The sequence below is a fragment of the Burkholderia sp. RF2-non_BP3 genome (assembly GCF_001522185.1).
GTDB classification, from domain to species: Bacteria; Pseudomonadota; Gammaproteobacteria; order Burkholderiales; family Burkholderiaceae; genus Burkholderia; species Burkholderia diffusa.
In genome coordinates, this window is sequence record NZ_LOSU01000070.1 from 55,495 (window position 1) to 227,490 (window position 171,996).

General features: G+C 68.0%; 159 protein-coding genes and 1 tRNA gene (1 of these 160 only partly in view). 91 read left to right on the forward strand and 69 right to left on the reverse strand.

Annotated elements, in window-relative coordinates; translation table 11 throughout:
- Both WS45_RS30980 and WS45_RS30985 read left to right on the forward strand, forming a co-directional pair.
- On the forward strand, positions 1 to 310 hold the 3' portion of the coding sequence (locus WS45_RS30980) for a sensor domain-containing phosphodiesterase (RefSeq protein WP_059691398.1). Its footprint begins 977 nt before the window's first position; the window shows 310 of its 1,287 coding nt (coding positions 978-1,287); its start codon lies beyond the left edge, outside the window; it ends in the stop codon at positions 308 to 310.
- Positions 311 to 386: 76 nt separating this feature from the next.
- Complete coding sequence (locus WS45_RS30985; protein ID WP_059523942.1) at positions 387 to 1,112, forward strand: copper homeostasis protein CutC; 726 nt, start codon at positions 387 to 389, stop codon at positions 1,110 to 1,112.
- Positions 1,113 to 1,208: 96 nt separating this feature from the next.
- Here WS45_RS30985 and bioB read toward each other — a convergent pair whose 3' ends face one another.
- The 9 genes from bioB to aceK form a co-directional block, all read right to left on the reverse strand.
- The gene (gene bioB / locus WS45_RS30990; RefSeq protein ID WP_059523944.1) at positions 1,209 to 2,228 is read right to left on the reverse strand and encodes a biotin synthase BioB; all 1,020 of its coding nucleotides are present in this window, start codon (positions 2,226 to 2,228) and stop codon (positions 1,209 to 1,211) included.
- Between the two features lie 36 nt (positions 2,229 to 2,264).
- On the reverse strand, positions 2,265 to 2,984 hold the full coding sequence (gene bioD, locus WS45_RS30995; protein ID WP_059703257.1) for a dethiobiotin synthase: 720 nt from the start codon (positions 2,982 to 2,984) through the stop codon (positions 2,265 to 2,267).
- Complete coding sequence (gene bioF, locus WS45_RS31000) at positions 2,981 to 4,210, reverse strand: 8-amino-7-oxononanoate synthase (RefSeq protein ID WP_059703259.1); 1,230 nt, start codon at positions 4,208 to 4,210, stop codon at positions 2,981 to 2,983. The genes bioD and bioF overlap by 4 nt, the downstream gene beginning before the upstream one ends.
- A 23-nt stretch (positions 4,211 to 4,233) precedes the next feature.
- Entirely contained in the window at positions 4,234 to 5,580 is a 1,347-nt protein-coding gene (gene bioA / locus WS45_RS31005) for an adenosylmethionine--8-amino-7-oxononanoate transaminase (protein ID WP_059703260.1), read from the reverse strand.
- Between the two features lie 524 nt (positions 5,581 to 6,104).
- Positions 6,105 to 7,364 carry a dienelactone hydrolase family protein gene (locus WS45_RS31010; RefSeq protein WP_059703262.1) on the reverse strand — a complete coding sequence of 420 codons (1,260 nt, stop codon included), beginning with the start codon at positions 7,362 to 7,364 and terminating at the stop codon, positions 6,105 to 6,107.
- A gap of 107 nt (positions 7,365 to 7,471) precedes the next feature.
- On the reverse strand, positions 7,472 to 7,909 hold the full coding sequence (locus WS45_RS31015; RefSeq protein ID WP_059703264.1) for a YchJ family protein: 438 nt from the start codon (positions 7,907 to 7,909) through the stop codon (positions 7,472 to 7,474).
- A gap of 39 nt (positions 7,910 to 7,948) precedes the next feature.
- Positions 7,949 to 8,626 carry an SDR family oxidoreductase gene (locus WS45_RS31020; protein WP_059524034.1) on the reverse strand — a complete coding sequence of 226 codons (678 nt, stop codon included), beginning with the start codon at positions 8,624 to 8,626 and terminating at the stop codon, positions 7,949 to 7,951.
- Between the two features lie 116 nt (positions 8,627 to 8,742).
- The gene (gene can, locus WS45_RS31025) at positions 8,743 to 9,510 is read right to left on the reverse strand and encodes a carbonate dehydratase (protein WP_059703266.1); all 768 of its coding nucleotides are present in this window, start codon (positions 9,508 to 9,510) and stop codon (positions 8,743 to 8,745) included.
- Between the two features lie 67 nt (positions 9,511 to 9,577).
- Complete coding sequence (gene aceK, locus WS45_RS31030; RefSeq protein ID WP_059703268.1) at positions 9,578 to 11,398, reverse strand: bifunctional isocitrate dehydrogenase kinase/phosphatase; 1,821 nt, start codon at positions 11,396 to 11,398, stop codon at positions 9,578 to 9,580.
- 326 nt (positions 11,399 to 11,724) lie between these two features.
- Between aceK and WS45_RS31035 the strand changes: the two genes are divergently transcribed.
- Entirely contained in the window at positions 11,725 to 12,804 is a 1,080-nt protein-coding gene (locus WS45_RS31035; RefSeq protein ID WP_059523958.1) for an MBL fold metallo-hydrolase, read from the forward strand.
- A 16-nt stretch (positions 12,805 to 12,820) separates the two neighbouring features.
- Here WS45_RS31035 and WS45_RS31040 read toward each other — a convergent pair whose 3' ends face one another.
- The 6 genes from WS45_RS31040 to argS form a co-directional block, all read right to left on the reverse strand.
- Complete coding sequence (locus WS45_RS31040; RefSeq protein WP_059703270.1) at positions 12,821 to 14,461, reverse strand: ABC-F family ATP-binding cassette domain-containing protein; 1,641 nt, start codon at positions 14,459 to 14,461, stop codon at positions 12,821 to 12,823.
- A gap of 190 nt (positions 14,462 to 14,651) precedes the next feature.
- Positions 14,652 to 16,247 carry an ABC transporter substrate-binding protein gene (locus WS45_RS31045; RefSeq protein ID WP_059703272.1) on the reverse strand — a complete coding sequence of 532 codons (1,596 nt, stop codon included), beginning with the start codon at positions 16,245 to 16,247 and terminating at the stop codon, positions 14,652 to 14,654.
- 409 nt (positions 16,248 to 16,656) lie between these two features.
- A complete protein-coding gene (locus WS45_RS31050; RefSeq protein ID WP_059465877.1) occupies positions 16,657 to 17,430 on the reverse strand; it encodes an SDR family oxidoreductase in 774 nt (257 codons plus the stop codon).
- 19 nt (positions 17,431 to 17,449) lie between these two features.
- A complete protein-coding gene (locus WS45_RS31055; RefSeq protein ID WP_059465878.1) occupies positions 17,450 to 18,091 on the reverse strand; it encodes a thiol:disulfide interchange protein DsbA/DsbL in 642 nt (213 codons plus the stop codon).
- Positions 18,092 to 18,160: 69 nt separating this feature from the next.
- Positions 18,161 to 19,051 carry an SPOR domain-containing protein gene (locus WS45_RS31060; protein ID WP_059703273.1) on the reverse strand — a complete coding sequence of 297 codons (891 nt, stop codon included), beginning with the start codon at positions 19,049 to 19,051 and terminating at the stop codon, positions 18,161 to 18,163.
- Positions 19,052 to 19,146: 95 nt separating this feature from the next.
- The gene (gene argS / locus WS45_RS31065) at positions 19,147 to 20,928 is read right to left on the reverse strand and encodes an arginine--tRNA ligase (protein ID WP_059523968.1); all 1,782 of its coding nucleotides are present in this window, start codon (positions 20,926 to 20,928) and stop codon (positions 19,147 to 19,149) included.
- 201 nt (positions 20,929 to 21,129) lie between these two features.
- On the opposite strand from argS, the gene WS45_RS31070 reads away from it, so the two are divergent.
- Positions 21,130 to 21,453, forward strand: coding sequence for a DUF1840 domain-containing protein (locus WS45_RS31070; RefSeq protein ID WP_059523970.1), 324 nt, complete (start codon positions 21,130 to 21,132; stop codon positions 21,451 to 21,453).
- Positions 21,454 to 21,570: 117 nt separating this feature from the next.
- Here WS45_RS31070 and metH read toward each other — a convergent pair whose 3' ends face one another.
- From metH to WS45_RS31095, 5 genes are all read right to left on the reverse strand, one after another.
- Complete coding sequence (metH, locus tag WS45_RS31075; RefSeq protein WP_059691409.1) at positions 21,571 to 24,288, reverse strand: methionine synthase; 2,718 nt, start codon at positions 24,286 to 24,288, stop codon at positions 21,571 to 21,573.
- A gap of 46 nt (positions 24,289 to 24,334) precedes the next feature.
- Positions 24,335 to 25,402 carry a homocysteine S-methyltransferase family protein gene (locus tag WS45_RS31080; RefSeq protein WP_059523975.1) on the reverse strand — a complete coding sequence of 356 codons (1,068 nt, stop codon included), beginning with the start codon at positions 25,400 to 25,402 and terminating at the stop codon, positions 24,335 to 24,337.
- A 180-nt stretch (positions 25,403 to 25,582) separates the two neighbouring features.
- Complete coding sequence (locus tag WS45_RS31085; RefSeq protein ID WP_006477667.1) at positions 25,583 to 25,840, reverse strand: BTH_I0359 family protein; 258 nt, start codon at positions 25,838 to 25,840, stop codon at positions 25,583 to 25,585.
- 245 nt (positions 25,841 to 26,085) lie between these two features.
- The gene (locus tag WS45_RS31090) at positions 26,086 to 27,351 is read right to left on the reverse strand and encodes a DUF3108 domain-containing protein (protein ID WP_059703275.1); all 1,266 of its coding nucleotides are present in this window, start codon (positions 27,349 to 27,351) and stop codon (positions 26,086 to 26,088) included.
- Positions 27,352 to 27,468: 117 nt separating this feature from the next.
- Complete coding sequence (locus WS45_RS31095) at positions 27,469 to 28,344, reverse strand: IclR family transcriptional regulator (protein WP_059523979.1); 876 nt, start codon at positions 28,342 to 28,344, stop codon at positions 27,469 to 27,471.
- A 126-nt stretch (positions 28,345 to 28,470) separates the two neighbouring features.
- On the opposite strand from WS45_RS31095, the gene WS45_RS31100 reads away from it, so the two are divergent.
- From WS45_RS31100 to rfaE2, 6 genes are all read left to right on the forward strand, one after another.
- A complete protein-coding gene (locus tag WS45_RS31100) occupies positions 28,471 to 29,463 on the forward strand; it encodes a fumarylacetoacetate hydrolase family protein (RefSeq protein ID WP_059523981.1) in 993 nt (330 codons plus the stop codon).
- Between the two features lie 129 nt (positions 29,464 to 29,592).
- Positions 29,593 to 30,420 carry an enoyl-CoA hydratase/isomerase family protein gene (locus WS45_RS31105; protein ID WP_059523983.1) on the forward strand — a complete coding sequence of 276 codons (828 nt, stop codon included), beginning with the start codon at positions 29,593 to 29,595 and terminating at the stop codon, positions 30,418 to 30,420.
- Between the two features lie 79 nt (positions 30,421 to 30,499).
- The gene (locus tag WS45_RS31110) at positions 30,500 to 31,252 is read left to right on the forward strand and encodes a PhaM family polyhydroxyalkanoate granule multifunctional regulatory protein (protein ID WP_059691411.1); all 753 of its coding nucleotides are present in this window, start codon (positions 30,500 to 30,502) and stop codon (positions 31,250 to 31,252) included.
- Between the two features lie 24 nt (positions 31,253 to 31,276).
- On the forward strand, positions 31,277 to 32,503 hold the full coding sequence (locus WS45_RS31115) for a patatin-like phospholipase family protein (protein ID WP_059523987.1): 1,227 nt from the start codon (positions 31,277 to 31,279) through the stop codon (positions 32,501 to 32,503).
- Between the two features lie 484 nt (positions 32,504 to 32,987).
- Complete coding sequence (locus WS45_RS31120; protein ID WP_059451551.1) at positions 32,988 to 33,866, forward strand: ferritin; 879 nt, start codon at positions 32,988 to 32,990, stop codon at positions 33,864 to 33,866.
- 162 nt (positions 33,867 to 34,028) lie between these two features.
- A complete protein-coding gene (gene rfaE2 / locus WS45_RS31125; RefSeq protein WP_059451616.1) occupies positions 34,029 to 34,514 on the forward strand; it encodes a D-glycero-beta-D-manno-heptose 1-phosphate adenylyltransferase in 486 nt (161 codons plus the stop codon).
- A 16-nt stretch (positions 34,515 to 34,530) separates the two neighbouring features.
- Here the strand turns inward: rfaE2 and WS45_RS31130 are convergent, their stop codons facing one another.
- The 5 genes from WS45_RS31130 to WS45_RS31150 form a co-directional block, all read right to left on the reverse strand.
- Complete coding sequence (locus WS45_RS31130; protein ID WP_059691412.1) at positions 34,531 to 34,773, reverse strand: hypothetical protein; 243 nt, start codon at positions 34,771 to 34,773, stop codon at positions 34,531 to 34,533.
- 174 nt (positions 34,774 to 34,947) lie between these two features.
- Complete coding sequence (locus tag WS45_RS31135) at positions 34,948 to 35,736, reverse strand: type III pantothenate kinase (protein WP_059703277.1); 789 nt, start codon at positions 35,734 to 35,736, stop codon at positions 34,948 to 34,950.
- Positions 35,733 to 36,653: a biotin--[acetyl-CoA-carboxylase] ligase gene (locus tag WS45_RS31140; RefSeq protein WP_059703279.1), complete on the reverse strand. Its 921-nt coding sequence runs from the start codon at positions 36,651 to 36,653 to the stop codon at positions 35,733 to 35,735. Before WS45_RS31140 ends, WS45_RS31135 begins: the two co-directional genes overlap by 4 nt.
- Positions 36,654 to 36,942: 289 nt before the next feature.
- The gene (locus tag WS45_RS31145) at positions 36,943 to 37,788 is read right to left on the reverse strand and encodes a tetratricopeptide repeat protein (RefSeq protein WP_059691414.1); all 846 of its coding nucleotides are present in this window, start codon (positions 37,786 to 37,788) and stop codon (positions 36,943 to 36,945) included.
- A 14-nt stretch (positions 37,789 to 37,802) separates the two neighbouring features.
- Complete coding sequence (locus WS45_RS31150) at positions 37,803 to 39,866, reverse strand: bifunctional 2',3'-cyclic-nucleotide 2'-phosphodiesterase/3'-nucleotidase (protein WP_059691415.1); 2,064 nt, start codon at positions 39,864 to 39,866, stop codon at positions 37,803 to 37,805.
- A gap of 297 nt (positions 39,867 to 40,163) precedes the next feature.
- On the opposite strand from WS45_RS31150, the gene WS45_RS31155 reads away from it, so the two are divergent.
- The 10 genes from WS45_RS31155 to WS45_RS31200 all read left to right on the forward strand — a co-directional run bounded on the left by WS45_RS31155 (position 40,164) and on the right by WS45_RS31200 (position 49,260).
- On the forward strand, positions 40,164 to 41,288 hold the full coding sequence (locus WS45_RS31155) for an MlaE family ABC transporter permease (protein ID WP_059691416.1): 1,125 nt from the start codon (positions 40,164 to 40,166) through the stop codon (positions 41,286 to 41,288).
- The gene (locus WS45_RS31160) at positions 41,285 to 42,226 is read left to right on the forward strand and encodes an ABC transporter ATP-binding protein (RefSeq protein WP_059691417.1); all 942 of its coding nucleotides are present in this window, start codon (positions 41,285 to 41,287) and stop codon (positions 42,224 to 42,226) included. The genes WS45_RS31155 and WS45_RS31160 overlap by 4 nt, the downstream gene beginning before the upstream one ends.
- A gap of 27 nt (positions 42,227 to 42,253) precedes the next feature.
- On the forward strand, positions 42,254 to 43,186 hold the full coding sequence (locus WS45_RS31165) for an MlaD family protein (protein WP_059703283.1): 933 nt from the start codon (positions 42,254 to 42,256) through the stop codon (positions 43,184 to 43,186).
- Between the two features lie 62 nt (positions 43,187 to 43,248).
- Positions 43,249 to 43,872, forward strand: a complete 624-nt coding sequence (locus WS45_RS31170; protein ID WP_059691471.1) for an ABC-type transport auxiliary lipoprotein family protein — start codon at positions 43,249 to 43,251, stop codon at positions 43,870 to 43,872.
- A 19-nt stretch (positions 43,873 to 43,891) separates the two neighbouring features.
- Complete coding sequence (locus WS45_RS31175; RefSeq protein WP_059703284.1) at positions 43,892 to 45,043, forward strand: VanZ family protein; 1,152 nt, start codon at positions 43,892 to 43,894, stop codon at positions 45,041 to 45,043.
- A 158-nt stretch (positions 45,044 to 45,201) separates the two neighbouring features.
- On the forward strand, positions 45,202 to 45,519 hold the full coding sequence (locus WS45_RS31180; RefSeq protein WP_011694422.1) for a (2Fe-2S) ferredoxin domain-containing protein: 318 nt from the start codon (positions 45,202 to 45,204) through the stop codon (positions 45,517 to 45,519).
- 13 nt (positions 45,520 to 45,532) lie between these two features.
- Positions 45,533 to 46,177 carry an alpha/beta hydrolase gene (locus WS45_RS31185; RefSeq protein WP_059691419.1) on the forward strand — a complete coding sequence of 215 codons (645 nt, stop codon included), beginning with the start codon at positions 45,533 to 45,535 and terminating at the stop codon, positions 46,175 to 46,177.
- Positions 46,178 to 46,660: 483 nt separating this feature from the next.
- Positions 46,661 to 47,977 (forward strand): D-alanyl-D-alanine carboxypeptidase family protein, encoded by a 1,317-nt coding sequence (locus tag WS45_RS31190; RefSeq protein ID WP_059703286.1) that lies wholly within the window; start codon positions 46,661 to 46,663, stop codon positions 47,975 to 47,977.
- A gap of 48 nt (positions 47,978 to 48,025) precedes the next feature.
- A complete protein-coding gene (locus WS45_RS31195; protein WP_059524008.1) occupies positions 48,026 to 48,952 on the forward strand; it encodes a D-amino acid aminotransferase in 927 nt (308 codons plus the stop codon).
- Complete coding sequence (locus WS45_RS31200; RefSeq protein WP_059524041.1) at positions 48,952 to 49,260, forward strand: HP0495 family protein; 309 nt, start codon at positions 48,952 to 48,954, stop codon at positions 49,258 to 49,260. The genes WS45_RS31195 and WS45_RS31200 overlap by 1 nt, the downstream gene beginning before the upstream one ends.
- On the opposite strand, the gene WS45_RS31205 is transcribed toward WS45_RS31200, so the two are convergent.
- Positions 49,244 to 50,233: a transcriptional regulator GcvA gene (locus WS45_RS31205; protein WP_059691421.1), complete on the reverse strand. Its 990-nt coding sequence runs from the start codon at positions 50,231 to 50,233 to the stop codon at positions 49,244 to 49,246. The genes WS45_RS31200 and WS45_RS31205 overlap by 17 nt on opposite strands.
- A gap of 102 nt (positions 50,234 to 50,335) precedes the next feature.
- Between WS45_RS31205 and WS45_RS31210 the strand changes: the two genes are divergently transcribed.
- The 6 genes from WS45_RS31210 to WS45_RS31235 all read left to right on the forward strand — a co-directional run bounded on the left by WS45_RS31210 (position 50,336) and on the right by WS45_RS31235 (position 55,559).
- The gene (locus WS45_RS31210; protein ID WP_059524043.1) at positions 50,336 to 50,662 is read left to right on the forward strand and encodes a DUF2917 domain-containing protein; all 327 of its coding nucleotides are present in this window, start codon (positions 50,336 to 50,338) and stop codon (positions 50,660 to 50,662) included.
- Between the two features lie 83 nt (positions 50,663 to 50,745).
- The gene (gene lipB, locus WS45_RS31215; RefSeq protein WP_057928547.1) at positions 50,746 to 51,501 is read left to right on the forward strand and encodes a lipoyl(octanoyl) transferase LipB; all 756 of its coding nucleotides are present in this window, start codon (positions 50,746 to 50,748) and stop codon (positions 51,499 to 51,501) included.
- Entirely contained in the window at positions 51,494 to 52,486 is a 993-nt protein-coding gene (lipA, locus tag WS45_RS31220) for a lipoyl synthase (RefSeq protein WP_057928546.1), read from the forward strand. Before lipB ends, lipA begins: the two co-directional genes overlap by 8 nt.
- A gap of 257 nt (positions 52,487 to 52,743) precedes the next feature.
- Positions 52,744 to 53,760, forward strand: a complete 1,017-nt coding sequence (gene tauA, locus WS45_RS31225) for a taurine ABC transporter substrate-binding protein (RefSeq protein WP_059524012.1) — start codon at positions 52,744 to 52,746, stop codon at positions 53,758 to 53,760.
- Positions 53,761 to 53,808: 48 nt separating this feature from the next.
- Positions 53,809 to 54,606, forward strand: coding sequence for a taurine ABC transporter ATP-binding protein (locus WS45_RS31230; protein WP_059524014.1), 798 nt, complete (start codon positions 53,809 to 53,811; stop codon positions 54,604 to 54,606).
- A complete protein-coding gene (locus WS45_RS31235; protein WP_059703289.1) occupies positions 54,606 to 55,559 on the forward strand; it encodes an ABC transporter permease subunit in 954 nt (317 codons plus the stop codon). The genes WS45_RS31230 and WS45_RS31235 overlap by 1 nt, the downstream gene beginning before the upstream one ends.
- 43 nt (positions 55,560 to 55,602) lie before the next feature.
- On the opposite strand, the gene ggt is transcribed toward WS45_RS31235, so the two are convergent.
- Positions 55,603 to 57,486 carry a gamma-glutamyltransferase gene (ggt, locus tag WS45_RS31240; RefSeq protein WP_059703291.1) on the reverse strand — a complete coding sequence of 628 codons (1,884 nt, stop codon included), beginning with the start codon at positions 57,484 to 57,486 and terminating at the stop codon, positions 55,603 to 55,605.
- 69 nt (positions 57,487 to 57,555) lie between these two features.
- Complete coding sequence (locus WS45_RS31245; protein WP_059703293.1) at positions 57,556 to 58,518, reverse strand: LysR family transcriptional regulator; 963 nt, start codon at positions 58,516 to 58,518, stop codon at positions 57,556 to 57,558.
- Positions 58,519 to 58,768: 250 nt separating this feature from the next.
- Here WS45_RS31245 and WS45_RS31250 point away from each other — a divergent pair, with 250 nt between their 5' ends.
- From WS45_RS31250 to WS45_RS31290, 9 genes are all read left to right on the forward strand, one after another.
- Positions 58,769 to 60,904, forward strand: a complete 2,136-nt coding sequence (locus tag WS45_RS31250) for a 3-hydroxyacyl-CoA dehydrogenase NAD-binding domain-containing protein (protein ID WP_059703368.1) — start codon at positions 58,769 to 58,771, stop codon at positions 60,902 to 60,904.
- Between the two features lie 28 nt (positions 60,905 to 60,932).
- The gene (locus WS45_RS31255) at positions 60,933 to 62,129 is read left to right on the forward strand and encodes an acyl-CoA dehydrogenase family protein (RefSeq protein WP_059703295.1); all 1,197 of its coding nucleotides are present in this window, start codon (positions 60,933 to 60,935) and stop codon (positions 62,127 to 62,129) included.
- A 14-nt stretch (positions 62,130 to 62,143) separates the two neighbouring features.
- Complete coding sequence (locus WS45_RS31260) at positions 62,144 to 63,289, forward strand: acyl-CoA dehydrogenase family protein (RefSeq protein WP_059703297.1); 1,146 nt, start codon at positions 62,144 to 62,146, stop codon at positions 63,287 to 63,289.
- Between the two features lie 30 nt (positions 63,290 to 63,319).
- Positions 63,320 to 64,525, forward strand: a complete 1,206-nt coding sequence (locus tag WS45_RS31265) for a CaiB/BaiF CoA transferase family protein (protein WP_059703370.1) — start codon at positions 63,320 to 63,322, stop codon at positions 64,523 to 64,525.
- Between the two features lie 103 nt (positions 64,526 to 64,628).
- Entirely contained in the window at positions 64,629 to 64,934 is a 306-nt protein-coding gene (locus WS45_RS31270; RefSeq protein WP_059524028.1) for a DUF485 domain-containing protein, read from the forward strand.
- 11 nt (positions 64,935 to 64,945) lie between these two features.
- Positions 64,946 to 66,637, forward strand: a complete 1,692-nt coding sequence (gene actP / locus WS45_RS31275) for a cation/acetate symporter ActP (RefSeq protein ID WP_059524047.1) — start codon at positions 64,946 to 64,948, stop codon at positions 66,635 to 66,637.
- 354 nt (positions 66,638 to 66,991) lie between these two features.
- A complete protein-coding gene (locus WS45_RS31280) occupies positions 66,992 to 68,281 on the forward strand; it encodes a dicarboxylate/amino acid:cation symporter (RefSeq protein WP_059526276.1) in 1,290 nt (429 codons plus the stop codon).
- Positions 68,282 to 68,285: 4 nt separating this feature from the next.
- Positions 68,286 to 70,295, forward strand: coding sequence for a sensor histidine kinase (locus WS45_RS31285; RefSeq protein WP_059526272.1), 2,010 nt, complete (start codon positions 68,286 to 68,288; stop codon positions 70,293 to 70,295).
- Positions 70,296 to 70,363: 68 nt separating this feature from the next.
- Positions 70,364 to 71,719 carry a sigma-54-dependent transcriptional regulator gene (locus WS45_RS31290; RefSeq protein WP_059703300.1) on the forward strand — a complete coding sequence of 452 codons (1,356 nt, stop codon included), beginning with the start codon at positions 70,364 to 70,366 and terminating at the stop codon, positions 71,717 to 71,719.
- Positions 71,720 to 71,815: 96 nt separating this feature from the next.
- Here the strand turns inward: WS45_RS31290 and WS45_RS31295 are convergent, their stop codons facing one another.
- Positions 71,816 to 72,352: a peroxiredoxin family protein gene (locus tag WS45_RS31295; RefSeq protein WP_059526269.1), complete on the reverse strand. Its 537-nt coding sequence runs from the start codon at positions 72,350 to 72,352 to the stop codon at positions 71,816 to 71,818.
- A gap of 164 nt (positions 72,353 to 72,516) precedes the next feature.
- On the opposite strand from WS45_RS31295, the gene WS45_RS31300 reads away from it, so the two are divergent.
- Positions 72,517 to 73,089, forward strand: a complete 573-nt coding sequence (locus WS45_RS31300; RefSeq protein ID WP_059703302.1) for a hypothetical protein — start codon at positions 72,517 to 72,519, stop codon at positions 73,087 to 73,089.
- 333 nt (positions 73,090 to 73,422) lie between these two features.
- Here WS45_RS31300 and WS45_RS31305 read toward each other — a convergent pair whose 3' ends face one another.
- The gene (locus WS45_RS31305; RefSeq protein ID WP_059703304.1) at positions 73,423 to 75,057 is read right to left on the reverse strand and encodes a YifB family Mg chelatase-like AAA ATPase; all 1,635 of its coding nucleotides are present in this window, start codon (positions 75,055 to 75,057) and stop codon (positions 73,423 to 73,425) included.
- Between the two features lie 239 nt (positions 75,058 to 75,296).
- The gene (locus WS45_RS31310; protein WP_059526259.1) at positions 75,297 to 75,548 is read right to left on the reverse strand and encodes an accessory factor UbiK family protein; all 252 of its coding nucleotides are present in this window, start codon (positions 75,546 to 75,548) and stop codon (positions 75,297 to 75,299) included.
- A gap of 354 nt (positions 75,549 to 75,902) precedes the next feature.
- Between WS45_RS31310 and WS45_RS31315 the strand changes: the two genes are divergently transcribed.
- From WS45_RS31315 to ptsP (WS45_RS31345), 7 genes are all read left to right on the forward strand, one after another.
- Positions 75,903 to 76,241 (forward strand): P-II family nitrogen regulator, encoded by a 339-nt coding sequence (locus WS45_RS31315; RefSeq protein WP_006398175.1) that lies wholly within the window; start codon positions 75,903 to 75,905, stop codon positions 76,239 to 76,241.
- 33 nt (positions 76,242 to 76,274) lie between these two features.
- A complete protein-coding gene (locus WS45_RS31320) occupies positions 76,275 to 77,792 on the forward strand; it encodes an ammonium transporter (protein WP_059703306.1) in 1,518 nt (505 codons plus the stop codon).
- Positions 77,793 to 78,034: 242 nt separating this feature from the next.
- Positions 78,035 to 79,324 (forward strand): glutamate--cysteine ligase, encoded by a 1,290-nt coding sequence (gshA, locus tag WS45_RS31325; protein ID WP_059451518.1) that lies wholly within the window; start codon positions 78,035 to 78,037, stop codon positions 79,322 to 79,324.
- A gap of 25 nt (positions 79,325 to 79,349) precedes the next feature.
- Positions 79,350 to 80,306 carry a glutathione synthase gene (gene gshB, locus WS45_RS31330; RefSeq protein ID WP_059526250.1) on the forward strand — a complete coding sequence of 319 codons (957 nt, stop codon included), beginning with the start codon at positions 79,350 to 79,352 and terminating at the stop codon, positions 80,304 to 80,306.
- 231 nt (positions 80,307 to 80,537) lie between these two features.
- A complete protein-coding gene (locus WS45_RS31335; protein ID WP_059526247.1) occupies positions 80,538 to 81,008 on the forward strand; it encodes a PTS sugar transporter subunit IIA in 471 nt (156 codons plus the stop codon).
- A 74-nt stretch (positions 81,009 to 81,082) separates the two neighbouring features.
- Positions 81,083 to 81,352 carry an HPr family phosphocarrier protein gene (locus tag WS45_RS31340; protein ID WP_006477716.1) on the forward strand — a complete coding sequence of 90 codons (270 nt, stop codon included), beginning with the start codon at positions 81,083 to 81,085 and terminating at the stop codon, positions 81,350 to 81,352.
- Positions 81,353 to 81,553: 201 nt separating this feature from the next.
- Complete coding sequence (gene ptsP, locus WS45_RS31345; protein WP_059526298.1) at positions 81,554 to 83,326, forward strand: phosphoenolpyruvate--protein phosphotransferase; 1,773 nt, start codon at positions 81,554 to 81,556, stop codon at positions 83,324 to 83,326.
- 82 nt (positions 83,327 to 83,408) lie between these two features.
- On the opposite strand, the gene WS45_RS31350 is transcribed toward ptsP (WS45_RS31345), so the two are convergent.
- From WS45_RS31350 to gpmA, 3 genes are all read right to left on the reverse strand, one after another.
- Positions 83,409 to 84,161 carry a HesA/MoeB/ThiF family protein gene (locus tag WS45_RS31350; RefSeq protein ID WP_059526244.1) on the reverse strand — a complete coding sequence of 251 codons (753 nt, stop codon included), beginning with the start codon at positions 84,159 to 84,161 and terminating at the stop codon, positions 83,409 to 83,411.
- Between the two features lie 112 nt (positions 84,162 to 84,273).
- Positions 84,274 to 85,815, reverse strand: a complete 1,542-nt coding sequence (locus WS45_RS31355) for a S41 family peptidase (protein ID WP_059526241.1) — start codon at positions 85,813 to 85,815, stop codon at positions 84,274 to 84,276.
- A 250-nt stretch (positions 85,816 to 86,065) separates the two neighbouring features.
- Entirely contained in the window at positions 86,066 to 86,812 is a 747-nt protein-coding gene (gene gpmA, locus WS45_RS31360) for a 2,3-diphosphoglycerate-dependent phosphoglycerate mutase (RefSeq protein ID WP_059526237.1), read from the reverse strand.
- Between the two features lie 136 nt (positions 86,813 to 86,948).
- Here gpmA and WS45_RS31365 point away from each other — a divergent pair, with 136 nt between their 5' ends.
- The 5 genes from WS45_RS31365 (at position 86,949) to WS45_RS31385 (ending at position 89,873) form a co-directional block, all read left to right on the forward strand.
- Positions 86,949 to 87,371: a rhodanese-like domain-containing protein gene (locus tag WS45_RS31365; protein ID WP_059526234.1), complete on the forward strand. Its 423-nt coding sequence runs from the start codon at positions 86,949 to 86,951 to the stop codon at positions 87,369 to 87,371.
- Positions 87,368 to 87,628 carry a glutaredoxin 3 gene (grxC, locus tag WS45_RS31370; RefSeq protein WP_006752069.1) on the forward strand — a complete coding sequence of 87 codons (261 nt, stop codon included), beginning with the start codon at positions 87,368 to 87,370 and terminating at the stop codon, positions 87,626 to 87,628. Before WS45_RS31365 ends, grxC begins: the two co-directional genes overlap by 4 nt.
- A 107-nt stretch (positions 87,629 to 87,735) precedes the next feature.
- Complete coding sequence (secB, locus tag WS45_RS31375) at positions 87,736 to 88,218, forward strand: protein-export chaperone SecB (RefSeq protein WP_014895954.1); 483 nt, start codon at positions 87,736 to 87,738, stop codon at positions 88,216 to 88,218.
- Positions 88,219 to 88,244: 26 nt separating this feature from the next.
- On the forward strand, positions 88,245 to 89,243 hold the full coding sequence (locus WS45_RS31380; RefSeq protein WP_059526231.1) for an NAD(P)H-dependent glycerol-3-phosphate dehydrogenase: 999 nt from the start codon (positions 88,245 to 88,247) through the stop codon (positions 89,241 to 89,243).
- A 105-nt stretch (positions 89,244 to 89,348) separates the two neighbouring features.
- Complete coding sequence (locus WS45_RS31385; protein WP_059703308.1) at positions 89,349 to 89,873, forward strand: O-acetyl-ADP-ribose deacetylase; 525 nt, start codon at positions 89,349 to 89,351, stop codon at positions 89,871 to 89,873.
- Positions 89,874 to 89,918: 45 nt separating this feature from the next.
- Here the strand turns inward: WS45_RS31385 and trmL are convergent, their stop codons facing one another.
- Both trmL and WS45_RS31395 read right to left on the reverse strand, forming a co-directional pair.
- Entirely contained in the window at positions 89,919 to 90,389 is a 471-nt protein-coding gene (trmL, locus tag WS45_RS31390) for a tRNA (uridine(34)/cytosine(34)/5-carboxymethylaminomethyluridine(34)-2'-O)-methyltransferase TrmL (RefSeq protein ID WP_059691434.1), read from the reverse strand.
- A 107-nt stretch (positions 90,390 to 90,496) separates the two neighbouring features.
- Positions 90,497 to 91,309 carry a ComF family protein gene (locus tag WS45_RS31395; RefSeq protein ID WP_059703310.1) on the reverse strand — a complete coding sequence of 271 codons (813 nt, stop codon included), beginning with the start codon at positions 91,307 to 91,309 and terminating at the stop codon, positions 90,497 to 90,499.
- An 83-nt stretch (positions 91,310 to 91,392) separates the two neighbouring features.
- On the opposite strand from WS45_RS31395, the gene WS45_RS31400 reads away from it, so the two are divergent.
- From WS45_RS31400 to WS45_RS31435, 8 genes are all read left to right on the forward strand, one after another.
- Entirely contained in the window at positions 91,393 to 92,358 is a 966-nt protein-coding gene (locus tag WS45_RS31400; protein WP_059703312.1) for a methyltransferase domain-containing protein, read from the forward strand.
- A 195-nt stretch (positions 92,359 to 92,553) separates the two neighbouring features.
- Complete coding sequence (locus WS45_RS31405; RefSeq protein WP_059599867.1) at positions 92,554 to 93,078, forward strand: DUF2244 domain-containing protein; 525 nt, start codon at positions 92,554 to 92,556, stop codon at positions 93,076 to 93,078.
- 56 nt (positions 93,079 to 93,134) lie between these two features.
- Positions 93,135 to 94,718, forward strand: a complete 1,584-nt coding sequence (coxB, locus tag WS45_RS31410; RefSeq protein WP_059526213.1) for a cytochrome c oxidase subunit II — start codon at positions 93,135 to 93,137, stop codon at positions 94,716 to 94,718.
- Between the two features lie 43 nt (positions 94,719 to 94,761).
- Positions 94,762 to 96,369, forward strand: a complete 1,608-nt coding sequence (gene ctaD, locus WS45_RS31415) for a cytochrome c oxidase subunit I (protein ID WP_059526209.1) — start codon at positions 94,762 to 94,764, stop codon at positions 96,367 to 96,369.
- Between the two features lie 69 nt (positions 96,370 to 96,438).
- Complete coding sequence (locus tag WS45_RS35845) at positions 96,439 to 96,579, forward strand: cytochrome oxidase small assembly protein (protein ID WP_006752059.1); 141 nt, start codon at positions 96,439 to 96,441, stop codon at positions 96,577 to 96,579.
- A gap of 35 nt (positions 96,580 to 96,614) precedes the next feature.
- Complete coding sequence (locus WS45_RS31425) at positions 96,615 to 97,223, forward strand: cytochrome c oxidase assembly protein (RefSeq protein ID WP_059507798.1); 609 nt, start codon at positions 96,615 to 96,617, stop codon at positions 97,221 to 97,223.
- Positions 97,224 to 97,239: 16 nt separating this feature from the next.
- Positions 97,240 to 97,440, forward strand: coding sequence for a DUF2970 domain-containing protein (locus WS45_RS31430; RefSeq protein WP_006760730.1), 201 nt, complete (start codon positions 97,240 to 97,242; stop codon positions 97,438 to 97,440).
- Positions 97,441 to 97,586: 146 nt separating this feature from the next.
- Positions 97,587 to 98,444, forward strand: coding sequence for a cytochrome c oxidase subunit 3 (locus WS45_RS31435; RefSeq protein ID WP_059464449.1), 858 nt, complete (start codon positions 97,587 to 97,589; stop codon positions 98,442 to 98,444).
- Positions 98,445 to 98,634: 190 nt separating this feature from the next.
- Here WS45_RS31435 and WS45_RS31440 read toward each other — a convergent pair whose 3' ends face one another.
- Positions 98,635 to 98,844 carry a twin transmembrane helix small protein gene (locus tag WS45_RS31440; protein ID WP_044848213.1) on the reverse strand — a complete coding sequence of 70 codons (210 nt, stop codon included), beginning with the start codon at positions 98,842 to 98,844 and terminating at the stop codon, positions 98,635 to 98,637.
- A gap of 84 nt (positions 98,845 to 98,928) precedes the next feature.
- On the opposite strand from WS45_RS31440, the gene WS45_RS31445 reads away from it, so the two are divergent.
- The 5 genes from WS45_RS31445 to WS45_RS31465 are packed head-to-tail and all read left to right on the forward strand — an operon-like array spanning position 98,929 to position 103,011.
- On the forward strand, positions 98,929 to 99,639 hold the full coding sequence (locus tag WS45_RS31445; RefSeq protein WP_059703372.1) for an SURF1 family protein: 711 nt from the start codon (positions 98,929 to 98,931) through the stop codon (positions 99,637 to 99,639).
- A gap of 60 nt (positions 99,640 to 99,699) precedes the next feature.
- The gene (locus tag WS45_RS31450) at positions 99,700 to 100,326 is read left to right on the forward strand and encodes an SCO family protein (protein WP_059703315.1); all 627 of its coding nucleotides are present in this window, start codon (positions 99,700 to 99,702) and stop codon (positions 100,324 to 100,326) included.
- Between the two features lie 25 nt (positions 100,327 to 100,351).
- Positions 100,352 to 101,464 (forward strand): COX15/CtaA family protein, encoded by a 1,113-nt coding sequence (locus tag WS45_RS31455; RefSeq protein ID WP_059703318.1) that lies wholly within the window; start codon positions 100,352 to 100,354, stop codon positions 101,462 to 101,464.
- A gap of 8 nt (positions 101,465 to 101,472) precedes the next feature.
- The gene (cyoE, locus tag WS45_RS31460; RefSeq protein ID WP_006477738.1) at positions 101,473 to 102,375 is read left to right on the forward strand and encodes a heme o synthase; all 903 of its coding nucleotides are present in this window, start codon (positions 101,473 to 101,475) and stop codon (positions 102,373 to 102,375) included.
- 18 nt (positions 102,376 to 102,393) lie between these two features.
- A complete protein-coding gene (locus WS45_RS31465; protein ID WP_059599875.1) occupies positions 102,394 to 103,011 on the forward strand; it encodes an SCO family protein in 618 nt (205 codons plus the stop codon).
- 151 nt (positions 103,012 to 103,162) lie between these two features.
- On the opposite strand, the gene WS45_RS31470 is transcribed toward WS45_RS31465, so the two are convergent.
- Positions 103,163 to 103,453 (reverse strand): YciI family protein, encoded by a 291-nt coding sequence (locus tag WS45_RS31470; RefSeq protein ID WP_044848209.1) that lies wholly within the window; start codon positions 103,451 to 103,453, stop codon positions 103,163 to 103,165.
- Positions 103,454 to 103,652: 199 nt separating this feature from the next.
- Here WS45_RS31470 and WS45_RS31475 point away from each other — a divergent pair, with 199 nt between their 5' ends.
- Together WS45_RS31475 and WS45_RS31480 are read left to right on the forward strand one after the other, a co-directional pair.
- Positions 103,653 to 105,221, forward strand: a complete 1,569-nt coding sequence (locus tag WS45_RS31475; RefSeq protein ID WP_059703321.1) for a methyl-accepting chemotaxis protein — start codon at positions 103,653 to 103,655, stop codon at positions 105,219 to 105,221.
- A gap of 174 nt (positions 105,222 to 105,395) precedes the next feature.
- Complete coding sequence (locus WS45_RS31480; RefSeq protein WP_059526193.1) at positions 105,396 to 106,211, forward strand: MetQ/NlpA family ABC transporter substrate-binding protein; 816 nt, start codon at positions 105,396 to 105,398, stop codon at positions 106,209 to 106,211.
- 103 nt (positions 106,212 to 106,314) lie between these two features.
- Here the strand turns inward: WS45_RS31480 and WS45_RS31485 are convergent, their stop codons facing one another.
- Positions 106,315 to 106,623, reverse strand: coding sequence for a VF_A0006 family four-cysteine protein (locus tag WS45_RS31485; protein ID WP_059526188.1), 309 nt, complete (start codon positions 106,621 to 106,623; stop codon positions 106,315 to 106,317).
- A 347-nt stretch (positions 106,624 to 106,970) separates the two neighbouring features.
- Here WS45_RS31485 and WS45_RS31490 point away from each other — a divergent pair, with 347 nt between their 5' ends.
- The 11 genes from WS45_RS31490 to nagE all read left to right on the forward strand — a co-directional run bounded on the left by WS45_RS31490 (position 106,971) and on the right by nagE (position 123,090).
- Positions 106,971 to 107,936, forward strand: coding sequence for an ABC transporter substrate-binding protein (locus tag WS45_RS31490; protein ID WP_059691442.1), 966 nt, complete (start codon positions 106,971 to 106,973; stop codon positions 107,934 to 107,936).
- A gap of 139 nt (positions 107,937 to 108,075) precedes the next feature.
- On the forward strand, positions 108,076 to 108,972 hold the full coding sequence (locus tag WS45_RS31495) for an ABC transporter permease (RefSeq protein ID WP_059526182.1): 897 nt from the start codon (positions 108,076 to 108,078) through the stop codon (positions 108,970 to 108,972).
- A 1-nt stretch (position 108,973) separates the two neighbouring features.
- Positions 108,974 to 109,768 (forward strand): ABC transporter ATP-binding protein, encoded by a 795-nt coding sequence (locus WS45_RS31500; RefSeq protein WP_059703323.1) that lies wholly within the window; start codon positions 108,974 to 108,976, stop codon positions 109,766 to 109,768.
- A gap of 243 nt (positions 109,769 to 110,011) precedes the next feature.
- Positions 110,012 to 110,719: a translesion DNA synthesis-associated protein ImuA gene (gene imuA, locus WS45_RS31505; RefSeq protein ID WP_059703325.1), complete on the forward strand. Its 708-nt coding sequence runs from the start codon at positions 110,012 to 110,014 to the stop codon at positions 110,717 to 110,719.
- Entirely contained in the window at positions 110,652 to 112,148 is a 1,497-nt protein-coding gene (locus tag WS45_RS31510; RefSeq protein WP_059703327.1) for a Y-family DNA polymerase, read from the forward strand. The genes imuA and WS45_RS31510 overlap by 68 nt, the downstream gene beginning before the upstream one ends.
- A gap of 6 nt (positions 112,149 to 112,154) precedes the next feature.
- On the forward strand, positions 112,155 to 115,370 hold the full coding sequence (locus tag WS45_RS31515) for an error-prone DNA polymerase (protein ID WP_059703329.1): 3,216 nt from the start codon (positions 112,155 to 112,157) through the stop codon (positions 115,368 to 115,370).
- 320 nt (positions 115,371 to 115,690) lie between these two features.
- The gene (locus WS45_RS31520; RefSeq protein ID WP_059703331.1) at positions 115,691 to 116,425 is read left to right on the forward strand and encodes a GntR family transcriptional regulator; all 735 of its coding nucleotides are present in this window, start codon (positions 115,691 to 115,693) and stop codon (positions 116,423 to 116,425) included.
- A 107-nt stretch (positions 116,426 to 116,532) separates the two neighbouring features.
- Entirely contained in the window at positions 116,533 to 117,636 is a 1,104-nt protein-coding gene (gene nagA / locus WS45_RS31525) for an N-acetylglucosamine-6-phosphate deacetylase (RefSeq protein WP_059691447.1), read from the forward strand.
- Positions 117,629 to 118,636: an SIS domain-containing protein gene (locus tag WS45_RS31530; RefSeq protein WP_059703333.1), complete on the forward strand. Its 1,008-nt coding sequence runs from the start codon at positions 117,629 to 117,631 to the stop codon at positions 118,634 to 118,636. Before nagA ends, WS45_RS31530 begins: the two co-directional genes overlap by 8 nt.
- 15 nt (positions 118,637 to 118,651) lie before the next feature.
- On the forward strand, positions 118,652 to 121,234 hold the full coding sequence (gene ptsP, locus WS45_RS31535) for a phosphoenolpyruvate--protein phosphotransferase (RefSeq protein WP_059703334.1): 2,583 nt from the start codon (positions 118,652 to 118,654) through the stop codon (positions 121,232 to 121,234).
- A gap of 86 nt (positions 121,235 to 121,320) precedes the next feature.
- The gene (nagE, locus tag WS45_RS31540; protein WP_059703336.1) at positions 121,321 to 123,090 is read left to right on the forward strand and encodes an N-acetylglucosamine-specific PTS transporter subunit IIBC; all 1,770 of its coding nucleotides are present in this window, start codon (positions 121,321 to 121,323) and stop codon (positions 123,088 to 123,090) included.
- A gap of 174 nt (positions 123,091 to 123,264) precedes the next feature.
- Here the strand turns inward: nagE and WS45_RS31545 are convergent, their stop codons facing one another.
- From WS45_RS31545 to rpoH, 6 genes are all read right to left on the reverse strand, one after another.
- Positions 123,265 to 125,748, reverse strand: coding sequence for a family 20 glycosylhydrolase (locus tag WS45_RS31545; protein WP_059703338.1), 2,484 nt, complete (start codon positions 125,746 to 125,748; stop codon positions 123,265 to 123,267).
- Positions 125,749 to 126,308: 560 nt separating this feature from the next.
- Positions 126,309 to 126,413 carry a cytochrome bd oxidase small subunit, CydX/CbdX family gene (locus WS45_RS34520; protein WP_257140720.1) on the reverse strand — a complete coding sequence of 35 codons (105 nt, stop codon included), beginning with the start codon at positions 126,411 to 126,413 and terminating at the stop codon, positions 126,309 to 126,311.
- Positions 126,414 to 126,485: 72 nt separating this feature from the next.
- Positions 126,486 to 127,622: a cytochrome d ubiquinol oxidase subunit II gene (gene cydB / locus WS45_RS31550; RefSeq protein WP_059526145.1), complete on the reverse strand. Its 1,137-nt coding sequence runs from the start codon at positions 127,620 to 127,622 to the stop codon at positions 126,486 to 126,488.
- Positions 127,623 to 127,653: 31 nt separating this feature from the next.
- Positions 127,654 to 129,234, reverse strand: coding sequence for a cytochrome ubiquinol oxidase subunit I (locus tag WS45_RS31555; protein ID WP_059691451.1), 1,581 nt, complete (start codon positions 129,232 to 129,234; stop codon positions 127,654 to 127,656).
- The gene (gene cydP / locus WS45_RS31560) at positions 129,224 to 129,502 is read right to left on the reverse strand and encodes a cytochrome oxidase putative small subunit CydP (RefSeq protein WP_059526138.1); all 279 of its coding nucleotides are present in this window, start codon (positions 129,500 to 129,502) and stop codon (positions 129,224 to 129,226) included. Before cydP ends, WS45_RS31555 begins: the two co-directional genes overlap by 11 nt.
- Positions 129,503 to 129,830: 328 nt before the next feature.
- Positions 129,831 to 130,766 (reverse strand): RNA polymerase sigma factor RpoH, encoded by a 936-nt coding sequence (gene rpoH / locus WS45_RS31565; protein ID WP_059691452.1) that lies wholly within the window; start codon positions 130,764 to 130,766, stop codon positions 129,831 to 129,833.
- Positions 130,767 to 131,126: 360 nt separating this feature from the next.
- On the opposite strand from rpoH, the gene WS45_RS31570 reads away from it, so the two are divergent.
- Complete coding sequence (locus WS45_RS31570; protein ID WP_059526132.1) at positions 131,127 to 131,696, forward strand: acyloxyacyl hydrolase; 570 nt, start codon at positions 131,127 to 131,129, stop codon at positions 131,694 to 131,696.
- 45 nt (positions 131,697 to 131,741) lie between these two features.
- Positions 131,742 to 132,125, forward strand: coding sequence for a nuclear transport factor 2 family protein (locus WS45_RS31575; protein WP_059526129.1), 384 nt, complete (start codon positions 131,742 to 131,744; stop codon positions 132,123 to 132,125).
- A 143-nt stretch (positions 132,126 to 132,268) separates the two neighbouring features.
- On the opposite strand, the gene leuA is transcribed toward WS45_RS31575, so the two are convergent.
- Together leuA and ybiB are read right to left on the reverse strand one after the other, a co-directional pair.
- Complete coding sequence (gene leuA / locus WS45_RS31580; protein ID WP_059703341.1) at positions 132,269 to 133,915, reverse strand: 2-isopropylmalate synthase; 1,647 nt, start codon at positions 133,913 to 133,915, stop codon at positions 132,269 to 132,271.
- Between the two features lie 394 nt (positions 133,916 to 134,309).
- The gene (gene ybiB, locus WS45_RS31585; RefSeq protein WP_059703343.1) at positions 134,310 to 135,284 is read right to left on the reverse strand and encodes a DNA-binding protein YbiB; all 975 of its coding nucleotides are present in this window, start codon (positions 135,282 to 135,284) and stop codon (positions 134,310 to 134,312) included.
- Positions 135,285 to 135,467: 183 nt separating this feature from the next.
- Here ybiB and maiA point away from each other — a divergent pair, with 183 nt between their 5' ends.
- Entirely contained in the window at positions 135,468 to 136,112 is a 645-nt protein-coding gene (gene maiA, locus WS45_RS31590) for a maleylacetoacetate isomerase (protein ID WP_059703345.1), read from the forward strand.
- Between the two features lie 94 nt (positions 136,113 to 136,206).
- Here maiA and ftsY read toward each other — a convergent pair whose 3' ends face one another.
- Positions 136,207 to 137,367, reverse strand: a complete 1,161-nt coding sequence (gene ftsY, locus WS45_RS31595) for a signal recognition particle-docking protein FtsY (protein WP_059526120.1) — start codon at positions 137,365 to 137,367, stop codon at positions 136,207 to 136,209.
- Positions 137,368 to 137,569: 202 nt separating this feature from the next.
- On the opposite strand from ftsY, the gene rsmD reads away from it, so the two are divergent.
- The 3 genes from rsmD to WS45_RS31610 all read left to right on the forward strand — a co-directional run bounded on the left by rsmD (position 137,570) and on the right by WS45_RS31610 (position 139,119).
- Positions 137,570 to 138,184, forward strand: a complete 615-nt coding sequence (gene rsmD, locus WS45_RS31600; RefSeq protein WP_059703347.1) for a 16S rRNA (guanine(966)-N(2))-methyltransferase RsmD — start codon at positions 137,570 to 137,572, stop codon at positions 138,182 to 138,184.
- 111 nt (positions 138,185 to 138,295) lie between these two features.
- On the forward strand, positions 138,296 to 138,793 hold the full coding sequence (gene coaD, locus WS45_RS31605; protein ID WP_006398238.1) for a pantetheine-phosphate adenylyltransferase: 498 nt from the start codon (positions 138,296 to 138,298) through the stop codon (positions 138,791 to 138,793).
- Between the two features lie 59 nt (positions 138,794 to 138,852).
- Positions 138,853 to 139,119 carry a YfhL family 4Fe-4S dicluster ferredoxin gene (locus tag WS45_RS31610; protein WP_059703349.1) on the forward strand — a complete coding sequence of 89 codons (267 nt, stop codon included), beginning with the start codon at positions 138,853 to 138,855 and terminating at the stop codon, positions 139,117 to 139,119.
- Between the two features lie 64 nt (positions 139,120 to 139,183).
- Here the strand turns inward: WS45_RS31610 and hisC are convergent, their stop codons facing one another.
- The 8 genes from hisC to WS45_RS31650 all read right to left on the reverse strand — a co-directional run bounded on the left by hisC (position 139,184) and on the right by WS45_RS31650 (position 146,361).
- Entirely contained in the window at positions 139,184 to 140,251 is a 1,068-nt protein-coding gene (hisC, locus tag WS45_RS31615; protein ID WP_059703351.1) for a histidinol-phosphate transaminase, read from the reverse strand.
- A 129-nt stretch (positions 140,252 to 140,380) separates the two neighbouring features.
- Positions 140,381 to 140,980: an aminoacyl-tRNA hydrolase gene (gene pth / locus WS45_RS31620; protein WP_059526108.1), complete on the reverse strand. Its 600-nt coding sequence runs from the start codon at positions 140,978 to 140,980 to the stop codon at positions 140,381 to 140,383.
- A 120-nt stretch (positions 140,981 to 141,100) separates the two neighbouring features.
- A complete protein-coding gene (locus WS45_RS31625; RefSeq protein WP_059526288.1) occupies positions 141,101 to 141,709 on the reverse strand; it encodes a 50S ribosomal protein L25/general stress protein Ctc in 609 nt (202 codons plus the stop codon).
- Positions 141,710 to 141,871: 162 nt separating this feature from the next.
- Positions 141,872 to 142,834: a ribose-phosphate pyrophosphokinase gene (locus WS45_RS31630; protein ID WP_059526106.1), complete on the reverse strand. Its 963-nt coding sequence runs from the start codon at positions 142,832 to 142,834 to the stop codon at positions 141,872 to 141,874.
- 44 nt (positions 142,835 to 142,878) lie between these two features.
- Positions 142,879 to 142,955 (reverse strand) — tRNA-Gln (locus tag WS45_RS31635).
- A gap of 53 nt (positions 142,956 to 143,008) precedes the next feature.
- On the reverse strand, positions 143,009 to 143,890 hold the full coding sequence (gene ispE, locus WS45_RS31640; protein ID WP_059703353.1) for a 4-(cytidine 5'-diphospho)-2-C-methyl-D-erythritol kinase: 882 nt from the start codon (positions 143,888 to 143,890) through the stop codon (positions 143,009 to 143,011).
- A 27-nt stretch (positions 143,891 to 143,917) separates the two neighbouring features.
- Positions 143,918 to 144,538, reverse strand: a complete 621-nt coding sequence (gene lolB, locus WS45_RS31645) for a lipoprotein insertase outer membrane protein LolB (RefSeq protein ID WP_059703355.1) — start codon at positions 144,536 to 144,538, stop codon at positions 143,918 to 143,920.
- On the reverse strand, positions 144,538 to 146,361 hold the full coding sequence (locus WS45_RS31650; protein ID WP_059526101.1) for a tetratricopeptide repeat protein: 1,824 nt from the start codon (positions 146,359 to 146,361) through the stop codon (positions 144,538 to 144,540). Before WS45_RS31650 ends, lolB begins: the two co-directional genes overlap by 1 nt.
- 86 nt (positions 146,362 to 146,447) lie before the next feature.
- Here WS45_RS31650 and mutM point away from each other — a divergent pair, with 86 nt between their 5' ends.
- Both mutM and mutY read left to right on the forward strand, forming a co-directional pair.
- The gene (gene mutM, locus WS45_RS31655) at positions 146,448 to 147,275 is read left to right on the forward strand and encodes a bifunctional DNA-formamidopyrimidine glycosylase/DNA-(apurinic or apyrimidinic site) lyase (RefSeq protein ID WP_059526099.1); all 828 of its coding nucleotides are present in this window, start codon (positions 146,448 to 146,450) and stop codon (positions 147,273 to 147,275) included.
- Between the two features lie 37 nt (positions 147,276 to 147,312).
- On the forward strand, positions 147,313 to 148,419 hold the full coding sequence (mutY, locus tag WS45_RS31660; RefSeq protein WP_059703357.1) for an A/G-specific adenine glycosylase: 1,107 nt from the start codon (positions 147,313 to 147,315) through the stop codon (positions 148,417 to 148,419).
- Between the two features lie 119 nt (positions 148,420 to 148,538).
- On the opposite strand, the gene WS45_RS31665 is transcribed toward mutY, so the two are convergent.
- The 11 genes from WS45_RS31665 to kdsD form a co-directional block, all read right to left on the reverse strand.
- Entirely contained in the window at positions 148,539 to 149,174 is a 636-nt protein-coding gene (locus WS45_RS31665; protein WP_059526095.1) for an LON peptidase substrate-binding domain-containing protein, read from the reverse strand.
- Positions 149,175 to 149,200: 26 nt separating this feature from the next.
- A complete protein-coding gene (gene rapZ / locus WS45_RS31670; RefSeq protein WP_059526093.1) occupies positions 149,201 to 150,109 on the reverse strand; it encodes an RNase adapter RapZ in 909 nt (302 codons plus the stop codon).
- Positions 150,110 to 150,186: 77 nt separating this feature from the next.
- Positions 150,187 to 151,155 (reverse strand): HPr(Ser) kinase/phosphatase, encoded by a 969-nt coding sequence (hprK, locus tag WS45_RS31675; RefSeq protein WP_011353227.1) that lies wholly within the window; start codon positions 151,153 to 151,155, stop codon positions 150,187 to 150,189.
- A 119-nt stretch (positions 151,156 to 151,274) separates the two neighbouring features.
- On the reverse strand, positions 151,275 to 151,814 hold the full coding sequence (locus WS45_RS31680) for a PTS sugar transporter subunit IIA (RefSeq protein WP_059526091.1): 540 nt from the start codon (positions 151,812 to 151,814) through the stop codon (positions 151,275 to 151,277).
- A 169-nt stretch (positions 151,815 to 151,983) separates the two neighbouring features.
- A complete protein-coding gene (gene hpf, locus WS45_RS31685; RefSeq protein ID WP_006477786.1) occupies positions 151,984 to 152,343 on the reverse strand; it encodes a ribosome hibernation-promoting factor, HPF/YfiA family in 360 nt (119 codons plus the stop codon).
- Positions 152,344 to 152,502: 159 nt separating this feature from the next.
- Positions 152,503 to 154,008, reverse strand: coding sequence for an RNA polymerase factor sigma-54 (locus tag WS45_RS31690; RefSeq protein ID WP_059691462.1), 1,506 nt, complete (start codon positions 154,006 to 154,008; stop codon positions 152,503 to 152,505).
- Positions 154,009 to 154,175: 167 nt separating this feature from the next.
- Positions 154,176 to 154,952: an LPS export ABC transporter ATP-binding protein gene (gene lptB, locus WS45_RS31695; protein ID WP_021162599.1), complete on the reverse strand. Its 777-nt coding sequence runs from the start codon at positions 154,950 to 154,952 to the stop codon at positions 154,176 to 154,178.
- Complete coding sequence (gene lptA / locus WS45_RS31700) at positions 154,949 to 155,614, reverse strand: lipopolysaccharide transport periplasmic protein LptA (RefSeq protein ID WP_059464489.1); 666 nt, start codon at positions 155,612 to 155,614, stop codon at positions 154,949 to 154,951. Before lptA ends, lptB begins: the two co-directional genes overlap by 4 nt.
- A gap of 20 nt (positions 155,615 to 155,634) precedes the next feature.
- Positions 155,635 to 156,249 (reverse strand): LPS export ABC transporter periplasmic protein LptC, encoded by a 615-nt coding sequence (gene lptC / locus WS45_RS31705; RefSeq protein ID WP_059451451.1) that lies wholly within the window; start codon positions 156,247 to 156,249, stop codon positions 155,635 to 155,637.
- Between the two features lie 3 nt (positions 156,250 to 156,252).
- The gene (locus tag WS45_RS31710) at positions 156,253 to 156,789 is read right to left on the reverse strand and encodes a KdsC family phosphatase (RefSeq protein ID WP_059703359.1); all 537 of its coding nucleotides are present in this window, start codon (positions 156,787 to 156,789) and stop codon (positions 156,253 to 156,255) included.
- On the reverse strand, positions 156,789 to 157,772 hold the full coding sequence (gene kdsD, locus WS45_RS31715) for an arabinose 5-phosphate isomerase KdsD (protein WP_059526084.1): 984 nt from the start codon (positions 157,770 to 157,772) through the stop codon (positions 156,789 to 156,791). The genes WS45_RS31710 and kdsD overlap by 1 nt, the downstream gene beginning before the upstream one ends.
- A 125-nt stretch (positions 157,773 to 157,897) precedes the next feature.
- Here kdsD and WS45_RS31720 point away from each other — a divergent pair, with 125 nt between their 5' ends.
- From WS45_RS31720 to purU, 5 genes are all read left to right on the forward strand, one after another.
- A complete protein-coding gene (locus WS45_RS31720) occupies positions 157,898 to 159,904 on the forward strand; it encodes a monovalent cation:proton antiporter family protein (RefSeq protein WP_059526284.1) in 2,007 nt (668 codons plus the stop codon).
- Positions 159,905 to 159,982: 78 nt separating this feature from the next.
- Complete coding sequence (locus WS45_RS31725; protein ID WP_059526281.1) at positions 159,983 to 160,549, forward strand: adenine phosphoribosyltransferase; 567 nt, start codon at positions 159,983 to 159,985, stop codon at positions 160,547 to 160,549.
- Between the two features lie 34 nt (positions 160,550 to 160,583).
- The gene (locus tag WS45_RS31730; protein ID WP_059526081.1) at positions 160,584 to 161,198 is read left to right on the forward strand and encodes a LysE family translocator; all 615 of its coding nucleotides are present in this window, start codon (positions 160,584 to 160,586) and stop codon (positions 161,196 to 161,198) included.
- A gap of 4 nt (positions 161,199 to 161,202) precedes the next feature.
- Complete coding sequence (locus WS45_RS31735) at positions 161,203 to 162,060, forward strand: NUDIX hydrolase (RefSeq protein ID WP_059703361.1); 858 nt, start codon at positions 161,203 to 161,205, stop codon at positions 162,058 to 162,060.
- An 88-nt stretch (positions 162,061 to 162,148) separates the two neighbouring features.
- Positions 162,149 to 163,033: a formyltetrahydrofolate deformylase gene (purU, locus tag WS45_RS31740; protein WP_059526077.1), complete on the forward strand. Its 885-nt coding sequence runs from the start codon at positions 162,149 to 162,151 to the stop codon at positions 163,031 to 163,033.
- 123 nt (positions 163,034 to 163,156) lie between these two features.
- On the opposite strand, the gene WS45_RS31745 is transcribed toward purU, so the two are convergent.
- Complete coding sequence (locus WS45_RS31745) at positions 163,157 to 164,239, reverse strand: AI-2E family transporter (RefSeq protein WP_059526075.1); 1,083 nt, start codon at positions 164,237 to 164,239, stop codon at positions 163,157 to 163,159.
- A 255-nt stretch (positions 164,240 to 164,494) separates the two neighbouring features.
- Positions 164,495 to 167,380, reverse strand: coding sequence for an excinuclease ABC subunit UvrA (gene uvrA / locus WS45_RS31750; RefSeq protein WP_059526073.1), 2,886 nt, complete (start codon positions 167,378 to 167,380; stop codon positions 164,495 to 164,497).
- A 275-nt stretch (positions 167,381 to 167,655) separates the two neighbouring features.
- Between uvrA and WS45_RS31755 the strand changes: the two genes are divergently transcribed.
- The 4 genes from WS45_RS31755 to phaP all read left to right on the forward strand — a co-directional run bounded on the left by WS45_RS31755 (position 167,656) and on the right by phaP (position 171,663).
- A complete protein-coding gene (locus tag WS45_RS31755; RefSeq protein WP_059451442.1) occupies positions 167,656 to 168,843 on the forward strand; it encodes an MFS transporter in 1,188 nt (395 codons plus the stop codon).
- Positions 168,844 to 168,946: 103 nt separating this feature from the next.
- The gene (locus WS45_RS31760; protein WP_059703363.1) at positions 168,947 to 169,504 is read left to right on the forward strand and encodes a single-stranded DNA-binding protein; all 558 of its coding nucleotides are present in this window, start codon (positions 168,947 to 168,949) and stop codon (positions 169,502 to 169,504) included.
- Positions 169,505 to 169,854: 350 nt separating this feature from the next.
- Positions 169,855 to 170,619, forward strand: coding sequence for a ParA family protein (locus tag WS45_RS31765; protein WP_059526069.1), 765 nt, complete (start codon positions 169,855 to 169,857; stop codon positions 170,617 to 170,619).
- Positions 170,620 to 171,081: 462 nt separating this feature from the next.
- On the forward strand, positions 171,082 to 171,663 hold the full coding sequence (gene phaP, locus WS45_RS31770) for a TIGR01841 family phasin (RefSeq protein ID WP_059526067.1): 582 nt from the start codon (positions 171,082 to 171,084) through the stop codon (positions 171,661 to 171,663).
- Positions 171,664 to 171,996: the final 333 nt, after the last annotated feature.

The window sequence follows — 171,996 nt, forward strand, 5'->3', positions numbered from 1 at the left end:
CGCGCGCTGCTTCCTGCTCGACGCGCGGGGCCGCCAGGCGGGCCGCAACGTCGTGCTGCGCGCGGACCGCGCGCTCGCCGAGGCGCGCTTCTCGCCGCTGTCCGATGCGCAGGGGGCGAACTGGTTGCGCCGGCCGTATTTCCGCACGGCGATCGCCGAGCCCGGACGCGTGCAGGTGACGCGCCCGTACTTGTCGATCAACGAGGCGCAGCCCTGCGTGACGCTGTCGGTGGCCGTGCGCATCGGGGATGCGCAGCATGTGCTGTGCGGCGATATCGACTGGATCGACGAGGAAGCGGACGGCGCATAGCGACGGCGTCGCGCTGGCGCCGTTCACGCCGCTCGGCTAGGATGCGCGAATTGTCCTGACGATTCGCGAGCCGCCGATGAACCGAACCGCCGCTTCCTCCGTTCTCCTTGAAGTGATCGCCACCACCGTCGGCGACGCGAAGGCCGCCGCCCGCGCGGGCGCCGACCGCCTCGAACTCGTGACCGCGATCAGCGAAGGCGGGCTGACGCCGAGCGTCGGCCTGATCGAGGCCGTCGTGGCCGCCGTGGCGATTCCGGTGAACGTGATCGTGCGGCCGCACAGCCGCTCGTTCGTCTACGATGCCGACGACCTGCGCGTGATCGAGCGAGACGTGCGCGCGGCCGTCGCGGCCGGTGCGAACGGCGTCGTGTTCGGTGCGCTCGATGCGCGCGGCGACGTCGATCTCGACGCGCTCGCGCGCGTCGCGGCGGCCGCGGACGGGCGCGACCTGACGTTCCATCGCGCATTCGACGTGTCGCGCGATCTCAATGCCGCGTTCGATGCGCTGCTGCGCGTGCCGGCCGTCACGTCGGTGCTGACTTCGGGCGGCCATCCGTCGGTGCTCGACGCGGTCGCGACGATCACGCGGCTGGTCCGGCAGGCGGCGGGCTCGACCTGCACGGTGCTGGCCGGCTCGGGGCTCACGATCGACGCGGTCGGTGATTTCGTTCGCGCCACCGGCGTGCGCGCGGTGCATTTCGGCTCGGGCGTGCGGCCGCGCGGCGAAGTGCTGGCGCCCGTCGACGAACAGCGCGTCGAGCGCGTGCGCGCGGCGCTCGACGGTGCGGCGGCGCATGTGTGACGGGCGGCGCTGAAAGCCGCGCGCCGACGAGCGGGCGAAAAAAAGCCGGGGCATGCCCCGGCTTTTTCGTCTGCAAGCCACACGCGCTGCAGTCGCTTACGCGTTCTCCGCCAGCGCGTCGGCCTGGCTCGCGCGGATGCCGAGGCGCTCGAACAGCGCGCGGTCGCGCTGCGTCTGCGGGTTGCTCGTGGTCAGCAGCTGGTCGCCGTAGAACATCGAGTTCGCGCCCGCGAGGAAGCACATCGCCTGCATCGCGTCGTCGAGCTGCTCGCGGCCGGCCGACAGGCGCACGACGGCCTTGGGCATCGTGATGCGCGCCACCGCGATCGTGCGCACGAACTCGAACGGGTCGAGCGGTGCGGTGCCTTCGAGCGGCGTGCCTTCGATCGCGACGAGGTTGTTGATCGGCACCGACTCCGGATACGGATTCAGGTTCGCGAGCTGCGAAATCAGGCCCGCGCGTTCGCGGCGCGATTCGCCCATCCCGATGATGCCGCCGCAACACACGTTGATGCCCGCATCGCGCACGCGGTCGAGCGTGTCGAGACGATCCTGGTACGTGCGCGTCGAGATCACCTGGCCGTAGAACTCCGGCGACGTGTCGAGGTTGTGGTTGTAGTAGTCGAGGCCCGCGTCGGCGAGCTGCTGCGCCTGCTCGTTTTCCAGCATGCCGAGCGTCATGCAGGTCTCGAGGCCCAGTTCCTTCACGCCGCGCACCATCTCGGTCAGCGCCGGCATGTGGCGCTCCTTCGGGTTGCGCCAGGCGGCGCCCATGCAGAAGCGGCTCGCGCCGTTCGCCTTCGCCGCGCGCGCGGCGTCGAGCACCGTGTCGACGTCCATCAGCTTCTCGGCCTTCAGGCCCGTTTCGTGATGCGACGATTGCGAGCAGTAGCCGCAATCTTCCTCGCAGCCGCCCGTCTTGATCGACAGCAGCGTCGACAGCTGCACCGCGTTCGCGTCGAAGTGCTCGCGATGCACCTGCTGCGCGCGGAACATCAGGTCGTTGAACGGCAGCTCGAACAGCGCGACGACGTCGGCGACGCGCCAGCGCTGCGGCGCCGGAGCGGCCACGGGGATCGCGTCGGGTTGCACGGCGGCGGTCTGGGCTTGGGTCATGGTGGTTTTCCTGTCGTGGATGCGGGGATCGTGAGGTCAATGCCGCGCGTGGCGCAGCGTGTCGACGAGCGTGGCGATGTCGAGCATCGCCGCCGCGGATTCGGGGGCGGCCGGCGCCAAGTGCGCGATGCGGCCGAGGAGCGGCGCGCGGTGCTCGCGCGCGAGCCAGTCGCGGATCGTCGCGACGTTCTCGTCGGCGTACGACATGGCCGGGTCGACGTGGTTCGCGACCCAGCCGGCGAGCGTGAGGCCGCGCTGGCGAATCGCGTCGGCCGTGAGCAGCGCATGGCTGATGCAGCCGAGCCGCATGCCGACGACGAGCACGACGGGCAGGCCGAGCGCGACCGCGAGGTCGGCCGTGTCCTGCGTGTCGTTCAGCGGCACGCGGAAGCCGCCGACGCCTTCGACGACGACGACGTCCGCGCGCGTCAGCGCTTCGCGGTGGCTCGCGACGATCGTGTCGAGGTCGAGCGTCACGCCTTCCTGCGCGGCGACGATGTGCGGTGCGGCGGGCGCCTTCAGCAGGAACGGCGTGCGCAGCTCGGGCGGCAGCGCGACGTTCGCGGCCGCGTCGAGCTGGTCGGCGTCCTCGTTGTGCCAGACGCCGTCGCGTTCGTACGCGCCGGCGGCGACGGGCTTCAGCGCGGCCGCGCGCAGCCCGTGCCGCGCGAAGCCGTGCAGCATTGCGGCCGACACGAAGGTCTTGCCGATCTCGGTGTCGGTGCCGGTGACGAAGAGGGAAAGCGGGGCCGTCATGCCGCAGCTTCCTCGGGGGGCAGCGAACGCGCGTGAGCGTCGGGGTGCTCCTCCTCGCTGGCTTCGATCAGCGCGGTTTCGAGCCGCGCGAGATCGTCGAACGAATGCGCGGCCGACAGCGAGATGCGCAGCCGCGACGTGCCGGCGGGCACCGTCGGCGGCCGGATCGCGGGCACCCACAGGCCGTGCGCGTCGAGCGAGCGCATCGCCGCGAGCGTCGCGTCGTTGCTGCCGATCACGAGCGGCTGCACGGCCGTGTGCGAGTCGACCGGCTGCCAGCGCGTCATGCGCAGCAGCGCGCGCGTGCGCTCGATCAGCGCGGCGAGGTGCGCGCGTCGCGCATCGCCTTCGTCGCCGCCGATCACCTTCAGGCTCGCCGAGACCGCATGCGCGACGGCCGGCGGCGCGGCCGTCGTGAAGATGTAGCTGCGCGCGCGCTGGATCATCCATTCGATCACGGTCTCGTGCGCGACGACGAACGCGCCCGCGACGCCGGCGGCCTTGCCGAGCGTGCCGACGTACACGAGGTTCGGCGAGCGCAGCGCGGCGGCCGCGAGCGCGCCGCGGCCTTGCGGGCCGAGCACGCCGAAGCCGTGCGCGTCGTCGACGACGAGCCATGCGCCGTGGCGTTCGGCCAGCGCGACGAGTTCGGCGAGCGGCGCGATGTCGCCGTCCATGCTGAACACGGTGTCGCTGACGATCAGTTTCGTTTCGGCCTCCGATGCATCGAGCAGCGCGGCGAGCGCGGCCATGTCCGCATGCGGGTAGACCTGCACGGTCGCGCGCGACAGCCGGATTCCGTCGATCAGCGACGCGTGGTTCAGCGCGTCCGAGAAGATCGTCGCGTGTTTGCCGGTGAGGGCCGTCATCGCGGCGAGGTTCGCCATGTAGCCGGTGCTGAAGTACAACGCGCGCGGTGCATCGGAGAAGCCGCCCGCGAAGGCGGCGAGTTCGTCCTCGAGCGTCGCGTGCGCGCGCGAATGGCCGCCGAGCAGATGCGAGCCGCCGCTGCCGGAGCCGTAGCGCTGCGCGCCTTCGGCGAACGCGGCGACGAGCGCGGGATGCGCGGCGAGGCCGAGGTAATCGTTGCTCGCGAAGCCGACGATGTCGCGGCCGTCGACGCGCATGTGCGCGTCGCACGCGGTGTCGGCGGTGCGGCGCACGCGTCGCAGGCCCTGCGCGTCGAGTTCGGCGAGGCCGCGCTGCAGCGTGTCGAGCAGGGGCATGGTCGTTTCCCGTGAGGATTGCTTCATCGCGCCACCTCCGCGAGCGTCGCGTCGAGCGTGTCGCGCGTGCGTTGCGCGAGCCACGCGATGTCGTCGTCGCTCATCACGTATGGCGGCATCAGGTACACGGTCGTGCCGATCGGGCGCAGCAGCAGCTCGCGTTCCAGCGCGCGTTCGAAGAAGCGCCGCGAGAAGCCGCGTGCCGCGTCGCCGTCGAGCGCGACGTCGAAGGCGAACAGCGTGCCGCGCTCGCGCAGGTGACGCACCTGCGGGTGCGCGTCGAGCGGCGCGAGCGCGGCGCGCATCGCGGCCGACTTGCGCGCGTTGCTCGCGAGCACGTCGTCGCGCGCGAAGAGGTCGAGCGTCGCGACCGCCGCGCGGCACGCGAGCGGGTTGCCGGTGTACGAATGCGAATGCAGGAAGCCGCGCGTCGTGTCGTCGTCGTAGAAGGCCGCGAACACGTCGTCGCGCGTGAGCACGAGCGACAGCGGCAGGTAGCCACCGCTGATGCCCTTCGACAGGCACAGGAAATCGGGCCACACGCCGGCCTGCTCGCAGGCGAAGAAGGTGCCGGTGCGGCCGCAGCCGACCGCGATCTCGTCGGCGATCAGGTGCACGCCGAATTCGTCGCACAGCGCGCGCAGGCCGCGCACGTACGACGGATCGTGCATCGCCATGCCGGCCGCGCACTGCACGAGCGGCTCGACGATCAGCGCGGCGATCCGGTCGGCGCGTTCGGCGAACAGGTGGCGTACGTCGTCGAGCGCGCGGCCCGCGACGTCGGCGGCCGTCTCGCCCGGCTGCGCGCCGCGCGCGTCGGGCGACGCGACCACGTGTGCATGGCGGATCAGCGGGTCGTACGCATCCTTGAACAGCGCGACGTCGGTCACGCCGAGCGCGCCGATGGTCTCGCCGTGATAGCTGTTCGCGACGCACACGAATTCCCGCTTGTCCGCGCGGCCGCGGTTGCGCCACGCGTGGAAGCTCATCTTCAGCGCGATCTCGACCGCCGACGCGCCGTCCGACGCGAAGAACGCATGGCCGAGCGTGCGCGCGGTGAGCGCGTGCAGCCGCTCCGCGAGCTCGATCGCCGGCTCGTGCGTGCAGCCGGCGAGCATCGCGTGCTCGAGCGTGTCGAGCTGGTCCTTCAGCGCCGCGTTGATGTCCGGGTTCGCATGGCCGAACAGGTTCACCCACCACGAGCTGATCGCGTCGAAGTAGCGGCGCCCGTCGCGGTCGTACAGCCACAGGCCCGCGCCGCGCGCGACGGGAATGAGCGGCAGGCGCTCGTGGTGCTTCATCTGGGTGCAGGGATGCCAGACCGCGCGCAGGCTGCGCGCGACCCAGTCGTCGGTGGCTGGCGTACTCAAGGCAACTCCGGGGGTAAAACGGCGGCGGGCATCGAACGGGATGCCGCGCGGCGACGGACGGAAAACGCGCTGAGATTAGCGTGTTCCGCCGCACGTTGCACTACCGGTTACAAACACCGCAAAGCCTTGCCGGGCGGGAGTTCGGCGCAGATGCGGGGTGCTCGGGACGGTACGCGCCAGAAGCCCAGAAATGACCGCAGATGACGACGTTCGAGTGAGCCCCCCGACAGAAAAAAATCGTGGGCAGGCGGATGCCGACGGGCGAAAAATCGGGGCGGGAAGCGCGACGCGACGTGCACGGTCGCCGGCGAATGTCGCGCGGACTCAGGCGCGGCCGAGGTTCAGGAAACGCCCGAAAACGACCCCGGACGGCGTTGCGGGCCAGGCGCTCGTCGGCGGCTCATGCAGCCGCGTGAACGGGCGTGCGAACGCCGCCGCGGGCCGCGGCGCGCGTTCATGAAACGGAGAAGGGGGAAGGGGGAGATGCGGGCAGCGCCCGCCCCCGGAGCGCCGCGGCTCGCGCGTCAGCGCGAAGCCAGTGCGCGCGAGCTGGCGCTGCCGTCGTCGGCCGTTTGCGTCGCGTTCGCGTTCCACACGACGCGGTCGTTGACCGCATACAGCCGGCATGCGCCCGCACCCTGCTTCGAGCAGTTGTCGAGCGCGAGCGCCATCGGATCGTCGCCGCCTTCGGCCCACGACCATGCGCCTTCGGCGGACACCGCGAAGGCACGGCTCGGATGCTGGTTCAGGAAGCGGCGATAGCCTTCGCGGCCGGCCTCGTCGAGGAACGGCACCGCGTCGACCGCATCGATCGACGCATAGCCGGTCGCATTCGGTTCGTGCGGGTTGGCGACCGCGTAGCGCACCGAGGTCGGCAGGTTCAAATCCGCGAGGAACGCATTGACGGCCGGCCACCACACGGGCACGCCGTCGCGATCGACGATCAGCCGGTGCGCGTCGTCCTTGTAGCGGCCGAAATCGATGAACTGCGCCTGCGTGCCGTGCGACACGTACGCGTCGTGCATCTGCGCGACGAGCGCGGGCGTCCATACCGAATCGTTGTCGCCGTACAACCACAGCGACCGTACGGCCGTATGCGCGCCGTAATGGTCGAACGCATCGACGAGATTGCGCTGCCAGCCGTCGCACAGATCCTGGCGCAGCCCGCCGGAGAAGTTGATGATGCCGCGCACGCCGGGCGCCGCTTCGGTACCGTACGCGACCGACACGAGGCCGCCGTGCGACGTGCCCGCGACCACGATGCGCGACGCATCGACGTACGACTGGCGCGACATGTAGCGGACCGTCGCGTCGACGTCGGCGGCCTGCGTGAGCCCGTTCTTGCCGACGTTGCAGCCTTCCTGCTGGTACGAGCCGCCCGACCCCGCGAAACCCTGGCGGTTCGGCGCGATCACCGCATAGCCGCGGCGCACGAATTCGCGCGCGAACGCGAGCGGCCGGCTGCGCGGCTGCTGATGGAGGTCACCGGTGTTCTTGCCGTGGTTGAAGACGACGAGCGGGAAGGGGCCGGGGCCGTTCGGCTTGAACAGCGTGGCCTCGAGCATCACGGCGCCCGAGGCATCGGCCGGAATGCTGACGATTTGTTCGTTGAGGTTGGCGGCGACCTGCGGGAGGCCCGAATCGCCGTAATCGAAGCGCTCGGCGTGGGCGAGCGAGCCGCCGGCCGTGGCCGCGCCGGCGTTTGCGCCCGGCAGCGCACCGGCCTGAGCGGCCGACAGCGCACAGGCCGCCATCCATCCCACCAATACCTTGCTGAACGCCATTCGTAAGCCCTGCCATGCAACATGACCAATCTGAGGGCCATCCTAGCCCGACAAATTCCGGTTGTGCAATGCGGGAATTACCCGGCGTCTGACATGGCAACTATTTGTCAGCGTTCACTTACTTCGCCGTCGACATAGCGCCAGAAACCGTGCTCGTCGCGGGTGAACCGGCTCGTCTCGTGGAGCCGGTACGCCCGCCCGCCGACCTTGTAGCGGGCCACGAATTCGACCTCCGCGTGCCGTTCGTCGAGCGGCGCGTGGCGCTTGATCGCGAGGCCGAGCCAGCGCGGCGCGTCGGGCGCGCCCGGGTCCGCATCGAGATCGGCCGGGCAGGTGCGCGCGTCCCAGGTCGCGCGCAGGTAGTCGGTCGCGCCGAGCACGTACGCGCTGTACCGCGAGCGCATCAACTCGAGCGCGGTCGGCGCGGCTTCGCCGCCGTCGATGAAGCGGCCGCAGCAGGCTGCATAGCGCGGCGCCGGGGCTTTGCCGGCAGGCGCGGGGGACGCGCCGCCGCACGGGCACGCGTCAGGTCGGTTCAAAATCATGCGAATCGGGAATTAACGACGTCGGGTTGTGATGCCGGCTCACCAGCTGAGCTCGACGCCGTCGTACTGGAAGAAACGGCCGTTGGCCTGCGACACGTCCGCGCCGGCTTCGGCGATCACACGGCGCATGCCGGTCACGCTGGTTTCCGGATCGATCGCGGCCTGCGCGCCGCCCATGTCGGTGCGCACCCAGCCGGGATGGAGCGAGATGCATGCGGCGTGGCGCGTCTGCAGCGACGCGATGCGCAGCACGTCGTTCAGCGCGGCCTTGCTCGCGCGGTACAGCCAGCCGGTCGTGCCGGTCGCCTCGGCGATGCTGCCCATCCGGCTCGAGACGACGGCCAGCACGCCGCGCGCGTCTTCGACGAGCGGCAGCAGGATCGGCAGCAACTGCATCGGCCCGCGCACGTTCGTGTGCATCACCGCGTCGAAATCCTCGGCGCCGATGGTTTCGACGCCTTCGGTGCGCGGCCCGTACACGCCCGACACGAGCACCGCGGCGTCGAGCCGTTCGCCGTCGAGCTTCCAGCCGAGCGCCGCGATCTGTTCGGGCTGCGCGATGTCGAGCGCGTGCGCGTGCGCGCCGAGTTCGCGCAGCGCGGCGAGCGACGCGTCGTCGCGCGCGGTCGCGATCACGTTCCAGCCGTCGCGCCGGTATTGCCGGACGAATTCGCGTCCGAGGCCGCGCGATGCGCCGACGATCAATACGGTTTTCATGTTCGCCGCTCCTTCGCAGTGCACCGCCTTCGCGGCAGTGTCGGTGTCAGATCAGTTCGATGTCCGTCGCGGCCGGACGCGCGATGCGTCTTCGGCCGCGACGGCGCGGGCGCACGTTACTTCGCGTCGTCGCACGGCTTCAGCGTATCGGCGATCGCCTGCGCGACGTCGTCGAGCCGCGCGGCATCCGCCGCGACCATGTCGTTGTCGGGCGCGTGCTGGCCCCGCGCGGTCAGCGCCGCGACGCAGCGCTTGTAGGTCGCATCGAGCGCGTTGAAGTTCGACACCGACATCCCGAGGTTGCGCATCCGCCCGTCGTGCACGCCGTATACGAGCCCGTGCACGGTGAGCGACTGGCCGCGCGCCCACGCGTCGTTGACGATCGTCGTGCGGCACACGTTGACGACCTGCTCGATCGAGTTCAGCTCGATCAGGCGGCGATAGCGCGCCTCGCCGACCGGCCATTCGTCGAGCAGCGCCGCGTGGCGCTCGCGCACGTCCTGCACGTGATGCAGCCAGTTGTCCGCGAGGCCGACGCGGCGGTTGTGGAGCGCCGCGTTCACACCCGAGCAGCCGTAGTGGCCGACGACCATGATGTGCTTCACGCGCAGGATGTCGACCGCGAACTGGATCACCGACAGGCAGTTCAGGTCGCTATGGACGACGACGTTCGCGATGTTGCGGTGCACGAACACTTCGCCCGGCGGCAGGCCGATGATCTGGTTCGCGGGCACGCGCGAATCCGAACAGCCGATCCACAGATATTCCGGCGCCTGCTGGTCGGCGAGACGCGCGAAGAAGTCGGGATCGTCGGCGAGCTGGCGCTTGACCCAGGCGTCGTTGTTGTCGAACAGATGTGAAAGCGGATTGTCTTGGGTATTCATCGGTGTGGATTCCGTTGGCGGAAAGCGGGTCGATAACGGGTTCGATTCGATTGGATCCGGTCGCGTGTCAGGCGGCGCGCTGCGCGTCGCCTGCGTCGTCACCGGCGTCCGGCGTCGCGTCGAAGCGCGCGGGGTAGCGCACGCTGAAGCGCAGCGACGCGTCGTACGGGAAAAAGTCGGGCAACTCGCCCTGCAGCAGCTTGTCCTTGCTGGCCTGCCACAGCGCGGGCTCGAAAAAATCCGCGTGATGCTTCATGAAGACCGTCCGCACGCGCGGGTCGCCGAGCAGGAACGGTCCGTAGGTTTCCGGAAAGATGTCGTGCGGGCCGACGGTATACCACGGCTCGCCGGACAGTTCGTCTTCCTCGTTGCGCGGCGGCGGCACGCGCCGCACGTTGCAGTCGGTCAGGTATTCGATCTCGTCGTAGTCGTAGAACACGACGCGGCCGTGACGCGTGACGCCGAAGTTCTTGTACAGCATGTCGCCCGGGAAGATGTTGGCCTTCATCAGTTCCTTCACCGCGTTGCCGTATTCCTTCACGCCGTGCTCGATGTCCGCGTCGGTGCCGTTCTGCAGGTACAGGTTGAGCGGCGTCATCCGGCGCTCGATGTACAGGTGCTTGATCACGAGATTGCCGTCCTCGTATTCGAGCAGCGACGGCACTTCCTTCTCCAGCTCGCGCACCAGCGCATGGTCGAGCCGCGACAGCGGCAGCGCGACGCTCGAATACTCGAGCGTGTCGGCCATCCGCCCGAGACGGTCGTGGCGCTTCACGAGTTGGTACTTCTCCATGATCTGCGCGCGCGTCGTTTCCTTCGGCGGCGGGAAGTGATCCTTGATGATCTTGAACACGTACGGGAACGACGGCAGCGTGAACACGAGCATCACGAGGCCCTTGATCCCGGGCGCGATGATGAAGCGGTCGCTCGAATGCGACAGATGGTGCAGCAGGTCGCGGTAGAACAGGTTCTTGCCCTGCTTCTGCAGGCCGACCGACGTGTAGATCTCGGCTTTCGGCTTGCCCGGCATGATCGTGCAGAGGAAGTCCACATACGCGGACGGCACGCCCATGTCGACGAGGAAATACGAATGCGAGAAGCTGAAGATGATCTGCAGCAGGTCGCGGCGCAGCAGCACGGTGTCGAGCGCGAGCAGGCCCGGGCGCACGTGGCGGATCGGCACCGCGAACGGCAGCACGCGATCGGCGTTGATGATGCGGCCGACGATGTACGCGCTCTTGTTGCGGAAGAAGAGCGACGACAGCACGTGGATCTGGAAATTCGGCGCGGCGTCGAACTCGCCGAATTCGTCGCTGATCGCCTGCATCACGCAGCCGATGTCGCGCGTGAGATCCTCGAACGGCGGCTCGAGCTGGAAGTTCGTGACGATGCGCTCGAGCGTGGCCGCGAGCCCGTCGGTGCCCGGGTAATACGCGCGATAGGTCGGCTTCGCGGCCGGCTCGTCGTTCTCGAGGTATTCGGTCGAGATCGCGGGGCGCACGAAGATGAAATCGTTGCTGAAATACGAGCGGTGCAGGATCTTGCAGCACACCGAATTGAAGAACGTCTCCGCGCACTCGGGCTGGCGGTGCGACGTGAGCAGGCCGATGTAGTGCAGCTTGATCTGCTGCCACACCTCGTCGTCGATGTTCTCCGCGTCGTATTCGTCCTCCAGCACCTCGACGCATTCCTGCACGCGATCGTCGTACGACGTGATCCGCTCGCGCGCCAGCCGCTGCAGGCCGTGCCAGTCGCCGCGCTCGAATAGCGTCTTCGCCTCGACGGCGGCTTCCCGGAAGATCCGGTAGTGGCGGTCGAAGTATTCGAGCATCGTCTGTGCGACGTCGAAACCGATCTGCGACGACAGCAGTTTGGGGAAGTGATTCATCGCGTGCAGGCTCGTTCGAGAGGGACTGTAAGCACTCGCCATTTTAGCGCCCAAGTCGGCGTTTCAATGACTTTCGGGGGCCGGCGCCAAGTGCCGTCAATGCGCGGGTTGTGCGCCGTTACATGCCGTTCGGTGCATCTTCGCGTAAAGATACGGGTACGGAATCGATTCTGGCACGAACTTTTTTTGACCGTCCGGCGCCCGCCGGGCACGCGTTTCGCGCGACGGCGATAGAATCGACGCGATGCCCGCCGCGGCCTGCCGCCCGCGCGCGCGCCCCGCATTCGCACGGGCATTTGCCCTGACAACGACGAGACGCCCCACCGATGAACGCACTGGAACACCAACTCGACTATCCCTTCGCCGACACGCTGCCCGCCGCGGGCGACACGTTCGAGGTCGCGCCCGGCGTGCGCTGGCTGCGCATGCCGTTGCCGTTTTCGCTGGATCACATCAACCTCTGGCTGCTGCGCGACGAGATCGACGGGCAGGCCGGCTGGACGATCGTCGACTGCGGGATCTCGTCGGATGCGATCCGTACGCACTGGGAACGGATTTTCGACACGCATCTCGACGGGCTGCCGGTGTTGCGCGTGCTCGTCACGCATTGCCATCCCGATCACTTCGGCCTCGCGAACTGGCTCTGCGAAGGCGGCGACAAGGGCCGCTGGAACGTGCGGCTGTGGATGACGCTCGGCGAATACATGTTCGGCTGCCTGATGGCGGCCGGCAACGGATCGAACGCCGGCGGCGCGGCCGCGGCCGATCATTTCGCGCGCCACGGCCTGACCGATCCGGTCGCGCTCGAGAAGCTGCGCAGCCGCCGCAGCTACTACTCGGACCTCGTGCCGGCCGTGCCGCCGCGCTACCGGCGCCTGCGCGAAGGCGACGCGGTGAAGATCGGCGCGCGCACGTGGCGCGTCGTCACCGGCTACGGTCATTCGCCTGAACATTGCGCGCTTCACAGCGAAGCGGACGGCGTGCTGATCTCCGGCGACATGGTGCTGCCGCGCATCTCGACCAACGTGTCCGTGTTCGACCTCGAGCCGGAAGCCAACCCGCTCGCGCTGTACCTGGAATCGCTCGGCCGCTACGAGACGATGGCGCCCGATACGCTCGTGCTGCCGTCGCACGGCAAGCCGTTCCGCGGCGTGCGCACGCGCATCGCGCAGCTGCGCGCGCATCACGACGCGCGGCTCGACGAAGTGCGCGTCGCCTGCGCGGAAAAGCCGGCGAGCGCGGCCGACATCGTGCCGATCATGTTCCGCCGCCGCGAGCTCGACATCCACCAGATGACCTTCGCGCTCGGCGAGGCGCTCGCGCACCTGAACCTGCTGTGGCTTGCGGGCGAGCTCGTGCGCGAGCAGGGCGACGACGGCGTGCTGCGTTTCCGTTGCGCGCGCTGAGCGCGCGTCGTCGCCGTCACGCGACGGGTTCGTAACGCCACCCGTCGCGCTGCCACTGCATCGTGTGCGTCGGTGCGAGCGCCGCGAGAAACGCGTCGTCGTGCGACGCGACCACGAGCGCACCGGGGAAGCCAGCCAACGCGGCTTCGATTGCGCGCACCGATTCGAGATCGAGGTGATTGGTCGGCTCGTCGAGCAGCAGCAGCTGCGCGGGCGTGCCGCGCCACAGCGCACACGCGAGCGCGGCCTTCAGCCGTTCGCCGCCGCTCAGGCGGTGCACCGGCTGCGTCGCGCGCGCGGCATCGAGCTGCAGCAGCGCGAGCCGGCTGCGAAGGTCGCCTTCGGCGAGCGGCGTATCGAGGCGTCCCAACTGCTCGACGATCGAGCGTTCGGGGTCGAGCAGCGCGAGCTGCTGATCGAGATACGCGGCGCTCACGTGCGTCGTGCACGTCCCGGCGCGCGGCGCGAGTTCGCCGGCGAGCATGCGCAGCAGCGTCGATTTTCCGCAGCCGTTCGGGCCCGTCAGCGCGATGCGCACGGGGCCGCTGGCCGACCACGTGATCGCGTCCGTGCGGCCCGCGGTGCGCCACGGCAATTGCGCGCGCTCGAGCGCGAACAACTGGCGGCGCGCGCTCACCTCGGTGCCCGGCAGCGACACGAGCACCGGCGCGTCGGCTTCGACGCGCGCGGCGGCTTCCTGCACGCGCGCATCGAGCGTCGCCTTGCATTCGCTCTGGTGACGGCGGACCGTCCCCATGATGCCGCGAGCCGCCCCCTTGCGGCTCTGTCGCGCCATCGACGACAGGTTGGCCGCCTTCGCGTCGCGCAGCGAGCCGGCCGCGTGGCGCTGGATCGTGTCGTGTTCCTGTTCGAGCCGGCGCCGCGCGCGCCCGCGCTCGGTGCGCGCATGCTCGAGCGCGGCCTGCGCGGCATCGTGTTGCGCATCGCGTTGCGCGCGATACAGCGCGTAGTTGCCGCCGTATGCGCGCACGCCATGCGGCGTCAGCTCGACGATGCGTTGCACGTGCGCGAGCAACGCACGGTCGTGACTGACGACGACGACACCGCCGCGCCAGCCGTCCAGCGCGCCGCGCAGCCATGCACGGCCCGGCGCATCGAGGTGGTTGGTCGGTTCGTCGAGCACCAGCAGCCCGGCTTCCGACAGCAACGCGCCGACCAGCGCGACGCGCGCCATCTGGCCGCCGCTCAACGCATGCGCGGGCGTGTCGGCGCGCACGTCGTGCAGGCCGGCCGCGTCGAGCGCCGCGCGCAGCCGCTCGGCCAGGTCCCAGCGATCGCCGATCAGGTCGAAGTCGTGCGCCGTCGCGCGCCCGTCCGCGAGGCGCGCGAGGGCCGCGAGCGGCGCGTCGAGCGCGGCGATTTCCGCGACGCTCCGCGTGCCGGCCCGCGCGTCGTCGTGTTGCTGCGCGACGTAGACGACCGGCGTCTGCCGGTCGATCGTGCCCGCGCTCGGCGTGCGCCGGCCCGCGATCAGTTGCGCGAGCAGGCTCTTGCCGACGCCGTTGCGGCCGACGATGCCCGTCGGCGTGCGATCGATGGAAAGGTCGAGCGAATCGAACAGCGTGACGCCGTCGTCGAAGCGGAAAGAAACGTGATGAAGCGCGACGAGCGCGCCGGTCGGCGTGGCAGCAGCCATAAGCACCTCCGAAAATGCGTGAAACCCTTCGCGCGGCGTGCGTGGCACGGCGGCGAAAACATTTTTTGGAAGGCTTAGTTGTTCACTTTGGCTGGCGTCCGGTATGAGGAATGAGCGCGCAGTGTAGCAAGCGCGGCGCGCGGGCCGCAAGCGACGGGCGGGCGTGCCGTCGCTTGCGCGCCACGTGCGGTTACTGCACGGCGACCGCCGCGAAGTTCTGGCGGCCGAACGGGCTGACGTGATAGCCGCTCACGTTCGCGCGCGTGAGCGCGGCCGCGGTCGGGTAGCCGAGCGGAATCCACAGCGCCTGGTCGTGGATGATCTTCTGCGCGGATTCGTACAGCTTCGCGCGCCTGGCCTGATCGGCGGTCGCCTTGCCGTCGGCGATCAGCTTGTCGAGCTGCGCGTCGCAGAAGCGCGCGAAGTTGATGCCCGACTTCACCGCGTTGCAGCTGAACAGCGGCGACAGGTAGTTGTCCGGATCGCCGTTGTCGCCGGCCCAGCCCATGAACAGCATGTCGTGCTGGCCGAGCTTCGCCTGCTTGATCAGCTCACCCCATTCGATCACCTTCACCTCGGCCTTCACGCCGATCTTCGCGAGGTCGGCTTGCAGCAGTTCCGCGCCGGCCTTCGGGTTCGGGTTCAGCACGCTGCCCGTCGGGCGCGTCCAGATCGTCGTCGAGAAGCCGTTCGGGAAACCGGCCTGCGCGAGCAACTGCTTCGCCTTCGCGGGATCGTACGCATACGGCGCGACGTCCTTCGCGTAGCTCCACGTGTTCGGCGGATACGGGTTGTTCGCGGCCGTCGCCGTGTTGTCGAACACCACCTTCAGGTAGGTCGCGCGATCGAACGCGAGGTTCAGCGCCTCGCGCACCTTGTCGTTGTCGAGCGGCTTCTTCTGCGTGTTCAGCGCGACGAACGCGGTCATGAACGCGGGCGTCTGCACGACCTTCAGCGCGCTTTCGCCCTTGGCCGCGAGCACGTCCTGCGGCTTCGGCGACAGCGCGATCTGGCATTCGCCGGCCTTCACCTTCTGCATGCGCACCGACGCGTCGGGCGTGATCGCGTAGATCAGCCGGTCGACCTTCGGCTTCGTGCCCCAGTAGGCCGGGTTCACGTCGTAGCGGATCAGCGCGTCCTTCGTGTAGCTCTTCAGCACGAACGGGCCGGTGCCGATCGGCTTCGCGTTCAGGTCGGCCTGCTTGCCGGCCTTCAGCAGCTGGTCCGCGTATTCGGCCGAGTAGATCGACGCGAAGCCCATCGTCAGGATCGGCACGAACGTCGCATTCGGCTCGTTCAGCACGAACTTCACCGTGCTGTCGTCGACCTTCGCGACCGACTTCACGAGCTTCACGAGGCCCATCGACTGCGCGTGCGGGAAGCCGCTCGCGCCGGCGACCTTGTGCCACGGGTTCGCATCGTCGAGCATCCGCGAGAACGTGAACACGACGTCGTCCGCGCTCAGCGGGCGGCCCGGCTTGAAGTAGTCGGTGGTCTGGAACGCGACGTTCGGGCGCAGGTGGAACGTGTACGTGAGGCCGTCGGCGCTCGCTTCCCATTTGTCGGCGAGCGCGGGTACGACCTTCTTCGCGGCTTCGTCGTACGACACGAGCGTGTTGAAGATCACGTCGGCCGATGCGTTGGTCGTGACGAGCGAGTTGTACTGCACGACGTCGAAGCCGTCCGGGCTCGATTCCGTGCAGACGGTGAGCGGCTTGGCGGCGGCGAGGCCGGGAGCGGCGAGGGCGGCGGCGAGCGCGGCCGCGGCGAACAGCTTGACCTGCATAGGTTCTCCCATGTGACTTGTGATTTTTTGCCGGGTGTCGGAATGCGGGCGCGGCCCGACAGCGAGCAGGCCGGCGCGGCTGGCGGATAGCATACCGTCAAAGCGTGCCGCGCGTGAAAAAAGGCGCCGGAACGCGGCGAGTTGAGCGAAAAACGGCTGCGTTCGCGACGGAATGCGTGTTGGGGCGGCGCAGCGGCGGGGGAGGCGAAGGCAGGTGCGGCAGTGAATGGCGGGCGGGCGAGGCGGTTGCGGGGAGACTGCAAATTGAGACGGGCCGGCGCGAATTTGCTGGGGCGGCGGAAGCGGAGAAGCGGAAGGATCGCGGCGTGCGATCCGTGATACGGCCGACAGAAGGAAGCGCCGCACGCGGGCGGGGCGGCGCGACAGACGCGCCGGACACCCGATGCACTCAGTGCGCGCCGGCCTTCGGCTTGCGCGGCGCCTTTTCGAACAGACGGTCGTAGAGCCAGCGCGGCAGCACGTGCAGCACCTTCGCGACGACGCCCATTTGCCACGGAATCACGCGGAACGCGTGCTGCCGGGCGATCGCGCGTGCGGCGCGGGCCGCGAAGCGGTCGGCGTCCATCAGGAACGGCATCCGGTACGGGTTGTGCGCGGTCATCGGCGTGCGGATGTAGCCGGGCGCGATCGTCACGACGCCGACGCCGGCCGGGCGCAGCTCGACGCGCAGCGCCTCGAGATACTTGATCGCGGCCGACTTGGACGCGCTGTACGCGCCGGAACCGGGCAGGCCGCGCACGCCCGCGACGCTCGCGACGCCGACCAGCGTGCCGTGGCGCGCGGCCGTCATCGGGCCGACGAACGGCTCGAACGTCGCGACCATCCCGTAATAGTTGATGTCCATCACGTTGCGGAACGTGGCGAGATCGCCTTGTCCCGTGACGGCGCCCTGGCTGATGCCGGCGTTCGCGATCACGACGTCGGGGCAGCCGTGCGCGGCGATGAACGACGCGGCGGCCGTGGCGAGCGCATCGGCGTCGCGCACGTCGGCGGAGTAGACGGAGACGGACAGCTTGGGAAAGCGTCGCGCGAACGCATCGAGGGCCTCGGTGCGGCGCGCGACGAGGGCGAGCGTGGCGCCCTGGCGGGCGTATTCCTCGGCCATCGCGAGGCCGAGGCCGCTCGACGCGCCGGTGATGAAGACCTTCAGCGGAGTAGTCATGCCGGCGCGCGGGCGGGGATCAGAGCTTCTTGTCCTGAACCTGCTTCACGAGGTAATCGAGCACCTGCGCGGTACCCGGAATGCTGTTCGTGTAAGCCGGGCCCGTCTTGTACTTGCCCTGGACGACGACCGTCGGCACGCCGTCGATCGCGTAGTTCTTCAGCAGCTCGGCCGACTGCTTCACCTGGCCCTGCACGCTGAACGAGTTGTACGCGTCCATGAACTGCTTCTTGTCGACGCCTTGCGTCGCCAGGAAGTCGGCTTGCGCCTGCGGCGTCAGCAGGTAGTTCTTCTGCTTGTGGATCGCGTTGAAGATCGCCGGCGTGACCTTCTCCGAGATGCCGAGCGCCGACACCGCGTAGAACAGCTTCGAGTGCGGGACGAAATCGTCGCGGAAGGCGACCGGCACGCGCTTGAAGTCGATGTTGTTGCCCTGCTTCTTCACCCAGGCCTCGATCGTCGGCTCGAATTCGTAGCAGTGCGGGCAGCCGTACCAGAAGAACTCGATGACCTCGACCTTTCCGGCCGGCGCGGACACCGGCTGCGGCGACTTCATCACCTCGAAGTCCTTGCCGGACACCGGTGCGGCCGGCGTTGCCTGGGCGAAGCCGGCGGCGGCCAGGCCCAGGGACAGAAGGAGCGTGCTAAGCAGTTTTTTCATGTTGTAGACGTCGAATCAGTTGCTCGGGTTACGAAACGTAACGGGTTCTGCGTGGGCGCGGCCGGTTGCTTACTGCTTCGTGAAACGGATCACCGCCGTGTCGACACCTGCATCGGACAGGCGCTGACGGGCCGAGTTCATATCCTCGAATTTCGAGAACGGGCCGACGCGCACGCGGAAATAGGTCACGCCGCTGACATCGCGCTTCGACACCTTCGACTCGAAGCCCTGGAAGCCCAGGCGCGCGCGCTGCTGCTCGGCGTCGCCTTCCGTCTTGTACGCGCCGACCTGCAGGAAGTAGCCGGTGTTCGCATCGTTCGCGGTCGGCGGTTTCGCTGCCGCGGAGGACGTCGCGGACGGCGCCGGCTTCGGCGTGTTCGCGGCCTGTTGCTGTTGCTGCTGTTTCTGCGCGGCAGCCTGCTGCGCCTGCTTCTGCGCGGCGAAGCGCGCGAGGTCGTCCTCGCCGCCTTGCTGCTGTTGTTGCTGTTGCTGCGCCTGCTGCGTCTTCTTCGGCGGCGGCGTGTTGTCGGCCGGCTTCGGCGCGACGGCGACGCCGTTGCCCGACGACGCATTGTTCGACGCGTTCGAGCCGGTCGTGCCGTTCGTGTTGCCCGACGGCGGCACTTCGACGATCTGCGGCTCGGGCAGCAGGCCGCCCTGGGTCTGGTTCGCGGCCTGGCCGGGCGCGGTATTGGGCGGCGCGGGCTGCGCGGCCTGCGGCACCGGCTGGCCGGGCGTCTTGCCTTGCAGCGCGCGGTTCGGGTCGAACTGCTGCGGCTGGCTCGCGCCGTTGTCGGCGGGCGGCGGCGCGACCTTCGACACGAACGGCGACGGCGAACGCGTGATGTAGAGCGCCACCACCACCGCGATCGCGAGGCCGACGATCAGGCCCAGCACGATTCCAAGAAATGTCCCTCCGGCTTGTTTCGATTGCTTCGAAGTTCGGCGTGGTTGTGCCATTGCTTGAGTCACCTGCAAAAAGAATCGTGAAAAGGCCGCGGCGGGCATCCGACGGCGGCGCCCGCCGCGGCCATTCGCAGCCCGGTTCGGGCCGCTTACATCTTGGCGGGCGCGGACACGCCGAGCACCGCCAGACCATTCTCGAGCACCTGCCGGGTCGCGGCGAGGAGCGCGGCGCGCGCGTTGCGCGGCGCTTCGTCGTCGACCAGCACGCGCTCCGCATTGTAGAACGAGTGGAATTCACCAGCGAGATCGCGCAGGTAGAACGCGACCGCGTGCGGCGCCAGTTCGTTCGCCGCGTGCGTGAGCATGTCCGGATACTCGGCGAGCTTCTGCATCAGCGACACGGCCTGCGGGCTCGTGAGCTGCGACAGGTCGGCGCCGGGCAGCTGCGCCGCCTCGACGTTGTAGCGCGACTTCAGTTCGTTGAGCACCGAGCAGATCCGCGCGTGCGCGTACTGGACGTAATAGACCGGGTTCTCGTCGTTCTGTTTCAGCGCGAGGTCGATGTCGAACACGAATTCGGTGTCGGCCTTGCGGGAGATCAGGAAGAAACGGACCGCGTCGCGGCCGCGCGTGATGGTCGCCTCGTCGATCAGGTCGGGTGCCGCTTCCTGGCCCGGCGCCGCGCCGCCCGACCATTCGATCAGGTCACGGACAGTCACGTAGCTGCCCGCGCGCTTCGACAGCTTCACTTCCTGGCCGTCGCGCATCACGGTGACCATCTTGTGCAGCACGTAGTCGGGATAACCCTTCGGAATGCCGACGTGCAGGCCCTGCAGGCCCGCGCGCACGCGCGCGATCGTGCCGTGGTGGTCCGAGCCCTGGATGTTGATCACCTTCGTGAAGCCGCGCTCCCATTTCGTCACGTGGTACGCGACGTCCGGCACGAAGTACGTGTACGTGCCGTCCGACTTGCGCATCACGCGATCCTTGTCGTCGCCTTCGTCGGTCGTGCGCAGCCACAGCGCGCCGTCCTGCTCGTAGGTCATGCCGGCCTTGATCAGCGCGTCGACCGTCTTCTCGACCCGGCCTTCGCTGTACAGCGACGACTCGAGGTAGTACTGGTCGAATTTCACGCCGAACGCCTGCAGGTCCATGTCCTGCTCGTGACGCAGGTACGCGACCGCGAACTTGCGGATTGCGTCGAGATCGTCGATGTCGCCCGCGCCGGTGACCGGCTCGCCGTCCTTCGCGGCCACCGTCTCGCGGTTCAGGTAATCGCGTGCGATGTCGGCGATGTATTCGCCGTTGTACGCGGCTTCCGGCCAGCCCGCGTCGCCCGGCTTCAGGCCGCGCGCGCGCGCCTGCGTCGAGATCGCGAGGTTGCCGATCTGCACGCCGGCGTCGTTGTAGTAGAACTCGCGGTGCACCGCGTAGCCCTGGCTCGCGATCACGTTCGCGAGCACGTCGCCGAGCGCCGCCTGGCGGCCGTGGCCGACGTGCAGCGGGCCGGTCGGGTTGGCCGACACGAACTCGAGCAGCACCTGCTTGCCCTTTTCGCGCTCCGACGTGCCGAACGCGCGGCCCTGGTCGAACACGGCGGCGATCACCGCCTGTTTCGCGGCGGCCGTCAGGCGCAGGTTGATGAAGCCGGGGCCGGCGATTTCGGCCGCGTCGACGAGCCCTTGCGCGGCCGGCTGGGCCGTGAGGGCGGCGACGATCTTCTCGGCGAGCTGGCGCGGGTTCGTGCCGAGCGGCTTGGCGAGCTGCATCGCGACGTTGCACGCGACGTCGCCGTGCGCGGCGACCTTCGGGCGCTCCAGCGTGATGGCCGGGGTGACGAATGCCGCGTCGGCGCCTTTCAGCGCGTGTGCGACCTGCGTGACGCTATCCGCGAGCAGGGCTTCGAGGGTCTGTTTGTGTGCTGGCAGCATGCTGGTAGAAGGCTTCGTTGGTGGCGACCGGAAACGCCGGCCGGCCGGCGCGCTTTTTAAGCGCGCGTTTCAGGGATCGCAGAATTTTAACAGGTGCTAATATGCCGCTCAGGCGCCCCGCGTCCGCGAGGCCGGACGCCGGTCTGCCGGCGTCCCCCCAACTGCGCCGCGCGGGCACAACAAGATGAAAAGGGAATTGTCATGATTACGTTCAAGAGCAAGGCGGCACAGGATCTCGACGTGCTGAAGGATTTCGCCGTATACGTGCTGGGCCTCGTCGGCAAGCAGCTGGGCGAACGCGGCGTCATTACGCACGACGAACTGGACCACGCGATCGCCAAGCTGGAAGGCGCCGTCGCGCAGGCGAAGCAGGAGCGCGCCGAGCACGCGGGCCATTTCCACGAGGACGAAGACGACCACGCGCACCACGAAGTGCCGCCGAGCCTGGCGCAGCGCGTCGCGCCGTTCCTCACGATGCTGCGTGAAGCGAAGGCCGGCGAGGCCGACGTGCACTGGGGCTTCTGAGCTTCGTTGCCCGGCCGACGCGGCCGCAGGATTGATCAGGCAAGAAAAAGCCCGCGCGACGCGGGCTTTTTATTTGTCTGATCAAAAGGCGCCGAGGCCGCCCCGGTCGCGCATCGATCAGAGCTGCGGCGCGAGCGCGCGGCGCGCGTCGTCGAGCGACAGGGCCATGCGTTGCGCGTAGTCCTCGAGCTGATCCTGACCGATTTTCCCGACCGAGAAATACGTGCTGTCCGGGTGCGCGAGGTAGAAACCCGACACGCTGGCCGCCGGCAGCATCGCCAGCGAATCGGTCACGCTCATGCCGATCTCGTTCGCCTGCAGCACGTCGAACATGTCGCGCTTCACCAGGTGGTCGGGGCACGCCGGGTAGCCGGGCGCCGGGCGGATGCCCGCGTACTTCTCGGCGATCAGCGCGTCGTTGTCGAGTGTCTCGCCGCTCGCATAACCCCACAGCTCGCGCCGCACGCGCGCGTGCATCGCTTCGGCGAACGCTTCCGCGAAGCGGTCGGCGAGCGCCTTCAGCATGATCGCGCTGTAGTCGTCGTGGTCGGCTTCGAACTGCTTTTCCTTCACGTCGACGCCGAGCCCGGCCGTGACCGCGAACATCCCGATGTAGTCGGCGACGCCCGATTCCTTCGGCGCGATGAAGTCGGCGAGCGAGCGGTTCGGGCGCATCACGCCGTCGACCACCGGACGCACGCTCTGCTGGCGCAGGTTGCGCCACGTCATCAGCACTTCCGAGCGCGACTCGTCGGTGTAGATCTCGATGTCGTCGTCGTTGACCGTGTTCGCCGGCAGCAGCGAGATCACGCCGTTCGCGGTCAGCCAGCGGCCCTGGATCAGGCGCGCGAGCATCGATTTCGCGTCCGAGAACACGCGCCGCGCCGATTCGCCGACGATTTCGTCGTTCAGGATCGCCGGGTACGGGCCCGCGAGGTCCCAGGTCTGGAAGAACGGGCCCCAGTCGATGTAGTTCGCGAGCTCGTTCAGGTCGTAGTTCCGGAACACGCGGCGGCCGATGAACTTCGGCTTCACGGGCTGGTAGCCGGCCCAGTCGATCTTCGTCTTGTTCGCGCGCGCTTCGGCGAGCGTGACCATCGGCTGCGCCTTGCGGTTCGCGTGCTGGTCGCGGATCCGTTCGTAGTCGGACTTCAGTTCGTCGAGGTACTTCGCCGCGCCTTCGTCCGACAGCAGGTTCGACGCGACCGACACCGAGCGCGAGGCGTCCGGCACGTAGACGACGGGGCCTTCGTAGTGCGGCGCGATCTTCACGGCCGTATGCACGCGCGAGGTCGTCGCGCCGCCGATCAACAGCGGAATCTTCTTCACGCGGAAGTAGTCGTCGCGCTGCATCTCGGACGCGACGTACGCCATTTCCTCGAGGCTCGGCGTGATGAGGCCCGACAGCCCGATGATGTCCGCGCCCTCGACCTTCGCCTTCGCGAGGATCTCGTTGCACGGGACCATCACGCCCATGTTGACCACTTCGAAGTTGTTGCACTGGAGCACGACCGACACGATGTTCTTGCCGATGTCGTGCACGTCGCCCTTCACGGTCGCGATGACGATCTTGCCCTTCGCACGCACGTCGCCGCCCGCTTCCGCGAGCAGGCGCTTCTCTTCCTCGATGAACGGAATCAGGTGCGCGACCGCCTGCTTCATCACGCGCGCCGACTTCACGACCTGCGGCAGGAACATCTTGCCCTGGCCGAACAGGTCGCCGACGATGTTCATCCCGTCCATCAGCGGGCCTTCGATCACGTTGATCGGGCGGCCGCCGGCCGCGGCGATGGCCGCGCGCGCTTCTTCCGTATCGTCGACGATGAAGTTCGTGATGCCGTGCACGAGCGCGTGCGCGAGGCGTTTCTCGACCGGCTGGTTGCGCCACTCGAGGTTCTCCTCCTTCTTCGCTGCGCCGGTCTTGAACTTGTCGGCGATCTCGAGCAGGCGGTCGGTGGAATCCGCGCGGCGGTTCAGGATCACGTCCTCGACGCGCTCGCGCAGTTCCGGGTCGAGATCGGCATACACGCCGAGCTGCCCCGCGTTCACGATGCCCATGTCCATGCCCGCCTGGATCGCGTGATACAGGAACACGGTGTGGATCGCCTCGCGCACCGGGTCGTTGCCGCGGAACGAGAACGACACGTTCGACACGCCGCCGCTCACCTTCGCGTACGGCAGGTTCTGCTTGATCCAGCGGGTCGCCTCGATGAAGTCGACCGCGTAGTTGTTGTGCTCCTCGATGCCGGTCGCGACCGCGAAGATGTTCGGGTCGAAGATGATGTCCTCCGGCGGGAAGCCGACTTCGTTCACGAGGAAGTCGTACGAGCGCTTGCAGATCTCGGTCTTGCGCTCGTAGGTATCGGCCTGGCCCGTCTCGTCGAACGCCATCACGACCGCGGCCGCGCCGTAGCGGCGGATCAGGTTCGCGTGGTGGCGGAACGCTTCCTCGCCTTCCTTCAGCGAGATCGAGTTCACGATCGCCTTGCCCTGCACGCACTTGAGGCCCGCCTCGATGACTTCCCACTTCGACGAGTCGATCATGATCGGCACGCGCGCGATGTCCGGCTCGGATGCGATCAGGTTCAGGAAGCGCACCATCGCCGCCTTCGAATCGAGCATCGCCTCGTCCATGTTGATGTCGATCACCTGCGCGCCGTTCTCGACCTGCTGGCGCGCGACGGCGAGCGCCTCGTCGAACTGGCCGTTGAGGATCATCCGCGCGAATGCCTTCGAGCCGGTGACGTTGGTGCGTTCACCGACGTTGATGAAGAGCGTCCCGGACGTGACGTTGAACGGCTCGAGGCCGGCAAGGCGCATCATGTGATCGGTCATGGCGGTGCGAATTCGTATGAGATAGGGCGGGCGTTGGGGCGGTCGGTCAGGCGGCGTCGCTGTACTGGCTCGGCCAGCGGCGCGGTTTCACGTCGGCTAGCGCCTTCGCGATCTCGGCGATGTGCTCGGGCGTCGTGCCGCAGCAGCCGCCCGCGAGGTTCACGAGCCCGGCCTGCGCGAATTCCTTCAGCAGGCCCGACGTGACGTCCGGCGTCTCGTCGAAGCCGGTGTCGCTCATCGGGTTCGGCAGGCCCGCGTTCGGGTAGCACGACACGTAGGTGTCGCACAGCTTCGCGAGCTCGGCGATGTACGGGCGCATCAGCGCCGCGCCGAGCGCGCAGTTCAGGCCGAACGTGAGCGGCTTCGCGTGACGCAGCGAATTCCAGAACGCCTCGACCGTCTGGCCCGACAGGATGCGGCCCGACGCGTCGGTCACGGTGCCCGAGATCATGATCGGCAGGCGCTCGCCGGTGTCCTCGAACAGTTCGTCGAGCGCGAAGAGCGCGGCCTTCGCGTTCAGCGTGTCGAAGATCGTCTCGACGAGGAACAGGTCGACGCCGCCGTCGAGCAGCGCCTTCGCCTGCTGGTAATACGCGTTGCGCAATTCGTCGAACGTGACGTTGCGCGCGCCCGGGTCGTTGACGTCCGGCGAGATGCTAGCCGTCTTCGGCGTCGGCCCGATCGCGCCCGCGACGAAGCGCGGCTTGGCCGGCGTGCTGTAGCGGGCGGCGGATTCGCGCGCGAGCCGCGCCGATTCGACGTTCATCTCGACGACGAGGTCTTCCATCCCGTAGTCGGCCTGCGCGACCGTCGTCGCGCCGAACGTGTTGGTTTCGACGATGTCCGCGCCGGCCGCGAAGTACTGGTCGTGGATCTCGCTGATGATCTGCGGCTGCGTGAGCGACAGCAGTTCGTTGTTGCCCTTGATGTCGCGCGGGAAATCCTTGAAACGCTCGCCGCGATACGCGGCCTCGTCGAGCTTGTAGCGCTGGATCATCGTGCCCATCGCGCCGTCGAGGATCAGGATGCGCGATTTCAGCAGCGCGGGCAGGTCGGCGCCGCGCGTGTAGGGCGCGTCGAGCGGGGCGGAAGCGGCGAGAGGGGTCGCGGACATGGCGGACGAGCGGCGAAGACGGGAAAACCGTCATTGTAGCCGGTGCGCCGGGGCGCCGCCCGGCCCGCGCCAACAAACGAAAACCCCCGCCCGGCGAACCGGACGGGGGCTTGGATCGGAGTGCTCGCGGCGCCGCTCGAACGCGGCGAATGGCCCGGCGATGCGCCGGGCCGCGGGTCGTCAGTGCAGGACGACGGGCATCATCATCAGACTGTCGAACTGTCCGAGGAATTCGTCCACTTCGTCGAGCGACGGTTCATCCTCGATCAGTTGCTTCACGTGTGCGCGGAATCGCTCGGCGAGTTCGCCGTCGATGAAGATCTCGCGCTGCGCGTTCTTGTCGACGATTTCGTATCCGCCGGCATTCATCAGATGGTGGCCGGCCTGCGGCGCAAACTCGACGACGCAGTAGTTGGGGCTGTTGTAGATCATTTGCATGGCGGCACTCCTCTTCGCAGTGGCATCTGGCCTTGTTGTCCCGTAGGTGGGGCAGGCCTTGCCGGTTTCAAGGGGCTTGCGCTGCACACCCCGTTCTCCCGTTTGCGTGGGGTGTATCGGGTTAGAAGCCGATATCTATCAAACGTTTCTTATTGTGATCCGGTGCACCGAAATAGTTGTTAAAGAGTGTCATCGGCCATTTTGGCGAGAGCTTTAATCGGTCGAAATTGCCGATTGGTCGATCGTCACTGCACGGGCTGCGACGCTGCCGGCGGCGCAACCGCTGGTGCCTGCTCGGCGGGCGCCGGCGCGGGTTGTGCCGGCTCCGCGGCCGGTGCGCTGGCAGGCGCGTTCGTTGCGCCTTGGTTCGTTGCGCCTTGCGTCGCGCCATCGGCAGGCGCATCGGGCGGGGCGAGCCGGCCGTGCCACAGCAGTTCGATCTGCGAGCCGTTCGGTTCCGATTGTACGAGCCGCGCGGGCAGCCAGCCGAGCGACGGCGCGAGCCACATGTCGATGCGGCGCGTGTCGCCGTCGCGGCGCGGCAGCCGCATGAAGTGGCGTGCGCGGACGATGCCGGCCTGCGTCTGCACGTCCTCGTCGCCGATCACCGTGATCGGCCAGGTCTCGCCGTTGTTGTTGTCGATCACGAAGAACTGCTGCGTGACGCCCGGCTGATACGCGGACGGATTGCCGCGCACGAGCCCCGACAGCTGCATCAGCATGCTGAAGCGATCCTGCACGCCGTCGGGCAGCGGCGCGTTGTTCGGCGTGCGCGTGAAGACGACCTGGCGGATCTCGCGGTTGAAGATCGCGATGTCCTCGGGCCGTTTGCCGCGCTTCTCGACATAGCGGTCGGGTGCGACGCCGAATGCGTCGATGCGGCCTTCGCTGCGATAGCTGAACGGGCCGACGAACGGCACGGGCATCGACACCGACAGGTCGTAGGTGCGGCCGTCGGTGCGCCAGTGGATCGTGCCGATCATGTTCTGCATTCCGTTGTAGAACGTGTCGTACTGCAGGTCGCCGGGCGGCGGCGCGGCGAACTTCACGCCGCTCGTCGCGGGGCCCGGCGTCGCGGCACCGCCGGCTTCGCCGGCCGATGCCGCCTGCGTGCCGGATGCGCCTGCCGCGCCGCTCGCGGCAGAGGCCGCGGAGGCGGCGGCCGGCGGCGGCTCGCCTTGCTCGGCCGTCTGCGTCGACGTGAGGACCGGCTCGGGCGACGGCGCGGGTTTCGCCGCAGGCTTCGGCGCGGCGGGGGCCGGCTTCGCCGGCGCTGGCTCGGCGGGATGTTCGGCCGGCTTCGGCGCGGGCTGGCGTTCGATCGGCCGCGGCTTCAGCAGCTCGATCTGCACCGGTATTTCGGCGGGCGCGGGCGGCGTGAACGCATCGCGGCTGCGCGTCAGCCACAACGCCGCGAGCGCGTGCAGCACCAACACGACGACGAGCGCGACGCCCACGCGCAGCCAGTGGCGGGGCAGGGCGTGACGAGGACGGGTGTCGGCAGGCGGCATCGGCGAAACGGAACAGGGTTGGGGCAGTCGTGGCGCGCGGCGCGCGTCACAGCCATCGGACCGCCGGGTGCGCCGCGCGTTCGCGGTACATCGCGCGGGTGTCGCACGCCCCGCGTGTCAGGCGTCGCGCGCGTCCGGACTATAGCCGAGTTCGTAAGACAGTTTCTGCGCGCATGCACGCAGCGCGGTGTCCATCTCGCCGCCCCACGCGATGTCGAACATGCCTTCCTGGCCGAGCGCGACGATCGCGAGCGCGAGTTCGCCGACCGCATCGAACACCGGCATGCAGAACGCATGGATCGTCGGCAGCAGCATCCCTTCGACGCGCGCGGCCTGATGCGCGCGCACGTCGGCGAGCACCGCCTCGACCTCGTCGAGCGTGCGTGGGCCGCCGTGATGCGGCGAGCGGCGCGTATCGGCGAGCTCGCGTTCGAGCATCGCCGCGGTCTTGCTGCGCGGCAGGTACGCGGCGAACAGCAGGCCCGTCGCGGAGCCGAGCAACGGCATCACGTCGCCGAGCTTCAGCGACGCCTTCGCGGGGTGGCTCGATTCCATCCAGTGCACGATCGTCGGCCCCTGGTTGCCCCACACCGCGATGCCGACCGTCTGGTCGACGCGGTCGCGCAACTCGGTCAGCGCGATCCGCGCGAGCTTCACGCCGTCGACGCGCGCGAGCCGCGCGAGCCCCATCTGCAGCGCGAAGCCGCCGAGTTCGTAGCGGCCCGACACGGGATCCTGCGACACGACGCCGAGCCGCGAGAAGCTGACCAGATAGCGGTGCGCCTTCGCCGGGCTCATGCCCGCCCGCTGCGCGAGATCGCGCAGCATCATCGCGCGCGGCTCGCTCGTCAGCACGTCGAGCAGGCGGAAGCCGACCTCGATCGACTGGATGCCGGAGCGGACCTTCTCGCCGCCTTCGCCGTGCTCGCCGGAGCCGGTGTCGTCGGTGTCGGAATCGGCGAGATCGTCGTCGGGAAGCGGGCTGGCGGGCATGGGCAACGGGGCGCGACAAGGCGGCAAGGGTCGGGACGAAAACGGCGCGCACGATCGTGGCGCGCCGCACGGATTCACCATCGTAAAATAGATTCCCTCCATCGTCACTACAACGGCAGATACCCCATGAAACTTGCATCGCTGAAGGACGGCACGCGCGACGGCCAGCTGATCGTCGTGTCGCGCGACCTGCACACCGCGGCGATCGCCGATGCGATCGCACCGACGCTGCAGCGCGTCCTCGACGACTGGGCGTTCTACGCGCCGCAACTGCGCGATCTGTACGACGCGCTGAACCACGGCCGCGCGCGCAACGCATTCGCGTTCGACCCGGCGAACTGCATGGCGCCGCTGCCGCGCGCGTTCCAGTGGGCCGACGGCTCCGCGTACGTGAACCACGTCGAGCTCGTGCGCCGCGCGCGCGGCGCCGAGATGCCGCCGGAGTTCTGGACCGATCCGCTGATGTACCAGGGCGGCAGCGACGATTTCCTCGGCGCGCGCGACGACATCGTGTGCCCGTCCGAGGAATGGGGCATCGACTTCGAGGCCGAGGTCGCGGTGATCACCGGCGACGTGCCGATGAGCGCATCGCCCGACGACGCGCTGAAGGCCGTGCGGCTCGTCACGCTCGTGAACGACGTGTCGCTGCGCAACCTGATTCCGGCCGAACTCGCGAAGGGCTTCGGCTTCTTCCAGAGCAAGCCGGCCACCGCGTTCGCACCGGTCGCGGTGACGCTCGACGAGCTCGGCGACGAATGGCGCGAGGGCCGCGTGCACCGGCCGATGATCGTCCACTGGAACGGCAGGAAGGTCGGCCAGCCCGACGCGGGCACCGACATGGTGTTCCACTTCGGCCAGCTGATCGCGCATGCGGCGAAGACGCGTAACCTGCGTGCCGGCTCGATCGTCGGCTCGGGCACGGTGTCGAACAAGGACGCGAAGCGCGGCTACTGCTGCATCGCCGAGAAGCGCTGCCTCGAGACGATCGAGCACGGCGCGCCGCAGACCGAATTCATGCGCTACGGCGATACCGTGCGCATCGAGATGTTCGACGCGGCCGGCAAGTCGATCTTCGGTGCGATCGAGCAGTCGGTCGCCCCGCCCGACGGCGCGGCCTGACGTCTGCGCGAAACCCGGAGCGAACCCCGGCTCCGGCCCGCGCGCCGGGTTTCGCCTGATGTTTGCCCGCGCGGGCTTGGCTACACTCGATTCAGGCGTTTCAGCATTTCAAGAACCCGGGAGCTGCGCATGACCGATCTCGCCGCGTACGGCGGTTACGAAGCATTGAAGGTGACGCGCCGCGATCATGGCGTGCTCGACATCGTGATGAGCGGCGAAGGTGCGAACCGCAGCGGCCTCGCGACCGCGAACGAGCGCATGCATCGCGAGCTCGCCGACATCTGGCGCGACGTCGACCGCGATCCCGACACGCGCGTCGCGGTGATCCGCGGCGAGGGCAAGGGCTTTTCGGCGGGCGGCGATCTCGCGCTCGTCGAGGCGATGGCGAACGACTTCGACGTGCGCGCCCGCGTGTGGCGCGAGGCGCGCGACCTCGTCTACAACGTGATCAATTGCAGCAAGCCGATCGTGTCCGCGATGCACGGCCCGGCCGTCGGCGCGGGGCTCGTCGCCGGGCTGCTCGCCGACGTCTCGATCGCCGCGAAGGATGCGCGCATCATCGACGGCCATACGCGGCTCGGCGTCGCGGCCGGCGATCACGCGGCGATCGTGTGGCCGCTGTTGTGCGGGATGGCGAAGGCGAAGTATTACCTGTTGCTGTGCGAACCGGTGAGCGGCGAGGAGGCCGAGCGGATCGGCCTCGTGTCGCTCGCGGTCGAGCCGGCCGACCTGCTGCCGAAGGCGTACGAGGTCGCTGAGCGGCTCGCGCACGGGTCGCAGTCGGCGATCCGCTGGACCAAGTACGCGCTGAACAACTGGCTGCGCAGCGCCGGGCCGACCTTCGATACGTCGCTCGCGCTCGAATTCATGGGTTTCTCGGGGCCCGACGTGCAGGAAGGCATCCGCTCGCTGCGCGAGCGGCGCCCGCCCGATTTCCCCGGCGACGCACCGTTCTGACGCGCGTTATGATCGGATCAAGGGCGGCCGCGCGACTCGTGCCGGCCGCATCGCCCACCCAGTCAACCAGGATGCCCGTATGACGACCGATGCCTCCGGCTCCAATCCTTTCGCCGGCTTTGCCGGTTTCAAGCCTGCCGACATGCTCGACCGGATGTGGGACATGATGCGGATGTCGCCGTTCGGCGGGATGGCGTCGTTTCCCGGCGCCGCGTCGGGGCTGCCGCCGTCGCTGTCGAGCATGTCCGACATGATGGCGCCGCTCACGAGCGTCGAGGAGCTCGACAAGCGGATCACCGATCTGCGCGCGGTCGAGCAGTGGCTCAAGCTCAATCTCGGCATGCTGCAGTCCGCGATCCAGGCGCTCGAGGTGCAGCGCGCGACGCTCGCGACGCTGCGCGCGTTCGGCGCGTTCGCGCAAAGCTCGATGTCGGCGGCCGAGGAGGCGGCGGCCGCGGCCGCGCAAGCGGCGTCCGCGCCGCGCGCCGATGCGCCGCAAGCACCGGATGCCGCTGCCGCGGCTGACGAACCGCCCGCAGGCGACGCCGCGCAGCAGGCGTTCGATCCGGCCGGCTGGTGGAACCTGCTGCAGGCGCAGTTCAACCAGCTCGCGAGCCTCGCGATGACGCAGCCGGGCGCGCAGCCCGCGGAGGCGGGCGCCGCGCCGTCCGGGCATGCCGCATCGACGGCGCGGGCGGAGCAGCCCGCACCGGCCGCGGCCGCCGCGCCGCGCAAGCCGGCCGCGAAGCGTGCGAAGCCGGCCGGCTCGGCCGCGGCGCGCGCGGCGGCCGCCTCGTCGCCCGAAACGCGTCCGCCGAAGCGCTCGACGTGACGCCAACCGGATAGCAGGTCGATCATGCGGCTCGCGCTCGTGCTGATGGGAGGCGGCGCACGTGCCGCCTATCAGGTCGGCGTGCTGAAGGCGCTGGCCGAGATCGCGCGCGAGGCAGATCCGAACCGGCACACCGTGCCGTTCACGGTCGTCTGCGGCTCGTCGGCCGGCGCGATCAACGCGACGTCGATCGCGAGCCACGCGGACGACTTTTCGCACGGCGTGCGCCGTCTGCTCGAATTCTGGGAACCGCTGCGCGCGGACTACGTGTATCGCACCGACTGGCTCGGCATCGCGGCGGCGGGCGCACGCTGGCTCGCGACGATGACCTTCGGCTGGGCGGCGCGCCGGTCGCCGCGCGGGCTGCTCGACAACGCGCCGCTCGCACATCTGCTGCAGCGCGAGCTGAGCTTTCACCGGATCGAGCAGATGCTCGAGAGCAGACTGCTGCACGCGCTCTCGGTGACGGCGCTCAGCTATTCGAGCGGCCGGCACCTGACGTTCTACCAGGCCGCCGAGCCGATCCAGGCCTGGCGGCGCGCGCAGCGCACCGCGCGGCTCGTCGATCTGTCGGCATCGCACCTGCTTGCGTCGTCGGCCATTCCGTTCGTGTTTCCGGCCGTGCCGCTCGTGCTCGACGGCCAGATCGAATATTTCGGCGACGGCTCGATCCGGCAGGTCGCACCGCTGTCGCCGGCAATCCACTTCGGCGCGAACCGGATCGTCGTCGTCGGCGCGGCCGACCCGCGGCCCGAGATCCCGGCCGCGAACGGTTCGGGACGGGTGCGCGGCTACCCGACGCTCGCGCAGATCGGCCAGCAGGTGCTCGCGAGCGTGTTTCTCGACTCGATCGGCTCGGACATCGAGCGGATCGAGCACATCAATCAGATGATCGAGCACTTGCCGCACCAGGTCGAAGTGGACAGCGGCTGGCGGCACGTCGACGTGCTCGCGATCGCACCGTCCGAGCGCATCGAGTTGATCGCCGCGAAACACCTGAAGCAGATGCCGGCGACGATGCGCGGGCTGCTCGGCGCGATCGGCGGCAGCCAGCCGGCCGGCGCGTCGTTCGCGAGCTACCTGCTGTTCGAGGAGGCCTTCACGCGCGAGCTGATCGAGCTCGGCTATCGCGACGGGCGCGCGCAGCGCGACACGCTGGCGAACTGGATCGCGGGGGCCGACGGCGGCAGCGGGCCGGCATCCGGCCTGCCGCCGGAGAGCGGCCGCGCGACCGGAGAAATTCGGGTCTGACGCGCGCGGAGCGGGGCCGAAACGGATGAAACTTACATATCGGTTGCGTTTTCGCGACGGCCGCCCGCGACCGATCGCCGCACCGACGTTGGCGGCGCGCGACCGGCTCCACGTCTCGGAACCGTCATGCGCGCGTGCTATCATGGCCGCCGCCGTATACACCATATCGAGCAGCCCGCCGGTCCGGCGGTCGCACGGGAACCCGTCCGGGAACCGCGTGGCGCCGGGCGGGCTCGCCACCGAGCCGGCCTGCGCCGGCCCCCACATCAGGCACGCGCGGCCGGTACCGTTCGAGCAGAGCGGGGCCGCGGCGTGCTTCAAGGCGGCGGCGCGGCCGCCCGGTTGCCGGACGCGGAAACTGCGTCCGGGGGCTGGATACACGCGTAAAATTAGAGTCTTGGCTGCAAAAGGCGCGCTCGCGCGCCCACGCGGCAACAGTCACGTTTAGAGAAGTCGCATTGCGCAGAACAGGGGTGGGACCATCATGAACACCATGCTTTATCCGGAACTTTACAGGTCGCTCGAAGCTGTCCGCTGGGACATGGAGAAGGACATTCCGTGGGACAAGTTCGACGCTTCGCTGCTCACCGACGAGCAGGCGAAGACGATCAAGATGAACGCGATCACCGAATGGTCGGCGCTGCCCGCGACGGAGATGTTCCTGCGCGACAACCAGCACGACAGCGACTTTTCCGCGTTCATGAGCGTGTGGTTCTTCGAGGAGCAGAAGCATTCGCTCGTGCTGATGGAATACCTGCGCCGCTTCCGGCCGGAAATGGTGCCGACCGAAGAGGAACTGCACGCGGTGCGCTTCGAGTTCGATCCGGCGCCGCCGCTCGAGACGCTGATGCTGCATTTCTGCGGCGAGATCCGCCTGAACCACTGGTATCGCTGCGCGGCCGACTGGCATACCGAGCCGGTCATCAAGCACATCTACGAAACGATTTCGCGCGATGAAGCGCGCCATGGCGGCGCATACCTGCGCTACATGAAGAAGGCGCTGAACAATTGCGGCGACGTCGCGCGCGCGGCGTTCGCGAAAATCGGCGTGCTGATGGCGTCGGCGCGCCGCACCGAGAAGCCGCTGCACCCGACCAACCTGCACGTGAACCAGGCGCTGTTCCCGCGCGACACCGTGCAGTCGCGCCTGCCCGATCCGGAATGGCTCGAGCGCTGGCTCGACGAGCAGATCCGCTTCGACGGCGAGTGGGAAAAGAAGGTCGTCGAACGGATCCTGCACAACCTGTCGATCCTGTTCGAGCGCACGTTCGCGACCGCCCAGGAGCTGAATCGCTATCGCAAGGAAGTCACCGGCCGTCTGCAGTCCGAAAGTGGCCCGTCGTCGGCCGCGCAACCGGCCTGAGGCCGCGCGGCATCGCAGCCGGCGTGAAGCGCCGCCGGTCGCGATCGCCGCAGTGTATTCCCGCATGAAGCCCGCCCGGCCATCCGGCGGGCTTTTTATCTGGCGCCGCCGTGTTTCGTCGCGACGTGCACCGTGCGCCGCTCACGCCATCCGAAATTCATCATGTCCGCTACCTTCGAACGCAAGCTGATCACCCGCGACGCCCTCGTTGCCCTGCGCGCTTCGCTGCCTTCGCCCGTCGTGTTCACGAACGGCGTGTTCGACATCCTGCACCGTGGCCACGTCACGTATCTCGCCGATGCGAAGGCGCTCGGCGCGTGCCTGATCGTCGGCGTGAACAGCGATGCGTCGGTGCGCATGCTCGGCAAGGGTGACGACCGCCCGATCAACCGCGAGGAAGACCGGATGGCGCTGCTCGCGGCGCTGGAAAGCGTCGACTGGGTCGTGAAATTCGAGGAAAAGACGCCGGTGTCGCTGATCGAGGCCGTCCGTCCGGACATTCTCGTGAAGGGCGGCGACTACGACATGGACGCGCTGCCGGAATCGGCCATCGTGCGCGGCTGGGGCGGGCGGGCGCTCGCGATTCCGTTCGAGCACGACCGCTCGACCACCGCGCTGCTGAAGAAGGTGCGCGCGCAGCAGTCCTGATCCGGGTGCCGCGCCGTCAGGGCGCGGATGCCGCGAGCGGCTCGGCCGGCACGGCCGGCGCGCCGATCGGACCGCCGATCACGGGCTGATCGCTCGCCTGCGCGAGCGGCATCGCATGCAACGCATCGGGCCGAACCTGCCGGGACAGCACGCCCGGTTCGCGCGGGCCGGCCGCCGGCAGCGGCCCGAACACGCCGCGCACGGCGACGAACGCAAGCAGGTTCGCGAGAATGAGAACAGCGATCAGCCAGCGCAGCATCGTCGACACTCCTCGTCGTTGTTCAGTCGTTCAACCGTTCGCTCGGGCCGCAGGCACGTGCGGCCGGCTGTCTGCATGGGCGCACGCGCCGGCGCCCGTTTTCCGTCCCCACCGTGACGAAGCCCGCGCTCGGGCCTGCGTCGACGCGGCCGGCGCGATGCCGACCGGTTTCCGTCAATTCCGCTCCGCCGCGTCCGCGGCGATCAACGCAAGCCCCGACAGGATCAGCGCGTCGTGCCGCGTATGCGGCAGCGTCAGCGCGCGCGCGACATCGTCCGCCGCGCCGCCTGCCAGCACGAGCCGCACGGGTGCCTGCCACGCATCGGCGAGATCGCGCCATGCGCGCTCGATCAGCCCCGCCTGCGCGTACAGGCAGCCCGCCGACAGCGAGCGCGGCGTATCGACCTGGAACGGCTCGGCCTGCGCGCCCGCGAGCAGCCCGCTCGCGATGTCGGTGGTCAGCGTCGGCAGCTGCGCGGTGTGCGTGCCGAGCGCGCGCATCATCAGCGCCCAGCCCGGCGCGATCAGCCCGCCGGTGAAACGGCCGTCCGCGCGCAGCGCTTCGAGCGTCGTCGCCGTGCCGAACGTCGCGATCAGCAGATGCTCGCCCGGAAACGCCGCCCGTGCGCCGATCAGGCCGGCCCAGCGATCGCTGCCGAGCTGCTCGGGCGTCGTATAGCCGTTCGTCACGCCGCATTGCGCGGGTCGCGAGCGGATCGTCGTGCGCGCCAGGCCCGGCCAACGGGCGTCGAGCAGCGCGTCGAGCCGCGCGGCCACGTCGGCGCCCGCGACGTTCGAGATCCATGCGCCATGCGGACGCGGCAGGGCCGACCAGTCGGGATCGGCACCGCCGTCGCGCGTATGGCCGAACGCGCCGGTGTCGACGAGCGTGCGCTGCGCGTCGGCGAGCGCCCACTTGATCCGGCTGTTGCCGGCGTCGATCAGCAGATGCGGTTCGTTCATTGCGCTTCGCGCAGCGATATGTCGCCGGCCGCGATCGCCTGGATGCCGTCGGGCGTGTCGAGCAGCAGCTGGCCGGTCGCGTCGATGCCCGTCGCGATGCCGCGCACGCGTTCGACGCCCTGTTCGAGCAGCACGACTTCGCGCCCCGCATAAGCGTGCAGCGCGTGCCAGCGCGGCAGGAACGGCGCGAGCCCGTCGGTGCCGAACTGCGCGAGTGCGGGCGTGAGCGCGTTCAGCGCCGCGGCGAGCGTATCGGTGAGGTTCGCCGACGCGCACGCGGCCGACAGCGCCGCCGGCGGCAGCCCGCTCGCGAGCGTCGCTTCGCGCGCACGCAGCGCATCGACCTGCGCGGCGACGGCTTCCGCGCCGCGCACGTTGATGCCGAAGCCGATCACGACGGCGGTCGCGTCGGCGGTGGTCCAGACGGTTTCGATCAGGATCCCGGCAAGCTTGCCGACGATGCGCGACGTGCCGTCGGCGGCGGTCGTCAGCAGCAGGTCGTTCGGCCATTTGAGCGCGACGCGCGTGCGGGCGTCGAGCGGCAGCGTGGCGAGCCCTTCCGCGAGCGCAACGCCGATCGCGATGCTGAGGCCGCCCAGCGCGTCGACGGGGCGCGGCACGATGCAGCCGACCGAGCAGAGCAGCGCGTTGCCGGGCTGCGCGAACCAGGGACGGCCTTGCCGGCCGCGGCCCGCCGTCTGCTCGAACGCGACGCGCACGAGCGGCGCGGGCAGCGCGTTCGCGGTGCGCGGCAGCGCCTTGAGGCGCGTCGCGACGTCGGCGTTGGTCGAGCCGGTGGCGGCGACGATGTCGAGCGGCCACGCGCGCGGCGCGGCGTCCAGGTGCGCCTCGAGCCGGTTGCGCGCGATGTGCGCGTCGCCGGAATCGGGCGTGTCGGAGGAGGTGGGGGCGTTCATGGCGCCTATTGTAGCGACAGGGGGCCGTGCGTGACGGGCGGCGCGCACGACAGGCGGGGCCGGGGCGGCGGCCCGCACGCGACCTGCGCAAAGCCGCCGCCCGCGCGGCTTGGTGCTTCTCGATCTGCACCAGCGCCTTGACGCCCTCTTCGGACGTTTTCGCGGGCAAGCAGCGTCCTGCCCCTTCAGGGCTGGCGTCCTGGCGGGCCGATTCCCGTTGCGGGCGGTGGATGCGCGGGGCGTCAGCTCGCTCTGCCGCCGCGTCTGTGCCCGCGCGGCCGACGCACCGTCACGGCGCGACGACCGGATGCTTCAACGCATGCGCGGTCTCGATCCACTGCGCATGGAATTCGTCCGCGTCGGGCTTGAGCCCCAGCTCGCCGTTGCGATAGGCCATCGCGAGCGTTTGCACGGCTTCCGGCAGCTCGTGTTCCGCCGCACGGCGATACAGCGCGAGCGCGCGCGCTTCGTCGCGCGGCACGCCGCTGCCTTCGCGGTACGCGTTCGCGAGCATGAAATCCGCGGCCGGGATGTCCGCGCGCGACGCGATCTCGAACCAGTGCGCGGCCTGCACCGGGTCGGCAGCGATGCCGTAGCCGCTGCGATAGATCAGCCCGAGGTAATACGCGGCGGCCGGATCGCCGTGTCCGGCCGCTTCGCCGAGCAGCGTGCGGGCGCGTGCGTAGTCCTTCGGAAGGTCGCCGCTGCCGAGCAGCAGCGCCTTGCCGAGCGCCAGCTGCGCACGCCGCGCGGCCGGCGTGTCGGCTTTCGCGTCCGCCTGCGCGGCGGTTTCGAGCCAGCCGCGTCCCTCGTCGCGCAGCCCCGGCTCGCGCGCATCGACGAGCGCGATGCCGAGCGCCGCCTGCGCGTCGCCCGAGCCGCGCCGCGCGAGGGTGCGCAATTGCGCGAGCGCGTGCGGCTCGACGGCCTGCGCGACCATCGCCTGCCATTCGTCGAGCTGCGCGGCGCTCGGCGCGGGGCCGGCGGCGCGCCAGCCCGTCGCCGCGACGACGGCCGCAACGGTCACGGCCGCCGCCGCGAGCAGCGCGGCCGGCGGGAGTTTCGCGCGCAGCAGGCGCCGCGCGGCGGCGGTGAAGCCGGCCTCGGCGGGCCGCATCGTCCGGATCGGTTGCATCGCGGGTCTCGTGGTCATTGCGTGAGGTCGATCTCGTAGAGGGCGAGGTTCTTGCCCGAGCCGTCGTCGGCCGCGACCTGCGTGAGGCCGGTCAGGCCGGCTGCCGCCGCGTCGCCGAGCCGGTTCGGCGCGGACGTGAACTGCACGTGCGCGACCGAGCTCGCCAGCTTCGTGAAGCGCCAGCTGCGCTGCGCGCCGTCCGCCGCGCGCGTGATCGCGCCGCGCTTCTTGATGAACGCGATCAGCACGTCGCGGTTCGCGTCGGGCGACGCGAAGATCGTCTTGCTGCCGTCGAGGCCCGGGAAGTTGCCGCCGCCGCTCGCGCGGTAGTTGTTGGTCGCGACGATGAACTGCGCGTTCGGGTCGATCGGCGCACCCTTGTACGTCAGGTTCCTAATCCGGCTGCCGACCGGCTGCGTGACGTCGATCTCGTACGCCAGATCCGCTGACGTGAACATGTCGAAGTTGTAGCCAGGGAAGCTGCTGACGAGCGGCTGCACGGTCGCCTTGGTCGGATCGATCGTGTTGAAGCGCTTCGCGGCCGTCTCGAGCCAGTTCTTCACGTCGCTGCCGCTCACCTTCACCGCATACACGGTGTTCGGATACAGGTACAGGTCGGCCGCGTTGTTGATCGCGAGCGCGCCCGGCGCGACGTCGGTGTAGTCGCTGCCGCCGCCGAAGCCGCTCTTGAACGGCGCGCTGACCGACAGCACCGGCAGCGACGCGTATTGTGGCAGGTTCGCCTGCACGTAGGTCTTCACGTAATCGGCCTGCGCCTCGTTGACGATCTGGATCGCGCCCGGATCGCCGACGTCCGCGAAGTACGAGTTCATCCGGTAGTCGGTCGAGCCGATCGGCGTCTTCACGTAGTCGATCGTCGCCTGGTGTTCGGCGGCGATCGCGGCGGACACCGACGGATCGGCGGCGACGTAGCTCTTGTCCGCGTTCTGGATCGGCCGCGCCTCGACGGTCGTCTGCGACTTGTCGACGCTCCACGTCTTGCCGTCGAACTTCAGGCCGAGCTTGATCACGCCGAGATGCTTGCCCCAGTAGTTGGCCATCACGGTCGGCACGCCGTTGACGGTGCCCTTCGCCTTGTCGACGCCCGGCAGGTTGAACTGCGCCACGGTGCTGTTCGCGTCCGGGAACACCTGGTGCGAGTGGCCGATCAGCATCGCGTCGATGCCCGGCACCGTCGACAGCCACCAGCTGCCGTTTTCCATGGTCGGCGAATACGCGGCATTGTCGAGGCCGCCGTGCGAGATCGCGACGACGAGATCGGCGCCCTTCGCGCGCATCTCCGGAATGTACTTCTCGGCCGCTTCCTTCAGGCCGGTCGTGTAGACCTTGCCGTCGAGCCAGCGCTTGTCCCAGCTCATGATCGCGGGCGGCGTGAAGCCGATGATGCCGATCTTCACCGGCGCGCTGACGGTCTTGCCGTCGGGCGCGACGGCCGTCACGGTGCGGGTCAGGATCGTGTACGGCGTGAACAGCGGCGCGTTGGTCCGCGCGCTGATCACGTTCGCGAGCACCTGCGGGAAGTTCGGGCCCGCGCACTTCTTCTGCTGCGCGGGGGCGGGCAGCCCGTCGACGTCGAACGTGTTGCCGGTCACCTGCGACAGGTACGGCAGGCCGTAGTTGAACTCATGGTTGCCGATCCCGCCGCCGTCGAACTTCGCCGCGTTCATCACCTTGTAGATCGCGAGCGTCTGGTCGCAGCCGATCGGGTTCACGAGCGCCTGGTAATCCGACAGCGCGGTGCCCTGGATCGTGTCGCCGTTGTCGAGCAGCAGCGTGTTCGGGTACTGCGCGCGCGCCTGCGCGATCAGCGTCGACACGCGCTCGAAGCCGAGCGACTTGTCGGCGGCGAGCTTGAAATAGTCGTACGACAGCACGTTGGTGTGCAGGTCGGTCGTTTCGAGCAGCGCGAGCGTGGCCGTCGTGCCGGCGGGCGCCTGCGTCTGCGACGACGGCGGAGCGGTGACGTCGTCGCCGCCGCAACCGGCGAGGGCGAAGGCGAGGCTGGCGAGCGCGGCGGCGGCGGTCGCGCGGCGGCGGGAAAGCGGGGGGAGACGCATCGATTGTCCTGTTTGGTGTTCTGTTCTATGAATCGCGAGGAGCGCAGCGAAATGGCGGCGCGGGCGCCGACGGCCTGACGTGCGGCGCGTGAGAGTATCGAAAGGAAACGTGACGGAAGAATGAAAGGTCGCGTGCCCGGCACGCCGTTGCGGCGGCGAACGCCGCGCCGTGACGGGCCGGGCACCCTCGACGAGGCGCCTTTGGCCCGGCTGCTCGCCCCGACGGCAATCCTCACGTCGCGGCGCCGGACGGTTCGATACAATGGCCGCTGTCATCCTTTTGCAAACAACCCGCCCTTGGACTTCGACACACCTCCCGGCCTGTCGGTCGACGCCGGCGGCCAGGGCCAGACGGTGCGCCTGACCGGCCAGTGGACCGCGCTCGCGCTTGCGCGCAATCGCGGCGAGGTCGCGCGCCGCGTCGCGGGCATCGCGTCCGGGCGCGTGAACGAATGGGATCTGTCCGGCATCGAGCGGCTCGATCACGTCGGCGGCCAGGCGCTGTGGCGCGTATGGGGCCGCAAGCTGCCGGCCGGCGTCGAGCTGACCGCCACGCAGCGCACGATCTTCGAGCGGATCGAACGTCTCGACAGCCAGCGCGAGGCGCCCGAGCGCGTCGTGCGCTTCGATCCCGTCACGCGCCTCGGCCAGGCGATCTTCGCGTTCGGCGAACACCTGCAGGGCGGCATCGCGATGTTCGGCCTCGTGATCCTCGACGCGCTGTCGGTGCTGCGCCGTCCGCAGACGATGCCGTGGAAGGAAACCTCGGCGAACATCTACAGCGCCGGCGCGCAGGCGCTGCCGATCACCGCGCTGGTCGCATTCCTGATCGGCATCGTGCTCAGCTATCTGTCCGCGCAGCAGCTGCAGATGTTCGGCGCGAACCGCTACATCGTGAACATCCTCGGGCTGTCGGTGATTCGCGAACTCGGGCCCGTGCTGTCGGCGATCCTCGTCGCGGGCCGCTCGGGCTCGGCGATCACCGCGCAGATCGGCGTGATGCGCGTGACCGAGGAGCTCGACGCGATGCGCGTGATGGGCATTCCGCACGGGCTGCGGCTGATCCTGCCGCGCGTGCTCGCGCTCGGCGTCGCGATGCCGCTGCTGGTGATGTGGACCAACATCGTCGCGCTGACGGGCGGCGCGCTCGCCGCGAAGTTCGTGCTCGGGATCGACGTCAACTATTTCGTGCGCTCGCTGCCGGGCGTCGTGCCGATCGCGAACCTGTACATCGGCCTCGGCAAGGGCGTCGTGTTCGGCATGCTGATCGCGCTGGTCGCATGTCATTTCGGCTTCAGGATCAAGGCGAACTCGCAAAGCCTCGGCGAAGGCACGACGACGTCGGTCGTGTCGTCGATCACGGTCGTGATCCTCGCCGACGCGGTGTTCGCGATTTTGTTCCAGAACGTGGGGCTCGGATGAACGCGTCGAAACAACCGGCGGCCGGTGCCGTGCCGGCCGATGCCGCCAGCGCACATGCCGCGGCAGTCGGCGCGGGCGCGGTCGGCACGCCGCCGGCGGCCGCGCACGGCGACGACCTCGTGATCGAGGTGCGCAACCTGACGAAGCGCTACGGGCGCAACATCATTCACCAGAAGCTCGATTTCGATGTGCGGCGCGGCGAGATCGTCGCGATCGTCGGTGGCTCGGGCTCGGGCAAGACGACGCTCGTGCGGCAGATCCTCGGCCTCGAGCGGCCGACGTCGGGCACGATCAAGGTGTTCGGCGAAGACACGTCGAAGATCGACGACGCGAGCGCGCGGATGATGCGCACGCGTTCGGGGATGCTGTTCCAGCAGGGCGCGCTGTTCTCGTCGATGACGGTGTTCGACAACGTCGCGCAGCCGCTGCGCGAGCTCGGCCGCGTACCGCCCGACCTGCTGCACGACATCGTGATGCTGAAGCTCGAGATGGTCGGGCTGCCGTGCAAGCACGCGTCGAAGATGCCGGCCGCGCTGTCGGGCGGGATGGTGAAGCGGGTCGGCATCGCGCGCGCGATCGCGCTCGAGCCCGAGCTGCTGTTCCTCGACGAGCCGACCGCCGGACTCGACCCGCAGGCGTCCGACGAATTCGTCGAGCTGATCGCGACGCTGCACCGCACGCTCGGGCTGACCGTCGTGATGGTGACGCACGATCTCGACACGATGGTTGCGTTGTCGACGCGCGTCGCGGTGCTGGCCGATCGCAAGGTGCTTGTGGCGGCGCCGGTCGAGGAGGCCGCGAACGTCGACCATCCGTTCATCCACGAATATTTCCTGGGGCTGCGCGGGCGCCGCGCACTGCAGGCGCTGCCGCCCGAGCGGCGCGCGAAGCTGCCGAAGGCGGCCCTCGAACCGGCGCTGTCGAGCGTCGAACTGTAGGAAAGGCAAGAAGCAAGGAACCCGCGAATGGAAAACAAATCACATGCGTTCTGGGCCGGCCTGTTCACGATCGCGCTGACGCTGGCGATCGCGGGCACCGTGTTCTGGTTCAACGTCGATCGCACCGTGCGCGTGCCGTACGACCTGCTCGCGCGCACCAACGTGACGGGCCTGTTCCCCGATGCGGCCGTGCGCTTTCGCGGCCTCGACGTCGGCAAGGTGCAGTCGATCGGCTTCGACCGCTCGCATCCGGGCCAGATCCGGATCCGGATCCTCGTCGACCATGACGCGCCGATCACGCAGTCGACCTACGGCAGCCTCGGCTTCCAGGGCGTGACGGGCATCGCGTTCGTGCAGCTCGAGGACACGGGCCGCGACCTGGCGCCGCTGCCGTCGTCGCCGAAGGCGATCGCGCAGATCCCGATGCGGCCGAGCCTGTTCGACCAGATCCAGGAGCGCGGCGACGTGTTGCTGCGGCAGCTCGAACTGGCGGCGAAAAGCGCGAACGCGCTGATGTCGCCGGAGATGCGCGAGCAGCTGCGCGCGACGGCCGAAAGCCTGCAGCACGCGGCGGACGGCGCGACGACGCTGTCGAAGCAGCTCGCGCCGGCGGTGGCCGCGCTGCCGGAAACGATGCACCAGGTCGATCGCGCGATGGCGTCGGCGAACACGCTGCTGCAGCCGAACGGGCCGCTCGTGGCGAACCTGAACAAGGCCGGCTCGGCTGCCGAGCAGGTCGGCGTCGCGCTGAACGACCTGAACGCGCGGGTCCAGTACGACACGCTGCCGCGGTTCAACGTGCTGGCCGGCAGCGTCGGCGATGCGTCGCGGCAGTTGAAGGACGTCGCCGATGAACTCGGCCGCAACCCGAGCAGTCTGTTGTTCGGTTCGCCCGGCTCCGCGCCCGGCCCCGGCGAGGCGGGCTTCGTCTGGCCGGGGGCAGGGGCCGCCGGGAAATGAAGCAGATCGCCAGCCCGGGCCACGACGTCATCGAAACCGGAAACATCATGCAGGAACATGCCATGCCACGAATCCTTGATCGCGCGCTGCGTCCCGCCGCGACCGCGCTCGCGATGCTGACGCTCGTGTTCGCCGCCGGCTGCGCCGGCAACGGCGCGGCGCTGTCGAACGTCCGCTACGACCTCGGGCCGGCCGCCTCGGCCGTCACGGCCGGCACGGGCCCCGCGCTGAAGGTGCTCGACGTCGCCGCGCCCGACGCGCTCGACACGGACAAGTTCGTCTACCGCCTCGCGTATGCGGATGCGCAGCGCACGGCCGTCTATCGCGACAGCCGCTGGACCGCGCCGCCCGCGCAACTGCTCACGCAGCGGCTGCGCGGCGCGCTGTCGTCGCGCGGCGCGGTGCTCGAAGGCTCCGACGGCGTGCGCGCGCCGACGCTGAAGGTCGACCTGAACGAATTCGAGCAGGTGTTCGACGGGCAGTCGCAGAGCCACGGCGCGGTCACCGCGCGCGCGACGCTGATGCAGGACGGCAAGGTGCTCGGCCAGCGCACGTTCGTCGCGCGCGCGCCGTCGAGCACGCCCGACGCGGCCGGCGGCGCGCGCGCGCTCGCGGCCGCGAGCGACGAGCTCGTGTCGCAGATCGCGGCGTGGGTCGGCGTGCAGGCGTACGCGGGCAACCCGTGACGCAGCGCGCGCAGCCGCGATGAGCGCGCCGGGCACGTCGCGCGCGTCGTCGCTGGCGCGGCAGGCGTTCGCCGCGTATGCGGCGCTCATCGTCTATGCATCGCTGTATCCGTTCGACGGCTGGGTATCGCTCGGCATCGGGCCGTTCGACTACCTGTTCGCGCCGATGCAGCGTTATGTGACCGCGTTCGACGTGGTCACCAACGTGCTCGGCTACATGCCGTTCGGCGCACTCGGCGTGCTCGCGCTGCATCCGCGCTGGCGCGGGGTGGCCGCGACGCTGATCGTGGGCGGCCTCGGCGTACTGCTGTCGGGATCGATGGAGGCGCTGCAGACCTACCTGCCGACGCGCGTCGCGTCGAATCTCGACCTCGCGGCCAACGCGCTCGGCGCGCTGCTCGGCGCGGCGCTCGCGGCACCGGCCACCGGCGCGCTGCTCGACCGCGGCGCATTGCGCCGGCTGCGCTTCGCGTGGTTCGAGGCCGACGGCGCGACGCCGCTGCTGCTTGCCGCGCTGTGGCCGTTCGCGATCCTGTTTCCGTCGCCGTTCCTGTTCGGCATCGGCGACTGGCCGGCCGCGCTGTGGGAGCGCGCCGACGGCTCGATGCAGGACGCGCTGCTCGCATGGCTGCCGGCCGCGTGGCGCGTGAGCGAATGGCCCGAGCGCGTCGACGGCTGGCTGTCCGATTCCGCGTGGGAAGCCGCGCTCGGCGGGTTGATGCTGTTCGCCGCGCTGGCGATCGCGTCGCTCGCGATGCGCGCCCGCGCGCCGCGCGTGCGGCTCCTGATCGCGTTCGTCGCCGCGACGCTCGCGCTGAAGGCGGCCGCGACTTTCATGCAGTCGAGCACCGGCCTCGTCGTCGTGTGGGCGACGCCCGGCGCGCGGCTCGGCATCGAGCTCGGCTTCGCGGCGGCGCTGCTCGCATTGCGCGTGCCGGCCGCGTGGCGCGCGCTGTTCGCGGCGCTCGCGCTGCTGGCCGGTGTGGCGCTCGTCAACCTGCTGCCCGTCAACCCGTTCTTCGACTTCACGCTGTCCGGCTGGCGGCAGGGCCGCTACGTGCACTTCAACAGCATCGCACGCTGGCTCGCATGGATCTGGCCCTACGCGGCGCTGATCTGGCTCGGCCAGCGGGTCGAGCACGCGTGGCTGCCGGCCGCGCGGCGGCGCTGACGCGGCGGGCGCGGCAACGGGGCGGCGCGGCCGCGCCTCGTCGGTCGCGGGCAGCCGCGCGCGCCGATCGCTATAATCGTCCGCACATCCGTTGCCGCGCGCAACGGCAATCGCCCCTTCTTTCCGCCCGGCGCCGCGCCGGGCCGCACGTCATCATCATGGATTCCTACTACCAGCACCACGTCTTCTTCTGCCTGAACCAGCGCGAACCGGGCGCCGAGCGTCCGAGCTGCGCGCAATGCGACGCGCAGACCATGCAGGAGTACGCAAAAAAGCGCGTGAAGGAACTCGGCCTCGCGGGGCCGGGCAAGGTGCGCATCAACAAGGCCGGTTGCCTCGACCGCTGCGAGGAAGGGCCCGTGATGGTCGTGTATCCGGAAGGCACGTGGTACACGTACGTCGACCAGGCCGACATCGACGAGATCGTCGAATCGCACCTGCGCGACGGCAAGGTCGTCGACCGCCTGAAGATCTGAGCGGGCCGGCCGAATGAACGTTCATACGCAGAAGTCGCTGATCCCCGGCCCGGTCGGGCAGATCGAAATCGCGGTCGACCTGCCCGACGCCGTGCGCGAAGGCGGCGCCGCGCCGCGCGGCATCGCGCTCGTCGCGCACCCGCATCCGCTGTTCGGCGGCACGATGGACAACAAGGTCGCGCAAACGCTCGCGCGCACGCTGGTCCAGCTCGACTACGTGGTGTACCGGTCGAATTTCCGCGGCGTCGGCGCGACCGAGGGTGTGCACGACAACGGCGTCGGCGAGGCCGACGACCTGCTCGCCGTGCTCGCGCACATGCGCGCACAGCCCGCCTATGCGGACCTGCCGCTCGTGCTCGCGGGCTTCTCGTTCGGCACCTTCGTGCTGTCGCACGTCGCGAAGCGGTTGCGCGACGCGGGCGAGACGATCGAGCGGATGGTGTTCGTCGGCACGGCCGCGAGCCGCTGGCAGGTCGCCGACGTGCCGGAGAACACGCTCGTGATCCACGGCGAAACCGACGACACGGTGCCGATCGGTTCGGTCTACGACTGGGCGCGGCCGCAGGAACTGCCGGTCGTCGTGATCCCCGGTGCCGAGCATTTCCTGCATCGCAAGCTGCACGTGCTGAAGCGCATCATCGTCGACGCGTGGCGTTGATCCGCTGAACCCAGCGTGCGGCGCCGCTGCCGCACGACCGCGATGTCGCCGCGCGCGACATCGCGCCGCATCGTGTCCCGACGCGATCGCAGATGCCCGCTCCAGCGCGGCGCAACCCGGCTTGCACGGCGCCTGCGCACGCCTTTCGCGCGGCTTCGAGCACGATTCTCCGCAGCGAAGCCGCGCTATCCTCCCGAAGCCTGTGTGTGGCCGCATGAGCCCTGGTTCGCGAAAACGCCGTTCGCGGCCACGTATAATGGCCGCATTTCGCGTCGCCCGCGGCCCGGCCGGGCCCATGCGGCGCTCGTTTCGCCGCCTGTCCGCCCGCTCGCGACGGCCGCGAACCGAACGCGTCCGCACGAGTCCAACCGGCGCGTTTCGCGCCGTCCGACGCAGTCGGACGAACGCCGGAACGCTCGCCGCCTTGCCGTTCAACCCCTGCGCGTTTCGCGCCGCACTTTCTGCCACCAGCCTGAATCGATCATGCGTCTGTCTCCCCAAGGCCTCAAGTCCCTCGCTTCTTCCATCGCCTTCGGCACCGCCGCGCGCAACGTCGCGCTGGGCGTGATGCTGCCCGTCGCACTCGCGTCGACGATCGTCGTCGCCGAGGCGAAGCCGGCCGCCAAGGCCAAGGCCGCGCATGCCGCGCCGGCCGCCGCCACCGAGCAGTTCACCGGCGCGCCCGCGACCTTCATGCCGGGCGCGGTGCCGCCGCCGGGCGTGAACGCGCGCTCGTGGGTGCTCGTCGATGCGACGAGCAACACCGTGCTCGCATCGGGCAACGCGGACGAACGCGTCGAACCCGCGTCGCTGACGAAGCTGATGACGGCCTACCTGGTGTTCGAAGCACTCGACAAGAAGAAGATCTCGATGGAGCAGATCGTCACGCCGAGCGTTGCGGTGCGCCGTGTCGGCACCGACGAGTCGCGCATGTTCATCGAGGCGAACAAGCCGGTGTCGGTGCACGACCTCGTGTACGGGATGATCATCCAGTCGGGCAACGACGCCGCGATCGCGCTGGCCGAACTGGTCGGCGGCAGCGAAGGGCAGTTCGTCACGCTGATGAACGACGAGGCGGCGCGCCTCGGCATGAAGGGCACGCACTTCGCCGACGTGAACGGCATGCCCGACCCGAACCACTACACGACGGCCGGCGACCTCGCGAAGCTGTCCGCGCACCTGATCCGCGATTTTCCGCAGTACTACAGCATCTTCTCGGAGAAGGAATTCAAGTACAACAACATCCGCCAGGGCAACCGCAACCGCCTGCTGTGGCTGGATCCGACGGTCGACGGCCTGAAGACGGGCCATACGCAAGCGGCCGGCTATTGCCTGATCGCGTCGGCCAAGCGCGCGATCCCGGGTGTCGACAGCCAGCGCCGTCTCGTGTCGGTGATGATGGGCGAGCAGAAGGAAAGCGAGCGCACGCAGGACAGCATGAAGATGCTGAACTACGGCTATAGCGCGTTCGACGCGGTGCGCCTGTTCAAGGGCGGCCAGGCGATGTCGACGCCGCGCATCTACAAGGGCAAGGAAAACACCGTGCAGGTCGGCGTGAAGGGCGACCAGTGGGTGACCGTGCCGCGCGGCCTGGGCGACAAGGTCAAGCCGGAAGTCGAGGTCAACGCGCCGCTGATCGCGCCGCTCGCGGAAGGCCAGCAGGTCGGTACCGTGAAGATCGTCGCCGACGGCAAGACGCTGTCGGAGTTCCCGGTCGTCGCGCTGCAGGCGGTGCCGGAAGCGGGTATCTTCGGTCGTATCTGGGACTCGATCCTGCTGATGTTCAGCAAGAAGAAGTAAGCGCGACGGGCCTTTGTTTTCACGACTTCATCCCCAACTGGTATAGCCATGAGCCAAGCCGAATTCGAACCGATCGTCTACCTCAGCGTTTCGTCGCAGGAGGAGCTGGTGCCGCTGTCGCAAGCCCGGGTCCCGGTGCTCGACCGCGGGTTCATCTTCGGCGATGGCGTGTATGAAGTCGTCCCCGTTTATGCGCACGACGGCGCGCACGTGCCGTTCCGGATCGAACAGCATCTGGAACGGCTCGCGCGCAGCCTGAAGAAGATCGGCATCGACGATCCGCATGACGCGGCCGGCTGGCGCGCGCTGATCGAGCGCGTGGTCGCCGCGAACGCGGAAGGCCTCGGCGACGGCAATGCGCTCGTCTACCTGCAGGTGACGCGCGGCGTCGCGAAGCGCGGGCATGCGTTCCCGGCGAACGCGGTGCCGACGGTGTTCGCGATGACGAGCCCGCTGCGCCTGCCGTCGGACGAGGAGCGCGCGCGGGGCGTGCGCTGCGTGACGGCCGAGGATCGTCGCTGGCTGCATTGCGACATCAAGTCGATTTCGCTGCTCGGCAACGTGCTGATGGCGCAGCATGCGGCCGAACGCGATGCGTTCGAGACGATTCAGCTGCGCGACGACAACGTGACCGAAGGTTCGTCGTCGAACGTGTGGATCGTGAAGAACGGCGAGCTGATGGCGCCGCCGCGCAGCAACAGGATCCTCGAAGGGATCCGCTACGCGCTGGTCGAGCAGCTGGCCGAGGAATGCGGCATTCGGTTCGTAGCGCGCGAAATCAGCGAGGTCGAGCTGCGCTCGGCGGACGAGATCATGATCACGTCGGCCACGAAAGAGATTTTGCCCGTCACGTCGCTCGACGATCTGCCCGTGCAGGGCGGCAAGCCGGGCCCCGTGTTCGCGGCGTTGTACGACGCGTACCAGCGTGCGAAGGCACGCGAGTTTGAACAGTTTGACCTAACCCGGAGAAAATGATGAGCGAACCGACCAAAACCATCGAGGTCACCGGCGCGATCGATACCCGGAAGGAGTCGCTGCTGGAGTTTCCGTGCGATTTCCCGATCAAGATCATGGGCAAGGCGCACCCGGAATTCAAGGACACGATCTTCAAGGTCGTGGCCGTCCACGACAACGAGATCGACGTCGAGAAGATCGAGGAGCGTGCATCGAGCGGCGGCAACTACACCGGCCTCACGATCACCGTGCGCGCGACGAGCCAGGAACAGCTCGACACGATCTACCGTGCACTGACCGGCCATCCGATGGTCAAGGTCGTGCTCTGAGCGCCGTTTTCCATCCGCCTTGCTGCGCGCACTCGGCGGGTGTCTTCCCCGCCGCGCGCCGCGCGTCCAGCTCGTCGCACAGCAGCTTGTATTCGGCGACTTCCTGAAGCAGCCACGCCCTGAACGCCTGCACGCGCGGCGTGTTCAGGAGCGGCGGCGGACACACGAAAAAATAGTGCCACGGGCTCTGCCCGTCGATGTCGAACAGGCGCACGAGGCGCCCGTCCAGCAGGTCGTGCACCGCGAGCGAGCGGCGCACCAGCGCAATGCCCTGGCCGTCGATCGCGGCCAGCAGCAGGTTCGACGAATCCTGGTACAGAATCCCCCGTTTCGGCTCGGTCAGCGTATCGAGCCCGGCCGCGTCGAACCACGGCCGCCACAGCTCGTCGTCCGAGCGCAGCAGGTTGTAGTGCACGAGATCGGCGGGCGTCCGCGGCAGGTTGCCGCCGTTCAGCGTCGGCGAGCACGCCGGAAAGAACACCTCCTCGAACAGCGGCTCGACGTGCAGCCCCGGATAGGTGCCGGAGCCGAAGCGGATCGCGAGGTCGACGTCGTCGCGCGCGAAATCGGTGAGCGAGTTGGTCGACTGCAGCTCGACGTCGATTTCCGGATGCCGCTCGATGAACGTGCCGATGCGCGGCGTGATGAAGCGCGCGGCGAACGACGACAGCATCGACACCACCAGCCGTCGCCCGCGGTCGCTTGCGCGCACCTCGCGCGTCGCGTCGGCGATCACCATCAGCGCGGTGCGGACCTGCTGCGCGTAGCGCATGCCGGCGTCGGTCAGGCACAGCCGCTTGCCGTTGCGCGTGAACAGCTGCACGCCGAGCTCCTCCTCGAGCGCGCGAACCTGGTGGCTGACCGCGCCGTGCGTGACGTACAGCTCGTCGGCGGCGCGGGAGAAATTCTCGTGGCGGGCGGCGGCTTCGAACGCGCGAATCGCGTTCAGCGCAGGCAGCTGGCGGAGGTCCATTTGCTAATTTTCCTCACATCGACGTGAAAATTGGTCGTTTTGTCGGACGCCTTGAAGTGACTACGATTGTAGCCATCGAAGCATTTATTGGCGGAGACGATCATGCAAGAAATTTCTTCAAGCATCACGTTCGAAATTCCCGCGGGCGAAACCGTGCCGATGAAGGTGCAGCGCAGCACCCGTCTGACGGTGCAGTGCGGGCCGGTGTGGGCGACGCGCAGCAACGACGTCGAAGACTACTTCCTGGTCGACGGCGAGACGCTCCGGCTGCGCCGCGGCGAGCGGCTGTGGCTCAGCGCGGAAGGCCGGCAGGGCGCGCATGTGGCGTTCTCGGTGTCGCGGCCGGCCGGGGAGATCGCGCGCGGCGCGCTCGCACGGCTGCGCGATCGTGTGAATGCGCTGCTCCACGACGGCTGGCGCACCGTCTGACGGGCCTTTCCTCCGACGGATACGCGCGATCCGTCCCCTTCCATAGCCGGCGAGACGCATGGGTTTTCGGTAAACTACCGCCCATGTCCGTCTCGCCGGTTGCCATCGTGTCCACGCCTGTCGCTGTTTCCGAATCGCCCGCCGGGTCTCCGGTTCAGCCCGTCGCGCCGGTCACCGTGCGCTGGCGGGGCAGCGAGGCCTACGAGACGAGCTTCGACGCGATGCGCGCGTTCACCGACACGCGCACGGCCGACACCGGCGACGAAATCTGGGTCGTCGAGCATCCGCCCGTCTACACGCTCGGCCAGGCCGGCGACCCGGCCCACCTGCTGGTGGCCGACAGCGGCGTGCCGCTCGTGAAGGTCGACCGCGGCGGACAAATCACCTACCACGGCCCCGGCCAGATCGTCGTCTACCTGCTGCTGGACCTGCGCCGGCGCAAGCTGATGGTGCGCACGCTCGTGACGAAGATCGAGGAAGCCGTGATCGAAACCCTCGCGGCGTATAATCTCGCTTCGGTCCGCAAGGCGGGCGCGCCGGGAATCTACGTGGCATCCGGCGTGCACGAAGGCGCGAAGATCGCGGCCCTCGGCCTGAAGATCCGCAACGGCTGCAGCTATCACGGGCTGAGCCTGAACGTGAAGATGGATCTGCGCCCGTTTCTCGCGATCAACCCGTGCGGCTATGCCGGACTGGAAACCGTCGACATGGCGAGCCTCGAGGTTGCCGCCGACTGGAACGACGTCGCCCACACGCTGGTGGGGCGTCTGATCGCCAACCTCGACGGCGAATCCGCGGCCGCCGACAAGCCGCAGGCACTGGAACATTCGAATGACTGACGTTACCGCTTCCCCCGCACCGGCCGATTCGGCCGCGACCCCTGCCTACGATCCGACCGCCAAGCAGAAGGCGCAGGCGAAGACGGCGCGCATCCCGATCAAGGTCATTCCGATCGAGAAGCTGAAGAAGCCGGAATGGATCCGCGTGAAGGCGGCCACCGGCAGTTCGCGCTTCAACGAGATCAAGACGATCCTGCGCGAGCACAACCTGCATACCGTGTGCGAGGAAGCGAGCTGCCCGAACATCGGCGAATGCTTCGGCAAGGGCACCGCGACGTTCATGATCATGGGCGACAAGTGCACGCGCCGCTGCCCGTTCTGCGACGTCGGCCACGGCCGTCCCGATCCGCTCGACGCGGACGAACCGAAGAACCTGGCCCGCACGATCGCCGCGCTGAAGCTCAAGTACGTGGTGATCACGAGCGTCGACCGCGACGACCTGCGCGACGGCGGCGCCGCTCACTTCGTCGAGTGCATCCGCGAAGTGCGCGAGCAGTCGCCGGAAACGCGCATCGAGATCCTGACGCCGGACTTCCGCGGCCGTCTCGACCGCGCGATCTCGATCCTCAACGCGGCACCGCCCGACGTGATGAACCACAACCTCGAAACGGTGCCGCGCCTGTACAAGGAAGCGCGCCCGGGTTCGGACTACGCGCACTCGCTGAAGCTGCTGAAGGACTTCAAGGCGCAGCATCCGGACGTCGCGACGAAGTCGGGCCTGATGGTCGGCCTCGGCGAGACCGAAGAGGAAATCCTGCAGGTGATGCGCGACCTGCGCGCACACGACGTCGACATGCTGACGATCGGCCAGTACCTGCAGCCGTCCGAGCACCACCTGCCGGTGCGTGCGTACGTGCATCCGGACACGTTCAAGATGTACGAGGAAGAGGCGTACAAGATGGGCTTCACGCACGCGGCCGTCGGCGCGATGGTGCGGTCGAGCTATCACGCCGATCTCCAGGCGCACGGGGCCGGGGTGGTCTGAGCGCCGCGTTCGCGCAACAGCCTCACATCTCATGCAGTTGAAGAAGCCCGCAGCGATGCGGGCTTTTTCGTTGGTGCGGCCGCCGCCCGCGCGTTCGCACGACAATCGCCATCCGACCGGACGCGTGTTCCGATCGAACGTGGAAAGCAAAGCTGAAACGGCATCGATAGCTTCGCAGGATAAGTTCGCTCCCGCCGCGCGCAAAGCTCGTAAAGTCGGCTCTCCCGCAGCAATGTCCGCATTCGAAGGAGAGCCGCATGTCCCGTTTCAGCTTCGTCCGCCGCGCCGTCGTCGCGCTGACCGCCTTTGCCGCGCTGGGCGCGGCGCACGCCGAATCGCGCGAAGTCGTGATCGCGTACCAGGACATGGTCGTGCCGTGGCGCTATGCGCAGGCGAGCGGTGAAGTCGAAAAGGCGACCGGCTACAAGGTCACGTTCCGCAAGCTCGACAGCGGCGCCGACGTGATCCGCGCGCTCGCGTCGGGCTCCGTGCAGCTCGGCGAGGCCGGGTCGAGTCCGATCGCGGCCGGCCTGTCGCAGGGGCTCGACATCTCGCTGTTTTGGGTGCTCGACAACATCAACGACGCCGAGGCGCTCGTCGCGCGCAACGGCTCGGGCGTGACCAGCGTCGCCGCGCTGAAGGGCAGGAAGATCGGCGTGCCGTTCGTGTCGACGTCGCATTTCCATACGCTCGTCGCGCTGCAGGCCGCCGGCGTGAATCCGAACGACGTGAAGATCGTCAACCTGCGTCCGCCCGAGGTCGCGGCCGCGTGGACGCGCGGCGACATCGACGCGACCTACATCTGGGATCCGGTGCTCGCGAAGGTCAAGCAGTCGGGCACCGTGCTGACGACGTCGGGCCAGGTCGCGAAGCAAAGCGGCAAGGCGACCTTCGACGGCTTCGTCGTGAGCCGCAAGTTCGCGCGCGAGAACCCCGAGTTCGTCGCGCGCTTCGTGAAGGTGCTTGCGTCCGCCGATGCCGACTACCGCGCGCATGCGGCCGCGTGGAAGGCCGGTTCGCCGCAGGTCGCGGCGGTCGCGAAGGTGTCGGGCGCGGACGTGCAGGACGTGCCCGCGAGCCTCGCGCTCTACGCGTTCCCGACGCCGGCCGAGCAGGCGTCGCCGACGTGGCTCGGCGGCGGTGCGCAGTCCGGCGCCGCGAAGTCGCTCGCGGCCACCGCCGCGTTCCTGAAATCGCAGGGCACGATCCAGACGGTGCTCGCCGACTACTCGGTCGGCGTCGATCCGCAGTTCGTGCAGAAGGCCGCGCGCTGAACGCGGCGCGTCAGGCGACTCAGGCCACTCATCGCGGAGCCCTCGATCATGAGCACGCTGGAAGTCCGTCAGGTATCGGTCGCCTATCCGGGCGAACGCGGTCGGCCGACGACGCAGGCGCTCGCGCGCGTCGACCTGCGCATCGATTCCGGTGAATTCGTCGTCGCGCTCGGCGCGTCCGGGTGCGGGAAGACGACGCTGCTGAACTGCATGGCCGGCTTCGTCGCGCCGACGACGGGCGACGTGCGCGTCGACGGCGTGCCGGTCGCGGGCCCGGGCGCCGATCGCGGCGTCGTGTTCCAGAAATATGCGTTGCTGCCTTGGCTCGACGTGCTCGAGAACGTCGCGCTCGGGCTGCGCTTCGCACGCGTGTCGAAGGCGGAGCGCGAAGCGCGGGCGACGGAGATGCTCGCGCTCGTCGGCCTCGAGCGCCATGCGCATGCGCGCGTGTACGAGCTCTCGGGCGGGATGCAGCAGCGCGTCGGCATCGCGCGTGCGCTCGCGAGCGATCCGCGCGTGCTGCTGATGGACGAGCCGATGGGCGCGCTCGATGCGATGACGCGCGGCACGATGCAGGCGCTCGTCCTCGACGTATGGGCGCGCACGGGCAAGACGGTGTTCTTCATCACGCACGACGTCGAGGAGGCGCTGTTCCTCGCGACGCGTCTCGTCGTGATGACGCCCGGCCCCGGCCGCATCGCGGAAACCTTCGAGCTGCCGTTCGCGCGGCGCTACGTCGAATCGCGCGATGCGCGCGCGGTGAAGTCGTCGCCGGAATTCATCGCATGGCGCGAGCGGCTGATCGCGTATCTGCATCGCGACGAGGCGGTCGCGGAGGTCACGTGATGCACGAATTCGCGCGGCAGGGCGCGTCCGTCGGGCGCGGCCGGATCAGTACTTTGCACAGGCAGGACGACATGAGCACGCAGGATTCCTGGATGGCCGATCGAGCGGCCGGGAGGGTCGAGCAGGACGAGCGCACGACGCGGCGCAAGGCGGCGCGGCCGTCGCGCCGCTACCGCTTGCCGGGCCAGGGCAAAACCGCGGGGCTCAGCGCGGCGACGGTCGCGGCGCTGGCCGTGCTGTGGTGGAGCGCGACGCATTGGCAGTGGTTGCCGCCGCTGTTCCTGCCCGCGCCGGAAGCGGTGTGGGCGGCATTCGTCGATGCGTGGCACGGCCGCATCCAGGGCGGCCTGCCGCTGTCCGAGCATCTGCTGTGGAGTGCCGCGCGCGTGTTCGGCGCATTCCTGCTCGCCACCGCGATCGGCGTGCCGGCCGGCGTCCTGATGGGCGTGAGCCGTGTCGCGCGCGGCGTGCTCGATCCGCTGCTGGAGTTCTACCGGCCGCTGCCGCCGCTGGCGTACCTGCCGCTCGTCGTGATCTGGTTCGGCATCGACGAGACGGCGAAGCTGGTCGTGATCTTCCTCGCGTGCTTCGCGCCGATCGCAATGGCCGCCCGCGCGGGCGTGCGCGCGGCGACGGTCGAGCAGATCAACGCCGCCTATTCGCTCGGCGGCAGCTTCGCGCAGATCGTGCGCCACGTCGTGCTGCCGGCCGCGCTGCCGGAAATCCTCACCGGCCTGCGGATCGCGATCGGGTTCGGCTGGACGACGCTCGTCGCGGCCGAGATGGTCGCCGCGACGGCCGGGCTCGGGCAGATGGTGCTCAATGCGTCGAGCTTCCTGCGCACCGATATCGTCGTGATGGGCATCCTGATCATCGGCGCGATCGCGTGGCTGTTCGATCTCGCGATGCGATGGGTCGAGCGGCGGATCGTGCCGTGGAAAGGGCGCGGATGACACGCAGCAGGCGGCGCATTCACGCCGCCTCTGCCGGCCGCTTTCAATCCCCCATCGCGATCCCTTCACGCCGCGGGTCGGCCCCGCCGAACCACACCGTCTGCCCCTGCACGTTCAGCCGCTGGATCCCCTGCAGTCCGGAATTCATCTCGACGACTTGCACGTCGTGCCCGCGTCCCTTCAGGCCGTCGACGAGCGCGTCCGACACGCGGCCGCGCTCGAGCTGCGTCGGCCCGTTCATCGACCCGACGTTCGGCAGCGCGATTGCCTGCTGCATCGTCATCCCCCAGTCCAGCACGCCGATCAGCGTCTTCGCGACATGGTTGATGATCGCGGGGCCGCCGGCCGAGCCGACGATCATCGTCACCTGCTTCGTCTTCTTGTCGAACACGAGTTCCGGCGACATCGACGAGCGCGGCCGCTTGCCCGGCTGCACGCGGTTCGCGACGGGGCGGCCGTTCTCGCTCGCCACGAACGAGAAATCGGTGAGCTGGTTGTTCAGCATGAAGCCGCGCACCATCAGCCGCGAACCGAACGCGTCCTCGACGCTGGTCGTCATCGACAGCGCCTGGCCGTAGCGGTCGACGATCGCGATGTCGGACGTCGACGGCAATTCGGGGCTGCGGTCGTCGGCCAGCGCGAGCGTCGCGCCCTGCGGCGTGCCGGCCTGCGCGACGCCCATGCTCGTGTCGCCGATCAGGCGCGCGCGCTGCGCGAGATAGGTCCTGTCGGCGAGGCTCGCCCAGCTGCCGCCCGGCAGCGGCGCGAAATCGGGATCGGCGACGTAGCGCGCGCGGTCCGCATACGCGAGGCGCCCGGCCTCGCTGAACAGGTGCGCGGCGAACGGTGTCGGCTCGTAGCCGAGCTCGGTCCGCACCGGCTTCTGCGCGCCGATCTGCTGCCAGTCGGGCATCGCCTCGAGGATGCCGAGCATCTGCGCGACCGCGAGGCCGCCCGACGACGGCGGCGGCATCCCGCACACCACCGAGCGCCGGTAGTCGGTGCACAGCGGCGCACGCACCTTCGCCTTGTAGCGCGCGAGATCCTGCAGCGTCAGCAGGCCCGGGTTGGTCGGGTGCTTGCGCACCTTCGCGACGATGTCGCGCGCGATCGCGCCGGTGTAGAACGCATTCGCGCCGCGGTCGGCGACCTGGCGCAGGACGGTCGCGAGCGCGGGGTTCTTCAGCACCGTGCCGGCCGCCTTCGGCGTGCCGTCCTTGTTGTAGAAGTACGCGCGCGCGGCCGGGTCGTTCATCAGGTACTTGTCGTTCGCGATCAGCATCGCCAGGCGCGGGCTGATCGTGAAGCCGTGCTCGGCGAGCCGGATCGCGGGCTGGAACAGCCGGCGCCACGGCAGCTTGCCGTGCGCGCGGTGCGCGGCGTCGAGCATGCGCAGCACGCCCGGCGTGCCGACCGAACGGCCGCCGACGACACCTTCGTAGAAACCCATCGGCTGGCCGGTCGGACCGTAGAACAGCCGGTCGGTCGCGGCGGCCGGCGCGGTTTCGCGGCCGTCGTATGCCTGCGTCGTCTTGCCGTCGGAATACAGCATGAACGCACCGCCGCCGAGCCCCGACGATTGCGGCTCGACGAGCGCGAGCACCATCTGCGTCGCGATCGCCGCGTCGATCGCGGTGCCGCCGGCCTTCAGCATGTCGTAGCCGGCCTGCGTCGCGAGCGGGTTCGCGGCCGCGATCATGAAGTGCTGCGAGGTCCAGCCCGGCTTGTCGGTCCAGCCGGACGAGCGTTCGGGCGCGTGGACGCCGGGCAGCGGCACCGCGGCGCCCGACGCGGCGGCGACCGGGACGACGGCGCCCGACGGCGCGGACGGGGACGTGCAGCCGGCGCTGAACGTGGCGAGCGCGACGAGCGCGAGCGCGGCGACGGGCGTCCAGGGACGCGAATACGGACGAATCCGGTCGAACATTGAACCCTCGGCAACGGTGAATTCGAAGGCGGCGGCGTATCGCGGCACGCGCTCCGCACGGGCGGCGCGCTATTGTCGCCGCGCGGCCGGCGGGTTGTCACCCGACAGGAAACCCTGACGCATCCCGTCGGGCCCGCCCCGGCCGGTCTTCCCGGCCTGTTCGAGGATGAACTCTATGAACGTCGCGGTCGCGCGCGTGTGGTGCCGGTTCGGCATGTAGAGCATGTACATGTGCGTGCCGAAGATGCTGAGCCGGTACGCGTCGAGCGAGGTGACGACCGTGCCGCGCCGCATGTCGTCCTGCATCACGTAGTCGGGCACGATGCCGACGCCGATCCCGGCGAGGATCGCCTGGCGCAGGAACAGGAAGTTCTCCGAAATCAGCGTGGGTTCGAGCAGCACCTCGTGGCGCTCGTCGCCGAGATACGCGGCGATCCGCAACTGCCGCCCCAGCACCGTCGCGGTGACGACCGGCGCGGCGGCCAGCGCGTCGAGGCTTGCGGGCATCCCGTGCGCGGCCGCGAACGCGGGCGACGCGCACGCGACGTAGCGCACCGCGCCCATGTCGCGCGCGACGAGGTTCTGCGGCGGCTCGGACATCACGCGGATCGCGATGTCGACTTCGTCACGCATCAGGTCCTCCACGCGATTCTCGAACACCACGTCGAGCACGATGCCCGGATGCAGCCGCTTGAACGCGAGCAGCCACTCGGACATCACCATCTGCCCGTAGCCGCTCGGCACCGACAGCCGCACGCGGCCCTGAAGGTCCTGGCCGAGCGTCGTCACCGATTCCTGCGCGGCGAGCAGTTCGTTGCGGATGCGCCGGCCGTGCTCGTACAGCTTCAGCCCGATCTCGGTCGGCTCGATGCGGCGCGTCGTGCGGCGCACGAGTTGCTGGCCGATCGAGCGTTCGAGCTGGTTCAGCCGGTAGCTGACGTTCGCGCGGCTCATCTTGAGCCGCTGCGCGGCCTTGCTCAGGTTGCCCGCATCGAGGATCTCGACGAGCAGCGTCAGCGCGTTCAGGTCCATGCCTTGTGTCTCCCGATCCGGCCCGCTTAAGGGCCGGAAACGGTCCGAAAGCATTCAATGTCAAGTCAGACTTGACAGCTTGTAAAGGCGCGCGGGAATTGTCAATGAATCTCGATCAATCGAGAATCGAGTCATGCCCGGCAACCACGCCGGATCGTTTCCCGCCGCGCGGCACCAGGCTCGGGAGCCGGCACCGCTCGCCGGCCCGACGACCGGTTTCGCCCGCGCGGCGCACCGCACTGGAGACACGATGAATTCACCCGCTTCCCCCGAACCTTCCGGCGCCGGCACCGTCACGCGCGAACGGCGCGACAAGGTGCTCGTCGTCACGATCGACCATCCGCCCGTCAACGCGCTGTCGGCCGACGTGCGGCGCGGTCTCGCCGACGCGCTTGACGCCGCGCAGGCCGACGACGCGATTCGCGCGGTGCTGATCGTCGGCGCCGGCCGCAACTTCATCGCGGGCGCCGACATCCGCGAGTTCGGCAAGCCGCCGGTGCCGCCGTCGCTGCCGGACGTATGCGAGCGGATCGAGTCGAGCGCGAAGCCGGTCGTGGTCGCGCTGCACGGCGCGACGCTCGGCGGCGGCCTCGAGGTCGCGCTCGCCGCGCATTACCGGCTCGCGGTGCCCGGCGCGAAGCTCGGCCTGCCCGAAGTCACGCTCGGCCTGCTGCCCGGCGCGGGCGGCACGCAGCGCACGCCGCGCCTGATCGGCGCGAAGGCCGCGCTCGACCTGATGCTGACGGGGCGTCACGCCAGCGCCGACGAAGCGCTCGCGCTCGGCCTCGTCGATCGCGTCGCGCACAGCGACGACACGCTCGCCGAAGGTCTCGCCTATGCGCAGGAACTCGTGTCGCTCGGCGCGCCGGCGCGGCGCACGCGCGATGCGCAGGGGCTCGCCGATCGCGCGGCCGCGCAGGCCGCGATCGACGCGGCGCGCGCCGAGCTGCCGAAGCAGTCGCGCGGCCTGTTCTCGCCGGCGAAGATCGTCGATGCGGTCGAGGCCGCGCTCACGCAGTCGTTCGACGCGGGGATGAAGCTCGAACGCAGCCTGTTCCTGCAATGCATCGACAGCCCGCAGCGCGCGGGCCTCGTGCACGCGTTCTTCGCGGAGCGCGAGGCCGCGAAGGCGCCCGAGGCGCGGCGCGCGAGCGCGCGTCCGGTCGAGCGGATCGGCGTGGTCGGCGGCGGCACGATGGGCGCGGGCATCGCGGTCGCGGCGCTCGACGCCGGACTGCCCGTGACGATGATCGAACGCGACGAAGCGTCGCTCGCGCGCGGCCGCGCGCATGTCGAGAAGGTGTACGACGGCCTCGTCGCGAAGGGGCGGATGACGCCGGCCGCGCACGCGGCGCGGCTCGCGCGCTTCAAGGGCAGCACGTCGTACGACGCGCTCGCGCAGGCCGACGTGGTGATCGAGGCCGTGTTCGAGGACATGGGCGTGAAGAAGGCGGTGTTCGCCGAACTCGCGCGCGTGTGCAAGCCGGGCGCGGTGCTCGCGACCAACACGTCGTATCTCGACATCGACGAGCTGGCCGCCAGCATCGACCGTTCGGCCGACGTGATCGGCCTGCATTTCTTCTCGCCGGCCAACGTGATGAAGCTGCTCGAGATCGTCGTGCCGGCGCGCGTGAGCGCGGACGTCGTCGCGACCGCGTTCGCGCTGGCCAGGCAGCTGAAGAAGACGCCGGTGCGCGCCGGCGTGTGCGACGGCTTCATCGGCAACCGGATCCTCGCGGTCTATCGCACCGCCGCGGATTACCTGATGGAAGACGGCGCATCGCCTTACCAGATCGACCGCGCGGTGCGCGAATTCGGTTTTCCGATGGGACCGTTCCAGGTCGTCGATCTGGCGGGCGGCGACATCGGCTGGGCGACCCGCAAGCGCCGCGCGGCGACGCGCGACCCGCGCGCCCGCTACGTGGAAATTTCCGACCGGCTGTGCGAGCGCGGCTGGTTCGGGCAGAAGACCGCGCGCGGCTACTACCTGTATCCGGACGGCGCGCGCGTCGGCACGCCGGACCCGGAAGTCGAGGCGATCGTCGCCGACGAGCGCGCGAAGAAGGGCATCGCGCCGCGCACGTTCACCGACGACGAGATCATGCGCCGCTACCTCGCCGCGATGATCAACGAAGGCGCGAACGTCGTGCACGAGAAGATCGCGCTGCGCCCGCTCGACGTCGACGCGGTGTTCCTGTACGGCTACGGCTTCCCGCGCTATCGCGGCGGCCCGATGCACTACGCGGACACGGTCGGCCTCGCGAACGTGCTCGCCGACATCCGCGCGTTCGCGAAGGAGGATCCGCTGTTCTGGAAGCCTTCGCCGCTGATCGTCGAGCTGGTCGAGCGCGGCGCGGATTTCGCGAGCCTGAACCATATCGACTGAACGCCCACGCATTCGCAACGGACTCACGATGGACCTCAATTTCACCCCCGAAGAGGAAGCGTTCCGCACCGAAGTGCAGCGCTTTCTCGCCGCCGAACTGCCCGCGCGCACCGCGCGCAAGGTGAAGAGCGGCCTGCACCTGACGCGCGACGACATGCGCGAATGGCACGCAATCCTGAATGCCCGCGGCTGGCTCGCGAGCCACTGGCCGCGCGAGTATGGCGGCCCCGGCTGGAGCGTCGCGCAGAAATTCCTGTTCGACAACGAATGCGCGCTCGCCGGCGCGCCGCGCATCGTCCCGTTCGGCGTCAACATGCTCGGGCCCGTGCTGATCAAGTACGGCGACGAAGCGCAGAAGCGCCACTGGCTGCCGCGCATTCTCGACGGCACCGACTGGTGGTGCCAGGGCTATTCGGAGCCGGGCGCCGGTTCCGATCTCGCGTCGGTGAAGACGAGCGCGGTGCGCGACGGCAATCACTACGTCGTGAACGGCCAGAAGACGTGGACCACGCTCGGCCACTACGCGAACATGATCTTCTGCCTCGTGCGCACCGCGACCGACGTGCGCAAGCAGGAGGGCATCAGCTTCCTGCTGATCGACATGACCACGCCGGGTGTCGAAGTGCGCCCGATCATCACGCTCGACGGCGAGCACGAGGTGAACGAAGTGTTCTTCACCGACGTGCGCGTGCCCGTGGAGAACCTGGTCGGCGAAGAGAACCGCGGCTGGACCTACGCGAAATACCTGCTCACGTACGAGCGCACCAACATCGCCGGAATCGGCTTCTCGACGGCCGCGCTCGACCGGCTGCGCGCGGTCGCCGCGAAGGTGACGAAGAATGGCCGGCCGCTCGCGGACGATCCGTTCTTCGCGGCGCGCGTCGCCCGCGTCGAGATCGAGCTCGAGAACATGCGCACGACCAACCTGCGCGTGCTGGCCGCGGTCGCGGGCGGCGGCGTGCCGGGCGCGGAAAGCTCGATGCTGAAGATTCGCGGCACCCAGATCCGCCAGGAGATCACCGCGCTGATGCGCCGCGCGATGGGGCCGTACGCGCAGCCGTTCGTCGAGGAGGCGCTCGACGCCGATCACGACGGCGAGCCGGTCGGCCCGGACGGGGCCGCGAGCGCCGCGCAGCAGTACTTCAACAACCGCAAGCTGTCGATCTTCGGCGGCTCGAACGAGATCCAGAAGAACATCATCGCGAAGATGATGCTCGGGCTGTAACGAGGGACGCGACGATGGATTTCCAGCACACAGAAGACCGCCGGATGCTGGCGGACACGTTGAACCGCTTCATCGCCGAACAGTATGCGTTCCCGGTGCGCGACCGCATCGCGCAGTCGACCGACGGATTCGATCGCGCGATGTGGCGGCGCTTCGCCGAACTCGGCGCGGTCGGCGCGCTGTTTCCCGAAGCCGACGGCGGCTTCGGCGGCGCGGGGTTCGATATCGCCGTGGTGTTCGAATGCCTCGGGCGCGGGCTCGTCGTCGAGCCGTTCCTCGGCGCGCTGCTCGCGGGCCGCGCGCTGTCGCTCGCCGGCGGCGACGCGCATCGCGAACGGCTTGCCGCGCTGATCGACGGCAGCGCGAGCGCCGCGTTCGCGCACGACGAGCCGGGCTCGCACTACGAACTGACGACCGTGCGCACGCGCGCCGAGCGCGACGGCGACGGCTGGGTGCTGACGGGCGCGAAGGGCGTCGTCGACCAGGCCGCGCAGGCGGCATTCTTCGTCGTCAGCGCGCGCGTGTCCGGTCATGACGACGACGCGGCCGGCATCGGCCTGTTCGTCGTGCCGGCCGACGCGCCGGGCGTGTCGCTGCGCGACTACAGGAAGATCGACGGCGGCCGCGCGGCCGAAGTGCGTTTCGAGCGCGTCGTGTTGCCGGCCGATGCCGCGCTCGGCGCGCCGGATGCCCGGGACGGCGATGCCGGCGCCGCGCTGCTCGAACACGTGCTCGGCTACGGGCTGCTCGCGCTGTCGGCGGAGGCGCTCGGCGCGATGGACGTCGCGAAGGAAGCCACGCTCGAATACCTGCGCACGCGCAAGCAGTTCGGGCTGCCGATCGGCAGCTTCCAGGCGCTGCAGCACCGGATGGCCGACCTGCTGCTCGAAGTCGAGCAGGCGCGCTCGGCGGTGATCAACGCGGCCGCGCAACTCGATGCGCCGCGCGCGGTGCGCGAGCGCGCGCTCGCGGCGGCGAAATACAGCATCGGCCGGATCGGCACGCTCGTCGCCGAGGAAAGCATCCAGCTGCACGGCGGGATCGGGATGACGTGGGAGCTGCCGCTGTCGCATTACGCGAAGCGGCTCGTGATGATCGATCACCAGCTCGGCGACGAGGATCATCATCTCGCGCGCTACATCGCGCTGTCGAAACAATAAAGGCATGCGACGCGAATGGAGGAGGCAAGGATGACGAACGACCCGCGCGCATTGCCGCTGGCCGGCGTGAAGGTGCTCGATTTCTCGCGCGTGCTCGCGGGCCCGTGGAGCGCGATGGTGCTCGCCGATTTCGGCGCGGACGTGATCAAGGTCGAGCATCCGGTGCGCGGCGACGACACGCGCGACTGGGGGCTGCGGATCGGCGAGACCGAGACCACGTATTTCAACAGCGTGAACCGCAGCAAGCGGTCGATCTGCGTCGACCTGCAGACGGAGGACGGGCGACGCATCGCGCGCGAGCTGGCCGCGCAGGCCGACGTGCTGATCCACAACTTCAAGTTCGGCGGTGCGGAGAAACTCGGCCTCGGCTACGACGCGCTGGCCGAACTGAATCCGCGGCTCGTGCATTGCGCGATTTCCGGCTATGACCGCTCGGGCCCGGAGGCCGCGCGGCCCGGCTACGACCTCGTCGTGCAGGGCGAGGCGGGGCTGATGGCGCTGAACGGCGAGGCCGGCCAGCCGCCGCTGAAATTCGGCGTCGCGGCGGTCGACCTGTTCACCGGCATGTATTCGGCGCAGGCGATCCTCGCCGCGCTGTACGAGCGTCACGCGACGGGGCGCGGACGGCGCATCGAGATGGCGCTGTTCGACTGCGGGCTGATGATCACCGCGTACTACGGGCTCGACGCGCTGCTGATGGGCGAGGATCCGCCGCGCTACGGCAACGCGCATCCGTCGATCGTGCCGTACGGCGTGTTCGATGCGGCCGACGGCCCGCTCGTGATCACGGTCGGCAACAACACGCAGTTCGCGCGTTTCTGCGATGCGATCGAGCGGCCCGATCTCGCCGCAGACGACCGCTACAGGACCAACCTCGGCCGCTCGGAAAACCGCGCCGCGCTGCTGCCGGAGATTCGCGGCGAACTCGCGCGGCGGCCGCGCGCGATGTTGCTCGCGGCACTCGCCGATGCGGGCATTCCGTGCGGCGAGGTGCTCGGGCTGCACGACGCGCTGACGTCGGAGCGCGCGACCCGCGCGGGGCTCGTCACGCGGCAGCCGCATCCGGTCGCGGGCGGCGTCGACGTGCTCGCGCCGCCGTATCGCTTCGACGGCGCGCGCCTGCCGGTGCGCGGCGCGCCGCCGGTGCTCGGCGCCGATACGGACGACGTGCTCGGTCGCTGGCTCGGGCTGTCGCCGGACGACCTGGCGCGGCTGCGTGCGGATCGGGTCGTGTAACGCGTTTCATGTATTGCCGCCGTGGCGCGGGCGGAGCAGTCGACGCGCGCCGACCATCCATAAGACACGCCTCGCGAAACGACGAGGGGACATCGGAGACACCATGGAGCATTCCGTCATCGAATCGGTCACGGCGCGCCGTGACTACCAGCAGCTCGTGCGTGCGCGACGCCGCTTCAGCTTCACGCTGACGGCGCTGATGATCGCCACCTACTACGGCTTCATCCTGCTCGTCGCGCTCGCGCCGCGCGTGCTGGCCGCGCCGCTGTACCGCGGCGCGACGACCACGGTCGGGATCGTCGCGGGCGTCGCGATCATCCTGGTCGCGATCGGCCTGACCGCGTGCTACGTGCTGCGCGCGAACCGTGCGTTCGACCGCCGCGTCGACGCGATCCTGCAACGTTCGTGACGGAGGCCGACATGCGACGCATCTCGCGCGCGCTCGGCGCGCTGGCCGTTCTCGTTTTCTTCACCTCCGCCGCGCGCGCGAGCGCCGTCGCGGGGCCGATGCCCGACAAGGTCGAATTGAACCCGGTCGCGATCGCGATGTTCTTCGCGTTCGTGTTCGCGACGCTCGCGCTCACGCGCTGGGCCGCGCGCCGCACGCGCTCGACACGCGACTTCTACACGGCCGGCGGCGGCATCACCGGGCTGCAGAACGGGCTCGCGATCGCGGGCGACTACATGTCGGCCGCGTCGTTCCTCGGGCTGTCGGGGATGGTGTTCATGTTCGGCTTCGACGGGCTGATCTATTCGATCGGCTTCCTGGTCGGCTGGCCGTTCGTGATGTTCCTGATCGCCGAGCCGCTGCGCAACCTCGGCAGGTTCACGTTCGTCGACGTCGTCGCGTACCGCTTCGCGCAGCGGCCGATCCGGCTGCTGACGTCCGCGAACGCGCTGACGATCGTCGTGCTGTACCTGGTCGTGCAGATGGTCGGCGCGGGCAAGCTGATCCAGTTGCTGTTCGGGCTGTCGTACGGCACGGCCGAGCTGATCGTCGGCGTGCTGATGGTCGTGTACGTGTTCTTCGGCGGGATGACCGCGACCACCTGGGTGCAGGTGATCAAGGCCGTGCTGCTGCTGTGCGGCGCGACGCTGCTCGCGTTGCTCGCGCTCGGCGAATTCGGCTTCAGCGTCGACGAGATGTTCCGCCGCGCGGTGGCCGTGCATCCGGGCGCGCTGTCGATCATGGGGCCCGGCAAGCTGATCCGCGATCCGGCCAACGCGCTGTCGCTCGGCATCGCGCTGATGTTCGGCACGGCCGGCTTCCCGCACATCCTGATGCGCTTCTTCACGGTGCCGAACGCGAAGGAGGCGCGCAAGTCGGTGCTCTACGCGACCGGCTTCATCGGCTACTTCTACCTGCTCACGTTCGTGATCGGCTTCTCGGCGATCGTGCTGCTCGCGCAGCATCCGGAATTCTTCCGGCTCGGCGCGAACGGCACCTTCAACCTGACGCACGACCTGCTCGGCGGCTCGAACATGGTCGCGGTGAAGCTCGCGCAGGCGGTCGGCGGCAACTGGTTCTACGGCTTCATCGCGGCCGTCACGTTCGCGACGATCCTCGCGGTGGTCGCCGGGCTGACGCTCGCCGGCGCGACCACGATCTCGCACGACCTGTATGCGCAGATGTGGGCGCGCGGCAAGCCCGACGAGCGGCTGGAGATGCGCATCTCGCGCGCGGCGACGATCGGGCTGTCCGCGGTCGCGATCGCGCTGTCGATCCTGTTCGAGCACGTGAACGTCGCGTTCATGGTCGGCCTCGTCGCGGCGGTGGCCGCCAGCGCGAATTTCCCGGTGCTCGCGATGTCGATCTTCTGGCGCGGGATGACGACGCGCGGCGCGGTGCTCGGCGGCGGCCTGGGCCTCGCGTCGGCGGTGGCGCTCACGGTGCTGTCGAAGTCGGTGTGGGTCGACGTGCTGCATCACGCGCACGCGCCGGTGTTCCTCGACAACCCCGCGCTCGTGTCGGTGCCGCTCGCGTTCGTCGGGATCGTCGTCGGCTCGCTCGCGGACCGCGGCGAGCGCGCGCGGCGCGAGCGCGAAGCCTTCGCGCGGCAGGAGTTCTACGCGCAGACGGGCGTGCTGGCCGGTGAGGCCGTGCAGCATTGATTCGTCGGATGAAACGATCCCTCCGTCCGGATCGCCGGACGGATATTTTCCGGAAATCCGGAATCCCGGATTTCCTTGCCTGCCGCATTATGAGAAATACAATGAAAACAATGGCTTGAGGGGTTCCGGAAACCTGGCATCGACCTTGCGATATGAAAAGCACGGCCATCCCCCCCGGCCTGACTATTAAACCAAGGAGACAATCGATGACCACTGCCTTCCACTCCCTCCGGACGTCCTGAGGCATCGCTTGTTGCGGCACGGCAGCCGCGCGGGCGAATGGCTCTTCCCCTGACATTCGTCCGCGCGCGTGACGCCGTTTCCACCGGCTCATCTACTTCAGCAGGAACCATCGTGAAGAAGAAACCCTTCTACAAAGTGCTCTACGTGCAGGTGATCTTCGCCATCATCGTCGGCGTGATCCTCGGCCACTTCTACCCGGCGCTCGCCACCGACATGAAACCGCTCGGCGACGGCTTCATCAAGCTGATCAAGATGGTGATCGGACCGATCATCTTCTGTACGGTCGTCACCGGCATCGCCGGCATGGAGGACATGAAGAAGGTCGGCCGCGTCGGCGGCAAGGCGCTGCTGTACTTCGAGATCGTGTCGACCTTCGCGCTGCTGCTCGGCCTCGCGGCCACGCACATCCTGCGTCCGGGCGTCGGCTTCAACATCGATCCGGCGACGCTGAACGGCAAGGAAGTCGCGTCGTACGCGGCGAAGGCGCACGGGCAGTCGACGGTCGACTTCCTGATGCACATCATCCCGAACACGATGGTCGATGCGTTCGCGCAGGGCGAAATCCTGCAGATCCTGCTGATCGCGCTGCTGTTCGGCAGCGTGCTCGCGCACCTCGGCGAGCGCGGCAAGGTCGTGACCGACTTCATCGACGGCCTCACGCGCGTGCTGTTCGGCATCGTGCACATCGTCACGAAGCTGGCGCCGATCGGCGCGTTCGGCGCGATGGCGTTCACGATCGGCAAGTACGGCGTCGGCTCGCTGGTGCCGCTGCTCAAGCTGATCGGCACGTTCTACCTGACCTCGGTCGTGTTCGTGCTGGTCGTGCTCGGCGCGATCGCGCGCGCCACGGGCTTCTCGATCATCCGCTTCGTGTCGTACATCAAGGAAGAGCTGCTGATCGTGCTCGGCACGAGCTCGTCGGAAGCGGCGCTGCCGCAGCTGATGGAAAAGCTGGAGAAGGCCGGCTGCTCGCGCTCGGTCGTCGGTCTCGTCGTGCCGACCGGCTACTCGTTCAACCTCGACGGCACCAACATCTACATGACGATGGCCGTGCTGTTCATCGCGCAGGCGACCAACATCGAACTGACGTGGATGCAGCAGCTCACGCTGCTCGCGGTCGCGATGCTGACGTCGAAGGGCGCGAGCGGCGTCACGGGCGCGGGCTTCATCACGCTGGCCGCGACGCTCGCCGTCGTGCCGACGATCCCGCTGTCGGGCATGGTGCTGATCCTCGGCATCGACCGCTTCATGAGCGAATGCCGCGCGCTGACCAACATCATCGGCAACGGCGTCGCGACCGTCGTCGTGTCGGCCTGGGAAAAGGAACTCGACCGCAACAAGCTGCGCCAGGCGCTGAAGGGCGGCGGCGAGGTCACGACGACCGAGACGGCCGGCGTCTGACGTCATGAAGGAGCAGGCGGCGGCACCGCCCGCGGGCGGTGCGCCGCGCGGCGGCCCGGGCGGAGATGCGGAGCCCTATGACACAATAGGCGATCCGCATCGCCAGGAAGTCACGTCCGTGAAGCGCCGCCTGCTCATCCTCGTCGTGCTTGCCGCCGCGCTCGCGGCGGCGTGCGCGCTGACGTGGACCGTCACGTGGCGGCGCGGCGTCGCCGAGCTGCAGCGCAACGCCGCGGTGCGCGTCGACCGCACCACCAACGCGCTCAAGAGCACGCTCGACCGCTACGAGTCGCTGCCTTATCTGCTCGGCAGCCACCCGTACGTGCTGGACCTGCTCGCCGAACCGAAGCGCGCCGATTTCACCGCGCGCGCGAACCGTTATCTCGAAGACCTCAACGAACACGCGCACGCGACCGTCACCTACGTGATCGGCGCGGACGGCCTGTGCGTCGCCGCCAGCAACTGGCGCGCGCCCGACAGCTTCGTCGGGACCGGATACCAGTTTCGTCCGTATTTCATCGATGCGATGAGCGGCCAGGTCGGCCGCTTCTTCGGGATCGGCACGATTTCGCGCGATCCCGGCTACTACATCTCGCAGCCGGTGTGGCGCGACGGCAGGATCGCGGGCGTCGTCGTCGTGAAGCTCAATCTCGAATGGTTCCAGGGCGCCGACGCGTCCGAACCGCTCGTCGTCGCGGACGATCACGGCGTCGTGTTCCTGTCGTCCGTGCCCGCGTGGAAATATCACACGCTGCATCCGTTGACGGGGCCCGTCGCCGCGTCGATCTACGAGACGCGCCAGTACGCGCAGCAGCCCGTCACGCCGCTGCCGCTGCGCGTCGAGCAGGTGCTCGACGCCGACGCGGAGATCGTGCGCCTCGGTCCCGGCCTGCGCGCGCCGCGCTTCCTGGCGAGCAAGCGGCGGATCGGCGAACCCGACTGGCTGCTGGTGACGCTCGCGCCGATCGCGCCCATCGACGCCGACGCGCGCAACGCGACGATCGTCACCGGCTTCGGCTTCGTCTCGGTCGCGCTGCTCGCGTTCTACTGGCGCATGCGCCGCGCACGCGTGCGCGAGATGATCCGCGGCCGCGCATTGCTGCAGCAGGCGTATGCGGAGCTGAACCGGCGCGTCGAGGAGCGCACGGCAGACCTGTCGGAGGCGAACGAGCAGTTGCAGAAGGAGGTCGGCGACCGGATCCGCGCGGAACAGGAATTGCGCGCCGCGCACGACGAACTGATCCAGGCGAGCAAGCTCGCCGCGCTCGGCCAGATGGCGGCCGGCATCACGCATGAACTGAACCAGCCGCTCGCGGCGCTGCGCAGCTTCTCGGACAACACGCGCGTGCTGCTCGATCGCGGCGAGCAGGCAGCCGCGCGCGAGAACCTCGAGGCGATCGCCGCGCTGACCGAGCGGATGGGCAAGATCACCAATCAGCTGAAGCTGTTCGTCGGCCGCGCGAAGCCGCGCAACGAACGGGCGCTCGTCGTGCGCGCGCTGCGCAGCGTGCTGTCGCTGCTCGGCGACCGGCTGCGCGGCGTCGCGCTCACGCTGACGCTGCAGGATGCGACCGTGTCGCCCGCGCAGGATGCCCCGCTCGACCTCGCGTGCGACTATCCGGAACTCGTCGCCCGCTGCGAGGACCTGCGCCTCGAACAGGTGCTGATCAACCTGATCGGCAACGCGCTCGACGCGGTCGCGGGCGTCGCGGCACCGGCGATCGAAGTGACGATCGCGGTGTCGGTCGCGACGCTCGCGATCGAGGTGCGCGACAACGGCTCCGGCATCGCGCCCGACTTGCTGCCGCGCCTGTTCGAACCGTTCTTCACGACCAAGGAAATGGGGCGCGGGCTCGGGCTGGGCCTCGCGATCTCGTCGTCGATCGCGAGCGACGCGGGCGGGGCGCTGACCGCGCGCAATGCACCGTCCGGCGGCGCGCTGTTCGTCTTGACGCTGCGGCGCGCGCGCACGCATCATCCGGACTCGGTGTCCGAACCGGCGGGCTCGCACTAGGGCCGACCGGCATCAACGAGGGCCGCGCGCACCAGCGCCGCGCGGCCTGTCAGGAGCAAGTGACCAAGATGGCCAACCGGCTGCAAGTGATCTATATCGAAGACGATGCGCTCGTTCGCCGGGCGAGCGTGCAGAGCCTCCAGCTCGCGGGGTTCGACGTCGTCGGGTTCGAATCGGCCGAGGCGGCCGACAAGGCGATCGTCGCGGAAACCGCCGGCGCGATCGTCAGCGACATCCGGCTGCCCGGCGCGAGCGGGCTCGACCTGCTCGCGCAGTGCCGCGAGCGCGTGCCCGACGTGCCGGTGATCCTCGTCACCGGCCACGGCGACATCTCGATGGCCGTGCAGGCGATGCGCGACGGCGCGTACGACTTCATCGAAAAGCCGTTCGCGGCCGAGCGGCTGATCGAGACCGTGCGCCGCGCGCTCGAGCGGCGCGAGCTCGTGCTCGAGAACCATGCGCTGCGGCGCGAGCTGGCCGGGCAGAACATCGTCGCGCCGCGCATCATCGGCCGCAGCCCGGCGATCGAACAGGTGCGCAAGCTGATCGCGAACGTCGCGCCCACCGACGCATCGGTGCTGATCAACGGCGACACGGGCGCCGGCAAGGAGCTGATCGCGCGCAGCCTGCACGAGCTGTCGCCGCGTCGCGACAAGCCGTTCATCGCGGTGAACTGCGGCGCGCTGCCCGAGCCGATGTTCGAGTCGGAGATGTTCGGCTACGAGCCCGGCGCGTTCACCGGTGCCGCGAAGCGCCGCGTCGGCAAGCTCGAATACGCATCCGGCGGCACGCTGTTCCTCGACGAAATCGAAAGCATGCCGCTCGCGCTGCAGGTGAAGCTCTTGCGCGTGCTGCAGGACGGCGTGCTCGAACGGCTCGGCTCGAACCAGCCGATCCGCGTGAACTGCCGCGTCGTCGCGGCCGCGAAGGGCGACATGAGCGAACTCGTCGCGGCCGGCACGTTCCGGCGCGACCTGCTGTACCGGCTCAACGTCGTGACGATCGCGCTGCCGCCGCTCGCCGAGCGCCGCGAGGACATCGTGCCGCTGTTCGAGCACTTCATGCTCGACGCGGCCGTGCGCTACGGGCGGCCGGCCCCCGTGCTGACCGACCGGCAACGCGCGAGCCTGATGCAGCGCGACTGGCCCGGCAACGTGCGCGAGCTGCGCAACGCGGCCGACCGCTTCGTGCTCGGCGTCGCCGACATGCCGCAGGAAGCCGGCGCGGGCGGCGACGATACGGAGAGCGACCAGACGCTGAAGGAACGCATCGAGCAATTCGAGCGCGCGGTGATCGCCGAGGCGCTGAACCAGACGGGCGGCGCGGTCGCCGCGACGGCCGACCGGTTGCATGTCGGCAAGGCGACGCTGTACGAGAAGATGAAGCGCTACGGGCTGTCGGCGAAAGGCGAAACCGAGCGCTGAAAAAGAGACGGACCGCGGAACCGGGCTGGCCGGTCGGGCGGTCCGTGGTGCGGAGCAGGGCGCGGTGGGCGGCCCGCGAGCCTTGTCGTGCGGCGCTCAGGCCGCGTTGCCGTCGAGCGCCTTCTTGAGCAGCGCGTCGAGTTCCGCGAATTGCGGGGCGCCGACGTAGCGCTTCAGGATCTTGCCGTCCTTGTCGACGACGAAGGTCGTCGGCGTGAGCTGCACGTTGCCGAACTGCTTCGCGACGCTGCCGTCGTCGAGCGCGACCTTGAACGGCAGCTGACGCGTCTGCGCGTAGTTCGCGACGTACATCGGCGGATCGTAGTTCATCGCGACCGCGACGAATTCCAGCCCCTGGCCCTTGAAGCGATTGTAGGTATCGACCATCTGCGGCATTTCCTGCATGCAGGTCGCGCAGCTCGTCGCCCAGAAATTCACGAGGTAGACCTTGCCCTTCAGGTCGCCGGCCGTCGACACCTTCTGGCCCGACAGCAGCGTGAACGTGGCATCCGGCACGGTGGACTTGCCGTTGAACGCGAAGAAGCCGGCAACGGCGATGGCCGCGACGACGACGGCCGCCACGATATAGCGGACGGGGCCGGTGCGGCGCTGGGCGGGAGGCGTGGTGTTCATCTGCGGTGCTCTCGGAGTCGGTCGATGACGCGGATCGATGCAAAGGACGTCGAAATTCGGCGCTCATTTTAGCGCGAATGCGACGCGCGCACCGGCGGCCGCCACGCATACCGGGCGCCGGCTTCGGCGGATAATGGGCGTTTTTGCCTGTCCCCATCACTGCCATGCCGAAGGAAGTTCTCCATTCGTTGCGCCCCCTTTTTCGTCCGCTGCGACACTTCGCCGCGCTCGCATGCGTGAGCGCGGCGCTGGCCGCGTGCTCGCCGTCGTATGACTGGCGCACGCTGCACAACGACGCCGGCTACACGATCGACCTGCCGGCGAAGCCGACCGTCGAGGATCAGCCGGTGGCGGTCGGCGGCGCGTCGATGCCGATGCGGATGCAGGCCGCGCACGTCGACGGTGCGGTGTTCGCGGTCGGCACGCTGACGCTGCCCGACGATCGCGACGATACGCGCCATGCGGCGCTCGAGTTCCTGCGGTCCGGGTTGTCGCGCAATCTCGAAGGCGCGCCGCAGACGGCCTCGGTGCCGGTGCCGCTCGCGGCCGGCGGCGCGGTGAACGGGCTCGAACTGCGCGTCGCGGGCGCGGCCAGCGGCGGCGACCATTCGCACAAGACGATCGTCGCGCGGCTCGTGGCGCGGGGCCGGCACGCGTATCAGGCCGTCGCGATCGCCGACCGGCCGCTCGCGCAGGAGCAGCTCGACCAGTTTTTCGGTTCGTTCAAACTCGACTGACAGCGGCCGGCGAGGGCGCTTGGACGCTCCGTGACAATTGAAAGTTCATTCGCAGCTTTCGACGCTAATCGCCGGATTTTGCGGGGATTTTTCGGCTATCCACAGTGCATGTGGATAACTTTGTTGAAAAGTTGATCGAATCTCCCGCAAAGCCGCGCCGGACGGCCTTCCGGCGCATTTCACAGCTCGCGCTCGCTTTGAGAAAAATCAATGAAAACAAAGGGATACGAATTTCGCGATGAAAGGGCGCCCATGCAGGGTGATCCGGGGCCGGATTCGTGAAATTGTGCATAAGTCAAGTCTTGACAGCCGTATTTTGTCCTCCGAAGGCGCTCACAGTGCCGTGAGCGCACGCCGGTAGCGGATCGCTTCGGCGATCTGCGCGGCCGTCGGCAACGGGTCGCCGGCGAGGTCGGCGATCGTGCGCGCGACCTTCAGCACGCGGAAATACGCGCGCGCCGACCAGCCGAAGCGCTCGCCGGCCTCGCGCAGCAGCCGTTCGCCGTCGTCGGTCGGCCGACACAGGTCGTCGGTTTCTCGGCCGCTCAGCATGTGATTGGTCTTGCCTTGCCGGTCGCGTTGCAGCGCACGCGCCTGGGCGACCCGTGCGGCGACCGCCGCGCTCGGCTCGCCCGGTGCCGTCGCGCGCGACGCGAGTTCGGCCGGCGACAGCGCGGGCAGGTCGATCTGGATGTCGATCCGGTCGAGCAGCGGGCCCGACAGCTTGCGCAGGTAGCGCGCGGCGGCATCGGGCGTGCAGCGGCAACGCCCGGACGGATCGCCGTGCCAGCCGCACGGGCACGGGTTCATCGCGGCGATCAGCTGGCACGCGGCGGGGAAGTCGGCCTGCTGCGCCGCGCGCGAGATCGTGATGCGGCCCGCTTCGAGCGGCTCGCGCAGCATTTCCAGCACGTGCCGGTCGAATTCGGGCAGTTCGTCGAGAAACAGCACGCCGAGGTGCGCGAGCGTGATCTCGCCCGGCTGAGGCGGGTTGCGGCCGCCGACCAGCGCGGCGGCGCTCGACGAATGGTGCGGCGAACGGAACGGGCGCCGCCGCCACTGCGAGGGCGAGAAGCCGATGCGGCTCGCGGAAAGGAGCGCGGCAGACGTCAGCGCCTCGTCGTCGGTCAGCGGCGGCAGGAGGCCGGGCAGCCGCGCGGCGAGCATCGACTTGCCGGCGCCGGGCGGCCCGATCATCAGCATGTGGTGCCCGCCCGCGGCAGCGACTTCGAGCGCGCGCCGGGCGCCGCGCTGGCCGACGACGTCCGCGAGATCGGGCGCGACGGGCGCCGGCATGCCGTCGAGACAGGGCGCCGCGACCGGCGCGAGCCGGGCATCCGGCGTGCCGGCCAGGTGCGCGCACAGCGCGGGGAGGTCGGGCGCGCCGAACACGGTGACGCCCGGCACCAGCGCCGCCTCGGCCGCGCTGTCGAGCGGCAGATACAGCTCGGGCGGGCGCGACAGGGCTGACACGCCGGATATCGCGACGCAATCGACGCCGGAATGGCCGCTGGAATCGAAACGGGAACCGGGACCGGAATCGAGGTCCGCTGCGGCATGACCCGCGCGCCAGTCGCGCGCGGCGCCGCACGCCATCGCGAACGCACCACGCATCGGCCGCAGCGCGCCGGTCAGCGACAGTTCGCCCGCGAATTCGCGGCCGGCCAGCGCGTCGGCCGGGAGCTGGCCGTTCGCGGCGAGGATGCCGAGCGCGATCGGCAGGTCGAAGCGGCCCGATTCCTTCGGCAGGTCGGCCGGCGCGAGATTGACGGTGATACGCCTGACGGGGAAATCGAATCCGCAGTTCTGCAGCGCGGCGCGCACGCGCTCGCGGCTTTCGCGGACTTCGAGATCAGGCAGGCCGACGATCGAGAACGACGGCAGCCCGTTGGCAAGATGAACTTCGACGGTGACGTCCGGCGCGCGGCCGGCCGCCGGCGCGCGACTGCGCACCACGGCGAGCGACATGGCGAGGCTCCTGTAGATGAATCGGACGGGCTACGGCCGTTCGGGGCCGCATGCCGCGGGAATCGGAGGAATCGGTGCGCGCTGCCGGCGTGGCGCGGGAAAGAACGAGGAACGACGAACTGCGAAGAGCGAGGAACAGCGAAGAACGACGAAACGGCTAGCCGACTGGCTGATTTCCGGGTGACAGGCGCGGGCCGCACGAGGCGGCCCGCGCCCGGACCAGTCGGTCGGGTGGGGCGTCAGGCCTGGGACGCTGCGAGCTTCTGCTCGAGTTCCGCGACGCGCTTCTCGAGTTCCTCGAGACGCACGCGAGTGCGGGCGAGCACATGTGCCTGCGTGTCGAACTCCTCGCGCGTGACGAGATCGAGCTTCGAGAAGCCTTGCGACAACATGGCCTTCACGTTGCGCTCGACATCCTTGGCCGGCGAGTTTTTCAGCAGATCGCTGACGCGCGACTGCAGGTCGTTGAAAACATCGCTGGGTTGCTTCATGAGATTTCCTTCCTTGCACAAAAAGTGTGCATATTCAGTTGCATACGTGCCCATGATGCACGCATGACCGGAAATGGTGCGCACGCGGCGCGATTTCCGGGCACGGCGCCCGCATGGGTGAATGGCCCGGTGAGCCGGGACGTGCGTGCACTCTAGCAACGATCCTTTCGGCGCGCCAGCAAACCGGGCCATGTTGGCCATTCGGCCGGGCTTCCGCACCTTTCAGCATCAGATGCGACCCTGTTTAAGAGCGGTTCGAGGCGGTCTTCGCACGAACATGGCATGCGAGTTGCTGAGGAGAGACCGTTACACCATTCCAACCAATTCGACGGGACCACCCAGCGAGAGGACTTCATGAAACTGATTACCGCAATCATCAAGCCGTTCAAGCTCGATGAGACGCGCGAAGCGCTCTCCGCGCTCGGCGTCTCGGGCATCACGGTCACTGAGGTGAAAGGGTTCGGGCGCCAGAAGGGGCACACCGAGTTGTACCGGGGCGCCGAATACGTGGTCGATTTCCTGCCGAAGATGAAGATCGAGGCGGCCGTGTCCGACGATCTCGTCGACCAGGCGGTCGAGGCGATCGAGCGGGCCGCCCGCACCGGCAAGATCGGCGACGGGAAGATCTTCGTCACGCCGATCGAGCAAGTGATCCGGATCCGGACCGGGGAGACCGGCGCAGACGCGCTGTAACAGACAAAGACAAGCGACAAGAGGAAACCCGAGATGCGCAAACTTCTGATGTCCCTGCTGATGGCCGGTTCGCTGATCGCGGCCGCTGTCGGCCCCGCGCTCGCCGACGACGCGGCTTCCGCCGCGGCTGCGTCCGCGCCCGCCGCAACGGCGTCCGATGCGTCGGCAGCCGCCGCTCCGGCCGCTTCGACGCCGGCCGCCACGGACGCATCGGCACCTGCCGCTGCCGCCGCACCCGCTTCGGGCGCCGCCTCCGACGCATCGGCCGCTGCCGCCGCGTCCGCGCCGGCCGCACCGGCCGCGCCGACCGAGCCGTTCTCCGTCGATTCGTCGAAGATCAGTGCCGGCGACACCGCGTGGATGCTGACGTCCACCGCGCTCGTGCTGTTCATGACGATCCCCGGCCTCGCGCTGTTCTACGCGGGCATGGTCCGCAAGAAGAACGTGCTCGCGACCGTGATGCAGAGCTTCGCGATCACCGCGGTGATCACGGTGCTGTGGACGGTGGTCGGCTACAGCCTCGCGTTCACGCCGGGCAACGGCTTCATCGGCGGGCTGTCGCGCGCGTTCCTGCACGGCATGAGCTACGTGAAGGGCGACAAGGCGACCACGCTGACCGTCAGCCACCTCGCGACGACGATTCCGGAATCGGTCTACTTCGTCTACCAGATGACGTTCGCGATCATCACGCCGGCCCTGATCTGCGGCGCGTTCGCCGACCGGATGAAGTTCTCGGCGATGCTCGTGTTCATGGCGCTCTGGTCGCTGATCGTCTATGTGCCGATCGCGCACATGGTGTGGGAGCCGACCGGCTGGCTGTCGGCCGACGGCGTGCTCGACTTCGCGGGCGGCACCGTCGTGCACATCAACGCCGGTATCGCGGGCCTCGTGTCGTGCCTGATGCTCGGCAAGCGCGTCGGCTTCGGTCGTGAGTCGATGGCGCCGCACAACCTCGTGCTGACGATGATCGGCGGCTCGATGCTGTGGGTGGGCTGGTTCGGCTTCAACGCGGGTTCCGCGGTCGCGGCCGACGGCCGTGCCGGCTTCGCGATGCTGACGACGCAAGTCGCGACGGCGTGCGCGGCGCTCGGCTGGATGTTTGCCGAATGGATCTCGCACGGCAAGCCGTCGGTGCTCGGCATCGTGTCAGGCGCGGTCGCGGGCCTCGTCGCGATCACCCCGGCCGCCGGCTTCGTCGGCGTGACGGGTGCGCTCGTGATCGGTATCGCGGCAGGCGTCGTGTGCTTCTGGTCGGCGACGTGGCTCAAGTCGAAGCTCGGCTACGACGATTCGCTCGACGCGTTCGGCGTGCACGGCATCGGCGGGATTCTCGGCGCGCTGCTGACGGGCGTGTTCGCGGTCAAGGACATCGGCGGCGCCGACGGCAGCCTGCTGCTGCAGGCGAAGGGCGTGCTGATCACGCTGGTGTACAGCGGCGTGCTGAGCTTCGTGCTGCTGAAGCTGATCGACCTGACGATCGGCCTGCGCGTGACCGAAGAGGAAGAGCGCGAAGGCCTCGACGTGGTGCTGCACGGCGAGCACGTCGAATAAGTCGTACGGATGACGGCGGGCCGCCGCGCAGACGGCGCCCGCCCCGAATGAGCGCAGCGACTTCGGCCCGCCCGCCCGGCGGGCTTTTTTTCTCCTGCCGCGTGCTGCCGTAGCGCATAACCCTTCACGCTATCGGGTCAATAGCCGAAAACTTCCTCCAAACCCTTGCGAAGCCGGGAACAATCCCCAAATGGGCGGGGCAATTGCTCTACAATCTTCATTCTCCCGCTCGCGAGTGATTCATGGTTCCCCACCTCGTTACCGCGTTGAACGGTCCGCTGCTCGAGCTCGAGCAGAAGATCCTCGACGCGACGCCTGCGATCGAACGCTGGTTCAGGCTCGAATGGCAGGAACACACCCCGCCGTTCTATTGTTCGGTGGACCTGCGCAACGCCGGTTTCAAGCTGGCGCCCGTCGACGCGAACCTGTTCCCCGGCGCGTTCAATAATCTGCCGTCCGAAGTGCTGCCGCTCGCCGTCCAGGCCGCGATGGCCGCGATCGAGAAGATCTGCCCGGACGCGAAGAATCTGCTCGTGATTCCCGAGCTGCCGACCCGCAACGCGTTCTATCTGGAAAACGTCGCGCGGCTCGCGACGATCATGCGCCAGGCCGGCCTGAACGTGCGCTTCGGCTCGCTCGACCCGAGCATCACCGACATGACGCCGATCACGCTGGCCGACGGCCAGAAGATCGTGCTGGAACCGCTCGAGCGTTCGCAGCGCCGTCTCGGCCTGAAGAATTTCGATCCGTGCTCGATCCTGCTGAACAACGACCTGTCGGCCGGCATTCCCGCCGTGCTGGAAAACCTGCACGAGCAGTACCTCCTGCCGCCGCTGCACGCGGGCTGGGCCGTGCGCCGCAAGTCGACGCACTTTTCGTGCTACGACGACGTCGCGAAGAAGTTCGCGAAGATGGTCGGCGTCGATCCGTGGATGGTGAATCCGTATTTCGCGCACGTCGAAGGCGTCGACTGGCAGGGCCATGAAGGCGAGCAGGCGCTCGCCGACGCGATCGACGGCGTGCTGAAGAAGATCGCGCGCAAGTATCGCGAATACGGGATCAGCGAAAAGCCGTACGTCGTCGTGAAGGCCGACGCGGGCACCGCCGGGCGCGGCGTGATGACCGTGCACGACGCGGCCGAAATCGGCCGCATGTCGAAGGCCGAGCGCGCGCAGATGGCCGAGTCGAAGGCCGGCCTCGCGGTGCGCGACGTGATCGTGCAGGAAGGCGTCTACACGTTCGAGCGCGTCGGCGACGAAGTCGCGGAGCCGGTCGTGTACATGATCGACCGCTACGTGGTTGGCGGTTTCTACCGCACGCACGGCGGCCGCGAGCGCGACCAGAACCTGAACGCGCCCGGCATGCACTACGTGCCGCTCGGCTTCGAGCACACCGCGCTGCCGGATGCCGGCGCGAAGCCGGGCGCCGCGCCGCCGAACCGTTTCTACATGTACGGCGTCGTCGCGCGCCTGTCGCTGATCGCGTCGTCGATCGAACTGGAAAAGACCGATCCCGAAGCCATCCAGGTGTAACGGCTTCGCTACGTACAGGACCCGCATGGACATTCTCTTTATCGCCGACCCGCTCGAGCGCTTCAAGATCTACAAGGATTCGACCTACGCGATGATGGCGGAGGCCGCGCGGCGCGGGCATGCGGTATACGCGTGCCAGCCGCACCAGCTCGCGTGGACGGGCTCGGGCGTCGAGGCGGACGTGCAGCGCGTGACGATCGTCGGCGACACGGCCGACCTGCATCGCCATCCGTGGTACGAGACGGGCGCGCACGAATCGCGTCAGCTGACGTCGTTCGGCGCGGTGCTGATGCGCAAGGATCCGCCGTTCGACATGGAGTATGTGACGGCCACCTGGATGCTCGAGCTTGCCGAACGCGCGGGCGCACGCGTGTTCAACAAGCCCCAGTCGATCCGCGACCATTCGGAGAAGCTGGCGATCGGCGAGTTTCCGCAGTTCGTCGCGCCGACGCTCGTCACGCGCGACGCCGCGCGCTTGCGTGCGTTCCACGCCGAGCATGGCGACGTGATCGTGAAGCCGCTCGACGGCATGGGCGGGATGGGCGTGTTCCGCGTGAAGGCCGACGGGATGAATCTCGGCGCGATCATCGAGATGCTCGGCCACGACGGCACGCGCTCGCTGATGATCCAGAAGTTCATCCCCGAGATCACGGCCGGCGACAAACGCATTCTGCTGATCGCGGGCGAGCCGGTGCCGTATTCGCTCGCGCGGATTCCGCAAGGCAGCGAAGTGCGCGGCAATCTCGCCGCGGGCGGGCTCGGCGTCGCGCAGCCGCTGACGGCGCGCGACCGCGAGATCGCCGAGACGCTCGGGCCGGTGCTCGCCGCGCGCGGGCTGCTGCTGGTCGGGCTCGACGCGATCGGCGACTGGCTGACCGAGGTGAACGTGACGAGCCCGACGTGCTTCCGCGAAATCATGGAGCAGACGGGTTTCGACGTCGCCGCGATGTTCATCGACGCGCTGGAGCGGGCGGCCGCGTAGCCCGCTTTCCGCGCAAGCCCGGCGGCGGCCGCGCAGGTCCCCCGTCGCCGGAGCGGTTCGACCGGCCTGCTACAATGCCCGCTTGCCCGGTGCCGCGACCAGCGCGCCGAAGGCCCGGCGGTCGGGCCGAAACCGTTGCAAGGCTGAACATGAAACGATTCCCTCACTCGCTACGCTCGTTGCCCCGCTGCGGGGCGTCGGCCCGCCAGGGGCGGCCGGGGGCAGTCTGACATGGCCGGGATTCTGATCATCGCGCACGCACCGCTCGCCACCGCGCTGCGGGACTGCATCGCGCACATCTACGGCGGCGTGCCCGCGCGCATCGGCTGCATCGACGTGCTGGCGGACAGCGATCCCACCCAGGTGATGGCGTTCGCGCACGCGGAGCTCGCGCGGCTCAGGGAAGAAAATGGCGTCGTCGTGCTGACCGACATGTACGGCGCGACGCCCGCGAACATCGCGGGCCAGCTCGCGAAGCTCGACAACGTGCGCGTGCTGGCGGGCGTGAACCTGCCGATGCTGGTGCGGGCCGTCTGCTACCGGACCGTGCCGCTCGACAAGCTCGTCGACAAGGCGCTGTCCGGCGGCGCGAAGGGCGTCCACGAAGTGGCGGCCGGCACACCGCCGCCGCCGACCGAAGTCGGCTGCGGCCAGTGCGCGCCGATTCCGCCCGAGCCGCAACCGCGCACCGAATCGCACTAACCGCCCCGTTTTCCGTTTTAGACCGACCCGCCGACGCACGTCGCCGGCGGCCGCGACCGACCCGACCGAGAACCATGCTTCAACAAGAAACCACCATCGTCAACAAATTGGGGCTCCATGCACGCGCATCGGCCAAGCTTACGCAACTGGCCGGCAACTTCCAGTCGGAAGTCTGGATGACGCGCAACGGACGCAAGATCAACGCAAAAAGCATCATGGGCGTGATGATGTTGGCGGCGGGCATCGGCAGCACCGTGACGATCGAGACCGAAGGTCCCGACGAACGCGAGGCGATGGATGCGCTGCTCAAGCTGATCGCGGACAAGTTCGGCGAAGGTCAGTGATCCCCGCGCGGGATCGTTGTCGTTTCGAAGCAGAATGCCGCGCTTGTCGCGGCATTTTTTTCGTCCGCGGCATTGATGCGGAAATGGCAATGCTGCGCTGCACGCAGTCAGCATGGAGGTACGGAATTTATAATCGCTAACCGGGGTCATAAGCGCATCGCAGCAGTGTGCCGCGGCTTTACATGTACAGAGGAGGTGCGCGTGTCCTTCACGCTGCATGGCATTCCCGTCTCACGTGGTATCGCGATCGGGCGAGCATACCTGATCGCGCCGGCGGCGCTCGACGTCGCCCATTACCTGGTCGAGGCGAACCAGATCGACGCCGAGGTCGCGCGTTTCAGCACGGCGCGCGAGGTCGTGCATCACGAGCTCGAGGCGCTGCGCGCCGACCTGACCGACGACACCCCGACCGAAGTGGCCGCGTTCATCGACGTCCACGCGATGATCCTGAGCGACGCGATGCTCGTGCAGGAAACCATCGACCTGATCCGCACGCGACGCTACAACGTCGAATGGGCGCTGACCGAGCAGCTCGAGCTGCTCACGCGCCACTTCGACGACATCGAGGATGAATACTTGCGCGAGCGCAAGGCCGACATCGAGCAGGTGGTCGAGCGCGTGTTGAAAGCGCTCGCCGGTGCGCCGTCGGCGTCGCAGGCGCTCGATGGCGCCGCCGCGCAAGGTCAGAGCGAGATGATCGTCGTCGCGCACGACATCGCGCCGGCCGACATGATGCAGTTCAAGTCGCAGTCGTTCCAGGCGTTCGTCACCGATCTCGGCGGCCGCACGTCGCACACGGCGATCGTCGCGCGCAGCCTCGGCATTCCCGCCGCGGTCGGCGTCCAGCATGCGAGCGCGCTGATCCGGCAGGACGACCTGATCATCGTCGACGGCGACCAGGGGATCGTGATCGTCGATCCCGCGCCGATCGTGCTCGAGGAATATTCGTACCGTCAGTCCGAGAAGCTGCTCGAGCAACGCAAGCTGCAGCGGCTGAAGTTTTCGCCGACGCAAACCCTGTGCGGCACGAAGATCGAGCTGTACGCGAACATCGAGCTGCCCGACGACGCGAAGGCGGCGGTCGAGGCCGGCGCGGTCGGCGTCGGGCTGTTCCGCTCCGAGTTCCTGTTCATGCATCAGAAGGAGATGCCCGAGGAGGAGGAGCAGTTCGCCGCGTACAAGCGCGCGGTCGAGTGGATGAAGGGCATGCCGGTGACGATCCGCACGATCGACGTCGGCGCGGACAAGCCGCTCGAGGCGCTCGACGAAGGCTACGAGACGGCGCCGAACCCGGCGCTCGGCCTGCGTGCGATCCGCTGGAGCCTGTCCGAGCCGCAGATGTTCCTCACGCAGCTGCGCGCGATCCTGCGCGCGTCCGCGTTCGGGCAGGTGAAGATCCTGATCCCGATGCTCGCGCACGCGCAGGAGATCGACCAGACGCTCGACCTGATCCGCGAGGCGAAGCGCCAGCTCGACGACGCGGGGCTTGCGTACGATCCGAACGTGCGCATCGGCGCGATGATCGAGATTCCGGCCGCGGCGATCGCGCTGCCGCTGTTCCTGAAGCGCTTCGATTTCCTGTCGATCGGCACGAACGACCTGATCCAGTACACGCTCGCGATCGACCGCGCGGACAATGCGGTCGCGCACCTGTACGACCCGCTGCATCCGGCGGTGCTGCACCTGATCGCCTACACGCTGCGCGAAGCGAAGCGGGCCGGCGTGTCGGTGTCGGTGTGCGGGGAGATGGCGGGCGATCCGGCGCTCACGCGCCTGTTGCTCGGGATGGGGCTCACCGAGTTCTCGATGCACCCGAGCCAGTTGCTGGTGGTGAAGCAGGAGATCCTGCGCGCGCACCTGAAGGCACTCGAGAAGCCCACGGCCGACGTGCTGGCCGCATTCGAGCCGGAGGAGGTGCAGGCGGCGCTCAAGCGCCTGTCGGTCGCGGAGCCGCGCGCGGACGCGGCCGCCTAGGCGGCGCGGGCCGCACCGCGGAACCGTCGCGAAGGTTGCGAACGTCACGCATGCGTCGTTCGGCGCATGCGTCCCGCGCGCGTCAGTGCCGCCCCTGGCATACGGGGCAGTCGGCCTGGCGCGCGATCTTCATCGTCGTCCATTCCATCCGCAGCGAATCGAGCATCATCAGCCGGCCGTTGAGCGTCGTGCCGATCGCGCCGATCACGCGCAGCGCTTCGGCGGCCTGCATTGCACCGATGATGCCGACCGTCGGCGCGAACACGCCCATCGTCGCGCACGCGACTTCCTCGAACGGCTGGTCTTCCGGAAACACGCACGCGTAGCAGGGCGCGGCCGGGTCGCGGAAATCGAACGTGCTGATCTGGCCGTCGAAGCGCAGCGCGGCGCCCGACACGAGCGGCACGCCGTGCGCGACGCACGCGCGGTTGATCGCATGGCGCGTCGCGAAGTTGTCGGTGCAGTCGAGCACGACGGTGGCCCGCGGCACATGTTCGTCGAGCCACGCATCGTCGACGCGCGCCGCGACCGCATGCACGGTCACTTCCGGGTTCAGCCGCGCGAGCGCGTCGCGCCCCGATTCGACCTTGCTGCGGCCGACCGATGCGGTCGCGTGGAGGATCTGCCGCTGCAGGTTCGTGAGGTCGACCGTGTCGGCGTCGACGAGCGTGATCGTGCCGACCCCGGACGCCGCGAGATACATCGCGGCCGGCGAGCCGAGACCGCCGGCGCCGACGACGATCGCATGCGCGTCGAGAAAGCGCTGCTGCGCCTCGATGCCGATTTCGTCGACGAGGATGTGGCGGGAGTAGCGGAGGAGTTGATCGTCGTTCATGGGGAAGTCGTGAGCGGGGCGGAAGCGCCGGCGTATCGATTCATTCTAGGCGCACATGAAAAACGGGCCATCGCGGTCTTCCCGCGATGGCCCGTCGGATGCCGGCCGGCGCTTACTGCGGTGCCGACGCGGGCTTCGGTGCGGCCGCCTTCGCGCCCGACGCCTTCGTGGTGGACGCGGCCTTGGCTGCAGGGCTCTTCGTCGTGCTTTCGGCGAGCAGCGACTTCGATTCCTGCACCGGCTTGCCCTCGAGCTTGTTGAGCGCCTGCTGCATCATGAAGTCGTCGGTGCTGCCGAACTCGATCGGCTTGCGATCGCGGTCCTTCTGGCGCTGCTCCGGCGTCTTCTTGTCGTTCTGCTCCTCGAGGACGCGCAGCTGGTCCATCCGGCGCTGCTCGCGTTCTTCCTGTTCCTTCTTCTCGTTCGGATCCTGCGTGTTCGCGAGGTGGTTCGTGTAGTCGACCTCGCGCGTCACGAGCACGTCGTCCGGATCGCCGTCCGCGTACTGATCGACCGGCACGTCGGGCGTGATGCCCTTGTTCTGGATCGAACGGCCGCTCGGCGTGTAGTAGTAGGCCGTCGTCAGGCGCAGCGCGGTGTCGGCCGTCATCGGACGGACCGTCTGCACCGAGCCCTTGCCGAACGTCGTCTTGCCCATGATCTGCGCGCGCTTCGAATCCTGCAGCGCGCCGGCGACGATTTCCGACGCAGACGCCGAATACGCGTTCGTCAGCACGACCATCGGCACGGTCTTGAAGACCGGCGGCAGGCTCTTCAGCGGATCGCCGTCGAAGGACGGCAGGCGGTAGTTGTCGTAGGTGTCGCGGTAGACCTGCTTCGAATCCGGGATCTGGCCGTTGGTCGACACGACGACGGAGTCGGGCGGCAGGAACGCGCCGGCGACGCCGACCGCGCTTTGCAGCAGGCCGCCGCCGTTGTTGCGCAGGTCGAGGATCAGGCCCTTCAGATTCGGCTGCTGGCGTGCGATGTCCTGCAGCTTCGCGGCGAGATCGGGCGTCGTGCGCTCCTGGAAGCTCGTGATCCGGATGTATGCGTAGCCCGGGTCGAGCAACTTCATCTTCACGCTCTGGACCCTGATGATCGCGCGCGTGACCGTGATCGGGAACGTGCGGTCGTCGCTCTTGCGGAAGATCGTCAGCGTGACCTTGGTGCCCGGCTCGCCGCGCATTTGCTTGACGGCCTTGTCGAGCGTCATGCCGCGCACGGGCTTGTCGTTGATGCGCGTGATCAGGTCGCCCGGACGGATGCCGGCGCGGAACGCGGGGGTATCTTCGATCGGGGAGATCACCTTGACGAGACCGTCTTCCTGCGAGATCTCGATGCCGAGACCCGCGAAGCGACCCTTGGTCTGCTCCTGCAGTTCGTCATAGTCGGTCTTGTCGAGGAACGACGAATGCGGGTCGAGGCTCGACACCATGCCCTTGATCGCCGCCGTCAGCAGCTTCTTGTCGTCGACCGGTTCGACGTACTCGCGCTTGATCTGGCCGAACACTTCCGCGAACAGGCGGAGCTGGTCGAGGGGAAGCGGCGCCGTGGCGGTCTGCTCGGCCGACGCCGAAACCTGCAGCGTGGCGAATACGCCCGTGGCGAGGCCCGCGGCAATCAGGCCGATGTTCTTCAATTTCATTCGCATAGAGAGTCTGGTGCGGTCGGGAAGCGCGTGGCGGTAGCGGGGATGTAGCGGACAAGTATAACTGTTCGTCCGATTGCCCAGTGGAACGGTGCGAATTGGCCCCGGAGCCCTGGTTCCCGGCGGGGTGCCGCCGGACGCGCAGCGGATTCGAAAGCGGATTCGACCGCACCGGGGCCGCGAAGGTTCGCGCCGCACGCCGGGTTGGGCCGGGCAGGCCGCGCGCGCGGCGGCATGCCCGGCATCGCGGGTATCAGCCCGCCTTGCCCTGTTTCGCGACGGCGGCCTGTGCCTTCGCGATCGCGTCCTGGTCGCCCAGGTAGTAGTGCTGGATCGGCTTCAGGTTCTCGTCGAGTTCATACACGAGCGGCACGCCGTTCGGGATGTTCAGGCCGACGATGTCGCTGTCCGAGATGCCGTCGAGGTACTTGATCAGTGCGCGCAGCGAGTTGCCGTGCGCGGCGATCAGCACCTGCTTGCCCGCACGGACGGCCGGCGCGATCGATTCGTTCCACAGTGGCAGCACGCGCGCGACCGTGTCCTTCAGGCATTCGGTGAGCGGCAGCTGTTCGCGCGGCACCTTCGCGTAGCGCGGGTCGGCGAACGGCGCGCGTTCGTCGGTCGGCTCGAGCGCCGGCGGCGGCGTGTCGTAGCTGCGGCGCCACACGAGCACCTGGTCGTCGCCGAACTTGGCGGCCGTTTCCGCCTTGTTCAGGCCCGACAGCGCACCGTAGTGGCGTTCGTTCAGGCGCCACGAGTGGACGACCGGCAGATACATCAGGTCCATCTTGTCCTGCACGTGCCACAACGTGCGGATCGCGCGCTTGAGTACCGACGTGTACGCGATGTCGAACGTGTAGCCTGCCTCCTTGAGCAATTCGCCGGCCTGGTAGGCCTCGTTGCGACCCTGTTCGGTCAGGTCGACGTCGACCCAGCCGGTGAAGCGGTTTTCCTTGTTCCACGTCGATTCGCCGTGGCGGATGAGAACGAGTTTGTACATGGATCTTGCGGTCGGTAGTGATAGGGAAGCGGGGCGCGTCGCGCGGTACCCGGTCCGGGTCCGCCATCGCGCAAGACGGTTATTTTATAATGGCAAGATTGTCCTTTTCCGATTTCTCTTTTTCCGGCGGCATTCCGTGACGTTCTTTACCAATTACACGAACCTGGCCCTTATCGCGATCCTGCTGGTTTCCGGCGGCCTGCTCGCATGGCCGGCCCTGCGCCGCGGCCGTGGCGGCCTGTCAGCCGCGGAGGCGACGCAGCTCATCAATCGCCGCAACGCGATCGTGATCGACCTGCGTACCGCGTCCGACTTCGCCGCCGGCCATCTGCCGTCGGCGCGTCAGGTCGCCGCCGGCGAGATCGGCGCGAAGATCGCGCAGATCGCGAAAAACAAGAGCACTCCCGTGCTGCTCGTCTGCCAGAATGGCCAGCAGTCGCAGAAGGCGGCGCGCGAGGTCGAGGCGGCGGGCTATGCCGAGGTGCACGTGCTCGAGGGCGGCGTCGCCGCCTGGCAGCAGGCCGGGATGCCGGTCGTCAAACAAGGAGTGGCGAAGTGAGCAAGGTTTTGATGTACAGCACACAGGTGTGTCCGTATTGCATTCAGGCCGAGCGCCTGCTGAAGCTGCGCGGCGTCGAGCAGATCGAAAAGGTGCTGATCGACCGCGATCCGGCCCGCCGTGACGAAATGATGACGCGCACGGGCCGACGCACGGTGCCGCAGATCTACATCGGCGATACGCACGTCGGCGGTTACGACGATCTGTCGAAGCTCGACCGCGAAGGCGGCCTCTTGCCGCTTCTGCAAGCGGCCTGATTAGGGCAGAATGGCCGCCGGTCGCGCCGCGGCTCGAGCGCGCAGGATTCAACCGAGGCGGCCGGCGTGAAGCCGGGCCGCCCCGTCACCACTTTTAGGGAAACACCATGTCCGACGTCGAAAACCAACCGTTCTTCAACATCCAGCGCGTCTACCTGAAGGATATGTCGCTCGAGCAGCCGAATTCGCCGGCGATCTTCCTCGAGCAGGACATGCCGTCGGTTGAAGTCGAAGTCGACGTCAAGGCCGAACGCCTCGCGGAAAGCGTGTTCGAGGTTGTCGTGTCGGGCACCGTCACCGCGAAGGTGAAGGACAAGGTCGCGTTCCTGATCGAAGCGAAGCAGGCCGGCATTTTCGACATTCGCAACATTCCCGACGAACAGCTCGACCCGCTCGTCGGCATCGCCTGCCCGACGATCCTGTTCCCGTACCTGCGCTCGAACATCGCCGACGCGATCACGCGTGCGGGCTTCCCGCCGATCCACCTGGCGGAAATCAACTTCCAGGCGCTGTACGAGCAGCGTCTCGCGCAGCTTCAGCAGCAGCAGGCCGGTGCGGCAGGCGCGCCGAACGGCACGACGCTGAACTGACGTTTCACTCCGGACCGGTGCTGGGTATGAAAGTAGCCGTTCTCGGCGCCGGTGCCTGGGGCACCGCGCTCGCGGGCCATCTGGCCGCGCGGCACGATACGCTTCTCTGGGCGCGCGACGCCGCGCTGATCGCCGGGCTGCAGGCCCGGCACGAAAATTCCCGCTATCTGGACGGCATCGCGCTGCCCGATGCGCTGCGCTACGACGCCGATCTCGGCGCCGCGCTCGCGCACGGCGCCGCGGACGACGCGCTGTGCGTGATCGCCGCGCCCGTGGCCGGGCTGCGCACGCTGTTCGGCGCGATGCGCGACGCCGGCTGCGTGCCTGCGCACATCGTGTGGGTCTGCAAGGGTTTCGAGGCCGACACGCACCTGCTGCCGCATCAGGTGATCGCGGCCGAGTTGCCGGAGCAGCACAGCAACGGCGTGCTGTCGGGGCCGAGCTTCGCCCGCGAGGTCGGGCTCGCGCTGCCCGTCGCGCTGACGGTCGCAAGCACCTCCGCCGAATGTCGCGAGCGCACGCTCGCCGCGTTCCATCACGGCGCGATGCGGATCTATACGGGTGACGACGTGGTCGGCGTCGAGGTCGGCGGCGCGGTGAAGAACGTGCTGGCGATCGCGACGGGCATCTCCGACGGCCTCGGGCTCGGGCTGAACGCGCGCGCCGCGCTGGTCACGCGCGGCCTCGCCGAAATGTCGCGGCTCGGCGTCGCGCTCGGCGGCCGTGCGGAAACCTTCACGGGCCTCACGGGCCTCGGCGACCTGATCCTCACCGCGACGGGCGACCTGTCGCGCAATCGCACGGTCGGCCTGCAACTGGCGGCCGGCCGCTCGCTGAACGACATCCTCGGCGCGCTCGGCCACGTGGCCGAAGGCGTGCGCTGCGCGCAGGCCGTGCTCGCGCTCGCGCGCGCGCAAGCGATCGAAATGCCGATCACCGAAGCCGTGTGCGGCGTGCTGTTCGACGGCGTCGCACCGCGCGATGCGGTCAGCGGCCTGCTGCGGCGCGACGCGCGCGCCGAATAACACTGACGAATCACACCGATTTTTGCGGCCGGGCGCGCTCGCGCAAAGCGGGCGGCGCCAAAGCGCACTACGCTTGAACAGTCTCCGGCGTTTCGGGAGGGTGTCATGCTGCAGATCGGTTCCACCACGTTCGACGCGCAACGCGTCGACATCACGACGCTCGACGTCGACGCGATCGTCAACGCCGCGAACGGTTCGCTGCTCGGCGGTGGCGGGGTCGACGGCGCGATCCATCGCGCGGCCGGCCCGGGCCTCTTGGCCGAGTGCCGCACGCTCGGCGGCTGCGAGACCGGCGACGCGAAGCTCACGCGCGGCCACGCGTTGCCGGCGAGGTACGTGATTCATGCGGTCGGCCCGGTGTGGCACGGCGGCGGGCGCGGCGAGCCCGAACTGCTCGCCGCATGCTACCGGCGCGCGATCGAGCTGGCCGAGGAAGTGGCGGCGACCTCGATCGCATTCCCGGCGATCAGCTGCGGCGTGTACCGCTATCCGGCCGAGGAGGCCGTCGACATCGCCGTCGGCACGATCGCCGAAATGCTGCCGCAGGCGCCGAACCTCGCACGCGTGGTATTCGCGTGTTTTTCATCCGATATCTACGACCTGTATCGCGCGCGGCTCGCGCGCAGCTAACGTTGCGTGGCCGCGCTGCGCGATGCGGTTCGGGCCGGACGCGCGTCAGGCGCCACCTTCGAAACCGGCCTGGCGCCACGCCTCGAACACGACCACGGCCACCGTATTCGACAGATTCAGGCTGCGGTTGCCTGGCCGCATCGGCAGGCGCACGCGCTGTTCGTTCGGGAAGCGTTCGAGCAATTCGGCCGGCAGGCCGCGCGTCTCGGAGCCGAACACGAACCAGTCGCCGGGCACGAACGCGTGGTCGTGGAAGCGGCCCGAGCCGCGGGTCGTGAACGCGAACATCCGCGCGGGATCGGGCGCTTCGGTAGCGACGAACGCGTCCCAGTCGCGGTGCACGCGCATTTCCGCGTACTCGTGATAGTCGAGGCCCGCGCGGCGCATCTTCGCGTCGTCGAGCGGAAAGCCGAGCGGCTCGATCAGATGCAGGCGCGCGCCGGTATTGGCGCACAGGCGGATCACGTTGCCGGTGTTCGGCGGAATTTCTGGGGCGACGAGGACGACGTTGAACATGGTTGGGTCTGGCTGGGCCGGCCGGGGCGGAGCAGCGTGCATTCCGTCCCGGCCGGCCGGTTCGTGACGGCCGTCGCCGCGTGTGGGCGGCCGGCCTCTCTAACTAATTAATCCCTGGCGGTGCGCAGCGCAACCAGATTCGTCACGCGCGCGGCACCCGCCGCCTTCAATGCATTCGCGGCTGCCGCGAGCGTCGCACCGGACGTCATCACGTCGTCGACGAGCGCCACATGGCAGCCGGTGAGGTCGCCCGCCGCCACGAACGCCGCCTGCACGTTGTCGCGCCGCGCACGCCGGTCGAGCCGCGACTGCGGCGCGGTTTCGGTCACGCGTGCAAGCAGCGCCGCGTCGGCACGCACGCCGAGCCGGCGCGCGAGCGGCCGCGCGATCGCCCACGCCTGGTTGTAGCCGCGCGCGACGAGCCGTCCGCGCGACAGCGGCACCGGTGCGATCACGTCGAAGCGGCCGGCGGCATGCATCGCGTCCGTGTCGTCGATCCGCTGCGCGAGCCGGGCCGCGAATTCCGCACCCAGCGCGAGCCGCGCATGAAACTTCAGGCCGCGCGCGAGCCCGTCGAGCGGGGCGCGGTAATCGGCGAGCGCGAGCGTCGCATCGAACGGCGGCGGAGTCGCGCGGCATGCGTCGCACCGGTACGCGGACGCGGAACCGGCGCCACCGTGCCGGCCGCGCGCTCGCCGCGGCCGCGGCTGCCCGGCACCCAGCGGCACCGCGCAGACGTCGCAGCGCAGCCGCGCTTCGTTCCAGTACGCGGCGTCGCAGGCGCTGCACATCACCGTATGTGACAAATTGCCGCACAGTGCGCACCGATTCGGCAACGCGAGTGCGACGACGCGCACGGCCAGTGCACGAACCTGCGACAAAACGACGCGCATTGGGCGCGGGGCGAAACGGCGATCCATCGCGAACACTCCTGGCGGCCCCGTCTCGCTGAAGGCAGCGAGGCGAGCGAGTATACTTCGGGCTCTTCGCCAGTGTGCCTGACATGTCCCCAGCTTCGACTTCAACCGGCCGTCCGGCCAATGACGCCCGGCGTTTGCGGCGGATCTTCGATCGCCGCGCCGCCGCGTTCGACGCGGTCGCGTTCCTGCCGCGCGAGATCGCGCAGCGGATGAACGAGCGCCTCGAATACATCAAGGTGAGCCCCGCGGCCGTGCTCGACGCGGGCTGCGGTCCGGGCGACGACCTGCCGGCGCTGCGCGCGCGCTTTCCCGAAGCGCCGGTGTTCGGTGTCGACCTGTCCGGCGCGATGCTCGCGCGGGCGGGCCAGCGCGAGGTCGAGCAGACGAGCTGGCGCCGCTGGCTGCCCGCGTCGCTCGGCCGGGCGCTGGGCCAGCGCGGCCCGCGCGTCGCGCAGGCCGACTTCTCGATGCTGCCGTTCGCGGCCGGCGCGTTCGACCTGATCTGGTCGAATCTCGCGCTGCACTGGCATTCGCGTCCCGATACGGTGTTCCCTGAATGGCAGCGCGTGCTGCGCGTGAACGGCCTGCTGATGTTCAGCACGCTCGGCCCCGACACGCTGCGCGAACTGCGCGCGGCCTGCGCGGACGCCGAAGCGGCGCTCGGCGTCGCGCCGCACGCCGCGCGCGTCGTCGATTTCGTCGACATGCACGACCTCGGCGACATGCTCGTCGAGAGCGGCTTCGAGATTCCGGTGATGGACCAGGAAGTGCTGACCGTCACGTACAAGACCACCGATTCCCTGCTGGCCGACGTGCGCCGCTGGGGCGCCTATCCGTTCGACCGCGCGGTGCCGCAGCATGCGGCGCGGCGCTTTCGCGCGGCGCTCGGCGACGCGCTGGAAGCGCGCCGGCGTGCGGACGGCACGATTCCGCTGACGTTCGAAGTGATTTACGGCCACGCGTGGAAGGCCGTGCCGCGCACGACCGCCGAGGGGCACGGGATCGTGCGCATCGAAGATATCGGAAAGGGGCGTCCGAAGAATCGGTGAAGCGGTAAAGAGGGGTTTTGTTATGTCCGAAATTAGCGGCGCAAAGCGGGGTCGAATTGACGCGAAAAACGGCCGGGAAGCTTGTGGCGCTTGGCTCGCGGGCCGATAGCCGCTTGCTTGTGGATGCCATTGAACCCGCCTATAATGCGTCAGCTTGTCGTCCCGGGGTCCCCGCAATACGGGCCGGCGAGCCCGATGCAGGCATGCATCGCATGCCATTCGCGTGAGGCGGCGATGGAAGCAGCGAGGGTTTTGGCGGAGACGACGAACGGTGAGCCGGTCCTCGAAGACTGGCTCATGAAACGCAACTGTTCGGTGTCGCCGCGCCAGTTCGTGCTGTTTTACGCGTCGCTCGCGGGCTTCTCGCTGGTGATCGCGGCATTGCTGATGTGGCGGGGGGCCTGGCTCGTCATGCCCTTCACCGGAATCGAATTGCTGGCGGTAGGCGTCGCGTTTGCGGTCTACGCCCGTCATGCGGTCGATTACGAGCGCATCAGGCTGTTTCCGCACCGGCTCGTGATCGAGCGGATGGATGCGGAGCGGTTCACGCAGATCGAATTCAACCCGCGCTGGGTGCGGGTCGAGCCGGGTGCGACGCCACGCGATCCGATTCGACTGGTATCGCGCGGGCAGACCGTCGTAATTGGGCAGCATCTCGCGCAGCACAAGCGTGCGCAGTTCGCCGACGAACTGCGCGTATCGCTCAGGCGCTGCGGCTGACGAGGCGCGGGCATCGACCGGAACGGGTCGACGGCTTGCGACGGGGGAGGGTTTGAATGGAAATTTTGGGTAAGGATGCTATGAAAACAATCAAGCGAGCCCTCACGGGCGTGCTGGCATGCAGCGGATTGCTCTTTGCCGGCGCTGCTCTGGCGGTCGGTGATAGCCCGGGCGGCCCCCGCGTCAACGAGATCAACTTTCAGCCGCCGGTCACGAAGATCGCCGAGGAGCTCTACGATCTCCACACGATGATGCTGATCCTGTGTACGCTGATCTTCGTCGGCGTGTTCGGCGTGATGTTCTATTCGATCTTCGCGCACCGCAAATCCAAGGGCCACAAGGCCGCCAATTTCCATGAAAGCACGACCGTCGAAATCATCTGGACGATCGTGCCGTTCATCATCGTCGTGCTGATGGCGCTGCCGGCCACGAAGGCCGTCGTCGCGATGAAGGACACGACCAACGCCGATCTCACGATCAAGGTCACCGGCTACCAGTGGAAGTGGGGCTACGACTACGTGAAGGGCCCGGGCGAGGGCATCAGCTTCCTGTCGACGCTCAGCACCCCGCGTGACGAAGTGATGGGCAAGAAGCCGATCACCGAGACGTACCTGCAGGAAGTCGACAATCCGCTCGTCGTGCCGGTCAACAAGAAGATCCGCATCATCACGACCGCGAACGACGTCGTTCACTCGTGGTACGTGCCCGCGTTCGGCGTGAAGCAGGATGCGATTCCCGGCTTCGTGCGCGACACGTGGTTCAAGGCCGACAAGGTCGGCACGTTCCGCGGCTTCTGTACCGAACTGTGCGGCAAGGAACACGCGTTCATGCCGGTCGTGGTCGTCGTGCTGTCGGACGACGACTACGCGAAGTGGGTCGCCGCGCAGAAGGCCAAGCTGGCCAGCGCTTCGGTCGATCCGAACAAGGTTTACACGATGGCCGAACTCGTCGCGCACGGCGAGGAAGTCTACAAGGCGAACTGCGCGGCCTGCCACCAGGTGAACGGCAAGGGCCTCGGCGCCTTCCCGGCGATGGACGGCAGCCAGATCGTGAACGGCCCGATCGCCGGTCACGTCGAGCGCGTGCTGCACGGCAAGGGCGCAATGCCGTCGTGGGCATCGCTGTCGGACCTCGACATCGCATCGGTCATCACGTACGAGCGCAATTCGTGGGGCAACCACAAGAACGACCTGCTGCAGCCGAAGCAAGTGGCTGACGCGCGCAACGGCAAGATGCCGGAAGACGCGGCAGGCGCGGCGGCTCCGGCCGAAGCGGCCTCGGCACCGGCGCAAGCCGCGTCGGGCGCGGAACCGGCGGCAGCATCGGCTGCGCTGTCGACGATCTACTTCGAGACCGGCAAGAGCGTGCTGCCGGCCGACGCGAAAGCGGCGATCGCCGCAGCGGCCGACTATGCGAAGGCACATCCGGACGCGAAGCTCGCGCTGTCGGGTTTCACCGACAAGTCGGGCTCGGCCGACGCGAACGCCGAACTCGCCAAGCATCGTGCACAGGCCGTGCGCGACGCGCTGAAGGCAGCAGGCGTGGCGGAAGACCACATTATTCTCAAAAAGCCGGAAACGATCACGGGCGGGGCTGACGCCAAGGAAGCCCGGCGGGTCGAGATCGGGCCGGCGGCTTGACGTGTCGCTGAGTTAGTCGACGTATTCGCATTAGGAGATTCTCATGTCTAGCATCGGGCACGACGTAGCCGCGGACCACGCGCACGACGACCACGCGCACGAAGCCCCGCACGGCTGGCGTCGCTGGCTGTTCGCCACCAACCACAAGGACATCGGTACGCTGTACCTGCTGTTCTCGTTCATCATGTTCCTGTCGGGCGGCGTGATGGCACTCGGCATCCGTGCCGAGCTGTTCGAGCCGGGCCTGCAGATCATGCGTCCGGAGTTCTTCAACGAACTCACGACGATGCACGGCCTGATCATGGTGTTCGGCGCGATCATGCCGGCGTTCGTCGGCTTCGCGAACTGGATGATTCCGCTGCAGATCGGCGCGTCCGACATGGCGTTCGCGCGGATGAACAACTTCAGCTTCTGGCTGCTGCCGGTCGCGGCCGTGCTGCTGGTCGGTTCGTTCTTCGCGCCGGGCGGCGCGACGGCCGCCGGCTGGACGCTGTACGCACCGCTGTCGACGCAGATGGGCCCGGGCATGGACTTCGCGATCTTCGCGGTCCACATCATGGGCGCTTCGTCGATCATGGGCGGGATCAACATCGTCGTGACGATCCTGAACATGCGCGCACCGGGCATGACGCTGATGAAGATGCCGATGTTCGCATGGACCTGGCTGATCACCGCGTACCTGCTGATCGCCGTGATGCCGGTTCTGGCAGGCGCGATCACGATGGTGCTGTTCGACCGCCACTTCGGCACGTCGTTCTTCAACGCGGCAGGCGGCGGCGACCCGGTGATGTACCAGCACATCTTCTGGTTCTTCGGCCACCCCGAGGTGTACATCATGATTCTGCCGGCGTTCGGGATCGTGTCGCAGGTGATCCCGGCGTTCGCACGCAAGACGCTGTTCGGCTATAGCTCGATGGTGTACGCGACGGCTTCGATCGCGATCCTGTCGTTCATGGTCTGGGCGCACCACATGTTCGCAACGGGCATGCCGGTCACCGGTCAGCTGTTCTTCATGTACGCGACGATGCTGATCGCGGTGCCGACGGGCGTGAAGGTGTTCAACTGGCTCGCGACGATGTGGCGCGGCTCGATGACGTTCGAAACCCCGATGCTGTTCGCGATCGGCTTCCTGTTCGTGTTCACGTTCGGCGGTCTGACGGGCCTGATGCTGGCGATGGCGCCGCTCGACATCCAGTACCACGGCACCTACTTCGTGGTGGCGCACTTCCACTACGTGCTCGTGGCCGGGTCGCTGTTCGCGCTGTTCGCGGGCTGGTACTACTGGGCGCCGAAGTGGACGGGCTGGATGTACAACGAGACGCGCGGCAAGATCCACTTCTGGTCGTCGATGATCTTCTTCAACCTGACGTTCTTCCCGATGCACTTCGTCGGTCTCGCGGGCATGCCGCGCCGCTATGCGGACTACCCGGCGCAGTTCACGGACTTCAACCAGGTGGCGACGATCGGTGCATTCGGCTTCGGCCTCGCGCAGGTGTACTTCCTGTTCGCGGTCGCGCTGCCGGCCTACCGTGGCGGCGGCGAGCTGGAAAAGGCGTCGGACAAGCCGTGGGATGGCGCGACGGGCCTCGAGTGGACGGTGCCGAGCCCGGCTCCCTTCCACACGTTCGAGCAACCGCCGCACGTCGAATAAGTTTCACCCAGCGTTTCGCCGTTGCCTGCCGCGCAGGCAGGCGCGGCGGGCGCGGAACCGAAGTTTCAGATGAACCGGAATCCACAAGAAAGACGAACGCCCGAGCAGATTCGCGCGGGCAACAAGCGGCTCGGCCTCACCCTGCTCGTCATCGCCGCCGTTTTTTTCGTGGGTGTCGTGATCAAGCAGTGGTGGCTGTCCACTCACTGATGCAGCAACTGACGCAGTAGCGAGGAAGTAGTCGTATGTCGAAGCCGGAAGAGGGCGCCGTCGATCGCGCGTTCAATCGTTCGATGCTGATGAAGCTCTTCGTCGTGGCCGGGCTGATGTTCGGCTTCGGCTTCGCGCTGATTCCGATGTATCGCGCGATTTGCCAGATCACCGGTATCAACAACCTGGTGCAGCGCGATGTCAGCGAACGCGAGGCGAAGAACACGCAGGTCGACTACAGCCGCACGGTGTCGGTCGAGTTCGATGCGAATGCGCGCGGCCCGCTCGGGTTCAAGCCGGAGCACAACAGCCTCGACGTGCATCCGGGCGAACTGACGACGATCGTGTACGACGTGACCAACGGGCAGGGCCGGCCGATGGTGGCGCAGGCGATTCCGAGCTACGCGCCGAAGCAGGCAACGGAATTCTTCAAGAAGATCGAGTGTTTTTGCTTCACGCAACAGACGCTGGCCGCGAACGAGTCGCGCAAGATGCCGGTGGTGTTCGTGATCGATCCGAAGCTGCCGAAGGACGTGAAGACGATCACGCTGTCGTACACGTTCTTCGAGCTGAACACGCCGGCCGCGCCGGCGCCGGCACCGCGCAAGACGGCGGCGCAGGGCGCGGCGAAGCCGGACGCATGACGATGGAGACGGGGCGGTGACAGAGACCAAGCGGAGCGGGTCGTTCGGCCAGGCGTTGCGAGCAGTGTTGTGGTCGTTCTTCGGGGTGCGCAAGCGGCGCGACCTGGAGGCCGATGCGACGCAGCTCAATCCGCTGCACGTGCTGATCGTCGCGTTGATCGCGGCCGGTGTGTTCATCGGCGTGCTGATCCTGATCGTGCGCGCGGTCGTGGGCTGAGGCCCGCGGCCCGCGGCCACGAAAGAATGCAGCGCGTGGCGCCCGGGCGCCGCGTGCGGGAAAGCGCGGCGGCGGCACGCGCCGTGCAAGAAATACAGCCGGAGCGGTTTCCGGTACACAAATTGGACTGAAGTGGAGAATCAAGCATGAGCGGTCAAAACCAGACCCCGTACTATTTCGTGCCGCATCCGTCGCAGCATCCGATCAGCGCGGCCATCGGCCTGCTGGTCATGCTCGCGTCGGTGGCGCTGTGGATCAACGGTCACGACTGGGCTCCGTACACGGCGCTGCTTGGCCTGCTGTGGTTGCTCTTCACGCTGTATCACTGGTTCGGCGACGCGATCGCCGAGTCGGAAGGCGGTCATTACGGCAAGAACGTCGACAAGTCGTACCGCTGGAGCATGAGCTGGTTCATCTTCTCCGAAGTCATGTTCTTCGGCGCATTCTTCGGCGCGCTGTTCTATGCGCGTGAAATCGCGCTGCACCAGCTCGGCAGCCTCGACTACAAGCTGATCTGGCCGGACTTCTCCGCCGTGTGGCCGAACGAAGGCCCCGCTGCGCTCGCCGGTCACTTCAAGACGATGGGCCCGTGGCCGGTCCCGACGCTGAACACCGCATTCCTGCTGGCGTCGGGCGCGACGCTGACGGTGTCGCACCACGCGCTGCGCGACGATCACCGCAACAAGGCGATCGCCTGGCTGGCCGCGACGCTCGTGCTCGGTGTCTGCTTCCTGTTCATGCAGGGCTTCGAGTACTACCACGCGTACAACGAACTGAACCTGACGCTGAACTCGGGCGTGTACGGCTCGACGTTCTTCCTGCTGACGGGCTTCCACGGCTTCCACGTGTTCCTTGGCGGCACGATGCTCGCGGTGGTGCTGGTGCGAATGATCCGCGGCCACTTCAAGCCGGATCACCACTTCGCATTCGAAGGCGCCGCGTGGTACTGGCACTTCGTCGACGTCGTCTGGCTCGGCCTGTACGTCGTCGTCTACTGGCTGTAAATGCAGGAACGGCCCGCGCAGCGATGCGCGGGCCGTTTTCATTGGCGGGGACGGGGCAGCGGCTGGTTGCCTGCACTCAACGCCAACCCGGCGCCGCCGCGACTCCGTCAGGCGGCGCTTTTGCTTGGTGGTGCCGTTGTGCGGCGAAATGTCACAGCGGTCGCGGCGACCGCCGGCACGAACGAATGCATCAACGCCCGATCGGCAGGCCGGTCGAATGGATCCAGCCCATCCAGTTCGCGAACAGGATGAACAGGAACAGCGAGATCGACAGCCCGACGCGGGTGGCAAGCGACCACACCATGCGTTTCGTATGGCCGCGGTCTTGCATCATGAAGTAGAGCGCCGAGCCCATGCTGGCGACGATGAGGACGAAGGCGATGGGAACGAGGATGTGCATGACGCGAACCGGACGACGGCAATTCGAAAGGAAGAGGATAATTATCGCACTTCGCTTTCGCGAATGCGCCTCGCGGGTGGCCCGATGAAGATCCGCTGGCTGCCTGCGCTGCTGATTCTCGTCGTCGTCGCGATCACGATTCGCCTCGGGTTCTGGCAGCGCGACCGCGCGCACCAGAAGGAAGCGCTGCAGGCGAGCATCGTGCGCTACGAGCACGCGGTGCCGGTCGACGTCGGTGCGCAGCCGATTCCGCTCGCGTCGATCGAGTTCCACCGCGTGCGGGCACGGGGCCGCTTCCTGCCGGAGCAGGCGGTGTTTCTCGACAATCGGCCGTATAACGACCAGCCGGGTTTTTACGTCGTGATGCCGTTTAAACTCTCGGGCGGCGGCGTCGTACTGGTGAACCGCGGCTGGCTGCCGCGCAACATCGCCGATCGCACGGCGATCGAGCCGTTTTCGACGCCGGACGGCGACATCGAGATCGAAGGCATCGCGCGCGCCGATGCGTCGCGCGCGTTCGAGCTTGGCGAAGGCGGCTCGGCCGCGCACCAGAAGATCCGGCAGAACCTGGACGTCGCCGCGTATGCGAAGGAAACGGGGCTGCCGCTGCAGCCGTTCGTGATCCAGCAGACGAGCGACGACGGCGACAAGCTCGTGCGCGACTGGCCGGCGGCGACGACCGGCGTCGAGCGCAATTACGGTTACATGTTTCAGTGGTGGGCCATGGCGGCGGCCGCGCTCGGTTTCGGCCTGTACGCCGCGCGGCGTGCGGCGAAGAAGTCGGCCGGTGCGTGAGCGCCATGCCAGGACGCGGCGCAAGCGCCGCGGGTTCGTTTCGAGAGGTCTGATTTGTCCATGCAATCTTCCCGTCAGGGTCCGGCCGCAGCGCCGATCTCGCCCGCGGCCCGCAAGCGCGGCCGCTGGATGCTCGTGCTGCTGGGTCTCGTGTGCGCAGCGCCGATCATCGCGTCGTACTTCACCTATTACGTGATCAAGCCGAAGGGCGGTTCGACCAACTACGGCACGCTGATCGAGCCGCAGCGGCCGATTCCGGCCGACCTGCAGGTGACCGACGAAACCGGCAAGACGGTGCCGCTGTCGTCGCTGCGCGGCGTGTGGCTGTTCGTGATGACCGACCGCAGCGCGTGCGACGACGCCTGCGCGCAAAAACTCTACTTCATGCGCCAGATCCGCGTCACGCAGGCGGGCGAGCGGCACCGGATCACGATGGTGTGGCTGCGCAGCGATGCGGGCGCGGTGCCGCCGAAGGTGCTGGAGGCCTACCCGGACACGCGCCGGCTGGTCGCCGATCCGGCCGCGGTCGCTGCGTGGCTGCCGGCAGAAGCCGGCACCACGGACAGCGACCACATCTACATGGTCGATCCGAGCGGCAACCTGATGATGCGTTTCCCGAAGAACCCGAACCCCAGCAAGATCAAGACGGACGTCACGAAGCTGCTGAAGTGGTCGAGCATCGGCTAAGGCGAGACGGCGAGGCAACCATTCGATGTCGTATCTACTGCAACTCGGCCTGATCGGCCTCTGCATCGCGCTGCTGCCGCTGTCGTACGTATGGGTGAAGGCCGACGACGACAAGTTCCGCAAGCTGGTGTGGATCACCACGTTCCTGACCCTCGACCTGGTGATGTTCGGCGGCTTCACGCGGCTGACCGATTCGGGCCTCGGCTGCCCGGACTGGCCCGGCTGCTACGGCACGTCGTCGCCGTTCATCGCGCACGCCGCGATCACGGCCGCGCACCAGGCGATGCCGACCGGCCCCGTCAGCATGACGAAGGCGTGGATCGAGATGATCCACCGCTATTTCGCGATGGCGATCGGCGTGCTGATCATCGCGCAGGTCGTGATTGCGTGGTCCGCGCGGCTGCGCCGCCGCCCGCTGCACGTGTCGCCGTGGTGGCCGACGAGCCTGCTGCTCCTGATCGTCGTGCAGGGCGTGTTCGGCGCGTGGACGGTCACGATGAAGCTGCAGCCGGTGATCGTCACGACCCACCTGCTGCTCGGCCTCACGCTGCTCGGCACGCTCGGCTGGCTCGCGGCGCGGCAGACGCCGCTGCCGTCGCATGACCCGGAGGCCGGCCGCTACCGCGCGGCCGCGCTCGCGGCGCTGGTGCTGCTGGTCGTGCAGATCGCGCTCGGCGGCTGGGTGAGCACCAACTACGCGGTGCTCGCGTGTACCGACTTCCCCACCTGCAACGGCCAGTGGATTCCGCCGATGAACTTCGAGCAGGGCTTCCATCTGTGGCGCGCGCTCGGCATGACGAAGGATGGCGATGCGATCACGCAGGACGCGCTGGTCGCGATCCACTGGACCCACCGCACGTTCGCGTTCGTCGTCGTCGCATACCTGGTCGCGTTCGCGCTGAAGATGCGCCGCTTCGAGTCGTTGCGCCGGCCCGCGAACGGCGTGCTGCTGGTGGTCCTGCTGCAGTTCCTGACGGGCCTGACCAACATCGTGCTGCAGTGGCCGCTGCCGGTCGCCGTCGCGCACAACGGCGGCGCCGCGATCCTGCTGCTGCTCGTCGTCATGTTAAACTTTCGCATCCTTTCAAGCCGCCCCGGCCGTGTCGTGCAGCCCGCGCGCGACGCCGCCCCGGCGTGACCGTCCCCATGCAAAGCACCCTCTCCCAATCGCCCGGTAGCCGGTTCTCGCAGTACATGGCGCTGACGAAGCCGCGTGTCACGCAGCTCGCGGTGTTCTGTGCGGTGATCGGCATGTTTCTCGCGACGCCGGGCATGGTGCCGTGGCATGTGCTGATCGGCGGCACCGTCGGCATCTGGCTGCTGGCCGGCGCGGCGTTCGCGATCAACTGCCTCGTCGAACAGAAAATCGACGCGATGATGCGGCGCACCGCATGGCGTCCGTCCGCGCGCGGCGAGATCACGACCCCGCAGATCCTGCTGTTCTCGGCCGTGCTCGGCAGCGTCGGCGCATGGACGCTCTATACGTTCACGAATCCGCTGACGATGTGGCTGACGATCGCGACGTTCGTCGGCTACGCGGTGATCTACACGCTGCTGCTCAAGCCGATGACGCCGCAGAACATCGTGATCGGCGGTGCATCGGGCGCGATGCCGCCGGCGCTCGGCTGGGCCGCGGTCACCGGCGCGGTGCCCGGCGATGCATGGATCCTCGTGCTGATCATCTTCGTGTGGACGCCGCCGCATTTCTGGGTGCTCGCGCTGTATCGCCGCAAGGATTACGAAAACGCGGGCCTGCCGATGCTGCCCGTCACGCACGGCGAGAAATTCACGCGGCTGCACATCCTGCTGTACACGGTGATCCTGTTCGCGGTCACGCTGATGCCGTTCATCTCCGGGATGAGCGGGGCCGTCTACCTGACGAGCGCGGTGCTGCTCGGCGCGGTGTTCCTCGCGTATGCATGGAAGATCCACCGCGACTATTCGGACGAACTCGCCCGCAAGGCTTTCCGTTACTCGATCGTCTACCTGTCGCTGCTGTTCGCCGCGCTGCTCGTCGATCACTATGCACGCCCGCTGCTCGGCGTGTAACCGCACGGTTTGAACGCAATGCTCCATTCATGGTTCGGGCGCCGCGCGCGCCAAGGCTGGATGCTCGCGTGCGCATTCGCGGCAGCCACGCTGCTCGCCGGTTGCGACAACGCGCCGAAATTCCAGAATCTCGACATCACCGGCAACACGCAGTTCGGCAGCGATTTCTCGCTGCCCGACACGACGGGCAAGGTGCGCACGCTCGCCGACTTCAAGGGCCGTGCGGTCGTGATGTTCTTCGGCTATACGCACTGTCCGGATGTTTGCCCGACGACGATGGCCGAACTGTCCGAGGCACTGAAGCAGCTCGGGCCCGATGCCGCGAAACGCGTGCAGGTGCTGTTCGTCACCGTCGATCCGGAGCGCGACACGCCCGCGCTGCTCGGCCAGTATGTGCCCGCGTTCGATCCGTCGTTCATCGGCCTGCGGCCGGCCGACGAAGCGGCGCTCAAGAAGGTCACGAAGGATTTCCGCGTGTACTACGCGAAGGTGCCCGGCAAGACGCCCGGCAGCTACACGATGGATCACACCGCCGCGAGCTACGTGTTCGACCGCGACGGCAAGCTGCGCCTGTTCGTGCGCGACGGCCAGGGCCCCGGCCCGTGGGTCCACGACCTGAAGCTGCTGGTCGACTGAGCGGCGTGCGCCGCATGTTCGCCCGGGCGGTCGCCCGGCGAAACGCGTGACGGCCGCGACGCGCCGTCACGCATTCCTCCCGTTTCCCCTCGATCTGCATTCGCCGCCTCGCGAGGCGGCGTGCGTGCGCGTATTCGCGCGCCGGCGCGCGTTACGGCAGTGCCGGCACGTTGAAGCCCTGCGCGGCACGCGTGATCCGGAATTCCGTCACGCGGTACGTCGCGAGCCCTTCGGTCACGAACGGATCGGTCTCGAGGATCGCGTCCAGTTCGTCGCGGTCGATGCGGGCCGCGAGGATCACGCCGCCTTCGCGCGGCACCTTCGGCCCCGCCGCGATGAAGATGCCGCGCTCGAACAGCGGCTGCAGATACGCACGGTGGCGTTCGAGCGCATCGTCGATGCGCTCGAGCGACGCGTTGTAGTGGATGTCGATGACGTACATGGATGGCCCTGGAATGTCGCCGGCGCGTCGTGTGCCGGTCAGCCGGTCTTTTTAGCACAGCGGCCGTCCCGTGTCGTGCCGGCCGTCGCGCGTGTATTCAAGTTGTAAGTCTCGCTGCCGTAAATACGGGGGCAACCGTTTGCGCGCGACCGGCCGTTCGCGCGTATGCGGGAATCGACTTCGACAACGAGGCACGCAGATGAGCAGAATGAGTTTGAATCGCAAGCTGTGGCTCGCGCTTGCGCTGGTATGGATCGGCTTGCTCGGCGTCGGCGCATGGAGCGCATACGAGACGCGCGCGACGATGCTCGCCGAACGCAAGGCCGGCATCGCCAACCTGGTCGACTCGGCGACCGGCATCGTCAACGCATATCACGCGCTCGCGCAGAGCGGCACGCTGTCCGAGGCCGACGCGAAGCGCGACGCGCTCGCGAGCCTGGCCGCGATGCGCTACGGCGAGTCGGGCTATGTGTTCGTGATGGATTCGAAACCCGTCGTGCTGATGCACCCGACGCTGCCGAAGCTGGTCGGCACCCAGGTCGGCGACTATCTCGACTCGGACGGCAAGCCGCTGTTCGTCACGATCCTGAACGCGGCGAAGGCGACCGGCAGCGGCTTCGCCGAGTATCGCGGGCGGTTGCCGCACAGCGAGACCGCGGTGCCGAAGATCAGCTACGTCACGCGCTTCGCGCCGTGGGACTGGAACATCTCGAGCGGCGTGTTCCTCAAGGACATCGATACCGTCTATTACCGGACGCTGTTCGGCCACCTCGCGGTCGTGTTCGTGATCGGCTTCGTGATCAGCGCCGCGATGCTCGTGATCATTCGCAACGTTCGCGGCAGCCTCGGCGGCGAGCCGGACGAAGCGGCCGCGCTGGCAACGCGCATCGCGCAGGGCGACCTCACGCGGCCGGTGCCGGTGCGTGCGGGCGACGACACGAGCATGATGGCGGCGATGCGCGACATGCAGGCGCGCCTGCAGGCGACGATCGGCGGAATCCGCCAGTCGGCCGAGTCGATTGCGTCGGCGAGCCGCGAGATCGCGTCCGGCAACGACGACCTGTCGCAGCGCACCGAGGAGCAGGCCGCATCGCTCGAGGAAACGGCCGCGAGCATGGAGCAGCTGACCGCGACGGTGAAGCAGAACGCCGACAACGCGCGGCAGGCGAGCGGGCTCGCGAACAACGCATCGGAGATCGCGCGGGCGGGCAACGACGTCGTCAGTCGCGTGATCGGCACGATGGGCGAGATCGACGACAGCTCGCGCAAGATCGCCGACATCATCGGCGTGATCGAGGGCATCGCGTTCCAGACCAACATCCTCGCGCTGAACGCGGCGGTCGAGGCCGCGCGGGCCGGCGAGCAGGGGCGCGGCTTCGCGGTGGTCGCGGGCGAGGTGCGATCGCTCGCGCAGCGCAGCGCGACGGCGGCGAAGGAGATCCGCGAACTGATCGTCAATTCGGTCGAGCGCGTGCGCAACGGCTCGACGCTGGTCGGCCAGGCCGGCACGACGATGGGCGAGATCCTGCAGGCGGTCGCGCGCGTGACTGACATCATGGGCGAGATCGCGGCGGCGTCCGAAGAGCAGGCGAGCGGCATCACGCAGGTCGGGCGCGCAGTCACGCAGATGGATCAGGTCACGCAGCAGAACGCGGCGCTCGTCGAGGAGGCCACCGCGGCCGCGGCGTCGCTGCAGGAGCAGGCCGGGCGGCTGCGCGACGCGATCGGCGCGTTCCGGGTCGCCGATGCCGGTGCCCGCGTGCACTGAACGCAACTAACGGCCGAGCCGTGCATCGTCTGCCGGCACTGCCGCGGTGCATACCCATATGAGCGGGATGTATTTCACTTCCGGCCGATCCTGTGACACCATTTGCCCCTTCCTGCGAGTTCGGGGATACCCGTATCGCGCCCCATTTTTAGTTAGCAAGCAAGCGAGAAACAGATGAAGCGTCGCAGTCTCCTGAAGGTATTTTCCGTGCTGGCCACCGGTGCCGCGCTGACGCTGTCGGCGGGCGCGCACGCCGAAGACAAGGTCATCAAGGTCGGCACGGTCGCCGGCCCGGATGCGGAAGTGTGGCAGCTCGTGCAGAAGGTCGCGAAGGAGAAGGAAGGCCTGAACGTGAAGGTCATCGAGTTTAACGACTACGTGCAGCCGAACGCGGCGCTCGATGCGGGCGACCTCGACGCGAACAGCTTCCAGCACCAGCCCTACCTCGACAGCCAGGTGAAGCAGCGCGGCTACAAGATCGTCAGCGCGGGCCTGACCTACATCTCGCCGATCGGCGTGTATTCGAAGAAGTTCAAGGCGCTGAAGGACCTGCCGCAAGGCGCGAAGGTCGCGGTGCCGAACGATCCGTCCAACGAGAACCGCGCGCTGCTGCTGCTGCAGACGCAAGGCGTGATCAAGCTGAAGGCCGGCGCCGGCACGGGCGGCAACAACGCGACGGTGCTCGACATCGCCGAGAACCCGAAGAAGCTGAAGATCTCCGAGCTCGACGCCGCGCAACTGCCGCGCGTGCTGTCGGATGTCGACGCCGCCGTGATCAACACGAACTACGCGCTCGCCGCGAACCTGCAGCCGACCAAGGACGCGATCGCGCTCGAATCGCTGACGAGCCCGTATGCGAACCTGATCGCCGTGCGCGCGAAGGACAAGGATCAGCCGTGGGTGAAGAAGCTGGTGAAGGCGTACCAGTCGGCGGAAGTACGGGAATTCATCAAGAAGCAGTTCAAGGGCTCGATGGTCGCGTCGTTCTGAACGCCGCACACTGGTCGGACCGCTGAAACGAAAGGGCCTGCATCGCGCAGGCCCTTTTTCGTTGGCGCCGCCGGCAGCGCGGCGCCCGGCGTTCAGCGCCGGCTCACATCTCGCCGCGCCGCGAGCAGATCGCCATGATCTGCTGGATCGCGTAGTTGTCGCGCACGCCCGGCAACGACTGCACGACGCACTCGTGAAAGCGCCGCTCGCGCGGCAGCAGCATCGCGTTGTTGCGGTACAGCGCGTCGCACGAGCGCTGGATCAGTTGCGCGGCCGCGCCGTTGCGGCTCTCGCGCAGCGCGCCCAGCATGCAGTCGTCGTATTGCGCGCTGCCGTCGGTCAGCGCGAATGCCGCGCCTGGCAGCACCAGCGCGACGGCCGCGCACGCGATCGCGTGGAGTCCCCGTTTCATGCACCCTCCGATGGTGTGGATTGGGTCGGCGGACAGCATAACGTAAAGCTGTGAATGCGGCTGACGCGTTGCGCCGGGACCGGCGCGGAGCGCCGCCGGCCGGGCTTCCCGAGCGTTTCGCGGCGGTGCGGCGGCCGCGTGTGCCGCCCGCTTGGCCGAAAGCGCGGAGTCAGGCGGTGGTCTGCGGAAATGGTATCCTCGTGCGTTCGCCGCCGCGCGCCTTCCCGGGGCCCGCGCGGGGCCACTGCCGCCCGCGCCGTCATCCGGTTGCGCGCGCATCGGCACCTGCATGACGGCGGCGGGAATCCATTATCCAGAACCGACACAAATACGGGGGAGACTCACCCATGAAGCGTTTCAAGACTTTCGCGATCCGTTCGATCACGGCCGGCGTCGCCGCATTCGCGCTGGCAGGCGCCGCGCACGCCCAGACGGTCAAGGTGCTGTCGATCGTCGACCACCCGGCGCTCGATGCGATCCGCGACGGCGTGCGCGCCGAACTGAAGGCGGAAGGCTACGGCGACGACAAGCTCAAGTGGGAATACCAGAGCGCGCAGGGCAACACGGGCACGGCCGCGCAGATCGCGCGCAAGTTCGTCGGCGACCAGCCCGACGTGATCGTCGCGATCGCGACGCCGGCCGCGCAGGCGGTGGTTGCGTCGACGAAGAGCGTGCCGGTCGTCTATTCGGGCGTGACCGATCCGGTCGCAGCCCAGCTCGTGAAGGGCTGGGGCGCGTCGGGCACCAACGTGACGGGCGTGTCCGACAAGCTGCCGCTCGACCGCCAGGTCGCGCTGATCAAGCGCGTCGTGCCGAAGGCGAAGACGGTCGGCATGGTCTACAACCCGGGCGAGGCGAACTCGGTCGTGGTCGTGAAGGAGCTCAAGGAGCTTCTCGCGAAGCAGGGGATGACGCTGAAGGAAGCGGCCGCGCCGCGCACCGTCGACATCGGCCCGGCCGCGAAGAGCCTGATCGGCAAGGTCGACGTGATCTACACGAACACCGACAACAACGTCGTGTCCGCGTACGAAGCGCTCGTGAAGGTCGCGAACGAAGCGAAGATCCCGCTCGTCGCCGGCGACACCGACAGCGTGAAGCGCGGCGGCATCGCGGCGCTCGGCATCAACTACGGCGACCTCGGCCGGCAGACCGGCAAGGTCGTCGCGCGCATCCTGAAGGGCGAGAAGCCGGGCGCGATCGCGTCGGAGACGAGCAGCAACCTCGAATTGTTCGCGAACACGGGCGCGGCCGCGAAGCAGGGCGTGACGCTGTCGCCGGATCTGCTCAAGGAAGCGAAGACGGTCATCAAGTAAGCCGCGGCCCGAGCGCCGCGCTTGCAGGCCCGATCCGGGCCCGAACGAAACCGCCGGGCGGGCGGCTCCCACCCGGGGCCGCCCGTCCGCTTCGCCCGGCCGTACACGTCCGGCCGGGAAGCAACAGGATTTCCCCATCATGTCTCTGTTCTCGTTTCTGGGCGCGCTGGAGATCGGCCTGATCTTCAGTCTCGTCGCCCTCGGGGTGCTGATTTCATTCCGCATCCTCAACTTCCCCGACCTGACCGTCGACGGCAGCTTTCCGCTCGGCGGCGCCGTCGCCGCGACGCTGATTTCCGCCGGCCACGACCCGTTCACGTCGACGGTGATCGCGATCGTCGCGGGCGCGCTGGCCGGCTTCGTCACCGGCTGGCTCAACGTGCGCCTGAAGATCATGGACCTGCTCGCCAGCATCCTGATGATGATCGCGCTCTACTCGGTGAACCTGCGGATCATGGGTCGGCCGAACGTGCCGCTCATCACCGAGCCGACGATCTTCACCGTGCTGCAGCCCGACTGGATGCCCGACTACGTGCTGCGCCCGGCGCTGCTCGCGATCGTCGTCGTGGTCGCGAAGCTCGGCCTCGACTGGTTCTTCTCGTCGCAGCTCGGCCTCGCGATGCGCGCGACCGGCGCGAACCCGCGGATGGCGCGCGCGCAGGGCATCGCGACGGGCCGCGCGACGCTCGCCGGGATGGCGCTGTCGAACGCGCTCGTCGCGCTCGCCGGTGCGCTGTTCGCGCAGACGCAGGGCGGCGCCGACATCTCGATGGGGATCGGCACGATCGTGATCGGGCTGGCCGCGGTGATCATCGGCGAGACGCTGCTGCCCGCGCGCCGACTCGTGCTGACGACGCTCGCCGTCGTGCTCGGCGCGATCGTCTACCGCTTCTTCATCGCGCTTGCGCTGAACAGCGAATTCATCGGCCTGAAGGCGCAGGACCTGAACCTCGTGACGGCCGCGCTCGTCACGATCGCGCTGGTGCTGCCGGCGACGCGCAAGAAGCTGTTCGCGCGCAAGAACGGAGGGGCCTGACATGCTGTCCGCACACGACCTGAAACTCACGTTCAACCCCGGCACGCCGATCGAGACGCGCGCGCTGCGCGGGCTGTCGCTCGAGATTCCCGACGGCCAGTTCGTCGCGGTGATCGGCTCGAACGGCGCCGGCAAGTCGACTTTCCTCAACGCGATCAGCGGCGACCAGCGCGTCGATGCAGGACGCATCGCGATCGACGGCACGGACGTCACGCGCCAGCCGGCATGGGACCGCGCGCACCTCGTCGCGCGCGTGTTCCAGGATCCGATGGCCGGCACCTGCGAGGCGCTGACGATCGAGGAAAACATGGCGCTCGCGATGGCGCGCGGCGCCCGGCGCGGCTTTCGGGCGGCGCTCGACCGGCCGTCGCGCGAGCTGTTCCGCGACAAGCTGCGTCTGCTGAACCTCGGGCTGGAAAACCGGCTGACCGATCGGATCGGGCTGCTGTCGGGCGGTCAGCGGCAGGCGGTGAGCCTGTTGATGGCGTCGCTGCGGCCGTCGCGGATCCTGCTGCTCGACGAGCACACGGCCGCGCTCGACCCGAAGACGGCCGCGTTCGTGCTGGAGCTGACCGCGCGCATCGTCGCCGAGAGCAGGCTGACGACGATGATGGTCACGCACAGCATGCGCCAGGCGCTCGACTACGGCGACCGCACGGTGATGCTGCACCAGGGGCAGGTCGTGCTCGACGTGTCGGGCGACCAGCGCCGCGGGCTCGACGTGCCGGACCTGCTGCAGATGTTCGAGAAGGTGCGGCACGAGCAGCTCGACGACGACGCGTTGTTGCTCGGCTGACGCGCGGCGGGCGGGCCGGCGCGGTGCGGGGTGCCGCATCGTGCCGGTTCGCCCGGCGGTTGGCGTGTCGGCCCGGCGATTCGGGCGACACGATCCGGCCCGCCGCTCCGGTGCGGCGTAACATGACGGTCGCGCTGGATTTCCCGTCGTTTTTCCTCTGACGAAAAACCGGTTTCGCCCCGGTACTGTGCGACGCACGCGCATTGCCATATACTGTATATCCATACAGTTGTGGGTGGCGTCATGCTCGCATCCTCCATTTCTCCCGAATCCCTTCATCCGTCGCTCTGGCGCGGCTCGCAGCTCGCGCGCGGCGGTTCGCGCACGATCGACACGGGTTTCGCGCCGCTGTCCGCCGAGCTGCCGGGCGGCGGCTGGCCGGTCGGCGGGCTCGTCGAGTTGCTGGCCGCTCAGCCGGGCTGCGGCGAGATGCGGCTGCTCGCGCCCGCGCTCGCGCGCGCCGTCAGCGCGCGGCGTCCGCTCGCGCTCGTCGCGCCGCCTCAGTCGCCGCATGCGACGGCGCTCGCCGGTCTCGGCGTGCCGGCCGACGCACTGCTGTGGCTGCGCGCCGGCAGCCGCACGGATGCCTTGTGGGCCGCCGAGCAGGCGCTCAGGACGGGCTGCTGCGGTGCGCTGCTGCTCTGGCAGGACGCGCGGCCCGATGCGCTGCGGCGCCTGCATCTCGCGGCCGCGCGCACCGGCGACACGCTGTTCGTGATGCTGCGCCCGCTGTCGGCCGCGCGGCAGCCGTCGCCGGCCGTGCTGCGCGTCGCGCTGCATCCGGTGCCGGGCGGCGTGTCGCTCGACATCGTCAAGCGCCGCGGGCCCGCGCGCAGCGAGCCGCTCGCGCTCGATTTGCCGTCGCCCATCGTGGAGAGCCGCTATGCGCGTCTTGCTCGGCATCCATCTGCCGCGCCTGCCGCTCGACGTGTGCGCCCCGCCGCCGTCTGACGGCGCGGCGGACGACGCAGGCGACGCAGGCTGCGCGGTGCTCGAGCAAGGTGTCGTGCTGATTGCCGATGCGCCCGCGCGCCGGCAGGGCGTGCGCGCGGGCATGAAGCGCGGCGGCGTGCTGACGCTCGCGCCCGACACACGGCTCGTCGAACGCGATCCCGCCCGCGAAGCCGATGCGCTGCGCGCGGTCGCGCTCGCATTGCTGCGCTTCTCGCCGTGCGTCGCGCTCGACGACGAAGCGACGCTGATCGTCGACGTCGGCCCGAGCCTGCGCCTGTTCGGCGGCCTGCCGTCGCTGTGCCGCCAGGTGCGCGCGACGCTCGCGGCGCTCGGTTATGCGGCGCGCCTGTCCGTCGCCCCGACCGGGCGCGGCGCGTGGCTGCTCGCGCGCATGTCGGCGCGTGCGCGCATCCGGCGCCGCGTGGCCGGGCCGGCTTCGCTCGTCCGTACGCTCGATCGTCTGCCGTGCGCGTTGCTGCCCGACGCGCGCGCGTATGCGGGCTGGTTCGACGGCCTCGGCTGCCGCACGCTCGCCGATCTGCGCGGCCTGCCGCGCGCGGGGCTGCAGCGCCGCTGCGGTCCGGCGCTGCTCGCCGCGCTCGATCGCGCGTACGGCGATGCGGTCGAGCCGCTTGCGTGGATGGCGGTGCCGCCCGTGTTCGACGTGCGGCTCGAATTGCCGGAGCGCGTCGAATACGCGGAAGCCGTGCTGTTCGCCGCGCGGCGGCTCGTCGTGCAGCTCTGCGGGTGGCTGGCCGCGCGGCAGCTGTCGCTGGCCGCGATGACGTTCGATCTCGAGCACGAGCGCGGCCGTCAGGCCGTGCCGCCGACACCGCTCGAACTCGCGTTCGCCGCGCCCGTGCGCGACGAGACGCACTTCATGCGGCTGCTCGGCGAGCGGCTCGCGCGCGTCGAATTGCCGGCCGCGGTGATCGCGGTGCGGCTGAAGGCTACGCGCGTCGAATCGGTCGCGCCGCCGGCCGACGATCTCTTTCCCGAGCCGGGCGGCACGCGCGAGACGCGTGCGCGGCTGTTCGAACTGCTGGTCGCGCGGCTCGGCGCGGAGAACGTGCTGCGCGCGGCACCCGTCGCCGATCACCGTCCGGAGGCTGCGAACCGCTGGCTGCCGCTCGATGCGCAAGCGGGCAGGCCGGCCGGCGGGCCGCCCGCCGTGCCGCCGCGCCCCGCGTGGCTGCTGGCCGAGCCGCAGCCGCTCCTGATGCGCGAGAACCGGCCGGTGTTCCATACGCCGCTCAGGATGATGTCGTCGGCCGAGCGGATCGAAGCCGGGTGGTTCGACGGGCAACTGGCCGCACGCGATTACTACGTCGCGCAAGACGAGGTCGGTGCGTGCTACTGGGTGTTCCTGGAGCGCTCGGGAAGCCAGGCCGAGCCGCGCTGGTTCCTGCATGGCTTGTTCGGGTGAGTCGAAATGAGTGCGGAATTCAGCTGGCTGCCCGATTACGCGGAGTTGTTCTGCCGATCGAACTTTTCGTTCCTGCATGGCGCGTCGCATGCGGACGAACTGGTCGAGCGCGCGGCCGAACTCGGCTATCGCGGGATCGCGATCACCGACGAATGCTCGCTGGCCGGCGCGCCGCGCATGCATGTCGCGGCGCAGGCGCAAGGGCTGCCGCTCGTCATCGGTTCGTATTTCGAAGTCACGCCGGATGAAGTCGCACCGGGCCACGATCCGGGCCCCGGCGCGTTCGGCCTCGTGCTGCTCGCGCAGAACCGCGAGGGTTACGGCAATCTTTCCGAGCTGATCTCGTGGCGGCGGATGGCCGCGCCGAAGGGTACCTACACGTTGACGTCGCGGATGCTGTCGGCCCCGCCCGCGGCGTTTGCGCACCTGCGCGGCATGCCCGACTGCTTTGCGATCCTCGTGCCCGCGTATCCGGTGCGCGCGGACGTGCTCGATGCGCAGGTCGCATGGTTTCGCGCGACCTTCGGCGAACGCGCGCGGCTCGGGCTCGTGCAACTGCAGCGCGCGCTCGATGGCGCGCAGCGCGAGGAGATTCGCGCGGCCGGCGAGCGGCGCGGCGTGCGTATCGTCGCACTCGGCGACGTGACGATGCACCGGCGCTCGTGCAAGGCATTGCAGGACGTGATGACGGCGATCCGGGTCGGGATGCCGGTTGCCGAGTGCGGGTATGCGCTGGCGCCGAATGCGGAGCAGCACCTGCGGTTGCGGCAGCGGATCGGACAGTTGTACGCGCCGGACGAAATCGCGGAGACCTGCGCGATTCTCGACGCGTGCGATTTCGACCTCGGCTCGCTGCGCTACGAGTATCCCGACGAGATCGTGCCGCATGGGCTGACGCCGACGCGCTATCTGGAACAGGAAACCTTCGCGGGGGCGGCGGGGCGTTATCCGCAAGGCATTCCGGAGAAGGTCGAGAGGCAGATCCGCCATGAACTCGACCTGATCGCGAGGCTGAGCTACGAACCGTTCTTCCTGACCGTCTACGACATCGTCAAATACGCGCGCAGCCAGAACATCCTGTGCCAGGGCCGCGGCTCGGCCGCGAACTCGGTCGTCTGCTACTGCCTCGGCATCACCGAGGTCGATCCCGACCAGAGCACGATGCTGTTCGAGCGCTTCATCAGCGAGGAGCGCGGCGAGCCGCCGGACATCGACGTCGACTTCGAGCATCAGCGCCGGGAAGAGGTCATTCAGCATATCTACGAAAAATACGGCAAGGATCGCGCGGCACTCGCGGCGGCGGTCTCGACGTATCGTCCGCGCGGCGTGCTGCGCGAAACCGGCAAGGCGCTCGGCGTCGATCCGATGCTGGTCGACCGCGTCGCGAAGGGGCATCGCTGGTTCGACGGCAGCCGCGACCTGCTGCAGCAATTCGCGACGACCGGGCTCGATCCGGCCACGCCGATCATTCGCGCATGGGCCGAACTCGCGGGGCGCTTGCTCAACTTTCCGCGCCACCTGTCGCAGCATTCGGGCGGCTTCGTGATCAGCCGCGGCAAGCTCACGCGGCTCGTGCCGGTCGAGAACGCGGCGATGGACGGGCGGCGCGTGATCCAGTGGGACAAGGACGATCTCGAGGCGCTCGGGCTGATGAAGGTCGACGTGCTCGCGCTCGGCATGCTGTCGGCGCTGCATCGCGCCTTCGACATGCGCACCGCGTGGCGCGGGCCGCAGGAGGACGGCCAGCCGTTCACGCTGAAGCATATTCCGCAGGATGACGAACCAACCTACGACATGATCTGCCGGGCGGATACGGTCGGCGTATTCCAGATCGAATCGCGTGCGCAGATGTCGATGCTGCCGCGGCTGAGGCCGCGCAACTACTACGATCTCGTCGTCCAGGTGTCGATCGTGCGGCCCGGGCCGATCCAGGGCGGCGCCGTGCATCCGTATCTGAAGCGGCGCAGGATCGTGGCCGGTGAGGAGGAGGGCGAGGTCACGTATCCGAGCGAGGCGCTCAAGGAAGTGCTCGTTCGCACGCTCGGCGTGCCGATCTTCCAGGAGCAGGTGATGCAGATCGCGATCGTCGCGGCGGGCTTCACGCCCGGCGAGGCCGACGAACTGCGCCGCGCGATGGCCGCGTGGAAGCGCAAGGGCAACCTCGAGAAGTATCACGACAAGATCATCGACGGCATGCTCGAACGCGGCTACACGCGCGAATTCGCCGAGCAGATCTTCGAGCAGATCAAGGGCTTCGGCGAATACGGCTTTCCCGAGAGCCACGCGGCCAGCTTCGCGAAACTCGCGTACGCGAGCAGTTGGCTCAAATGCCACGAGCCCGCGATCTTCGTCGCGTCGCTGCTGAACAGCCAGCCGATGGGCTTCTACGCACCCGCGCAGCTCGTGCAGGACGCGAAGCGCCACGGCGTGAAGGTCTTTCCGGCCGACGTCACGCGAAGCGGCTGGGAAGCGTCGCTCGAAGCGCTGCCCGGCCAGCCGCCGCCGCACGGCCAGCCCGCGGTGCGGCTCGGCCTGTCGCTCGTGCGCGGCCTCGGCGAGGCTGCCGCGCGGCGCATCGAGGCCGCGCGCGCGGCCGGCCCGTTCGAGAACGTCGATGCGCTCGCGCGCCGCGCGCAGCTCGAACGGCGCGATCTCGAAGCGCTCGCCGCCGCGAACGCGCTCGCGACGCTCGCCGGCCATCGGCGCGATGCATTGTGGCAGGCCGTCGCCGCGGCACCGGAGCGCGACCTGCTCGCCGCCGCGCCGATCGACGAAACGGAGCAGCCGGTGCTCGGCGCGCCGTCGGAAGCCGACGACATCCTCGCCGACTATCACACCACCGGCCTCACGCTGAACCGCCACCCGGTCGCGCTGCTGCGGCCCGCGTTGCGCGCGCAGCGACTGTCGTCCGCGGCCGAGTTGCGCGACCGTCCCGACGGCCGGCTCGCGCGTGCGTGCGGGCTCGTGATCGCGCGGCAGATGCCGGGCACCGCGAAGGGCGTGATGTTCATGACGCTCGAGGACGAGACGGGCTGCGTGAACGTGATCGTGCGGCCCGAGCTGCTCGCGCGGCAGCGCCGCGAAACGCTCGATTCGCGACTGCTCGCGGCGTCGGGCGTGTGGCAGGTCGTCAGCGACGTGAGGCATCTCGTCGCGCAGCATTTCGAGGATCTGACGCCACTGCTCGGCGGCCTGCGCACGTCGAGCCGCGAGTTCCACTGACGCTGTGCGCCGGCATGCCGCCCGCGTGCCGCCGCCGGATGCATACCAGTCGGCCGAACTGGTTCTATTCCGGTATCGTTTTCGGCTTCCCAAGCCTGGTAAATCCGGCCCGGGAACTGTCCCCTTGCATACCAATCCGGGTAAATCCCTATCCCGCATCGCATTGTAAACAAAGGCTTTCCGGCAACTAAAACGCTTGTCGGGCAAGGCTCTCGGCGATTTTCATGCCGCTAATACCAGTTCGTTGACTGGTATTATGGTGGTTATATAATGCGTTCACTTTCGACGGTCCGAGATCGTCGTCCGACACCCGGAGGCACATGGAAACCGGCTGGTCCGAACTGGCGCCCGATCCCCTCGACGACACGCCGCTGTATCTGCAGCTCGCCCGCAACCTGGCGAGCGCGATTCACGCCGGCGCGTGGCGGGCCGGCGAGGCGCTGCCGTCGGAGCGGCTGCTGTCGGGGTCGGTCGGCGTGTCGCGGATCACGGCCCGCCGTGCGCTCGCGCTGCTGGTCGAGCAGGGGCTGATCAAGCGGGCGCGCGGGGCGGGCAGCTTCATCACGCCGCGCGTTGCCGATCCGCTGTCGCGTCTCGTCGGCTTCACCGCGAAGATGCGGCAGCGCGGTTTCGTGCCCGATTCGGTGTGGCTGTCGCGCACGCTGCGCACCGCGAGCCGCGACGAGATCACGCGTCTCGGCCTCGCGCCGGGCGCGACGGTCGCGCGGCTCGAGCGGCTGCGCCGCGCGGACGGCATCGTGATGGCCGTCGAGCATTCGACGCTGCCGGCCGCCGTGGTGCCCGATCCGCAGGCGCTCGGCGCGTCGCTGTACGAATACCTCGACGCACGCGGGATGACCGTCGTGCGCGCGCTGCAGCACTTTCGCGCGGCGAACGCGACGCACGAGATCGCGAAGTGGATGTCAGTGAAGCCGGGCTCGGCCCTGCTCGTGATCACGCGCATCGGCTACGGTGTCGACCAGCGCGCGATCGAAGTGTCCGAAACGTATTGCCGCGACGACTATTACGACTTCGTCGCCGAACTGAAACGCTGACGCGCGAGACTGCCCGTGCGCCACGCGCGGCGGAGCGCAACGAAGCACAACGGATTTGCAAATCGCGACGCGGATGTCCGCGTCACCAGATCATCAAGAGAAACGTCATGCTGACTGGAAACATCCTCACCCCCGACGGCTGGATTCTCGGCTCGCTCGACAGCGAGAACGGCCGCATCACCACGCTCGACGGCACGCCCGCCGATCCCGCGAAGAACGACGCGCCGTACATCCTGCCCGGCTTCATCGACCTGCACGTGCACGGCGGCGGCGGCGCCGACGTGATGGAAGGCGGCGACGCGATCGAGACGATCGCGCGCACGCACGCGCAGTTCGGCACGACGAGCCTGCTCGCGACGACGATGACCGCGCCGCGCGACGAACTGATGCAGGTCGTCGCGAATCTCGGCACCGTCGCGCGCACCCGCACGCCCGGCGGCGCGCGCGTGCTCGGCGTGCATCTCGAAGGGCCGTACATCAACCCCGGCAAGCTCGGCGCGCAGCCGGACGCGGCCGTGTCGGCCGTGCTCGACGAAGTGCTGAAGTACCTGTCGATCGCGCCGATCCGGGTCGTCACGCTCGCGCCGGAAATCGCCGGTCACATCGAGATCATCGGCGAGATGGCCGCGCGCGGCGTGCGCGTGCAGCTCGGCCACTCGCTCGCGACCTACGACGACGCCGTCGCCGCGCTCAAGCACGGCGCATGCGGCTTCACGCACCTGTTCAACGCGATGTCGCCGCTGCATCACCGCAACCCGGGCCTCGTCGGCGCCGCACTCGCGCATGCCGAATACGCGGAAATCATCCCCGACCTGCTGCACGTGCATCCGGGCGCGATTCGTGCGGCGTTGCGCGCGATCCCGCGCCTGTACGTCGTGACCGACAGCACGTCCGCCACCGGCATGCCCGACGGCGAATACCGGCTCGGCAGCCAGCACGTGACCAAGTGCCTCGGCGGCGTGCGGCTCGCCGACGGCACGCTCGCCGGCAGCACGCTGACGATGGACCAGGCGCTGCGCAACCTCGTGTCGCTCGGCCTGCCGATCGCCGACGTGTCGAACCGGATGTCGCGCTATGCGGCCGACTACCTCGGCGTCACCGATCGCGGCCGCCTCGAGCGAGGCGCATGGGCCGACCTCGCCGTGTTCGATCGCGACCTGAACCTCACCGCGACCTACGTCGAAGGAGAATCGATTGTCGAATATGCTTAAGGAAGCGCGCGAATCCGCCCAGGTCGTCGCCGCGCAACTCGCCGACACCACGCGCGTCGAAGCGCTCGCCGGCCAACTCCTCGATCACCCGCCGGCCGTCGCGCTGACGGTCGCGCGCGGCAGCTCGGATCACGCCGCCAGCTATTTCGCGAGCCTGACGATGAGCCGCCTCGGCGTGCCCGTCGCGTCGCTGCCGATGTCGGTCGCGACGCTGCAGCAGGCGCCGCTGAAGGTGCAGGACCAGCTCGCGCTGGCATTTTCCCAGTCGGGCAAGAGCCCCGACCTCGTCAACACGATGGCCGCGCTGCGCGAAGCCGGCGCGCGCACCGTCGCCGCCGTCAACGTGCTGCCGTCGCCGCTCGCCGACGCGTGCGAGCATCAGCTGCCGCTGCTGGCCGGCCCCGAACTGTCGGTCGCCGCGACCAAGAGCTACATCGCGATGCTGTCGCTGTCCGCGCAGATCGTCGCGTACTGGCAGCGCGACGCCGCGCTGATCACGGCACTGCGCGGCCTGCCCGACGTGCTCGCGCAGGCGGGCCGGCTCGACTGGTCGCCGGCCGTCGCCGCGCTCGCGGGTATCGAGCGGATGATCGTGATCGGCCGCGGCCTCGGTCTTGCGATCGCGCAGGAAGCCGCGCTGAAACTGAAGGAAACCTCCGGCATCCAGGCCGAGGCGTTCTCGAGCGCCGAAGTCCGTCACGGCCCGATGGAGCTGATCGACCGCGACTATCCGCTGCTCGTGTTCGTGCCGCCGGGCCCGGAGCAGGCCGGGCTGCTGCAGCTCGCGCAGGACATGCGCGCACGCGGCGCGGCCGTGCTGCTCGCGGCGCCCGCCGGCACGCCCGGTGCGACCTTGCCGCTCGCGCAGTCCGCCCATTCGGCGCTCGACCCGATCGCCGCCATTCTTTCGTTCTACGTGATGGCGGCGGATCTCGCCGTCGCGCGCGGCCGCAATCCCGACACGCCGCGCCACCTGAACAAAGTCACCGAAACGCACTGATAGCCGAGACAGCCGATGAGACGCGCCGAGGAGTCCCAGTTGAAGAGTTCCACCCATGATCAGATCGTCCTGCTTGCCCCGCTGACCGGGCCGATCGTCGCGCTGGCCGACGTGCCCGATCCGGTGTTCTCCGGCGGGATGTTCGGCGACGGCATCGGCATCGATCCGCTCGCGGGCCGGCTCGTCGCGCCGTGTGCCGGCATCGTGTCGCATCTCGCGCGCACCGGCCATGCGGTGACGATCACGACGCCGCAAGGCGCGGAAGTGCTGCTGCACATCGGCATCGACACCGTCGAGCTGAACGGGCAGGGCTTTACCGCGCGCGTCGAAGCCGGCGCGCGTGTCGCGGCGGGCGACCTGTTGATCGAGTTCGACCAGGACGCGGTCGCGCGCAGCGCGCATTCGCTGGTTTCGGTGATCGCGATCGCGAACTCCGACGCGTTCGACGTCGTCGAGCGCGCGAGCGGTTTCGCGACGGCCGGCGAGACGCCGCTGCTGACGCTGCGCGGCAAGGGCGAAGCCGCCGCGCAGGCGGCGCAGGCCGGCGCGGCGGCGATGAACGAAGTGCGCCGCGCGGTCGTGCTGACGCAGCCCGGCGGCCTGCATGCGCGCCCGGCCGCGCGGGCGCGCGAAGCCGCGCGCGGGCTCGACGCACATGTCGACGTGCTTTTCGACGGCCGCAAGGCGCCGATCGCAAGCGTGGTCGGCCTGCTCGGCCTCGGCGCCGGCGAAGGCGCGACGATCGAACTGGTCGGCCGCGGGGCGCACGCGCGGGAAGCCGTCGACGCGGTCGAGCGTGAGTTGCTGCGCGAAGCGCACGGCGAGGTCGAGGAACGGCCGGCGCGGCTCAAGTCGCCCGCACCGCAGCCGATCGTGCGCAACACCGGCGCAACACTCGATCCGAACACGCTCGCGGGCGTGTGCGCGGCGCCCGGCATCGCGGTCGGCACGCTGGTGCGTCTCGACGATGCGGACATCGTGCCGCCCGAACAGGCGACCGGCACGCCCGCGTCGGAAAGCCGCCGGCTCGACCAGGCGCTGACGACGGTCGATGCCGAACTCGACGAAACGGTGCGCAACGCATCGGCGCGCGGCGCGGTCGGCGAGGCGGGAATCTTCGCGGTGCATCGCGTGCTGCTCGAGGACCCGACGCTGGTCGACGCGGCGCGCGACCAGATCAGCCTCGGCAAGAGCGCGGGCTTCGCGTGGCGCGCGACGATCCGCGCGCAGATCGATACGCTGTCGAAGCTCGACGACGCACTGCTCGCCGAGCGCGCGGCGGACCTCCGCGACATCGAGAAGCGCGTGCTGCGCGCGCTCGGCCACACGAGCGGCGCGACGCGCACGCTGCCCGACGAGGCCGTGCTCGCCGCCGAGGAATTCACGCCGTCGGACCTGTCGTCGCTCGATCGCCAGCGCGTGACCGCGCTCGTGATGGCGCGCGGCGGCGCGACGTCGCATGCGGCGATCATCGCGCGCCAACTCGGCATTCCAGCGCTCGTCGCGGTCGGCGACGCGCTGTACGCGATTCCGGACGGCACGCAGGTCGTCGTCGATGCGAGCGCGGGCCGTCTCGAACACGCGCCGACCGCGCTCGACGTCGAACGCGCGCGCCACGAACGCCAGCGCCTGGACGGCGTGCGCGAAGCGAACCGGCAACTGGCCGGCGCCGCCGCCGCGACCACCGACGGCCGCGCGATCGAGGTCGCCGCGAACATCGCGACGCTCGACGACGCGAACACCGCGGTCGACAACGGCGCGGATGCGGTCGGCCTGCTGCGCACCGAGCTGATGTTCATCCACCGTCAGGCCGCGCCGAGCGTCGTCGAACACCAGCAGAGCTACCAGTCGATCGTCGACGCGCTGCAGGGCCGCACCGCGATCATCCGCACGCTCGACGTCGGCGCCGACAAGGAAGTCGACTACCTGACGCTGCCGCCCGAACCGAATCCGGCGCTCGGCCTGCGCGGCATTCGCCTCGCGCAGGTGCGCCCCGACCTGCTCGACGATCAGCTGCAGGGCCTGCTCGCGGTGAAGCCGTTCGGCGCGGTGCGGATCCTGCTGCCGATGGTGACCGATGCGGGCGAGCTCGTGCGGCTGCGCGCGCGTATCGACGAATTCGCGCGTGCGCAGGGCCGCACCGAGCCGATCGAAGTCGGCGTGATGATCGAGGTGCCGTCGGCGGCGCTGCTCGCCGACCAGCTCGCGCAGCACGCGGATTTCCTGTCGATCGGCACCAACGACCTGACGCAATACACGCTCGCGATGGACCGCTGCCAGGCCGATCTCGCCGCGCAATCCGACGGCCTGCATCCGGCCGTGCTGCGCCTGATCGACATCGCGGTGCGTGGCGCGGCGAAGCACGGCAAGTGGGTGGGCGTGTGCGGCGCGCTCGGCGGCGATCCGCTCGCGGTGCCGATCCTCGTCGGCCTCGGCGTGACCGAACTGTCGGTCGATCCGGTGTCGGTGCCGGGCATCAAGGCGCGCGTGCGCCGTCTCGATTACCAGCTGTGTCGCCAGCGTGCGCAGGATCTGCTCGCACTCGACTCGGCACAGGCGGTAAGGGCAGCAAGCCGCGAGGTCTGGCCGCTCGACTGAACGTCGACGGCGGGCGCGCGAGCGTTTCACCACGCAAGCAATTAGGTCAACGACGATTAATGACGAGACATGGATTGGAGGACTGAATGGACGGGAATCCGTTTCTGAAGATACAGGGCCTGGGTCGAGCGCTGATGCTGCCGATCGCGGTGTTGCCGGTCGCCGGCATCCTGCTGCGGCTCGGACAGCCGGACGTGTTAAACATCAAGATGATCGCCGACGCCGGCGGCGCGATCTTCGACAACCTGCCGCTGCTGTTCGCGATCGGCGTGGCGGTCGGTTTCGCGAAGGACAACAACGGCGTGGCGGCGCTCGCGGGCGCGATCGGTTACCTGATCGAAACCGCGATCATGAAGGATATCGATCCCAAGCTGAACATGGGCGTGCTGTCCGGGATCATCGCGGGCGTGGTCGCGGGCTTGCTGTACAACCGCTACAAGGACATCAAGCTGCCGGACTACCTCGCGTTCTTCGGCGGCAAGCGGTTCGTGCCGATCATCACGGGGTTGGTGTGCGTGGTGCTCGGCATCGCGTTCGGGTACGTGTGGCAGCCGATCCAGCATGCGATCGACGCGGCCGGCCAGTGGCTGACGACGGCGGGCGCGATCGGTGCGTTCGTGTTCGGCTTCCTGAACCGCCTGTTGCTCGTCACGGGCCTGCACCACATCATCAACTCGCTCGCGTGGTTCGTGTTCGGCAACTTCACGCCGCCGGCCGGCGGCGAGCTCGTGCACGGCGACCTGCACCGCTTCTTCGCGGGCGATCCGACCGCGGGCACCTTCATGGCCGGCTTCTTCCCGATCATGATGTTCGGCCTGCCGGCCGCGTGTCTCGCGATGCTGCATGAAGCGCCGAAGGAGCGCCGCGCGATGGTCGGCGGCCTGCTGTTCTCGATGGCGCTCACGTCGTTCCTGACCGGGGTGACCGAGCCGATCGAATTCAGCTTCATGTTCCTCGCACCGGTGCTGTACGTGATCCACGCGGTGCTCACGGGGCTGTCGCTCGCGGTCTGCCAGATCCTCGGCGTGAAGCTCGGCTTCACGTTCTCGGCCGGCGCGATCGACTACGTGCTGAACTACGGGCTGTCGACGAAGGGCTGGATCGCGGTGCCGCTCGGTATCGCATACGGCGTCGCGTATTACGGACTGTTCCGCTTCTTCATCCGCAAGTTCAACATGGCGACGCCGGGCCGCGAGCCGGCCTCGGCCGATGCGGCGGCCGAGTCGTACGCATCGGGCGGCTTCGTCGCGCCGGCGGCCGGCGCCGCCGCGGCAGCACCGCGTGCGCAGCGCTACATCGCCGCGCTCGGCGGTGCAGGCAACCTGACGGTCGTCGACGCATGCACGACGCGCCTGCGCCTGACCGTCGTCGATCCGGAGAAGGTGTCGGAGCCGGAACTGAAGTCGATCGGCGCGCGCGGCGTGCTCAAGCGCGGCGGCAACAGCGTGCAGGTGATCATCGGGCCCGAGGCCGACATCATTGCCGACGAGATGCGCTCGGCGATCGGCAGCGGCGCGACCGGCGCCGCCGTGACGACCACGGCCACGGCCGCTGCGGCTCAGCCGGTCACGGGCGCGGCCGCCGGTCCGCTCGATCCCGATCCGCTGCGCTGGCTCGCGGTGTTCGGCGGGGCGACCAACGTCGCTTCGCTCGACGCGATCGCGACCACGCGCCTGCGCGTCGTCGTGCGTGACGCATCGGCGGTCGATCGCGATCGACTCGGCGCGCTCGACGTCGCATGGGTGTCGCCGGACACGTTCCACATCGTCTGCGGCAACGCGGCGGCACGCTACGCGGAACAGCTCGGCGCGCGCCTGACGTCGACGGGCGGCGGGGCGGCGCCGCAACCGGCCTGATCCGGCACGATGCGATGAGGTGGGCCCGATCCGCGTGGCGGGTTCGGGCCGCCGGTCGGTAAAACGAAAACGGCTTGCGATACGTCGCAAGCCGTTTTGCTTTGGCGGGGCGTGGGCGCGATGCAATCGTCCGCATCGCGCACCGCTTGCGCGGATCTGCAACCGCTCAATCGTTCACGGGTTCGTCAGCGTGAAGGTCGGCTTCCGGTAGCCGATGCCGGCCCGGTCGAGCTTCGGCAATTCGCGCTGCGTGAGCAGCGTCGCGAAGCCGGCCCAGTCGCGCTGCAGCGCGGCCAGGTCGACGTGATGCGTGTCGCCGCGCTTGAAGCGCACGCCGGCCGCATACGGCAGCTCCCAGTCGGCCCGGTGCCACGCGCGTTCGGCGAGCGCGAGCAGCCGCGGATAGGCCATGTATTCGAGGAACGTGTCGTTGCGCATCACCTCGCCCCACGCCTGCCCCTGCATGCCTTCGATGCGCGGCGCGGGGCCGGTGCCCGTCACCTCGAACGCGTTGCCGTCACGATCGCCCATCACTTCGGCGTTCTGCGGCAGGTTCTCGGGCGCGAACGAGAACACCTTGTACTCGTCCGTCGCGTGTGAGCCCCAGTAATAGCCGCGCTCGCGCGGGTTGAGCGTGTACGGGAAGTCGAAGTACAGGTAGTCGGGCAGCGCGAGCACCGTCAGGTAACCCTTGCCGCTCAGGTCGCGTGCGCTGTCCGACGCGCCCCAGAAGATCGTGTCCCACAGCGACACCATCACGTGGCGCGTGCTGAAGTCCTGCGGCCCGTTCGCATGCTTGATGCCGTCCTGCCACGCGGCCATCGTGTCGATCCCGTTCGCGTCGACCGCCGCGCTCACCTGTTTCGCGAAACGCGTCGGCAGCTCGTCGATCGACTTGATCTCGCCGCGCTGGAGCAGCGCCGTGCACGCGGGCGAACGCGCCCACGGCTTGTCCTGCGCGGCGACATCGATGCGCCCCTTGTTCGGGTCGGTGCCGTTCAGCGGCTGGAAGCCCCCGCCGAGGAAGATGTTCTTCGCCTCGTCGCCGCCGTAGTGCCAGGTGTGCAGCGGCGCTTGCGCGTCCGCATGCATCGCCGCGATCTCGCGGATCACCTTCGACGCGAAATTGAGCGCGCCCGGCACGCACGGATTCAGGTCGCTGCGCCGATCGTAGAACTGCACCGTCGTCAGGTTCGTCGTGTCCTGCGGATCGAGCAGCCGGTACGCGTTCGCTTCCTGCTCGCGGCCGGCCGCGTGCAGCCGCCGGTAGCGTGCCTCCATCGTCACGACGGCCGCGCGCGCATGCGCGGGCATGTCGATCTCGGGGATGATTCTGACGAAGCGGGCAGCCGCGTAGCGCACGAGCGCCACGTAGTCGTCGCGCGTCAGGTAGCCGCCGCCCGAGCGGTTGTCGGGGCCCGAGCCGAGTTGCGGCAGCAGGCAGCGCGTCTCGCTCGGGTCGTGACAGCGGCGCGAACCGATATCGGTCAGCTCCGGCAGGCCGGGAATCTCGATGCGCCAGCCTTCGTCGTCGGACAGATGCAGGTGCAGGCGGTTGAGCTTGTACGCGCTCATCTGGTCGATCAGGCGGCGCAGCGTCGCCGGGTGCTTGAAGTTGCGCGCGAGGTCGACGTGCATCCCGCGATGCGTGAAGCGCGGTGCATCCTCGACGAGCATCGCCGGGATCGGGCCACCGCCGGCGGGCGCGAGCGAGTAGAGCGTCTGCACGCCGTAGTAGAGGCCCGCGCGATCGTAGCCTTCGATCAGCACGCCGCGCGGCCCGATCGCGAGCCGGTAGCCGCCCGGCACCGCAATGTCGGCCGGCAGCCGGCGCGGTGCGACGGCACCACGGACCGGCACGCGCGCGCCGTCGAGCCCGAGTGTCGTCGCACGTTCGCGCAGCGCCGCGATTTGCCCATCCGGCAGGTCCGGCAGCGCGAGCTCGACGCCGCGCAGGTCGAGCGTGCCGGGCAGCGGCTGGTCGCGTTTCACGCTCGGCAGGGCGCGGCTCGCGTCGGGGCGTGCCGCCACGGGCGGCGCGTTGCCGGTCGAATTGTTTTGCGCGTCGGCCGGCAGCGATTCGACATAGCGGAGCTCGTCGTCGGTGTCGTTGTAGCGGAGCACGGCGGGCGGTGCGCCGTCGACAACGACATACGGGCGCGGAATCACGTCGCTGTAGCGCAGCAGCCAGTATTCGGCGACGAACGGCAGTTCGATGCGTTCGCCGGGCGCGAGCCGCACCGAGCCCGGCTGCGGCGTCAGCTCGTACAGGTCGCCGGTGAGCCGCCGCAGCGCGAAGCCCGGACGATCGATCCGCAGCAGCCGCCGGATGCTGTGCAGGTACAGCTTCCAGCCGCCGTCGGCGATCGTCTGGTGGCCGCGGTTCTGCAGGATCAGGCGGCCGGTCGCGCAGGCCGCGCCGTCGGCGCCGAGATCGGCGCACGGCACGCCGGCCGCGGCCGCGTGGTTGTTGTCAACGGCGACGCGCAGCGCGAGGCCGTTCGACAGAAGCGTCGCGAGACTGGCCGCTTGCGCGGCCGGTTGTGCGATGCCGGCAGCCGCGACGGCGGCGGTCGGCGTCGGCTGCGCGCCGATCGCGACAGGCGGCAGCGCCGCGATCAACAGGGCGGCAACGAAGGATGGCAAGGTCTGCTTCATTCGAACTCCTGAGAAAAAAGTGGGCGTGGCGGCGTCGTTGGGGGCGACGTCGCCGCGATCGGGTCTTTCAATGGAGCTGCGGGAGATACCCGCGCACGGGGCGATGCGGCCGCACCGCGCGCATTCGGCACGCGGGGGCGTGCGTTACGGAACGGGAGGCGGGCACCCGTGCCGATCGGATCCGCGGGGTGGCGGATGCGTGCTCATTGGCGGCGCACGGCAATCGCCGCGGCAACGATGCGATCGCGGCGGAGTGGGTTCGACCGGCCGCGCACGATCGCAACGGCGGCCGCTGCCGCATACGCATGGCAACTCGGCGCGCGGGCGCGCGCCGGACACGGGATTCGCATGTCTCCCCCACCAGATGGATTCGGCCTGTCGGCGGCCGTGTCCAATGATCTTATGAAACCTTTGATTGGTATTCAAGTGGTATCAATCTGGCGCTAAATTGGCATCGGGGAATCGCGGGGCCGCCGATGGTACGGACGAAAAAAAACCTCGCGTGACGCGAGGTTCGTTCCGGACGGGAGGGGCGGTGCGAGCCGCCTTCCCGCGTGCGATCAGCCGCGGCGTGCGCGCACCGGCGCTTCCTGCGGCTTCTGCCGCGCTTCGAGCCACATCGCGTTGACGATGCCGAACGACAGCGCGACGCCGATACCGAGAATCCAGCTGAAATACTACATGATCCGACTCCTTGCGAAACGGTGGGCAGGGGCGCGTGCGCGCCCCGGCCGGGTTCAATACATCGAGTGCTTGTTCTCTTCGAGCGACTGATGCGTGACCTTGCCGCGCATCACGCGGTACACCCAGCTCGTGTAGAGCAGGACGATCGGCAGGAACACGATCACCGCGAACAGCATCACCTGCAGCGTCATGTGGCTCGACGTCGAGTCCCACACGGTCAGGCTGCTGCGCGGGTCGAGCGACGACGGCATGATGAACGGGAACATCGAGAAGCCCGCGGTCAGGATCACGCCGGTGATCATCAGGCCGGTGCAGAAGAACGCCGTCTTTTCCTGCTTCGAGCCGGCGAGCAGCAGCGCGAGCAGGCCGCCCGCGATCCCGACGACGGGTGCCGCGATCATCCACGGATACTCGCCGTAATTCGCGAGCCACAGGCCCGAGCCGGCGGCGACGTCCTTGAGCAGCGGGTTCGCGACCGTATCGGTCGGCGCGGCGTGCGTGATGTGGAAGCCGCCGATGGTCGACGCGATCAGCACGCCGGCCAGCACGAACAGCACGACCGCGAGGAGCGCCGACACGCGCAGCGCGATCGACGCGCGGCGTGCGATCACGCCGTCGGTCTTCATCTTGATGAACGCGGCGCCGTGCGCGACGAGCATCGTGAGGCTGACGAGCCCGCAGAGCAGCGCGAACGGGTTCAGCAACGCCCAGAAGCCGCCGTAGTAGGTCACGCGCAGGTCGCTGTCGAACTTGAACGGCACGCCCTGCAGCAGGTTGCCGAACGCGACGCCGAACACCAGCGCCGGCACGAAGCCGCCGACGAACAGGCCCCAGTCCCAGCCGGCGCGCCAGCGCGGGTCGGGCCGCTTGCTGCGATAGTCGAATCCGACCGGCCGGAAGAACAGCGCGAACAGCACGAGCAGCATCGCGAAGTAGAAGCCGGAGAACGACGCGGCATAGACGAGCGGCCAGGCGGCGAACATCGCGCCGCCGGCCGTGATCAGCCACACCTGGTTGCCTTCCCACGTCGCGCCGACCGTGTTGACGATGATGCGGCGTTCCTCGTCGGTCTTGCCGAGGAACGGCAGCAGCGCGGTCGCGCCCATGTCGAAGCCGTCGGTGACGGCGAAGCCGATCAGCAGCACGCCGACGAGCAGCCACCAGATCAGCTTGAGAGTTGCATAGTCCATAGCGATTCCTTGTTCGGTTTCAGGTGCGCGCTCAGGCCGACGCGTGCTCGCCGGCGGCCGCCAGCTCGTGGTGATAGCGGCCGGTATGCAGCGAGGACGGGCCGAGACGCGCGTACTTGAACATCAGCTTGATCTCGATGACGAACAGTGCCGTGTAGAACGCGATGAAACCGGCGAGGCTCAGGTACAGGTCCGTCGACGTCAGGCTGGACGCGGACAGATGCGTCGGCAGGATGCCCGCGATCGTCCACGGCTGGCGGCCGAGCTCGGCGACGACCCAGCCGAATTCCGCGGCGAGCCACGGCAGCGGGATCGCCCACACTGCATAGCGCAGGAACCAGCGACGGTTGTCCTGCAGCAACTGCCGGCGCGCGCAGAACCAGAACGCGGCGACGAAGGTCGCGAGGAACAGGAAGCCGAGGAACACCATGATCCGGAACGAGAAGAACACGGGCGCGACCGGCGGGATTGTCTTCTTCGCGGCGGCCTTGATCTGCTCCGGCGTCGCATCGACCACGTTCGGCGTGAACTGCTTGAGCATCAGCCCGTAGCCGAGATACTGCTTGTGCTGATCGAACAGCGCGCGGGTCGCGTCGCTCTTGTCGCCTTCCTTGATCTTCTGCAAGGCGCCGTACGCGACCATCCCGCTCTGGATGTGTTCCTCGCTGTGCTTCGCGAGCTCGCGCAGGCCGATCACCGGTTCGTCGATCGAGCGTGTCGCGATCAGGCCGAGCGCGTACGGGATCTTGATCGCGTAGTCGGTGCGCTCTTCCTTCTGGTTCGGGATGCCGATCAGCGTGAACGATGCGGGTGCCGGCTGGGTTTCCCATTCCGATTCGATCGCGGCGAGCTTCATCTTCTGCACTTCGCCGGTCGTGTAGCCCGATTCGTCGCCGAGCACGATCACGCAGAGCGTCGACGCGAGACCGAAGCCTGCCGCGACCGCGAACGAGCGCAGCGCGAAGTCGGTGTCGCGCTTCTTCAGCAGATACCACGACGAGATGCCGAGCACGAACATCGCGGCCGTCACGTAGCCGGCCGACACGGTGTGCACGAACTTCACCTGGGCGACCGGGTTGAACAGCACGTCGAACAGGTTCGTCAGCTCCATGCGCATCGTCTGATAGTTGAACTCGGCGCCGACCGGATTGTTCATCCAGCCGTTCGCGACGAGGATCCAGAGCGCGGACAGGTTCGAACCCAGCGCGACGAGGAACGTGACCAGCAGGTGCTTGACCTTCGACAGGCGGTTCCAGCCGAAGAAGAACAGGCCGACGAACGTCGATTCGAGGAAGAACGCCATCAGGCCTTCGACCGCGAGCGGCACGCCGAAGATGTCGCCGACGTAGTGCGAGTAGTACGACCAGTTCGTGCCGAACTGGAATTCGAGCGTGATGCCGGTCGTCACGCCCATCGCGAAGTTGATCCCGAACAACTTGCCCCAGAACTGGGTCATGTCCTTATAGACCTGTTTGCCGGTCATCACGTAGACGGCTTCCATGATGACGAGCAGCCAGGACAGGCCGAGCGTCAGCGGCACGAACAGGAAGTGGTAGAGCGCCGTGATGCCGAACTGCAGACGCGACAGATCGACGACTTCGCTACTTATCATGGTGGTCTCCCTCGGTAGATGCAGGCGCCGGCACCGAGAGCAGCTTCTCGGCGACGACGGCAGGCGGCAGCGACATGTGCTTGGCCTGCGGATGATTGAAGAATGCGTATTTGAGCGACATCAGGAGGATCAGCTTGACGATCACCACCAGCGTGATGTCGCGCATGAGGGTCGGCCCGCGCGCCCACGCGGCGATGCGTGCGCGCCAGCCGAGCGTGCCGGCGGCCTGCGGGGGAGGCGGCGCAGGCTCTTTATTGATCGAGATCAAGGCGATTATCCTGAATCGATTTACGTGGGTTTTGGGGCGACTCTACGTCGGATTTATGACGGCAGTTAAGCTGTTTTAATCCTTTTAAGCCGACATGCCAATTTTAAAATGCCGGCTTTCCGATGCCGAGTGTTGCGCTGCGGCAGACCGTCGCGAAGCACGTGTCGAGACTTGATGCAGATCAAGGTTATGCGGAAGGGGGCGGAATTCGCTCGATACCCGATCAATAAGGTCGATTAATACGGGGTGATCGAGGCCAAAACATAGACGAAAAAAAACCGCTGCCGGGTGGGCAGCGGTTTTGGGTAAAGCGCTCTAAATCGCGGAGTTACGCGTATTCGGCGAGTGCCGTGCGCATCTTCTTCATGGCGCTCGCTTCGATCTGGCGGATGCGTTCCGCCGATACGCCGAACTCGGCCGCGAGATCGTGCAGCGTCGAGCCGCCCGAGCCGTCGTCGTCGACGTTCAGCCAGCGCGCCTCGATGATCCGGCGGCTGCGCGCGTCGAGTGCCTCGAGCGCCTGCGCGATGCCGTCCGTCTGCAGCATGTCGCGCTGACGCGCGGCGAGCACGGCGGTCGGCTCGTTGTGCGAATCGGCCAGATAGGCGATCGGTGCGTACGACTCCTCGCCGTCTTCCACTTGGCCCTCGAGCGCGATGTCGCCGCCCGACAGACGCGTCTCCATCTCGGTCACGTCTTCGCGCTTGACGTTGAGCTCCTGCGCGAGGCCGTCGATTTCCTCGGGCGTCATCGCCTGCATGCTCTTCTTGTGGCTGCGCAGGTTGAAGAACAGCTTGCGCTGGGCCTTCGTCGTCGCGACCTTCACCATCCGCCAGTTGCGCAGGATGTACTCATGGATCTCGGCCTTGATCCAGTGGATCGCATACGACACCAGGCGCACGTTTTGCGCCGGGTCGAAACGTTTCACAGCCTTCATCAGGCCGATGTTGCCTTCCTGGATCAGGTCGCCGTGCGGCAGGCCGTAGCCGAGGTAATTGCGCGCGATCGACACGACGAGCCGCAGGTGCGACAGCACGAGGCGGCGTGCCGAGTCGAGGTTGTTGTCTTCGCGGAATTCGGTCGCGTACTGGCGTTCCTCTTCGGCGGTCAGGAGCGGGATCCGGTTGACGGCCTGGATGTACGCGTCGATGTTGCCGAGCTGGCCCGACAACATCGATTGAGTCGCGAGCGCCAGCGAGCCTGCCGATTCGGCCTTGGCCGGCGTCGGGCTCAGGGTGTTCGGAAGGGTCAGGGCGTGGCTCACTAAAAACTCCTTTGGAATCAGGGACAAACCCCTGGTCTCGGATGAGATTCCGGGGCCCATCTTAGCACTCCCGTAATCCGAGTGCTAATTACTTAGAGGGGGTGCGGGCATCCAAGTTCCCGGTTCTCTATCGAACTTGTCGAGTCGATAGTCTAATTTGCGACCGGACTGGCCGGTGGAAGTTCCGTAAGTTGTTGTTTCTGATAGTAATCAGTAGACGGTTTCGATTTTTGTAGTTTTGGAAGCAAACAATTTCGCTTCGTGATGCCGATTCGAAAAGTCCTTTACCATACCATTCAGTTCGCTCGGGCCCGGCCGCTGCGGCAAGGCTCCATTCAACCCACGAAGTTGGAGTGTCTGATGAACAATAAGAAGAATTGCCGGCCCCGTAGTCGGCTTGCGCTGCATGCGCTGCTGGCGGCGTCGCTGCTGGGCGGATCGGGTGCCGCGTTCGCGGATCGATGGGGAATCCAGGCGGGCGGCGGATTTTCCGATCGCCACGGGATCGACAAGGCCGATCTCGGCGTCGTGTGGGATCCGGGCTGGAACTGGTGGGAAATCGGCGGCTGGCACTTCGCGTTCGTGATGGAAGGCCACGCCGGCTACTGGCACACGGGAGGCAATGTTCACGGCAGCATCGGCGAATTCGGTGCGACGCCGATGTTCCGCTTCATCAAGAGCGCGGGCCAGGTGCGGCCGTTCATCGAGGCCGGCGCCGGCATCCGCTTCCTGACGTCCCCGACGATCTCCAACAAACTGTCGCTGGCGACGTCGTTCCAGTTCGTGGACGTCGTCGGCGTCGGCGCGCAGTTCGGAGAACGGCAACAGTATCAGCTCGGCTACCGTTTTCAACATGTGTCTAACGCGGGTATCAAAGAGCCGAATCCTGGTATAAATTTCCACCAGTTCTACGTGCAGTACAACTTCTGATCCGCACGCCCGCGCACGGCGGGCGCGTTGCCGAGGAGTCAGGCGATGGCGAAGGTGGTCGATGCGATTCGCGCGCTCGAGCGCGATCGGTTCCGGGCGATGGTCGACGGGGACGGCGAGGCGCTCGAGGCGCAATTGTCGGACAAGGTGTTCTTCGTGCACACCAACGGCAAACGCGAAACCAAGCAGCAGTTCATCGACGCCATCGTCGCCGGCCGCCGCCGCTATCGTCAGATCGAAATCCAGTCGCAGGACCTGCTGCCCGTCGGCGACGCAACCTGCGTCGTCACCGGGCGCGCACTGATCGAGATGGAAACGAACAACGGCGGGCTGGTGTTTCCGATCGCCTATACCGCCGTCCATACCCATGAGCAGGGGCAGTGGCGCCTGCTGGCGTGGCAGGCGACGCGGTGCGCGACCGAGACATGAGCGCGCGTGGCGCTCCTTTTCGTGTCCCGACCGAGGCGGCCTTCTGGGCCGCTTTTCATTGCCCGTGCGACGCGGATTGCGCGGCGCACGGGCGGTCACGCACCGCTCGCTGACGTTCGAACCCTGAAACGAAAATCTGCCGATCAGGCTGCCGCACGGCGGTCGGCGCACTGCCAGGCCGAGCGGTTGATCGCGCTGACGACCGCGTCGAGCGCGGCGCTTGCCGCATCGGCGTGCACGCCGACGCCATGCCGCAGCGGTGCATCGCCGACCCGGCAGCCGACCGATACCGCAATTCGTCCGTCCGTCGTGCGCGCGTGTTCGCACGAGGCGACGTCGATCGTCGCGCCGGCCGCCGTCGCGAAGGCCGCGGCCGTGCGTTGCACGACGTTTTCGGGTGTCGCGCCGGCCGGCGGCGCGCCCGCGATGTCGCGGTTCTGCCAGCGTGCGGCGTCGCCGTGGCGCGCGGCCGGGCCGTCGGTCTCGAAGAATTCGCGGGCGAACAGCGCGCAGATCGCGTCGCCGGTCACTTCCTCGCCGGACGTGTCGGCGAGCGTCTGCACCGCGTGGCTGAATTCGATCTGCACGCGCCGCGTCGGCGTGAAGCCCATCCCGCGTTCGAGCAGGAACGTCGCGCCGCCCTTGCCGGACTGGCTGTTCACGCGAATGACCGCGTCATAGCTGCGACCGAGGTCGGCGGGGTCGATCGGCAGATACGGCACTTCCCACACCGCGTCGGGGCGCTGCTGCGCAAAGCCCTTGCGGATCGCATCCTGGTGCGAGCCCGAGAACGCGGTGAACACGAGGTCGCCCGCGTACGGATGACGCGGATGCACCGGAATCTGGTTGCAGCGCTCGACTACGCGGCGCACCGCGTCGATGTCGGAAAAATCGAGGCCCGGATCGATGCCCTGCGTATAGAGGTTCAGCGCGAGCGTGACGAGATCGACGTTGCCGGTGCGCTCGCCGTTGCCGAACAGGCAGCCTTCGATGCGGTCGGCGCCCGCGAGCAGCGCGAGTTCCGCGGCCGCGACCGCGGTGCCGCGATCGTTGTGCGGATGCACGGACAGCACGATGCTGTCGCGATACGCGAGGTTGCGGTCCATCCACTCGATCTGGTCGGCGAACACGTTCGGGCTCGCGGCTTCGACGGTCGCCGGCAGGTTGACGATCATCTTGTGATCGCGGGTCGGCCGCCACGCCTGCGCGACCGCGTCGCACACTTCGCGCGCGAACGTCAGCTCGGTCATGCTGAAGGTTTCCGGCGAGTACTGGTAGGTCCAGTGCGTGTCGGGGCGGGCCGCCGCGTGTTCCTTGATGAGTCGCGTGCCCTCGACCGCGAGCGCCTTCACGTCGTCCTTCGACATCCCGAACACGATGCGCCGGAACGACGGGCAGATCGCGTTGTACAGGTGCACGATCGCGCGCGGCACGCCTTCGAGCGCATCGAAGGTGCGCGCGATCAGGTCTTCGCGCGACTGCACGAGCACTTCGATCGTCACATCGTCGGGAATGCGCTTGTCGTCGATCAGCTTGCGGACGAAATCGAAGTCGGTTTGCGACGCCGACGGAAAACCGACTTCGATCTCCTTGAAACCGATCGCGACCAGCATGTCGAAGAATTCCAGCTTCTGTTCGATGCTCATCGGCTCGATCAGCGACTGGTTGCCGTCGCGCAGGTCGGTGCTCATCCAGACCGGCGCACGCTCGATGGTGCGGGTCGGCCAGCGGCGGCCATTGATGCGGACGGGCTCGAACGGACGGTACTTGTCTTGCGGGTTGCGCTTCATCTTCTGGACCTCGGGTCTCAAGTCGCGAGCGAAGACGGGCGGCATGGGCGACGGGTGGCGCTGCCTCGCACCGTGGCGCGGCAAACGCGCTGCGGATGCGGATGATCTTCGCGAATCGGCCGACGGATGGACGGACGAATGCTGACGACTTCGGGTTGTAAAAACTGCGAGAAGGGTGCTGCGAGGAACTGCAGGGAGGGACCGTGCGGACAGCACACGGCGCTAAGACAGCCTTAGGCTAGTCGTAGCGATAGCGACCGCGCTAGGCGGCCGGAGGTAATTCGGAGGGTGTTCGGAAAGGAACGCATGGCGACAACTCTATGCCAGGATGCGTGCGCGTGTCAAATGGTCGGTTGAAAGGCCGGTGCGGCGGCGTGCCGGCCCGGGATGCCGGTCACGGTGCGAGCCGGGCGATTCGTACGATCGTCTCGACCTGCCGCGCAAGCGCGTCGGGTACCGGAATTTCGCCGCGCAACACGGCGTCCGTCCACGCGGCCGTGGTTGCCGCGTCGCGCGATTCGGGCAGCGCGACGGGCGGCGCGTCGCTCGACGAGCGCTCGGGCTCGATCATCGTGTCGCATACGCCGTCGTGCAGCCAGTCGACCTGCACCTGACGCCGCGTGTCGGCCACCGCTTCGCCTTCCGTGCCGCGCGCGAGCAGCGCGCCGCCGAGTGCGGCGTCCGGATGATCGCGGAACAGTTGCGCGAGGCTGTCGCGGTACGGCGGATGCGTGTAGTTGACGAGCCGCAACCCGGCCGGCGCGAACGGCTGCAGGATCTTCACGAGCGTGTGCGTCGAGTTGCGCACGCCGAGCACGCCGCGCAGCGACAGCAGACGCGCGATGCGCGGCGCCAGCGCGGCGATGGGCGCGAACGCGACGCGGCGTTCCGCGAGCATGTCCTCGATCGCGTCGTGCGACGTCGATGGCGGGATCGACAGCGCCGAGAAGATCTCCGCGCTCGTCACGCGGCCCGGATCGCGCTCGACACCGTGCACGAGCACCGGCACGCCTTCGCGCGCGAGCAGCAGTGCGAGCAGCGGCACCAGGTTCGGCTGCTTGCGCGCGCCGTTGTAGCTCGGGATCGACACCGGGCGGAACGCGGCGTCCTGCACGTGCACGGGTTCGAACGACGCCTGCGCGGCGGCGAGCATCGCGGCCAGTTCGTCGGCGCTTTCACCCTTCAGACGATAGGCGATCAGGATCGCGCCGAGTTCGAGGTCCGACACGCGCGCGTCGAGCATCGCGCGATAAAGCTCGAACGTGTCTTCGGCGGACAGCGCGCGTGCGCCGTGCGGGCCGCGGCCGATTTCCTTGATGAAGCGGGCGCAAGGGAACGGCGAGGCTGCGGGGTCGAGGGAAGCGGTCATCGGGGCGTGGGGCGGGCGGCTGGCATCGGGCCGCGCGGTGAGCGGTAAGGAATGCCCCGAGTATCGCACGGGCGCGGCTGCGCGCGCCGACGCGGCGCGGCGCGCTAAACTCGGGTTCCCGGCGGTGCCGCGTGCGCCGCGGACGCCGTCGCCGGCCGAATACGAATTCCAGAGAGACATCCCATGAAGCTCTACAGCTATTTCCGCAGTTCCGCGTCGTACCGCGTGCGGATCGCCCTGAACCTGAAGCAGCTGCCGTACGACACGGTTCCCGTGCACATGCTGCGCGACGGCGGCGAGCAATTGAAGGACGCCTACCGCGCGGTGAATCCGGATGCGGTCGTGCCGACGCTGATCGACGGCGATGCCACGCTGCAGCAGTCGCTCGCGATCATCGAATATCTCGAGGAAACGCATCCCGAACCGGCGCTGTTGCCGACGCAGCCGGTCGACCGCGCGTATGTGCGGGCGATCGCGCTGCAGGTGGCGTGCGAGATCCATCCGCTGAACAACCTGCGCGTGCTCAAGTACCTGAAGCACACGCTGAAGGTGTCGGAGGAAGCGAAGAACGACTGGTACCGGCACTGGATCGAGGCGGGTTTCGCATCGCTCGAGACGCGCCTCGCGAACGATCCGCGCACCGGCAAGCTGTGCTTCGGCGACACGCCGACGCTCGCCGATATCTGCATCGTGCCGCAGGTGTTCAACGCGAACCGTTTCTCGATCGACACGACGCGCTTTCCGACGATCCAGCGGATCGCCGATCATGCGTCGACGCTCGACGCGTTCAAGGCCGCCGAGCCCGGCGTGCAGCCCGACGCCGAATGACGTCGCGCGGCTGTCAGCCACCGGCTGACGGCTTCCGGACGCGCATCAAAAAAGGGCGCCCGAAGGCGCCCCGTGCGGTGCGGGCCGGCGACGTTCAGCCGAGCAGCGCGTCCGCGAATTCCACTGCGCTGAACGGCTGCAGATCCTCGACCTTCTCGCCGACGCCGATGAAGTAGACGGGCACCGGGCGCTGCCGTGCGATTGCGGCGAGAATGCCGCCCTTCGCGGTGCCGTCGAGCTTCGTGACGATCAGGCCTGTGAGGCCGAGCGCATCGTCGAATGCCTTCACCTGCGTGAGCGCGTTCTGGCCCGTGTTCGCGTCGATCACGAGCAGCACCTCGTGCGGCGCGCCATCGTGTGCCTTCGAGATCACGCGCTTCACCTTCTTCAGCTCTTCCATCAGGTGCAGCTGCGTCGGCAGGCGGCCGGCCGTGTCGGCCATCATCACGTCGATCCTGCGCGCGCGCGCGGCGCTGACCGCGTCGAAGATCACCGCGGCCGGGTCGCCGCTTTCCTGCTGGACGACCGTCACGTTGTTGCGCTCACCCCAGACCGCCAGTTGTTCGCGCGCGGCTGCGCGGAACGTGTCGCCCGCGGCCAGCAGCACCGACTGGTCGAAGCTCTGCAGGTGCTTCGCGAGCTTGCCGATGCTGGTGGTCTTGCCTGCGCCGTTCACGCCCGTGATCATCATCACGAGCGGCTGCGCGCGGCCGAGCATCAGCGATTTCTCGAGCGGTTTCAGCAGTTCGACGAGCAGGTCGTGCAGCGCGCCCTTCACCTGCTGCGGATCGGTCAGCCGACCCGCGCGCACCTTCTCGCGCAGCGCGCCGAGCAGGTACTCGGTCGCATCGACGCCGGCGTCGGCCATCAGCAGCGCGGCTTCGAGCTCTTCGTACAAGTCCTCGTCGATCTTCGTGTTGACGAACACGCCGGTAATGCTCGAGCCCGTCTTCGCGAGGCCCGACTTCAGGCGCGCGAGCCACGATTTCTTCGCGGAGGCGTCCTGCGTCGGCGGCGGCACGATCTCGACCGCTTCGACGACTTCGTCGCTGCCGTCGTTGGTCGGCGTGACCGTCATCACGACAGCCGGCGCGGCCGGCTGCGGTTGCGCGGGCGCTGGCGGCGCTTCGATCGCCTGGCGCGCGTCGGCGGCGGGCGAGTCGGACGGTTCGTCCGGTTGCGGCGCATCGATCGATTGCGATTCCGCGGAGTCGGGCTCCTGCGTTTTCTTGAACCGTTTGAAGAAGCTGAACATGGTCTGACGTCGGGAAGAGGGCGGGGCGCCGCCAGGGCGGAGCGCCGGAGGGGCCGTCATGCGTGCGCACGGCGGCCGAAACCCTGCATTTTATCAGTGCGGCGGCCCACTCGCGTCAGCCGGTGCCGCCGCTGTGGTAACGTGCGCCTGTTTGGCGGTGCGCCCTCCCGCGCACCCGGTCCCCCCGTCGTCGATATTCCGTATGTCCCGTTCCTCTTCCGGCCGCCCGACGGCCCCCCCTGGTCGCGGCAAGCCGCACACGATCCGCATCATCGGCGGTGACTGGAAGCGCACGCCGCTCGCCGTGCTCGATCTCGACGGCCTGCGGCCGACGCCCGATCGCGTGCGCGAGACGCTGTTCAACTGGCTCGGCCAGGATCTCGAAGGCCGGCGCTGCCTCGACCTGTTCGCGGGCACCGGCGCGCTCGGATTCGAGGCTGCGTCGCGCGGCGCGACGAGCGTCGTGATGGTCGAGCGCCACCCGCGCGCGGCGCAGCAGCTGCGCGCGATCAAGGACAAGCTCGGTGCACGCTCGGTCGAGGTCGCGGAAGCCGACGCGCTGCGGCTCGCTGCCGGGCTGACCCCGGGCGCGTTCGACGTCGTGTTCCTCGATCCGCCGTTCGGTGAGCCGGCCGTGCTCGATCGCTCGATTGCGCTGGCGGCGCCGCTCGTCGCGCCGGATGGCGCGCTGTACGTCGAGACGGGCGCGGAGCTCGACCCGGCCGCGCACGAAGCGCTGGCCGGTTGGCAGGTGGTGAAGCACGGCAAGGCGGGTGCGGTTCACTATCATTTGCTGCGGCGCGAAAATGATGAATAATGCGCGTTCCATACGAGGCGGCGCACCGCAAAGGCGACGCATGCCCATCTCGGCAGTGGCGTGCGCGTCGCACGGCTGCCACCCCGTTTGCGTGATGACAGGAGGAGCGACATGGTAGTCGCCGTGTATCCCGGTACGTTCGATCCGCTGACGCGCGGGCACGAAGACCTCGTGCGGCGTGCGTCGAGCATTTTTGATACGCTGGTGGTCGGTGTTGCCGACAGCCGCGCGAAGAAGCCGTTTTTCTCGCTGGAAGAACGTCTGAAGATTGCGAACGAGGTGCTCGGCCATTATCCGAACGTGAAGGTGATGGGGTTCAAGGGCCTGTTGAAGGACTTCGTCCGCACCAACAACGCGCGCGTGATCGTGCGCGGCCTGCGTGCCGTGTCCGATTTCGAATATGAGTTCCAGATGGCGGGGATGAACCGCTATCTGCTGCCCGACGTCGAGACGATGTTCATGACGCCGTCCGATCAGTATCAGTTCATCTCGGGGACGATCGTGCGCGAAATCGCGCAGTTGGGCGGCGATGTCAGCAAGTTCGTGTTTCCGTCCGTGGAGAAGTGGCTGACCGAGAAAGTCGCCGCGATGGGAGGCCCGGCCGCGTGACGCGGCGCCGGCCGGTTTCATCGCGAAGCCGGCCGCCGGCCTGAAGAAGTGAGATCAGTATGTCTTTGATGATTACCGACGAGTGCATCAATTGCGACGTGTGCGAGCCAGAGTGCCCGAACGGCGCGATTTCGATGGGCCCGGATATCTACGTGATCGACCCCAACAAGTGCACCGAATGCGTCGGCCATTTCGACGAACCGCAGTGCCAGCAGGTGTGTCCGGTCGAGTGCATTCCGCGCGATCCGCAGCACGACGAATCACATGCGCAGTTGATGGCGAAGTATCACGCGTTGACTGCCGCGAAAAGCAACGACGCGCAGTGACGCGCGCGCGTCGCGAATTGCTTGGCCGGCGCCGCCTGGCGCCGGTTCCACTTCTCCCTTCGCTTCAGCCGATCAGGTCGCGCAATGCCGCGACGAGCATGTCGCACTCGGCGTCGGTGCCGATGGTGATGCGCAAATGCTGGTCGATGCGTGGCGCCCGGAAGTGCCGTACGAAAATTTCCCGATCCTTCAGCTTTGCCGCGATCGTGCCCGCATCGTGCGCGGGATGGCGCGCGAACACGAAATTCGCGGCCGACGGCACGACGTCGAAACCGAGTGCCTCCAGCGCGTGCGTGAGCCGCACACGGCTGTCGATCACGCGTCGGCAGGTCGCACCGAAGTAGTCGGTGTCTTCGTATGCCGCCTGCGCGGCGACCTGCGCGAGCCGGTCGAGCGGATAGGAATTGAAGCTGTCCTTCACACGATTCAGTGCGTCGATCAACGCGGCATCGCCGAACGCGAAGCCGACGCGCATGCCCGCGAGCGAGCGCGCCTTCGACGTCGTGTGCACGACGAGCAGGTTCGGATGGCGGTCGATCAGCGTGATCGCGGATTGCGCGCCGAAATCGACGTACGCCTCGTCGATCAGCACGACCGACGACGGGTTTGCGGCCGCGATCCGTTCGATGTCCGCGAGCGGCAGCGCGCGCCCGGTCGGCGCGTTCGGATTCGGAAACAGCACGCCACCCGCATCGTCGAGATAGTCTTCGACACGGATCGAAAAATCGTCCGCGAGCGGCACGACCGTAGTCTCTACACCGTACAGGCGCGCGTAGGTCGGGTAGAAGCTGTACGAGATGTCGGGAAAGCGCAGCGGCCGGTCATGCTTGAGCAGTGCCTGGAACGCATGCGCCAGCACTTCGTCGGAGCCGTTGCCGGCGAAGACCTGCTCGGGCTTGATGCGATGATGGGCCGCGACCGTCTCGCGCAGTGCGCGCGCGAGCGGGTCGGGATAGCGGCGCAGCGTGTCGCCGGTGTCGCCGAGTTCGCGTGCGATCGCCGCGACGACGCGCGGCGAAGGCGGATAGGGATTCTCGTTGGTGTTCAGCTTGACGGGGTGTGCGAGCGCGGGCTGTTCGCCCGGCACGTAAGGCACGAGTTGCTCAACGACGTCGCTCCAGTAACGGCTCACCGCTTGGCTCCTGACGGGCAAAAACGATCAGATTACCGCATGTGGACGCTGCGGTGCGCGATTGCGCACGACGGAGATACCGCCCGGCGCAGCCGGACGGCACGTCGCACCATGCCGGTGCGGTGGGAGTCAGTTGCGATGCAGTTGCATCGTCGCGCGGTCGAGTTCGCCTTTGACGACCATCGGCATCACGGCGAGCGCGCGCTCGATCGATGCGTCGATCACGTCCTGCTCCTCGCGGCGCGGCGGCTTCAGCACGAAGTTCGCGACGTCGGGCTTTGCGCCGGCGCGCGCGCCTTCCGGGATCAGGTCGCGCGGATGGCCGATGCCGATGCGCAGGCGCCAGTACTGCTGCGATGACAGATGCGCGGTGATGTCCTTCAGGCCGTTGTGACCGCCGCTGCCGCCGCCGAGCTTCAGCTTCACCGTGCCGGGCGGCAGATCGAGTTCGTCGTGTGCGACGAGGATCTGGTCGGGCAGGATCTTGAAGAAACTCGCGAGCGCGACGACCGACTGGCCGGAGCGGTTCATGTAGGTTTGCGGCTGGAGCAGGTGGACTTCCTCGCCGTGCAGGCGCGCTTTCGCGTAGAAGCCATGGAAGCGGCGCTCGTCGCGCAGCGTCGCGCCGGCTTCGCGGGCGAGCTGGTCGATCAGCCAGAAGCCGGCGTTGTGGCGCGTCGCAGTATATTCCGCCCCGGGATTGCCGAGGCCGACGATCAGTTTGATCATGACGTTTCGTAGGCGGCAGCGCCCGCCTGGGCGCAGAAAAAGAAAAACCCGCCGGGCAAGCCGCGGCGGGTTGCGTCGACCGTTTCTTGAAACGGATCGAACGGGCGCGTAGGCGGCCGCTTAGGCAGCCGGCGTTTCGCCTTCGCCTGCTGCGTCCGACACGGCGCCAGCCGGGACCGTCGCCGAGGCGACAACCGGGTTTTCCGCGTCGACGTGCGCGACCAGCGTCACGCCCTTCGGCAGTGCGATGTCCTTCGCGTGCAGCGACTGACCTGCTTCGATCTTCGACAGATCGACTTCGAGGAATTCCGGCAGAGCCGACGGCAGGCACTCGACTTCGATTTCCGTCGCGACGTGCGAGACGATGGCGCTCGACAGCTTCACTGCCGGGCTGACTTCAGCGTTCAGGAAGTGCAGCGGCACCTTCGTGTGCAGCTTCTTCTTCGCGTCGACGCGCTGGAAGTCCACGTGCAGCACGAGTTGCTTGAACGGGTGGTATTGCACGTCGCGCAGCAGAACCTGTTGCGACTGGCCAGCCACTTCGAGGTCGAGGATTGACGAGTGGAAGGCTTCCTTCTTCAGCGCGTGCCACAGCGCGTTGTGATCGAGTTCGATCTTTTGCGGGGCTGCTTCGCCACCGTAGACGATACCCGTGGTCTTACCGGCGTTGCGCAGGCGGCGGCTCGCACCCGTACCTTGCTCTTGGCGCTCGAAAGCGACGACTTTCATGTGATTCTCCATTAGCTGCCCGCGACCAGGCAGTAAAACGGGGCCGGCGAAATGGCGGCCCCCGATGAAACGGACGGGGTTTCGTCTATCCCGTCCGATTGTGCAAAAAGCGAAGCGTTGCCGCTTCGCTTTCCGCGCATACTTTGTCGTGTCGTTCCGCGATCAGGATTCCGCGAACAGCGACATCACCGAGTCGCCGCGGCGAATCCGCGAGAACGTTTCGGCCAGCAGGCTCGCGCTCGTCAGCGAGCGGATCTTCGAGCAGCCGAGCGATTCGGCCGACAGCGGGATCGTATCGGTGACGACCAGCTCGTCGAGTGCCGATGCGGCGATACGCTCGGCGGCGCCACCCGACAGAACCGGGTGCGTCGCGTACGCGAACACCTGCTTCGCACCGCGATCCTTCAGCACTTGCGCTGCCTTGCAGAGCGTGCCGGCCGTATCGACCATGTCGTCCATGATCACGCAGGTGCGGCCTTCGACTTCACCGATGATGTTCATCACTTCGGCGACGTTCGCCTTCGGACGACGCTTGTCGATGATTGCGAGATCGCAGTTGAGCTGCTTCGCGAGTGCCCGGGCACGGACCACGCCGCCAACGTCCGGCGACACGACGAGCAGATCCGAGTAGTTCTGCTTGCGCAGGTCGCCCAGCAGGATCGGCGTTGCGTAGATGTTGTCGACCGGGATGTCGAAGAAGCCTTGAATCTGGTCGGCGTGCAGATCCATCGTGATGATCCGCTCGACGCCGGCGATTTCCAGCATGTTCGCGATGACCTTCGCCGAGATCGCGACGCGCGCCGAGCGCGGGCGACGGTCCTGGCGGGCATAGCCGAAGTAGGGGATGGCGGCGGTGATCCGACCGGCGGACGCACGCTTGAGCGCGTCGACCATGATCATCAGTTCCATCAGGTTGTCGTTCGTCGGCGCGCACGTGGATTGCAGGACGAAGACGTCCTTGCCGCGCACGTTTTCCTGGATCTCGACCTGGATCTCGCCGTCGGAGAAACGGCTGACCATTGCTTTGCCGAGGGGGATTCCAAGGATATTGACGACTTCCTGGGCGAGCGCGGGATTCGCGTTGCCAGTAAAGACCATCAAGCCATCATGGCTGTGGCTGCTCATCGTGCACCTGCTTCAGGCTTAGGCGGGAAATGCGGGAAAATTTTTGGCAGGGGAGGAAGGACTCGAACCCTCGCATGCCGGAATCAAAATCCGGTGCCTTGACCAACTTGGCGACTCCCCTACACTCAACTGATAACTTTACCGGACTTGTAGGCCATCCGATAAAGCAAAACTTCATGACGCGAAAGCGAAGAGCGGATGCTCGTTCAGACTCTCGGCAACTGCACCGTTCCAACCGGTGGGCAGCTTGGCTTTCGCCGCTTCTGCCTCGTGCCTGCTATGAAACGCTGCAAACACGCTTGCTCCGGAGCCGGTCATCCTCGCGGGGGTCACATCATACAACCATTTGACCACCTGCGCAACTTCCGCGTACTTACTTGTCACAACTTGCTGCATGTCGTTCCGGCCGAAACTGTCTGGCCATCCCGCATCGCTGTTTTGCTGTGCAAGAAAGTCCGTAATTGTGACGCGCTTCGTATCTCTTGTCAACAACTCGTCTGAAAAAATTTCAGCGGTTGGGACATGAACGCGTGGCGTCACAACCAAGAACCAGCGAGTCGGCAATTCTACCTCAGCTAATTCTTCTCCGATACCCTCTGCGAACGCATTTTTTCCAAAAACAAAAAACGGGACGTCCGCGCCGAGTTTCACCGCGAGCGACTGCAGTTCCGCACGCGGCAGATCGAGCTGCCACAGGCGGTTCAGCGCGAGCAGCGTCGTCGCCGCGTCGGAGCTGCCGCCGCCAAGGCCCGCGCCCATCGGCAGGCGCTTGTCGATCTCGATGTCGACGCCGGCCGCGGTGCCCGTGTGCGTTTTCAGCAGGTTGGCTGCGCGCACGACGAGATCGCTCTCCTCGGGCACGCCCGGCACGTCGGTGACGCGTGCGACGCGACCGTCGTCGCGCAGCGTGAAGTGCAGTGTATCGCCCCAGTTCAGCAGCTGGAACACGCTCTGCAGATCGTGATAGCCGTTCGGTCGACGGCCGGTGATGTGCAGGAACAGGTTGAGTTTCGCGGGCGCAAGGCAGTTGCGCAGCGAGCGGGTCGAATCGGTCATGCGTATGTCGGGGCTAGGTTCACGTGCTTACTGGTCGAGCACGAGCTTGATGTCGAGCGGCGGCGTCGCGCGCACGAGGTTGACGCGTTTGACGCCCGTGGCCGGGGCGTCCGCGTAGGCGAGATAGTCGATCGTCCAGCCGTCCTGGCGAATCTGCTTGACGTGCGTCGTGTCCGCCGGGTCGCGCACCGTCTGCGCGGGCGTTGCGGGCGCGGGCGTCGGCAGCAGCCAATAGCGCAGACCGGCCAGCGGCAGCGAGAAGCCGAGCGCGTTCTGCATCAGTTCGCCGACGTCGGTCGCGTATTGCGGTTGGCGGTTCGGCAGTTCGAGCGATGCGGCCTGCGGCGTCGATTTCACGACCGCGAGCGTCTGGCCGAGCGGGCTGCGCAGTTCGAGCGACACGTCGTCGCCGTTTTCCTGCCAGTCGAAGTTGCCGTACACGTTCTGCGGTCGGCCGAGGCGGTCGCTGTACTGCACCGCGAAGCGGCCGTGATACGCGTGTGTCGCGGCCGTCTGCAGCACGGCGCCCGACGGCGCATTCGCCGACGGCGGCGTGCTCGCGCAGCCGACGAGCGCGAGCGCGGCGCCGGCCGCGGCCAGCGTGCGCAGCGCGCGGGAAGACGAGGAAAACATCGGGAACATCCGCATCAAAGGCCGTTGATCTGCAGGCGCTTGAGCGTCTGCACGAGCGTGTCGTTGTCGGGTTCGAGCTTCTGCGCGGCACGCCACGCGACGCGCGCGTCTTCCTGCGCGCCGCTCTTCCACAGCACTTCGCCGAGGTGCGCGCCGATCTCGGCGTTGGGTTGCAGCTCGTACGCGCGCCGCAGCACCTTCGTCGCGCCGGCCGTGTCGCCCATCCGGTACTTCACCCAGCCGAGGCTGTCCATGATGTACGCGTCGTTCGGCGCGAGCGACAGCGCCTTGTCGATAAGCTTGCTCGCCTCGGGCAGGCGCTGGTTACGATCGGCCAGCGAATAGCCGAGCGCGTTGTACGCCTGCGGGTTGTCGGGCTGCGTGCGGATCAGCTCGCGCAGCTGCTTTTCCATCGCCGCGTAGTGGCCGGTCTTCTCGGCCGCCATGGCGTAGTCGTAGCGCAGGTCGGGATCGTCCGGGAAATCCTGGACCGCCTGCGCCAGTCGCGCCTCGGCTTCCGGATAGCGCTTCGCGGTGAACAGGATCGACGCATCGGTGCGTGCGACCACGGCCGCATCGCGCGGATCGCTGATCGGCAGGTCGTCGAGCACCTTGCGCGCCTCGTCGGTCTTGCCCTGTTTCTGCAGCAGCTGCGCGCGCGTGATCTGCGCGGGCAGGTAGTGCTGGCTCGTCTGGTCGACCTTGTCGAGCCATTGCGATGCCTGCGCGTCGTTGCCCTGCTCGATCGAGATCTGCGCGAGGTAGATGTAGCCCTGACCGACGTCGAGGTTCGGCTGCTTGTCGCCGAGCTGCACGTACTGCTTCAGGTACGCGGTCGCGTCGTCGAGTTTCTTCTGCTGAATTTTAATCAGCGCGAGCGCCATCAGCGGCGTCGGGTCCTTCGAGTCGAGCTTGCGCATCGTCTCGAACTGCTTCTGCGCGTCGTCGAGACGGTCGTCGGCGAGATAGAGCTGCGACAGCGCGAGGCGCGCATCGCGCGACTTCGGATTCTGCTGAACATATTTCTCGAACGACGCGATGCCGGCCTTGCGCTCGGCCGGCCCCATCTGCGACAGCATCAGCGCCGCCGGCAGATAGTCGGGGCGGATCTGCAGCGCCTGCTTCAGCGACTGCGCCGCGCCTTCCTTGTCGTCGACCGCGAGTTGCTGCCGCGCGATCGCGAGCTGCGCCTCGGGGCGGTTCATGTCGTTCTTCAGCATGTCCTTCAACACCGCGAGGCCGCCGACGCGGTCGGAGCCGCGCACCAGCAGTGCCTGCAGCGCGAGGATCGCGGGGCCGCGCGTTTCGCCGGTCGCGCGGGCCAGTTCGCGCGCGAGCAGCGGCTGTGCGTCGGCCGGCTTGCCGGCGAGCACGAGCAGCGCGGCGTCGACTTGCGATGCGCGGTTCGAACCGGGGGCGTACTGGCGCCACAGATCGGCCGCGGACAGCGCGTCGGCCGGGCTTTGCGCGCCGAGCGCGATTTCGGTCGCACGCTGCGCCATGCGCGGGTCGCGCGTGTCGCGGGCGAGCGCGAGGTAGGTCTGGTAGGCCGGCGCAGGCTGGTTGCGCTGGAGCGCGACCTCGGCGGCCAGCACCTGGTAGACGATCTGGCTCGTCAGCGGGACGCCCGGGAGATCCTTTTTCTCGTCCGGCAACACGTGCTCGAACGCGCCCTGCGGCTCCGCGTCGTCCGATGCCGGATTCTGCGCGTGAGCCGGGAAGGCGGTGAGGGTCCACGCGGCGAACAGCGCGGCGCCGAGCGCACGGCGGACCGGGAAGGCGCGCGCGCCGCGCACGGCGGCGGGGCGCTTCAGAAGCAGCTTCGAGGGCAAGGTCATGGAAATCCGTTCGATGTTTCAACCGATTGTAACGCGCTCGCTACAATACACGCACGATCGTGAATCCAGTCTCAGACCCGCAAAACATGCCAGAGTTGCCAGAAGTCGAAGTCACGCGCCGGGGCATCGAGCCCTTTGTCGCGGGCCGCCGCGTCGAGCGTGTCGACGTCCGTACCGCGATGCTGCGCTGGCCCGTGCCGGCGGGGCTCGCCGAGCAATTGCGCGCGCGCGAGGTGCTCGCCGTCGAGCGTCGCGGCAAGTATCTGCTGTTCGAGGTCGACGCGGGCTGGTTCATCGTTCATCTCGGGATGACGGGCACATTGCGCGTGCTGCCCGCGGCCGGCGTGCCGGTCGCTGCCAAACACGATCACATCGACTGGATCTTCGACGAATTCGTGCTGCGGTTCCGCGATCCGCGCCGTTTCGGCGCGGTGCTGTGGCATCCGCGCGAAGCGGGCGACGTGCATGCGCATCCGCTGCTCGCGAGCCTCGGCGTCGAGCCGTTCTCGCCGGCGTTCACCGGCGCGCTGCTGCACGCGCGCACGCGCGGCCGCACGGTGTCGGTCAAGCAGGCGCTGCTCGCGGGCGACATGGTCGTCGGCGTCGGCAACATCTATGCGTCGGAGAGCCTGTTTCGCGCGGGCATCCGGCCGACGACCGCCGCCGGCAAGGTGTCGCTGCCGCGCTACGAGCGGCTGGCCGACGCGGTGCGCGCGACTCTCGCCGACGCGATCGAGCGCGGCGGCAGCACGCTGCGCGATTTCGTCGGCAGCAACGGCGAAAGCGGCTATTTCCAGCTCGACTGCTTCGTCTACGATCGTGCAGGGCTGCCTTGTCGCGCATGCGGCACGCCGATCCGCCAGATCGTGCAGGGGCAGCGCTCGACCTATTTCTGCCCGACCTGTCAGCGTTGAGTCGCGCGTTGCAACCACTTTCCAAAGATTCGAACACTTGAAGCCGCCCCGCATTGCACCCGCTCCGTTCCCCGTCACGCCGCTGCATCGCATGTTCGCCACGCGCCTGATCGCGTGGCAGCGCGTGCACGGCCGCCACGACCTGCCGTGGCAGAACACCCGCGATCCCTACTGGATCTGGCTGTCGGAAATCATGCTGCAGCAGACGCAGGTCTCGACCGTCGTCCCGTATTACGCGCGCTTTCTCGAGCGCTTTCCCGACGTCGCCGCGCTCGCGGCCGCGCCGTCCGACGACGTGATGGCGCTGTGGGCCGGGCTCGGCTACTACTCGCGCGCGCGCAACCTGCATCGCTGCGCGCAGGTCGTCGTCGCCGAGCACGGCGGCGTATTCCCGTCGACGCCGGAAGCGCTCGCCGAACTGCCGGGCATCGGCCGTTCGACGGCCGCAGCGATCGCGTCGTTCGCGTACGGTGCGCGCGCGACGATCCTCGACGGCAACGTGAAGCGCGTGCTGGCGCGGGTGTTCGGCGTCGAAGGCTTTCCGGGCGAAAAGCGTGTCGAGAACGACATGTGGGCGCTTGCGGAATCGCTGCTGCCGGATGCCGCGAACGCGGCCGACGTGAGTGCCTATACGCAAGGGCTGATGGATCTCGGCGCGACGCTGTGCGTGCGCGGCAAGCCGGATTGCGCGCGCTGCCCGTTCGCGGGCGACTGCGTCGCGCAATCGACGGGCCGGCAGCGCGAACTGCCGGCCGCGCGGCCGAAGAAGGCCGTGCCGACGCGCAAGACCTGGATGCTCGTGCTGCGCGACGGCGACGCCGTGCTGCTCGAGCGGCGTCCGCCGGTCGGCATCTGGGGCGGCCTGTGGTGCCTGCCGCAGGCAGACGGCGATGCGGCACTCGCGGAGCTCGCACGCGGCTTCGGCGGTGGCGGCCCGGTGCCGCTCGCGCCGTTCACGCACACGTTCACGCATTTCCGGCTCGAGATCGAGCCGCGGCTGAGCGATGTGGCTGACGGCGAGCAGCCGTTCACGCACGCGCGGGATGCCGAGACGGCGTGGGTGCCGTTGGCGGGGCTCGATGCGTACGGTGTGCCGGCGCCCGTGCGCAAGCTGCTCGATGCGTTGAGCGGGCCGCTGCTGTAAAGAAAGGAGAAGGGCGCGGCGCGGTCGCGCTCACCGAAGCGCCGGACCGACGCGCGTGTTTTGCCCGCCAGGATGATCCGCTCGACACCGCCGCTGCGGCGCGCTTGGCCGACCGCGGCTTACAGCCATCCGTGCCGGTCGAGCACGTGGTGCACGGCATCGATCCGCGCGCCGACGTCCGGAAATTCCATCAATTTCTGCCGCGCACGCAGGTCGAGCGGCAGCAGTTCAGCGAGGCGGTTCGATACCCAGCTCGGGTCGTCGAGGCGGAACGGTTCGCCGAACGGCATCTTGTCCGGTTCGGATTTCTTCAGTGCTTCGATGATGCGCTCCAGCACTTCGGCACACGAACCGAATTGCGCAAGCGCCTGTTCGCCTTCGAGCGGAATGTCGTCGGGCAACGGCTCCGCGATCCCGACCAGCAGCCCGTTGCCTTCGACGCGATACGACAGCAGTTCGAATCGCTGCGTGCCGATCGCCTGCAGGTACAGCATCCCGAACTCGCCGGTATCGCATTCGGTGATGCGCGCCATGCAGCCGATCGTCTCGGGCACCGACACGGCGCCGTCCTGCGCGACTTCGGGCCCGCTCTTCAGCAGGCACACGCCGAACGGTGCGTCGTCGCGCAGGCATGCGCGGGACATGTCGAGATAGCGCGCCTCGAACACCTTGAGCGGCAGCCAGCCACCGGGGAACAGCACCGTGTGCAGCGGAAACAGCGGCAGGTCGATCAGGGTGGTCGATAGCGTGGACATGGCGCACCGGCAAGAAGGCGGTGTCGCTAAGGTCGTTCGACCTCGGCGACGAGCCGCGACGACGCGTCGACATCCACGGGCGCGTCACGATGCCGCACGATCACGTTCGCATCGTGCGCGAGGCGCGCGGCGAGCGTTTCCGCGATGAACACCGAGCGATGCTGACCGCCCGTGCAGCCGATGGCGACGGTCAGGTAGCTGCGGTTGTCTTCACGAAAGTGCGGAAGCCATTTCGTCAGGAACGCATGGATGTCGTCGATCATCTGGTGGACGATCGGCAGTGCGTCGAGAAAGGCGATGACCGGCTGGTCCAGCCCGGTGAGCGGGCGCAGCTCATGGTCATAGTACGGGTTCGGCAGCGCGCGCACGTCGAACATCAGGTCAGCATCGAGCGGCACGCCGCGCTTGAAGCCGAACGACTCGAACATCACCATCAGGTCGTTGTTCTTCTGTTCGATGAAGCGCTTGACCCACGTGCGCAGCACGTTCGCGCGCAGCGTGCTGGTATCGATCTGGTGACCGAATTCGGCGAGCGGTGCGACCAGTTCGCGTTCGCGCTCGATCGCTTCCTCGAGCGAGGACAGCAGCCCGACGTTCGCGTCGTGCGACGGCGAACCGGACAGCGGGTGGCGCCGGCGCGTTTCGGAGAAGCGCTGGATCAACGCCTGCGTGCTCGCGTTGAGGAACAGCACGCGGACATCGTGCTCGAGCGACAGCGCGCGGATCAGGCCGGGCATTTCGTCCAGCGATGCGCTCGAACGCGCGTCGATCGCGACCGCGAGCCGGTGCTGGCCGCCGTCGGCCAGGTAGCGGGCGAGTTCGGGCAGCACGTGCGGCGGCAGGTTGTCGACGCAGTAGTAGCCTGCGTCTTCGAGCGCGTTCAGCGCGACGGACTTGCCTGAGCCGGAGATGCCGGTGATGAGGACGATGCGCATGGGAAGCAGAGAATCCTGACGTTTCATCATAGCACCGGCTCGACGCGTCGGCGCTGCGAGGCCGGCGCGCGGGAGCGTTACACGAGCTTGCCGGGGAACTGACTATCGGGATCTTGCATCGCGAGTCGTTGCCGATCCATGAAATCGCGCAACGTGTCGATTCCGCGCAACTGCAGGATCGTGTTCCGCACGGCCGCCTCGACGAGCACCGCGAGGTTGCGGCCGGCCGCCACCTGGATCGTGACCTTGCTGATCGGCAGGCCGAGCACGTCGACCGTCTGGCTTTCGAGCGGCAGCCGCTGGAATTCGCCGTCCGGGCGGCGCACGAGCTGGACGATCAGTTTCAGCTTCATTTTCCGGCGCACCGCTGTTTCACCGAAGATCGTCTTGATGTCGAGCAGGCCGAGGCCGCGCACTTCGAGCAGGTTCTGCAGCAGCGGCGGGCAGCGGCCTTCGACGAAATCAGGGCCAAGTCGCACGAAATCGACCGCGTCGTCGGCGACGAGGCCGTGGCCGCGGCTGATCAGCTCGAGGCCGAGTTCGCTCTTGCCGAGGCCCGAATCGCCGGTCAGCAGCACGCCCATCCCGAGGATGTCGATGAACACGCCGTGCAGCGTCGCGCGCGGCGCGAGGATCCGCGACATGTAGAGCCGCAGGCTGTCGATCACCGCAGCGGCCGACATTGGCGTCGTGAACAGCGGCGTGGACGAGCGCGTGCAGCGCAGCACGAGTTCGGGCGGTGCTGCGGCGCCGCCGGCGACGACGAGGAACGGTGGCTCGAGGGCGATCAGCTCGGCCATGTGGCGCGAGCGGTCTTCGTCGGTTTGCCGCTGGTAGTAGTCGATTTCGGCTTCGCCGAGCACCTGGATCCGGTTCGGGTGGATCAGGTTCAGGTGGCCGACGAGGTCGGCGCTCGACGTTGCGTTGCCGACGGTGTCGGCCGAAAAACCGCGCTCCCAGCCTTCATGCCCCGTCAGCCAGCTCAGCTTCAGCGTGGCCGCGTTGTCGTCGAAGATGCTCTGGGCGTTGATGCTGGACGTATCCATGACTCTCGTCACTCCAATGGGCCGGTGTTCAGGCGCGCGGCGACGGACGTCGCCATGCCGGGCGGCCCTGGAAGGCGGCGCGTGCCGCCTCGTACCGGAAAAATTCCGCCCGGATCAACTCAAGGTTGCCACTGAGTGAGCAGGCGATGCAACTCGGCGATATCCGTTTCGTTGTGCAGACGCTCGCGCGCGTCGCGATCGGACAGCAGTTGCGCGATTTCCGACAGGATCTCGAGGTGCTGCTGGGTGGCTTGCTCGGGGACGAGCAGGAAAATCAGGAGACCGACGGGCTGGCCGTCGGGGGCTTCGAACGGGATCGCGTCGGCGAGCCGGACGAACGCGGCGAGCGGGTGCTTGAGACCCTTGATGCGCCCGTGCGGAATCGCGACGCCTTCGCCGAGCCCGGTCGAGCCGAGGCGCTCGCGCGCGAACAGGTTGTCCGTGACGGTGCTGCGGGCGATGCCGTTCTGATTCTCGAACATCAGCCCGGCTTGTTCGAAGACGCGTTTCTTGCTGGTGACGGAGAGGTCGATGACGACGTTCTCTATGGGCAGGATTTTGGCTAGGCGATTCATGTTGGCAGGCGATTGGGCGGCCTGGGGTCTCCTTGCGGCGGCAGACTGATTTTCCATGTTCGGCGATATCAAGGCGTTCGGCATCGGAAACCTGCAAGGCAGCTACCGCACCCAACGCCCCCCGGCGATAACCGGAACATTATAGAGCACAGCCGCGCGCGTGGCGCGGCATGGACGGACCGGTCGCACCACTGCCGCTCGGACACAAAAAAAACGCCCGGCGAACCGGGCGGCGTGTGTATTGCGGTGAACGTTATTGCGGCGGCAGTTCGATCTGGTCGATCGACGGCTGCAGCTTGATCGGGTCGTGCGCATGGGTCTGCAGACGCTCCATGTGCTTGACGACCTGGCGATCCAGCTTGTCGATCAGCAGATCGATCGCAGCATACAGGTTGCCGTTCGCGCTTTCGACGAAGATGTCCTTGCCCTTCAGGTGCAGGTTGATTTCCGCGCGCTGCTGCTTGTCCTTTTCCTTGTGATTGTCGACCGAGAGGATCACAGTGCCATCGATCACCTGATCGCTATGCCGTAGCACCCGGTCCAGCTTGGTGATCACGTATTCGCGAATTGCAGGCGTGACTTCGAGATGATGTCCACTGATCTTCAGGTTCATAGTGCTTCTCCAAGCGAGTGACCACCCGGCCGCATCGAGGCGGCGCTCCGGTCGACTTGCCCCTGCCGCAGGTAGCGGCAAATTCGCGGACGAGTCGCCCGGCCTGTTCCCCGTGTGCGCGGTGGCCGGAACACGCCTGCCGCCGGGCAGGCAGCAGGCTTAAAGAGACTTGCGCAGATTCACTGCCGGGATTTTGAGGGCTTCGCGATACTTGGCAACCGTGCGGCGCGCGACCACGAATCCCTGTTCTGCCAGCAGCTCGGCAATGCGGCTGTCCGAAAGTGGCGATTTTGGGTCTTCAGCTCCTATCAGTTGCTTGATCAGGGCTCGGATGGCGGTCGACGATGCGGCGCCTCCGGTGTCGGTCGAAACGTGTGATCCGAAGAAGTACTTAAATTCAAGCGTCCCGAACGGGGTCAGCATGTACTTGCCTGTTGTCACACGGCTGACAGTCGACTCGTGTAGGCCCAGCGTATCAGCTATTTCCCGCAAAACCAAGGGGCGCATGGCAATTTCACCGTGCGCAAAGAAATTCTTCTGACGTTCGACAATAGCCTGCGCGACACGCAGGATCGTGTCGAATCGCTGCTGGATATTCTTGATCAGCCAGCGTGCTTCCTGGAGCTGCTGTTTCAACGATCCAGCCGACGGATCGCCGCGGCTGTTGCGCAGGATGTTCGCGTACAGGTTGTTGATCCGCAGGCGCGGCATCACTTCCGGATTGAGCTCCGCGAGCCAGCCCTGGCCGGCCTTCTTCACGATGATGTCGGGCACGACGTAGTCGGCCTCGGCCTTGCCGTATGCGGCGCCGGGGAACGGCTCCAGCGAACGGATCAGCGCGTGCGCGTCGCGCAGCGCATCGTCGCTCGCCTTCAGGTGCTTGCGCAGCCGCGTGAAGTCGCGCGCGGCGAGCAGTTCGAGATGCTGCGACACGATCTCCAGCGCGAGCGTGCGCGTGGGGGACGGATCGAGGCGCAACAACTGCAGCTTCAGGCATTCCGACGCCGAGCGGGCCCCGACCCCGGGCGGATCGAAACTGTGCAGCAGCGCGAGCGCCGCATTCAGTTCGTCGCAGTCGATTTCCAGTTCCGGCGGCAAGTCGGCGAGCACTTCGTCGAGCGAGGCGGTCAGGTAGCCGTCGTCGTCGAGCGATTCGATCAGGAACATCACGAGCGCGCGATCGCGCGGGCTGGCCTGCGTGACGCGCAATTGCGCGGACAGGTGGTCGCGCAGCGACGTCGCGGCTTCCTGCACCTGCAGCGGGGGGAGGTCGTCGTCGTCCGATGCGCCGCTCGAGCGGCCGAACTCGTCGAGATTCCACTGCGGGCCGTCGCCGGCGTCGCCCGATGCGTAGCTGTCGTATTCGTCGGCAGCGGCCGGCTCGTCGCGCTCGGCGCGGTCGCTCGACTGGCTGCTGCCGTTCGTGGCGCCCGGCTCGGTGTTCTGGCCGGGAGGCGTCTGCGCGATCAGCGATCCGTCCGCCGCGACGCGCAGCGGGCTCGCGATCCATTCGTCGTCGTTCTCGAGCAGTGGATTCTGCGCGACGGCCATCGCGACTTCCTGCTGCAGTTCGAGCGTCGACAGCTGCAGGAGCCGGATCGACTGCTGCAGTTGCGGCGTCAGTGCCAAGTGTTGCGACAGGCGGAGTTGAAGGCTGGCTTTCATGGCAGAGAGGGAGTCATACCGGCAGTTTGCCACGACCCAGGCGCCTTGAGCCATCCGCGATTACGCGCGGCGCGGCGTACGGCCGCAGGGGCCGCCGTGCGGGGCACGCGGACGCGGCCCCGCGCGGCGATGCCGGGCGCCGGAGCGGCGACCAGCCACGGGGGAAGTTACATGCGGAAGTGTTCGCCGAGGTACACGCGGCGCACGCTTTCGTTTTCGATGATTTCGCTCGGCGCGCCGGCGGCGAGCACCGAACCGTCGCTGATGATGTATGCGTGGTCGCAGATGCCGAGCGTTTCGCGGACGTTGTGATCGGTAATCAACACGCCGATGTTGCGCTGCTTCAGGAACTTGACGATCTTCTGGATCTCGAGCACCGCGATCGGGTCGACGCCGGCGAACGGTTCGTCGAGCAGGATGAAGTTCGGGTTGGTCGCCAGCGCGCGCGCGATCTCGACGCGACGGCGTTCGCCGCCCGACAGCGACAGCGCCGGATTCTCGCGCAGATGGCCGATCTGCAGCTCGTCGAGCAGCGCCTCGGTGCGCGACGCGATCGCGTCCTTCGACAGTCGCTTGCCGTCTTCGCCGTGCTGCAGTTCGAGCACCGCGCGGATGTTTTCCTCGACGGTCAGCTTGCGGAACACCGACGCTTCCTGCGGCAGGTACGACAGGCCGAGCGACGCACGCTTGTGGATCGGCAGCAGGCTGATCGAGCTGCCGTTCAGCGAGATCTCGCCGGCGTCGAGCGGCACGAGGCCGACGATCATGTAGAACGACGTCGTCTTGCCGGCGCCGTTCGGGCCGAGCAGGCCGACGACTTCGCCGCTCTTCACGTCGAGCGACACGTCCTTGACGACCGTGCGCGAGCCGTAGCGTTTCTTCAGGTTGCGGACGACGAGCGAGCTCGTCGTGCCGGCCGGCTGGCGGTTCGGAAGCGCGTTCATTGGCCCGGCGCTCCCTGGATCGTGGTCGACGGCGACAGCTTCGCCGGCGCGCCGTTCAGCTGCCCGGGGCCGCCGTTCTTCGGCGACAGCATCGCGCGCACGCGGCCGTTCGGGTTGCCCGGCGCCGCGACGTCCTTGCCGCCCTTCGCGGTGTAGAAGTCGCGCTGGCCGTCGTACGTGATCACGCTGCCGTGCACGGTGTCGGCGATCGTCGACGTGCCTTGCAGGCGGCGCACGGTCGCGGCGGTGGTCAGCGTGGTCAGGTCCTGCTTGCCGTCGTAGTCGATGCGCTCGGCGTCGCCGTCGATGTATTCGTCGAGACCTTCGCGCTTCTGGCGGAACGTCGCGTGCTTCTTGCCACTGCCGAACGACGTCGCGTACTGATAGCCTTCGGGATCCTGGCGCACTTCGACGCGGTCGCCCTTGATGATGATCGTGCCTTTCGTGATCACGACGTTGCCGGTCGCGACCGTCACCTGCTTCAGGTCGTCATAGGTCAGGTTGTCGGCCTCGACGTTGATCGGCTTGTTCTGGTCGGCCTTCTCGGCATGGGCGAGCGGCGCCAGCCCGACGAGCGGGAGCGCCACGAGCGTCGCGGCGAGCGCGGCGCGGACGGCGCGCGCAGCGCCGCCGGAATTCTGTCGAGGGAACGGTTCGTTCATGCAGTCACGTGAGGGATGCGTCACCTGGATTGACCTTTCGAGCCGCCGGACGTGTCCGCAGCGGCGATCGTGCCGCGCACGTTGCCGTAAAGCTCGATGACCCGGGTGACGTTGTTGTACTTCATGCCGTCGGTCGCGTTGACGAGCGACAGGCCGCGCTGAAGTTTAACCGGCTTTTCGGTCTGGATCACATCGTCATTGACGAAGATCCGGAAATGCTGGGAATCGGCCTGCATCTGCGGATCGCCGCCGCCGGCCACGCGCAGGATGCGCGCGTCGTCGTACAAGTCGACGATCGACACGTCGCCGTTGACGGTGCCGCGCTTCGCGGTGGTCGTCACGACCGGCTTGCCGGGCTGGAATGCGCGCATGGCCGGATCGGTCAGGTCGCTGTTTTCGGTGTCTTCGTAATGGATCAGCTTCGCGGCCGTCAGGCGGTATTGCGTCGTGCCCGTCTGGTCGAGTTCGGTGACCGAGAAGTTGTCCGCGAAATAGTCGGGCGTGTGGCGCTTCGGCTGCACGGTGCCTTCGCCGGGCGGCGGCAGCGTCGCCTGCAGCAGCCACCACGTGATGCCAGCGAGTGCGGCGACCGCGACGAGCGGCAGCAGCTGGGTCCAGCGGAAATGCGTGTTCATCCGTCAGGCTCCGCAGGCAGCCGCGAGCAGCGCGTCGTAGCGGCGCTGCGCGCGCAGGATCGCGTCGCAGACTTCGCGCACCGCGCCGTTGCCGCCGCGGGCCTCGGCCACCCAGTGCGCGCGGGCGATCACCTCGGGGTGCGCGTTGGCCGGTGCCGTCGCGAAGCCGCAGCGCAGCATCACCGGCAGGTCGGGCCAGTCGTCGCCCATGTAGCCGGAGGCGTCGGCGGTGATGCCGAGCGACGCGATCAGGTCGTCGAACACGGCGAGCTTGTTCTCGACGCCCTGGAACAGATGCGCGATCTTCATTTCCTTCGCGCGGGCCGCGACGATTTCCGAGCGGCGCCCGGTGATGATCGCGGTCGCGATGCCGGCCTCGCCGAGCAGTTTCACGCCGTGGCCGTCGAGCGAATTGAACGACTTCATCGCGTCGCCTGCCGCGGTAAACAGCAGGCCGCCGTCGGTCAGCACACCGTCGACGTCGAAAATCATCAGCTTCACGCGGCTCGCGCGTTCGGCCGCAGTCAGCGCTGCGCTCATCAGATCACCTTCTTCGAAAACAGGTCGTGCATGTTCAGCGCGCCGATCAGCGCGCCGTCGGCATCGACCACCAGCATCTGGTTGATCCGGTGGCGCTCCATCAGTTCCACGGCTTCGACCGCGAGATGGTCGGGGCCGATCGTCCGCGGTTTGCGCGTCATCACGTCGACGATCGGCAGCGTGCGGAAATCGCCGTCGCGCGCCAGCACGCGGCGCAGGTCGCCGTCGGTGAAGATGCCGGCCACGCGGCCGTCGGCGTCGACCACGGCGGTCATGCCCAACCGTTTCGCGGTGATCTGGAACAGTGCGTCCGACAACGTCGCGTCGAGCCCGACGCGCGGAATGTCGTCGCCCGAGCGCATCACGTCGCGCACGTGGGTGAGCAGGCGCCGGCCGAGCGCGCCGCCCGGATGCGAGCGCGCGAAATCCTCGGAGCCGAAGCCGCGCGCGTCGAGCACCGCGACGGCGAGCGCATCGCCGAGCGCGAGCGCGGCGGTCGTGCTCGCGGTGGGGGCGAGGTTCAGCGGGCAGGCTTCTTTCGAGACCGCGGCGTTCAGGTTCACGTCGGCGAGCGTGCCGAGGCTCGACTCCGCACGGCCCGTGATCGCGATCAGCTTCGCGCCGATCCGCTTCACGAGCGGCAGGATCGCGACGAGTTCTTCCGACTCGCCGGAATAGGAGATGCCGATGAAGACGTCGTCCGACGTGACCATGCCGAGGTCGCCGTGGCTGGCCTCGGCCGGATGGACGAAGAAGGCCGGCGTGCCGGTGCTCGCCAGCGTGGCCGCGATCTTGCGGGCGATATGCCCCGATTTGCCGATGCCGGATACGACGACGCGGCCGCGGCAGCCGAGCAGCAGCGCGACGGCCTGGACGAAGTCGCCGTCGAGCTGGTCGCGCAGCGCGCGCACGGCGTCCGCCTCGATGTCGAGCACGTCGCGGGCGAGCGCGAGCGCCCGATCATCATTGATTTTCGCTATCATGCGCGGAGTATAGCAAAGGCGTTTGTTCGCCGCGCCGCGCCTTCGGACTCGTCCGATGCCGCTTGCCCACCGCCACCACCCGCGCCCGCATTGCCGTGGCCCCGACGAACGAGGACGCTTCGCCCGTGATTTCCCCGCTCGAAATGACCCTGCTGCTGCTGCTGGCCTCGGTGGTGGGCGTCGTCGTATTTCGCTCGTTGAACCTGCCGCCGATGCTCGGCTACCTGACCGTCGGCATCCTGGTCGGGCCGCACGCGTTCGGCGTCGCCGCGGATCTGGAGCGGGCCGAGCATCTCGCGGAATTCGGCGTGGTGTTCCTGATGTTCTCGATCGGCCTCGAATTCTCGCTCGCGAAGCTGCGGGCGATGCAGCGGCTCGTGTTCGGGCTGGGCCTCCTGCAGGTGGTCGCGACGCTCGTGCTCGCGCTGGCGCTCGGCATGCTGTTCGAGCGCTGGGTGCACATCACGTGGCAGGGCTGCATCGCGCTCGGCGGCGCGCTCGCGATGTCGTCGACGGCGATCGTGTCGAAGATGCTCGCCGAGCGGCTCGAGATCGAGACCGCGCACGGCCGCAACATCTTCGGCGTGCTGCTGTTCCAGGATCTGGCCGTGGTGCCGCTGCTGATCGTGATCGCCGCGTTCGGCGCCGAGTCGTCGAAGGATCTCGCGCTCACGCTCGGTTTCGCGGCGGTCAAGATCGTGATCGCGCTGGCGCTGCTGCTGATCGTCGGGCAGCGTTTCATGACGCGCTGGCTCAACGTCGTCGCGCGGCGCCGCTCGCAGGAGCTGTTCGTGCTGAACCTGCTGCTCGTCACGCTCGGCGCCGCGTTCATCACCGACCGCTTCGGCCTGTCGCTCGCGCTCGGCGCGTTCATCGCGGGCATGCTGATCTCCGAGACGCCGTTCCGCCATCAGGTGGAGGAAGACATCAAGCCGTTCCGCGACGTGCTGCTCGGCCTGTTCTTCGTGACGACCGGGATGCTGCTCGATCCGCGCGTGATCTGGGAGCATCCGTTGCTCGTGTTCGGCTTCTTCGTCGGGCAGATATTGTTCAAGGGGACGATGATCGCGGGCCTCGCGCGGCTGTTCGGCGCGACGCCGGGCGTCGCGATGCGCACCGGCATCGGCCTCGCGCAGGCCGGCGAATTCGGCTTCGTGCTGCTGAACCTGATCCTCGACCGGCATCTCGTCGATCCGACGCTGCTGCAGGCGATCCTCGCGTCGATGCTGCTGTCGATGCTCGCCGCGCCGTTCCTGATCCAGAACGCCGACCGGATCGTGATGCGGCTGTCGTCGACGGAATGGATGCAGCAGTCGCTGCAGATGACGCGGATCGCGACGCAAAGCCTCAAGCAGCGCGGCCACGTGATCATCTGCGGCTACGGCCGCGCGGGGCAGAACCTCGCGCGCATGCTCGAGCAGGAAGGCATTTCGTACGTCGCGCTGGACCTCGACCCCGATCGCGTGAGCGCGGCCGCGACGGCCGGCGAATCGGTCGTGTTCGGCGACGCGGCGCGCCGCGAGTCGCTGCTCGCGGCGGGTATCCATCGCGCGGCGGCCGTCGCGATCACGTATGCGAACACGCCGTCCGCGCTGCGCGTGCTGCATCACGTGCACGAACTGGAGCCGACGCTGCCGGCGATCGTGCGCACGGTCGACGACGCCGATCTCGAGAAGCTGCTCGCGGCCGGCGCGACCGAGGTGATTCCGGAGATCGTCGAGGGCAGCCTGATGCTCGCGTCGCACACGCTGGTGCTGGTCGGCGTGCCGATGCGCAAGGTCGTGCGGCGCGTCGAGGAGATGCGCGACGAGCGCTACAGCCTGTTGCGCGGCTATTTCCGCGGCGCGGACGATGCGGACGACGACGATCACGAGCAGGTGCGGCTACAATCGGTCCCGGTCGATGCGCGCGCGGACGCGGTCGGGCGCTCGCTGGAGGAACTCGGGCTGTATGCGCTCGGGCTGGAAGTCACGGCGATCCGCCGGCACGGCATCCGCGGTGTCGAGCCCGACCCGCAGACCAAGCTGCGCGCGAGCGACATCGTCGTGCTGCGCGGGCTGCCCGAAGCGCTCGCGCTTGCGGAGGAGCGGCTGTCGCGCCATCGGCGCGAGCCGCCGGCCGCGGTCGCCTGAGTCGCGATTCGATAACCTGACCCGTATTTGTTCGAAACGGTGCCCGATCTTCGCGCACCGTTTTTTTCGGAGAGTTTCATGCCGCATTCGTCGTCGGGCGCACCGCTCGATCCGGTCGCCTTCATCCACAGCCAGATCCGCACCGTGCCCGACTGGCCGCAGCCGGGCGTGATGTTCCGCGACATCACGACGCTGCTGCAGAGCCCGAAGGCGCTGCGCATCCTCGTCGACCTGTTCGTCGAACGCTATGTCGATGCGAAGCTCGACTACGTCGCGGGGCTCGACGCGCGCGGCTTCATCATCGCGCCGATCGTCGCGTACGAATTGAGCGTCGGCTTCGTGCCGATCCGCAAGGTCGGCAAGCTGCCGTACAAGACGTGCTCGGAGTCGTACGACCTCGAGTACGGCAGCGCGACCGTCGAGATCCACGAAGACGCGTGCCGCGCCGGCGACCGCGTGATCATCATGGACGACCTGATCGCCACCGGCGGCACGATGATGGCGGGGCGCAACCTGCTGCAGCGGCTCGGCGCGGTCGTCGTCGAAGGTGCGGCGATCATCGATCTGCCCGATCTCGGCGGCTCGACGCTGCTGCGCAACGCGGGGCTGCCCGTCTATACCGTCACCGAATTCGCCGGCCACTGAACCACTGGACGCCGGCCCACGCCGCGAGGTCACGATGCCCAACTTCATGCTGTTTCTCGCCACGTCGATCGCGATCACGTTCGCGCCGGGTCCCGACAACCTGCAGGTGCTCGCGCGCGGCATCTCGCAGGGCCGCGCGGCCGGCTTCGTCGCCGCGCTCGGCTTCACGGCCGGGATCCTGTTCCATACGACGCTCGCGGCGCTCGGCGTCGCGGCCGTGCTGCGCTCGTCGCCGGTCGCGTTCCAGATACTGAAGCTCGCGGGCGCCGCGTATCTCGTGTGGATCGGCATCAAGGCGCTGCGCAGCCAGGGTCTCGCGAACGCGCACGAGCGTCCGCCGCAGCCGCTTGGCGCGATCTTCCGGCAGAGCGTGATCGGCAACCTGATGAATCCGAAGGTCACGCTGTTCTTCGTCGTGTTCCTGCCGCAGTTCGTCGATCCGCATGGCGTGCAGGGCGTGACGCTGCAGATGTTCGAGCTCGGGGCGCTGTTCATGCTGCAGACGGCCGTGGTGTTCTCGCTGTTCGGCGTCGGCGCGGGCGCGATCGGCACATGGCTGAAGCGCCGCCCGAAGGCCGGCGTGTGGCTCGACCGGATCGCCGGCGCGACTTTCATCGCGATCGGCATTCGCGTCGCGCTGAAGGACTGAGCCGATGACGTTTCCGTGCATCGCGGCCGCGCGCCGCTTCGATCCGGCCGCGCACCTGCGTTTCGAGATCGCCGGCGAGCAGGTCGGCTGGGTGCGCCGCCAGGACGTCGCTAAGCTCGCCCGCTGGCCCGACGTGTTCGAGCTGACCGATGCGCGCGTCGTGCTGTCGGCGCGTTACGACACGGTCGACGCGCGCAGCATGGCGCTCGCGAGCGCGATCGGCGCGCTCGCGGCCGAGGGCGCGATTCCGGGCTGGCGCGACGAGATCTACGCGATCCGCAACCGCTTCGACGATCCGCCGCTCGCGTATATCGAACGCGCCGCGTCGCGCTTCTTCGGCACGCAGACCTATGCGGTGCACCTGAACGGCATCGTAGAATATGCGGTTGCGCCGGGCGAGCCGGCCGTGCCGCGGATGTGGCTCGGCCGCCGCGGCGCGACCAAGGCCACCGATCCCGGCATGCTCGACAATGTCGTCGCGGGCGGCATCGGCTGGGGCCTGGGCGTTCACGAGACGCTCACGAAGGAATGCTGGGAAGAGGCCGGCATGCCGGCCGAACTGGCGGCGCGCGCGATCGCGGGCCGGGCGGTGCAGGTGCTGTGCTCGCTGCCGGAAGGCACGCAGTCCGAACTGATCTTCGTGTACGACCTGCCGCTGCCGCGCGACTTCGCGCCGCACAACCAGGATGGCGAAGTGGCCGAGCACCTGCTGGCCGGTGTGTCCGAGGTGATCGGCTGGCTGCGCGAAGGCCGCGCGACGATGGATGCGAGCCTCGCGATGCTCGACACGCTGCTGCGCCATCGCTGGCTCCCGGCGGCCGACGCGGCGGGCATCGACGCGCTGTTCGCGCCGGCCGCGTAACGCGCAGCACGCCGGCCCGGGCTCGGGCACGAGCGCGGCCGAACGAACGGCCTATTTGACGAATACCGAAACGAAGGGAGTAGCGGTCATGTCGACCGATCACAGCTTTATCTTGAAACTGTCGTGCCCCGACCGGCACGGCATCGTCCACGCGGTCTCGGGCTTCCTGTTCGAGCGCGCCAACAACATCCTCGATTCGGCGCAGTTCGGCGACAGCCGCACCGGCGAGTTCTTCATGCGCGTGCACTTCGTGCAGGACGGTGGCGGCGCGGATGCCGCGTCGGCGCTCGACACGCTTCGCAACGAATTCGCGCCGCTCGCCGAGCAGTTCGCGATGCGCTGGGAGATGCACGACGCGGCCGTGAAGCCGCGCGTCGTGATCATGGTGTCGAAGATCGGCCACTGCCTGAACGACCTGCTGTTCCGCTACCGCACCGGCCAGCTGCCGATCGAGATCCCGGCGATCGTATCGAACCACAAGGAGTTCTACCAGCTCGCCGCGAGCTACAACATCCCGTTCCATCACTTCCCGCTCGTCGGCGGTTCGTCCGATGCGGCGAAGGCCGCGCAGGAAGCGCGCGTGCTCGAAGTGATCGATGAACACCAGGCCGATCTCGTCGTGCTCGCGCGCTACATGCAGATCCTGTCGCCGAACATGTGCCAGCAGCTCGCCGGCCGGGCGATCAACATCCACCATTCGTTCCTGCCGAGCTTCAAGGGCGCGAAGCCGTACTACCAGGCGTTCGACCGCGGCGTGAAGCTGATCGGCGCGACCGCGCACTACGTGACGACCGATCTCGACGAAGGCCCGATCATCGAGCAGGAAGTCGAGCGCGTCGATCACAGCATGACGCCCGACCAGCTCACCGCGATCGGCCGCGACGTCGAGTGCGTGACGCTCGCGCGCGCCGTGAAGTGGCACGTCGAGCACCGGATCGTGCTGAACGGGACGAAGACGGTTGTGTTCCGCTGATCGGCGGTTCGGGGCGGCCATCGGCCGTCCGGCCCGCCGGCCCGCATGCAAAAACGCCGCGCCCTTCACGGGGCGCGGCGTTTTTTTTCGTGTGAGGCGCGCGACGCGCCGGGGCGGGGGGCGTCAGATCAACCGCAGCATGTACAGCTCGCGCTTCAGGTACGCATAGAAGATCGGCGCGGCGATCACGCCCGGCAGCCCGAACGCGGCTTCCATGATCAGCATCGCGAGCAGCAGCTCCCACGCGCGCGACTCGATCTGGCCGCCGATGATCTTCGCGTTCAGGAAGTATTCGAACTTGTGGATCACGACGAGGAACGCGAGCGACGCGATCGCCGTGCCCATGCTGACCGACAGCGACACCGCGACGATCAGCGTGTTCGAGATCAGGTTGCCGATCACCGGCAGCAGGCCGACGATGAACGTGACGAGCACGAGCGTCTTCGACAGCGGCAGCCGCTGATGGAAGATCGGCAGCGCGACGAGCAGGTAGATGCCGGTGAAGGTCGCGTTGATCGCCGAGATCTTGATCTGCGCGAACACGATCCGGCGGAACGATTCGGCGAAGCGCGACACGCGCGTGACGAGCGCGGTCGACAGCGGCCGGCGCACCTTGCCGTGCTCGACGCCGATCGCGATCATCGCGCCGATGATCATCCCGAACAGCACGTGGCCGAAGCCGCGCGCGACGCTCTTGCCGCCTTGCTGGAGCTGATCCATGTGCGAGTGCATCAGCAGCGCCGCCTTGGTCTTCATCTGTTCGACGTCGACCGGCAGCAGGCTCGCGATCCAGGACGGTGTGCGGGCGCGGGTCTGCTCGACGATCTGCATCAGCTGGTCGAGCAGGCTCTGCAGGTTCGGCACCGTGTGCTCGAAGTGCTCGATGATGCCGATCGTCAGGCCCGTGAGCCCGCCGACGATGGCGATCGACAGCAGCACGACGGCGACCCAGCGCGCCCGCATGCTCGTGGTGTGGCGTTCGACCACCGGGGCGATCGTGTGGATCAGCTGATAGACCAGCATGCCGGCCAGCAGCCCGCCCAGCAGCTTCAGTTCGATGACGAGCACCATCGCGACGAGGGCGAACAGGTAGCTGCCGATCTCGATTGCCGACAGCTTCGGCAGGCTGAAGTCGCTCGTCAGCCGCACGCTGCGCAGGTGCGGCTCGCGGTTCTGCGCGTCGCGCGACTCTTGTTGCTTCTCCATCGTGGATTCCTGTCGTTCGTGTGTCGCGCCGCGCGGTGGGCGGCAGGACGGCGGTCGCCCGGTGCCGCACCGGATTGGTGCGGATGGCGAACCTTACGACCGTAAAGTATAGCTGCCATTATGGTCCGCCACGGGGCAGTTTGGCTCGTGGTGTAAACGCAGAAGGGAAAACCGCAGAAGGGAAAACGATGAGGCCGGCGCCGCCGCGGGCGCCGGACGCGCGCGGCCGGCAGCCGCGCGCGGGAACGGAAAGTGTCAGCCGGCCGCCGCCTTGCGGGTCGGACGCTTGAGCAGCGGCGCGAGGTACTTGCCGGTGAAGCTCGCCTTCGTCTTCGCGACCTGCTCGGGCGTGCCCTGCGCGATGATCTGGCCGCCGCCGGCGCCGCCCTCGGGGCCGAGGTCGATCACCCAGTCGGCGGTCTTGATCACGTCGAGGTTGTGCTCGATGATCACGACCGTGTTGCCCTGATCGCGCAGCCGGTGGATCACTTCGAGCAGCAGCGCGATGTCGTGGAAGTGCAGGCCGGTGGTCGGCTCGTCGAGGATGTACAGCGTGCGGCCCGTGTCGCGCTTCGACAGCTCCAGCGACAGCTTCACGCGCTGCGCCTCGCCGCCCGACAGCGTCGTGGCCGACTGGCCGAGGCGGATGTAGCCGAGGCCGACGTCGAGCAGCGTCTTCAGCTTGCGGGCGATGACCGGCACCGCGCTGAAGAATTCGTACGCGTGCTCGACCGTCATGTCGAGCACTTCGCTGATGTTCTTGCCCTTGTACTGCACTTCGAGCGTTTCGCGGTTGTAGCGCTTGCCGTGGCACACGTCGCACGGCACGTAGACGTCCGGCAGGAAGTGCATCTCGACCTTCAGCACGCCGTCGCCCTGGCACGACTCGCAGCGGCCGCCCTTCACGTTGAACGAGAAGCGGCCCGGATCGTAGCCGCGCTCCTTCGCGGTCGGCACACCCGAGAACAGCTCGCGGATCGGCGTGAACAGGCCCGTGTAGGTCGCCGGGTTCGAACGCGGCGTGCGGCCGATCGGCGACTGGTCGACGTTGATCACCTTGTCGAAGTGCTCGAGGCCTTCGATCGCCTCGTGCGGCGCCGGCTCGGCCGACGAGCCGTACAGATGGCGCGCGACCGCGTGGTACAGCGTGTCGTTGATCAGCGTCGACTTGCCGGAACCCGACACGCCGGTGATGCAGGTCAACAGGCCGACCGGCAGCTCGAGATCGACGTGCTTCAGGTTGTTGCCATGCGCGTCGACGATGCGCAGCATCCGCTCCGGATCGGGCGCGATCCGCTCGTCCGGATACTCGATCGTGCGCTTGCCGACCAGATACTGGCCCGTCAGCGATTGCGGGTTCGACTGCACCTGCTTCGGCGTGCCTTCGGCGACCACCACGCCGCCGTGCTCGCCCGCGCCGGGGCCCATGTCGACGACGTAGTCGGCCGTGCGGATCATGTCCTCGTCGTGCTCGACGACGATCACCGAGTTGCCGAGGTCGCGCAGGTGCTTGAGCGTCGCGATCAGGCGGTCGTTGTCGCGCTGGTGCAGGCCGATCGACGGCTCGTCGAGCACGTACATCACGCCGGTCAGGCCCGAGCCGATCTGCGACGCGAGCCGGATCCGCTGCGCCTCGCCGCCGGACAGCGTTTCGGCGCTGCGCTCGAGCGACAGGTAGTCGAGGCCGACGTTGTTCAGGAAGGTCAGGCGCGCGACGATTTCCTTGATCACCTTGTCGGCGATCTCGCGCTTCGCGCCGTCGAGCGACAGGCCGTCGAAATAGCCGAGCGCGTCGCGCAGCGGCCAGCCGCTGATTTCATAGATGCCGCGCGCGTAGTCGCCGGTGCCGACCCGCACGTGGCGCGCCTCGCGGCGCAGCCGCGTGCCGTCGCACGACGGGCACGGCTGGTTGTTCTGGTATTTCGCGAGCTCTTCGCGCACCGCGACCGAATCGGTTTCGCGGTAGCGGCGCTCGAGGTTCGGGATGATCCCTTCGAACACGTGCTCGCGGATCGTCGTGCGGCCACGCTCGTTGATGTACGAGAACGGGATCGTCTGCTTGCCCGAGCCGAACAGGAGCACCTTGCGGATCTTCTCCGGCAGGTCCTCGAACGCGGCGTCGATGTCGAATTCGTAGAACGCCGCCAGGCTCTGCAGCATCTGGAAATAGAACTGGTTGCGGCGGTCCCAGCCCTTCACGGCGCCCGCCGCGAGCGACAGCGACGGGTGCGCGACGACCCGCTTCGGATCGAAGAACGTGATCTGGCCGAGGCCGTCGCATTCCGGGCACGCGCCCATCGGGTTGTTGAACGAGAACAGGCGCGGCTCGAGCTCCTGCAGCGAGTACGAGCAGATCGGGCACGCGAACTTCGAGCTGAACAGGTGTTCGCGGTCGGTGTCCATTTCCAGCGCGATCGCGCGGCCGTCGGCGAGGCGCAGCGCGGTCTCGAACGATTCGGCGAGGCGCTGCTTCATGTCCGGGCGCACCTTCAGCCGGTCGACCACGACGTCGATCGTGTGCTTGTCGTTCTTCTTGAGCTTCGGCAGCGACTCGACCTCGAAGATCTTCGCGACGCCCTCGTTCGCGGTGCCGCCGCCCGAGCGCACGCGAAAGCGGACGAAGCCCTGCGCCTGCATGTCCTCGAACAGCTCGGCGTGCTCGCCCTTGCGGTTCGCGACGACGGGCGCGAGGATCATCAGCTTGGTTTCCTCGGGCAGCGCGAGCGCCGCGTCGACCATCTGCGACACGCTCTGCGCCTCGAGCGGGATGTCGTGGTCGGGGCAATACGGCGTGCCGACACGTGCGAACAAAAGTCGCAGGTAGTCGTGGATTTCGGTGACCGTGCCGACGGTCGAACGCGGGTTGTGGGACGTCGCCTTCTGCTCGATCGAGATCGCGGGCGACAGGCCCTCGATCAGGTCGACGTCGGGTTTCTCCATCAGTTGCAGGAACTGGCGGGCGTACGCGGACAGGCTTTCGACGTAGCGGCGCTGGCCTTCGGCATAAAGGGTGTCGAACGCGAGCGACGACTTGCCCGACCCTGACAACCCGGTAATCACGATCAGCTTGTGGCGCGGCAGGTCGAGATTGACGTTTTTCAGGTTGTGGGTGCGTGCCCCACGGATACGGATCTGTTCCATGAACCTGGCGAAAATGGAGGGAACCAAACCTGCTACTATAACGGCTTTTCGAGGCCGTCGTTGGGGGTCCCCAGCCTTTGCAGCAGCTGGCAGCAAGGCGGTTCAACGCCGGGGAAGCGGCCGCGCCGCACGGCTCGAGGCGGCCCGCGGGCAGCCTGCGTGACGTCCCGGAAAGCAGTCCCGGAAAGCGCCTGCCAGGCCCGCCGGGCCGGTGGCCCTGATCTTCCGCCGCCCGCCGCCGGGCGGACATTCCGATCATTCGAAATTCATTCCCGATGTCCAATCCGTCCGCCACGTCTTCCCGCATGAGTGCGCCCGAACTGCGCGCGACCACGTCGCTCGCGGCGATCTTCGCGCTGCGCATGCTCGGCCTGTTCATGATCATGCCGGTTTTCTCGGTCTACGCGAAAACCATCCCGGGCGGCGACAACGTGCTGCTCGTCGGCATCGCGCTCGGGGCCTACGGCGTCACGCAGTCGCTGCTGTACATCTTCTACGGGTGGGCGTCGGACAAGTTCGGCCGCAAGCCAGTGATCGCCACCGGCCTGCTGATCTTCGCGCTCGGCAGCTTCGTCGCCGCGTTCGCGCACGACATCACGTGGATCATCGTCGGCCGCGTGATCCAGGGCATGGGCGCCGTGTCGTCCGCAGTGCTGGCGTTCATCGCCGACCTGACCTCCGAACAGAACCGCACGAAGGCGATGGCGATGGTCGGCGGCTCGATCGGCGTGTCGTTCGCGGTCGCGATCGTCGGCGCGCCGATCGTGTTCCACTGGGTCGGGATGAGCGGGCTGTTCGCGATCGTCGGCGTGCTGTCGATTCTCGCGATCGGCGTCGTGATGTGGATCGTGCCCGATGCGGCGAAGCCCGTGCACGTGCCGGCGCCGTTCGGCGAGGTGCTCCACAACGGCGAGCTGCTGCGCCTGAACTTCGGCGTGCTCGTGCTGCACGCGACGCAGACGGCACTGTTCCTCGTCGTGCCGCGCCTGCTGGTCGACGGCGGGCTGCCGGTCGCCGCGCACTGGAAGGTCTACCTGCCGGTGATGGGGCTCGCGTTCGTGATGATGGTCCCGGCGATCATCGTCGCGGAAAAACGGGGCAAGATGAAGCCGGTGCTGCTCGGCGGCATTCTGGCTATCCTGATCGGCCAATTGTTGCTCGGCAGCGCACCGCATACCATCCTGATTGTGGCGGCGATCCTGTTCGTGTACTTCCTCGGCTTCAACATCCTGGAAGCGTCGCAGCCGTCGCTCGTGTCGAAGCTCGCGCCCGGTTCGCGCAAGGGCGCGGCCACGGGCGTCTACAACACCACGCAATCGATCGGGCTCGCGCTCGGCGGCATCGTGGGCGGCTGGCTGCTGAAGCACGGCGGCGCAAACACCGTCTTCTATGCATGCTCGGGGCTCGTGGCGGCGTGGCTTATAATCGCGGCCAGCATGAAAGCGCCGCCGCGCAAGGCCTGAACCCTCTTTTCGGGCAGGCACCGGCGGCGCTCGCCGGCTTGCCCGGCGGGCCGCTCCGACGACATTCGCGGGCGGCCCGGCATCGAATTTACTGGAGAAACACATGGCATCCGTCAACAAGGTCATCCTCGTCGGCAATCTCGGCGCCGATCCTGAAGTCCGTTACCTGCCGAGCGGCGACGCGGTTGCGAACATCCGTCTCGCGACGACCGATCGCTACAAGGACAAGGCAAGCGGCGATTTCAAGGAAATGACCGAGTGGCACCGCGTCGCGTTTTTCGGCCGTCTCGCCGAAATCGTCAGCGAATACCTGAAGAAGGGTTCGTCGGTCTATATCGAGGGCCGTATCCGCACGCGCAAGTGGCAGGGCCAGGACGGCCAGGATCGCTATTCGACCGAAATCGTCGCCGACCAGATGCAGATGCTCGGCGGCCGCGGCGGTTCGGGCGGCGGCGGCGGTGGCGGTGGTGACGAAGGCGGTTACGGCGGCGGCTACGGTGGTGGTGGTGGCGGCGGTCGCGGCGGCGAACAGATGGAACGCGGCGGTGGCGGCGGCCGTGCCGGCGGTGCGCCGCGCGGCGGTGCAGGCGGTGGTCAGAGCCGTCCGAGCGCGCCGGCAGGCGGCGGTTTCGACGAGATGGACGACGATATTCCGTTCTGACGGAACGTCGGCATCCCGCACCGGAATGGGCCCGAATGTCCGAGTCAAGCGAATCGCTTGGCACGGGCCTTCGGGTCTTTTTTCGTTTACGCCCCGCGCCCCGGAGGCCGGCCGTGGCTGACGCGCTTCCCCCCGCGCGGCGAACATCTCGCAGGCTTCACGCCGACGAAATCGCGCCGAGTGACCGCAACTGCTGAACAGGACTGGATCCCCGCGATAACGGACCGATGGAGCGGGCCCGGCAACCGTCATGCGTCAGAGCCGCTGCCGCGCATCTGACCTATGTCACGCGGCCGCCACGATTGACCGGCTAAGCTCGTTCTTTCGACGTTTCGATCGAAGGAGACACCATGCGGCGGGTCGTGTTCAACCAGAAGGGCGGTGTGGGCAAGTCGACGATCGTCTGCAACCTGGCGGCGATCAGCGCGAGCGAAGGGCTGCGCACGCTCGTCATCGACCTCGACGCGCAGGCGAATTCCACCCGCTACCTGCTCGGCGATCGCGCGGCCGACGCGCATCCCGGCGTCGCCGAATTCTTCGAGACCGCGCTGACGTTCAACTTCCGGCCGGTCGACGTCGCATCGTTCATCCATCCGACGCCGTTCGACGGGCTCGACGTGATGCCCGCGCATCCGGACCTCGACACGCTGCACGGCAAGCTCGAGTCGCGCTACAAGATCTACAAGCTGCGCGATGCGCTCAACGAGCTCGACACCTACGATGCCGTCTACATCGACACACCACCCGCGCTGAACTTCTACACGCGCTCGGCGCTGATCGCGGTCGAGCGTTGCCTGATTCCGTTCGACTGCGACGACTTCTCGCGCCGGGCGCTGTACACGCTGCTCGAGAACGTGAAGGAAATCCAGCAGGACCACAACGCGGCGCTCGAGGTCGAAGGGATCGTCATCAACCAGTTTCAGCCACGGGCGAGCCTGCCGCAGCGGCTGGTCGACGAGCTCGTCGAGGAGGGGCTGCCGGTGCTGGCGTCGCGGCTGTCGGCGTCGGTGAAGATCCGCGAGTCGCATCAGCAGTCGACGCCGGTGATCCATCTCGAGCCGGCGCATAAGCTCGCGCAGGAGTTTCGCGCGCTGCATCGCGAACTGGTCGGGTGAGGGGCGGGCGTCGTCGCACGTCCCGGCGATTTATATACGATCATTGAATTCGTCATTAATAATCCCGGGAACGATTTCAAAATAAATCTGGAAAAACGATTACATAAGCATCCGCCCCATTTTCAATGCGCGCCCTTTTTCTAATAATGGGAATAATGGCGGGGGTAAATGTTGCGGTGGCTGCGGTGGGTTATCCTGTAAAAAGGTAAAAATCATTGCCGGACAAGGCGTTGCGACACGACCCTATTACGAGCGCGCACTGTCGTGGAGCAGGCGCTTCGGCTGCTAAGGGTTTTCACCTAGCATTAATGCAATTTAATTGACAATTAATCCATCTAAAATGGCCATCCTCAACTCTTCGCAGTCAATCGTGCCCGAGGGTTGTGAATAAGGAAGCAGGCCCTCGATCTGCCTTCCATTTTCTTTACGTCGTCTCTCGCATTGCCAACAGGAGCGTGCCCGATGTCCGTATTTGCCCCCGAAAAATTCGCCGCCGATTATCAGTCCGGAATCGCCGCGTGGTTCGCGATTGCCCGCCCGGCAATCAATGGTTTCGAGGCAGTCGTCGAACTCAACCTGCAAGCGGCCAAGACGGCGCTCGAGGAATACGAGGACAAGCTGAAGAACGCGTTCAACGCGAGCAACCCGGCGGCAGGCTTCGCGCAGCAAGTCGCCGCACCGCAGGAAGCCGCCGGCAAGGCCGTCGCATACGGTCGCCATCTGTTCGATATCGCGGTGTCGACGCAGGCAGAGTGGGCGAAGGTTGCCCAGGCTCAGTACGAACAGAACGACAAGCGCGTGAAGGAAGTGGTCGGCGAGCTGACGAAGCATGCGCCGGCGGGTTCGGGCGCCGTGGTCGCCGCGCTGAATTCGGCGCTGTCCGCGGCGACGGCCGCGGCCGACTCCGTGCGTGCAGCGACGGGGCAGGCGATCGAGGCCGCACAAAGCGGTTTCGACGCGGTCAGCGAAACGACGGCCCGCGGTGCCAAGCAGACCGCCGCCGCCGCTCGCAAGGAAGCCGCTTCGCGCGAATCGGCTGCATGAGCGCGTGTCGCGCGCAGGCGCGACACTGATTGAGCGGCGCCGGCGGGCGCCGGCCGCCGCGTGTGCCGCGCGGCGATCGGCGTACGTCCGGTTCGCCGCAGCGTGCCCGGACGCGGTCGAGGCGGGCGGATGCGCGGCGCGCTGCGCGCGCGAGCGTGCAACCGCATCGCCGGCCGCATGGCGCTCGCGCGCCGCCGCCGCGCCGTACCGGCGCGCAATACGGATCGACCCACTGATTTCAACGCAGGAAGAGAACATGACGGACGTAGTGATCGTATCGGCCGCGCGGACCGCGGTCGGCAAATTCGGCGGCTCGCTCGCGAAGATCGCGGC

Coding starts and splice junctions, on each gene's coding strand:
- WS45_RS31255 (WP_059703295.1), top strand. CDS start 60,933: ATGGACCTCAATTTCACCCCCGAAGAGGAAGCGTTCCGCACCGAAGTG.
- ptsP (WP_059703334.1), top strand. CDS start 118,652: ATGAGACGCGCCGAGGAGTCCCAGTTGAAGAGTTCCACCCATGATCAG.
- WS45_RS31190 (WP_059703286.1), top strand. CDS start 46,661: ATGCGTCTGTCTCCCCAAGGCCTCAAGTCCCTCGCTTCTTCCATCGCC.
- lipB (WP_057928547.1), top strand. CDS start 50,746: ATGTCCGTCTCGCCGGTTGCCATCGTGTCCACGCCTGTCGCTGTTTCC.
- WS45_RS31170 (WP_059691471.1), top strand. CDS start 43,249: ATGCCACGAATCCTTGATCGCGCGCTGCGTCCCGCCGCGACCGCGCTC.
- WS45_RS31455 (WP_059703318.1), top strand. CDS start 100,352: ATGTCGTATCTACTGCAACTCGGCCTGATCGGCCTCTGCATCGCGCTG.
- WS45_RS31570 (WP_059526132.1), top strand. CDS start 131,127: ATGAACAATAAGAAGAATTGCCGGCCCCGTAGTCGGCTTGCGCTGCAT.
- WS45_RS31315 (WP_006398175.1), top strand. CDS start 75,903: ATGAAACTGATTACCGCAATCATCAAGCCGTTCAAGCTCGATGAGACG.
- WS45_RS31355 (WP_059526241.1), bottom strand. CDS start 85,815: ATGCGAATGAAATTGAAGAACATCGGCCTGATTGCCGCGGGCCTCGCC.
- WS45_RS31165 (WP_059703283.1), top strand. CDS start 42,254: ATGGAAAACAAATCACATGCGTTCTGGGCCGGCCTGTTCACGATCGCG.
- WS45_RS31270 (WP_059524028.1), top strand. CDS start 64,629: ATGGAGCATTCCGTCATCGAATCGGTCACGGCGCGCCGTGACTACCAG.
- WS45_RS31485 (WP_059526188.1), bottom strand. CDS start 106,623: ATGAAACGGGGACTCCACGCGATCGCGTGCGCGGCCGTCGCGCTGGTG.
- gshB (WP_059526250.1), top strand. CDS start 79,350: ATGGACATTCTCTTTATCGCCGACCCGCTCGAGCGCTTCAAGATCTAC.
- purU (WP_059526077.1), top strand. CDS start 162,149: ATGTCGACCGATCACAGCTTTATCTTGAAACTGTCGTGCCCCGACCGG.
- WS45_RS31070 (WP_059523970.1), top strand. CDS start 21,130: ATGATTACGTTCAAGAGCAAGGCGGCACAGGATCTCGACGTGCTGAAG.
- WS45_RS31710 (WP_059703359.1), bottom strand. CDS start 156,789: ATGAGCGCAGCGCTGACTGCGGCCGAACGCGCGAGCCGCGTGAAGCTG.
- WS45_RS31575 (WP_059526129.1), top strand. CDS start 131,742: ATGGCGAAGGTGGTCGATGCGATTCGCGCGCTCGAGCGCGATCGGTTC.
- WS45_RS31760 (WP_059703363.1), top strand. CDS start 168,947: ATGGCATCCGTCAACAAGGTCATCCTCGTCGGCAATCTCGGCGCCGAT.
- pth (WP_059526108.1), bottom strand. CDS start 140,980: ATGATCAAACTGATCGTCGGCCTCGGCAATCCCGGGGCGGAATATACT.
- WS45_RS31400 (WP_059703312.1), top strand. CDS start 91,393: ATGTCCCCAGCTTCGACTTCAACCGGCCGTCCGGCCAATGACGCCCGG.
- WS45_RS31055 (WP_059465878.1), bottom strand. CDS start 18,091: ATGAAAAAACTGCTTAGCACGCTCCTTCTGTCCCTGGGCCTGGCCGCC.
- WS45_RS31730 (WP_059526081.1), top strand. CDS start 160,584: ATGCCCAACTTCATGCTGTTTCTCGCCACGTCGATCGCGATCACGTTC.
- WS45_RS31470 (WP_044848209.1), bottom strand. CDS start 103,453: ATGTACGTCATCGACATCCACTACAACGCGTCGCTCGAGCGCATCGAC.
- WS45_RS31260 (WP_059703297.1), top strand. CDS start 62,144: ATGGATTTCCAGCACACAGAAGACCGCCGGATGCTGGCGGACACGTTG.
- WS45_RS31735 (WP_059703361.1), top strand. CDS start 161,203: ATGACGTTTCCGTGCATCGCGGCCGCGCGCCGCTTCGATCCGGCCGCG.
- WS45_RS31610 (WP_059703349.1), top strand. CDS start 138,853: ATGTCTTTGATGATTACCGACGAGTGCATCAATTGCGACGTGTGCGAG.
- WS45_RS31350 (WP_059526244.1), bottom strand. CDS start 84,161: ATGAACGACGATCAACTCCTCCGCTACTCCCGCCACATCCTCGTCGAC.
- mutM (WP_059526099.1), top strand. CDS start 146,448: ATGCCAGAGTTGCCAGAAGTCGAAGTCACGCGCCGGGGCATCGAGCCC.
- WS45_RS31340 (WP_006477716.1), top strand. CDS start 81,083: ATGCTTCAACAAGAAACCACCATCGTCAACAAATTGGGGCTCCATGCA.
- WS45_RS31120 (WP_059451551.1), top strand. CDS start 32,988: ATGAACACCATGCTTTATCCGGAACTTTACAGGTCGCTCGAAGCTGTC.
- ybiB (WP_059703343.1), bottom strand. CDS start 135,284: ATGACCGCTTCCCTCGACCCCGCAGCCTCGCCGTTCCCTTGCGCCCGC.
- argS (WP_059523968.1), bottom strand. CDS start 20,928: ATGCTGCCAGCACACAAACAGACCCTCGAAGCCCTGCTCGCGGATAGC.
- WS45_RS31235 (WP_059703289.1), top strand. CDS start 54,606: ATGCACGAATTCGCGCGGCAGGGCGCGTCCGTCGGGCGCGGCCGGATC.
- WS45_RS31745 (WP_059526075.1), bottom strand. CDS start 164,239: ATGGAGAAGCAACAAGAGTCGCGCGACGCGCAGAACCGCGAGCCGCAC.
- WS45_RS31200 (WP_059524041.1), top strand. CDS start 48,952: ATGAGCGAACCGACCAAAACCATCGAGGTCACCGGCGCGATCGATACC.
- actP (WP_059524047.1), top strand. CDS start 64,946: ATGCGACGCATCTCGCGCGCGCTCGGCGCGCTGGCCGTTCTCGTTTTC.
- bioB (WP_059523944.1), bottom strand. CDS start 2,228: ATGACCCAAGCCCAGACCGCCGCCGTGCAACCCGACGCGATCCCCGTG.
- WS45_RS31210 (WP_059524043.1), top strand. CDS start 50,336: ATGCAAGAAATTTCTTCAAGCATCACGTTCGAAATTCCCGCGGGCGAA.
- WS45_RS31690 (WP_059691462.1), bottom strand. CDS start 154,008: ATGAAAGCCAGCCTTCAACTCCGCCTGTCGCAACACTTGGCACTGACG.
- WS45_RS31320 (WP_059703306.1), top strand. CDS start 76,275: ATGCGCAAACTTCTGATGTCCCTGCTGATGGCCGGTTCGCTGATCGCG.
- leuA (WP_059703341.1), bottom strand. CDS start 133,915: ATGAAGCGCAACCCGCAAGACAAGTACCGTCCGTTCGAGCCCGTCCGC.
- WS45_RS31250 (WP_059703368.1), top strand. CDS start 58,769: ATGAATTCACCCGCTTCCCCCGAACCTTCCGGCGCCGGCACCGTCACG.
- WS45_RS31665 (WP_059526095.1), bottom strand. CDS start 149,174: ATGTCCACGCTATCGACCACCCTGATCGACCTGCCGCTGTTTCCGCTG.
- WS45_RS31440 (WP_044848213.1), bottom strand. CDS start 98,844: ATGCACATCCTCGTTCCCATCGCCTTCGTCCTCATCGTCGCCAGCATG.
- WS45_RS31050 (WP_059465877.1), bottom strand. CDS start 17,430: ATGACTACTCCGCTGAAGGTCTTCATCACCGGCGCGTCGAGCGGCCTC.
- bioD (WP_059703257.1), bottom strand. CDS start 2,984: ATGACGGCCCCGCTTTCCCTCTTCGTCACCGGCACCGACACCGAGATC.
- gpmA (WP_059526237.1), bottom strand. CDS start 86,812: ATGTACAAACTCGTTCTCATCCGCCACGGCGAATCGACGTGGAACAAG.
- nagE (WP_059703336.1), top strand. CDS start 121,321: ATGGACGGGAATCCGTTTCTGAAGATACAGGGCCTGGGTCGAGCGCTG.
- WS45_RS31305 (WP_059703304.1), bottom strand. CDS start 75,057: ATGTCGCTCGCCGTGGTGCGCAGTCGCGCGCCGGCGGCCGGCCGCGCG.
- nagA (WP_059691447.1), top strand. CDS start 116,533: ATGCTGACTGGAAACATCCTCACCCCCGACGGCTGGATTCTCGGCTCG.
- WS45_RS31395 (WP_059703310.1), bottom strand. CDS start 91,309: ATGGATCGCCGTTTCGCCCCGCGCCCAATGCGCGTCGTTTTGTCGCAG.
- WS45_RS31500 (WP_059703323.1), top strand. CDS start 108,974: ATGCTGTCCGCACACGACCTGAAACTCACGTTCAACCCCGGCACGCCG.
- WS45_RS31495 (WP_059526182.1), top strand. CDS start 108,076: ATGTCTCTGTTCTCGTTTCTGGGCGCGCTGGAGATCGGCCTGATCTTC.
- WS45_RS31680 (WP_059526091.1), bottom strand. CDS start 151,814: ATGCCGAACGCCTTGATATCGCCGAACATGGAAAATCAGTCTGCCGCC.
- WS45_RS31265 (WP_059703370.1), top strand. CDS start 63,320: ATGACGAACGACCCGCGCGCATTGCCGCTGGCCGGCGTGAAGGTGCTC.
- WS45_RS31510 (WP_059703327.1), top strand. CDS start 110,652: ATGCGCGTCTTGCTCGGCATCCATCTGCCGCGCCTGCCGCTCGACGTG.
- WS45_RS30985 (WP_059523942.1), top strand. CDS start 387: ATGAACCGAACCGCCGCTTCCTCCGTTCTCCTTGAAGTGATCGCCACC.
- trmL (WP_059691434.1), bottom strand. CDS start 90,389: ATGTTCAACGTCGTCCTCGTCGCCCCAGAAATTCCGCCGAACACCGGC.
- WS45_RS31445 (WP_059703372.1), top strand. CDS start 98,929: ATGAAGATCCGCTGGCTGCCTGCGCTGCTGATTCTCGTCGTCGTCGCG.
- ispE (WP_059703353.1), bottom strand. CDS start 143,890: ATGACCGATTCGACCCGCTCGCTGCGCAACTGCCTTGCGCCCGCGAAA.
- maiA (WP_059703345.1), top strand. CDS start 135,468: ATGAAGCTCTACAGCTATTTCCGCAGTTCCGCGTCGTACCGCGTGCGG.
- uvrA (WP_059526073.1), bottom strand. CDS start 167,380: ATGGAACAGATCCGTATCCGTGGGGCACGCACCCACAACCTGAAAAAC.
- WS45_RS31520 (WP_059703331.1), top strand. CDS start 115,691: ATGGAAACCGGCTGGTCCGAACTGGCGCCCGATCCCCTCGACGACACG.
- WS45_RS31405 (WP_059599867.1), top strand. CDS start 92,554: ATGCAGGCATGCATCGCATGCCATTCGCGTGAGGCGGCGATGGAAGCA.
- WS45_RS31195 (WP_059524008.1), top strand. CDS start 48,026: ATGAGCCAAGCCGAATTCGAACCGATCGTCTACCTCAGCGTTTCGTCG.
- WS45_RS31040 (WP_059703270.1), bottom strand. CDS start 14,461: ATGGCTGCTGCCACGCCGACCGGCGCGCTCGTCGCGCTTCATCACGTT.
- WS45_RS31555 (WP_059691451.1), bottom strand. CDS start 129,234: ATGATAAGTAGCGAAGTCGTCGATCTGTCGCGTCTGCAGTTCGGCATC.
- WS45_RS31515 (WP_059703329.1), top strand. CDS start 112,155: ATGAGTGCGGAATTCAGCTGGCTGCCCGATTACGCGGAGTTGTTCTGC.
- cyoE (WP_006477738.1), top strand. CDS start 101,473: ATGCAAAGCACCCTCTCCCAATCGCCCGGTAGCCGGTTCTCGCAGTAC.
- lipA (WP_057928546.1), top strand. CDS start 51,494: ATGACTGACGTTACCGCTTCCCCCGCACCGGCCGATTCGGCCGCGACC.
- WS45_RS31095 (WP_059523979.1), bottom strand. CDS start 28,344: ATGCCCGCCAGCCCGCTTCCCGACGACGATCTCGCCGATTCCGACACC.
- WS45_RS31295 (WP_059526269.1), bottom strand. CDS start 72,352: ATGAACACCACGCCTCCCGCCCAGCGCCGCACCGGCCCCGTCCGCTAT.
- WS45_RS31465 (WP_059599875.1), top strand. CDS start 102,394: ATGCTCCATTCATGGTTCGGGCGCCGCGCGCGCCAAGGCTGGATGCTC.
- WS45_RS31175 (WP_059703284.1), top strand. CDS start 43,892: ATGAGCGCGCCGGGCACGTCGCGCGCGTCGTCGCTGGCGCGGCAGGCG.
- WS45_RS31110 (WP_059691411.1), top strand. CDS start 30,500: ATGACGACCGATGCCTCCGGCTCCAATCCTTTCGCCGGCTTTGCCGGT.
- WS45_RS31530 (WP_059703333.1), top strand. CDS start 117,629: ATGCTTAAGGAAGCGCGCGAATCCGCCCAGGTCGTCGCCGCGCAACTC.
- WS45_RS31435 (WP_059464449.1), top strand. CDS start 97,587: ATGAGCGGTCAAAACCAGACCCCGTACTATTTCGTGCCGCATCCGTCG.
- WS45_RS31020 (WP_059524034.1), bottom strand. CDS start 8,626: ATGAAAACCGTATTGATCGTCGGCGCATCGCGCGGCCTCGGACGCGAA.
- coaD (WP_006398238.1), top strand. CDS start 138,296: ATGGTAGTCGCCGTGTATCCCGGTACGTTCGATCCGCTGACGCGCGGG.
- WS45_RS31630 (WP_059526106.1), bottom strand. CDS start 142,834: ATGAGCAGCCACAGCCATGATGGCTTGATGGTCTTTACTGGCAACGCG.
- WS45_RS31450 (WP_059703315.1), top strand. CDS start 99,700: ATGCAATCTTCCCGTCAGGGTCCGGCCGCAGCGCCGATCTCGCCCGCG.
- WS45_RS31245 (WP_059703293.1), bottom strand. CDS start 58,518: ATGGACCTGAACGCGCTGACGCTGCTCGTCGAGATCCTCGATGCGGGC.
- WS45_RS31045 (WP_059703272.1), bottom strand. CDS start 16,247: ATGCAGGTCAAGCTGTTCGCCGCGGCCGCGCTCGCCGCCGCCCTCGCC.
- ggt (WP_059703291.1), bottom strand. CDS start 57,486: ATGTTCGACCGGATTCGTCCGTATTCGCGTCCCTGGACGCCCGTCGCC.
- WS45_RS31310 (WP_059526259.1), bottom strand. CDS start 75,548: ATGAAGCAACCCAGCGATGTTTTCAACGACCTGCAGTCGCGCGTCAGC.
- kdsD (WP_059526084.1), bottom strand. CDS start 157,772: ATGATAGCGAAAATCAATGATGATCGGGCGCTCGCGCTCGCCCGCGAC.
- WS45_RS31725 (WP_059526281.1), top strand. CDS start 159,983: ATGCCGCATTCGTCGTCGGGCGCACCGCTCGATCCGGTCGCCTTCATC.
- WS45_RS31205 (WP_059691421.1), bottom strand. CDS start 50,233: ATGGACCTCCGCCAGCTGCCTGCGCTGAACGCGATTCGCGCGTTCGAA.
- lolB (WP_059703355.1), bottom strand. CDS start 144,538: ATGCGGATGTTCCCGATGTTTTCCTCGTCTTCCCGCGCGCTGCGCACG.
- WS45_RS31160 (WP_059691417.1), top strand. CDS start 41,285: ATGAACGCGTCGAAACAACCGGCGGCCGGTGCCGTGCCGGCCGATGCC.
- ftsY (WP_059526120.1), bottom strand. CDS start 137,367: ATGTTCAGCTTCTTCAAACGGTTCAAGAAAACGCAGGAGCCCGACTCC.
- WS45_RS31290 (WP_059703300.1), top strand. CDS start 70,364: ATGGCCAACCGGCTGCAAGTGATCTATATCGAAGACGATGCGCTCGTT.
- WS45_RS31475 (WP_059703321.1), top strand. CDS start 103,653: ATGAGCAGAATGAGTTTGAATCGCAAGCTGTGGCTCGCGCTTGCGCTG.
- WS45_RS31335 (WP_059526247.1), top strand. CDS start 80,538: ATGGCCGGGATTCTGATCATCGCGCACGCACCGCTCGCCACCGCGCTG.
- WS45_RS31085 (WP_006477667.1), bottom strand. CDS start 25,840: ATGCAAATGATCTACAACAGCCCCAACTACTGCGTCGTCGAGTTTGCG.
- WS45_RS31765 (WP_059526069.1), top strand. CDS start 169,855: ATGCGGCGGGTCGTGTTCAACCAGAAGGGCGGTGTGGGCAAGTCGACG.
- tauA (WP_059524012.1), top strand. CDS start 52,744: ATGTCCCGTTTCAGCTTCGTCCGCCGCGCCGTCGTCGCGCTGACCGCC.
- WS45_RS31015 (WP_059703264.1), bottom strand. CDS start 7,909: ATGATTTTGAACCGACCTGACGCGTGCCCGTGCGGCGGCGCGTCCCCC.
- WS45_RS31145 (WP_059691414.1), bottom strand. CDS start 37,788: ATGCAACCGATCCGGACGATGCGGCCCGCCGAGGCCGGCTTCACCGCC.
- WS45_RS31625 (WP_059526288.1), bottom strand. CDS start 141,709: ATGAAAGTCGTCGCTTTCGAGCGCCAAGAGCAAGGTACGGGTGCGAGC.
- rapZ (WP_059526093.1), bottom strand. CDS start 150,109: ATGCGCATCGTCCTCATCACCGGCATCTCCGGCTCAGGCAAGTCCGTC.
- secB (WP_014895954.1), top strand. CDS start 87,736: ATGTCCGACGTCGAAAACCAACCGTTCTTCAACATCCAGCGCGTCTAC.
- lptB (WP_021162599.1), bottom strand. CDS start 154,952: ATGAACGCGCTTCCGAACCGCCAGCCGGCCGGCACGACGAGCTCGCTC.
- gshA (WP_059451518.1), top strand. CDS start 78,035: ATGGTTCCCCACCTCGTTACCGCGTTGAACGGTCCGCTGCTCGAGCTC.
- WS45_RS31230 (WP_059524014.1), top strand. CDS start 53,809: ATGAGCACGCTGGAAGTCCGTCAGGTATCGGTCGCCTATCCGGGCGAA.
- WS45_RS31490 (WP_059691442.1), top strand. CDS start 106,971: ATGAAGCGTTTCAAGACTTTCGCGATCCGTTCGATCACGGCCGGCGTC.
- WS45_RS31100 (WP_059523981.1), top strand. CDS start 28,471: ATGAAACTTGCATCGCTGAAGGACGGCACGCGCGACGGCCAGCTGATC.
- WS45_RS31140 (WP_059703279.1), bottom strand. CDS start 36,653: ATGAACGCCCCCACCTCCTCCGACACGCCCGATTCCGGCGACGCGCAC.
- coxB (WP_059526213.1), top strand. CDS start 93,135: ATGGAAATTTTGGGTAAGGATGCTATGAAAACAATCAAGCGAGCCCTC.
- WS45_RS31380 (WP_059526231.1), top strand. CDS start 88,245: ATGAAAGTAGCCGTTCTCGGCGCCGGTGCCTGGGGCACCGCGCTCGCG.
- WS45_RS31060 (WP_059703273.1), bottom strand. CDS start 19,051: ATGGCACAACCACGCCGAACTTCGAAGCAATCGAAACAAGCCGGAGGG.
- WS45_RS31180 (WP_011694422.1), top strand. CDS start 45,202: ATGGATTCCTACTACCAGCACCACGTCTTCTTCTGCCTGAACCAGCGC.
- rsmD (WP_059703347.1), top strand. CDS start 137,570: ATGTCCCGTTCCTCTTCCGGCCGCCCGACGGCCCCCCCTGGTCGCGGC.
- hprK (WP_011353227.1), bottom strand. CDS start 151,155: ATGGATACGTCCAGCATCAACGCCCAGAGCATCTTCGACGACAACGCG.
- WS45_RS31385 (WP_059703308.1), top strand. CDS start 89,349: ATGCTGCAGATCGGTTCCACCACGTTCGACGCGCAACGCGTCGACATC.
- lptC (WP_059451451.1), bottom strand. CDS start 156,249: ATGAACACGCATTTCCGCTGGACCCAGCTGCTGCCGCTCGTCGCGGTC.
- WS45_RS35845 (WP_006752059.1), top strand. CDS start 96,439: ATGAACCGGAATCCACAAGAAAGACGAACGCCCGAGCAGATTCGCGCG.
- WS45_RS31115 (WP_059523987.1), top strand. CDS start 31,277: ATGCGGCTCGCGCTCGTGCTGATGGGAGGCGGCGCACGTGCCGCCTAT.
- WS45_RS31130 (WP_059691412.1), bottom strand. CDS start 34,773: ATGCTGCGCTGGCTGATCGCTGTTCTCATTCTCGCGAACCTGCTTGCG.
- aceK (WP_059703268.1), bottom strand. CDS start 11,398: ATGAATCACTTCCCCAAACTGCTGTCGTCGCAGATCGGTTTCGACGTC.
- WS45_RS31650 (WP_059526101.1), bottom strand. CDS start 146,361: ATGACCTTGCCCTCGAAGCTGCTTCTGAAGCGCCCCGCCGCCGTGCGC.
- WS45_RS31545 (WP_059703338.1), bottom strand. CDS start 125,748: ATGAAGCAGACCTTGCCATCCTTCGTTGCCGCCCTGTTGATCGCGGCG.
- ctaD (WP_059526209.1), top strand. CDS start 94,762: ATGTCTAGCATCGGGCACGACGTAGCCGCGGACCACGCGCACGACGAC.
- cydB (WP_059526145.1), bottom strand. CDS start 127,622: ATGGACTATGCAACTCTCAAGCTGATCTGGTGGCTGCTCGTCGGCGTG.
- metH (WP_059691409.1), bottom strand. CDS start 24,288: ATGACCGATCACATGATGCGCCTTGCCGGCCTCGAGCCGTTCAACGTC.
- hpf (WP_006477786.1), bottom strand. CDS start 152,343: ATGAACCTGAAGATCAGTGGACATCATCTCGAAGTCACGCCTGCAATT.
- WS45_RS31080 (WP_059523975.1), bottom strand. CDS start 25,402: ATGTCCGCGACCCCTCTCGCCGCTTCCGCCCCGCTCGACGCGCCCTAC.
- WS45_RS31105 (WP_059523983.1), top strand. CDS start 29,593: ATGACCGATCTCGCCGCGTACGGCGGTTACGAAGCATTGAAGGTGACG.
- WS45_RS31135 (WP_059703277.1), bottom strand. CDS start 35,736: ATGAACGAACCGCATCTGCTGATCGACGCCGGCAACAGCCGGATCAAG.
- WS45_RS31285 (WP_059526272.1), top strand. CDS start 68,286: ATGAAGGAGCAGGCGGCGGCACCGCCCGCGGGCGGTGCGCCGCGCGGC.
- bioF (WP_059703259.1), bottom strand. CDS start 4,210: ATGCCCCTGCTCGACACGCTGCAGCGCGGCCTCGCCGAACTCGACGCG.
- imuA (WP_059703325.1), top strand. CDS start 110,012: ATGCTCGCATCCTCCATTTCTCCCGAATCCCTTCATCCGTCGCTCTGG.
- WS45_RS31300 (WP_059703302.1), top strand. CDS start 72,517: ATGCCGAAGGAAGTTCTCCATTCGTTGCGCCCCCTTTTTCGTCCGCTG.
- can (WP_059703266.1), bottom strand. CDS start 9,510: ATGAATACCCAAGACAATCCGCTTTCACATCTGTTCGACAACAACGAC.
- WS45_RS31480 (WP_059526193.1), top strand. CDS start 105,396: ATGAAGCGTCGCAGTCTCCTGAAGGTATTTTCCGTGCTGGCCACCGGT.
- WS45_RS31150 (WP_059691415.1), bottom strand. CDS start 39,866: ATGCGTCTCCCCCCGCTTTCCCGCCGCCGCGCGACCGCCGCCGCCGCG.
- WS45_RS31755 (WP_059451442.1), top strand. CDS start 167,656: ATGTCCAATCCGTCCGCCACGTCTTCCCGCATGAGTGCGCCCGAACTG.
- WS45_RS31010 (WP_059703262.1), bottom strand. CDS start 7,364: ATGGCGTTCAGCAAGGTATTGGTGGGATGGATGGCGGCCTGTGCGCTG.
- WS45_RS31090 (WP_059703275.1), bottom strand. CDS start 27,351: ATGCCGCCTGCCGACACCCGTCCTCGTCACGCCCTGCCCCGCCACTGG.
- rfaE2 (WP_059451616.1), top strand. CDS start 34,029: ATGTCCGCTACCTTCGAACGCAAGCTGATCACCCGCGACGCCCTCGTT.
- lptA (WP_059464489.1), bottom strand. CDS start 155,614: ATGAACGAACCGTTCCCTCGACAGAATTCCGGCGGCGCTGCGCGCGCC.
- phaP (WP_059526067.1), top strand. CDS start 171,082: ATGTCCGTATTTGCCCCCGAAAAATTCGCCGCCGATTATCAGTCCGGA.
- WS45_RS31035 (WP_059523958.1), top strand. CDS start 11,725: ATGAACGCACTGGAACACCAACTCGACTATCCCTTCGCCGACACGCTG.
- WS45_RS31425 (WP_059507798.1), top strand. CDS start 96,615: ATGTCGAAGCCGGAAGAGGGCGCCGTCGATCGCGCGTTCAATCGTTCG.
- WS45_RS31185 (WP_059691419.1), top strand. CDS start 45,533: ATGAACGTTCATACGCAGAAGTCGCTGATCCCCGGCCCGGTCGGGCAG.